We start from the raw sequence: 230686 nt of genomic DNA on the forward strand, positions 1-230686 counted from the left end.
TTTGCCGAACGCGCCCGCGGCGGTGTGGGTCTGATCGTGACCGGCGGCATCGGCCCGAATGACGAGGGCTGTGTTGCCCACGGTGCGGCCAAGATGACTACGCCGGAAGAAGCGGCCCAGCACAAGGTCATCACCGACGCGGTGCACGCCGAGGGTGGCAAGATCTGCATGCAGATTCTGCACGCCGGCCGCTATGCCTACAGCCCCAAGCAGGTGTCTGCCAGCGCGGTACAGGCGCCGATCAACCCGTTCACTCCCAAGGAGCTGGACGAGGAAGGCATCGAGAAGCAGATCGCTGACTTCGCCCGTTGTGCCTCGTTGGCCAAGGAAGCGGGTTACGACGGCGTGGAAGTCATGGGCTCGGAAGGCTACTTCATCAACCAGTTCCTGGTTGCCCACGTCAACAAGCGCACCGACCGCTGGGGCGGCAGCTACGAAAACCGCATGCGCCTGCCGGTGGAAATTGTCCGCCGCGTACGCGAAGCAGTTGGTCCCGAGTTCATCATCATCTATCGCCTGTCGATGCTAGATCTGGTCGAAGGCGGCAGCACCTGGGATGAGATTGTCATGCTGGCCAAGGCAATCGAGAAGGCCGGTGCGACCATCATCAACACCGGTATCGGCTGGCACGAAGCACGTATTCCGACCATCGCCACCAAGGTGCCGCGTGGGGCGTTCGCCAAGGTGACCGCCAAGCTCAAGGGCGAGGTATCGATCCCGCTGGTGACTACCAACCGCATCAATACCCCAGAGCTGGCCGATCAGCTGGTCGCCGAAGGCGCCGCCGACATGATCTCCATGGCCCGCCCGTTCCTCGCTGACCCGGAATTCGTCAACAAGGCCGCTGCCGGTCGTGCCGAAGAGATCAATACCTGTATCGGCTGCAACCAGGCCTGTCTGGATCACACCTTTGGTGGCAAGCTGACCAGCTGTCTGGTCAACCCGCGTGCCTGCCACGAGACCGAGCTGAACTTCATTCCGACCACTCAGGTGAAGAACATTGCGGTGGTGGGCGCTGGCCCGGCCGGTCTGGCCGCGGCAACCGTGGCCGCCGAGCGTGGTCATCAGGTCACCCTGTTTGATGCCGCCGACAAGATCGGTGGCCAGTTCAACATCGCCAAGCTGGTGCCGGGCAAGGAAGAGTTCTACGAGACCCTGCGTTACTTCGGCAAGCGCATCGAGAAGACCGGCGTCAAGCTGGAACTCAACCGCCGTGTTGATGCGAGCGATCTGACCGAGTTTGACGAGGTTATTCTCGCTACCGGTATCGTGCCGCGCACGCCGGAGATTCCGGGTATCGACCATCCGAAGGTTATTAGCTATCTGGATGCCATTCTGCAGCGCAAGCCGGTGGGTCAGAAGGTTGCCGTGATCGGTGCGGGTGGTATCGGCTTTGACGTCTCCGAGATGATCACCCATCAGGGCACCAGCCCAAGCCAGGACATCGACCTGTTCTGGAAAGAGTGGGGGATTGATCCGGAGCTGAAGGCGCGTGGGGGTATTGCGGGCATCAAGCCGCAGCCACATCCGCCGGCCCGTGAGGTTTACCTGCTGCAGCGCAAGAGCAGCAAGGTGGGTAATGGCCTGGGCAAGACCACTGGCTGGATTCACCGTGCCGGACTGAAGAGCAAGCAGGTGCAGATGCTGAACTCGGTCAACTACCTCAAGGTGGACGACGAAGGCCTGCACATCAGCATTGGCGAGAGCGGCGAGCCGAAGGTCCTGCCGGTCGACACCATCATCCTCTGCGCAGGCCAGGAGCCGCTGCGCGAGCTGCAGGATGGCCTGGTTGCTGCCGGCAAGACCGTTCATCTGATCGGCGGCGCCGACGTGGCAGCCGAGCTGGATGCCAAGCGTGCTATCGACCAGGGCTCGCGCCTGGCGGCCGCGCTCTGATCGGTCTGAGGTAATCCGCGCGCAGCGCCCGGCTCTCGGGCGCTGCCGTTTGCATCCGTTCTGCGACGGATGTCCGCTTTTCTCCCCTACTTGTGCATCAGCGGCCGATCGCTTGCCAAGTCGGTCACACACCTGAATGAACCTTTTGCCTACACTTGTTGCCAGAGAATGCGCGGGGTGCATTGGCCCCAAAAAAAGCGCAAAGTGTTGCTCGGGGCAAGGAGAAGGGTTCATGAATACGCCAACAAAGCCGCTGCTGACTGAGGCGGTCATGTTCTTTTCGGAGCGAGGTATCTCGAAGGAGATGCTGTATCCCGAGTTTGAGGCGCTGCTGGATGGTCTTGTGTCGGCACCCGAGTACGCCGACGAAACGGTGCAGGCGGTGTTTCTGCAGATCAACACGCGGCTACACGTGCGCTCTGCAGTGTTCTTCAATATCGATTTCGACCTCGATGGTTATGTTAACCGCCTGTGGAACCTGCCCCTGCGGCAGATCGCTGAGCGCGGTGACCGCGGCCCGGATATGGGCGGTGGACCGATTCGACTGGTCTGTCTCGGCTTCAACAAGCAACCGCAGTATCGCCCCATGCTCTGGAAGCCGGGTACCCGTGCGAACAGCAACGACCTGGCGCTGATCAAGGAAGCCGTGGCCCACAACGCGCTGGGGATTCTCGGCGACGACGAAGAAACCATTCGCTACATCGCTCCCGAGCGCCTGCACATGGCGGCGGAAGACACCTGGTACGGTGGCGGTCAGGTAAATGATGCTGACGACCTTATTCCGCTGACCAATACACCGCCACCGCCGCCGCCAGCGGCGGACGAGCAGCAACAGTTGCGTGATCGACACGCGCAGGAAGTCCGGGAGTTGCGCAAGCAGATCGAAGCGCTGGGCACCAGGCTCAAGGCGATGGTGCTGGAAAAGGAGCAGGCGCTGGTAGAACTCAAGGGGATCCACGCGGACCACCTGGAGATCGTTCAGGGTGAATTGCTGGATATCAAACAGGAGCTCGCCGAGCAGCAGCGGATCAACGCGGCGCTCAAGCGCGAACTGGGTAAATATCAGAACAAGACCGCCAGCGATCTGGAGTAGTGCTCTTTCCGTCTAGCCATTCGGCCAGACATCATCAACACATAACAGGCGTTCACTTGCCAGGGGAGCCTGTCCTGCCCGACAGAACATGACCGCGCGTTTGTTGCCTGCCTGATCACTCAGCGCGCGCATCTGGGCCGCGCTCAGAGCCTCCGCGTGGTTCGGCTCCGGTGGCATGAGCCACGCCTTGTGAGCCATCGCTAACCACTGTTGCTCCGCGTCGAGCGTCTTCAGTTCATGCCGGTGGCACCAGTTCAGCGTCGCTCCGGGCTGCTGCCCAGGCACCGGCGGCATCGGGTCGTGCAGGTGCTGGAAAAGCCCGCCCTGCAGCCATGCGGCGGAACAGTCGGGTAGTGGCAATGCGCGATGCGCCGTTGCCAGTTCGGCCAGTCGGTCCGCCAGTGGTAATTGATGTTCGCGCAGTCGCTTCAGCTTGTTGGCCAGGTTGTCGCGTGGGTCCACACCCCACCAGTTGGCCGGATCGCTGGTGGCGCTGTGAGCGGATTGCAACTCGGGTCTGGCCAGATAGAACTTGATTGCCAGTTCCAGATGGATGATGGCGTCGTCGGCGGCCTGCATGATCAGATCCAGCTCACCAAAGGTTTGCGCGCCGTCACGCAGCGCCAGATTGTGCGCCAGCACGCGGGTGTCGGGCGCCAGTTGCAGTAGCGCGTGCCAGAGTCGCTCGTAATAATTGCCGAGGCGCCGGTCCGATGACTCGCCGATCAACGCCGTCAGCGGTGCCGGCTCCTGGTCGAGGCGGCACAGGGCGTGCAGTAGTTGCTCGGGATCGTCGCGCCAGACACTGCCCTGCAGTGGGTCGCGAATCGGCAGCAGTTGGCTGTCGAGCAGGGCCGGACTGAGGGCAATCCAGGCCATATCGCGGATGCTGGCGTGTTGAAAGGCTGGCAGCATGAAGGCTCTCGTATTTGCCAGCCCAGGCTGGCTGCGGAATAATCTGCGCTCGGTTCCCGCTCAGTCTCGGGTATCTCATCGTCGAACGCAAAGGGGTGGTATGGATCAGTTCCGCAATATCGGTCTCATCGGACGCCTCGGCAGCGGGCGCGTGGTCGATACCCTCAAGCGCCTGAAGCGCTTTCTCCTTGATACCGGGCACACCGTGATTCTTGAGGACTCCGTCGCCGAGTTGCTGCCCGGCCACCAGCAGCAGGTTTGCTCGCGCAAGATGATGGGCGAGATCTGTGATCTGGTGATTGTGGTTGGTGGTGACGGCAGTCTGCTCGGCGCCGCCCGTGCGCTGTGCCGCTACAACATTCCGGTACTGGGTGTTAACCGTGGCGGCCTGGGCTTTCTCACTGACATCCCGCCGGATGAGCTGGAGCAAAAGGTCGGCGACGTGCTGGCGGGCAAATACATGGTTGAAACCCGCTTCCTGCTCGACGCGTTCGTGCGCCGCGGCGAGGAGCAACTGGGGACCAGTGAAGCCCTAAACGACGTGCTGCTGCATCCGGGCAAGTCGGCGCGGATGATCGAATTTGAGCTGTATGTGGACGGCCAGTTTGTCTACAGCCAGAAATCCGACGGTTTAATTGTCGCCACTCCGACCGGTTCTACCGCTTATGCGCTGTCCGCCGGTGGCCCGATCATGCATCCCAAGCTGGACGCGGTGGTGCTGGTGCCGATGTTTCCGCATACCTTGTCGAGCCGCCCAATTGTCGTCGACGGCAACAGCGAGCTGAAAATCATCATCTCCAAACAGAGCGGTATCTATCCGCAAGTCAGTTGCGACGGTCAGGTGCACATTTCCTGCGCGCCTGGCGACAGCATCACCATTCGCAAGAAACCACAGAAGCTGCGTCTGCTGCACCCGCTGGACCACAATTTCTACGCCATCTGTCGCAGCAAGCTCGGCTGGTCTAGCCGCCTGACGGATCAGTAGGCCGCTGATGGTCGAGAATCAGGGCTACGACATCATCGGCGACGTGCACGGTTGTGCGCATACGCTGGAACACCTGCTCGACCTCATGGGCTACCGCGTGCAGTCGGGCGTCTGGCGCCATCCGCAGCGCAAGGCACTGTTTCTCGGTGACATCATCGACCGTGGCCCGCGCATCCGTGAGGCCCTGCATATCGTGCATGGCATGGTCGAGGCAGGCGAGGCGCAGTGCATCATGGGTAACCATGAATTCAACGCGCTGTGCTGGGAAACCCGAGCTCCCGCGGGCAGTGGCCGAGAATATTTGCGCGAGCACAACGAGCGACATTTGCGCCTGATCGGCGACACTCTGGAGCAGTTTGCCCAGTGGCCGCAGGAGTGGCGTGAGTTTGTCGGCTGGTTCGGCCAAATGCCGCTGTTTCTCGATTTTGGTCTGTTTCGCATGGTGCATGCGTGCTGGGATGCGCGGCTGATTCAACCGCTGCGTGAGCAGTATCCCGATGGGCGAGTGGATCGCGAGTTTATCGAAGCTTCGGTTGAGCGGGGCAGCTTCGCCGCGCAGACCTTCGATCGCCTGTTGCGCGGCACCGATATGCGGCTGCCGCACGGCATGACCATGACAGGTAAAGACGGTTTTACCCGCGCCTTCTTCCGCACCAAGTTCTGGGAAGAGGCGCCGCTGACCTATGGCGATGTGGTGTTTCAGCCCGATGCGCTGCCCACCGAAATCGCCGCCAGGCCGCTCAGTGATGATCAGCGCGCCGAGCTGTTGATCTATGGCCCGGAACAGCCACTGCTGTTTGTGGGGCATTACTGGCAGCAGGGCCGGCCGCATCCGATTCGTCCGAACCTGGCCTGTCTGGATTACAGCGCAGTCAAATACGGCAAGCTGGTGGCCTACCGCTGGGACGGTGAGCGTCATCTGGACCGAGACCATTTTGTCTGGGTCGATGTACCCAAACTCGATTGAGGAATTCCATGCTTAAGGCGCTGACCTGCCAACTCGATGAAGATCTGTCACCGCTGGTGCGCTTTCTGCGTAGCCGTGGCGTAGTGCACCGGGTGGTGGAAGAGGGCGGCATGCAGGTGGTGTGGGTGGTTGATGAAGCTGCTGCTCAGATCGTTCGCGCAGTCTACGCACAGGGGCCGCAGGCACTGCCGGACGAGCCCGTAGCGGCGCGCCCACCCAGTCCGGCGGCACAGTTCTGGCGCCAGGCCCACCGCCTGATTCCGGTCACCCTTGCGGTGCTGGTGATCACCGCGGTGGTGGCGCTGCTGTCCGGGCTGGGCAGCGATGCGCGTGGCATCGTGATGTTTACCTTCACGCCGCTGGAGGCCTCCGGCTATCTGGCGGCGCAGCCAGACATGGCCCAGTGGTGGCGGCTGATTACGCCGATCTTTCTGCACTTTGGCGTAATGCATCTGGCGTTCAATGCACTCTGGTACTGGGAGCTGGGACGGCGTATCGAAATGCGCTCGGGTGGGCTCTGGCTGCTTGGGCTGACGCTGCTGATCGGCGTGGTGTCCAACACCGCCCAGTGGCTGTGGAGCGGCAGCAGCCTGTTTGGCGGGCTGTCCGGCGTGCTCTATGGGCTGCTTGGCTATTGCTGGGTTTACCAGAAGCTGGCCCCCAATGTGTTCTTCGATCTGCCACGTGGCGTGATTATCATGATGCTCGCGTGGCTGGTGCTGTGCATGACCGGGCTCATCACCTTGCTTGGCTTTGGTGCCATCGCCAATGCGGCGCACGTCAGCGGTTTCCTCGCCGGTTGCGCCATTGGTGCGGTCGCCGGAACGCTGCAGCGGCTGCGGTGAGCGAGTACAATAGTGGCTTTTCATCATTCCAGCGGGAGGCGCGATGACCACTTTCATCGATATGCTGCGCAACATCACCCCTGATATCTACCAGAGCCTCAAGCTGGCTGTGGAGATTGGCAAGTGGCCGGATGGCCGCAAGCTGACGCGTGAGCAGAAGGAACTGTGCCTGCAGGCGATGATCGCCTGGGAACAGGACAACCTGCCGGAAGAGGAGCGTACCGGTTACATGGGGCCGCAGGCCTGCAAATCGCAGCAGAAGGAAGTCCCCAACATTCTGTTTTCGACCGGCTCGGAGACCCTCCATTGAGTGTTCTGCAATTCGAGGGCAGTGTCAGCAAGATGATTGGTCGGCTCGACGTGGCCGACGCGCCGGTCGACTACAGCCTGCCTATTGGCGAGGAGCGGGTGCCGCTCAACGGTCTGCTGGGCAAGACCATCCGGCTTGAAGCGATGGGGCCGATTCATTGCGTGCACTGTGGTCGCAAGACCAAGAAGAGCTTTAGTCAGGGCTATTGCTACCCCTGTTTCACCAAGCTCGCGCAGTGCGACAGCTGCATCATGAGCCCGGAAAAATGCCATTACGACCAGGGCACCTGTCGTGAGCCGGCCTGGGGCGAGCAGTTCTGTATGACCGATCACATCGTCTATCTGGCCAACTCGTCGGGTCTCAAGGTCGGTATCACCCGGGCTACGCAGGTGCCAACCCGTTGGGTTGATCAGGGTGCCAGCCAAGCGCTGCCGATTCTGCGCGTTGCGACTCGCCAACAGTCCGGCCTGGTTGAAGACCTGCTGCGTCAGCAGGTGGCAGACAAGACCAACTGGCGTGCCTTGCTCAAGGGTGACCCCGAGCCGCTGGATCTCTGCGCCGAGCGCGATCGCTTGCTGGACCACGCCGAGGCGGGCATCGCCGAGCTGCAGGCTCGCTTCGGGTTGCAGGCGGTGCAGCTGCTGCCGCAGGCTGAACCACTGGAGATTCGCTATCCGGTTGAGCACTACGTTGCCAAACCGCAATCGGCCAACCTGGACAAGGAGCCGGTGCTCGAAGGCACCTTGCTCGGCATCAAGGGGCAGTATTTGCTGCTCGACACCGCGGTGATCAACATTCGCAAGTACACAGCCTATCAGCTGGCCTTCAGCGCCAGTTGAGCCATTACGGCAGGGCCGCCCTGCAGCAGGGCGGCCGAACATGATTCATCGGCCGGCTCGCCCCGGCTGCAGCGGAGCTCAGAGATGCGTACCGAACAACCGAAGACGATTTACCTCAAGGACTACAAGGCGCCGGACTACTGGATCGACGAGACCCAGCTGACCTTTGAGCTGTTTGAAGACCACGCGCTGGTGCACAGCCGGCTGGCCGTGCGCCTGAACACTGATCGCCATGCCGAAAATGCCTTGCCGCCGCTGGTGCTGGATGGTCAGCAGCTGGAGCTGCAGAAGGTGGTGCTGGAGGAGCAGGAGCTGGGCGAGGGCGCCTATCAGGTCGACAGCGACAGCCTGACCCTGCAGCCGGCCAGCGCCCGCTTCGAACTGGCCCTGACCACCCGTATCGAGCCGCAGAACAACACTGCGCTGGAAGGGCTGTACAAGTCCGGCAGCATGTTCTGCACCCAGTGCGAGGCCGAAGGCTTCCGCAAGATTACCTACTACCTTGATCGCCCGGACGTGATGAGCCGCTTCACCACCACGGTGATTGCCGAGCGCGAGCGCTATCCGGTGCTGTTGTCCAACGGCAACCCGATTGCCTCCGGCGAGCACGAAGGCGGTCGCCACTGGGTCAGCTGGGAAGATCCGTTCCCCAAGCCGGCCTACCTGTTTGCCCTAGTCGCTGGCGATCTGTGCCTGCTGCAGGACAGCTTCACCACCATGAGCGGTCGCACCATTGATCTGCGCATCTACGTCGAGCCGGAAAACCGCACCCAGTGCGACCACGCGATGGACAGCCTCAAGCGCTCCATGCGCTGGGACGAAGAGGTCTACGGCCGCGAGTACGATCTGGACATCTTCATGATCGTTGCGGTTAACGACTTCAACATGGGGGCGATGGAGAACAAGGGCCTCAATATCTTCAACTCCAGCTGCGTGCTCGCACAGCAGGATACCGCCACCGATATGGCGTTCCAGCGCGTTGAAGCCGTGGTGGCGCACGAGTACTTCCACAACTGGTCGGGCAACCGGGTGACCTGCCGTGACTGGTTCCAGCTGTCGCTGAAAGAAGGCTTCACCGTCTTCCGCGACTCGGAATTCTCTGCCGACATGAACTCGCGCACGGTCAAGCGCATCGAGGATGTCACCTTCCTGCGTGCCAACCAGTTTGCCGAAGACGCCGGCCCCATGGCGCACCCGGTACGTCCGGATTCCTTTATCGAGATCTCCAACTTCTACACCCTGACGGTGTACGAGAAGGGCGCTGAAGTCGTGCGCATGCTGCACACCCTGCTGGGCGAAGAAGGCTTCCGCAAGGGTACTGACCTGTACTTCGAGCGCCACGATGGTCAGGCAGTCACCTGCGACGACTTTATCAAGGCACTGGAAGACGCCAACGGCGCGGACTTCACCCAGTTCAAGCGCTGGTACAGCCAGGCCGGTACGCCGCGCCTGAATGTGCGCAGCGAATACGACGCGGCCAGTCGCGAATACCGCTTGCACTTTACTCAGGTGTGTCCGCCAACCCCGGGCCAGCCGGACAAGCTGCCGCAGGTGATTCCGGTGCGCATGGCCCTGCTGGATCGCGACGGCAATGAGCTGCCGTTGCAGCTCGATGGCAAGGCGTTGGGCACTGAAGCGGTGGTCTCGATCACCGAGGCTGAGCAGACGCTGGTGTTCGAGAATGTGCCCAGCTGCCCGCTACCGTCGCTGCTGCGTGGCTTCTCCGCACCGGTCAAGCTGAGCTACCCCTACAGCCGCGATGACCGGGTGTTCCTCGCCAAGCATGACCCCGACGGTTTCAACCGCTGGGAGGCGGCGCAAGGCCTGGCCGTGGATGTGCTGGAAGGGCTGGTAGAGATTCACCGCGCCGGTCGACCGTTGAATCTGGATCAGCGCCTGGTCGAGGTCATGCGCAGTGTGATTACCGACACGGAACTGGACGCCGCGATGGTGGCCGAAATCATTCGCCTGCCGTCCGAAGCCTATCTGATCGAGCTGGCCGAGGTGGCGGATGTGGATGCTATCCACTATGCCCGTGAGTGGCTGCGCCGGGCGCTGGCCGAGGCGCTGCGCGATGAGATGTCGGCGCGTTACCAGATTCTGTCTGCGGCGGGTGCAGGGGCCTTCAGCGCCAAGGCCGATGCCATGGCTGGCCGCAGCCTAAAGAACAGCCTGCTGGCCTATCTGATGCTGACCGGTGAGCAGCAGGTGGTTGGCTGGTGCGTGCGCCAGTTTGTTGAAGCCACCAATATGACCGACCGTCAGGCCGCGCTGGTTGCTCTGGTCAACTCGCCGTTCGAGCAACAACGTGAAGCGGCGCTGGCCGAATTCGCCGAGCGCTGGGCTGATTACCCGTTGGTGATGGACCAGTGGTTCAGCATTCAGGCCGCCGCGGCTCAGCCCGGTGCCTTGGATCGCGTATCCAAGTTGATGGAGCACCCGCTGTTCACCATGCGCAACCCGAACAAGGTGCGTGCGCTGATCGGTGCTTTTGCCAACCAGAATCTGGTCAATTTCCATGCAATGGACGGCAGTGGTTACGCCTTCCTGGCTGATCGCATCATCGAGCTGGATCGCAGCAACCCGCAGATTGCCTCGCGTTTGGTGACCCCGTTGAGCCGCTGGCGCAAGTTCGAAGGTCAGCGTCAGGAGCTGATGAAGGCGCAACTGGCCCGCATAATGGCAGAAAGCCCGCTATCGCCGGACGTCTACGAGGTGGTAAGTAAGTCGCTTGCCTGAGTCATCAGACCCGCGGCTGTCTGGGTCGCGGGTCTTGAAGTGAACGTCGATAAATGAGTTACTCGGCACACGCAAGGGCGAAATTTTAATAAAAAATTACCGAGAGGTATTTGTGCCGCGCCTTGCGGGCCTCTAATATGCGTTGTCCGCTGAAGGGATAACTTTTCCGGAGTGCGCCTGCGTGGGGTGTGAGCCGGATTTAATAATAAACGTGTTCCCGTAGCGGAGCAGATGCACTAATACAAAAATAAAGAGGGGTGGTGTATGCGTAAGCCTAGCAATTGGCGCGCTCCATTCGTGGCCCGAACAGACCGCAACGGGTCGGGCGAACATCTTAAGAAAGGTTTCTCCGTCAGTGCTGTTGCTCAAGCCGTGATGCTGTCCGGCCTGTTTGCACTCGGCGCCGTGCCCGCTCAGGCAGCCGATGTTGCGGAGAGCGTACAACCTGCAATCAAGTCGGACCTGGCCGCTCATACCCTGCTGGTCGACGCTGCTGTTGCTGGTGATCGCCTAGTTGCTGTTGGCAGCCGTGGCCATATCGTTTATTCCGATGATCAAGGCAAATCCTGGATTCAGGCTAACGTTCCTGTACGCCAGTTGCTGACCTCCGTTTATTTCGCCGACGACAAGAACGGTTGGGCAGTAGGGCACGACTCCCTGATCCTGCACACCAGCGATGCGGGCGCCAACTGGGAGATGCAATACCGCGATCCCGAACTGGAACAGCCGGTTGATCCGGATGGCCCGAGCCTTCTGGAGCGTCCGCTGATGGACGTCTGGTTCAAAAATGCCAAGACCGGCTTTGCGGTCGGCGCTTACGGCACCTTCCTGCGCACTGACGATGGTGGCAAGACCTGGGACGATCGCTCGTTCGATATCGATAACCCCGATGGCTTCCACTACAACGCAATCACCGCGGTGAAGGGTGCAGGCCTGATGCTCGCCGGCGAGATGGGTACTCTGTATCGCTCCCCCGACTTCGGTGACACCTGGGAAACGCTGACCGACCTGCCCTATGACGGCTCCTGGTTCGGTGCCTCCGGCACCAACGAAGAGAACGTCGTCCTGGTCTGGGGCCTGCGTGGCAACATGTTCCGTTCCGTCGATTTCGGCACCACCTGGGAACAGGTTGAGCTGCTGACCCCGAACAACGGCCCGCTGGAAGCGACCCTGCTCGGTGGCGGCCTGTCTGGCGATGGCAAAGTTGTTGTCGTGGGTGCTGGTGGCGTTGTCCTGAGCAGCAACGATGGCGGTAACAGCTTTGATGTCATGACCCGTCCTGATCGCATCGCTCTGGCCTCGGCCAAGGCGCTCGCAGACGGTGAACTGCTGCTGGTCGGTCAACATGGTGTCGCCACCATGCCGGCAAGTGCTCTGAACGCTCACTGATAATAATTACAAGCCAGGAGAATCTGGATGTCTTTTGACCAGAGTAACGCACCATTCATGGAGCGGTTGGTATTCAATAACCGCCTTGCTGTGGTGATTCTTTTCTCGCTCGTTTCCCTGTTTCTGGGGTATCAGGCGCTGCAGGTGCGACCCGACACCAGCTTTGCCAAGATGATTCCGCTCGAACATCCCTATATCGTCAACATGATCGAGCACCAGAACGATCTGGCCAACCTCGGTAACTCGATCCGCATTGCGGTTGCGATCGAAGAGGGCGATATTTTCTCCACGGAGTACATGGAGACGCTCAAGCAGATCAACGACGAAGTCTTCTTCCTGCCCGGCGTAGACCGTTCGAACCTGCGTTCGCTGTGGACGCCGAACGTACGCTGGACCGAAGTGACCGAGTACGGCTTTGACGGTGGCCCGGTAACCAATCATCCGTCCTACACCAATCAGGAAGACCTGGAAGAGCTGCGCGCCAACGTCCTGAAGTCCGGTGAAATCGGTCGTCTGGTTGCCAACAACTTCAAGTCGAGCATCATCGAGGTGCCGCTGCAGGAGTTCTATCCGAATCCGGACAACCAGAGCGAGCTGCTGCGCCTTGACTACAAGCAGTTCTCGCACCTGCTGGAAGAAAAGATCCGCGATCGCTTTCAGGCCGAAAACCCGAATATCAAGATCCACATCGTTGGCTTCGCCAAGAAAGTCGGTGACCTGATTGACGGTCTGATGGGCGTGGTTGGCTTCTTCGGTATTGCCTTCGTCATCACCTTCGTTCTGCTCTACATGTTCACCTGGTGTATCCGCAGTACCGTCTCGGTACTGGTGACCACCGTTATTGCGGTGATCTGGCAGCTGGGTTTGATCAATCTGGTCGGCTTTGGTCTGGACCCGTACTCGATGCTGGTGCCGTTCCTGATCTTCGCCATCGGCATTTCCCACGGGGTGCAGAAGATCAACGGTATTGCCCTGCAGTCGGGTGGGGCAGATAACGCGCTGGTGGCGGCACGTCTGACTTTCCGTCAGCTGTTCCTGCCGGGCATGATCGCGATTCTGGCTGACGCGGTAGGCTTTATTACCCTGCTGGTCATCAAGATTGACGTGATCCACGAACTGGCAATCGGTGCTTCCATCGGTGTAGCGGTAATCGTGTTCACCAACCTGATCATGCTGCCGGTCACCATTTCGTATCTGGGTATCAGCAAGAAGGCGGTTGAGCGCTCCAAGCGCGATGCGGTTCGCGAGCATCCGTTCTGGCGCTTCCTGTCCAACGTTGCGCACCCGAATGTAGCGCCGTGGATGGTCATCGTTGCCCTGGTTGCTGGTGCCAGCTGCTTTGTCTACCAGAAGAACAACATCAAGGTCGGTGACCTCGATGCTGGTGCGCCGGAGCTGCGTCCTGATTCGCGCTACAACAAGGACAACGACTTCATCATCCAGAACTACACCACCAGCTCCGACATCCTGGTCGTGATGGTCGCTACTCCGCCGGAGAAGTGCTCTGCCTACGAAACCATGGATGCGATCGATCAGCTGCAGTGGAAGATGCAGAACCTGGAAGGTGTGCAATCGGCTGTGTCTCTGGTGACCGTTGCAAAGCAGGTGATCATGGGCTCCAACGAGGGCAACCTGAAGTGGCAGGGTCTGTCGCGTAACCAGGATGTTCTGAACAACGCCATCAGCCGTGCGCCGTCTGGCATGTTCAACTCGGCGTGCTCGCTGGCGCCGGTCATGGTCTTCCTCGATGACCACAAGGCTGACACCCTCAAGCGTGCTACCGCTGCCGTCGAAGAGTTTGCGGCCGAGTACAACACCGATGACATGGTGTTCAAGCTGGCTGCCGGTAACGCCGGTATCGAAGCTGCGACCAACGAGATCATCTCCAGCTCCGAGCTGCTGATCCTGGTGTTGGTGTACATCTGGGTAGGTGTGATGTGTATGATCACCTTCCGCTCGCTGCCCGCAACCATCTGTATCGTTCTGCCGCTGATCCTGACCTCGGTGCTGGGTAACGCACTGATGGCCTTCCTCGGCATCGGTATGAAGGTGGCAACGCTGCCGGTAATCGCTCTGGGCGTGGGTATCGGTGTTGACTACGGTATCTACATCTACAGCCGTCTGGAGAGTTTCCTGCGTCAGGGCATGCCGCTGCAGGAAGCCTACTACGAGACCCTGCGCTCCACCGGTAAGGCGGTACTGTTCACCGGTCTGTGTCTGGCAATCGGTGTAGCGACCTGGATCTTCTCTGCGATCAAGTTCCAGGCCGACATGGGTCTGATGCTGACCTTCATGTTCCTGGTCAACATGATCGGCGCGATGCTGCTGCTGCCGGCACTGGCTCGCTTCCTGATCAATCCAGAGAAAGTGCGTAACTCCCGCGGTAGTAAGCTGTCTCACTGATAGCGCGCTGCAGCACAAAAAAAACCCGCCATTTGGCGGGTTTTTTTGTGCCCGCTCGCGGTGCGCCTTGGCGGGGAAGGGCCCTAGTGTTTCCCGGTTGGCGCTTCTGCGGTTATCGTGGAGACTGAGTTTGTGTCGAAATATTGCTGCGAAAATGCAGGGTTCTGCATTGATAACGTGATTAACAAAAGATAACCGTGAGCCGTTGGCGCGGCCTTGTCGCGCTCGTTACCATGGGCAGTCCCGTTTTAAAGCGGAAAGATGGATAACAATAAGGGGGAATGGTGTATGCGCGAGCCCACTCGTTGGCGCACTCAAACGACTCAACTGGCCTGTGCCATCGGCCAGCGGGCGCAGTTCCGCAAGCAATCCTTTGCTACTCGCGTACTCAAGGCTGCTGGCCTTGGCGCGGCGCTGATGACCGCTTCAATCACACCCGCACTGGCAGCTGATACCGTTGCCGAAGCACCAAAGCCGGCGATCATGTCTGAGCTGGCCAGTCACTCGCTGCTGCTCGACGTCGCTGCTGCAGGCGACCGCCTGGTTGCTGTTGGCAGCCGTGGCCACATCGTTTACTCGGATGATCAGGGTGCCAGCTGGACCCAGGCTCAATCTCCCGTACGCCAACTGCTGACCGCAGTGTATTTTGCTGACGCCAGCAACGGCTGGGCGGTTGGCCATGATGGCGTGATTCTGCATTCCAGTGACGCCGGCGCAAGCTGGGAACTCCAGTACCGTGATCCGGCGCTGGATGAAGCGGCTGATCCTGATGGCCCGGGTCTGCTTGAGCGCCCCCTGATGGATCTGTGGTTCCGTGATACCAACACCGGCTTCGCCTTTGGCGCCTACGGCACCTATCTGCGCACCGACGATGGCGGCGAAACCTGGGAAGACCTGTCTTTCGATATCGACAACCCGGATGGCTTCCACTACAACGCCGTGACCGCGGTTGAAGGCACTGGTCTGTTCCTCGTCGGCGAGATGGGCACCATGTATCGCTCGCCCGACTTTGGCGACACCTGGGAAACCCTGCAGACCTCTCCCTACGACGGTACCTGGTTTGGTACTGCCGGCACTGGCATCGACGGCCAGGTCGTGGTCTGGGGCCTGCGCGGCAACATGTTCCGCTCCACCGATTTTGGTGACAGCTGGGAGCAGGTTGAACTGCACACACCGAACAATGGCCCGCTGGAAGCGACGCTGTTGGGCGGCAACCTGTCGGCTGATGGTTCGATCGCCGTCGTGGGTGCTGGTGGGGTAGTGGTGACCAGCACTGATAACGGTTCAAATTTTGAAGTCGCAGTGCGCCCTGACCGCGTTGCCTTGGCAACGGCCAAGCGTTTGCCAGACGGCGAACTGGTGCTGGTCGGCCAGCATGGCGTGGTCAAGGCGGCAGCCAACGGCCTGCCCGAAAACCAATAACAAACAGCTGCCAGGAGAGTCTGGATGTCCAAGCTTCATCAGGAAACGAGCGCTCCCTTTGTGGAACGCTTGATCTTCAACAATCGGATTGTTGTTCTGCTGCTGTTCGCGATGCTGACCGTGTTCTTCGGTTATCAAGCGGCACAGGTCAAGCCCGATACCAGCTTCGAGAAGATGATTCCTCTCAAGCACCCATACATCGCCAACATGATCGCGCACGAGAACGATCTGCCGAACCTCGGCAACTCGATTCGTATCGCGGTGGAAATCAAAGATGGCGATATCTTCAGCACCGAGTACATGGAGACCCTCAAGCGCATCAACGATGAGGTGTTCTTCCTGCCGGGTGTAGATCGTTCCAATCTGCGCTCACTGTGGACGCCTAACGTCCGCTGGACCGAAGTGACCGAGTACGGTTTCGACGGTGGCCCGGTCGCCAATCGCCCGGCGTATCTGAGCGAAAGCGATCTGGAAGAGCTGCGTGAAAACGTGCTCAAGTCCGGCGAGATCGGCCGACTGGTAGCCAACAACTTCAAGTCGACCATCATCGATGTGCCGCTGCAGGAGGCTTATCCGAACCCCGAGAACCAGGGTGAGCTGATCCAGCTGGATTACGGCGACTTCTCGCGTCAGCTGGAAGACAAGATTCGCGCCGAGTTCCAGGGCGAGAACCCGAACATCCAGATCCATATCGTTGGTTTTGCCAAGAAGGTCGGTGACCTGATCGACGGCATTATCAAGGTTGTGATGTTCTTCGGTGCGGCGCTGCTGATCACCTTTGTTCTGCTGATGATGTTCACCCGCTGCCTGAAGAGCTCGATCACCACACTCGTGTGCTCGGTTATCGCTGTGGTCTGGCAGCTGGGTCTGCTGCGCACGCTGGGCTTTGGTCTGGACCCGTACTCGATTCTGGTTCCCTTCCTGGTGTTCGCGATCGGTATCTCCCACGGTGTGCAGATCATCAACGGCATGGCAATTGAGTACACCAACGCCGACGACAGCCAAACCGCTGCCCGCCGCGCTTTCCGTGCACTCTACATCCCGGGCATTGTGGCGCTGATCTCTGACGCCGTAGGTTTCGTGACGCTGCTGCTGATCGAGATTGAGGTTATCCGCGAACTGGGTATCGCTGCGTCGGTCGGTGTGGGTGTGATCATCCTGACCAACCTGATGCTGCTGCCAATCCTGATGTCGTACATCGGTATCAGCCGCAAGGCCGTCGAGCGTAACCGTAACCTGGCGAACCGCCCGCAGAAGCTGTGGCTGGGCGTTGCCAAGTTTGCTCACCCGGCTGTCGCACCGATCTCCGTTGTGCTGGCGATCATCGCCTTTGCCTTCGGTATCTATCACGGCAAGAACGTGGCGATTGGTGACCTCGATCCGGGTGCGCCGGAGTTGCGTGCTGACTCGCGTTATAACCTCGACAACCAGTTCATCATCGAGAACTACTCCACCAGTTCCGACATTCTGGTGGTCATGGTCAAGACGCCGGACGAGATGTGCTCCGCGTATGAAACTATGGAAGCCATCGATCAGCTGGAATGGCGCATGAACAACCTCGACGGTGTGCAGTCAGCGGTCTCGCTGGTGACTGTGGCCAAGCAGGTGATCATGGGCAACAACGAGGGCAACCTGAAGTGGCAGACCCTGTCGCGTAACCAGGACAACCTGAACAACGCCATCAGCCGTGCGCCGTCGGGCATGTTCAACTCCGCCTGCTCGCTGGCTCCGGTCATGATCTTCCTCGATGACCACAAGGCTGACACCCTGAAGCGGGCGACCGCAGAAGTGGAAGCGTTCGCTGCCGAGTACAACACCGACGACCTGCAGTTCCTGCTGGCGGCCGGTAACGCCGGTATCGAAGCGGCCACCAACGTGGTGATCGAAGCGTCTCAGACCAAGATGCTGCTGACCGTATACGCGGTCGTCATCCTCATGTGTCTGATCACCTTCCGTTCGATCCGCGCGGTGCTGTGTATCATCATCCCGCTGGCTCTGACTTCGGTTCTGGCCAACGCGCTGATGGCGTTCCTGGGTATTGGCGTGAAGGTAGCTACGCTGCCGGTTATCGCGCTGGGTGTGGGTATCGGTGTCGACTACGGCATCTACATCTACAGCCGCCTGGAAACCTATCTGCGTCAGGGCCTGCCGCTGCAGGAGGCCTACTATGAAACGCTGAAGACCACAGGTAAGGCCGTGACCTTCACTGGTTTCACCCTGGCCATCGGTGTTGCTACCTGGATCTTCTCCGCGATCAAGTTCCAGGCCGACATGGGTATCCTGCTGACCTTCATGTTCCTGTGGAACATGTTCGGCGCACTCTGGCTGCTGCCGGCACTGGCTCGCTTCCTGATCCGTCCGGACAAGCTGCGTAGCTGAGTGAGTTGAGCTGTACAAAAAACCGCCTTCGGGCGGTTTTTTTGTGGGGAGCATTTTGCGTTATGTACGGAATGTCAGCGTGCACGTCAGGCATCGTGCCGGCGATGCCTGACGCTTCAATATATGGTGGAGTGTGCACGTGGGGTTCGTCCCGTTTACGCGGGCGAGTAGCGCAGGGTTGGCAGGAAACAGGACGGCAGCCTGTTTGAGGCTCGCAGAGCCGAGTTCTGCCGGCCCCTGCCAAGCCGAGCAACGCAGCGAACCCGAAGGGCCGCGTAGCCGGGTGCCGGGGGGGATCGCCAAGGGGGGGCGGGCAAGCGGCCCCCCTTGGCTCGCCGTGAAGGCGAAAAGAGGGCTCGGCAACAGCGAAAGTGTGCGTACTTATATGGCTGACTTGTGACGTGCGCTTGGGTACTGCCAGCGCGGTAGCTCAATTTGCCCGGTTGAGATGATGTCGATGTGGTGGTGGGTGCAGCAAGCGGCGATGTTGATAATCGGCCTCGAAACGAGCGTTACTCACACATCCGGGTACAGCGGCTCAATCGCACTCTCACCCAGAGCTTCGGCCTCGCGCTGTCGGGCTTGGGTTACCTTGCGTACGGCGCGCCAGAGCGGTTTGCCGCGCCAGGCGTGTTCGGTCTGGCCGAACAGGCAGCCGTTCAGATCATCCAGTGCATCGGCGAGGATGGGGTGGGCGTGGCTCAGGGCAATCAGATCGCTTTCCTGCTGTTTGGCCCAGTGTTCCAGTGCCTTGCGCGCCTCGGCGGGCTGGTTATGACGGCAGGCCGCCTGCAGGTCGGCGAGCGGGTTGCCGGGCTGGTCGGTATCGAGGCTGACGGTGTCTTCGCCCAGTTCGTCCAGGGCGGACAGGGCGTTTCGTGCGGTGCGCAGTTGCAGCAGTACCCAGCCGAGGGCGCCGAGCAGCAGCAAGGTTGCGAGTTGCCAGGGCCAGAGCAGGGGCTGATCTGCAACGGGCTGGCCGGTATAGGTCGTGTTGTTGTCGTTGAAGCTGCCATTGCCGCGAATATTCAGCGCAACAGCATCCAACTCGGACACTTCCAACTGATCGGTGGTGGTATTCCACCATTGCACGCGAATGGCGGGTACGACATGACGGCCGGCGTGACGTGCGACAACGGCCGAGCTTTCCTGTCGAAGCCCCAGCACGCCAGTGCTGGAAAGCTGGTTTTCCAGTTGTGGTTGATCGCTGTACTGACGCAGCTCGTCCTGATCGGAGGAGAGGGTATTCAGCTCCGGCAGCTGCATGGCAGTCAGTCCATCGGCCTGGATCGACAGGGTGCGAGTCAATGGCTCGCCACGGGTCAGTTCGCCGGCCGGATCCGGCTGCCAGTTCTGACTGAGGCGTACCTGGCGTGCAGGCAGCCAGGGCACTCCTGCGGGGTAGCTGTCGGGAATGGGTTTGACCTGCAGCTGTTGGCTCGGCGAGCGCAGCTGGATAAAGCGGGCATTGTGACCGCCGGGTGGACTGGCGCTGGAGCGCTGTTGTACTGCGGTTGCGCTGAAAAGCTGTGACGGAATGTCGAGCACACCGCTGTGCTGCGGATAGATTGCGTAGCGTACTTCGATTACACCGTGAACGATGCCGTTGATCTCGCGCTCGTAGGTTTTCGGTGCGCCAAGCGATTCCACGCGGGCATCGGGGATCTCCAATCCGCTGAGCGTCGAGTCGTCGTACAGCGAGACTGAGTGATATATGCGCAGCGTCAGCAGAACCTGCGCCTGGACGTAGGGTGTGAGGGTGTCGAGTTCGCTGTCGATAAAGATCGGCGCGATCTGGTCGGGGCTGATCTCGTCTGCCTGGGCTTGGGTCAGTACGTGCAGCGTGACGGGTTCGCTGCGCTCACCGGCCAGCTCCAGCGGCGGAATGATGACGTAGCCAGTACGCAGGGGGAGCAGGCGCACGACCCAGCGGGTGACCGGCAGACTTCGGCCGTTGATGGTGCTGACCAGGCTGAGTCTGCGGGTGGACTCGATCTGGAAGTGCTCCTCCAGAGCACTCAGATCCGGCTCATCGCTGCGCTTTGCCAGGGTGCTTTCAAGGGTCAGCTCCAGCGGCTGCTGTTCGACCAGCTGGGTGCGGTCGACGCTGGCCTGCAATGCGGCAAAGGCCGGCAGGCTGGTGGTCAGCAGAAGCAGGATGAGAAGCAGCTTGCGCATTATCGAGGGCGTCCGTCGTTCTGTTGCAGGTGCTGATAGAGGAACTTGCGCCGTAGCAGCTCCGCGGGATTGTCGGGAATGTCCCGCAGCCATTGTTGCACAGCTTGACGCTGTTCTATCTGTCGGCGACTTCCCGCGCCACCGCTGGCGGCTGCGCTGTCGTCTTCAAGTTCAGGGCTTTCGGTGAGCTCGCCAGCCGTGACGCTGCCGCTGCTATCAGCTGAGCCGTTCTCAGCAGTTGCAGCATCGCTCGTTTGACTGCCGCCGGGCCCATTACTCTCGGCGCCTTGCTCCGCACCAGCAGCGCTCTCTGCTCCACTGGCACTGTCTTCGGCTTCTTCACCGGTACCGCCTGTGGGAGCGGTCTGCGCTGTCTCTGAATCGGTGGGTGGGTTTTCGGGCTCAGTCTGTTGTTCGCGCTGTTCGGCGAGGTAGGCCTCGACCCGCTGGCGGTTATGCCGGGCAGCAGTGTGATCCGGGGCGCGCGTCAAGGTCTGCTCGAAGGCGGCGAGCGCTTGCTGGTAGTCGCCAGCTAGGGCGAGTGCGGTGCCGTGACTGAAATGCAGTTCGGCGTTGTCTGGCTGCTGCTCGGCGAGTGCTCCCCATATGGCTGCGGCGGCGGCATAGTCGCCACTGTCCAGTAGCGCGCGGGCGCGCCATTGCGGATCTTCGAACAGCGCAGCGGCCTCGGCCGGTTGGCCCGCAGCCATCAGGGCGGCGGCCTGCTGGTCGGGTCGTTTCCAGAGATCGGCCCAGCTCATGGCGGAGGCGGGTTGGGGTAACCACAGCGCGCAAAGGACGACCAGAATCCAGCCGCGACGAGCACCCAGAGCAACCAGCGGCAGCAATAGCAGCAATAACCAGTGGCCCTGGTCGCTGCGCTGCCGTTGTTCGGTGTCACTCTGCTGCGCACTCAGATCGGACTCGAGCAGTTTTTCTATATCGCTGTCATCCAGACTCATGCGGGCGTAGCTACCGCCCTCTGAGCGGGCAAACTCAACCAGCGTCGGTTCGTTCAGGCGTGGTAGCAGAATCCGACCCTGGTCATCGCGCATGAAACCACCCTCGGCCAGTGGCACCGGTGCCCCATCCGCGGTGCCGATGCCGATGACCTGCAGACTGCTGCCGAGCCGATCTGCCGCCAGATCGAGGCGTTCCGGGTCGATGTCGTCGATGCCACTGCTCAGCAGCAGCACCTGGGTAGCGCTGTCGCCGTGCTCGGCGCGTAAATCGGCCGCCAGCAGCAGGGCCTGATCGGCCCGCTGGCCGCGCACCGGCATGATATCCGGGTGCAGGGCGTCCAGCAGGTTGATCAGGGTGGTGTGGTCACGGGTCAGCGGGGCGACCAGATGCGCGCTGCCTGCATAGGCGATGAGCGCCACACGGCGATCCGGGTAGCGGTGCAGCAGATCGCGAATCTTGCGCTTGGCGCGCTCCAGTCGGGTCGGTTGCAGGTCGTTGGAGAGCATGCTGCGTGATACCTGCAGCACGATGATCAGACTGGCGCTGTCCTCGCGTTGCACCTGGTCCGTCGACTCCCATGCGGGACCGGCGAGGGTGATCAGGCTGAGTGTCCAGATTGAGGCCAGCAACAGGTAGCGGCCAATGTACAACCGCCCCGGTTGCCCCTCGACCAGCACCTTGCGTAGCGTTGCGGGTAGCAGGCTGTCCCAGCCGGAGCGCCGGCGCCGATGGCGGTACAGATACCAGCACACTGCCAAGGCAGGGAGAATGCCAAGGAGCCAGAGTGGACGCAGGAACGTGAAGGGCAGGGAAGGCTCAGCCAACATGCAGCCTCCTGCGCAGCACTGGGCTGCTCCAGAGCAGGCTGATCAGCAGCGCCGCCGCCAACGGCCAGTGATACAGCGGCTGCGCCTTGCGGCTCGCCGGGCCGCTGCGCAGACTCGGTTCGAGTTGTTCGATACGGTTGACGGCCGCCGCCAGCGACTCGCTGTCACGGACTCGGAAGTAGGCGCCATCGGTAACATTGGCGATCTCTTGCAGGGTCGCCTCGTCGAGATCGCTGGCCGGATCGGCGTTGCCCTCAAGCATGCTCATCAGATCGGTGTTGCCCTTGCTTTCGGCCCCGACGCCAATGGTAAAGATGCGGATATGTTCATCGGCTGCCAGTCGTGCAGCCTGAATCGGCGAGATTCCGCCGGCGGTGTTTGCACCATCGGTTACCAGCAGCAGGACACGGCTGTTGGCCGGTTGTGCCATCAGGCGCTTGATCGCCAGGCCGATGGCATCACCAATGGCCGTGTCGCGGCCGGCCAGACCGATAAAGGCTTCGTCGAGCCATTGTCGAACGCTGTCGAGGTCGTAGGTCAGCGGTGACTGGACGTAGGCGCGGGTGCCAAACAGGATCAGCCCGATACGATCGCCGCTGCGCTGCTCGATCAACTCGTCCAGCCAGTGCTTTACCACGCTGAGTCGGTCGGTCTGCTTGTCGGCCAAGGTAAGGTCGCGGGTATCCATACTCGCCGACAGGTCGACCGCCAGCATCATGTCCCGGCCGCTGCTGGGCGGCGGCAGTGGCGCGCCAAGCAGCTGCGGCCGGGCGGCGGCAAACACCAGCAGCAGCCAGATAAGGATCAATGGGGCGGCCTGACGGATTGGGTGAGGGGCACTCGGCTGTGCTGCTTCAAGCCGCTGCAGGCGTGCCATAAAGCTAATCTGCAACGCCGCCTCGGGGCGTTTTGCCGGTGGCAGCAGCCAACGCAGCAGCCACGGCAGCGGCAATAGCAGAATGCTTGCGGGCCAGGCCAGTTCAAACATGGTTGTGCCTTATCCAGCGCAGCAACTCGCGTTGCAGGGTGCGGCGATCAGCGACACTGAGCTGCACATCGGCCTGATACAGCGTGCCACCCAGCGGGGCCAACAGGTCGGCGCGGGGACGCGGGTAGTGCTGGCACAGATAGTCTACCCAGCTGTTGCCGTAGAGCCGGGTAGCGGCAATCTCGCCGCGGCTTTTCAGGTGGCGCTTGAGCTGCGTGTTAAGTGCCGCCAGCCAGTCGTGATCGGACAGGTTCTCGGGTATTTCCCAGAGGATGCGCTGGGCTTTCAGTCGCCGTCTTTGCCGACGGCGATTGAGGATCAGCGCGAGCGGCGTCAGGACCAGCAGCAGCACCAGAATGGCCGCCAGCGCTATCCAGCCAGGCGCCGGCGGCCACCAGCTGATTGGGGGCGGCAGAGCTGGCAGCAGCAGGCTGCCTTCCAGCGGGCTGGTCATGCTTGCGCTGCCTTTGGGTGGCCGCCGAAATTGTCGCGCAGCTGTTCGTGGGCCGGTGAGCGGGTATCGAGGGGCAGCACGCTGCAGCGCAGACGGCGGGCCAGTCTAAGCCAGGCTTGGCGCTGGGCTTGAAACTGTGCTGCGTAGGCGTCTCGAATGGCGCCATCGTTGCTGTTCAGCGTCAGGCGCTGGTCGGCCTGGACGAAATCCAGCGCACCATTGGCCGGCAGCTCGCTGTCGAGCGGGTCAAATACCGGCAACAGGATCAGGTCGTTATGGCCTGCCAGCGGCACCAGCAGGCTTTGGTTCAAACCGTCGATGGCTGCATGGTCACAGACGATATAGAGGATGCTTCCGGGGCGGATGATTTCCCGGCTGTGACGCAGCGCCATGTTCAGCGCCTCGGTTGCGGGCTCCGTTGTCTCGACCTGCTCCGGCACGAGTGCCTGATTGGCTTGCACCAGCAGTTGCAGCAGTTGCAGCAGGGCCTTGCGATCCCGCCGTGGGCGCACTTCATGGCATTGCCCTGCGCCAAACACCATGCCGCCGACTCGGTCGTGGTGGGCGAGTGCAGTCCAGGCGATCAGGGCGCAGGTTTCGGCGGCCAGCACCGATTTCAGACACCGCTGGCTGCCGAAGAACAGTCGCGAGCTCTGTTCGCCGATCAGGAACACCGGACGCTCGCGCTCTTCGTTGAATACTTTGGTGTGCACCTTCTGACTGCGGGCAGTCACGCGCCAGTCGATATTACGAATGTCATCGCCGGGCAGATAGGCACGTACTTGGTCAAAATCGACACCGCGGCCGCGCAGGCGTGAGTTCTGCTGGCCGGTCTGCCGCCCGTTGCGCACGGGGCGGCTGAACAACGGCAGCTCGTGGCAATGCCGGCGCGTCGCGAGCAACGCCTCCAGGCTGGTGTGCAGGGTCGGATCGAGGCTGACCGTCATGGCTCAGACAACGGGAACCGAGTCGATCAGCAGGTTGATGGCCTGGTCGCTGTCGATGCCGGCGGCTTCGGCCTCGAAACTTAGCAGAACCCGGTGACGGAGCACATCGTGGGCAATCGCCTGCACATCTTCGGGGCTGACAAAGTCGCGGCCGGCGAGCCAGGCATGGGCGCGGGCGCAGCGGTCCAGCGCAATGGTGCCACGCGGGCTGGCGCCCATTTCCAGCCATTCGGCCAGTTGCGGGTTGTACTGTTCCGGACGGCGGGTCGCCATCACCAACTGGATCAGGTATTCCTCCACCGCCTCGGCCATAAACAGGTCGAGGACTTCCTGACGGGCAGCGAGGATGCTTTGCTGGGTAATGCGCTCGGCCATTCTGGGCTCGTCACCGCGTGCTTCGCCGCGGGCCAGTTGCAGAATCTGGCGCTCCAGTGCCGCGTCGGGGAAGCCAATGCGGACATGCATCAGAAATCGGTCAAGCTGTGCCTCGGGCAGTGGATAGGTGCCTTCCTGCTCAATCGGGTTTTGGGTCGCCATGACCATGAACAGCTCGGGCAGGGCATAGGTCTTGCGGCCAATACTGACCTGACGCTCGGCCATTGCTTCGAGCAGAGCAGACTGCACCTTCGCCGGGGCGCGGTTGATTTCGTCGGCCAGCACCAGGTGATGAAAGATCGGCCCCTGCTGGAAGCTGAATGTGGTGGTTTCCGGGTGATAGACCTCGGTGCCGGTGATGTCGGCAGGGAGCAGGTCCGGGGTGAACTGGATGCGGTGAAAGTCCGCTTCGATGCCCTCGGACAGAGCCTTGATTGCCTTGGTCTTGGCCAGACCGGGCGCGCCTTCGACCAGGACGTGGCCGCCGGCAAGCAGGCTGATCAGCATGCGATCAATCAAGTGCTCCTGGCCGAAAATGTGCTGGCCCATAAAGGCCTTCAACTGCAGCAGGGATTCCCGATGGGTCATGTGTTTTCCGTTGTTCTGGTTCGCTGGCTGGCGTCAGTGTACGTCACTTTAACGAAATCCCTTTGGTCTAGACTATCCTCACATCACAATTAATCCGGCGCCCCAGCGACGGGCCTTCGGGCACCACGGTGCAGGGCGGCGCAGATGCACCCCGCGATCCGGGAGGACGGCAAGATGGCATTGATCATGGCCAGCTCCAAACAGGCGTTCATTGATACATTGACCGAGCGCCTGCGCGCGTTGGTCACCAAGGCTGATCGTGACGTGATTGGTCTGTTCTGCAATAACTTCTTCGGCATTGCTTCGCACGCGGAACTGGCATCCCGTCAGGATAACGACCTGCTCGGCTGCACGCTCTCTGCCTGGCGTTTTCTGCAAGAACTCCCCAACAGCGACGTCAAACTGCGGGTGTTCAATCCCGATACCCAGCAGCACGGCTGGCAGACCACCCATACCGTCGTGGAAGTGGTCCACCGCGATCTACCGTTTCTGGTGGACTCGGTGCGAATGGAGCTGAGCCGGCACGGCTACGCCATTCACAATCTCTACAACAGCGTCATGACGGTGCAGCGCGGTGAGGACGGCAAGTTGCTGCAACTGCTACCCAGCGCCAGTGACGCCAAGGGCGCACGTGCCGAATCGGTGATGTACATCGAGATCGATCGTGCGACCACCAACGCTGATTTGCGAGCGTTGCAGGATGGCCTGTTTGACGCGTTGAGCAACGTGCGGGCGACGGTGCAGGACTTTCCGGCCATGCAGGCGCGGGTTCTGGAGTTGATCTCGCTGCTCGGCAGTCGGCGCAAGCAGTACTTTGCCCGAGAGGAACGCAACGAGGTGATTGCCTTCCTTGAATGGCTGCTGGATAACCATTTCACCTTTCTTGGCTATGAGTGCTTCTCGATTAACGAGGGGTTGGCGGAGCAACAACTCGGACTGCGTACTGGTGCAAGCCTCGGCGCGCTGGCCCTCAATCCGCGGGATGAGAGTCTGGAGGGGCTGCCCGAGCAGGTCATCAGTTACCTGCAGGCGCCGTTGCTGCTGTCGTTCGCCAAGGCCTCGCAGTTGAGTCGAGTGCATCGGCCGGCCTATCCGGATTATGTCTCTGTGCGTGAAGTGGATCTGGACGGACGGGTGATTCAGGAACATCGCTTCATGGGCCTGTACACCTCGCGTGTCTATTCCGCACTGGTCGACAACATCCCCCACGTCCGCCGCAAGGTAGCGCACGTGCGTTCGGTCTCCGGCTTTTTGCCGCGCAGCCATCTGGCGAAGGAGCTGGAGCAGGTGTTGCAGGTATTGCCGCGCGACGATCTGTTCCAGATGTCGGTCGACGAGCTGGCCGAAACTGCGCTCAATATCGTGCAGATGCAGGAGCGCAATCAGATTCGTCTGTTCCTGCGTCGCGGCAACTACGGCCGGTTCTACTACGCGCTGGCATTCGTGCCGCGGGATGTCTACTCAACCGACATTCGCTTGAAGATTCAGGCGGTATTGATGGAACGCCTGCAAGCGACCGAAAGCGAGTTCTGGACCTATTTCTCTGAATCCATTCTGGCGCGTACTCAGTTCATTCTGCGCGTTGACCCGACCAAGACCCCGGACATCGACCCCGTGAAAATTGAACAGGAAGTGGTGCGCGCATGCCGCAACTGGCAGGACGAGTTTCGTGATCGACTGCTCGAGAGTCTGGGTGAGGCCCGAGCCACTGACGTGCTTGCCCATATTGGCGACGGCTTTCCACCGGGCTACAGCGATCGGTTTACGCCTGCGACCGGCGTGGTTGATCTGCAGACGCTGCTTGGCTTGAGCAGTGATGCACCGCTGGCGATGAGCTTCTATCAGCCGCTGGCGCAAAAGAAGGGTGTACTGCACTGCAAGTTGTACCACCTGAACGAGTCATTACCACTGTCGGATGTGATCCCGGTGCTGGAGAACCTCGGCCTGCGGGTTTTGGGCGAGTTCCCGTTCCGTATTACTCAGGCCGACGGCACCAGTTTCTGGATTCATGATTTCGAGTTCACCTTTGTTGGCGGCGCGACTCTCGACATTCAGGAGGCTAACGAGCTGTTCCGAGATGCCTTCAAGGCAGTCTGGTCCGGGCAGGCGGAGAACGACGGGTTCAATCGGCTGGTATTGCTGGCCGGATTGCCCTGGCGCGATGTGGCGCTGTTGCGAGCTTATGCGCGCTATCTGAAACAGATTCGGTTGGGCTTTGAGCTGCCGTACATCGCTGCCACGCTGGTAGCTCATGCCGATATTGCCCGGGAATTGGTCCGGCTGTTCCGTACGCGTTTCTATCTGGCTCGCAAGCTCAGCGCCGAAGACCTCGGCGAGATGCAGCAGAAACTGGAAAAAGCCATTCTTGGTGCGCTGGATGAGGTCGCGGTGCTGAACGAGGATCGCATCCTGCGGCGCTACCTGGACCTGATCAAGGCCACCCTGCGTACCAACTTCTACCAGCCCGATGACAGTGGTCAGAGCAAAGACTACCTCAGCCTGAAGTTCGACCCGTCAGCGATTCCGGAGCTGCCGCTGCCACGTCCGATGTTCGAGATATTCGTCTATTCGCCGCGGGTCGAGGGCGTCCATTTACGCGGCGGCAAGGTGGCGCGTGGAGGGTTGCGCTGGTCCGATCGGGAAGAGGACTACCGCACCGAGGTGCTTGGTCTGGTCAAGGCGCAGCAGGTCAAGAACGCGGTCATCGTACCGGTGGGCGCCAAAGGCGGGTTTGTCCCGCGGCGGCTGCCGCTGGGCGGCAGTCGTGATGAGGTGCAGCAGGAGGCCATTGCCTGCTACCGGCTGTTCATCCAAGGGTTGCTGGATATCACCGATAACCTCGCCGACGGCAAGGTGGTACCGCCAGCCAACGTGGTGCGCCACGATGCTGACGATCCCTACCTGGTGGTTGCCGCCGACAAGGGCACCGCTACCTTCTCTGATATTGCCAACGAGATCGCCGCTGGTTACGGCTTCTGGCTTGGCGATGCTTTTGCCTCCGGTGGTTCGGCCGGGTACGACCACAAGAAGATGGGTATTACCGCGCGCGGAGCCTGGGTTTCGGTGCAGCGGCATTTCCGTGAATTGGGAGTCAACGTACAGACCGATCCGGTCAGCGTGATCGGGATAGGTGACATGGCCGGCGACGTGTTCGGTAACGGCCTGCTGCAGTCACGTACGCTGCAGCTGGTTGCCGCGTTCAACCACCAGCATATCTTTATTGATCCGGACCCGGATCCGGAGCGCAGCTACGCCGAGCGCGAGCGAATGTTCGCTCTGCCGCGTTCCAGCTGGGCTGACTACGACAGTAGCCTGATCTCGGAAGGCGGCGGTGTATTCTCCCGCAGCCTCAAGCAGATCACCCTGACGCCACAGATGCGTGAACGCTTTGATATCAGCGCCGAGCGGCTGACGCCGACCGAGCTGATTCACCAGTTGCTCAAGGCGCCGGTCGATTTGATCTGGAACGGCGGCATTGGTACCTACGTCAAAGCCAGCAGTGAGACCCACGCGGATGTCGGCGACAAGGCCAACGATGCGCTGCGGGTCAATGGGCGAGACCTGCGCTGCCGGGTGGTGGGCGAGGGCGGCAACCTCGGTCTGACCCAGCTCGGACGCATCGAGTACTGCCTGAATGGTGGGGCGTTGAACACCGACTTCATCGACAACGCCGGTGGTGTCGACTGCTCCGACCATGAGGTCAACATCAAGATTCTGCTCAACGAAGTGGTCGCCGCCCAGGACATGACCGCCAAGCAGCGCAACAAGCTGCTGGCCAGCATGACCGACGCGGTGGCTGAACTGGTGCTCGGCAACAACTACAAGCAGACCCAGGCGATCAGTCTGGCGCAGCGCCAGGCTACGCAGACCATGGGTGAGTATCGGCGCTTTATCAACGCGATGGAGAGCAGCGGCAAACTCAATCGTGCATTGGAGTTTCTGCCCGAAGACGATCAGCTGGCCGAGCGCAAGGCCAGTGGCAAGGGGCTGACCCGTGCCGAGTTGTCCGTTCTTATTTCCTACTCCAAGGCTGACCTCAAGGAGGCACTGGTCGCCTCAGACGTGCCGGAGGACCCGTATCTGGCCCGTGAGCTGGAAACCGCGTTTCCTGGGGTGCTGCTGAAGTCCTGGAGCGATGCGCTCGGCCGTCATCGGCTGCGCCGCGAGATTGTTTCCACCCAGTTGGCAAACAATCTGGTCAATCACATGGGTATTACCTTCCTGCGTCGACTCGAGCAGTCGACCGGAGCAGCGGTCAGCGACGTGGCGCGCGCCTGGGTAGTTGCGCGAGATGTATTCCATCTGCAGGACCACTTTGCGGGTATCGAGGCGCTGGATCACCAGGTCTCTGCCGAGGTTCAGCTGGAGTTGATGGAGGAGTTGATGCGGCTCGGTCGCCGAGCCAGCCGCTGGTTCATCCGCAACCGCCGCAGTGAGCTGTTGCCAGAACGTGAGGTCGCCCACTTCGCGCCCTGTATCCGCACCCTGGCTGAACGCTTTGATCAGTTGCTCGAGGGGGATGTACGCCAGCTCTGGGACGAGCGTTATCAGCACTATGTTGATCAAGGCGTACCGGATGCCATCGCCCGGGTGGTCGCCGGTACCGGCCATGCCTACACCTTGCTCGGTATCGTTGAAGCGGCCGATGCAACCGGGCAGAATGCCGAGCGCGTGGCGCAGGTATTCTTCGCGCTTGGTTCGCAGCTGCAATTGCCGTGGTTCAGCCAGCAGGTGACCGGCCTGCAGGTCGACAACCATTGGCAGGCGCTGGCGCGCGAAAGCTATCGCGACGACCTCGACTGGCAGGCGCGCAGCATGACTATTGCAGCGCTGCAGGGCGGCGACGAGTCGACCCCGGTCGATGTGCTGGTAGCCGACTGGGTGCAGCGCAATCAGGCCATGGTGGTGCGTTGGCAGGCCATGCTGAGCGAGCTGAAGAGTGCTGGCGCTGGAGATTACCCGATGGTGGCGGTGGCGATGCGTGAGTTGCTGGATCTGGCTCAGCACGCACGCCTGCTTGTTCAGGACGATGCATGCAGCAGTTGATCATAGATTTGGCGTTACCCGCAGAGCGTTATCTGGCCTGGTATCAAGGGCGCGCCGAGCGGGTGTTGATGTACAGTCGTGATGGCCGGCGGGTTAGTCTGCCGGCTCATCACCTGCGACCTTTTCTGACCCATCAGGGCGTTTATGGCAGCTTTCTGATGCAATTTACCGATGAGGGCAAATTGCTCAAGCTCGAACGCCTCGCGAGCTGAGCGCGGGCGCTTGATTCAGGTATACTCTGCACCCTGATTTTCTGCCCCCGGATGCCCGCCATGTACGAAATGCTTCGCTCGCTGATGTTCCGCCTGCCCGCGGAAACCTCCCACGACCTTGCACTGGACATGATTGGCGCCGCGGGGCGTCTGCGCATCGCGGACAAACTGGTCCGTGCGGTACCGCCGCAGCCGGTCGAAGTCATGGGCCTGACCTTTGACAACCCGGTGGGCCTGGCTGCTGGTCTGGACAAGAATGCCGTGGCAGTGGACGGTCTGGCGGCGATGGGGTTTGGCTCCATTGAAGTGGGCACCGTCACGCCGCGTCCGCAGCCCGGCAATCCCAAGCCTCGGTTGTTCCGCCTGACAGATCAGTTGGCGATCATCAATCGCTTCGGCTTCAACAATCAGGGCGTTGACGCGATGCTGGAGCGACTGGCCGGTGTGCGTTATGACGGCGTGCTGGGTATCAACATCGGCAAGAACGCGGTTACCCCGGTCGAGAATGCGATCGATGACTATCTGTACTGCCTGCGTAAAGTCTACGACCGCGCCAGCTACGTGACCGTCAATCTGTCCTCGCCGAACACCCCCGGTCTGCGCACGCTGCAGTATGGCGAGACCCTCAAGGTGCTGCTCGGTCAGATCAAGCAGTGCCAGAAGACGCTGGCCGAAGAGCGGGGCCGTTACGTGCCGATTGCGATCAAGATTGCACCGGACATGACCCCTGAAGAAGTGGCGCTGGTTGGCGCGACGCTGCTGGAAGAAGGGATGGACGCAGTGATCGCGACCAACACCACGCTGGACCGCAGTGCGGTAGCGGACTCTCCCTACGCCAATGAGGCCGGTGGTTTGTCTGGTGCGCCGCTCACCGACATGTCGACCGAGGTGGTACGTCTGTTGGCCGGTGAGCTGAAAGGGCAGATGCCGATCATTGGTGTGGGCGGCATTTTCAGCGGTGCCGATGCGGCCGACAAGATTGCCGCAGGGGCCAGTCTGGTTCAGCTTTACAGTGGTTTCATCTATCGCGGGCCGGAACTGATCCGCGAATGTGCTGACGCCATTGCAGTTATGCCCCGCTGAAAATGGAAGCCCCCGCAGAGCGGGGGCTGGGTGGGCCTTCCTGAGGCCCGGCGCTGTGGGCAAGCGCCTTTGGGGAAAAAGATAATGGGCTGGAAGTTTAGCCTACTGCGTGCATCTCGTTGAGTCGGTGCACGCCGGAGATACCGGTAAAGCCATCCCAACGGTCGCCGCGGCCTTCGCGCCAACCATTGATCCAATTCTGTCTGGTAGAAGGGTTGTTAAAGGGACAGGTGTCTAGGGATTTGCCACTCACTCCGTGCTGGTAACCGCGCTGAAATGCTCGTTCCATCGGATCACGCTTGAGTCTTCTCATAGGGTAGCGTCCTCGTGTGGTATGACATTTTTTGAACGATCCGAGTCGTTCCAAAAGTAGCGCGTAATCAGGTGTTGACTACGCTGCAATGAAGCCGGTCGGATTGGGTGTACTGGTCCGGCTTCGAATACTGTCACCGCTCAAGTCATGCCCTGTTGTACCCTATCGGCCGTCACCGCTCCAAAGACCGATTTGGCATACCCGAGACAGTCACTTAGCTGTCACTGAAATATAAACGTCATCGTATTCCGGAAATCAACGACATGCGCGAGATCCTTGAATTTTTTGTTACCTGCCCGAAGGGAGTGGAGGGTCTGCTGCGCGACGAAGTGCTTGCTCTCGGCGCTGAGTCGGCAAAAGAAACCGTTGCCGGGGTATCGGTGCAGGGGGATATCGAACTCGGATATCGCCTGTGTTTGTGGTCGCGTCTCGGCAACCGGGTGCTGTTGGTGCTCAAGCGTTTCCTGGCCGGGACGGCGGAAGATTTGTACGCGGGTGTGCAGCTGATCGACTGGCGTGACCATCTGGCCGTGGACGGTACGCTGGCGATCGACTTTACCGGCTCGCTGGCTGGTGTCGACAACACGCACTTCGGTGCCCTGAAGGTCAAGGACGCGATTGTTGACCAGTTGCGTCGCCCGGACGGTACGCGACCCGGTGTCGACAAGGTACGCCCGGATCTGCGCATCAATGTGCACTGCCACCGTGGTGAAGTGCAGCTGGCACTGGACCTGTCGGGCGCGAGCCTGCACCAGCGCGGCTATCGCCTTCAGCAGGGCGCTGCGCCGCTTAAGGAAAACCTCGCAGCGGCCATTCTGATTCGTTCCGGCTGGCCGGCATTGGCGGAGGCTGGTGGCGCACTGACTGACCCGATGTGCGGCTCGGGGACCTTTCTGGTCGAGGCGGCGCTGATGGCAGCCGACGTGGCGCCCAACCTGCAGCGCGAGCACTGGGGCTTCAGCCGCTGGCAGCAGCACGTGCCGGTGCTCTGGCAGAAGGTGCTGACCGAGGCGCGCGAGCGCGCCGAGCGCGGTTTGGCCCGTCCGCCACTGTGGATTCGAGGCTACGAGGCGGACCCGCGGCTGCTGCAGCCGGTACGCAACAACATCCAGCGTGCAGGCGTGGGTGAGTGGGTAAAGGTCTTTCAGGGCGAACTGGCGACCTTTGCGCCTAACCCGGATCGCGGTCAGAAAGGTCTGGTGGTCTGTAACCCGCCCTACGGCGAGCGTCTGGGAACCACAGCGAGTCTGGTCTATCTCTATCAAAAACTCGGTGAGGTACTGCGCCAGCAGTGCCAAGGCTGGCAGGCGGCGATCTTTACCGGTAATGCCGATCTCGGCAAGCGCATGGGCATTCGCAGCCATAAGCAATACAACCTGTTCAACGGCGCCTTGCCGTGCAAGTTGCTGCTCATGGATCTGCAGTCGGAGTGTTTTGTTACCAAGGCCAGTGATGCGCCAGCGGGTGAGAGTGCTCCGGTTGAGGCCGCGCGGCTCAGTGAGTCGGCGCAGATGTTTGCCAACCGGCTGAAGAAGAACCTGAAGAATCTTGGCAAGTGGGCGCGTCAGCAGGGAATCGAGTGTTATCGTGTATATGATGCGGACATGCCGGAGTTTGCTGTCGCAGTCGATCTGTACGGTGATCGTGTGCATGTTCAGGAGTACGCCGCACCGCAGTCAATCGATGAAGACAAGGCCCAGGCGCGCCTGCAGGACGTGATGGCGGCGCTGCCGCAGGTGTTGGGCATTGCCCCCGAGCATATCGCGCTCAAGCAGCGTCAGCGTCAAACCGGCAAGCAGCAATATCAGCGCATGGCTCAGCAGGGTGAGTTCTTCGAGGTACGTGAAGGACAGGTGCGTCTGCTGGTTAACCTGACCGACTACCTGGATACCGGTCTGTTCCTCGATCACCGCCCGATACGTCTGCGCATTGCTGCCGAGGCCAAGGGCAAGCGTTGCCTCAACCTGTTCTGTTACACCGCCACCGCCACCGTGCACGCTGCGGCCGCCGGTGCCCGTTCAACGACCAGTGTGGACCTGTCTAATACCTATCTGGACTGGGCACGGCGCAACCTGTCGCTGAACGGTCTGTCAGACCTGCACAAGCTAGTGCGCTCGGATGTGATGGCCTGGCTGGAAACCGCCACGGAACAGCAGTTTGATCTGATCTTCATTGACCCGCCGACCTTCTCCAATTCGAAGAAACTGGAAGGGGTGTTCGACGTGCAGCGCGATCATGCGCGTCTGCTGGAGTTGGCGATGAAGCGGCTGGCGCCGGGAGGGGTATTGTACTTCTCGAACAACTTCCGTCGGTTCCGGATGGACCCGGCTGTGGAGGCGCGTTACCAGGTTGAGGATATTTCGGCTGAGACTCTGGACCGGGACTTCCAGCGCAACAGCCGCATTCACCGTACCTGGAAACTCAGTCACCGCCCCTGAGGGCGGTGCTGCGCTCAGCGCCCGCTGGCGCTGGCGATATCGGTCGGGACCCGACGGTAAACGTCCTGCAGTACCAGGTCGAGCGCCTGACCACTGGCACCTGCGGCGCTGTGGTTGACGATGGCTGCCACCGCCCAGCTCTGCCCGTTGGCATCGCGAGTGATGCCGGCAATTGCCTTAACGTTGCGCAGTGAGCCGGTCTTGATGTGGGCCTGACCGGCGACGGGGGTGTTGCGCAGGCGGCGGCGCATGGTGCCGTCCATTGCGGCCAGTGGCATGGATGCAATGAATTCGGCGCTGTAGGGGCTCTGCCACGCCTGAGCCAGCAGCTGCGCCATATCCCGCGCGGTCAGTCGCTCCATGCGCGACAGTCCAGAGCCGTTCTCCATTACCAGTGTGTTGGCACGAATACCCTTATCTTCCAGCCAGGCATCGATAACCCGCACGGCGGCCTTGTGGTCATCGCGATCAGCGGCGCTGCGATTCTCGCGGCCGATAGTCAGGAACAGCTGCCGGGCCATGGTGTTGTTGCTGTACTTGTTGATGTCGCGCACGACCTCGACCAGGTCGGGTGAGGTGCTGCGCGATACCAGGCGGGCGCTGCTGGGCGCCCGGCCAATCTGATTGCCACCGCGAATGCTGCCGCCCATTTCGCTCCACAGGGTGCGCAGTGTGCTGGCGGTGTAGGTGGTGGCAGTCAGCGCGCTGAGATAGCGCTGGGCCATGCAGCCCTCGTGCAGATTGCCAGTCAAGGTGATGACCGCTTCATGTCCGCTGTCCTGAATGCTGTAGGCCACATTCGGCGCGGGGCAGCTGCGTGTGGGAGCCGGCAGCAGGGTGATCTGATTGACGACCTTCACTTCGGGCAGTGCAGGCTCGACGTTGATCCGCACACCGCCTCGTTCGGCAAAACTGCTCAGCACGAACACCTTGAGGTTGGTTAGCAGCGGGTCGGGCTCGACCAGGAACGGACGGTTCTGATTGCCACTGTCATCAATGAAGGGCGGAATGTCAGCGGGGAAGCGCATGTCAGCCGGTTGCAGAACCAGGTCGCCGCTGATGTTGCGGATGCCGGCGGCCTTGAGATCACGCAGCATCAGCCACATGCGTTCGAGGGTCAGCTTGGGGTCGCCGCCACTGCGGAAAATCAGGTCGCCTTGCAGGGTGCCGTCAATCACGGGGCCATCAACCAGCAGATCACTGTTCCAGTGATAGGTCGGGCCAAGGATTTCGAGTGCGGCGTAGGTGGTGACCAGCTTCATGGTTGAGGCCGGGTTTACCGCCTGGTCGGCATTGATGAATTGCGCCATGCCCTGATTTTCCAGCGGGATGACCGCTAGGGAAAATGCATTACTTGGAATCTTGGCCGCCTGCAGGGCGCTATTGACGCGGGCAGGCAGGGTACCGCTATCGGCGGCATGTGAAGGTGCGCTGGCGAGAAGGCTGATCGTCGGGATCAGGCAGAGCAGGGTGCGTGCGAAAAGGTTGGACATGGAATCCAGCTCCGTAGCCTGTGGATTGCTGACAGCGGACGCGTTTGCGTGTCAGGCCCCGTTTTCTCGCATCATCACTTAAATAATGATTTGGGCCAAGAGCTTAAAGTGATTTGTTAGATCAACGGTCGGTTTAGTCGGAGTTTAGCAGTCGCCGCCAGAGCAGCCAGCTGATCGGCAGTAATAGCACGCTGACTGCCAGAGATAGCCAGAGCCCGAGCTTGCGCAGGCGGTACGCTTCCGACAGAAGCTCTGCTTCGGGAATAAGCACCGCCAGATAGACGTCTGGGGTTCCAAGAATATCGATACGTTGCTGCTGGATGACCCAGCGCTGTCCCTCCAGAGTTTCTATCGCCTGACGCTCTTGATTGAAGCCGTCCTGCGCCAGGGTGGCGAGCAGGGTGCTTCCCAACTCATTGAATCGGCGCGGCTCCAGAGAGTTGCTGCCCTGGGTCGTGTGCTGCAGGCGGTTCGGATCCTGGTAGGCAACGACTACGCCGTCGGCGGTATACAGAATCAGCTCGGAGGAAGGCGTCATTTGCTGCTGGCGGAGAGTCTCCGAGAGCCGGTCAAGGGTCAGGTCGGCGCCGAATACAGCCACGCTGCCGTTGGCGCGGGCCAGTGTTGTGCCGAACTCACGGGTTGAGAAGAACAGGTACGGCGTAGTGATGAGGCGCTGTTCTGCTTTGGTTGCTGCGGCGTACCAGGGGCGTTGGCGTGGATCGTAGCCCTCGTCAGCGGCCATGCGGGCCTCGATGATTTGCAGGTTTTCATCCAGAAACAGGTAGCTGTTGTGACGGCCCGCGTCGTCGGTATTGATATGCCACGCCATCCAGCGCGCCTTCTGCGGGGCACTGAAACGCTGTTGGCTGATGGGATTGCCGAGCGGCCGCATCATCAGATAGTCGCCGTCGTGCCAGCCGGTGTAAACCGAATTGAGCTGTGGATTATCGGTGATTACTTGGGCAAGCATGGGCAGATAGTCCATGCGCTCGGACAGGTTATCAGTGTGCACCAGGTGGCTGAGCGACAGTAGATTCAGCGCTTGCATTGGCGGGTGGTAAACGTTTTCCAGCTCGCGACTGACTTGCTGGACGATGCGCTGGAACAGGGCGCTACCATCGGCGTGCATCAACCTATCAAGCTGCTGGTAGTGAAATAGACTGAGAATAATGCCAAGCAGCAGCGTGGGCAGCAGGCCGAGCAGCGGGGCGAGGAGGTAGCGTCGAGGGGCGTTCCGTGTCGTTACAGGCATTCGAGTCCTTGGCTGCGTCCAGTGCAGGGATGCAGCCAATATAGACCATTGGTTCGGCTATGGCAGCTGGAACAGGCGACGGGTGTTAGCGCAGGTGTTCTGGCTCAGCTCGAGCAGTGATTGCTGGCGGCAGTCGGCGACCATGCGCGCTACTTCCGGAAGAAACGCAGGTTCGTTGCGACGGTTTTTCGGCTTCGGGCTAAGAGTGCGCGGCAGTAGCCAGGGCGCATCTGTTTCCAGCAGCAGCCGGTTGTCGGGGATATCCTTGACCAGCTGTTGCAAGTCGGTACCGCGGCGTTCGTCGCAGATCCAGCCGGTGATGCCAATATGCAGATCGAGATCCAGGTAGGCGTACAGCGCTTTGCGGTCAGCGGTAAAGCAGTGCACCACAGCGCCGCTCAGGCGGTCACGGAAGTCACGTAGCACGTCGACCAACGTGTCGCTCGCCTCGCGTTCGTGAAGGAATACGGGTAGCTGGGTCTCGACTGCTACCGCAAGCTGTTCTTCCAGCGCACGCAGCTGGTCCGGGCGCGGGGAGAAGTCACGGTTGTAATCGAGGCCGCATTCACCAATCGCACGAACGGCAGGCTGACGGCTTAGTTCAAGTAATTGACGGCTGCTGTCTGCAGTCCAGTGACGTGCCTCGTGCGGATGCACGCCAGCGGTGGTGAAGAGGTGTTCGGGGTGATCCGCGCATAGAGCAAGCAGGTGTTCTGCCTGCTCCAGCGAGGTCATGGTCAGCAACTGCTGGCTGACACCGGCCTGACGGGCCCGCTCCAGTACCGCATCGCGGTCGCTGTTAAAGGCTTTGTCCGTCAGGTTGACGCCGATGTCGATCCATTCCATCTGCAGCGCTTTCCTCAGGCCTTGCGCGGGCCCTTGGGTTTACCGGCAAATTCGCGGCGCGGCGGCTTGCCACGCGGAGCGCGGTCACGCGGCGGCAGTTCGCCTTCCGGCAGCGGCCAGGACTTGATCTGCAGCGTCACACCGTTGATCTCGGCGCTGGCCAGACGGTTCAGAACGGCCTGATCCAGCTGCGGCAGGAACACACCAGTGTGCTCGTTGAACAGCTTGATGTGACCAATCTGCTGACGTTGCAGACCGCCTACCTTGACCAGAACATCGACCAGCGGCTTAGGCATCAGACCGGTCTTTCGACCGCCTTGTACCTTGTAGCGGACCAGGCCGCTATCGCGGTCAAATTCGCGCTCGCGGCGTGGCGGTGCGCTTGGCAGGTCGGAAACCGGCTCAAGAAGAGTCTTGGCGCTTGGCAGCAGCGTCAGCAGGGCAGCAGCCAGTTCGGTTGCGTCCAGGCTGGTCAACTCCTGCAGATCGCTGACCAGTTGCTGGTGCAGCGAGGTGGCCTGTTCGCGGGCGTCGTTCAGACGGGACGCCAGTTTGTTCAGGCGGCCACTGCGAACGGCATCGGCGGTCGGCAGTGCCTGCGGCTCGATCTTCTGGCCGGTGGCGCGTTCCAGTACGTGCAGCAGACGACGCTCGCGCGGGGTGGCGAACAGAATCGCGGTGCCCTGACGACCGGCGCGGCCGGTACGGCCGATACGGTGCACGTAGCTTTCGCTGTCGTGCGGCAGGTCGTAGTTGAGTACGTGGGTGATTCGCTCTACGTCCAGACCACGGGCGGCAACGTCAGTCGCGACCACGATGTCGAGCAGGCCGCGCTTGAGGCGATCGACCACCTGCTCGCGCAGTTGCTGGGTGAGGTCGCCGTTCAGTGCTGCAGCGGCAAAGCCGCGCGCTTCAAGGCGCTCGGCAAGCTCAAGACTGGCAGTCTTGGTGCGCACGAAAACGATCATGGCTTCGACCGGCTCGACTTCGAGCAGGCGGGTCATGGCATCCAGTTTGTGGTGGTTGGAAACTTCCCAGACTTTCTGGGTAATGGTCTCCAGACTGCTGCTGGCACCACTGTGCAGCCGGATTTCAGTCGGCTCCTTCATGTGGTTGCGGGCAACGGTACGCACGCCCGGCGGCATGGTCGCCGAGAACAGAGCCTTCTGGGTGGTTTCCGGCACTTCCTGGAAGACGGCTTCGAGGTCGTCGGCGAAGCCCATCTTGAGCATTTCGTCGGCTTCGTCGAGTGCCAGGTAGCGCAGTTCCTGCAGCTTCAGGCTGCCGCGGCGCAGGTGGTCGGTCAGACGACCCGGGGTGGCGACGACAACGTGAGCGCCGCGCTCAAGGGCCTTGAACTGGGGGGCGAAAGCCGAACCGCCGTACAGGGCGAGCACGGTGAAGCCGCGCATGTTCTGGGCATAGCGCTGGAACGCCTCGGCGACCTGGAGCGCGAGCTCACGAGTCGGGGTGAGGATCAGTGCTTGAGTGGCGCGCAGGCTGACGTCGATGCCAGCCAGTACAGGCAGCGCGAAAGCTGCAGTTTTACCAGTGCCGGTCTGCGCAAGACCGAGCAAGTCCTTGCCGGCCAGAAGCGTGGGGATAGCTTCCGCCTGGATCGGGGAGGGGGTTTCGTAGCCAAGGCTGTTGAGAGCCTCGAGGAGATGAGCAGGCAGGCCGAGATCGGCAAATTGCCGGGCCGGAGCGGTATCGGACATACAGGAAGTGAACCTTAGGGAAGAGATAGCCGCACAGTATACGCGGTTTACCGGCAAATTGCCTCTGCCTTTTGTCTGACCTGTTCAGCGTTAGCACAAAGTGTCAGGCTTATAGGCCTAGTGACATGATCAAGGAGCAGGGCATGGGACGTCTGGTTGACGGCCAATGGGTCGATCAGTGGTATGACACCAGTAGTACGGGTGGGGCATTCAAGCGCGAGGATGCAGGGTTTCGCAACTGGATTGAGCCGGGCACGCGCTTTACGCCAGACTCGGGCCGCTATCATCTGTATGTGTCGCTAGCCTGTCCTTGGGCCCACCGCACATTGATCATGCGCCGCCTCAAGGGGCTCGAGTCACATATCAGTGTCAGCGTTGTGCAGCCACACATGCTTGAGCAGGGGTGGGAGTTTGCCGAGCCCGAAGCGCTTTATGGGTATCGCTGCATGCATCAGTTGTACACCCTTGCGCGTCCTGACTACACCGGCAGGGTGACTGTGCCTGTGCTCTGGGATCGGCAGGAGCAAACCATCGTCAATAACGAGTCTGCCGAGATCATTCGTATATTTAATACGGCCTTCGACGAACTCACCGGCAACCGCGATGACTATTATCCGCCGGCGCTGCAGGCTGAGATCGAGCGGATCAACGAACGGGTTTACAACGACATCAACAACGGGGTCTACAAGACCGGGTTTGCGACCGATCAGGACGTGTACGAGAAGGCCTGCAGTGCGCTTTTTTCCGCCCTGGACTGGGTAGAAGAGCTGCTCGGACAGCGCCGCTATCTTGCCGGCAGTCAGGTAACGCTGGCCGATTGGCGCCTGTTCACCACGCTGGTGCGGTTTGATCCGGTCTATCACGGGCACTTCAAGTGCAACCTGCGGCGCATCGAAGATTATCCGAATCTGCTGGGTTATCTGCGCGAGCTGTACCAGTGGCCGGGTATCGCCGACACCGTCGATTTTGAGCACATCAAGCAGCATTACTACTACAGTCACGGCACCATTAATCCGAACCGGATTGTTGCACTCGGCATGGGGCCAGATCTGCTCGCTGCGCATCAACGCGAGCGCACGGTAACTCAGCAGCAGGAAAGCTAGCGTGGCAGACTTTCAACACCTTATTACCCCGGCGCTGACGTTTTCTGGCGTGGCTTTGATCAGTCTGGTTTGCCAGCTTGGGGCATGGCGCCTGCGGCTACCGGCAATTCTGTTTCTGCTGCTGGCGGGCATCCTCCTCGGGCCAATCGCAGGTCTGCTGTCGCCTGACGAGTTTTTAGGCGACTTGTTGTTTCCGCTGGTCTCGCTTTGTGTTGCGTTAATTTTGTTCGAAGGCAGTCTGACGCTGAAGTTTGAACAGTTGAAGGAGACCGGCACCGTTGTGCGGCGTCTGGTGACCCTGGGCGCGTTGGTCACCTGGGGGGTGATCAGTGTGGCCTGCTATTGGCTGATTGGTCTTGATCCTGCCTTGTCTGCGCTGTTCGGTGCTCTGGTGGTGGTAACCGGCCCGACGGTGATCGTGCCGATGTTGCGTACCCTGCGGGCCACTCAACGGATCTCTCAGGTACTCCGCTGGGAGGGCATTCTGATTGACCCGATTGGTGCCTTGCTGGCGGTATTGGTCTACGAGTGGATTGCGGCGCAAACCGCTGGCGACAACGGTTTTACCGCAGGCCTGCTGATATTTGCCAAGGTGGTGTGTTACGGCACGGTAGCGGGTGTCGCAGGCGGCGCTCTGATGGCGACGGCCATGCGCCGCCGCTGGATTCCCGAGTACCTGGAGGTGCTGGCATCGCTGACACTGGTGCTGGTGACCTTCACCCTCGCCAACGAGTTGGCCCATGAGTCCGGTTTGCTGGCGGTGACCGTAATGGGGATCTGGCTGGCCAATGCTCGGGGTGTGGACATCGAGGAGATTCTGGTCTTCAAGGAGCACTTGTCGGTGCTGCTGATCTCGGGGCTGTTTATCCTCCTGGCGGCGCGGCTGGATTTGGGCGCGCTGCTTGCTCTTGGCTGGCCAGCGCTGGTGCTTTTGCTGGTGATCCAGTTTGTCGCACGGCCGTTGGCCGTCTGGGTCAGTAGTCTGGGTAGCGAACTAAACTGGCGTGAGCGGGCGCTGATCGCCTGGATTGGCCCGCGCGGGATTGTTGCTGCGGCAGTATCCGCACTGTTTGCACTGCGTCTGGAACAGGCTGGCTATGAGGACGCTGCGTTAGTCAGTGCGCTGACTTTTGCGGTAATCATCGGCACGGTGGTTTTCCAGAGTGCAACGGCTCGCACTGTGGCGCGGTTGTTGCGAGTGACAGAGCCGGAGCGCCGCGGCGTGCTGATGATCGGTGCCAACGCGGTGGCTCGCGGGCTTGGTGAGGTGTTGCAAAAACTTGACGTGCCGCTGCTGGTGGTCGATACCCATTGGGAATCGATCAGCCAGGCGCGGATGAAAGGTCTGCGCACCCTGCGTGGTAATCCTTTGTCGACGCAGGTCGATAGCAACCTCGACCTGACCGGTTTGGGCACTCTGCTTACCATCACACCTGAGCGTGAGCGCAATGCGTTGCTGAATCAGCACTTCCGTCGGGACTTCGCGGCTCACCGGATCTTCACGGTGCGCAATGAGCGCAGCGGCACTAATGAACGGATGCAGATCTCCGCCAATCACGAAGGTGTGCCAATCGGGCCGGAGGGGATGACCTTCAGCAAGCTGTCGAGTTTGGTCAGTCAGGGTGCCCGCTTCAAGGCGACCACGCTCACTGAGGGGTTCAGCTTTACCCAGTGGCAGCAGGAGGCGGGCAAGGGGCGTACGGCGCTGCTGGCACTGACGCCAGAACGGCGGGTGCGGGTGTTTTCACCAGAGCAGCCGCTGCAGCCGGAAGCAGACTGGACGCTGATCTACCTGGAAACTGCCACTGAGCAACCCGCTCCGAAGCGTGAGGCGGACAGCGACCCAGTACTGCCGGATCAGGCTGCTCAGTCGTAGCGAATGGACGTTACCCAGTACAGGCGCTCACCGCCTGGCGCCTGTACTGCTACTTCGTCGTCCAGTGACTTGCCAAGCAGTGCCCGTGCCATCGGGCTGTCGATGCTGATGTGCTGGAGCTTGGGGTTGATCTCATCCGGCCCGACGATGCGTACGACCATGACTTCGCCGTCTTCATCTTCCAGTTCGACCCAGGCACTAAAGTAGATACGGCTGGGGTCGCCCGGCGGGCGATCGACAACCTTGAGAGCCTCGAGCCGCTTGCGCAGGAAGCGCACGCGACTGTCGATTTCACGCAGCATCTTCTTGCCGTAGATGTACTCTGCGTTTTCCGACCGGTCGCCGAGCGCGGCTGCCTCACTGACGGCCTGGGTGACGGCCGGTCGCTTACGCAGCCACAGCTCATCGAGTTCCTCGCGCAGACGCGCCGCACCCTGCGGCGTAATGAGTGGCGTCCCGGCACTGCGGGGCGGGCGATAGCGGGTCATGCCGTCAGTTTCCTCGATTGATCAGCCGCATCGGGCTTTGCTGCAGGACGGCGCGAGTGCCCCAGACGCCCGCGCAGCCGATCAATACGGCGGCGAAAACCGGCGTGATCAGCCAGAACAGCAGATGCGGCGCCCAGTCCAGGCTCAGGGCGAAGCGGTAGAGTGCCCAGGTCGCCAACTCGGCCGCGACAACCGCCATCAGCCCTGCCAGGAGCCCCAGCAGCAAAAACTCCATCCAGCTTGCCCGTCGCAGCAGCGGTCGTCCGGCGCCCAAGGTGCGCAGCAGCGCACCCTGATGCAGGCGCTCGTCGAGTGTGGCTTGCAGCGCGGCAAATAGCACGGTGAGTCCGGCCAGGAGGACAAATACCAGCACATACTCAACCGCCAGCGTGACCTGTTGGAGAATGTCTCGAATTTGCGCCAGCAGAGGCCCGACCTCAAGCAACGTCATCGCCGGGAATTGCTGACTCAATCCGCGCAGGGCTGCGCGTTGCTCGGAAGGCAGATAAAAACTGGTCAGCAGCGTAGCAGGAAGGCCATCGAGATCGCCCGGCGCGAAGATCATGTAAAAGTTCGGCGTGAAGTTATCCCACTGTACCTCGCGAATGCTGCTGACCCGAGCATCAAGTGGCCGGCCTTCGATCACGAAGCCCAGTTGGTCGCCCAGCGTTATTTCGAGACTGTCGGCCAGTTCGGCTTCGATTGAGACTTGTGCTCCTGCGGTGTTGCCTGCCGCGGACCACCATTGTCCCTCGCGCAGCTGATTATCAGCTGGCAGCTCTGCAGACCAGGTAAGGCTCAGGTCGCGGTTGATCGCGCGGGTGCCACGGTCGCGATCACGGTCTTCCTTGGTCACCTCGGTGCGTACCGGTTCTCCGTTTATGCTCACCAGCCGTGCCGGCGTCACCGGATACAACGGCGCGCTGCGTGCGCCAATCTGTTCCAGCGCCTCGTTAAAGGCGGCTTGCTCGCTGGGCAGAATGTTGAGAACGAAGTGATTTGGGGCGTCGTCTGGCAGTTGGTTTTGCCAGGTACTGAGCAGCTCGGTTCGCAGGATCAGCACAACCAGCATGCACATGAAAATCAGGCCGAACGAGAGAATTTGCGTGGCAGCCGCCGTTGGGCGCTTTAGCAGTTCGCCGCTGCCGAGCCGCCAGGCGAGGCTGGCGTTGCGCAGCCGGCCGGCGACGGCGCGCAGCAGCAGCCAGGCGCAGGTACCTAGCAGCAGCGCTGCAACCGCGCCCCCGAAGAGCATGGCGAGGGTAATTTGCAGATCGCCGGTGAACTGCCACATGAGCAGGCTGAGTACGGCCAAAGCAAGGCCATAGATAAGCCAGCTGCTGACGGGAATGGGTTCGAGGTCCCTGCGCAGAACCCGCAGCGGCGCTACGCTACCGAGCCGCAAGAGCGGCGGCAGAGCAAAGCCGAGCAGCGCGCTGATACCGGTCGCAGCACCAACCATTAACGGCACGACGCCGGGCGCAGGTAGCTGTGGCGGTAACAGGTCCGCAAGCAGTTGCATCAGCCCCCACTGCACCAGCAGACCCAGCGCGAGGCCAGCGATGGTTGCCATCGCTCCGAGGTAGAGCAGCTGCAGGGTGAACAGCTGCAACACGTGTCGGCGTTGTAGCCCCATGCAGCGGAGCAGGGCACTGGTGTCGAAGTGGCGAATTGCAAAGCGCCCTGACGATAAAGCGACTGCGACGCCGGCAAGAATGATCGCGGCGATGCTGGCCAGGCCAAGAAACTGGTTGGCGCGCGACAAGGCGTTGCCGACCTGACGGTTGCCGTCATCGACACCGCTCAGACGTTGGTTGACTGCAAGAACTGGCTCAATCCAATTCCTATAACGCGTGAGCGCGGAGCGTTCGCCGCTCAGGAGTAATCGGTAACTGACTCGGCTGCCGGGCTGCACTACACCGGTCGCGTCCAGATCGGTCAGGTTCATCAACACCCGCGGGGTGAGGCTGTAAAAGTCACTGGCGCGATCTGGCTCGTGGGTGAGCAGGGCGCTGATCTGCAGGTTGGCGTAGCCCACCTCCAGGTTGTCGCCGATCTGCAGTTCCAACTGATTGAGCAGCCGTGGCTCAATCCATAGTTGCCCCGGGGCGGGTACTGCTTGGGTGGAGGACTCTTCGCCGAACGCATCTGAACGGATACGCAGTTCGCCACGTAACGGATAGGCACTGTCTACCGCCTTGACGCTGGACAGCTGCATTTGGGTGTCGCTGGCCATCACGCTGGAAAACTCGACCTGATGACTCAGATCGAGCCCCAGCGCTGCTGCCTGGTCAGCGTAGCTGGCGGGCAGAGGGCTGCGCGAAGACACGACTAGGTCAGCACCAAGGAACTCCGCTGCCCGATCGGTCATGCTGCGCTCCAGCCGTTGAGTGAACAGGCTGATGGCGGTGCTGATGGTGACAGCGATGAGCAGGGCTCCAAGCAAAACACTGAGCTCGCCGGCTCGCCATTCGCGGCGCAACAGGCGCCAGGCCAGTCGGGCCAGAGGAGGACGCGTCACGCGCTGTGCTCCAGCAGGCGTCCGGCTTGCATCTGCACCGCCTGCTGGCATCGGCTGGCCAGTTTGGCGTCGTGGGTGACTAGCACCAGGGTTGTTCCGCGCTCGCGGTTGAGGGTGAACAGCAGATCACTGATGCGCTCGCCGGTGGCGGCGTCCAGATTGCCGGTCGGTTCGTCGGCGAACAGGATGCTGGGTTCGCTGGCAAAGGCACGAGCGATGGCTACGCGCTGTTGTTCGCCGCCGGACAGCTGTTGCGGGTAGTGTTGACGTCTGGCTTCCAGACCCACCCGTTGCAGCAGCTCGCTGGCGCGCTCTTGGGCGTCGCTCCGGCCATGCAGCTCCAGCGGCAGCATGACGTTCTCCAGTGCGGTCAGGCTGTCGAGCAGCTGGAACGACTGAAAGACGAACCCCACCTCGCGTCCGCGCAACGCGGCGCGTTGATCCTCATCCAGTGCGGTGAGGTTCTCACCGGCGAGAATCACTTCGCCGCCGCTGGGCAGATCGAGTCCGGCGAGCAGGCTAAGCAGCGTCGACTTGCCTGAGCCGGAGGCCCCGACGATAGCGAGGCTGCTGCCGCGCTCAATGCTTAGCGATACGTCGTCAAGGATCTGCAGCGGCGCTTCCGAGCTGGTCACGACTTTGCTAAGGTGGCGGGCGATTACAACGGCGTCTGACATGGTATACGGACCTGATGAATGTCTTGAGAAACTGGCTGGGAGCGATACTGATCTGTTCGCTCTCTGTTCCCGCGGCAGCACAGGGGATACTGATCGTCGGAGATAGTATCAGTGCCGCTTTCGGTCTGGAAATCAGCGATGGCTGGGCAACCCTGCTGGAGCAGCGGTTGGCAGCCGAAAATAAGCCTTTGCCGGTACACAACGCATCGGTCAGTGGTGATACCACCGCTGGTGGTCTGGCCCGCTTGCCATCGCTGCTGGAGCAGCACGAGCCGGATCTGGTGATCCTCGAATTGGGTGGTAATGATGGCCTTCGTGGCCTGCCGCCGGATAATATGCAACAGAATCTTACTGCCATGGTCCAACGCTCGCGTGCGGCCGGGGCTGAAGTCATACTGCTGGGTATGCGCATTCCGCCAAATTACGGCGTTCGCTATACCCGGGCCTTCGAGCAGGTCTACCAAAATATCGCTGAACAGCAACAGGTGCCTCTGGTGCCTTTTCTGCTCGACGGGGTGGCTGGTCGAAGCGAGTTGATGCAAGCCGATGGCATTCATCCGAACGCGCTGGGGCAGCCGGGTATTCTTGAGAACGCCTGGCCGGTAATACGTGAATGGGTTCTGACGCAGCGGCCTGCTGCGATAAATGATTAAGGTGGAGCCCTGAATTGAGTGTGTCCTGGATGGCCAGACGCTGGTGTCTGGTGGAGCAGGATGAACAACGGGATCTGTTTGTGGCCGATCCTTGGCATGTTCATCTGGTTGATATCAATCTGCGCCTCGACGTTCCGCGAGAGCGCACCCTGTGTGGAGATCTGTTGCCGTCGTCACCGATCTACCGTGAACTGACTCGCAAGGATCTGCGTACCTTGTGCCCGGCCTGTGTCGATCTGGCCGAACAGGCGAGAGCCGCGGGGCGCCGTCCCGCCGCTGCACGCAGCAAGAGCGATCCGGCGCAAATGCAGCAGTTTGACTTGAATATGATGTTGAGTGGGAGCTGAGGAATGTTGAGCGTGTGTTCTCGACTGGGCAGGATCACAGCAGCGTTGCTGTTTGCGGGGCTGGGCATTTGCGCAGTTCAGGCAAATGACTACCCGTTGTCGTCAGCCGACCAGGATCTGATCGGCGAGGTCACGCGCCATCAGGCGCTTTATGAGGACACTTTTGCTGACCTCGGTAGTACCCGTGGCTTTGGTTATCTGGAGATGACTGCAGCGAACCCGGGTATTGACCCCTGGCTGCCGGGCGAGGGCGTGGAGATTGTTCTGCCTGGGCAGCATGTGCTGCCGGAAGGTGTGCGTGACGGGGTAGTGATCAACCTGCCGGAATTCAGGTTGTACTACTTCCATAAGGGTGAGGCTGTAGTTTCAACCTATCCGGTTGGTATCGGCCGCGAAGGGTGGTCGTCGCCGATCGGCGAGACGCGCATTCTGCGTAAGGAAGCAAACCCGTCCTGGTATCCTCCCAAGTCGATTCTCGAAGAGCATGCAGCCAATGGTGATCCGTTGCCGTCGGTGGTACCGCCGGGGCCGGATAACCCGATGGGGCCGTTCAAGATGAATCTGGCGCTCAGCGGCTACGTTATTCACGGCACCAACAAGAAGTTCGGCATTGGTACTCGGGTCAGCCATGGCTGCTTCCGGATGCGCAACGAAGACATCACTGAGTTGTTTCCGCAGGTCCCGATTGGCACTCCGGTGACCATCGTCAACCAGCCTTACAAACTGGGTGTTAAGGACGGGCTGCTGTATCTGGAAGTGCACACTGCGCTGGATGAGCATGGCATGCCGTCAACCCTGGACAAGCAGGCGGCAATTCAAAAGCTGCTGGCAGAGCAACATGACAAGGTGCAGGGGTTCAGGCTGGACTGGACGGCGATTCGGGATCTGGTTTACGCCGAGAGTGGTATTCCGGGAGTCATTGGAAAACCGATCCGGACCATGTGATCCGGATCGGCAAAGCAGGCCTTACTTCTGGCTGGCTTTCTCGAGCATGCGCAGGGCGCGCTCGTTGGCTTCGTCAGCAGTCATCTGGGCGCGCTGAGCGGCAGCCAGAGCTTCTTCAGCCTTGCGGTAAGCTTCGTCAGCACGGGCCTGGGCACTGGCAGTAGCGTTTTCGTTGGCGGCAACGCGAGCGCTCAGTTCCTTTTCCATGCTGTTGCTGCAGCCGGCGGCGATCAGAGCGGCCAGAGCTACGGCAGATACTTTCAGTGCAGTTTTCATAACTTTCCCCTTGTGTAAAAAGTCTTGCTTCAAAAACGTACTGCGAAAGACCGGTGTTACCTGAACAAGTTCCGCCGATTTTCTGCAGTACGTTCCTGATAGCGCTAGTAATAGTAGCAGTTGCATTGGCGTTTTGAAGTGGGCTACCAATAATTCTGTTACCAATGAACAACAATAAAGAGGTCTGATTCGGGCGTTGAGGGCTTTGTGGTGATTCTGGCGTGGGGTAATGTAGCCAGCGCAGTTAACTACAAGGATAAAAACAATGCTTGGAAATATCGGTCTTCTCGCCGGGGTGGCTTTGCTCATCTATCTGGCGCTTCGGGGGATCAACATCTTTATTGCGTCGCTGGTTTGCGCGCTGGTGGTGGCGCTCACCAACGGCATGCTGATTTCGCAGACGTTTCTCGAGTTCTATCCCTTCGGTCCGCTGGGGGCATTCTCCTTCGCTGGCAAATTCTTCCTGCTGTTCCTTTGTGGGGCTATCTTCGGCAAGGTCATGGCGACCAGTCAGGCTGCCAAGAGTATCGCGCTGGCCATTACCCGTGCCTTGGGTGTGCGTCACACGCTGCTGGTCGGCATGATTGTCTGTGCGCTGCTTACTTACGGCGGCGTTGTGGTGTTCGTCGTGGTCTTCACCATGTACCCGCTGGGCATCACCCTGATGCGCGAGGCTAATCTGCCCAAGCGTTTGTGGGCCGCCGCAACATCGGTGGGTGCAGGTACCTTCACCATGACTGCGTTGCCGGGCACACCCTCTATCCACAACGTTATTTCTGCCAGCTCGCTTGGCACTGATCTGTTTGCCGGTGGCTGGATTGGTATCTTCGCCGGTGCGCTGATGGCACTGCTTGGCATGTGGTACGTGGAGTGGCAGTGGAAGCTGGCGAGGGCGCGCGGTGAAGGCTTCGTGGAGAACGCACAGGATCAGCGCATGGAGCAGCTGATCGGCGATCCGAACGACGCGCCGGTCTGGTGGATGGCGATGATCCCGATGGTAGTCGTGCTTGGTTCAATTATGCTGCCGCGAGCGTTCCTCGGCATGGCTGACTGGTCTCAGAGCGACAGCGTGATTGCTCAGGTTCTGTTGTTCAGTGCCAAGCAGCCGATTATCTGGCCGAGTATTTCGCTGATTCTCGGCTCGCTGACCTGCGTGGTGCTGTTCCCGGCGCTGCGCCGCAAGGCAGCTCAGGCGTTCGGACAGGGTGCAGATGACTCCATCATGCCGCTGCTCAACACCGCGGCAGTGATCGGTTTTGGTGGTGTGGTGACCCAGACCGCCGGCTTTGGTCAGTTCGCGCACTGGATCATCAACGTTGACTTGCCGCCGCTGCTGTCGGTCTTTGCCTCGGTCAGCGTTGTGTCTGCGATTGTTGGCTCGTCCTCTGGCGGTCTGCAGATTTTCATGCAGGCGTTCGCTCCGCACTACATCGAGATGGGTGTAGACCCGGAGATCCTGCACCGTATCGCGGCAATCGCTTCGGGCGGTCTGGACTCGTTGCCACACTGCGGTGCGGTAATCGCGACCTTCATGATCATGGGGTTGACCCACAAGGAAGCCTACCGCGACCTGTTCGTGGTGACGGTTGCTGTGCCGGTCGTCTCCTGTCTTGCCGCTATCGGGCTGCTGATGGCCTTGGGCATGGGAATGGTTCCGGCGGCGTAATTCACTTTTTTTGAGACGGGCGGGGAAACATTCCGCCCGATCTCGGTCTATAGTGGATGACTCGTCGCTCGATCTTTTTCTGCCTGGGAGACAGACAATGAATATGAACGCGACCGTCCATCACGATAAGGAAGGGAAGCAGTTTTATATTGCATTGGATGGCATGAGGGCCTATCTGGCCTACATGGATCTGGGCAAGAAGACGTTGGATATCTATCGGACGTTCGTTCCGGATAGCTTGCGAGGCAAGGGATTGGCTGCACGTCTTACCGCTCATGCGCTAGCCTTCGCGCAGGAGCATGGATATACCGTGATTCCTTCTTGCTCCTATGTTGAACGTTATATGGACCGCAATGCGGTCGCCGCTGATTAGGCGTTCAACACGCTCCGATATAAAAAAACCGCCCAGTGGGCGGTTTTTTTATTGTCTCGCAGACTCAGCCTTGATTCAGGCGAGCCCGACGTGGGAGTACATCCTTGAGTTTGTTGCGCATGGAGCGCACGCTCTCAACGGTGGTTGCCCAGTCGATGCAGGCGTCGGTAACGGAGACGCCATACTGCAGTTGTGACAGGTCCTTCGGAATCGACTGATTGCCCCAGCCGATGTGGCTCTCAACCATCAGGCCGATGATCGAGTCGTTGCCTTCCAGGATCTGGTTGGCGACGTTGTCCATGACCAGCGGCTGCAGGCCCGGATCCTTGTTGGAGTTGGCGTGGCTGCAATCAACCATGATGTTCTTGCTGATGCCGGCCTTTTCCAGATCCTTTTCGCACAGGGCCACACTGACCGAATCGTAGTTGGGCTTGCCATTGCCGCCGCGCAGGACAACGTGACCGTACGGGTTGCCCTTGGTGGTCACAATGGATACCTGACCCTGCTGGTTGATACCCAGGAAACGGTGTGGGCTAGAAACTGATTGCAGGGCATTGATGGCGACAGACAAGCCGCCATCGGTGCCGTTCTTGAAGCCGACAGCGGAAGACAGGCCGGACGACATTTCGCGGTGGGTCTGCGATTCGGTGGTACGGGCGCCAATGGCCGACCAGGAGATCAGATCCTGCAGGTATTGCGGGGATATCGGATCGAGCGCTTCGGTCGCAGTCGGCAGACCCATTTCAGTCAGGTCACGCAGGAGCTGACGGCCGATCTGCAAGCCATCCTGAATCTTGAAGGAGTCATCCAGGTAGGGGTCGTTGATCAGGCCTTTCCAGCCAACCGTGGTGCGCGGCTTTTCGAAGTACACGCGCATGACCAGATACAGGGTGTCGCTGACTTCCGCAGCCAGTTCTTTCAGGCGCGCGGCGTAATCTTTGGCGGCTTCTACGTCGTGGATAGAGCAGGGGCCAATGACGATGAACAGGCGGTGGTCCTTGCCATCGAGAATGTCACGAATAACCTGGCGGCTTTCCACCACGGTCGCCTGTGCTGCCTCACTGAGCGGAATCTTTGCCTTCAGTTGCTCAGGCGTGATCAGAATCTCGTTGGAGGTAACGTTCAAGTCATCAATAGGTAAATCAGCCATCAGTCATCCCGGAATGTGGTGCTTGCCACTGCATTGCGGCGCATTTTGAGTGCCACACAGCTTAATCAAGCTTGCCGCCTTAGGCTACCCCGCCAATAGCCTATTACCCTGAAAAACAAAATAAATTGGCTTTGCTGCTGGGCTCGGCTTGCATGTCTGCATTGGCGGCACTGCGCAGCTGGTGTTGGTGGTTGATCCGCTACGGTGAATGGTGAGGCATTCGGTCGCAGGTTTGTCGTGTTGTTGACTGTCTCGTTCGGCGTTGGCGGATTACCATGCGCAGATACCAATAACACATCATCCAAATGAGGGTTGTATGAGTCAGAGTCATCTGAAGATCGGGATCATTGGTACCGGCGCTATCGGTGGTTTTTACGGCGCAATGCTGGCCAATGGCGGTAATGACGTGCACTTCCTGCTGCGTAGCGAGTATGACGCGGTAAAAGAGAAAGGCATCACCATCGACAGTCTGGTCAACCCCACTTTGCATGTGCATCCGGTTCAGGCCTACAAGGATGCGGCAGATATGCCCGAGTGCGACTGGATTCTGGTCGGCGCCAAGTCTACCGCGGGCAACCTCGGCGAGATCATTGCCAAGGCAGGCAAGCCTGACGCCAAGGTTGTGCTGCTGCAAAACGGTCTGAACAACGAGGATCACCTGCGTCCGTTCCTGCCTGACACCATGCACTTGATCGGCGGTCTTTGCTACGTCTGCCTGTTCCGCGAGGGGCCGGGTCTGGTCAAGCATCAGTCCAACGGCATGATCGACCTTGGTTATCACTCTGGCCCCGCCACTTCCAAGGAAGAACAGCAGGCTCTCCTGCAGGAAGGTGCTGCACTGCTGGAATCCGGTAATATTCCGAGCCGTCTGCTGCCCGGCGTTGACGAAGCACGCTGGCAGAAACTGATCTGGAACGCTCCCTTTAACGGCATCTCCGTCGTGCTGAATGCGGGCACGCAGGAGCTGATCGCCAATCCGGCCAGCCGCAAGCTGATCACTGAAATGATGGAAGAAGTGATCGCCACGGCACGCGCTCGCGGTGTGGGCATCCCGGATGGCGTGATCGAGTACATGTTCGCGGGCACCAAAGCAATGCCGGATTACCACCCGAGCATGTACCACGACTGGTTGCACAAGCGCCCGATGGAGCTGGACGCGCTTTATGGTGAGCTTCTGCGTCTGGGTGCAGAGGCGGGTTGCAGCTTGCCGAAAATCGAGGCAATGTTGGACCAGCTGCAGTTCATTCAGGCTCGCTACCTGCCCAACGAATAAGGACTTCCCATGCCCAGCCTGCTCGGAGATAAACTGGTTATCGCCATTTCCTCCAGAGCGCTGTTTGATCTGGACGAAAGCCATCAGGTTTTCGAGCAGGAAGGGTTGGAAGCCTATCGTCAGTACCAGATCGCCCGGGAAGACATTCCGTTGGAACCGGGCGAAGCTTTTCCGTTGGTGCAGAAGCTACTGCGCATCAACAACCTTCTTGAAGGTGACAGCCGCGTTGAGGTGGTACTGATCTCGCGTAATAGTGCTGACACCGGTCTGCGAGTATTCAACTCTATTCAGCACTATGGCCTGGGTATCACCCGTGCGGCTTTTGCTGGCGGTCGCAGCCCCTTCACCTATATCCCCGCGTTCGGCTGCCAACTGTTCCTGTCTACCCATGCCGAGGATGTGCGGGCTACGCTGGAGGCCGGTTTTGCTGCGGCGACCATCTTTCCGGCAAAGCGCAGTCGCGAGCAGCGTGACGAGCTGCGTATTGCGTTCGATGGTGACGCGGTGCTGTTTTCTGATGAGTCAGAACAGGTGTTTCAGCGCGAAGGACTGGCGGCTTTTCAGGCGAGCGAACAGGCTGCTGCCCGCGAGCCGCTGGGTGGTGGGCCGTTCAAGGCCTTTTTGGCGGCGCTCAACCGAATCCAGACCGAGTTTGCCGAAGAGCAATGCCCGATTCGTACTGCATTGTTTACCGCCCGCAGCGCGCCAGCGCATGAACGGGTCATCCGCACCCTGCGTGAGTGGAATATTCGTCTCGATGAGTCACTGTTTCTCGGCGGTCTCGACAAGTCCCAATTTCTCCAGGCATTTGGCGCAGATCTGTTTTTCGACGATCAGGAAGGCCACTGTCGTAGGGCTGTCGATGTAGTACCAACCGGCCACGTCCCGCACGGTATCAGCAACCTGAAATCCTCCTCTTCCGTCTGAATTCGGAGCGCTTTTTGCCGCCGGTCGGTTCGTCCGGTGCTATTTCGTATGCGTTCTGGAATTTATGGACTAACCTAGCAGTCATAAAAGCCTGTCTGGTTATAAGCGTGTCATCCGATCTCAGGCTATGCGCCGGAGTCGCAAGGGGAAGATATTCATGAAACTGCAGCAACTGCGCTACATCTGGGAAGTAGCTCACCACGACCTGAACGTGTCGGCAACCGCTCAGAGTCTGTACACCTCACAACCCGGGATCAGTAAGCAGATCCGCCTGCTCGAGGATGAGTTGGGGGTTGAGGTTTTCTCCCGCAGTGGTAAGCATTTGACCCGGATTACCCCGGCAGGTGAGCGGATCATTGAGACCGCTGGCGAGATTCTGCGCAAAGTCGACAGCATCAAGCAGATCGCGCAGGAGTTCAGCAACGAGCGCAAGGGAACACTCACGCTGGCCACCACGCATACCCAGGCTCGTTACGCGCTGCCGCCGATCATCCAGAAGTTCATCAAAAATTACCCTGACGTGTCGTTGCACATGCACCAAGGCACGCCGATGCAGATCTGTGAAATGACGGTCGATGGCACAGCCGATTTCGCTATCGCAACCGAAGCGCTCGAGTTGTTTGCCGATCTGGTGATGATGCCGTGCTATCGCTGGAATCGCTGTGTCATCGTGCCTAAAGGCCATCCTTTGGCCAGCGGCGGTGAGCTGACCTTGGAAGCGCTGGCCGAATGGCCGCTGGTAACCTATGTCTTCGGCTTTACCGGGCGCTCGAAGCTTGATGAAGCGTTCAGCAACCGTGGTCTGTCACCCAAGGTTGTGTTTACTGCAGCCGATGCCGATGTAATCAAAACCTACGTGCGGCTGGGGCTCGGCGTGGGCATTGTGGCGCACATGGCAATTGACCCGGAGCAGGATCCAGACCTTGAGGTGATTGATGCCAGTCGGCTGTTTGAGTCGAGTATCACCAAGATTGGCTTCCGCCGTGGGACCTTTCTGCGCGGTTACATGTACGAGTTTATCGAGGCATTTGCGCCACACCTTACCCGCGACATGATTGATCGGGCATTGCAATGCAGCAGCAAGATTGAACTGGAAGCGTTGTTCGAGGGCGTGGAGCTGCCGGTACACTGACCGGGAGTTGGATCGCTGTAAAAAGCCGGCGCAGAATCATCTGCGCCGGCTTTTTTTCAGGATTTGGCGATCAGGTTGCTGCCGTGCAGGCCGCATTCCTTTTTGGTTGCTTCTTCCCACCACCAGCGACCTTCGCGTTCGTGCTGATTCGGCAGGACCGGGCGGGTGCAGGGTTCGCAGCCGATGCTGATGAAACCGCGCTCGTGCAGTGGGTTGTACGGAATCTCCAGCATGCGGATGTAGTTCCAGACGTCCTCACTGCTGTAGTTTGCCAGTGGATTGAACTTCACCAGCGGGTGCTCTGGCGTAGAGAAACCACTGTCCAGTTGCACGACCGGCACATCAGCGCGGGTCGGGCTCTGATCCTTGCGCTGGCCGGTAATCCAGGCATCGACCGTAGCTAGTTTGCGGCGCAGCGGGGCAATCTTGCGTACGCCACAGCACTCGCCGTGACCGCTTTCGTAAAAGTCGAACAGGCCTTTTTCGCGTACGTAGGCTTCGAGCTGCTGGTGGTCTGGCGACAGGACTTCGAGCTGGAGGCTGTAATGCTTGCGCACCTGCTCCAGGAAGCGATAAGTCTCGACGTGCAGTCGGCCGGTGTCGAGGGTGAAGACCTTGATGTTCGGGTTGATCTTCCAGGCCATGTCCAGCACGACGATGTCGTCGGCGCCGCTGAACGACAGCCAGAGGTTGTCGAAGTTGGCGAAGGCCAGTTCGAGAATCTGCTGAGGGGATTTGCCAGCGTAGTCAGTAGCCAGCTGGTCGATGTCAAAATTGCTCATGGATATCAGGCTCTCTATCCGGCGGTGGATCGGTGCGCCACCGTTCTGTGACGGGCAGTCTAGCAAAGGGCGCCTTAGTCCATCCTCTTTTATTTAGTTATAGTTTTATGCGTTTTTTGACTTAAGAAAATACGCTCACGCCGCCTTGTGATTGCGCCGCGACCCGCTTGCCGGTAGATTGTGCGCCAGTCTCATATGTGAATCTCAGGAGTGTCGTGTGGAAATCGCTTGCCTTGACCTGGAAGGGGTACTGGTCCCCGAAATCTGGATTGCCTTTGCCGAGAAAACCGGCATTGAGGAGCTCAAGGCAACCACCCGTGACATTCCCGACTATGACGTGCTTATGAAGCAGCGTCTGTCGATCCTGGACAAGCACGGTCTTAAACTGTCCGATATTCAGGAAGTGATCGCCACTCTGAAGCCGCTCGATGGCGCAGTGGAGTTTGTTGACTGGTTGCGCGAGCGTTTCCAGGTCGTGATTCTGTCTGACACCTTCTACGAGTTTTCCCAGCCGTTGATGCGTCAGCTGGGTTTCCCGACGCTACTCTGTCACCGCCTGATCACCGACGAGACTGACCGCGTTGTGGATTACCAGCTGCGCCAGAAAGATCCCAAGCGTCAGTCGGTCATTGCACTGAAGAGCCTGTATTACCGCATCATCGCGGCAGGTGACTCCTACAACGACACTACCATGCTCTCCGAGGCCCATGCCGGCATCCTGTTCCACGCGCCGGACAATGTCATCCGTGAGTTCCCGCAGTTCCCGGCGGTGCACACCTACGAAGATCTGAAAAAGGCATTTATCGCGGCATCCAACCGCGAACTGTCACTTTGATCTGTCTGCCCCCGACGGCGTTGCTGTCGGGGGTAATCCCCTCCAGACCGATGCTGGCCACCAGCTCCGTCTCCGTTCTCTGAAACTATGCAGTAGCGCTTCGACACTCGAATTGCGCTGTTCAGGCTCAAATGCCAGCGCTTTGCGCAGTTCTCGCCATACTGTCGTCGGCATTTCTCCGGGCTTTTGCAGCGTTTTCTCCTGCTGCATCCGCAGCGCTTGCCGTGCGGTCAATCGACTGAATGGATGATGCCCGCTGGCCAGTTCATAAAGCACGCAGGCTAAGGCGTACAGATCGCTTGCAGGGCTCAGTTCGCCGCCGTCCAGCAGTTCCAGCGCAGCGTAGCGAGGCGTCCACGCCGCCAACCTTCGGCTGAGCCGCGGCAGCCCCCGCAGACTGCCTGCACAGGCCTGACCAAGTCCGAAGTCGAACAGGCGCAGGCCGCTCTCTGCCAGCATGACATTGCCCGGCTTGAGGTCGCCGTGCAGCACCCCCGCATTGTGGGCATGCGCAAGCGCTGGGAGTAGCGCCAGGCCGAGCGGTTTGAGCTTTTGCCAGGGCAAGCCATGCGGGTGCTCGAGGATTACCTGATCAAGTGTTGGACCGTTCAGTAGCTCCAGGGTCAGAAAGGCGCGCTGAGATGCCGGGTCAACATGGTAGCTGTAGGGGCGGATGACATGGGGGTGATGTAACCGGCAGGTAAGAGCGTACTCGCTGAACAGCAGCGCGTTGGCGTCCGGGTGTGCGGCAAAATTGTCGTTCAGCATCTTCAGGGCTATGCAGGGCTGCGGGTCACGAAACTGTTCCCGCAGCAGGTCGCGCACCTGATATACGGCGCCCATGCCACCGATCCCGAGCAGGCGCTCGATACGATAACGATTGCTTAATAGTGTCGGCATTGGCGCAGGGCGCCGTTCAGTTGAGCTAGCGGGCATTGCTCAGCTCCGGTACAGCGCTGACGACGACTGCACTCAAGTTGTCTGGGGCCGGCCCGCGCATCGCGTTTTTTACCAGCCGGGCTGCGGCGTTGGCCGAACGCCCTCGCTTGAGTTCTTCAATCAACTGCGCTGGTGTCAGTTGCCGATAGAGGCCATCGCTGCATAACAGCAGCACGTCGCCGGCCTGAATCGCGAAGCTGGTGCTGTCCAAGCGCAGCTGCTCATGCGCGCCAATCGCTCGCGTCAGAGCGTACGCGCCGGGGTGTTTGGCCGCGCGTTCAGCGCCCATTCTGCCGGCGGTGATCAGGTGCTGAAACAACGAGTGGTCTCGGGTCAGCAGGTGCAGATGATTCTGCCGCCAGAGATAGCAGCGGCTGTCTCCTGCCCAAATACAGGTTGCGCGTCCAGCTCCGGCAATTAGCGCAACCACGGTGCTGCCTACCGGTCCCGGCGGCTGGCCAGCTACCCTGGTGACATCGGTACTGAGCCGGCGGTTTATCTGATTGAGCGCCTGACGCACGCGCCGCTGGTTTTGCTCCAGAGTGTCGTTCATCTCCAAAGCGTTGAGAGTGTCGACAATCAGGCGGCTGGCGAGCGCGCCGTTGTGATGTCCGCCCATTCCGTCAGCGACTGCCCAAAGTCCTGCATCCGGGCGCGCGAGGATCGCGTCTTCGTTGTGCTGGCGTCGTTTTCCCGGGTGGGAGAAATAGCTGCTGGACCAGTTCATCACAGTCGGGCAGGTAGTTTGAAACTCGCCAGCAGACCCGGTTCGAATGGGTTTGGTGCGCGCTGGCTGTGCAACAGATATTGTGCGCGCATGCCGCCAATGCTCGCCCGTAACTGAATAGCGTCGCGCTGCGCCGGTTGTTCTATCGTCAGTTGGTCGAGTAGACGAAAAAGAGACCAGGTGCCCTGGCTCTGTTGCAGACTCATGCGTCGGCCGCCCAGGTCCTCAAGCGTCAGGGTTATGCGGCTTTCGTTTAGCGTCGCAGGCCAACTGAAGGCAACCGGCACAATAGGGCCGTGGCGGTACTCAAGTTGCTGGTTTCCGTAGTCAAAGCTGGAGCGGCCGAGGCTGGCATCGAGAGAGTAGGGTTCAAGGCGAAACCCGATGGAGGGTGAGAATGGATCTGCTGCAAAGAAGCTGCTGTGAATTGTGCTTGCCCTGTTAAGTTGGCTCAGCAGCTGGGCCGAAAGTGGCAGGGCTCTGCCATCGAGCAGGCGCAGCCGGTATCCCGCGCCTGTGCTGATCAAAAAGGGCTCGAGGTACTGGCTGGTAAAGCGCTGCAGGGTACCTTCGCGCTGGAAGAAACGGCCAAAGTCGTCGAGTTCGACATCTCTCGCACTCTCTGGATTGAACGGGTAGTAGTCAGCTAACGCATCCTTGTAGGGGCGATAGACTTCGTGCCGGTAACGGCCGTTTACGTATTCAGCTGAGGCTCTAAGGACGCTCTGCCAGCTCTGGTCGGCAAGCTGTATTACCCAGAGCTGGAGCGGTGCAGGCAACTGCGTGGCGCTGTTGCGCGCGGCACTGATTGCGTCATGATGTCTCTGCATCCGTGCGCCAGCCATTCTGAATGCGAGCAGGTCACGGGTACTCGCGTCGTCAAGTTGAGCGAGCTGGAGTTGCAGGGCACCGATACTTTCCAGGGCCATGGCTAACGCCGGTTGGGGTTTGGCTGCATCGTCGAGCAATCGGTGAAGGTGGGAGAAGTGCTGTTGCAGGGCCTGTTTGCCAGGGCTGGGGGCAGCATCCGTGTCGTCTACCAGGCGCGTGTGCAGCCTTATCTGCTCCAGCAGCGCGAGCAACGGAGAATCAGCAGATGACAGTGCTGCCAGGTCGTTACGTGCCTCATAGCCTGCGACCTTTTGCAGCTGCAGGCTGGCAAGTGCACGGGTCCAATGCTCCGCGTAGTCTTGAAAATAGATCGCTTCGAGCTCCGCCAGCACGGTATGTCCCGCTTGATCATGCGCGGACCTGCCGCTACCGAGGACCCAGTCGTCGGCCAGCAGCTCCCTGATCAGTCCGGGTCCTTTGGTCTCGAGCAGGCGTTCGTAACCGGCCCTGGAATAGAAGCCGGGGATTTCCACCGGCCGCGCTGCGAGTAGCTGATGGTGACGCCCGAGCTGCGTGTCCAGTCGGTAGGCAGGTATCGAACGGGATTGCTCCAGCAGCAGTCGGTAGCAAAGCTGGGCGAGTGGCTCGTGCAGCAACAGCGTTCGCGTCTCGGCAATCAACGGCTGATTGAGTGTGGAGGGGGGCAGTGGTTCTGCGAGCAACCGTTCGAAATGCCCGTTAAGACTTGCTCTGACATCCGGTTGATCAGGGTAGCGTCTCTCCCATTCATTGCGCATCCAGTCATGCAGGTAGGCTGGGTCCAGGCGGTCAGGGAGCGCCAGCATCAGGTAGGCTCGCAGGTGGCCGAGCAGTTGTTGGCGATCGTCGAGATCGGTACGCAGACGGTACTCTAGCTGTCGAGCCACGAGCGGAAGCAAGAAGGCCTGCAGGCCTTCTGCATAGGTTCGCTCCACCACCGGCAGGGTCATCGCCGACTGCTCAAGGCCAAGGTATTGCAGGACCTCACCTGCATCAGATTGTTGCGGAATGAGAGTGGCTGCGTAGCGGGTATCGAGCTGTTGCAGTAGCGGCTCGATGCGCGTGTGTGCGTGGACACGCACTGCGTCACGGGCAAAGTGCTGCCCCAGTTGTGCTAGCTGCTGCAGTTGTTCGGCCTCGCGGTCGTATCGTAATGACCATGCCAGGGTGGAGAGTGCGATGCAGGTGGTCGCAGTAGCGACTGTCAGCCTGCGGCTGGCGCGCTGTCGCTTGCGGTGTTCGTCGGTGAGGGTGACGCTGTCTGCTCGCTCGGCGATAGTGCTGCCGAGTAACTGATTGATAAATGCTGCGGGAGTACGAACGCTGTTTAGCGTGGCGGTCAGCGCAATGTCGTGCTGGTTCCCGGCAACGGTCAAGTAAATACCCAGCAGCCGGCTACCTTGCTGGTAGGTATTGCCGTGAAATGCGTTAGACAAGAAACCACGCAGCGGCGCCTCCAGTCTTGCCAATTGGTAGGGGAGGTCATAGAGCCGGCCACGACGAATGCTGTCGGGTTCTAGCTGCGTGCGACAGAGTATCTGGCGGTTCAATTGCGCCAGCAGAGGTGCCAGAGCATCAGGGCTTTCTGCTTTTGTCGCTGCAGCATTTGGCAGGCCTACGCCGAAGGGCTGCTGTCGCTGAGCAGGGGGTAGCTGCTGGTATAGCTCCGTTATGCCCGGTACCAGATCCGCTTTGCTCAGCAGCAGGTAAACGGGTATATCCAGCCCCAGAGTTTGGCGCAGGTCGCTCAGCGCGCGGCGATAGCGGCGGGCTAACTGGTCCAGCTCCAAGTGGTTGGGCTCGGTCAACAGGTCTACGGGTAGCAGCAGCACAAGGGCACTGATCGCAGGTGCGCGGCGTTGGCGAAGCAGGTCAAGCAGTGCAACCCACCCGGGTGTCGTTAGCGTTTGATCGGCCTCTGGCAGGCAATCTCCGGAGGTCTCAAGCCAGCTGCATTGTCCCAAACCATGCCACTCTAGCGGGCTGGAGCCATACTCGGATGGCGGTGCGGTCGAGGTGGTGCGATGTTCCGGCAGTTGTGCGCTGGCCAACAGGCTGCTCTTGCCTGAGCCGGCCGAGCCAAGCAGCAGGAACCATGGTTGGCGATTCTGCTGTCGGCGGCCGATTCCTATATCAGCCAGCCGTTGTTGGTGTAACTGAAAGCGCTGCTCTAGGGCGACACGCGTGTTGATAATCTCGGTGTTGGGCTTGCTCTCACCGGACAGGGCTCTTTTTTGCTTCTGGTAAACGAACACGCGCCAGCTCAGCCACGGCAGCAGCAGGAGCGCTATGGTCAGTATTCGACTGCCGACGCTAGCCCAGAGTGCCATGCCGTCGATGGTGATACTGGGGCCGAGGAACCAGATTGTGCCTGCAAGCGTAAGCAACACCATTAGCAGCCAAGTGGCTGGTCTGCGCAGCAGCTCTCCGAGGCGGCGACGAAAAGGCTTCATTGGTCTGCTCCAGGGCTGTTTGCGTCGGTAACACTGCTGCTCAGGTACGGCTGTAGCGCCGCATTGCGGTGTTGCTCAAGCTGGTGGGTGAAGGTCATGAACAGGACCGCCAGACAACTGGCGGTGGCCGCTCCAATCAACCAACGCGATGTCGGTCTGGGCAGGATGTCGGGCCTGCTTTGGTCGCATGCTGGCGCCAGCGTCATGTCTGGTACACCGCGGTGCTGTTGCAATGCGCTATGCAGCCGCTTGCGAATACGCTCGAGTTCAGCCTGACCATGTGGTTGCAGGCGGTAGCGGCCCTCAAAGCCCAGGGATAGGCACACCAGCATCAGCTCCAACAGGTCGAGGTGCTGCACGGTATCTTGCGACAGGCGTGTGAGTAGCAGGAAGAACCGCTCGCCGCCAAAGGTTTCCTGATGAAAGACGCTCAGCATGCTGTAATTTGACCAATCACTTTCATTGCCCCAGCGAGTCGCGAGAACGGCTTCGTCCAGCGCCGTACAAAGAACATAGCGCGCGGCCTGGCGATTGGCGGCGGTCAGGCCCAGTGTCAGGCAGTGCTGGTCGAACTGCTGTATGCCGGCTTGCAGGGTTACGCGCAAAATATCGGCAGGCTCGTGTTCGATATGCGGATCTCTCAGGTGCACCAGTTCGGACAGGAGAGGCGCTGCAGCGGTGAGCATCGGGTTTTGATGGGTTTGGTCTGGCAGCCAGGGAGCGTCGTTAACACGGCCGACGGGTGACGGTTGGCGTTCAATGGCATCGGTCAGCGGGAGTCTAGCGTTCCAGACTTCATCTCCGGCCACGATCACGGTGCGGTCATCACTTGGGTAATGGGCGGGTTGCATGAAAGTCAGTCTCTGATGGCCCAGAGGGCCAGTTGCAGATCAGGCAGGTCGCCAGCGGCATGGAAGGCGATGCCCCCAGAATGGGTCAGCTGCGCACGCTCATCGCCGCTTGGTTCAAGAGCGAAGTAGCAATGATCACGGTGGTAAGGCAGCTGTCTGGGGGCGACCGGTAGTGGCACGAGCGGTATTCCGGGCAGGTGCAGGTTGACCAGTTGGCGGATATGCTCGACTGCCCCAACCTTGAGGTGATTGGGCAGGCGACTGCGCAACTCCTCGCTGCTGCAAGCGGCTTTGGCAGCGAGTACCAAGCGCGCAGCGTCGATCAGATCCGGGTCGCTGATTGGCGCCACACGCACACCGTACTGTCGCTGCTGCAGCGGTAACTCAATGGCGTGTTGCTCAAGTACGTTCGACAGAGCCTGGCGCAGGGCCTGCATAAGCGCTGCGAAGCTTTGGCTCTGGGTCGCGTGATGATAGTGCAGGTCGCGCGGAGGGCGTCTGGTTTCCGCGCTGAATGTAGCTAGCTCCCCCTGCAGCGCGAGCATGATGGAAAAAAGCTGGTGGGCGGGCGTATGGCTGCTCTGTTGGTGGTGCCTCAAGATGGCTTCATAGCGATTGATTAATTGCAGGCTGAGCAGGTCTCCGAGTTCTGCGCCGGCCGCCTTGCCGCGCGCGCACAGGCGCTCGGCCAGCGTGTCGGCGCGCTGGCGCAGCAGGCTCAGAACCTCCTGCAGGCAGCGTTTCAGATATGGGCTGCGCTGACAGTGGATGAAGGTCGCCGGGAAACGCTCATCCAGGCTGGCGGCGCCGTCTGAGCTGGTTTCGCGGATAGTGCAGACTCTGAGTCGGACCAGACCGCCCGTTTGGGCATCGGCGTCCAGTTGCAGGCGGAAGTTCGGTTTCGCGCAGAGCAGCGTTGCGCCCAGATCGCCACGCCCCGTGTTGTCGCGCGTCTCCTGCTCGGTGGCGGTGTAGCGCGCCAGTGAGCTGTCATGGTCCGGATTGATGATCTCTGTGTGGTTGCCCGTCTGTAGTGGCAGGGTGAGGTAAACGTCGGTACTGGACTGACTGACGGGAAGGTCCAGTGCGATGGGCGTGATATCGCTATTTAGTTGAAAGCGGCTGCCGTCCGGTAGCAGGCCGGAGGCTTTACTGACGACCAATTTTCCCATCGCTAGAAACTGCTCGTCGATCTCGAGATTCTCAAAGCCCCAGGCGTCCGCATGCAGCCCTTGTACGCTGAGAATGAGCTGCTGCTCGTGGTATCTGTCCTGCTGCTGGAAGTGCTGCGGGCGCAGAAGCATGCCCTCGTGCCAGACAATTTTCAGTGCCTCCATCTCAGGGCGCTCCGGTGCTGTTGACAGCCATTACGCCGTTGGCATCGAGCAATAATTGAGCTGAGTTCTTCTGGCGCTGCTGAAGGTCTATGGTGACGCGCCACTGGGTATGGGCAAGATCGCGATAGCTTGCGACTACACCGAGGTATCGGGTCTGCGGCTGCAAGGCCAGCTTTAGCGCGAGCTGTTCGCCGGGGCGCAGGTCCAGCTCTTCTGTCGCCAGCAGATCGGGCGCCAGCAGTTGTACGGGGCGCTGTTGCAGGGCGAAATAGTCGGCTTGCTCAAACGCCGTTGCGTGACTGAGTTCGATCAGTTGCAGCACCAGAGGCGATGGACGGCCCTGCAGGTCCGGATTGAGCTGTGCGGATGCACTTAGGCTCAGGTCCAGTTTCGTAAGGTCTGAGTAGGGCGACAGCAGGCTGCATGCGCTGAGCAGTTGGCAGCTCAGAACAACAAAGGTGATGCGTGATAGCGACATGAGTTTATCCGAGCGGCGGGTGAAGTGAGTCAAGAAGACGTGCCTGTTCTTGGTAAGCGGTGTTGAATGCGTGACGGTAGCGTTGCTGCACAAGCTCTGGTCGATGGGAATAGATTCCGCAGAGCGCACGCCAACGTGCACCATCGGTGCGCAATGCACTCAGTGATGCGGTGAGCTGATGCGGTGCGAGTAGGTGCGGCAGGCGCTCGGTGCAGTGTTGGCTGGCCTGTTGCATTGCCAGTGTTTGCGCGCGCAAGCGGTTGCCGACGCTGCGTAATATGTCGGTGGCGTCGTCACCTTGCTGCAGCAACTGCGCCAGCCAGGCTTCTGGCGAATCATTGCGGCACCATGGGTGAGCTGGTGCGCTGTGTTCGAGCTGGGTATCCAGCTGGTGTTGGTTGCGCAGGCATTGCAGCAGCTCCCCAAGGAGCGCCCGCAGCAGGGATGCTGATCGCAGTGCGTGCTGGCGGGCTTGATCGGGGGAGGCGCAGTCCAGCCCCAGTCGTTGGCAGATTTGTTCTGCCAAATCATCGGCCGGAGGTGGCGGCGGAAATGGTCGGCTGGTTGTCTGCCGCGGCAGGCGCACATGCTGTGATTCGATATGGTTGTGATCGCTTTCGGTAGCGAACGCGTTGTCCGGGGGCGCGTGGAGCAGCTCGTCGCCAGCAGGATGCAGGAGCTGCAGCAGTGCGTCGCCGGTGGAGCCGGTGGGGTTATCAGTGAGGTTCAGGAAGGCGTCGTCGGGAATCGGGTTCGGTGCCGGTGCCGCTGTGCCGTGCAGTCTTGCGCGGATTTCGAATTCCCCCATGTGGTAGATCTCACCATGTTCAATTTGAACTGGCTGCCCTTTGGGCAGGGGCTGGCCGCCTTTCTTGCGGGTGATGCCATTACTGCTGAGGTCGGTCAGGTGGTAGCGCTGTTGCTCAAAGCTCACCTGTGCATGTTGACCTGACAGGATGCGCGACGGATCTTCCAGCACCCAGTCGCAACGGCTGCTGCGGCCGATGATGCCGCCGGCAGCCTTGAAGGTGCGGTTAAGGGATGGTGCATCGTGCTGGCGGGGCGGATGTATGACCTCAAGTGTCAATTCCATTCGCGGCGCTCCACGGCAGGCTGCGCGAGCTGGGTATCTAGCTGGCGATACTGTTCATCATCGAAGCGCAGGTTGCCGCCGCATCCGCCAAGCAGGCAGAGCAGCGAGAGCAGCAGGGCTCGATAAAAAGGAGGTCTGTACGGCATGGCAAATCCATTGCAGGTTCGGCGCGAGTCGTCCTGATTCGCGTTTTACTCAAACTGGCAAGGTTTGTTCCATTTAAATAAAGTTCAATAAAATCAGTTTGTTAAAGCTTTTATTTGTCGTTCTTTCAGGTGTTTGTGATAGGTGTCTCGCCAGAGTGTGCAAGAGATGGCGCAGCGCTGGTAAAAATGGCGCAGGAGAAGGGGATCAGTCAGTCTGAGCTGCGAGGCTGTAGGTTCCGGTTGCATGAGCGACGAGTTGTTGCTCGCTCCCAGCACTGAACAAGTCGACGGCACACACAGCCTGGCGGCCTGTGCGCTTCATCCAGGTTGCGCGGGCATACAGGTCCACCGGTGCTGGTCGCGAGAGGAAATGGATGTTGAGGTTGCTGGTTACTGCCATTTCCTGGCGGCCGAGACTGGCAAAAATGAGCGCGTACATGGCCGCATCGGCCAGCGCCATCATTGTTGGGCCTGACAGAGTGCCGCCGGGGCGAACCAGGCGAGAATTGAACGGGATGCAGGTTAGGGCGTTTTCAGCATCACTGCTGACGACGCGCAGATCCAGATCTTCTGCCTGAGGGACGCCGCCGCGAATCAGGTTTTGTATTTCTTGGGAGGACAGCATGAAGGGCTCTCTTGTTACAGAGCCCTCATGTTTATCGACAGACCGGAATGGGGCAAGCGGCTTCGCTGCCAATCTCAGTGGCATTTTCCTGCTGCTCCGCCGCGCAAGTACGAACCTGTGCTGCAGCTTCGCTGCAACCCATTGCTTCCATGCCGGTCGCCAGGTTGTTCCAGCCTGCCTGGTACTCAGGGAAGCGCCTCACCAGTTCGCTGAAATGGTCGACGGCTTCGCTTTGACGGCCATCGTTCCAGGCAATGTTGCCAAGCCCAAGCAGTGGCGCTGGCTGATCGGTCCAGCGCTCGCTGGCCTGTCGATAGGCGGCTTCGGCGCTGGCAGTCTGGCCAACCTGCTCAAGGTCTGCGGCCGCTTTCAGGTAGCGCAGCGGCTCGGCAGTTGCTGGCAGGGTCCCCGCCGGCATGGCGACGACTGCCCAGTTATCGGCACGTTGCCAGGTGCGCAGGAACAGCCAAAACGGTTCCCGTTGGCGGGCGTTCAGCCCTGAATGAAGGATCAGGTCCTGCGTGTTGAGGTCGTAGCCAACTACCACGGCATAGTGCCATTGCGGGTACCAGCCGAAGGCAAGGTTTTGCATGACAAGCACCGCATTGCCCGCGTCAACTTCGCGCAGAATGGCTTTCAGCTCTGGTGCGAGCGGGTAGACCAGCAGACCTTGCTCCCGGGCAGCCGCGACCATTTCTACTTGCAGGCTGCCCTTGCGTTCAGGCAGGTACACGCGATCTTTCAGTTGTTCTGGTGCAACTGCGATATTGCGTTGCCCCAGCAGCATAGACAGTGCAGCAGGGCCGCATTGGTACTCATCCTGAGCATGAAACGGGAGGTTGGTCAGCAGCCGGTTGGGTGGCAGGTCGTCCGGAATGCTTTGGGGTGAGGTAGGGGTAAGCCCGGCACAGGCTGACAGCAGTGCTGTCAGCCCGAGTGCCAAGGCCAGGCGAATGGCCCTGTACATGATGTCAGTTTACGCAGTTGACGAAGCTGTAGACGTTGGTCGCGCAAAGCATGTCGGTGATGATGAAGATCACCAGGAACAGGACGATGATGCCAACCACGCCAGCACCTGCCGGTGCCTCGTCGAGCTGGCTGTTGAATTGAGCCAGTTCGTCAGCCGTCAGACTGTCGATACGCTTTTCCACCTGATCCTGGGTCACTCCCATGCTCGCCAATTTGTCCTGCACTGCCTTGTCGTCAAGCATGCTTTTCAGTTCGGCGCGGTCGACGCTGAGCTGCTGCTGGGCGACGGCTTCGCTGGTGCCGATCATGGCTGCCTGGGCCTGGATGCTGGCCATGGAAGTCAGCATGAACAGGGCGGTGAGCAGGATGGAAAGGTAACGCTTTGTTGTTCGCATAAAGGTCATCGGGGCATTCCTCAGTCTGTTGGGGCTTCCCTGCTTGGAAGCTATTAACCACGATAGGTGGCTATGGACTTTGCGCAAGAAGCGCTCCCTATAACCGACTCATACGACCTGTATAGGTTCCAATATGCCATTGTCGCTGTGATCTGGTTCACGGCCCGTCAGATGCCGAGCTTGTCGCGCATCTGGTAATACCAGGCGCCCACCGCGGTGAACGGAATTCGGAACAGGCGGCCGCCCGGGAAGGGATAGTGCGGCAGGGCGGCAAAGGCATCAAACCGTTCTGCCTGACCTCGCAGTGCCTCGGCGAGGACGCGGCCAGCGACATGGGTAAAGGTGACGCCGTGACCACTGCAGCCTTGGGAGTAATAGATGTTGTTGCCGATGCGCCCCATTTGCGGAAGGCGCGACAGGGTCAGCAGGAAGTTACCGGTCCAGGCATAGTCGATCTTCACATCTTTGAGCTGCGGGAAGGTCTTGATCAGGTTGGGGCGAATCAGCGCCTCAATGTTGCTTGGGTCGCGAGCGCCATAGACAACGCCGCCACCAAAGATCAGGCGTTTATCGCCAGACAGGCGATAGTAGTCGAGCAGGTAGGCGCAGTCTTCGACGCAATAGTCTTGCGGCAGCAGTGAGGCAGCCATCTCGTCCGACAGCGGCTCGGTGGTCACTACCTGGGTACCACAGGGCATGGATTTGGCCGCCAGTTGTGGCAGCAAGTCACCGAGATAGGCGTTGCCTGCCACGATCACGAAGCGCGCTTTGACCTGGCCCTGGGCAGTATGTACGACCGGGTGTTCGCCTTGCTCAACTCGAGTAACCGGCGACAGTTCGTGGATGACGCCGCCCAACGATTCGAACGCAGCTGCTTCGCCCAGCACCAGGTTCAAGGGGTGAATGTGGCCGCCGCTCATGTCGAGCATGCCGCCGACGTAGATGTCGGTATTGACGACTTCGCGAATGCGCTGGCTGTCGAGCATCTCCAGTTGGGTATGGCCGTAGCGCTCCCAGAGCTTCTTCTGCGATTCCAGGTGCTGCATGTGCTTGCTGTTGAATGCAGCAAAGACGCCGCCGTCTTTCAGATCACACTGGATGTCGTACTTGGCGACGCGCTCGCGGATGATGCGTCCGCCCTCGAAGGCCATCTCGCCCAGCAGTCGGGCTTGCTGGGCGCCAAGGGTACGCTCGATGACGTCGATATCGCGGCTGTAGCTGTTGACGATCTGGCCGCCGTTGCGGCCCGAGGCGCCAAAGCCGACTTTCACGGCCTCCAGAACGGTGACCTTGAAGCCTTGCTCAGCCAGATGCAGGGCGGCAGAAATACCGGTAAACCCGGCGCCGATGATGCAGACATCGGTTTCGTGGCTGCCTTGCAGCGCTGGGCGCTCAGGAGCGGGGTTGGCAGAGGCAGCGTAGTAGGAGGTTGTGTGTTGGGTCTCAGCCATGAGGGCACCTGTGCGAATGTTGTTGAAAATATTTGACAATATTCGCCGATGCTACCCGTTGGGATGCTCTATTGCTATAGGGTGATCAAAAAAAACTACAGCTAGGGGTGTGCCGGTTCCGCATCGGCCGGTGCTCCCCGCGGCGGGGCCTTGGGCAGCGGTTTACAGAGCAGAACAAAGATCATCGAGCAGCTGAGCATAATTGCGATGAGGTGGAACGCGTCGTTGTAGGCCATGATCGCGGCCTGTTGATGAACCTGGTTGCTTAGCAGTTGCAGCGCGCTCTGTTCGTTGCCCAATTGCTGGGTCAAAAGACGCATGCGCTCCTCAAACGCGGGGTTGCCGGGCGTGACGTATTCGCGCAGGAAGTCGAAGTAATACTTGGCGCGACTGTCGAGGATGGTCGCCAGCGCCGCGATGCCGATGGCGCCGCCCAAGTTGCGCAGGATGTTGTACAGACTGGACGCGGACCCAGCCTGAGACGGGGCGATCATGGCGGTTGCAATGATCGACATGGGTACCAGCACCATCGGTTGTCCGAAGGCGCGGAAGATCTGAATGGCGATAAACTGATCGCCTGCGAAGTCCAGATTCAGGCTGCCGCTGTAGAAGCTGGCGAAGGCGAACAAAAAGAACCCTGTGGCGCAGATCAACCGGGCGTCTACGAAGCGCATCAACACCGGTACCAGCGGAATGATCAACAGTTGGGGGATACCCATCCACATGATCACCTGGCCAATTTGCAGTGCGTTGTACTGCTGAATTTGCGCCAGATACACAGGCAGCACGAATACCGTGCCATAAAGCCCCACCCCGAGCCCGATGTTGGCCAGACTGCCGAGCATAAAGTTGCGATCCTTGAGCAGGCGCAAATTGACCAGCGGATTGTCTCGGGTGAGCTGAATAATGATGAAGCTGACGAGGCTGATAAAGCTGATCACGGCCAACGCGAGCATAAGGTTCGATTCGAGCCAGTCCTTGCGGTGGCCTTCCTCCAGAAACACCTGCAGGCAACCAAGGCCTACCGCCATAGTGACGATGCCGAGGTAGTCGCCCTGGCGCAGTAGCTCCCAGCGTGGCTGCGACTTGTCGAGGCCGTACATCAGGCCGGCGGCCATCAAAATCCCCGGGAATATATTGATGTAGAAAATGTATTCCCAGCCAAAATTTTCGGTCAGCCAACCGCCGATGGTCGGGCCTATTGAGGGGGCAAAGGTGGCGGTGATGGCGAACATTGCCATGCCCTTGGGCCGGGACGCTGGCGGCAGCTTGATCAGAATCAGGGTGAATGCAAACGGGATCAACGCGCCGCCAGCCAAACCTTGCAGGGCGCGAAAAACGATCATGCTTTCCAGGCTCCAGGCCATCGAGCACAGCAGCGAGGCGATGACAAAGATGGCGGAGATGGTCACCGCGAAGCGGCGGGGAGAAAAGATCGTCGTCAGCCACGCCGCGAGCGGAATGATGATGATCTCGGCCACCAGATAAGAGGTTGAAATCCAGGAACCTTCCTCTACGGTAGCTGACAATGCCCCCTGAATATCCTTCAGTGACGAGTTGATGATCTGGATATCAAGAATCGCCATGAAAGCGCCAAGAATGGCGCTGAGCAGCGCGATCCAGTCGCGCCTGCCCGGTGGTGGTATATCGTGGGCAGAGCCGACGTCAGTCACGCAGATCGACCTTGACGTGTACCGACATACCCGGACGGAGCAGGCCGGTCAGTGGGCTGTCACTGTCGATCACCAACTTCACCGGGATGCGTTGAACGACCTTGGTGAAGTTACCGGTGGCGTTATCCGGAGGCAGCAGGCTGAATTGCGCGCCGGACGCCGGAAACAGGCTCTGCAAGGTGCCCGTCACTGGTTGATCGGGGAAGGTGTCGAATAGCAGTTCGGCCTTGAGGCCTTCGTGCATTCGACTGATCTGGGTTTCCTTGAAGTTGGCTTTGATCCACAACTCGGTATCGGGCACGACTGCCAGCAGGTTGCTGCCGGGCGATACGTTCTGGCCGATACGCACATTGCGTTGGCCAATGCGACCGGCGATCGGAGCGCGTATTTCGGTGCGTTCAAGATCAAGCTGTGCCTGTCTGACTGCTGCTTCTGCTGCCTGGATCTGAGCGTCGAGTCGGGCAATATCTGCCGCCAGCGTATCTTTCGCCAGTTTCTGAGTCTGCAGGTCGGCCTGCGCCTTGCTGACCTGGGCGCGGGCAACTTCGAGCTGGGCGCGGAAGTTGCTCAGCTGTTCTTCCGAGGCGTAGCCGGATTGACGCAGGGGGGTAATACGCTTGATGTCCAGTTCAACCCGGCGCTGCTCGGCCTGACTGGCTTCAACGTTGGCCGATGCGGCGGCGATCAGGCTGTCCTGCTGGATAAGCCGTGACTGCGCCTGCTGTTGTTCGGCGCGGCGGGTTGCGAGGTTCGCGTTGGCTTCGGCGAGAGCGATTTCGAAATCGCGGGCATCGAGGCGCACCAGCAGGTCGCCCGGCACAACGGCCTGGTTGTCGTCGACCAGCACTTCAGTTACCTGCGCGGAGAGGCGGCTGGAGACGGGGGTAATGTCGCCTTGGACGTAGGCGTTGTCGGTTTCTTCGTAGAAACGGCCAATAAACCACCATTGGGCAACAGCGGCCGTGCCGGCGACGGCACAGATGAGGAGGAATACGAACAGGCGTGCTCTAACTCGGGCGGACATACCATATCTCAATTATTTTTCTGCCAGCACTCTAACACTGTTCCACTGAGTGCCGGAGGCGCTAGAATCTGGAAACTTTGTTGCAGCAGGGGAACAGTTAGCATGGGGCTGGATGATGCGTTGATCTTCACTCGAGTTGTCGAGTGCCACAGTTTTACCAGTGCGGCAGCGACATTGGGGATGCAGAAGTCAACGGTCAGTCGACGCATTGCTCAGCTTGAGGATCGCCTTGGCGTGCGCTTACTCAATCGCACGACGCGCAAACTGCGACTGACCGAAGTCGGGCAGGCCTACTACGAGCGGTGCCGCCAGATCATGCAGGAGTTCTCCGAGGCTGAGCAGGCCATCATGCAGCTTCAACGTGAGCCAACCGGTTTGCTGCGTGTCAGCTCTCCGATCGAGTTCGGGCAACTGTTTCTGGGCGGCGTGGTTGGCGAGTTCATGCGTTGCTACCCGGCGATCCAGGTAGAGGTCGAGCTGACAACACGCGCCGTCGATCCGGTTGAAGAGGGCGTCGATGTGGTCATTCATCTCGGGCGGCCCCAAGACTCCAGCCTGGTTGCGCGCCTGTTGATGACCAGTCCCCGTCAGCTTTACGCCAGTCCGGACTATATTCAGCGTCACGGCATGCCGAAAACACCGGAAGAATTGAGCAGTCATCGCTGTATTCATGCGTTGGTTGATGGTGCGCGGAAGTGGCATTTTGAGCAGCCGGCGCAGAGCGTCCCTATCAATCCGGTGTTGGTGGTAAACAACATCACCTTTGCGCGGGAGGCTGCGTTGGCAGGTGTTGGCATCATCAATGCGCCGGCTTTTATTGCCGAACCCTGCGTCGAGGCCGGGACGCTGGTTCGGGTGCTTGAGCAGACCGAGCTGCCGTCCAGTGAACTGCACGCCTTGTACCCTTCGCGGCGCTTTCAGGCGATGAAGGTCAAGGCGTTTATCGACTTCGTGGTGGAGCGGCTTGAGCTGCGTGCGTCGAGTCATATAGAGATCGAGGGCTAAGCCCTGATAAAATCCGTCGCTATCCTGTAGTCCGCCCCGGGTTTACCGGGCCGCCTGATCGAGAGAGTCCATGACTGTTCGTACCCGCATTGCGCCTTCCCCCACTGGTGACCCGCACGTCGGCACCGCCTACATTGCGTTGTTTAACCAGTGTTTCGCCCGCCAGCACGGTGGCCAGTTCATTCTGCGTATCGAAGATACCGATCAGGTGCGCTCCAGCGCTGCTTCCGAGAAGCAGATCCTCGACTCGCTGCGCTGGTTGGGGTTGGACTGGGACGAAGGTCCGGATGTAGGCGGCCCGCACGGCCCGTATCGCCAAAGCGAGCGCAGCGCGATTTACCATGAGCACAGTGAGGCGCTGATCGAGAAAGGACACGCATTCCGTTGCTTTTGCTCCAGCGAGCGTCTTGATGCGCTGCGTGCCGAGCAGATGGCGAACAAGCAGACGCCCGGCTATGACGGCCACTGCCTCAGCCTGAGCGCGGAAGAAGTGAGTGCGCGGGTTGCCGCTGGTGAGTCCCACGTTGTGCGCATGAAGGTGCCGAACGAGGGTATTTGCAAGGTTCAGGACATGCTGCGCGGGGAAATCGACATCCCGTGGGAGCAAGTCGATATGCAGGTGCTGATGAAGGCGGACGGCCTGCCAACATACCACCTGGCGAACGTGGTGGATGACCACCTGATGGGCATTACCCACGTGCTGCGTGGCGAGGAGTGGATCAACTCTGCGCCCAAGCATATCCTTCTGTATCAGTATTTTGGCTGGGACATGCCGCAGCTTTGCCACATGCCGCTGCTGCGTAACCCTGACAAGAGCAAACTGTCCAAGCGCAAAAATCCGACCAGCATTACGTTCTACGAGCGCATGGGCTATCTGCCGGAAGCGTTGCTGAACTATCTCGGTCGCATGGGCTGGTCGATGCCGGATGAGCGTGAAAAGTTTACCCTCGCCGAGATGGTCGAGCACTTTGATATTCAGCGTGTATCGCTCGGTGGCCCGATTTTCGATGTCGACAAACTGTCGTGGTTGAATGGGCAGTGGATTCGCGAGCTGTCGGAGGATCAGTTTGCAGCGGCGGTGCAGCAGTGGGCGTTGAACCCGGCTTACCTCAAGCCGATGATTTCGCTGGCGCAAACTCGGGTTGAAACCTTCAGCGACTTGCCGGGGCTGGTCGGGTTCTTCATGGCTGGTAAGGTTGATCCGGCGCCGGAGTTGTTTGTTCACAAGAAGCTGGATGCCGACGGCGTGCGCAAGGCGCTGCAGTTGCTGTTGTGGAAGCTCGAAGCCCTGCGTGACTGGGACAAAGACAACATCACCGAGGTGATTCAAGCGGTTGCGGCTTATCTGGAGTTGAAGCTGCGCGACCTGATGCCATTGCTGTTCCCGGCGATTACCGGTCAGGCAAGCTCGGTATCGGTGCTGGATGCGATGGCGCATCTGGGGCCGGATCTGACGCGTTATCGGCTGCGTCAGACTGTCGAGATGCTGGGTGGCACCTCCAAGAAAGAAAACAAGGCCTGGCAGAAAGAGCTGGAACAGATCTGATACCCAGGGCAGGGCGCGGCCCCCGCGCCCTGCGTGCCTTATGCTGTATTTTCATTTAAGTTGCTGTTTTGCGTAAATTTCTGTTGACAGTCCAAGGCGTCAATCTTAATATGCGCACCGTCCTTGAGACGGGGCTATAGCTCAGCTGGGAGAGCGCCTGCATGGCATGCAGGAGGTCAGCGGTTCGATCCCGCTTAGCTCCACCAAGTTTTTTTGGTCGACGTTCGCGTCGACCTGTTTTCTACACTGCTGAACAGATTCCAGCCTGTTCAGAGAAGGGTTTGCGTCCCCTTCGTCTAGTGGCCTAGGACACCGCCCTTTCACGGCGGTAACAGGGGTTCGAGTCCCCTAGGGGACGCCATTTTTACCGACATGTGAAAGCATGTCAGGGTCGCAAGACCTGGGGCTATAGCTCAGCTGGGAGAGCGCCTGCATGGCATGCAGGAGGTCAGCGGTTCGATCCCGCTTAGCTCCACCATTTAGAAGGGCCGGCGAATTCGCCGGCCTTTTTTTTCCCCGTTATTCCTCTGTCAGACAGTCCACCCGCCAGCGTCGCTCGCCATCGATCAGATCGTGGCGCAGGCCGTGTATGTCGTTACCAAAGCCGGGGAAGCGCGTTTCCAGGTCGATGGCTGCAGCCAGGTAAGCGGCGATGGTGTTGTCTGTCGGGAAGCGCTCGCCGGGCATGATGACCGGAATACCCGGCGGATACGGTACCAGCATGACGGCAGCAAGGCGGCCGCTGAGTTCGTCTATCGGAGTTGCTTCTACCTTGCCGCGTACCATCTGCTGATAGGCGTCGGCCGGTCGCAGAACCATGCAGGGCAGCTCGGTATACATGGCGCGCTGCAGGTGCACCAGAGCGTGCTGCTTATAGCATTGATGCAGTTGCTGGCACAGGTCGCGTAATCCGAGATTGGTGTACTCAGGGCGCTGGGCGAGTCCGGGTAGCGTGGTGTCGAGTGGTGCGTTCTGGTCGTAAAGGCGTTTGAATTCGCGTAGCTCCGACAGCAGGGTGCTCCATTTGCCTTTGGTGATGCCGAGCGAGAATAGAATCAAAAATGAATACAGGCCGGTTTTCTCCACCACCAGGCCGCGGTCAGCGAGGAAGCGAGTCACGATAGCGGCCGGAATACCACTTTTGGCCAGTCGGCCTTGCTCCTCAACGCCGGGAGTCAGCAGGCTTACCTTAATCGGGTCAAGCAGGGCGTAATCATCGGCCATTGCGCCGAAGCCGTGCCACTGGGCGTCGCTGTCGAGCGTCCAGTCATGCGCGCTCAGTGAGTCGGCAGCCAATGCCTGCTCGGGTTCCCAAACGTCAAACCACCACTCGTCCTCATCCATCTGCTCCGCCGTTTGTTGCATGGCGCGGCGGAAGGATAAAGCTTCGTCCAGGGTTTCCTGTACCAGTGACTCGCCCGCTGGGCCGGCCATCATGCCGGTGGCAACGTCGATCGAGGCGATCATGCCGTAATGCGGCGAGGTCGAGGTGTGCATCATGTACGCCTCGTTAAAGCGCTCGCTGTCGAGTTGTTGGTCGGCGCTGTCGCGGGCGAGGATGATCGAGGCTTGAGAGAGGGCTGCAAGCACCTTGTGGGGCGATTGGGTGGCAAATACCAGTGGGTGGCCGCTGCGCCTCGGGCGAGCGCGGCTCATGCCATGACGGCCCTGGTAGAAGGGGTGGAAGGCGGCATAGCCGTACCAGGCCTCGTCGAAGTGCAGTACGTCGACGCGGTCACGGAGTTGGTCGGCGACCATCTCGGTATTGTAGCAGAGGCCGTCGTAAGTCGAGTTGGTCAGTACGGCAAGGCGGATGCGCGGGCTGTCGCTGCCGCCCTGCAGTAAAGGATATTCGGCGATCAGCTTGTCCAGGTTGTCGCTGCTGAAGCTGTTGCGGCTGATCGGGCCAATAATGCCGTAGTCGTTTCGCGATCCGGTCAGATAAATCGGAATGGCGCCGGTCATGATGATCGCGTGCAGGATGGATTTATGGCAGTTGCGGTCGACCAGTACGAGGTCGTCACGGGTGACGTAGGCGTGCCAGATAATCTTGTTTGAGGTTGAGGTTCCGTTGACGACGTAAAACGCGTGATCAGCGCCGAATACCCGGGCGGTATTGGTCTCAGCTTCGGCGACGGGGCCGGTGTGATCGAGTAATGAGCCGAGCCCCGGTACTGAAACCGACAGATCCGAGCGCAGGGTATTTTCGCCAAAGAAATCGTGAAAGGCACGGCCGACCGGGCTCTTGCGGAAGGCAACGCCGCCGCCGTGACCGGGTGAGTGCCAGGAGTAGCTAGCGCGGCTGCTGTAATCCAGTAGCGCTTTAAAAAAGGGTGGTAGCAGTTGTCCGAGATAGCTGCGCGCAGTGCGGGCAATCTGTCCGGCAATGAAGGGCAAAGTGTCTTCGAACAAATAGATTATGCCGCGTATCTGGTGCAGCTCGCGCAGGGCTGACAGAAGCTCTGGGTCAATCGTTTGGCGGGTGGTCAGCGCCATGATCGGCAGCTCTGGCGAGCGGCAGTGGGCGGCCTCGAACAGCGCTTGAACCTCGTTGATGTCGCTCAGCGCCTCCGGAGTGAAAAGGATGCATGACAGGCCTCGATGAGCTTCGGCAATCAGTCTGCCTTCCTCTAACTGCTCGGCGCCCAGTACCTGAAGGCCCTCGCTGGCGATGGCATCAAACAGCGCGGCGAGCTGACGGCCGGCGACGTTGCTCTGGCCGATTGCTGGGTGAATGACGAGAATCGGGAAATTCAGCTGTTTGAACATAACGCATCCCTGGTTGCGGCGGTTGTACTCAGCCTAATGCAGGTTCCCTGGCTTTGCATGGTGTGGTCGGGGCTGTGCGCGTGTCTTTGTAGTACCATCGGGCATCAAACCGCTTTAAGCCCGCTGCCAAGGAGATGCACGCTTGTGAATTGGGATCTGCCAACCCCCTTTACCCAGCCTATAACCGTAATGCCAGAGGATATCGACGAGCTTGGGCATGCCAACAACGCGGTCTATGTCCGTTGGCTGGAGCGCTGCGCCTGGCAGCATTCCAATTCGCTAGGGTTGGGGCTGGTCGAGTATCGGGAGTTGGATCGCGCGATGGCCGTGGTGCGACACGAGATCGACTATCTGGCTTCAGCTTATGAGGGTGATGAGCTGGAGATGGCAACCTGGATCATCAGCTGGGACGGCAAGCTGCGCATGACGCGTCACTTTCAGCTGTGTCGCAAGCGTGATGGATTGACGCTGCTGCGTGCGCGTACGACCTTTGTCTGTATCGAGCTGTCGACGGGGCGGCCCAAGCGTATGCCTGAGGCGTTTATCGAGGGTTATCGTCAGGGTATGACGGAGACCCCTGAAGGTTTCTGAGGAAACCCGGCGCTCAGCGCCGGGTTGTGGTGCTTAGCGGTACTCGCACAGATAGGCGGTGTCGCGCTCGACCTTCAGGTTGAAGCGGCTGTTGGCTGGTACGGTGAACTGGTCGCCGGCGTTGTAGGTGTTCCACTCGTCGCTGTCCGGCAGCTTGACGGTCAGGGCGCCGTTGATGACGTGCATGATTTCCAGCTGGCTGGTGCCGAATTCGTACTCGCCGGGAGCCATTACGCCAACGGTGGCCGCGCCTTCCGGTTGCTTGAATGCGATTGAGGCAACCTGACCATCGAAATACTGATTTACCTGAAACACGCGCAATACTCCTGCAGATGAAAGGGCGCTCATTATGCCGAGGGCCGATCTGTCGGGCAATTGCGTCGCTGTGGGTTTGAATATTCGGACGCCCTGAGATTGGGCGTTCGCGGATAACGAGGTGTGCTATGGCAAGTGTCGCGTTTGTCGGTCTGGGTGTTATGGGGTATCCCATGGCGGGGCATCTGCAGCGCGCAGGGCACGAGGTCACGGTGTATAACCGGACGACGGCGAAGGCCGAGCGCTGGGTTCAGGAATACGGTGGTAAATCTGCGGGTACTCCGGCCGCGGCGGCTGAGGGGCGGGACTTTGTGCTGATGTGCGTAGGTAACGACGATGACCTGCGTGAAGTGGTCTGCGGCGACCAGGGCGTGTTTGCCGGGTCGCACAAAGGGCAGGTGGTTGTGGATCATACGACCGCGTCAGCTGGTGTTGCGCGTGAGTTGGCAGGGGCGGCTCGGGAGCTGGGTGTCGGCTTTCTGGATGCGCCCGTTTCGGGCGGCCAGGCAGGGGCGGAAAAGGGGCAATTGACCATCATGGTCGGTGGTGATGAGTCTGTATTCGACCTTGCGAGACCTGTCTTGAGTGCCTATTCCAAGATGCTTCGCCATATGGGGGCGGCTGGCAGCGGGCAGTTGACCAAGATGGTGAACCAGATCTGCATTGCCGGCTTGCTACAGGGGTTGTCCGAGGCGATGCACTTTGCCCAGCGCGCGGGTCTGGATGGTGAAGCGGTTGTTTCGGTCATCAGTAAGGGTGCTGCTCAGTCTTGGCAGATGGAAAATCGCTACAAAACCATGCTCGACGGCGAGTTTGATTTTGGCTTTGCGGTCGACTGGATGCGTAAGGACTTCTCTATTGTGCTGGAGGAGGCGCGGCGCAATGGTGCGCAGTTGCCGGTAACTGCGCTGGTCGATCAGTTCTATGCTGACGTGCAGGCGATGGGTGGTGGGCGCTGGGATACGTCGAGTCTGATTGCCCGTTTGCAGAAGGGCGATTGATGGAGTGTCGAGCAGAGTGCGGTGCTTGCTGTACGGCGCCGTCAATTACCTCGCCGATTCCAGGCATGCCTGGCGGCAAGCCCGCAGGTGTGCCCTGCATTCAATTATTGCCTGATATGCGTTGCGCGATTTTTGGTTCGCCTGAGCGCCCGGCGGTTTGTGCGGGTTTCCTCCCTGAGGTGAGTGTGTGTGGCAGCACGCGTGCCGATGCGCTGCGGATTATCGGTTGGTTGGAGTCGGAGACGGGTGGGGCTTAACTTCCCTGTAAGCGCCTGCTGCGGCGGTGCAGGGCGACGCCGAAGACGTTGACGGCCAGTCCCAGCATGACCAGTAGAGCGCCTAGAAGCTGCATCGCATTGAGGTTTTCGCCCAGTATCAGGCTTGATGAGCTGAGGCCTATCACGGGAACGAGCATGGTGAACGGCGCTACCTGGCCTGCCGGGTAGCGGGACAGGAGCCGGCTCCAGAGACTGTAGCCAATCAGCGTTGCGCCGAATGCGAGATAAATCAGGGCGAAAATCGCGGTTCCGCTGACGTGTGAAAGCGCCTGGCTTATCTGTTGTGGGCCTTCGAGCCAGAGCGACATTGCCATAAACGGAATCGGCGGGACCGGGCTGCCCCAAACCACCAGGCTGGTCAGGTTGACGTTTCCGACTTGTTTGGTGATGACGTTGCCGCAGGCCCACATGAGGGCCGCGCACAGCGTCAGAATCAGCCCGGTCGTTGTCATGCTGGAGCCACTCTGAACGCCGATCAGCAGGAGGCCTGCTGCGGCGACAAGCAGGCCCGCAAGGTTGTGGGCTTTGATTCTTTCGCTCAGTACTGCGGCAGCGAGCATCAAGGTGAAAAAGGCTTGTGACTGCAGTGCAAGGGATGCCAGTCCGGCGGGCATACCGTTTGCCATGGCGCTGAACAGGAAAGCGAATTGGCCGAAGGAAATGGTCATCCCGTAGGCGATCAGCCAGCGCAGAGGGATGCGCGGGCGGGGGATGAAAAACACCGCCGGAAAGGCGGCGAGCGTGAACCGCAGGGCGCCGAGCAGCATTGGCGGCAAGCTGTCGAGGCCTAGCTTGATGACAACGAAGTTAAGCCCCCACAACACGATGACTGCGAGTGCGCGGAACAGATCGTTCAGGGGCATTGGTGGGGGGCTCGTGTGTTTGGCTGAGAGGCTATCCAATCACGAAAATCTGCTCCGCAAGCCATACAGTCAGGCGCTGTTTGAGCTAAACAGTTGAGGGTGTGCAAAAAAAATCCCCGCACATGGCGGGGATTTTTTTGACTCGCAGCAGCGATTACTTGGAAGGGTAGTCGCGCTGGGTTGAGCCGGTGTACAGCTGGCGCGGACGGCCGATCTTGTACGGACCGCTGATCATCTCGTTCCAGTGCGCAATCCAGCCCGGGGTGCGGCCGGTGGCAAAGATAACGGTGAACATTTCGGTCGGAATGCCGATCGCCTTCAGGATGATGCCGGAGTAGAAGTCGACGTTCGGGTACAGGTTGCGCTCTTTGAAGTAGGGATCGTTGCGCGCAATCTCTTCCAGCTTCATGGCCAGTTCCAGCTGCGGGTCGTTAATGCCCAGCTCGGCCAGAACTTCGTCGCAGGTCTGTTTCATGACCTTGGCGCGCGGGTCGAAGTTCTTGTAAACGCGGTGACCGAAGCCCATCAGCTTGAACGGGTCATCTTTATCCTTCGCCTTGGCGACGAACTTCTCGATGTTCGATACATCACCGATTTCATCCAGCATGCGCAGAACGGCTTCGTTGGCGCCGCCGTGTGCCGGTCCCCACAGCGCGGCAATACCGGCTGCGATACAGGCGAACGGGTTGGCGCCGGAGGAGCCGGCCAGGCGCACGGTAGAGGTAGATGCGTTCTGCTCGTGGTCAGCATGCAGGACGAAGATGCGATCCATTGCGCGCGCCAGCACCGGGCTGATCTTCTTCTCTTCACATGGGGTGTTGAACATCATGTGCAGGAAGTTTTCGGAGTAGCTCAGGTCGTTGCGCGGGTACATCATGGGTTGACCCATGGAGTACTTGTAGACCATCGCGGCCAGGGTCGGCATCTTGGCGATTAGGCGAATTGCAGAGATTTCGCGGTGGTGCGGATCGTTGATGTCCAGTGAGTCGTGGTAGAAGGCGGAGAGCGCGCCGACAACGCCACACATGATGGCCATCGGGTGAGCGTCGCGGCGGAAGCCGTTGAAGAAGTTCTTCAGTTGCTCGTGAACCATGGTGTGGTTCTTGATGGTGTTGTCGAATTTGACTTTCTCTTCCGCGTTGGGCAGTTCGCCCTTCAGCAGCAGGTAGCAGGTTTCCAGGAAGTCGGATTTTTCTGCCAGCTGGTCGATCGGGTAGCCGCGGTGCAGGAGTACACCTTTGTCGCCGTCGATATAGGTGATCTTGGATTCACAGGACGAGGTGGCCATGAAGCCTGGATCAAAGGTGAACACACCTTGGGCGGTCAAGCCGCGTACGTCCACAACATCGGGGCCCATGGTCCCGGAATAGACTGGCAGCTCGATGGGGGCCGCGCCCTCGATGATCAACTGCGCCTTTTTGTCAGCCATTGATGGCCTCCTGTTTTGCTGTATCGAAAAGGTGACCCCCCACGCAGGGCCCGCATCACTATAAGGTGATAAATCGGTTTGTCAATTGTGCGGATAGTGAAAGGAAATGAGGTCAATTAAAAGCTTTAATTGCAAGCACTTTGTGCGCAGGGGGTAGACTTTGCACCGCGGAAACAGAGCGTTTCCCGCTGGTTGTTCCGTTGTAATCAATGGTCTAAGTCACTATACTCCTTGACCGGCAAAGTGACCCGCAGGGCTTCGCCAGAAGCTGCTGGGGCGGGTCATTAAAGGTGTCACAGTACGCCTTCCTATAATCCAGCCCTGTCCACAGGGCCCTGAGTGTGAATATAGCCGTGAATAGCAAACGACCCGTCAACCTTGACCTCAGGACAATCAAGCTTCCTGTAACCGCGTACACGTCCATTTTGCATCGCATTTCTGGCGTGATTCTGTTCGTCGCAATCGCTGCGCTGCTCTGGATGCTCGACACCTCTCTCAGTTCCGAGAGCGGGTTTGAGCAAATCAAGAGCTGCCTGGCTAACCCGCTGGCCAAGCTGGTCATCTGGGGCATTCTTTCTGCGCTTCTTTACCACCTCATTGCTGGTGTTCGTCACCTAGTAATGGATGCTGGTATCGGTGAAGGGCTGGAAAGCGGCAAGCGTGGTTCGCAGGTAGTAATCGTGGTTTCCGCCATCGTGATTGTTCTTCTGGGGGTGTGGATATGGTAACGAATGTCACCAACCTGTCTCGCAGCGGTCTGTATGACTGGATGGCGCAACGCGTCTCCGCTGTAGTACTTGCTGCCTATGTGTTGTTTCTGCTCGGCTATTTGATTTGCAATCCCGGGCTGACCTTTGCCGATTGGCAGGGGCTGTTTGCCCAGAGCTGGATGCGCATTTTCAGCCTGCTGACTTTGGTCGCACTTAGTGTGCATGCATGGGTGGGGATGTGGACCATCTCTACCGATTACCTGACTCCCATGGCCCTCGGCAAGTCTGCCACTGTTGTCCGCTTCCTGTTCCAGGCGGTCTGCGGTCTGGTCATGTTCGTACTTTTCGTCTGGGGCGTGCAGATTCTCTGGGGTAACTAAATGTCTAACATTCGCACACTGACTTTTGATGCCATCATTGTAGGTGGTGGTGGTGCCGGCATGCGCGCTGCACTGCAGCTGGCTCAAGGTGGTCACAAGACCGCTGTTGTAACCAAGGTATTCCCGACTCGCTCGCACACCGTATCGGCCCAGGGTGGTATCACCTGCGCCATCGCTTCTGCCGATCCGAATGATGATTGGCGCTGGCACATGTACGACACCGTCAAAGGTTCCGATTACATCGGTGACCAGGACGCAATCGAGTACATGTGTTCCGTTGGCCCGGAAGCGGTCTTCGAGCTTGAGCACATGGGTCTGCCGTTCTCCCGTACTGAAACCGGCCGCATCTATCAGCGTCCGTTCGGCGGTCAGTCCAAAGGTCCGGATAACCCGACTCAGGCAGCCCGTACCTGTGCTGCTGCTGACCGTACCGGTCACGCTCTGCTGCACACGCTGTATCAGAACAACGTCAAGCACAACACCTCGTTCCTGAACGAGTGGTATGCCGTTGATCTGGTGAAGAACCAGGATGGCGCTGTTGTCGGTGTTATTGCCATCTGCATTGAAACCGGCGAGACCGTCTACATCCGTGCCAAGGCCACCGTTCTGGCTACCGGTGGCGCTGGTCGTATCTACGCTTCTACCACTAACGCTCTGATCAACACCGGTGACGGTGTAGGTATGGCCCTGCGTGCTGGCGTGCCGGTGCAGGACATCGAAATGTGGCAATTCCACCCGACCGGTATCGCCGGCGCTGGTGTACTGGTTACCGAAGGCTGCCGTGGTGAAGGTGGTTACCTGATCAACGCGCACGGCGAGCGTTTCATGGAGCGTTATGCTCCGAACGCGAAAGACCTGGCTGGTCGCGACGTTGTTGCGCGCTCCATGGTCAAGGAAATTCTGGCCGGCAACGGCGTTGGTCCTAACAAGGATCACGTACTGCTGAAGCTGGATCACCTGGGTGAAGAAGTGCTGCACAGCCGCCTGCCGGGTATCTGTGAACTGTCCAAGACCTTCGCTCACGTTGACCCGGTAACCGCTCCGGTTCCGGTTGTACCGACCTGTCACTACATGATGGGTGGTGTTGCCACCAATATTCATGGTCAGGCAATCACCCAAGACGCTAACGGCAACGACAAGATCGTCGAAGGTCTGTTCGCGGTTGGCGAAGTGGCTTGCGTATCTGTCCATGGTGCGAACCGCCTGGGCGGTAACTCGCTGCTCGATCTGGTTGTATTCGGTCGTGCTGCTGGCCTGCACCTGGAATCTGCTCTGAAGGAAGGTATCGAGTACCGCGGTGCCTCCGAGTCCGACATCGACGCTTCTCTGGCCCGCCTGTCCGGCCTGAACGAGCGCACCACCGGCGAAGATGTTGCGCCGCTGCGTAAAGAGCTGCAGAGCTGCATGCAGAACTACTTCGGTGTATTCCGTACCGGTGAATACATGCAGAAGGGTATTGCTCAGCTGGCTGATCTGCGTGAGCGCATCGCCAACGTCAAGATCGATGACAAGAGCCAAGCGTTCAACACCGCGCGTATCGAAGCACTGGAACTGCAGAACCTGCTTGAAGTGGCTGAAGCCACCGCGATTGCAGCTGAAGCCCGCAAGGAAAGCCGCGGTGCCCACGCTCGTGAAGACTACGAAGATCGCGATGACGAAAACTGGCTGTGCCACAGCCTGTACATGCCCGAAACCAAGCAGCTCAACAAGCGCGCAGTTAACTTCGCGCCCAAGACTGTTCCGGCGTTCCAACCTAAAGTACGTACTTACTAAGGGTGACCGATATGTTGCAAGTGAGTGTTTATCGTTACAACCCGGAGAGCGACAACGCCCCGTACATGCAGGATTTTCAGGTTGATACCGACGGCAAGGACATCATGGTTCTTGACGTGCTGGCCCTGATCAAGGAACAAGATGGTGGTTTCTCCTACCGCCGTTCCTGCCGCGAGGGTGTATGTGGCTCCGATGGCATGAACATCAACGGCAAAAACGGCCTGGCGTGCATCACTCCGCTGTCTGCTGTGGTCAAGAACAACAAGCTTGTTCTGCGTCCGCTGCCTGGTTTGCCAGTAATTCGTGACTTGGTTGTAGATATGAGCATCTTCTACAAGCAGTACGAAAAAGTTCAGCCGTATCTGCAAAACGACACGCCGGCGCCCGCTATCGAGCGTCTGCAGTCACCCGAAGAGCGGGAAAAGCTGGATGGCCTGTACGAGTGTATTCTCTGTGCATGCTGTTCCACTTCCTGTCCTTCTTTCTGGTGGAACCCGGACAAGTTTATTGGCCCGGCCGGTCTGCTGCAGGCTTACCGCTTCCTGGCGGACAGCCGCGATGAAAAGACCGACGAGCGTCTGGCTTCCCTGGATGATCCGTTCAGCGTATTCCGCTGCCGCGGCATCATGAACTGCGTGAATGTGTGCCCGAAGGGTCTGAACCCGACCCGCGCTATTGGTCACATCCGCAACATGCTGCTGCAAAGTGGTACCTGATCGGCTGAAATTGCATTAAGTTGGCCTGTGCCGGCTCCTGCCATAGGGAGCCGGACAGTTTTTTAACGAATCGCACGCCCAAAAAGCAGCGATTTGTATGTACCTAAACCAGCAGGGGCACTCGGGTAACACCCGAACTATCTGTCGGGGCCGGCAATTTTCCGTTCAACGGGATAGGTGGCGGCAGGATTAGAGGCAGCGACACTGCCGCTAGTCAACGCCAGCAGTTTCGCGCGGATGGTTGAGTCTTCAAGTGACTCGCCAATTAATGGTCTTAGCGCCAGGTGGTGTCCCCTTATAGAGGGTGACCAAGCATGCCAGACAGCGTAATGCAGCAGCTGTGGAGCACCTCTCACCTTGATGGTGGGAATGCGTCCTATGTTGAAGAGCTTTATGAGCTCTACCTGCAAGATCCGAACAGTGTTTCCGAAGAGTGGCGAAGCTATTTCCAGAAGCTGCCGCAGGTAAACGGTCACGCCGGTTCGGACGTTCCTCACTCCGCGATCCGCGATCACTTCCTCCTTCTCGCCAAGAGCAATCGTCGTCCGCAGGCTGTCAGCGGTGGCACGGTCAGTAGCGAGCACGAAAAGAAGCAGATTGATGTCCTGCGCCTGATTCAGGCTTACCGGATGCGAGGCCATCAGGCTTCCAATCTCGACCCCTTGGGGCTTTGGAAGCGCGAAGAGATCGTCGATCTGACCCTGGCCGACTACGGTCTGACCGATGCCGACCTGGACACCGTATTCCGTACCGGCGAGATGCATATCGGTAAGGATGAGGCGACGCTGCGTGAAATTCTGGAAGCGCTGAAGTCCACCTACTGCTCGACCTTCGGGGCCGAGTACATGCACATCGTCGACTCGACTCAGCGTCGCTGGTTCCAGCAGCGCATGGAGAGTGTGCGTGGCAAGCCGCAGCTCGGAGCAGACACCAAGCGTCATTTGCTTGAGCGTCTGACTGCAGCGGAAGGTCTGGAAAAATATCTTGGCACCAAGTACCCGGGCACCAAGCGTTTTGGTGTGGAAGGTGGCGAGAGCTTGATCCCCATGCTGGACGAGATTATTCAGCGCTCCGGCTCGTACGGCACCCAGGAAGTTGTGCTTGGCATGGCACACCGTGGTCGCCTGAACGTACTGGTCAACACCCTCGGCAAGAACCCCCGTGACCTGTTCGACGAGTTCGAAGGCAAGAAGAAGGTCGACATGGGCTCAGGTGACGTGAAGTACCACCAGGGCTTCTCGTCCAACGTCATGACTTCCGGTGGTGAAGTTCACCTTGCGCTGGCATTCAACCCGTCGCACCTGGAGATCGTCTCTCCCGTGGTTGAGGGCTCTGTACGCGCTCGCCAGGATCGTCGCCTGGACGTAACCGGCGACAAAGTTCTGCCGATCAGCATTCATGGCGACGCGGCGTTCGCGGGCCAGGGTGTGGTCATGGAGACATTCCAGATGTCCCAGACCCGCGCTTACAAGACCGGTGGCACCATCCACATCGTCATCAACAACCAGGTTGGTTTCACCACCAGCCGTCAGGACGATGCGCGCTCCACCGAGTATTGCACCGACGTCGCCAAGATGATTCAGGCGCCGATCTTCCACGTCAACGGTGACGATCCGGAAGCAGTGCTGTTCGTGACTCAGCTGGCTGTTGATTACCGCATGCAGTTCAAGCGTGACGTTGTCATCGACATGGTCTGCTACCGTCGTCGTGGTCACAACGAAGCCGACGAGCCGTCCGGCACCCAACCGCTGATGTATGAAGTAATCACCAAGCACGCAACTACTCGCGAACTGTACGCTGAGCGCTTGGTCGCTGAGGGCGTGCTGAGCAAGGAAGATGTGCAGGATTACTTCGAGGAATACCGCAACGCGCTGGACAACGGCGACCACGTGGTCAAGAGCCTGGTCAAAGAGCCTGATAGCAGCTCGTTCGTTGACTGGACACCGTACCTGAACCACAAGTGGACTGCCCGTCACGACACCAGCTTTGACCTGAAAACCCTGCAGGAGCTGGCTAATCGCCTGACCGATCTGCCGGATGGTCTGGTATTGCAGCGTCAGGTTGGCAAGATCGTTGAAGACCGTCGCAAGATGGCCGCTGGCGCGCTTGCTCTGAACTGGGGCTTCGCGGAAACCATGGCCTACGCCACGCTGCTGCACGAAGGTCACCCCGTGCGCATCACTGGTCAGGACGTTGGCCGCGGTACCTTCTCGCACCGCCACGCTGTGCTGCACAGCCAGAACGATGGTCGCGCCTATGTGCCGCTGCGCAAGCTGAGCGATAACCAGCCGCGTTTCGATATCTACGACTCCTTCCTCTCGGAGGAAGCTGTACTGGCCTTCGAATACGGTTACGCGACCACCACGCCGAACGCGCTGGTGATCTGGGAAGCCCAGTTTGGTGACTTCTTCAACGGCGCTCAGGTTGTGGTCGACCAGTTCATCACCAGTGGCGAGCACAAGTGGGGGCGTCTGTGTGGTCTGACCATGTTGCTGCCGCACGGTTATGAAGGGCAGGGCCCAGAGCACTCGTCTGCGCGTCTTGAGCGCTTCCTGCAGTTGAGCGCCGAGCACAACATTCAAGTGTGTGTGCCGTCTACCCCGGCTCAGGTTTATCACATGCTGCGCCGTCAGGTAATCCGTCCGCTGCGTAAGCCGCTGATCGCTCTGACTCCGAAGTCGCTGCTGCGCCACAAGCTGGCTACCTCAACACTGGAAGAGCTGGCCGAAGGGTCCTTCCAGACCGTGATCCCCGAGATTGATGCAATCGATCCGAAGAAGGTGGATCGCGTGATCATGTGTAGCGGCAAGGTCTACTACGACCTGCTGGAGAAGCGTCGCAACGAAGAGCTGGACAACACCGTTGTGGTTCGCATCGAGCAGCTGTATCCGTTCCCTGAGGACGATCTGGCTGAAGCGCTGGCACCGTACAAGAATCTGAAGAAGATTGTCTGGTGTCAGGAAGAGCCGATGAACCAGGGTGCCTGGTACTGCAGCCAGCATCACATGCGTCGGGTCGTTGCTCAGCACAAGACCAAGAATCTGTATCTGGACTACGCTGGACGTGAGGCTTCTGCCGCGCCTGCCTGCGGCCATCCTTCCATGCACGCTGAACAGCAGGAAAAACTCCTGCAAGACGCCTTTACCGTCTGAGCTACGCCAGACAACAGAGATTAATAAGGATCGACAATGGCTATTGAAATCAAAGCCCCTACTTTTCCGGAATCGGTTGCTGACGGCACTGTTGCCACTTGGCACAAACAGCCTGGCGATGCGGTAAAGCGCGACGAGCTGCTGGTAGATATCGAGACCGACAAGGTTGTAATGGAAGTACTGGCAGAAGCTGACGGTGTAATGGGCGATATCGCCAAAGCCGAAGGTGATACCGTATTGAGCGGTGAAGTGCTGGGCACCCTGAAAGCGGGTGAAACCGCTGCTGCGCCGGCTGCCAAGCCGGCCGCCGCTGCTGCAGAGGCAGAACCTGCTGCTGCAGAAGAAGCTGGCGAAGAGCCGCTGCTGTCGCCAGCTGCACGCAAGCTGGCTGAAGAGAACGGCCTGGCCGCCTCTGATATTGCGGGTACTGGTAAGGGCGGTCGCGTGACCAAGGAAGATGTTCTGAACGCTATCGAAGCGAAGAAGAACGCACCCGCTGCTCCGGCCGCGAAACCTGCCGCCGCTGCGCCTGCTGCTGCCGTTGCGCTGGGCGAGGGCGATCGCGTTGAGAAGCGTGTGCCTATGACCCGCCTGCGTGCTCGTATCGCCGAGCGCCTGGTTGATGCTCAGTCCAGCATGGCGATGCTGACCACGTTCAACGAGGTCAACATGAAGCCGGTCATGGACCTGCGCAGCAAGTACAAAGATCTGTTCGAGAAGAAGCACAACGGCGTTCGTCTGGGCTTTATGTCCTTCTTCGTCAAGGCTGCTACTGAAGCGCTGAAGCGCTATCCGGCAGTTAACGCCTCTATCGATGGCAACGACATCGTTTACCACGGCTACCAGGACATCGGCGTTGCCGTATCCAGCGACCGCGGCCTGGTTGTGCCGATCCTGCGCAACACCGAGCACATGGGCCTGGCTGATATTGAAGGCACCATTGCTGACTACGGTCGCAAGGCGCGTGACGGCAAGCTGACCATGGAAGAGATGACTGGCGGTACCTTCACCATCTCTAACGGCGGCGTATTTGGTTCGCTGGTTTCCACGCCGATCGTCAACCCGCCACAAGCAGCCATTCTGGGTATGCACAAGATCCAGGAGCGTCCGATGGCGGTCAACGGTCAGGTTGTTATCCTGCCGATGATGTATCTGGCGCTGTCCTACGATCACCGTCTGATCGATGGCAAGGAAGCGGTGAGCTTCCTGGTTGCGATCAAGGACCTGCTGGAAGACCCGGCTCGTCTGTTGCTGGACGTTTGATCGGTAACACGGGTTTTCAGCAGTAGATTACTCGCCCGGCACCTAGTGCCGGGCTCCGCTTTGAGTTCTGCTGCCAACAGAGGATTTGCTCATGAGTCAGAAATACGATGTGGTAGTTATCGGCGCGGGCCCCGGCGGTTACGTTGCAGCCATCCGCGCAGCACAGCTGGGTCTGAAGACCGCCTGTATCGAGAAGTATGTTGGCAAGGACGGCAAGAACGCCCTTGGCGGTACCTGCCTTAACGTTGGCTGTATTCCTTCCAAGGCGCTGCTGGACAGCACCTGGAAGTACCACGAGGCCAAAGAGGGTTACAAGGTCCATGGCATCGACGTCAAAGGCATCAGCATGGATGTCCCGGCGATGGTCGAGCGCAAGGACAAGATCGTCAAGCAGTTCAGCGGCGGCGTTGCCACTCTGTTCAAAGCCAATGGCGTGACCAGCATTGAAGGCCACGGCAAGCTGCTGGCTGGCAAGAAAGTGGAAGTGACCGCGCCGGATGGCACCGTCACTGTGTTGGAGGCTGAAAACGTCATCCTCGCGTCAGGTTCCGTGCCGATCAACATCCCGCCGGCTCCGCTGACTGACGACATCATTGTTGACTCTACTGGTGCCCTGGACTTCACCGCTGTGCCCAAGAAACTGGGTGTCATCGGCGCCGGTGTTATCGGTCTGGAGCTCGGCTCCGTGTGGCGCCGTCTGGGCGCTGAAGTGGTCGTATTCGAAGCACTGGATTCCTTCCTGAGCCTGGCCGATGAGCAGGTCGCGAAGGAAGCCCTGAAGACCTTCACCAAGCAGGGTCTCCAGGTTCGTCTGGGTGCACGTGTGACCGGTACCGAAATCAAGCGCAAGCAGGTCACCGTGTCCTTTACCGACAGCGAAGGCGAGCAGCAGCTGACGTTTGACAAGCTGATCGTTGCGGTTGGCCGTCGTCCTTACACTGAGAACCTGCTGGCTTCTGATTGCGGTGTCGACCTCGACGAGCGCGGAATGGTCTATGTCGACGACTACTGCGCGACCAGCGTACCGGGCGTTTACGCCGTTGGTGACATGGTTCGCGGCCCGATGCTGGCCCACAAGTCGTCAGAAGAGGGCGTGATGGTCGCCGAGCGCATCGCTGGCCACAAGGCTGCGATGAACTACGATCTGATCCCGTCGGTTATCTATACCCACCCGGAAATCGCATGGGTCGGCAAGAACGAGAAACAGCTGAAGGCCGAAGGTGTTGAGTTCAATGTCGGTGTCTTCCCGTTTGCTGCCAGCGGCCGCGCGGTTGCTGCCAACGACACCGGCGGTTTCGTCAAGATGATTGCCGATGCCAAGACCGATCGCGTTCTCGGCGTTCATGTTATTGGCCCGAGCGCTGCGGAGCTGGTTCAGCAGGGCGCCATCGCAATGGAATTCGGCACTAGTGCTGAAGATCTGGGCATGATGGTGTTCTCGCACCCGACGCTGTCCGAGGCGCTGCATGAAGCCGCACTGGCCGTAAATGGTCACGCAATTCATGTCGCCAACCGTAAGAAGCGTTAATATAGCGCGCTGACCCGACGGTCGCGATGCGACAGTCGGGTCGACGGCGCAGCTAAAAGGACAACTTTGGCCGAGAAATCGGCCAGGCCACGATAGGGTGGTCAGCCGTGTTGCCGGATGCCGGTTTGCCCGTCACGAGCCCGTTGAGAAGGGCGAGTGCAGGCAGCAGGGCATGTAAAGGATGAGACATGTACGGGTCAGCAGGTCTCCGGCAGGACGGCATTGGTGGTTACGGTCCCCCAGGACAGTGGCTATAAAACGTAATTCCTACACGATCAAAACGGTAGAAAAGCATGAATCTTCACGAATATCAGGGGAAGCAGCTGTTCGCTGAATACGGCCTTCCAGTATCCAAGGGTTTTGCTGTAGACACTCCGGAAGAAGCGGCTGAAGCCTGTGACAAGATTGGCGGCGACATGTGGGTCGTCAAGGCTCAGGTCCACGCTGGTGGCCGCGGCAAGGCTGGCGGTGTAAAGCTGGTCAAGAGCAAGGAAGATGCAAAAGCCTTCGCCGAAAAGTGGCTGGGTCAGCGTCTGGTGACTTACCAGACTGACGCCAATGGTCAGCCGGTTAGCAAGATCCTGGTTGAATCCTGCACCGACATCGCCAAGGAACTGTACCTGGGCGCTGTAGTTGATCGTTCTACTCGTCGCATCGTCTTCATGGCATCCACCGAAGGTGGTGTCGAAATCGAGAAAGTTGCGGAAGAGACCCCTGAGAAAATCCTCAAGGCGACTATCGATCCGCTGGTTGGTCCGCAGCCGTATCAGGGCCGTGAGCTGGCGTTTAAACTGGGCCTCGAAGGCGACCAGATCAAGCAGTTCACCAACATCTTCGTAGGCCTGGGCAAGCTGTTTGCCGACTACGATCTGGCTCTGCTGGAAATCAACCCGCTGGTGATCAAGGAAGACGGCAACCTGCACTGCCTGGACGCCAAGATCAACATCGACGGCAACGCCATGTATCGCCAGCCCAAGCTGCGCGCCATGCACGATCCGTCCCAGGACGACCCGCGTGAAGCCCACGCTGCCAAGTTCGAACTGAACTACGTTGCTCTGGAAGGCAACATCGGCTGCATGGTCAACGGTGCCGGTCTGGCCATGGGCACCATGGACATCGTCAACCTGCACGGCGGCAAGCCGGCTAACTTCCTGGACGTAGGCGGCGGCGCGACCAAAGAGCGCGTAACCGAGGCGTTCAAGATCATCCTGTCCGACTCCAACGTACAAGCCGTTCTGGTCAACATCTTCGGCGGTATCGTTCGCTGCGACATGATCGCTGAAGGCATCATCGGCGCCGTTAAGGAAGTGGGCGTTAAAGTACCGGTTGTTGTCCGTCTCGAAGGCAACAACGCCGATCTCGGCGCCAAGGTACTGGCCGAGAGTGGCCTGAACATCATCGCTGCAACCAGTCTGACCGACGCTGCCCAGCAAGTCGTCAAGGCCGCGGAGGGTAAATAATGAGCATCCTGATCAACAAAGACACCAAGGTAATCTGCCAGGGCTTCACCGGCTCGCAGGGCACGTTCCACTCCGAGCAGGCGATTGCCTACGGCACCAAGATGGTTGGTGGTGTTACTCCGGGCAAAGGTGGTTCTACTCACCTGGGTCTGCCGGTATTCAACACTGTTGCTGAAGCTGTTGAAGCCACTGGCGCCGAAGCCAGCGTTATCTACGTTCCGGCTCCGTTCTGTAAGGATTCCATCCTGGAAGCAGCGAACGGCGGCATCAAGCTGATCGTCTGCATCACCGAAGGTATCCCGACTCTCGATATGCTGGATGCCAAGGTCAAGTGTGACGAACTGGGCGTACGCCTGATCGGCCCCAACTGCCCGGGCGTTATCACCCCCGGTGAGTGCAAGATCGGCATCATGCCGGGCCACATCCACCTGCCGGGCAAGGTTGGTATCGTTTCCCGTTCCGGTACCCTGACCTATGAAGCCGTCAAGCAAACCACTGACGCCGGCTTTGGTCAGTCCACTTGCGTTGGTATCGGTGGTGACCCGATCCCGGGCTCCAACTTCATCGACATCCTGAAGATGTTCCAGGAAGACCCGAAGACCGAAGCGATCGTCATGATCGGTGAGATCGGCGGTAGCGCTGAAGAAGAAGCTGCAGCGTTCATCAAAGCCAACGTCACCAAGCCGGTTGTTTCCTACATCGCTGGTGTTACTGCTCCGGCAGGCAAGCGTATGGGTCACGCTGGTGCGATCATTTCCGGTGGCAAGGGCACTGCAGACGAGAAGTTTGCTGCTCTGGAAGATGCCGGTGTTAAAACTGTTCGCTCGCTGGCCGACATCGGCGCTGCGCTGGCTGAACTGACTGGCTGGACCATGAAGTAAGCTTCATCGGTCACAGGTAGTGACAAAACCCCGCTTCGGCGGGGTTTTGTTTTATCTGCCACACTTTTTACGTCAGAGGGTTTGGTGGCCCTGTTGCTCTCAGGAAAAATTGCATATGAAGGCATTTGACCGGATCAGTGTTTTGCATCTGATGGTGGGCGGGTTGCAGGCGATCCTGGCGTACGGTTTATATCAGTCGGCAGAGTTGAGTGTCTGGCCGGCTACCCATGCGGCGGCCTATATCCCGCTGTTCATGGTAATGGTCTTTTTGCCCCTTAGTTTCTATTGCGCAAGCGATGCGATGGCAGTCAAGCGCTGGCTGCTCAGCATCAGCGTAGCCAGCGTTTCGGCTTTAGTCGGTCTGCATCAAGGTTTGACTGCCAGTAGTATCGGCAGGCGTGGTGATGTCGCGAGCGACTGGACGCCCGCGCATGTTGGCGACTATCTGGCGCCCGCGCTGATCCTGGCTATTGCCGTATTTTTGTTGGTCCCGGCGTTGGCGTTGCTGCAGCGTAAGACATGGCGCGTCGACTATGGAGACTGGGTGGACGCCCTGCAGCGCAATGCGCTGCTGTTGCTCCAGGCTGGATTGGTGCTTGCGTTGTTCTGGGGCGTGCTAGCCTCTGCGGCCGGCTTGTTCCAGTTGGTTGAATTGCGCTTTCTGTCGGAGCTGATTCAGGAAGCGTGGTTCTCAATCCCCTTGAGCACGCTGGTTTTTTCGCATGCGGTTTCGGTTGTCGTGCGCACGCACAGGGTCTCTGATTTTATCTATCTGCGTTCTCGGCAGCTGGGTGGCTGGTTGTATCCGCTCGCCGCGGTGCTTGCTATCTGCTTCGTGTCCAGTTGGGCGGTGCAAGGCATAGGTGGCCTTTTATCGACGGGGCGGGCTGCGAGCCTTTTGCTCTGGTTCGTCGTGCTCAGCCTGTTGCTGCTCAATCTCGCCTCGCGGGGCGGTGTTGAGGTCGGGACGCAGGCTCGCGGTGTCCGTTTGCTTACGGCGATGGGCAAGCTCGCGTTGCTGCCGATGGTGGTTGTGGCTGGATATTCGCTGGGCCTGCGTATCGATCAGTATGGGCTTACGCCTGAGCGTATCTGGGCACTGGTTGTCGTGGCGGTTGTCGGGCTGCTGGTGCTGGGATATGCCATCGACGCTGCCGGTACCTTGCTCGGTGGGTATTCGGGGCGCTGGATGCCAGCGGCGAACGTCGTTGCGTCCGTTGTTGCCGTGGTCTTGATTTTGTTGCTGCTGGGCGGAGCGCTGGATCCGCGGCGGCTGAGCGTAGATAGCCAGATGGCGCGCCTGAACGCCGGACAAGGCAGTGAACAGGCGCTCATTAATTTCCTCGCCTGGCAAGGGGGCGGTTATGGCGTAGCCGCATTGACCGAGCTGGCACGTCGCCCAACAGGGGACGACAGCGCGGCGCAAAGGCGCGCCGCTATGGCGCTGCAGGCACTGGGGCGTATGCAGGACAGTCAATCTCGACAGCATCAGGTGCTGTCGGCTCTACCGGTTTTTCCCCCGGGCATTACCTTGCCCGATACGCTATTGGATCGCTTGGCTGATGAGCCGGCCATGGCTGGCTGCAGCACTCAGGTTGCCGACCCGAACGCCTGCCTGCTGTGGGCGTTCCGGCCGGACGAGGAGGGTGCGATGGCGTTTGTAGTGCTGAGTCGCGAGCTCATCGAGCCGATGCCCTTTGGCCGAATTTGGCTGGCTGACGAGCATGGGAACTGGGTTGCCCGCGGGCAGCTGGGGCGCCCTCAGGCGGTGGCTGGCTGCGCGGAAGTTGATGACCGCCCAGCGGGTTTGTTCGATGCTGTTGTGCAGAACAGGGTAGAATTCGCGGCCAAAAAGTTGCGTGATCTGGTTTTTGACCAGATTCGTATTCCGACGACCATGTGGTCTACCGACAGCTGCCGGTAGCCTCTGGTGCTTCAACTCATGTTCGAGGGTACAGGGATTTGTTACTCGTACAGCGAACATTCATATAAGACGTTATGACCAAACAACTTACACCCATTGATATTCTCGCCCTCGGGTTTATGACCTTCGCGTTATTTCTGGGCGCAGGTAATGTGATTTTTCCGCCGGGCGCTGGGCTGGCCGCCGGCGAGAATATTTGGCCGACTGCAGTCGGCTTTCTGATTACCGCTGTTGGTTTGCCGTTGCTGACGCTGATTGCCCTGGCGCGGGTTGGGGGAGGTCTTGCGCAACTGACTGGCCCCCTTGGCCGGGTTGCCGGAGTGGTTCTCAGTGTACTGGTCTATCTGGCGATTGGCCCCTTGTTCGCTACGCCACGCACTGCCGTTGTTTCTTATCAGATTGGAGTCGTGCCTTTTGTACAGGACGGCTGGCAGGCTTTGCTGGGTTACTCCGTTATCTATTTTGCATTGGTCATCTTTCTGGCTCTCAAGCCTGGGCAACTGGTCGACCGCATCGGTAAGTACATTACCCCGGTGCTGCTGTCTGGCCTGTTCCTGCTGGGGCTGGCTGCGCTGTTGTTCCCCGCAGGTGAGATGCATGCACCGGCCGAGCAGTACCGCTCTGCGCCTTTGATTCAGGGCTTCCTGCAGGGCTATCTGACGATGGACACGTTGGGCGCGCTGGTATTCGGTATTGTTATTACGACGGCCATTCGTGACCGCGAGGTAACCGAGAACCGTCTGATTACCCGATATACCGTTCTGGCAGCGATTATCGCCGCTGCCGGTTTGTCGCTGGTTTATCTGGCGTTGTTCTACCTGGGCGCCACCAGTGGGGCGTTGGTGGAGTCCGGCGTCAACGGCGGGCAGATCTTGGCGTCCTACGTTCAGCACCGGTTCGGCACAGCTGGCAGCGCTTTGTTGGCGCTGGTGATCATTTTGGCGTGCCTGACCACGGCGGTGGGCCTGCTGACTGCCTGTGGCGAGTATTTCAGCCGCCTGCTGCCAGTCAGCTATCAGTCGGTGGTTTGGGTGTTTGGTCTGTTCAGCATGATTGTTGCCAACCAGGGCCTCGATAGCTTGATCAGTGTGTCTATTCCGGTATTGGTTGGCCTATATCCGCTGGCCATCGTGCTGGTTTGCATGAGCCTGCTGTGCGCTGGTATGACTCGTCCGCAGAACCTGATGCGACCGGTGATGCTGGTTACCTTGGTGTTCGGTGTGATTGATGGTTTGAAGGCGGCCGGGCTTATCAGCAGCGCCGGCGCCTGGATTGACGCGCTGCCGTTGTCTGATCAGAGCCTGGGATGGTTGCTGCCGGTCGCGGTTACCTTGCTGGCAGCTATACTCCTTGAGTATCTGCGTCACGGCAGTCTGCGTCGCTAAATGATCGGGCGCTGCTGGTGCCCGATTGAAGACGTGCTGGTGGTACCTGAGGAGAGGTAATGCTGTCGATTCCGGATGCGGGAAGTGTTTGGGTCAACCTGCTGGCGATCAGCTGGTTTTTGCTGTGTTGGGTGGGTTACACCCTGTATGCCTTACGCAAGGGGCGTGATACGGCTTGCCTGGCCAGTGTGCTTCATCTGTACCGTCGCGATTGGATGAACCGCTTGCTGATGCGCGAGCAGCGTATGGCCGATGCCAGTGTCATTGGTAACCTTGAGCGCAATACCTCCTTTTTTGCATCCAGCACGCTCCTGATTCTGGCTGGTCTGATCACCGTGATCGGGGCGTCAGACAAGGCGGTGGTACTGCTGCACGAACTGCCCTTTGTCGCTCAGGTCAGCCGCGAAATATTCGAGCTTAAGCTGCTGGTGCTCACGGCAATCTTTGTTTATGCGTTTTTTACCTTTTCGTGGGGCATGCGGCAGTACAATTTTGCGTCTGTACTGCTGGGGTCTGCGCCTCTGCTGGGTGAGAAGAATGTGACTGAGGCAGAGCGTAATGCTTATGCCGAGCGGATGGCGCGAGTGCTCTCCATGGCCGGAAACGAGTTCAACCTCGGGCTGCGGTCCTACTATTTCGCGTTGGGCGCACTTACCTGGTTCATCAACCCGCTGCTGTTTATCCTGACTGTCGCTGGCGTGGTGGTGGTACTGTATCGCCGAGAATTTCATTCGGATGTGCTGCACATCATGATGTTCAGCCCTGCGCCGATACCACCTGCCGTACAAATGGAGAAAACGGAATGAGCGTGCCTCTCTGGAGTTTGTTTATTGCTGCGTTGCTGTTGGTACTGACCAAGGTCCCTGTTGCTGTTGCGCAGGGCCGCTCTGGAAAAGGGTACGACAATGCTAACCCGCGTGCGCAGCAGGCCGCGCTGACGGGGTGGGGCGCTCGAGCACTGGCTTCGCATCAGAATATGATCGAGGCATTTCCGCTGTTTGCTGCCGGGGTGCTGGTAGTGCTGGTGACAGGCACCAGTGGCAGTCTGGCCAACGTGTTTTGTCTGCTATTTATCGGCTGCCGGCTGGCTTACAGCGCGTTTTACCTGATGAATCTGGCCGCATTGCGCAGCCTGGTGTGGGTCGCCGGGTTTATTTGCTGCTTGGGACTGCTGCTAATTCCGGCGCTGGCGTGACGTGAAGGCAGGCATGCCGGGCGGCATGCCTGCACCACAGAGATTATTCCTCCATGGCTTTCTCCATTTCGTCTTTGGAGTCGGTCGCCGCTTCTTGAACAGCATCCGCTTTCTCTTCTACGTACTCTGCGGATGTGTCATACGCTTGCTGAACGTTTTCCTTGGTTGCGTCATAGGCTTCCTGAACGTTCTCCTTGGTCGCGTCGTACGCTTCCTGAACTTGCTCGCCTGCCGCCTCAACCTTTTCCTGCAGCACTTCGCCGGCGGTCTGCTCATTGCCCGTCATTTCACGCGCTTTTTGTTCGGTTGCCTCGGCGACGTCGTGTGCGGCGTCCTTCATGCTGTCGACCGCGTCTGACATGGACTCGCGGGCGTCCTGCATTTTGTCCTCGGCGCTTTCCTGACAACCAGCCAGCAGACCTACGCCAGCCATCAGTACGAATGCAGCTGCTACTTTTTTCATCGGTTCTCTCCTTGATAGTCAGGGCGTTAGCGTTGCCCCTTCTTATTGTGCTTCTTGGGCTTTCTGCTCGATGGCCTCACCCGTACTCTCTGCTGCCTCGCCCATGCTTTGTACCGCATCGGACATTGACTGCTTCGCGTCTTCCAACTTGTCCTCCGGTTCTTGCTGGCAACCGGTTAGCCAAAGGCTGGCAGTCAACGCCAAAGCCGCAGCGACATATCCCTTATGATTCATCTGATCACTCCTGCTGGTCAGTGGATTCAATGGGTTAGTGCCGGTTATGGGTGGCAAAGTTCAATGTGTGGCCAACTTATGGAGTCTAGTCCACGTTCTGGGTACTATGCTCAGCCTTATCGAATAACCTTGTCAGGGTCGTCCCGTTCATGAGTGAAATCGAACTGCGCGCACGCAATTTTCTGTCGGCGTTGCGCCATTGCCAGCATCTGCAGATGACGGTTGAGCAGGCTGACCAGCAAGGCTTGGTGCTGCGGTTGCCCTACAGTGAGCAGATTGTTGGCAACCCGGTAACGGGTGTCATTCATGGTGGCGCGATTACAACCCTGATGGATACCTGCTGCGGTATTTCCACGGTTTGCTACCTGCCTGAATTCGAGATTTGCCCGACACTCGATTTGCGTATCGACTACATGCATCCGGCAGAGCCGGGTAAGCCGATCTTTGGTTTTGCTGAATGCTATCGCGTGACGCCGACAGTCATTTTTACGCGCGGTATCGCTTACCAGGATGATCGTGCGCAGCCCATCGCGCATGTGGTGGGTACCTTTATGCGCATGGGTAAGGCAGTAGATCAGGCGGATCTGGCGAAGCAGATTGATAAGGGGGATGCATGAGCCTGAGTGAGCGCCACGTGCAGCAAATCATCAATCAGGCGCATGAGAGTGGCGATTACAACCAACTGGTTGAGTTGATCCCCTACGCCCGCATGATCGGCATGCAGGTCACGCGTCTGGGCAACGAAGCGTTCTTCACGCTGCCGCGCCAAGAGGTCAATATTGGCAACCCGGTACTGCCAGCGTTGCACGGTGGTGTTATTGCCGGGTTTATGGAGCAGTCTGCGATGCTTCACCTCATGATGTTCATGAACAGTGAGGTGTTTCCTAAAATCATCGACTTTTCGGTGGATTACCTCCGCGCCGGGTTGTACCGTGATACCTATGCGACCTGCCAGGTCTGGCGTCAGGGCAGACGTGTTGGCAATGTCGCGATTACGGCCTGGCAAACGCATTCAAGCGAGCCAATTGCCACCGCGCGAGCACATTTCAAGCTGGACTAGATCGGTTATCGGGAGTAGATCAGGCGACATGGAAGCCTTGTTAATACTGGGTGGAATGGTGGCGCTGGCTGTGTCTTGGGCATGGTTGGTGTTTGGCAGTCTTGGCCTCGGGCCAGGGCCCCTTATGGTCGCCACCTTGTTACCGGTGGTCACGCCATTTCTGCGTGGTCGGGGGTACCCGGTGTTTCCGCGTGTGCTGCTGGTTCTGGCATTGGCTTCAGTGGTTGTTGGTGTTGCGTTGCTGTATCGCGATCAGCCGGAACGTTTCGAGCGTCTGCTCAGCGGTGACTGGGCCAGCGCATCCACTGAGGCAGAGCTTGCCGGTACCCTGATGGGACAGCCCTTTGTTCCGAATGAGGTTTACTGGCGTGGCGATCAGCTGGTTTTTTCCGAGTCAGCGGGCAACCGCACGCGGCGTTCGCTAGTTGTGCGGTTCGATAAGGCGGCCTCGCTGCTGCAGGGTACTGCAATCGACCTGTTGCCGGGTGATGATGGTCCATGGCCTGAAGTCGTTATTCAGTGGTATACCGGTGCCCTTACTGCACCCGGTTTGCGCCGCATTCCCTCCGCCTACACCTTGAGTATTGCGTTGGCGCCAGTGGGGGCAGATAAAACAGACATGACGGTGCATCTGCATCTGCCTGCCGAGCATGCTACTCGCCTTGCCGGACGCATAGTGCTGGATGGGCAGCCTGAGTGGTTGGGCAAGTCCCTTAACGCGCCTGCGCCAGTCGTAGTTGAGCAGGCTCCAGCGCCAGTGCAACCGCAGGGCTGGCAAGAGTTGAGTTTGCAGACCCTGTTGGAGCGACCTGTACGCTTTATCGGGCAACCGACCCGAGTGCTTACGGTAGCAGGGCGCAGCTTTGAAGGTGTGCTGAAGGACGTTACCGGCGACAGGCGCATCGTTTTGTCCCTGCCCCAGGGCGCCAATCAGGTGGATTTTCAGTTTCACCCGGAAGACATTGCGCTCATCGAGTCACGTGCACGCCGCTGATCTGTTCAGTGAGCTGCTTGCAGGGCCTTGAAACTATTCAAATTGTCCCCATCTCTAGATGCATCGCCGGAATGCCCGGCTTCGCCATGAACTGCATCATTGGAGACACTTCGTTATGACCGTGGACGCTCATAAGGAAACACTCGGATTCCAGACTGAGGTAAAGCAGCTGCTTCACCTCATGATTCATTCGATGTACTCGAACAAGGAAATCTTTCTTCGCGAGCTGATTTCCAACGCATCGGATGCCTCTGATAAGTTGCGCTTCGAAGCGATCGCCACTCCGGCGCTGCTCGAGGATCAGCCTGAGCTGCGCATTCGTATCAGTGCAGATCCTGCAGCCAATACCCTGACCATCGAAGATAATGGTATCGGTATGTCTCGCCAGGAGGTGATCGACCACCTGGGGACCATCGCCAAATCGGGTACTGCCGCCTTTATGCAGCAGTTGACCGGCGATCAGAAGAAAGACTCGCAGTTGATTGGCCAGTTCGGGGTCGGCTTCTACAGTGCGTTCATCGTCGCCGACAAGGTGGAAGTCTTTACCCGTCGCGCTGGTCTGACTGCCAGCGAGGGCGTGCACTGGGAGTCGGCAGGTGAGGGCGAGTTCAGTATCGCAACCATCGAGAAGCCCGAACGCGGCACCCGAATCGTGTTGCATCTGAAGGCCGCAGAGAGCGAGTTTGCGGATGGCTTCCGCCTGCGCAATGTTGTCACCAAGTACTCGGACCATATTTCCCTGCCGATTGAGTTGCCGAAGCAGCATCACGGCGAGGAAAAGGACGCGCCCGCCGAACCGGAATGGGAGAGCGTAAACCGCGCCAGTGCGCTCTGGACTCGCGGCCGCACAGAGGTGTCGGACGAAGAGTACAAAGAGTTTTACAAACACGTAGCCCACGACTTCGAAGACCCGCTGAGCTGGAGCCACAACAAGGTTGAAGGCAAGCTTGAGTACACCAGTTTGTTGTATGTGCCGGGCCGTGCACCGTTCGACCTGTATCAGCGCGAAGCGCCGCGTGGTCTCAAGCTGTATGTTCAGCGCGTGTTCATCATGGACGATGCAGAGCAGTTCCTGCCGCTGTATCTGCGCTTTATTAAAGGTGTAGTTGACTCCAATGATCTGTCTCTGAACGTATCGCGTGAGATTCTGCAGAAGGATCCGGCCATCGACAGCATGAAGTCGGCGCTGACCAAGCGTGTGCTGGATATGCTGGAGAAGATGGCCAAGAAGGACGCCGATCAGTACGCGACCTTCTGGAAGGCCTTTGGCAGCGTGATGAAGGAAGGGCCGGCAGAAGACTTCGCTAATCGCGAAAAGATCGCTGGTCTGCTGCGTTTTGCATCAACTGCGCAGAATGACGACAGTGAAGTCGTCGGTCTGGATGCCTACCTCGAGCGCATGGTTGAAGGGCAGGACAAGATCTACTACCTCACTGGCGAGCGCTATGCTCAGGTCAAGAACAGCCCGCATCTGGAAATCTTCCGTAAGAAGGGCATTGAAGTACTGCTGCTGACTGATCGTATTGACGAGTGGCTGATGAGTCACCTCAGTGATTACAAGGGCAAGCAGTTCGTTGATGTTGCCCGTGGTGATCTGGATCTCGGCAAGCTCGAAGCAGAGGAAGATAAGCAGGAGCAGGAGAAGGCTGCGCAGGAGAAGGCAGACCTGGTCAAGCGCATTCAGGATGTGTTGAAGGACGACCTCCAGGAAGTGCGTGTTTCCCATCGTCTGACCGATTCGCCAGCCGTGCTGGTCATCAATGAAGACGACATGGGGCTGCAGATGCGCCGCATTCTGGAGGCGACCGGCCAGAAGGCGCCGGACAGCAAGCCGATTCTTGAGATCAATCCGGCGCATCCGCTGCTGGATCGGCTGGACCGGGAGGCAGATGAAGAGCGCTTTGCTGACTTGAGCCGCATCCTGTTCGATCAGGCTGCTTTGGCGGCAGGTGAGTCGCTGAATGATCCGGCCGCGTATGTGCGTCGTCTCAATACGCTGCTGGTTGAGCTGAGCCGTTAAGCAGATGCTATGGGCGCTGAGGCGCCCATGCATTGGCAATAAAAAAGCCTCTGCCCGAAAGGACAGAGGCTTTTTGTTATCGGTACGACAGGATCAAGCCTGGTTGTAACCGAAGATCGACTTGACCTCGAGGAAGTCTTCGAAGCCGTAGTGACCCCACTCGCGGCCAATGCCGGACTCCTTGTAGCCGCCGAAGGGCGCGCGCGGGTCGAGTTGGGCGCCGTTCAGGTGAACCATGCCGGTGCGGATACGACGAGCGACGTTACGTGCGCGGTCAAGGTCGCTTGAGGAGACATAGCCGGACAGGCCATAGCGAGTGTCGTTGGCAATGCGTACCGCGTCGTCTTCATCTTCATAGCCGATGATCGACAGCACGGGGCCGAAGATTTCTTCACGGGCGATGGTCATCTCGTTATTGACGTGGCTGAAGATGGTCGGCTTGACGTAGTAGCCTTTGTCCAGGCCGTCCGGGCGGCCCGGGCCGCCAGCGACAACCTTGGCACCTTCTTCGATGCCGGTAGTAATCAGGTCCTGAATCTTGGTCCACTGAGCCTTCGACACGACCGGGCCAATGACGGTGTCAGCTGCATTCGGGTCGCCCGGCTTGACCTTGGACACGACTGCCTGCGCGATCGCAGCAACTTCATCCATGCGGCTGTTCGGGACCAGCATGCGCGTCGGCGCGTTGCAGGATTGACCGCTGTTGTTCATGCAGGACATGACGCCGTGAGCAACCATCTTCTCGAAGTTGACGTCGTCAAGCAGGATGTTGGCCGACTTGCCGCCCAACTCCAGAGCCACGCGCTTGATGGTTTGAGCGCCATTGGCCATGACCTGGCGACCAGCACCGGTAGAGCCTGTGAAGGACATCATATCGATATCCGGGTGGCCGGACATGGCGGCACCGACGGTTGGGCCGTCGCCGTTGACCAGGTTGAAGACGCCAGCCGGAACGCCGGCTTCATCCAGAATTTCGGCCAGGATCAGCGCAGACAGTGGAGCAACTTCCGACGGCTTCAGCACCATGGTGCAGCCGGTGGCAAGGGCAGGGGCGACCTTGCAGGTCAGTTGGTTCATCGGCCAGTTCCAAGGGGTGATCAGGCCGCAGACACCGATAGGTTCTTTGGTTACCAGCGTGGTGCCGATGGTTTCTTCGAATTCAAACTCTTTCAGTGCGCCGAGCGCTGCGGCAAAGTGGCCGAGCCCGGAAGGTGCCTGAGCGGCCTGAGCCAGCTTGGCGGGCGCGCCCATCTCCTGGGAGATCGCGACAGCAACATCACCCATGCGCTTCTTGAATACTTCGATGACGCGCTCAAGCAGAGCGATACGCTCTTCACGAGTCGTCTGGGAGTAACTGTCAAAGGCGGCCTTGGCGGCGGCGACAGCCAGATCAACGTCTTCCTTGTTACCGAGGGCAATGGTCGCAACGGCTTCTTCGGTGGCAGGGTTGATGACATCGAGGGTCTGAGTACCCTTCGGGGCAACCCATTGGCCGTTGATGTAGAACTGCTGGTAATGGCTCATTCTGCATGGCTCCTTGTTGTTGGGGTGTTGCTTAGGCGTTCAACCTTAGCATTGTCGCTGACAGCGCAGCAGCAGATTTCTTGTGAAGCAGTGTAATTGACGCGCGGTTGTCGCCTTTCGATACAACTCGCATGGCTCTATAATACGGGCGCTCGAAAAGACTGAATACTTGACTGAAATGCTTGGATATTGCATAGTGCCCCGGTGAATTTATCCGCTCGAGAGCGTCTATGCGATTGACCACCAAGGGGCGTTACGCCGTCACAGCCATGCTGGATCTGGCGTTACACGAGGACCAGGGCCCCATCACGCTGGCTGACATTTCAATGCGCCAGGGCGTTTCCATTTCCTATCTTGAACAGCTGTTTGCCAAGCTGCGTCGCAGCAAGCTGGTTGAGAGTGTTCGCGGTCCTGGCGGCGGCTACAAGCTGGCGGGTGGCGCGGCGGCAATCAGCGTTGCACAGATCGTCGAGGCGGTGAATGACTCGATGGACGCGACGCGCTGCTTGGGCAAGGGTGACTGCCAGGACGGTGCGGTCTGCTTGACCCACCATCTGTGGTCTGACCTGAGTACCAGACTACGCCAGTTTCTCGACGAGATAAGCCTGGCTGACCTGGTGTCACGCGAAGATATTCAGCGTGTTAGCTCGCGTCAGGATCATTGCGCTTCAAAGGTGCGGAGCACCGTGAGCGCGCTCGAACGAATTATATAAAGAGTCGCAGAGCTCTCCATGCATGTGGCGCCCAAGGGCGGACGCATGCCTGAATCAAGAAGTGGCGACCCCGTCTGAAGCGGCGGTTGCAAGATTGAGGTGATACCGTGACTGAAGAAGTCGAAAGCCTGATCAGGAAGGACTATGCGGCCGGGTTCCACTCGTCCATCGAGTCCGAGACTCTGCCTCCTGGGCTGAATGAAGACGTTATCCGTTTCATTTCCGCCAAGAAAGGGGAGCCTGAGTGGTTGCTCGAATGGCGACTCAAGGCATTCCGTTCCTGGCAGGAAATGGAAGAGCCAACATGGGCGCATGTGCATTACCCGGAAATCGACTTCCAGGCGGTGTCCTATTACTCCGCGCCCAAAAGCATGGACAGCAAGCCCAAGAGCCTCGATGAGGTGGATCCAGAGCTGCTGGCCACCTACGAAAAACTGGGTATCCCGCTTCACGAGCAGGAAATGCTGGCAGGTGTCGCCGTTGATGCGGTCTTTGACTCGGTCTCGGTCGTTACTACCTTTCGTGAAAAGCTGCTCGAAGCCGGTGTGATTTTCTGCCCGATCAGCGAGGCAGTGCATAAGTATCCAGAGCTGATCAAGCAGTATCTGGGCAGTGTCGTACCGCAGAAAGACAACTTCTATGCTGCGCTGAACTCCGCGGTGTTCTCGGATGGCTCCTTCGTCTATATCCCCAAGGGCGTGCGTTGCCCGATGGAGTTGTCGACTTATTTCCGCATCAACGAGATGAATACTGGGCAGTTTGAGCGCACGCTGATCGTTGCCGACGAGGGTTCCTACGTCAGCTACCTGGAAGGCTGTACTGCACCGATGCGCGACGAGAACCAGTTGCACGCCGCAGTGGTTGAGCTGGTCGCCCTGGATAACGCCCAGATCAAGTACTCCACCGTTCAGAACTGGTATCCGGGCAACGCGGAAGGCAAGGGCGGCATCTATAACTTCGTGACCAAGCGTGGCATTGCCCATACCAATGCGAAGATCTCCTGGACCCAGGTTGAAACCGGGTCAGCGGTGACCTGGAAATACCCGAGCTGCATCCTCAAGGGGGACAACAGCGTGGGCGAGTTCTACTCGGTGGCGCTGACCAACAACTTCCAGCAGGCCGATACCGGCACCAAGATGATTCATCTTGGCAAGAACACCCGTTCGACAATCGTTGCCAAGGGTATCTCTGCCGGCCGCAGCGACAGCGCCTATCGTGGCCTGGTGCGCATCAACCCCGGTGCTGAAGGGGCGCGTAACTACACCCAGTGCGATTCGCTGCTGATCGGCGACCGCTGCGGTGCGCATACCTTCCCGTACATCGAAAGCAAGAACCCGAGCGCCGTTGTGGAGCACGAGGCAACAACCTCCAAGGTCAGCGATGACCAGTTGTTCCTGTGCCAGCAGCGTGGTCTGGATGCCGAGAAGGCGGTCTCGATGATCGTCAACGGCTTCTGCCGCGAGGTGTTCAAAGAGCTGCCCATGGAGTTTGCGGTGGAAGCCGGCAAGCTGCTTGAAGTCAGTCTCGAAGGTTCTGTGGGCTGATCGCCGGTTGGCGCAGCTCGAAACGGTTAAAGTAATTTATTAGGCATAAATAATGCTACATATCAAAGACTTGCACGCGAAAGTTGAAGAAAAGGATATCCTCAAAGGGTTGTCCATTGAGGTCAAGCCGGGCGAAGTTCACGCCATCATGGGCCCCAACGGCTCGGGCAAGAGCACCATGGGTAACGTGCTTTCCGGCCGTCCCGGCTATGAAGCCACTGCTGGCAGTGTCACCTTTAAAGGTCACGACCTGCTGGAGATGGAGACCGAAGAGCGTGCACGCGAAGGTCTGTTTCTGGCGTTTCAGTATCCGGTGGAGATTCCCGGCGTCAGCAACATGGAATTCCTCAAGGCGGCAGTTGATGCCAAGCGCAAGCATCAGGGGCTGGATGAGATCTCCTCGGTCGACTTCCTCAAGCTGGCTCGCGAGACATGCAAGCGCGTCAACCTCGACGCCAGCTTCCTCAAGCGCGGTGTGAACGAAGGGTTCTCCGGCGGTGAAAAGAAGCGCAACGAGATCATGCAGATGATGCTGCTGGAGCCGGATCTGTGCATTCTCGACGAGACCGACTCCGGTCTGGATATCGATGCTCTGCAGGTGGTTGCCGACGGCGTCAACGCGATGCGTGACGGCAAGCGCAGCTTCCTGGTGGTAACCCATTATCAGCGTCTGCTCGACTACATCGTGCCGGATTACGTGCACGTCCTGGCCGGCGGTCGTATTGTTAAATCCGGCGACAAGAGTCTGGCTCTGGAACTGGAAGCCAAGGGTTACGGTTGGCTCGAAAACGAGGTGGTCTGATCCATGACTGATTTCCAACAGACAGCCTTGCAGCTTGCTGCTGAGCAGCAGACGCCGGCATGGCTCGCTGCGCTGCGCGAGCAGGGTGCAAGCACCTGGGCTGCCGCAGCCTGGCCCGGCCGCAAGACCGAGCACTGGAAGTACATTTCACTGGCCCCGTTGCAGCAATACGAACAGCTGGGCTGGAGCAGTGAGGCTGATGACGTCGCCCTCGATGCCGTCGAACAGGTCGAGCTGGACGCGATTCGTCTGGTTTTCCTCAACGGTCGCTTCAATGCTGCGCGCTCCAGTGCATTGCCAGCTGGCGTCGTGCGTTTCGCCGATGCCAATGCTGAGCAGCAGGCGCTGATTCAGCAGCATCTGGGCAAAGTCGTCGACAGCGAGCGTCACTTGTTTGCGGCTCTGAGCAACGCCTGGGCTGCAGATGGCGTGCTACTGCACGTTGCCCGCGGTCAGAAGCTGGAAAAGCCGGTCTATATCGTCAACGTGTCCACGCCGCAGGCGAATCCGGTCGCGGCCAGCCAACGCGTGCTGGTGGTGCTGGAAGACAACGCTCAGGCCGAGCTGATTGAGCATTACGCCTCTGACAGTGCCAGCCAGAATGGCTTCGTCAACAGCCTGACCGAGGTAGTGGTTGGTAACAATGCGCAGGTCCAGCATTACCGCATCAACCTGGAGCAGGAAGACCTGCTGCACGTCGGTGGTGTGCATGTGAACCTGCAGCGCGATGCGCGCTTCCACGGCTTTACCCTGGCTCAGGGCAGCCGCCTGAAGCGTATCGACTATCAGGTCAACATGCTCGGCGAGGGTGCGCATCTGGATCTGAACGGTGTCTACTTGCCGCGCAACCGCCAGGTAATTGATTACCACACCAACGTTGAGCACTGTGTACCGCATTGCACCAGCAACGAGGTGTTTCGCGGGATTATCGGTGACTCCGCCAAAGCGGTGTTCAATGGCCGAATTCACATTCATCCGCAGGCGCAGAAGACCCTGGCCGAGCTCAGCAACAAGAACTTGCTGACTTCGCGCACCGCCGAGATCAACACCAAGCCCGAGCTGGAAATCTATGCCGACGACGTGCGCTGCGCGCATGGCGCGACCATCAGCCAGCTGGACGAGACCTCGATGTATTACCTGCAGAGTCGTGGCGTGTCCAAGGCCGATGCCATCACTATGCTGAGCTTTGGGTTTATCAACGAACTGCTCAACGAAGTGCCGGAGCAGGCGGTGCAGGATTACCTGCGTCCGCGTCTGGTCTCTCTGTTTGGCCAGCCGAGCGAGATGGTAGGGCAGATCGGCTATGAATGATCTGGCCAAGCCGTTGCCGTTTGACGCCGAGCGCGTGCGTGCGGACTTCCCGATTTTGCATCAGGAGGTCAACGGCCACCCGCTCGTGTATCTCGATAACGCCGCAACCACGCAGAAGCCGCGCGCGGTGATCCAGGCGCTGGTTGACTACTACGAGCAGGACAACAGCAACGTCCACCGTGGCGCTCACGCGCTGGCGGATCGGGCAACGCAGAAGTTTGAAGCAGCAAGGGTCAAGGTCGCCGAGTTCATCAACGCGCCGGAAGCGCGTCAGGTGATTTGGACCCGCGGCACTACCGAGAGCATTAATCTCGTGGCAGCGAGTTGGGGCCGCGCCAACCTGCAGGCGGGTGACCGGGTGCTGGTGTCAGCGATGGAACACCACTCCAATATCGTGCCTTGGCAATTGGTTGCCGCCGAGAAGGGTGCCAGCGTTGAGCCGATCCCAGTGACCTCTGACGGTACCCTGGATCTCGCAGCGCTGGAAACGATGCTGGATGAGCGCGTGAAACTGGTTGCCTGCGGCCATGTCTCCAATGCGCTGGGTACCGTCAATCCGGTTGCTGACGTGGTGCGTCTGGCGCATGCTGTGGGCGCGCTGGTGCTGATTGACGGCGCACAAGCGGTCAGCCACTGGCCTGTTGACGTACAGGCTCTGGATTGCGACTTCTATACGTTTTCGGCGCACAAGCTGTTTGGCCCGACCGGTCTCGGCGTGCTCTACGGCAAGCGCGAGCTGCTCGAAGCAATGCCTCCGTATCAGGGTGGCGGCGAGATGATCGAGACTGTGAGTTTTGCCGGTACTACGTTCAACCAGCTGCCCTACAAATTCGAGGCAGGTACTCCGGATATTGCGGGTGTGATTGCCTTTGGTGCGGCGATCGACTACCTCAATCAGCTGGATCGTGCGGGTGCTGCGGCTCACGAGCAGGCGCTGCTGGCCTACGCTGAAGAGCGCGCGCACGCGACTCCAGGCATTCGCTTGGTCGGTACCTCGGCGCACAAGACCAGCGTGATGAGCTTTCTGCTTGAAGGTGCGCATCCGAATGACGTTGGCATGCTGCTGGATCAGCAGGGTGTGGCGGTACGTACCGGTAATCATTGCGCGCAGCCGATCATGGAGCAGTTCGGTATTCCGGGTACGGTGCGGGCCAGTCTGGCTTTCTACAACACCCGAGCAGATATCGACCGGCTGTTTGAAGCGCTGGAAAAAGTACGGCAGTTTCTGATTTAGGAGTGCTGCAGATGAGCGTTGAATCCTTTGATCCCAAACAACAGGCGGTGACCGTTACCCCGGCTGCGCTGGCACACTTTCGTCGCCAGCTGAACGGGCAGCAGGGCAAGGCGGTCCGTCTGAGCGTGAAAAAGAGCGGTTGCACGGGCTTCATGTACGCCATTGATCTGGTCGAGCAGGCCTGCGAAAGCGACTTGCACTACCAGCTGGATGAGCAGGTGGAGCTGCTGGTGGACGGCAACAGTCTGCAGGTTCTGTCCGGCACCGAAATTGACTTGGTGCGGGAGGGTATCAACCAGCAGATCAAGTTCATCAATCCTAACGTCAAGGACGAGTGCGGCTGTGGCGAAAGCTTCAGCGTGAACTGATCACTTATCTCGTCTACGGCGCGCCTTGCGGGCGCGCCGTTATCTTTTTGAGGACACTCGATGGAACGTCGCATGGTAGTAGCCCGGGCCGATTGCCCGGCTCGCCGAGTTCCCGATGGAACACCCCTGACCATCCCCAAAGACACCTTCGTGACTATTACTCAGGCGCTCGGCGGAAATTACACCGTGACCTACAACGGTCAGATGGTGCGCGTGGACGGTACTGATGCCGAAGCGCTAGGGCTCGAGCCCGAGCTGCTGTCTTTCCCGGAGCCGACTGATGAACGGATTCAGGAAGAGCAGGTTTGGGAGGCGCTGAAAACCGTATACGACCCTGAAATCCCTGTGGATCTGGTCAACCTCGGACTGATCTATGACGTCGCCGTCGATCAGGTTGCGCGCAAGGTCACTATCCAGATGACCCTTACTGCTCCCGGTTGTGGCATGGGACCGGTGCTGGTCGGTGACGTGGAATACCGTGTCAAGCTGGTACCCAATGTCGATGAGGTCAAGGTTGATCTGGTGTTTGACCCGCCGTGGCAGCGGCACATGATGAGCGAAGAAGCTCAGCTCGAAACTGGCATGTTTTTCTGAGGACGGCAGCACATGAGTCGATTTGGTACGGAAATCACCAGCGAGGATATCGTTGATACCCTGTCATTCTTTGACAGCTGGGAAGACCGCTACAAGTACATCATTGACCTGGGTAAGGAATTGCCTGAGCTGGATCCAAGCCAGCGCACCGAGGAAAACCTGGTGCGTGGTTGCCAGAGTCAGGTCTGGCTGGTGAGCCGCCGCGAGGGCGACAAGCTGTACTTCGACGCTGACAGTGATGCGTTTATCGTCAAAGGTCTCTTGGCGGTGGTGCTTGCGGCGTATAACGGCAAGCCTGCGGAGGAGATCAAGGCCTTCGATGTTGAGGCATACTTCGCCCAGCTCAACTTGCTTAAACACCTGAGTGTGACTCGCGGTAACGGCTTGCGCGCGATGGTGCAGCGTATTCAGGCTGCCGCTGCGGCCTGATTCCTCTTCGTTATGTAGGTCTCTGGTTGTGCTCGGCCGCGACACCGGCTAAGGTCGCTTCGTGGCCCCGCTTTGCGCGCTTTAAGCGGTGAAGCAGACAATAAAAATAACAACACAAGAGTTCTCTGAATGCGCACCTTCTGGTCCAGACTGAAGGACGACTTTCAGTTGTCCATCATCACCCTGGTCGGTGTTCTCGCCGTGCTGGGTGTCACACCCTATGCCGTCTACCGGCTGGGTGAGCGCAATTGGTTGGTGGGTCTAACCGATACCTTTCTTGTCAGCAGCACGCTACTTGTGGTGATTTACGCCTGGCGTACCGGTGACACTATTCGCCCGGGCCAGTTTCTTGCGGCTATCTATTCCCTCGGCGCGTTCCTCGTCAGCATCAAGCTGGGCACCAACGGCGTGTTCTGGATGTACGTGCTGGTTCTGTTCAATTTCTTTGTAGTTCCTCCGTTGCAAAGCGTCATCGCCACCCAGACGACGCTGGCGGCAGTGTGTCTGTATGGCTGGTTTCACCCGGGGCAGGTGTTTGAGAGTGACTACCAGATGGGCTCATTCGTAATGACCTACGAACTGGCCAGCCTGTTTGCGTTTGTCTTCGCCTTTCGTGGTCGAGCGCAACGCAAACAACTTTCCCAACTGGCTACGGAAGATCCACTGACCGGAATTGGCAACCGCCGCACCATGGACCGTGAACTGGACATTGCTTTGGCGGACAGCAAGCGTTATGACCTGAGCTTTGGCCTGCTGGTGCTCGACCTTGATCACTTCAAACAAATTAACGATCAATTTGGGCACGCTGCCGGCGATGAGGTGCTGATCCGTTTTGTTCACCTGGTTGAAGCAGCATGCCGGCCGTCGGATCGGCTGTTTCGCCTGGGCGGGGAAGAGTTTGTTCTGCTGGTACCCAAGGTCACTGGCGAAGCGTTGCACGCTGTCGCTACCAAGGTGCAGCAGTGTGTGCGCGAGGGCTTACGGCGGCCTGATGGCAAACCGGTAACCGTATCGATTGGCGGCTGTTTGCTGGAGGGGCATGACGGCCGCGATTCGTGGCTGCACGACGCCGATGCCTGTCTGTACGCGGCCAAGGACGCAGGGCGCGACTGCATCGTCATCGCGGATGATTAAGCGGAGGTGAGGTTGCAGCGACAGCGGAGCCTCTCTACTATCGACGGACGTGCCTTACTTGGAGGGGAGTTCCATGAAAACAACCTTTACTGATCGCGAGTTCTGGCAAAAACTCCGTTCGCAGGCTCGACTGGCCGGCCGCGAGGTTGTGGAAAAGGCCCTGTGTCTGTACTACGCCGCACGGCGACCGGAAACTCCTGCCTGGGCCAAGGCCGTGATTGTCAGTGTGCTGGCCTACTTCATTGCGCCGCTGGACGCGATTCCCGATTTCACACCCTTGCTCGGCTTTACCGACGATCTTGGTGTGTTTGCCAGCGCTCTGGCGATGGTCGCGATGTATATCGACAGCGACGTGCAGGCCGCGGCACGTCGTCGGGCCGACAGCTGGTTCGGCCCGTTTATTGAAGAGGTAGAAGAGTAATACGGGCAGCTTAGTGTTCGCTGTAAACCCGTTGGTTACCGTCTTTGCTAACGGCAATTACCTGGTAAGCGTCCCGGCGGTCACCCATTTCCATGCCGGGCGAGCCGACCGGCATGCCGGGAACCGCTAGCCCGCGCAGATTGCTGCTTTCATCCAGGGTGAGGATGTCGCTGGCTGGGACATGTCCTTCAATGAAAACGCCCTTGTATACTGCGGTGTGGCAGGATCGCAACGCGGGTGAAATGCCCAGCTCCTGTTTCAGCGACGCTACCTGAGACGTCACATGGTCGTTCACCTCAAAGCCGTTTGCTTCCAGGTGCTCGATCCACGCATGGCAGCAACCGCAGTTGGGGTCACGGTAGACATCAATTTCTGCGGCCTGGGCAAGACCGCTCAGCAGCAGGCTTCCGACAAACAGGTTCTTCATTAATCAGGCTCTCCTCGTTGGTCTGATCAGTGACGCTGCGCCGCTCAGGGCGCTCTGGTACCATGGCGCACCATCAGGTTGGGGCATCGAGACTATCCGGTTGAGATCCAAGTGTCACCCCAGCGTACCGTTCAAGCCCACATGTGGTCGTTGCATGATGTTTCCAGCTTTTGTCGGTCTAGTCCGTCGCATGTTCGTTGGTGGGAGCTGCCTGCGGGCCACGGTGTGCCTGCTGGTTGGCTGCCTCTTTGCCCAGCCGGCGCTTGCAATGCGTGTGGTGTTTATCAGCCCCGGAAAGTCCAACGAGCCATTCTGGGTGGATGCTGCCGAAGGTTTACAGCATGCAGCGGGATCCTTGGGGGTTAGTCTCGAAATCCTCTACGCCGAGCGTGACCATCTGGCGCAGCTGAGTCTGGCGCGCGATATCGCTGCGCGTCCAGACGACCAGCGCCCAGACTATTTGCTTGTCGCTGCCGACAAGCAGGCATTACCCGGGCAGCTGGAGATTGCCGAGCGTGCGGGTATTCATGTGTTTTCTGCCTATAACGGTGTTCAACGGGCAGAGCGGGGCATCCTTGGCTATCCGCGTGAACGCTTGGGACACTGGCTGGGTAGTCTGGTACCGAACGCCGAAGAAGCGGGGTATTTGACCGCTCAAGCGCTGATCAAGCAAGGGCTGGTGCAGTATCCGCAGGTCGGCGGCGCTGTGCTCGAGATGGTTGCGATCTCCGGAGATCGCACAACGGATAGTTCGCGACGCCGCACCCGGGGTATGCAACGCGCGGTTGCCGAGTATCCGGGCGTTTCTCTGCGTCAGACGGTGTACGCCGATTGGCAGCGTGATAACGCACGCTATCAGACGCCGATTCTGCTCAAGCGCTATCCGCGTACCCGGTTGCTGTGGACCGGTAGTGACCTGATGGCATTTGGTGCAATCGAAGGCGTACGCAGCACCGGGCGCGAGCCCGCCAGTGACGTGCTGGTGTCAACCGTGAATATGACCGAACAAGCGACCCGCGCGTTGCTCGATGGCGAGCTGCAGGCGATGGCGGGGGGGCACCATCTGGCCGCTGCCTGGGCGCTTGTAGTGTTGTACGACTATGAGCACGGCGTTGACTTCGCCACTTCTGAAGGGCTGGAGATGGAAAAGAGCATGTTTGCGCTTTTCGATCGGCAGATGGCAGAGGTTTACCTGAGTTATCTGGCGGCCGGCCGCCCCCAAGTCGACTACTGCCGTTTCAGCAAGGTGTGCAACCCCGGGCTGCAGGCCTACGATTTCTCTATTCGTGGTTGGCTGCAGGCAGCAAACGCTGCCCTTAAGCCCAGGTAAGACCGCGAGTCAGCCGCGCTTGGCGATGATCCACACCGCATGCACGATGCCCGGAATGTAGCCGAGTAACGTCAGCAGGATATTCAGCCAAAATGCGCCGCCAAAACCGACTTGCAAAAAGACACCTAGCGGCGGCAACAGAATAGCGATCAGTACGCGAATCAGATCCATGTTTTTGTTTCCTTTGGTCCAGAGGTGATATGAACTCTGACTCGCGTGCCGCCTGATCGTTCAGCCTCCGATTACGCCGCCGTCTTCTCGCGTGATCATCACCGTGGTGGAGCGGGGGCGGGTTACTCCATCGCTGGCCGGGTAACTGATGCCCGGGTGTTGCACGTTGACCCACATGGCGCGGGCATCGGGCGTCCAGGTGATACCGGTGATCTCGGCGCCGCGGGGCCCGACCAGAAAGCGCCGAATTTCGCGGCTAACCGGGTCTGCGCAGAGCATCTGGTTACAGCCGATGTCGGCGGTATAGGGCGCGCTTTCGTCGGCATCGGTCAGAATCCACAGACGACCGTCCGGGTCGAAGGCCATGCCGTCGGGCGATGAAAACAAGTCACCCTCGATGTTGCCGATGCGATTGGCGGGGACACTGCCATCGTCTTTCTGGCGCTCTCCAGCCAGTACAAACAGATCCCATTCGAACTCGGTTGCCCGGGGATCTGCTCCGGCTTCGCGCCAGCGCAGGATCTGACCGTGGACGTTTTCCTCGCGCGGGTTGGCCGCATCGGTTGGATCGGTTTTACCGCGCTCGGTGTTGTTAGTCAGGCTGACGTACATTTCACGGGTTTGCGGATGGGCGGCCACCCACTCTGGTCGGTCCATCGGGGTCGCGCCTATCGCATCGGCAGCGCCACGGGCGTTCAGCAGTACGGCATGCTGGTCAGCAAAGCCATTCTCTGGTGTCAGCCCCGGCGCGCCCCAGCGCAAAGGCAACCACTCGCCACGGCCGTCAGCATCAAAGCGGGCGGCGTACAGAGTGCCACTGTCTAGCAGATCGCGGTTGCGGTCTATGTCGCCCGCCTTATAGGGTCGCTCTGGGACGAACTTGTAAACGTACTCACCGCGCGCATCATCACCGGAATAGACTGCCATATGACCACGCTCGTCGACGACGCAGGTGGCGCATTCACGGCCCAGGCGTCCCATTGCGGTACGCTTGCGTGGCTTGTCGTTGGGGTTGAACGGATCGACTTCTACCACCCAGCCAAAGCGGTTTGGCTCATTGACGTGCCCCTGATACGGGCGATCTGCGTCCGGTGTGGCGTTAAAGCGCGGGTCCACTGATTCCCATGCGTAGTACCGGCTGCTGCCACTCAGGCCGATACCGTAGCGTTTGTGGGTCGACCGGGTGTTGTAGTCCGCCTCGTCGCGGTTCACAAAGTAGTTGTGAAAGTTCTCTTCGCAGGCGAGATAGGTTTGCCACGGGGTGGCGCCCATCGAACAGTTGTTGATGGTCCCTAGTACCTCCAGCCCTGATGGATCGCTCTCTGTGCGCATTGCCGTATGACCGGCAAGGGGGCCGCTGATAGTCATCGGAGTGCTGGCGGTAATGCGCCGGTTGAGTTTCGAATCTGCGACCCGCTGCCACTGGCCGCTGGCGTCGCGGCGGATCTCGATAATGCTCAGACCGTGGGCAGCCATCTCCTTGTACACCTGCTCGGCCGGGCGGTCTCGGCTATTGTCCTCCCGCTGTGTGAACTGCATGCCGTTGGGATGCAGGGTTGGGTTGACGTACTCGTGATTGACGACCAGCAGGCCATGCTCGTTGGGCTGATCGGCAAAGGGAAAGTAATGCATGCCGTCGTTGTTGTCGCCAGCCTGCATCAACTGATCCTCCCAGCTGTTGCTGGCGTCACTCCGCCAGGCTGGAGCGCCCGGCAGTACGGCGTCACCCCAACTGAAGAAGGGCGTGGCGCGATAGCCGGAGGGGACAATTACACTATCAAATGAGCTTGAGGTTTGTGCTGCAACACTTTGAAATCCAAGTAAAGAGTTACGTATTTCTTTCTGCTCAGAGGTACAGGCGCTGAGCAGCGACGGTAGCAGGCTGGCTAATGACGCAGCGCCTATTCCTTTGAGCAGGGTGCGCCTGCTGACCGCAACGCTGGCGAGACCGGCTGCCCGGCTGGGGTTGATGCGTTGATCGTCGACCGCTTCCAATTGACGGTGAAACTCGGGGTTTTGCCAGCTCATATTTGACTCACTGTGACAGGCGGTAGCGGAAGGTGTTGCGCACCCCGGTAACCGCGACAGGCTGGCCATTGACCAGCCTTGGTTGATAGATGAAATCCTTGGCAGCAGCAAGCGAAGGCCGGGCGAACAGCGGGTTTTCGCATGCCCCGCTGACAAGTCGCGGGTTGTCGACGCGGCCGTTGGCGTTGACGTCGTATTCAACGGTGCAGTCGCCTTCCAGCCGCTGGGTCAGTGCTCGTCTGGGGTAGTCCGGCTCGGGCTTGCTTAACGGCAGATATTGGCGTTGCGCTGCGGCGCGTTCGGCGGCCGCTGCGGCTGCAGCATCTGCGGCTGCCTGTTGGCGCGCAAGCTCATCCAGCCGCTGCTGTGCAGCAGCGGCCTGGGCGGCGAGCCTCTGCTGTTCGGCGCGCTTCTGTTCCCGTTCAAGGGCTTCGCGGCGCTGCTGTTGCCGTTCGCGCTCGTGTCGCTCGGCCAGACGCTTGCGAGCGATGGCTGCCTCGTCGACCACCGGGTTGGGCGGCGGTGCCTCCACAACCGGTGTCGGTGGCTCCGGTACTGTCGGGGAAGGCTCCGTAACGGGGACGACAGTTGCCTCAGGGGTGGGTGCCGGCAACGTCACCAACTTCGTTCGTATGCTGGGTTGTTCTGCAGGTACCGGCGAGCGGGTTGGTTCCCAGCCCGCCCACAACAGTCCTGCGACGGCCGCGTGCAGCGCCAGCGTCGTCAGCAGTGGTGCTGCAATGCCGCGGCGTGACTTGCTCGGCAACGCACTGCGTTCTTGCAGCAGCATGAGGGGTGGAGTTGCTGCGCTCATGGGGCTTCCGTAATCAGGCCCAGCTGGCTGATGCCTGCCTGTTGCAGCGCGGCCATGCCTGCGACCACGACCCCGTAGCCAGCGCCAGCGTCGGCACGTATGAATACCTGAGTTTCCGGCTGGGCGAGTGTTATGGCGCTCAGTTCGCGGGTAAGCTCTTCCAGGCTGGCGCTGCTGTGTTGGTAGTCGTCGGTCCGCACGCTCTCGCCCATGTTCCAGTGGTAACCGCCCTCGGCATCAATGGACAGGGTGACGACGGACGACGGGTTTTCCGGCTCCAGTGCTTCGGCGGCGACCTTGGGTAGTTCGATCTGTACGCCCTGGGTCATCATTGGTGCGGTGACCATGAAGATCACCAGCAATACCAGCATGACGTCGATATACGGCACCACATTCATTTCAGCTTTGGGTTTGCGCTTGATTCGGCCTGCTCGCATTTCCATGGCTGCTTACCCCGCGTGTTGGCTGTGCAGACGACGGTGCAAGATGGCGCTGAACTCATCGGCGAAGTTGCAGTAGTGCCCAAGCAGGTTTTCGCTGCGGGTACTGAAGCGGTTGTAGGCAATCACCGCGGGGATGGCCGCAAACAGACCGATCGCTGTGGCAATCAGCGCCTCGGCAATGCCCGGTGCAACGGTTGCGAGGGTGGCCTGCTGTACCTGCGACAGGCCGATGAAGGAGTTCATGATGCCCCAGACAGTGCCGAACAGGCCGACGTACGGGCTGACCGATCCGACGGTGGCGAGGAACGGCAGGTGTCGATCCAGACGTTCTTCTTCGCGCGAGATGGCGACCCGCATCGCGCGTTGTACGCCCTGCATGACGGCCTCGGGTTCGCCACCACCGCGCTGGTTGAGCTGGCGGTATTCGTTGTAGCCCGCGCGAAAGATCTGCTCTACGCCGGGTGCGCTGGTTTCTGCGTTGTAAAGCTGCGCCAGTTCAGTGCCGGACCAGAAGCGGGCTTCAAACTGCTTCAGCGCATTCTGCGCCTGGGCAAACAGACGGCCGCGCTGGGCGATGAGAAACCAGGTGGCCAGCGACGCCAGCAGCAGCGTCAGCATGACGCCTTTGACCAGCAGGCTGGCTTCGAGTACCAGCGACCAGATGGTGTGATCGGTTGTGGACATATTTACCTCACTGCCGGCCCCGTGAGGCCGGTCTTGTCGTGCTGATGAAAGAAAAGGGTCAGGGCAGTTGCAGCAGGTCGGCGATAGGCTGCCAGGGCACCAGCTTGAAGTTCTGATTGCCCTCGGGCAGGCGCTTGCGGCCGTCCTGGACCACCAGCAGCCCGCCGGGCCAGGCGGCGCCGAAGTCGGCCGAGCTGACTTCCAGGCCGTCGGTTTCCGAGACGCCGTCAATGCTGGAGAGTGCATTCAGGCCAATGCGGAAGGCGCCGTGCGCGCGGTAGGGTGGCAAGGCGTCCAGCACTACGTAGCTGTCGTTGCCCTGGCTGGAGACGATCAGGTACGGCTTCTGTGAATGCTGGTAGATCGCCATGCCTTCGACGTCGTCGTGCAGCAGATCGCCGACGCTGATCACCGAGGTCAACTCTGTGGGCTGATCTTCAGCGGCCGACAGCGTCCAGATACCGACACCTTCCTCACCGATGAACAGCCGCTGGCGTGCGTCGTCGGCAACACAGCCTTCGGGCTGGGTTGCGGTACTGAACTGGCGCACTGCTCGGGCACTGATCTGGCCACTGCTGCCGTCGAGTCGGTACTGAATGAAGCGTCCATCCTTGTCGTTAGGAATGGCGTAAACCACGCCGTTCGGGCTTTGGCTCATGCACAGGCCGTAGATGTCGTTCAGTTCCGTCGGCACATCCCCCAGGCCGCTGACCTGGCCGCTGGCTGGATCAATTGCAAACAGCTCGAGACTGTTGCGGTCGCGGTTACTGGCGACTGCGAGGTCGATTTTCCGCTCGCCGAGGCTGAAGCCCTTGCGGATGTCGACGTTGTTGATGCGCCCGACCGGCAGGTACTGCAGCTCTTGGCCCTGCAGGTCATAGACGCCGAGTCCACCGCGCTTGTCCGTGCCGAGTACGCGAGCCAGTTCGGGAATGCTCGGGTGGGGCCAAATGGCAGGGTCATCGGCTGCGTCGCCGCCGTGGGGCACCGGCGCCGTTTGCGCTGCGGCAAAAACCTCGGGCAGTGTTGATTCAGCCGGCAGGCTGCTGCCGGCATCCAGCTCGGTGAGCAGTTGTTGGCCGCTATCGTCGATGATCAACACCTGCAGGGCGCCTCCGTGCGGGCGTACCGACAGTTGTTCCGGCTTGTGTCCCTGCTTCAGCGACCAACTCTGGTGCTGCCATTGATCGTCCTGCCAGCGGTAGCGGTGCAGGCTGTTGCTGCCGGTATCCAGCGCGAGCAGTCCGTCAGCGCTGCTGGCAAGGCCCTCAGGGCCCTCGGGCAGTTGGCCCCAGGGCTGAATCAGATCAACGATGCTGCGTGTGCTATCGGTTTCCGGGCGCGGGTCGTAGCGCCAGATGCCAATCTCCTCCTCGCTGACGAACAGCGCGTTCAGCTCAGCGTTAACCGTGCAGGACTTGGCGCCGACCGGCAGGTGCAGTGTGCGTACCAGGCGGGATGGGGTGCCTTGTTCACCGACCAGCCATTGCTGGCCGAGGCCCTCCTCGCCAATCAAAAACAGGTAATCGTGGCGGCTTTGATCCTGATAGAAACACAGGTCTTCCAGCGGGTAGCCGGTGCTCGGCAGATATTCCGGCGCGATGGCAGCGTTATCCGCGCTCCAGCGCAGGATAACCGGCTGATCGCGCTGCAGGTCATGGCTGGCGGCGATCAGGCCGTTACTGCCATGGTGGACTGCCAGGGTGTCGTAGTAGCCGGGCAGAGCGGTGGAAACCGCCTGCTCACCGGCATCCAGACGCTGAATACCGTGCCGGTTGATCACCAGGCTGCCGGCCTGCTCGCCGGGCAGCAGGCGCTGGGCGTTGATGCCGCTGGCGTTACGGATCTGAATGGTCAGCTCACTGCGGCTGACGTCGGTGGCAGCCGCGGGTTGCGCGGCGCCTTGGGTGGTGTCCTGTTCGTTGCAGGCGCTCAGCAGCAGGCTGCTGCCGAGCACTGCGATCAGGGAGATGACTGGACGCATGGTGTATCTCATTGATGTCGGTGGGGGCGGCGGGGCTCTGGGCTCCCGCCGCATTAGCTCAGAAGTGGGTGAGGGTCAGGCCGACCTTGTAGGTCGGGCCGTATTCTTCGTACTGGGCGTTGTAGCGGCGTGAGCCGGTGTAGACGTAGTAGCTCTCGTCGGTGATGTTCTGCGCGGCCATGAACACCTGCAGGTTCTCGGTCAGGAAGTAGCTGGCCGACAGATCGACGAACAGTTGGTCGTCAACGCGGTAGTCGTAGCGCTTGTCCAGCACGTCGCCAACCTCGTCGAGGTAGTCCGACTTGTAGTTGGCGGAGATGCGCAGGCTTAGCTTGTCGTGTTCCCAGCCGAGGGTGAGGTTGCCGGTCAGATCGGACTGGCCAGGCAGATCAATGCTGCGCGACTGCATGCGGCCGGTATCTGCGTTGTACTGCTCGATGTCGGCGTCCGATCGGCTGAGGGTGGTGTTGGCGTTGACCAGCAGGCCGTTCCAGGGCGAAGGCAGCCAGCTGAACTTCTGCGCGTAGGCCAGTTCCAGACCGTATACGGTCGCGCTGTCGCCATTGACCGAGGTGATGGCTTCGTCGAACGTGGCATATTGGCCGGTGCCGGCAACGTCAGCGGTGTAGACGAAGTTTTCGATGTCCTTGTAGAACAGGAAGGCGGACACGGCACCGGCGCGGCCCATGTAGTGTTCGATGCCGAAATCGATGTTGCTGGACTCCAGCGGCTTCAGATCCGGATTGCCGAATTCGGCCTCGTCGGCATCGACCACAAAGCCCGGGAACAGCTGGCCGAAGGTCGGGCGAACCACACTGTTGGTCCAGCTGGCGCGCAGCTGACTGTTCGCGCCGAGTTGATAGATGGCGTGCAGGCCCGGCAGCCAGTGGTGGTAGTCGTTGCGGGAATTGACCGCTTCGAATTTGCCGTCATTGAGGCCGGTGCCTTCCGACTTCAGGCGCGTACCTTCGTAGCGCAGGCCGGCGATTATGCGCAGATCGTCAATGTCGACGGTGTTCATCAGGTAAGCGGCGTTAATATTTTCCTGGATGCTGAAGTCGTTGATACGTGACTGTTCTTCGTCGTAGAAGTCGGCCGGGTTGAGGCCACTGATCAGGCGTTCCAGGGCGCTGGCGGAAATTCGCGGCCCAAGATTGGTGCGGCCGCTGGTAAACTGGCCGAGGCTCAGCTCGGCGTCGGTAAAGCCGTAATCGCCGAAGTCTTCATAGGCCCAAACCTCGAGATCGTTGTCTTTGGTGCGGGTACTGAACTTGGCGCCAAACTGCAGCTGCGACGGCAGGTCCGCCATGAACCAGTCGCGGGTCAGATCCACGCGAATGTTCTGTTCGGTGTCGGTGGTCAGCTGTTTTTCGCGCTCGACTTCGGTCAGGGTGAAATTGCCGGGGTCGTAGAAGGCGCTGTCGATGATCAGATTGGGCTGCTTGCTGTCGTTGTAACCGGCCGCGGTGAAGTCATCGTTACCTTCGAACTTGGCACCCGGTGTGTGCAGCGGGCTGTCTTCTTCAGCCTCGCTGTAGCCATACTGCGCCGCGACTTTCCAGTCGCCGAGCTGACGCTCGCCGCCAATCACCAGGCTTTTGATCTCCTGGGTTTCTTCACGATCCTTGATTTCGCGCGTACCTTCGGCATCGCCGCGCTCGCCCGGCAGCTGTGCATCGGCAAACTCGATCACGTTGGTCTGGCGGGTTTCTGTGTCCTTGAAGCGGCTGTACAGGGTGCGCAGATACAACTCGGTGTCGTCGTCCGGTCTGTAGTCGACGTTGAAGCCCAGGCCCGCGCGCTCGCGGCTGATGTCGTACCGACGCTCCTCCAGTTCCTCCAGACGTGCACCAGCCGGATCGTCAAAGTCCCAGGCACCACCGGTTTCGACGTTGTCGGAACCAAAGCTGCGATCTTCCCAGCTCACGGCGGTAGCGATGGCGAGGTTGTCGATACCGTCACCGACGCTGAAGCGGTTGCTGAACGCGCCGGATACCTTGGGGCTGGTGTCGCCGGTGTTCTCGTCGTAGCTGGCTTCGGTCGACAGGCTGTAGAACATGGCGTCGTGATCGAAGCCGGACAGGCTTTCGACCTCGATGGTGCCGCCGAGGGAGTTGGCGTCCATATCCGGGGTCAGGGTCTTGACCACCGAAAGTGACTGAATTAACTCGCTCGGCAAAACGTCCATCGCCACGGCGCGGCGATCGCTCTCCGGTGCGGGTACCAGCGTGCCGTTGATGGTCACGCTGTTGAGGTCGGCTCCCAGACCCCGAACGCGGACAAAGCGGCCCTCGCCCTGATCGCGTTCAACAGAGATGCCCGGAACGCGCTGCAGTGCCTCGGCGGCGTTCTCATCGGGGAGCTGACCGATGGCGTCGGCGTGTACCACGCTTTCGGTGTTGTTGGACATGCGTTGCTCCTGCAGCGCCTGCTCCATCTGGGCAGCCTGACCGATGATGGTCATGACTTCGGTGGTGGCCTGCGCCCAACTGGCAGAACTGCCTGCGATGGCAAGCGCCAGCGCGCTGATACGAAAGCTTGTATGCAGGCGTGAAGTGCGGACAGACATGGGGTTCCTCTCCTGGCGAATGGGTTTCGTGTCCCGTTGGGAAGTGGAACTTAGGGAGGCGATGTGGCGTTTCTGTGACAGTCTTCGACGTCTGGTCGCCAAATGAGTCGAAACCGCTGCCTGAATGGTGGTTTTTGAGCTGAATTGACCTCTCGAACCTCTCTGCAAGCCCTATTTCACGGTGTCTGCGGGCTGAAGTGGGCCATTTTGCGCAGGCGAAGTGCAGATGCAGTGAGCCAATTTGACCCGCATGCTGACACGGAACCGTCACATCGCTCTGGTCTGCTGGCGCCATTGCAAGCGCGCGAGGTTGAAATGAACTCGATGTTTTTCCTGCACCGGATCAAATGGCTGGGGCTGTTGTTGCTGGCCAACGCAGGGCTGATGCTGTACCTGAGTCTGGGGGAACTGAAGCCGGTCAGTATCTGGGCCTGGACTGATATCACAGGCGAAGGCGGCTCGGCGCTGCTTGTGCTGGCTTGGACTGCGCTGATGTTGAAAGGGCGGCCAGCAGGTCGGGTGACCAATCTGCTGTTCGTCGGTCTGGCCTGCCTGTTTCTGTCACTGTGGATGGACACGCTGGACGAGTTTGTCGCTCTGCCAGAGGCTGTCATGTGGGATCACTGGCTGGAGTCGGCGCCAATGCCGGTCGGGTTTGTGCTGCTGACGGTCGGGATATACCACTGGCATCGAGAACAGCTGGCAATCAACGCGCAGATGGTCAATCGCGAACGCCACTTCAGGGAGCACCGGCAGTTCGATAAGCTGACGCCGCTGGCGGATGCGGGTTACCTGCGCTGCCAGTTGGCGGCGGCACTGCCGCAAGCCGAGTCGTCGCAGCAACCGCTGTCGCTGCTGACGATTGATCTGGATGACTTCCATCAGGTCAATGCGCGCTATGGCCATCACGAGGGGGATCGGGTTTTGCAGCTGGTCTGTCAGCTGCTGCTCATGAGTCTGCGTCGCCATGATCTGCTGTGTCGTCTGGCGGGCGACCGCTTTGCCGTGCTGTTGCCAAATACACTGGAAGATCAGGCGCAGGTCATAGCCCGTGAGATCAGTGATTCGATCGCGCATCTGGCGTGCAGAAGCGCGCAGCAGGGCGAGCGCATCCTGTTGCGAGCAACCGTGGTAGCGGTGATGGCGCGTCAGGACGATGCAGATTCGCTGCTGCAGCGCAGTAATGTGGCGATGGCACATGCCAAACAGGCACTGCAGTTAAAGCGAGCCTGATCTCATGGAGCCGAGCACCGCCCCGCGCTGGTATGACGCTGATGCCAAGGTGATCGAGGCAGGGCACCAGCCCGCCTGTCTGGTCGACCTGGCGTTGTGTAGGGGGATCGACAGTCATCGTTTGATGCGTGGCAGCGGGCTTTTTTATGACGACTTGCTTGCGCCGGGCGCCATGATCAGCGCCAATCAATATATGCGTCTGATCGATAATGCGCGGCAATTGCTGGATGCAGATGACAGCAGCTTTCTGCTTGGGCAGCGCTTGCTGCCGGGCCATTTTGGCGCGTGCAGCAATGTGCTGCTGCACGCCGACACGCTGCTGCAGGCGTTGCACCAGCTGGTTAATTTCAGGGTGTTGTTGTGTCCGTTACTGGCCCCGCGATTGGTAGTGGATGAGCATCATGCCTATGTGTACTGGGTGGATGCGCTGGCGCTGGGGCGTAGTCGCCAGTTTCTGTTTGAAGCGAGCATGACTGCAGTGACTGCCTTGACACGTACCTTGTCAGGTGAATCGCTGCCGTGGGAGTACCGCATGGCCTGGACAGCGCCACGGCACGTAGAACAGTACTGGGTGCACATGGGCGAACGGTTACGCTTCGATGCCCCGATTACCTGCATGCGACTGCCCCGCGAGGTACTGGTGCGGGCGCCACTGTCAGCTTCGCCAATGCTGGCTCGGATCGCCGAGCAGCAGGCGATGCTGGCGATAAGTACACTGCCGGGTGAAGGTACGCTGTCGGAAGTGGTGTTTGACTGCCTTTACCGCAATGCGCGCAAGCGGCAGGGGCTTGATCAGGTAGCGGACTGCTTTGGTATGAGCGCGGCGACGTTCAAGAGGCGGTTGCAGCGCGAGGGAACCGGTTACCAGGAGCTGCTGGACCGCGCCCACACGCAAATAGCGCTGGAGCTGTATCAGGGGCGCGGATGCAGTCACGACCAGGTGGCGGAGAGTATGCAGATCAGCGACCGCACCAACTTCCGGCGGTTGCTGAAAAGGCTGACCGGAAAATCGCCGGACAGCCTCAGGGTTTGGCTTGAAAGTTGATTTTATTCAATGTCTTGCGAGTATTACTTAAGGCGGCGCTCAATGCCCATCTGCATCAGGATCTTCGCTGAAATCTCTTCTACCGAGTAGTGCGTTGAGTTAAGGAAGGGAATGTTCTCCTTGCGGAACAGGTTCTCCACTTCCCGTACTTCAAATTCGCACTGCGGGTAGCTGGAATAGCGGCTGTTGGGGCGGCGTTCGTTGCGGATGCTGGCCAGACGGTCTGGGTCGATGGTCAGGCCGAACAGCTTGCTCTTGTTCTGCTTGAGCGCCTTGGGCAGCTGCAGGCGCTCCATGTCGTCCTCAGTCAGGGGGTAGTTGGCGGCGCGAATACCGTATTGCAACGCCATGTACAGACAGCTTGGCGTCTTGCCGCAGCGGGAGACACCAACCAGGATGATATCGGCCTGGGCGTAGTGGTGTGTGCGCGCACCATCGTCGTTGTCCATGGCGAAGTGCACCGCGTCAATACGGTCTTTGTAATGGCTGTTGTGCTGGATCGAGTGGGTCTTGCCTACCGAGTAGGACGAGCCGTCACCCAGTTCCTGTTCCAGCGGCGCCAGGAAGGTCGAGAAAATATCGATCATGTAGCCATTGGATTTGGCCAGCTCCTGACGAATCTCGCTGTTGACCACGGTATCGAAAATGATCGGCCGCGCTGCATCTTTCTCGGCAGCAGCATTGATTTGTTGTACCATGTCACGCGCTTTTTCCACGGTATCGACGTACGGGCGCAGCAGCTTGGTGAACTGGATGTTCTCGAACTGTGCCAGCAGGCTTTGACCAAGCGTCTCGGCGGTGATGCCGGTACCATCAGAAATGAAAAAAGCGGTGCGTTTCATTCACGAAGCCTTAAGATGTCGTGTCTCGGTTACCGGGTAGCCCGCATATATGTCGGAGCAGCCCCCAAAGATCGGCATTGTGGCGCATTTGCAGCGGGCAGACCAGTATGCTCCCGCCGCCGCACAGACTTATTAATAGATTGACGGAGAGATCACCTTGTTAGAGTACGTAGTGTCCTTCGAGCAGCTGGGTGTCAATGACGTCGAGCGCGTTGGCGGCAAGAACGCCTCCCTTGGCGAAATGATCAGCAATCTGGCCAACGCCGGCGTAACGGTTCCCGGTGGCTTTGCAACCACTGCAGATGCGTATCGGGAGTTTCTCGAGCAAAGTGGTCTCAATGATCGCATTCACGCTGCACTGGACAAGCTCGACGTCGACGACGTCAACGCGCTGGCCGAAACCGGTGCCCAGATCCGTCAGTGGGTCATGGACGCAGAGTTCCCCGCAGCGCTGGATAAGGCGATTCGTGAAGAGTTCGCCAAACTCTCTGACGGTAACCCCAATCTGGCTGTTGCCGTTCGCTCCTCTGCTACCGCAGAAGACCTGCCGGATGCCTCCTTCGCCGGCCAGCAAGAAACCTTCCTGAACATTCGCGGCGTCGACAACGTTATTCACGCTGCCAAGGAAGTGTTTGCTTCTCTTTTCAATGACCGCGCCATTGCCTACCGCGTGCACCAGGGTTTCGATCACAAGCTGGTCGCTCTGTCCGCTGGTGTTCAGCGTATGGTTCGCTCCGAAACCGGCACTGCGGGTGTAATGTTCACCCTGGATACCGAATCCGGCTTCCGCGACGTTGTGTTCATCACTGGCGCCTACGGCCTGGGTGAGACCGTTGTGCAGGGTGCGGTCAACCCTGACGAGTTCTATGTTCACAAGCCCACGCTGGCTGCCGGTCGTCCGTCGATCCTGCGCCGCAATCTGGGCAGCAAAGCGATCAAGATGGTTTACGGCGACGAAGCCAAGGCCGGTCGTTCGGTCAAGACCGTCGACGTTGATCTGGCCGAGCGCAGCCGCTTCTGTCTGTCCGAGGAAGAAGTGGTCAATCTGGCCAAGCAGGCGGTCATCATCGAGCAGCACTACGGTCGTCCGATGGACATCGAGTGGGCCAAAGATGGCGATGACGGCAAACTGTACATCGTTCAGGCGCGTCCCGAGACCGTGAAGAGCCGCAGCAGTGCCAACGTCATGGAACGTTACCTGCTGAAAGAAAAGGGCACTGTTCTGGTCGAAGGCCGTGCCATCGGTCAGCGTATTGGTGCTGGCCGCGTGCGTATCGTCAATGACGTCGCCGAGATGGACAAGGTTCAGCCGGGCGACGTTCTGGTCTCCGACATGACTGACCCGGATTGGGAACCGGTCATGAAGCGCGCCAGTGCGATTGTGACCAACCGTGGTGGCCGTACCTGCCACGCCGCGATCATCGCGCGTGAGCTGGGTATTCCCGCGGTTGTTGGTTGCGGCAACGCCACCACCGAGCTGAAAGATGGTCAGGAAGTGACCGTTTCCTGCGCCGAAGGTGACACTGGTCTGATCTATTCCGGTCAACTGTCCTTCGATATCAAGACCAACAGCGTTGACGCCATGCCGCCGCTGCCGTTCAAAATCATGATGAACGTCGGCAACCCGGATCGGGCCTTCGACTTCGCCAACCTGCCCAATGAAGGTGTTGGTCTGGCGCGTCTGGAGTTCATCATCAACCGCATGATCGGCGTTCACCCGAAGGCGCTGCTTAACTTTGACAGTCTGCCAGCTGACGTGAAGGACAGTGTGCAGAAGCGGATTGCTGGTTACAGCTCGCCGGTCGACTTCTATGTCGACAAGCTGGTTGAGGGTATCAGCACCCTGGCCGCGGCGTTCTGGCCGAAGAAGGTCATCGTGCGCATGTCGGACTTCAAGTCCAACGAGTACGCCAACCTGATCGGTGGCAAGCTGTATGAGCCGGAAGAAGAGAACCCGATGCTGGGCTTCCGCGGCGCCTCCCGTTACATCAGTGACTCGTTCCGCGACTGCTTCGAACTCGAATGCCGTGCGATGAAGCGCGTGCGCGACGAAATGGGTCTGACCAACGTCGAGATCATGATTCCGTTCGTGCGTACCGTTGGTGAGGCGAAGCAGGTCGTTGAGCTGCTGGGCGAGAATGGTCTGAAGCGCGGTGAGAATGGTTTGCGTCTGATCATGATGTGCGAACTGCCCGCCAACGCGCTGCTGGCCGAAGAGTTCCTTGAGCACTTCGACGGCTTCTCTATTGGCTCCAATGACCTGACTCAGCTAACCCTGGGCCTGGATCGCGACTCGGGCATCATCGCGCATCTCTTCGATGAGCGTAACGCGGCGGTCAAGAAACTGCTGAGCAATGCCATTTCGGCTTGCCGTGCTGCCAACAAGTACATTGGTATCTGCGGTCAGGGGCCTTCGGATCACCCGGATCTGGCTCGCTGGCTGATGGAGCAGGGTATCGAGAGCGTGTCGCTGAACCCGGATTCGGTAATGGACACCTGGTTCTTCCTTGCCGAGAATGACAAGTAAGCATCAGTACCCACAAGTTCAAGGAGAATGCCATGCAGCACTATGTAACGCCGGACCTGTGTGACGCCTATCCCGATGTTGCCGTGGTCGAGCCGATGTTCAGCAACTTCGGCGGTCACGACTCTTTCGGCGGTCAGATCGTCACCGTGAAGTGTCACGAGGACAACTCGATCGTCAAGGAGCAGGTTGATCAGGACGGCACCGGCAAAGTGATGGTTGTTGATGGTGGTGGCTCGATGCGTCGTGCGCTCTTGGGCGACATGCTTGCAGAGAAGGCTGCGAAGAATGGCTGGGAAGGCATCATGGTGTACGGCTGTGTCCGTGACGTTGATGTGCTGGCACAAACTCCGCTGGGTATCCAGGCGCTGGCTAGTCACCCGATGAAGACGGACAAGCGTGGTATCGGCGATCTGAATGTCGTTGTCACCTTCGCAGGCGTGACCTTCCGTCCCGGTGAGTACGTCTACGCCGATAACAACGGCATCATCGTCTCGCCTGTGGCGCTGACCATGCCCGAGTAACGGCGGCTCTAGTTGCATCTGGCAAGGGGGAGGGTGGCAACACCTCCCCCTTGTTGCATCTGGACGCTCAATATCAGCAACGGATTCATCAGTCGCAGGAGAATAGAGTCATGTCAGACGACGATTCGCTTGAGAGTCAGCTACGCGCAATGCTGCGTGATGACGATGGGGCCGATGCCAGGCGCTCTGACGGCCAGCGACTGGATCGGGTTTTGCATCGTGCACACATGCATGGCGCTGTATTCGATCTGCTGGGGCTGGTAGCACGCTGGGGATGGGTGCTAACCGAGGGTGGGTCGCGTGGCATGCGGAACCTCAAACCCAGTCGTCGCTCAAACAACACCTCAAACCCTTCCGATCTGTAGTCAAGAGAGCTCAGCCATGGAATTCGATGTCTGGAGTCAAAGCTTCGTAGCGGCCATGACCACTCTGTGGAGCAAGGTTGCCTCATTCATTCCCGATCTGATCGCGGCGCTGTTTATCGTCCTGCTTGGCCTGATTGTGGCCAAGGTGGCAGATGCGGTGCTGAGTAAGGGGTTGGCAAAAATTGGCCTGGATCGCCTGATGGGTGGTACGGGTGTCAACAAAATGCTCGCGCGCGTTGGTATCAATACTTCGGTGTCCGATCTCACCGGAAAGGTTGCTTACTGGTTTATCCTCCTGACGTTCGTGGTATCGGCATCCGAATCTCTCGGTCTTGCACGCGTCTCATCGACCCTTGATGCGATTACCCTGTACTTGCCCAAGGTTGTTGGTGCTGCGCTGATTCTGTTGGGCGGCTTGCTGCTTTCCCATTTGGTGAATGGTGTTGTTCGCGGCACCGCAGAAAGCATGGGTATGGAGTACGCCAGCGGACTGGGACGGTTTGTGCAGGGGTTGCTGGTCATTATCACGGTGTCGTTGGCAATCGGGCAGTTGCAGATTGAAACGGCGTTGCTGAATCTGGTCATTGCTATTGTGCTGGTTTGCTTTGGTGGCGCAGCAGCATTGGCTCTTGGGCTGGGAAGTCGCCAGGTCGTGGCCCAAATTATTGCCGGAATCTATGTCCGCGAACTCTATCAGCCGGGCGACCGAATCAAGGTTGCGGGTATCGAAGGCGTCGTCGAAGAAATCGGCACCGTGAAAACGCAGATTCTCAATGATGATGGAGAGCTGATTTCGCTGGCAAATCGGCTTCTGATTGAAGAGCAGGTGCGGCGCTGAGCGCCGCTGGCTTAACGGAAGACGTAATTACCTTGGTCAGTCTCAGCCGTCCACATCGTCGCTACAACCCGGCCGACCTCGATGACGAGGAGCTGGTTCTCAGGGCAAAAAGTGAGCTTATTCACACTACCACTGCCTATGAGGAGTTGATGCGTCGTTACCAGCGAACTTTGTTCAACGTCTGTGTTCGTTATTTAGGTAACGAACGGGATGCTGATGACGTTTGTCAGGAAGTAATGCTTAAAGTATTGCACGGACTAAAGCAGTTCGAAGGCAAAGCCAAGTTTAAAACATGGCTATATAGTATTACTTATAACGAATGTATAACTCAGTACCGTAAAGAGAAGCGCAAACGACGACTGCTGGATGCGTTGAGCCTTGATCCTCAGGACGAAGCCGAGGAGCAGGATCTGCAGCCGCAGGCGTCGAAAGGGCTGAATAGCTTGCTGGTGCATGTAAATCCCATTGATCGCGAGATTTTGGTGCTACGCTTTGTAGCGGAGCTGGAGTTTCAGGAAATCGCTGACATCATGCATATGGGGTTGAGTGCTACCAAGATGCGTTATAAACGGGCTTTGGAAAAACTGCGCAATCAGATTGATAGTCCTTTTATATAAGTCTTGTATAGTTATCAGCCAGATTTCAGTTATACTGATTCGGAGTTTTGCGCAAGCTTAACGTCTTAATGGATTTGATGGGGATTCAAAGATGAAATTGAAAAACACTGTGGGTCTCGTTGTTGGTGCTGCTATTGCTGCGTCCAGCATGTCTGCAATGGCTGGCAAGGCCGGTTCGGTTGAGGTTGAAGCCTTCGCTGACCGTTACTTCACTGACAGCATGTACGGCCTAAATGATGGCACCCTGGTGGGTGGCAACATCGGCTATTTCGTTAGTGAGAATGTGCTGCTGAACGTGGGTCTTGGTAAGTACAAGAGCCTTGAGGTAGATGGCACTAACGAAGATGTTGACGGCAAGCTGGCTCAAATCGAGGCGGTTTACCACTTCGGTACCGGCAATGTACTCCCCTATATTTCCGCGGGCCTGGCTCATCAGGAGCTGGAAGCGGATAGCGATAACACCGAAGATCGCACCACCATGGCAATGGCTGGCTTCGGCATCAAAAACTACCTGAACGAAAACTTCTTCGTGAAGGCTGGTGTAGATGCTCTGTACGGCTTTGATCATGGCAATACGGAATGGCAGGCTGGTGTTGGTCTGGGTCTGAACTTCGGTGGCAAGTCTGAGCCGGTTGCTGAGCCTGCTCCGCTGCCTGCGCCGATTCCGGAGCCGACTCCGGCACCTGAAATGCAGTCTGTCCGCGTTGAGCTGGATGTGCTGTTCGACTTCGACAAGGACACTATTCGTCCGGAATACCGTCAGGATATCCAGAGCCTGGCCGAGTTCATGAAGACCTATCCGTCGGTTACTACTACCGTTGAAGGTCACACTGACTCCGTTGGTAGCGATTCCTACAACCAAAACCTGTCTGAGCGTCGTGCCAATGCTGTTCGCGAAGCTCTGATCAGCGAAGGTGTTGATGGCTCCCGCGTTAGCTCTGTTGGCTACGGCGAAGCTCGTCCTATTGCTGACAACGGCACTGACGAAGGTCGTTCCATGAACCGCCGCGTTGAAGCTGAAGTTGAGGCTCAGGTGGAAGTGAAGTAATTCACTCGCTAGAGCATTAAAAAACCCGGCCAATGGCCGGGTTTTTTTGTGTCCGTAATCTCGATCAGGCTTCTACCTCTGTGCTCTCGATCGAGTTGACGCCGGGGAAGCGCAGGCGGAAGTCTTCCGGCATGGGGCGGACCTTGCCGGTAGCAAAATGGAAAAATACAAAGCCGGATTTTGCCAAGGCAACCAGTTCGCCGTTGCTGGCTTTGCTGATGCGGAAGATGATGTCGCCGCCGTACTTGTTGAGATCCATCAGGCCAACTTCAAAAATCAGCGCGTCTCGTGCGAACGCTTCGCGCAGATAGGTCGTCGCGAGGTCGGTAACAATAATGCCGACACCTTTTTCACTGACTTCCTCAATGCCGAACTGATACAGGAAGCGCGCACGAGCCTCCGAAATCATCGAAATCATGGAGTCGTTCGCCAGGTGGTTGGCGCCGTTGATATCGGTGATGCGAACCGTGAGTTGCGTAGTGAAGTAAAACTGGTTCTCGGGGAACTCGAGTTGCAGACGTGCCATAACTGAACAAAGCCTTGTTACGTAAACCGAGGGGCAGAAGTGCTGCGCATTCTACCTGAGCAGCTTGATGCTTGATAGAAAAAAGGGGCTGCCAATGGCAGCCCCTTTTTCACACCTGAGTCTTGCGACTCTGAAGCAGTGGCTTATCAGCCGAACTGGTTCATGGTGTTGTCTTTGCCGCCAGCCTTCAGAGCTGCTTCGCCAGCGAAGTACTCTTTGTGGTTGTCGCCGATGTCGGAGCCAGCCATGTTCTGGTGCTTGACGCAGGCGATACCCTGACGGATTTCCTGACGCTGAACGCCCTTGACGTACGCCAGCATGCCTTCCTTGTCGAAGTAGCCTTTTGCCAGGTTGTCGGTAGACAGCGCGGCAGTGTGGTAAGTCGGCAGGGTGATCAGGTGGTGGAAGATACCGGCTTCGCGAGAGGCGTCGGCCTGGAAGGTACGGATCTTCTCATCAGCCAGCTTGGCCAGTTCGGTTTCGTCGTACTCAACGCTCATCAGCTTGGCGCGGTCGTAAGCAGAAACGTCCTTGCCTTCTTCAACCATGGCATCGAACACCTGCTGGCGGAAGTTCAGGGTCCAGTTGAAGGACGGGCTGTTGTTGTAAACCAGCTTGGCGTTCGGAACGACTTCGCGGATACGGTTAACCATTTCAGCGATCTGACCAACGTGCGGCTTCTCGGTTTCGATCCACAGCAGGTCGGCACCGTTCTGCAGGCTGGTGATACAGTCCAGAACAACACGGTCAACACCGGTGTCCTTGCGGAACTGGAACAGGCCGGAAGCCAGACGCTTGGGCTTCAGCAGCTTGCCGTTGGACTTGATTACGACGTCGCCGTTCTGGATGTCGTCAGCGCTGGTGATGTAGTCACCGTCCAGGAAGCTGTTGTACTGGTCGCCCAGGTCGCCCGGCTCGTTGGTGACAGCGATCTGCTTGGTCAGGCCAGCGCCCAGGGAGTCGGTACGGGCAACGATAACACCGTCGTCAACGCCCAGCTCGAGGAACGCGTAGCGAACAGCGTTGATCTTGGCGAGGAAGTCGGAGTGCGGAACGGTTACTTTACCGTCTTGGTGGCCGCACTGCTTCTCGTCAGAAACCTGGTTTTCGATCTGGATGCAGCAAGCACCAGCTTCGATCATCTTCTTGGCCAGCAGGTAGGTCGCTTCTGCGTTACCGAAACCAGCGTCGATGTCAGCAATGATCGGCACTACGTGAGTTTCGTAGTTGTCGATTTGGGACTGGATTTCAGCAGCCTTGGCCTGGTCGCCAGCGTTACGGGCGTCGTCCAGGGCAACAAAAAGCAGGTCCAGTTCGCGGGCATCAGCTTGGCGCAGGAAGGTGTACAGCTCTTCGATCAGAGCGGCAACGGAAGTCTTCTCGTGCATGGACTGGTCAGGCAGCGGACCGAACTCGGAGCGCAGAGCAGCAACCATCCAGCCGGACAGGTACAGGTAGCGCTTGTTGGTGGTCTTCAGGTGCTTCTTGATGGAGATCAGCTTCTGCTGACCGATGAAGCCGTGCCAGCAACCCAGGGACTGGGTGTAGACAGAAGAGTCGGCGTCGTAATCAGCCATGTCTTTGCGCATGATGGCCGCGGTGTACTTGGCGACGTCCAGACCGGTCTTGAAGCGGTTCTGCGCGCGCATGCGAGCGACGGACTCAGGGTTGATAGCGCTCCAGCCACTACCTGCTTGTTCTTTCAGCTCGGCAGCTGCTTTGATGTCGTTTTGATAAGCTGACATGGTCAATCCTTCAAAGTTTGCGTTAGGTTCAGCACGATTTGTCGACCCAATGCTCCGCTGCTGCGGTTACGCTCAAAGGACAATACGAAAAGGGGGAGACTGGCTTGATGCCAAGAGGAGAGGAGGTGACAGTTGTGCGAGCGCTAAGCCATCGATAATGGCGTTTGCCTGCCGGCGTTAACTGTGCAGCTTAAATTGCTTCCCCGTCCCTCAGGACAACTTGGTTCCAGTCGCCACCTTGTCGATCTGCCTTTTGGGCGGTATAGACACACATCAAACCGTTGGTGTGGGTGTTGATGCGGAGACCTTAAGGTCTCTGGCTAGCGGGAGCGACGGCAATGATGGGACTTCGGTTGGGATAAGTCAATGCCGTTTGTAGTGATTTTTTCGGCGGCACTACAAGGTTCGGGGCGTGACGCATCAGTCAAGGCGATCAACTTTCAGGCGTAAGCTGGTGTTCTCGTCGCGTTGCGTGCTGATGCTGCGACCGATGTCGCTGTTGTTCCCGGTTGTTGTGTCATTGATTCCGCCAATAGAGACCCACTCGCCAAGTCTCGCGGTAACCACCGTATCGGCCTGCTGGACGTCAATGACGTTGCGATGTTCGCTATTTAGGCGGTTGTTGTTTGCGCTGATGGTGATGGTAGCGAGGTCCCCATTTAGACGCACTGTGGCATAGAACCCCTGGGTTACGTCCTGATACTGGGTTTGCCTGACTACATGCCCGTAGGCGTTGGTTGTGGTGGTTGTGATCGGGACGCTTTGCCCGCCTTGTATCAGCACCGGGTAACCTTCGCTGGCGGTGATCTGGCGCACGCTGTCATCAGTGCCTGTGGTTCGGCGGTTGATGATGCGGGCGGTGTTGCCATCGCTCCGGGGCTGTCCAACGATCACGTCTACCGGTCCTGTATCAATTCGGCCGTCAACGCGGTAGCCCTGTTCGATGCCGCTGCGGTTTCCGTTGTTGGCGACACTAATCAGCAGGCGTGATGGCTGTTTGTCTAGTTGGGCAACCAGCTGTTTTATTTCGTTGATCCGCTCCGGTTCGGCGCGGATCAACAGCTGATTACCGTAAGCCGATACTCGCTCATTGGACTGCAGCATCGGTTGCAGGGCGGGAATCAGCGTCTCTGCCAGGTTGTAACCCAGAGGCACTATCTCGGTGGTCGGCGCCGCCTGTGCAATGGGTGTTAACAGCCACAGAATGCTGGTCAGCAGGACTGCGAGCGCGCGATCTTTCATAGCATTCATAGCAGGAAGCTCCTGATAGCCGAGTCGGTCTGACTGCTGCTCCAGAGGTCGTTGAAGCTGTCGCTCCAGCGTTTCACCTGGTCGCGACTCTCCTTTCGGACGAAGCCTTCACGCTGGCGGGCGATCGGCAGCATGAGAAATCCCTGCAGATCGGTCATGACTTGGCAGTAAGGCTGTTTTGCCAAGTCTGGGTGCTGCTTGCGAATCTGGCAAAGGCTGGGAAAGCGGCGGGTGATGCTCAGCAGTGTATGTCCGCTGAGAAAGTCGTTGCTGACCTCTTGCAGCAGTATCTGAATGCGCGCCTTGGGATTGCGCGCAATGAGTCGCTCGCAGGCCTGAATGGTGGCCTGGCGATTAAAGAGCCACTGTGCCTGTTCTGGCGAGTAGATGAGCAGCATTTGGCGGCAGTCATCTATCAGTTGGATAAGTTCGTGCTGGGCGTTGCTCTCATTGATGGCGGTCATGCCCGGCTGGTTGTATTCGGCGGGAGGTACCTGTTCTTCATCCGGATTGTGAATGGTGAAGCGCCCGGGTGATACAAATTCGATGGCGGGAAGCGCCTCGGGCTCTGCAGCGCTGCGGGTCCAGTGCATATCCTGATGTTCGATGCCGGCGTCTAGATATACCTCCGAGCAGGTTTCGAAGCCGAGCTGGCGGTAGAAGGGAATGGCGTGAGTCTGTGCCGATAGATGCAGCTCGATCATGCCGTGATCCACAGCATGATCGATGATAGCCCGCATCAGTCGGTCACCGAGGCCGATGCCTCGATGTTGACGCAGAATTGCCACTCGGCCGATATGGCCGTTCTTAAGCAGGCGTCCGGTGCCGACGGGATGGCCGGCACGCAGGAGCAGAAAGTGGGTTGCCTCTTCATCCTGCGCATCCCATTCCAGGTCTTCCGGGACCTGTTGTTCATCGATGAATACCTGTTGACGAATGTCACGCAGGGCCTTGCCTGTGTGCCAGTCAACGGTGGTCACGACGACATCACTCATCCTGCCTCTCCATCAGCAAAAAGCCTTTTTCCACCAGCTGCTCAAGCAGCTCTTGCGCGTCTTCTTCCTTAGTCCAGCCGAGCAGCAGATCGGCCGGGAGCGAACGCTGGTTACAGATTAGCTGAACCAGCGGCAGCAGCGAGCCGCCAACCACGCAATGCTCGCCATTGGCAAACAGGCGCAGGCTGCCATCTTTGGCTTGCCAGTAGGCCAAGCGTACCGCAGGGTTAGTGCACAGGCCGACGCCTTCATTTAGCGCCTCCATCAGCGACTCTGGGTCGCCAGCATAGGCTTGGGCCAGCTCCGGATACTTAGCCTCGGTCATGTGGCGCCCGAACCAGGTTGCCAATGCCTCTTTATCTGAGACCAGTTCCAGTACCTTTTGTTGCAGGCGGTCGACTGCTGCCTGATCAATGGCGGCAGGGTCCTCGGGCAGGCGAGTGCCGGCATCGGTATAGCGCTGGTCGTCACTCAGGTGGTGGGCCAGGTAGTCAGTGAAGTGCACCAGCACCTCTTGATAGCTGGGTGCGCGGAAGCCGACCGAGATGGTCATGCAATCGGTCTCGGCAATCCCGTCGTGGGCGACGCCAGGCGGGATGTAGAGCATGTCGCCCGGTTCCAGAACCCATTCATCCTGGCACTCGAACTCAGCGAGGATGCGCAAGTCGGGGTGATCAAGCAGAGGGCTTTCGACGGTGCAGTGCTGGCCGACGCGCCAGCGGCGTTTGCCGTGGCCTTGCAGCAGGAATACATCGTAGTTGTCGTAATGTGGGCCAACTCCGCCGCCCGGGGCTGCGTAGCTGATCATGATGTCGTCGATGCGCCAGGATGGCAGAAAGCGGAACTGATCGAGCAGATCGGCAACCTCTGGTATGAACTGGTCAACGGCCTGTACCAGCAGTGTCCAGTCACGCTCAGGTAGCTGAGAGTAGGTGTCGTCAGGGAACGGGCCGCGGCGCAACTCCCACGGGTGCGTCCCATCCTTGAGGATCAGGCGCGACTCGACTTCCTCCTCCAGTGACAGGCCGGCCAGTTCGTTGGGTTCGATAGGGCTTTCAAAGTTAGGGAAGGCCTGGCGGATAAGCAGCGGTTTACGCTGCCAATACTCGGCGAGGAAGCGCTCTACGCCAATGTCACCGAACAGTGAGTCGAATTCAATGGTCATCATTCTGGCTCCAGAATAGACAACGCCCGGTCAATCCGGGCGCTGGTACAGGGTTTGCTGGTCCGCAAGGACCGGCCGGATCAGATGCGCTTGGCTTGCGCCACGGCATTGCCGATGTAGCTGCCTGGTGTCATCGCCTTGAGTTCGGCCTTGGCTTGCTCAGGAATATCCAGGCCATCGACGAAGCCTAGCAGGGCTTCCGGGGTAATGCCCTTGCCGCGGGTCAGATCCTTGAGTTTCTCGTAGGCGTTTTCAACACCGAAGCGACGCATCACGGTTTGGATCGGCTCGGCCAGAACTTCCCAGCAGTTGTTCAGATCTTCGGCTAGGCGTGCAGCGTTCAGCTCCAGCTTGCCGATACCCTTGAGCGAGGATTCGTAGGCGATGACGCTATGGGCAAAGCCGACGCCCAGGTTGCGTAGTACGGTCGAGTCGGTCAGATCGCGCTGCCAGCGGGAAATCGGCAGTTTGCTTGCCAGGTGCTGCATGATTGCGTTGGCGATACCCAGGTTGCCTTCGGAGTTTTCGAAGTCGATCGGGTTAACCTTGTGCGGCATGGTCGATGAGCCGATTTCGCCGGCAACGGTCTTCTGCTTGAAGTAGCCGAGGGAGATATAGCCCCAGATGTCACGGTCAAAGTCGATCAGGATGGTGTTAAAGCGGGCGACCGCGTCGAACAGCTCGGCGATGTAGTCGTGCGGCTCGATCTGAGTGGTATACGGGTTGAACTGCAGGCCAAGTGTCTGCTCGATGAACTGCTTGGCGTTGGCTTCCCAGTCCAGCTCGGGGTAGGCGGACAGGTGGGCGTTGTAGTTACCGACGGCACCATTGATCTTGCCCAGCAGCGGGATGCTCTCGATCTGAGCGATCTGGCGCTCCAGACGGTACACCACGTTCGCCAGCTCCTTGCCAAGCGTCGTCGGGGAGGCTGGTTGGCCGTGGGTGCGTGACAGCATCGGAACAGCGGCGTGCTCAACTGCCAGCGCGCGAATGTTAGAGGCAATCTGACGCATCAGCGGCAGTAGCACCTCATCGCGACCGGCACGCAGCATCAGCGCGTGAGACAGGTTGTTGATGTCTTCGGATGTGCAGGCGAAGTGGATAAATTCGCTGACTTTCTCCAGCTCCGGAAGCTGCTTGGCTTGTTCCTTGAGCAGGTACTCGACCGCTTTTACGTCATGGTTGGTAGTGCGCTCGAACTCTTTAACGCGTTCGGCGTGAACCATGTCGAAGTCTTCTGCCAGGCGATTCAGGATCGCATTGGCTTCGGCAGAGAAGGGTGCGACTTCGCTGATGCCCGGATGAGCAGCGAGGCACTGTAGCCAGCGTACTTCGACCTGTACGCGGAAGCGAATCAGGCCATATTCGCTGAAAATTGAACGCAGGCTGGCAGTCTTGCTGCCATAGCGGCCATCAACCGGGGAAACGGCGGTCAGGGAAGAAAGTTGCATAGTTCTCTCGTCGAGCAGCTGGCGGAAAAGGGCCAAATCATACACCAGACGTACCGGATTTGCCCGATTTGGAAGGCAGATACACGCTGATCAGGCTGGCGGCGAAGATCAGGCCGGCTCCAGCCCAAGAGGACCAGTCTGGAACTTCTGCCCAAAGTGCCCAAGCGAACAGGCCTGAGAACACGATGGCGAGATAGCTCAATGGCCCAATTTTGCCGGGCGGAGCGAGGGCATAGGCCTTGGACATCACCAGTTGGCTGACGGTGGCTACCAGCCCTACGGCGACCAGCAAGCCGACTTGCTTCAATGTCAGTGGTTGCCATGCCCAGGCCATTGGAATGGCTGACAGCAGTGCTGAGAAGGTCGAGAAGTAGAAAACAATGCGGGTGGCTGGCTCGCTGTCGCTCATCGCGCGAATGGAAACAAAGGCGCAGGCCGCGAGCAGGCTCGCAGCCACCCCTGCGAGTGCTTTCGGATCAAACACGGCGCCGCTGGGCTTGGCGACCAATATGACGCCAATAAAACCGATGGATACCGCCAGCAGCATGCGCCCGGTCAGGCTTTCCTTCAGCCACCACCAGGCCAGAACTGGTGTGAAGACGGGGGCGGCGTAGGTAAAGACCATGGCGTCTGCCAGTGGCAGGTGTGCAATGGCGTAAAAGAAGCAATACATGGCGCCAAGGCCATAGAACGTGCGCAGAAAGTGATTGCCCAGGCGCTCGGTTCGGAATGGGCTGAACCCGCGCACCAAGATAATCGGCAAGAAAAAAAATACACCTATCAGGTTACGTGCAAAGACGACGGTTTCGTTGTTGACGCCGTCTGACACTTCCCGGATGAGGACGCCCATGCAAGCAAATAGGAGGGCGGAGAGCGCAAGCAGTATCGCGCCGGCGCGCGGCTGGTCCTGGCGGACCAGTTCAACCACGCAGCACCGCGCGGGTCGCGTCGAGCAGCTTTTTGCGCTGGAACAGCAGCTGCCAGCGGTGGCCGCCAACCTGGCGCCACAGGGTGGCAGAGCGGATGCCGGCCAGCAGCAGGGTGCGCACGCGATTCGCAACCTCGGGTTGCTGCAGAAAGCGCATGTCGCCATGCACCTGAATGCGCAGGCGCAGGGTGCTGATGGTGTCCTGATAGGTGCTGCCAAGCGATGCCATGACGTTATCGTGCAGCAGACCAAAGTGTTCGACCTGATTGTCGGCCTGAGCGATACGCTGACCGAGCACTTGCAGCATGTCGTCGCGCTTGGCCAACTGGCGTTCGAGGGACAACAGGTTCATGACATAGCGCAGAGCGTCACGCTGAAGCGCCGCAGTATCGCGCTCCAACATCGCTTCAAGTGCCTGCAGGCCGCTGCGAATCTGGTGCGGGCTGCCGCCGTAAACATCGATCACATTGTCGGGTGAGCGGTTAAGAATGCTCGCCACCAGACAGGAGGTGGGCCCTTCCGCCAGCTTGCCGCTACGCGCCAGGCGGTCGACCTGGATGCCCGCTTCGAACGTTGCGCCCAGCGCAATGACTTGATCGGTGATGCGGCTCACTGTGCATCTCCGCTGGCAATCGCCGTTTCGATCACGCCGCCGCCAAGGCAGATGTCGTCCTTGTACAGCACCAGTGACTGGCCGGGGGTGACAGCGCGCTGAGGCTCATCAAAACGAACGAGGTAGCCATTCTCGGTTTTCTCCAGCGTACAGGCCTGATCCGACTGGCGGTAGCGCACCTTGGCGGTCAGGCGCAGCGGCTCGGCGATCTCAATCGGGTTTACCCAGTAGATCGATGAGCAGGTGAGGGCGTCCGAGAATAGCCAGGGGTGGTTGTTGCCCTGGCCGACGACCAGCACGTTGTTGGACAGGTCCTTGCGCAGCACATACCAGGGCTCGTCGCTGGCACCTTGCAGGCCACCGATACCGAGGCCCTGGCGCTGGCCGATGGTGTGGTACATCAAGCCATGATGACGACCGATCACGGTGCCGTCGGTCGTCTCGATGTCGCCGGGCTGGGCGGGCAGGTACTGCTTGAGGAAGTCGCTGAAGCGGCGCTCGCCAATAAAGCAGATGCCCGTCGAATCCTTCTTGCGAGCGGTTGCCAGCTCGTAGCGCTCGGCGATACGGCGTACTTCGGGTTTCTCCAGTTCGCCGACCGGGAACAGGGTGCGCGCAATCTGCTCGGCGCCCACAGCGTGCAGGAAGTAGCTTTGATCCTTGTTGTTGTCGATGCCGCGCAGCAGCACGGTCTGGCCATCGCGCTCTGCGCGGCGTACATAGTGACCGGTGGCGATCAGGTCTGCGCCGAGCGACAGGGCGTAATCAAGGAACGCTTTAAACTTGATTTCACGGTTGCAGAGGATGTCCGGATTGGGTGTGCGGCCAGCCTTGTACTCTTCCAGAAAGTGCTCGAACACGTTGTCCCAGTATTCGGCGGCGAAGTTGGCGGTATGCAGCTTGATCCCGAGGCGGTCGCTTACGGCTTGGGCATCGGCCAGGTCTTCCTTGGCGGTGCAGTACTCGGTGCCGTCGTCCTCGTCCCAATTCTTCATGAACAGGCCTTCCACCTGATAGCCCTGCTCCAGCAGCAGTGCCGCGGAAACGGACGAGTCGACGCCGCCGGACATGCCGACGATGACGCGAATTTCAGAGTTGGGCGTGTTGAGCTGGGTAGACATGTCAGCGAATCAGATCCAGTGAGTAGTGCGGTTTGTTCAGATAGTCCTGTACGCAGCCCAGAACCAGATGGCTGCGCAGTATTTCAGTATTGTCGACAAGTTCGTCGAGCGACATCCAGCGGGCGCGAATAATACCTTCGTCCAGCGTTCGTTCTGGCTCATGGCTGATAGGCTTGGCACTGAAGCAAACGCGCTGGTAGGTTTCACCGTTGGCGGCCTGAAATAGATATATACCGACGACGCTGGTGAGTTCCACGTGCCAGCCTGTTTCTTCCAGGGTCTCTCGAAGGGCGGCCTGGAGTAGCGATTCGTCAGCCTCTAGATGGCCTGCGGGTTGATTCAGGACAATGCGCCCGTCACGCTTTTCTTCGACCATCAGAAAACGTGACTGATGCTCGACGATGGTGGCGACAGTAACGTGGGGTAGAAATCGCATCGCGGCTCCTCGACAGGTGCGATAGGGTAGCGCAAACCGCTGTTGCGGTGAACCTCCGCTGCCGGCTTTGGTAAAGCGAAGGAAAACAGCTAGGATTCTGATTGGCTGTGTTTTGTAGTGTGATTGTAGTGTTACTACATATTCTTCGTTGATCGCCCCTCATAGATGGCTCAAATGGGCGAGGAGAGAGGGCGCTCGGCGAGATTGTAGACAAAAGTGCGTGACATTCTGTAGGAAAACTACAACAATAGCGCGGCTGAAAATCCGTATTCATGGGATGTCGGGGGTTACCCACCTGCCGGCATCGCCTGTGGCAACGACAACATAAACGGAGTCAAAGATGGGATACCAAAAGATCCAGGTGCCGGCCAGCGGCGACAAAATTACCGTTAACGCCGACCTTTCCCTGAACGTACCCGACAATCCGATCATCCCCTACATCGAGGGTGACGGCATCGGTTTCGATATTTCCCCTGTCATGATCAAGGTCGTCGACGCTGCCATTGAAAAAGCGTACGCCGGCAAGCGCAAGATTTCCTGGATGGAAGTCTATGCGGGCGAGAAAGCCACTCAGGTTTACGATCAGGACACTTGGCTGCCGGCTGAAACGCTGGACGCCATCAAAGAGTATGTTGTTTCCATCAAGGGCCCGCTGACTACTCCGGTAGGCGGTGGTATCCGCTCCCTCAACGTTGCCCTGCGTCAGGAACTCGACCTGTACGTTTGTCAGCGTCCGGTTCGCTGGTTTGAAGGCGTGCCGAGCCCGGTCAAGAAGCCGGGTGACGTCGACATGGTCATCTTCCGCGAGAACTCCGAAGACATCTACGCTGGTGTTGAGTGGAAAGCCGGTAGCCCGGAAGCAGAGAAGATCATCAAGTTCCTGACCGAAGAAATGGGCGTCAAGAAGATCCGCTTCACCGACATGTGCGGTATCGGTATCAAGCCGGTTTCTGAAGCAGGCACCAAGCGTCTGGTTCGTCAGGCTCTGCAGTACACCGTCGACAACGATCGTTCCTCCCTGACCCTGGTTCACAAGGGCAACATCATGAAGTTCACCGAAGGTGCCTTCAAAGATTGGGGTTACGAAGTTGCACGTGACGAGTTTGGCGCCGAGCTGCTGGATGGCGGCCCCTGGATGCAGTTCACGAACCCGAACACCGGCAAGACCATCGTGGTCAAGGACGTCATCGCTGACGCCATGCTGCAGCAGATCCTGCTGCGCCCGGCTGAGTACGACGTGATTGCCACCCTGAACCTGAACGGTGACTACCTGTCTGACGCCCTGGCTGCTGAAGTTGGTGGTATCGGTATTGCTCCGGGCGCCAACCTGTCTGACTCCGTTGCCATGTTCGAAGCGACCCACGGTACTGCTCCGAAGTATGCCGGTCAGGACAAGGTCAACCCGGGCTCTGTGATCCTGTCTGCTGAAATGATGCTCCGCCACATGGGCTGGGTTGAAGCTGCCGACCTGATCATCAAGGGTGTCAACGGTGCCATCGCCAACAAGACCGTCACTTATGACTTCGAGCGTCTGATGGACGGTGCGACACTGCGCAAGTGCTCCGAGTTTGGTGACGACGTCATCGGCGCGATGTAAGCGCTGCGGTTCGGGTCGCGCTGTGGTGCGGCCCGATATCGTGCAAAAACAACAAAGCCGGCAAAAGCCGGCTTTGTTGTTTGCGTGACCGAGATCAGCAATCAGTCATGCATGAGGCTCGTTGCGCCTTCATTTTCCAGCTGTTTCTTGCTAGCGTGCTCAACAGTGGATTGGATGTTGATGGCGTGCAAGCCCTTGGGGCCCTGGATGATGTCAAACTGAACCGGCTGACCGGCCTTGAGCGTTTTATAGCCATCCATCTGAATGGCTGAATAGTGCGCAAAGAGGTCCTCGTCCCGCCCGTTCGCTACGATAAATCCGTAGCCCTTGGCATTATTGAACCATTTGACCTTACCGTTCTCCATACTACGTCCCTCTGATAGCTTGTCACATCATGTGAGTGGTGTGGCCCTTGCTGACCAATGGCATGTCGGGGATGTAAATGGTGACTGGTCAGTCAAGCACTATTACACTTTTAACATCGAATCGGGGCAAGTCAAGCAGGCCCCAAAGCAACCTGCGTACCAGTACGCAGTTTTGCGATGAGCGGCATCTTTTCTGGCTTCCAGCGGTGAAATGGCAAATGTTTTCAATGACAGATTTTCAACTAACCTTAAATCAAGGGCCGGGGGAGCCCGAGCATGAGGATGATCACGGCCTGGCGGTCGAGACCAGCAAACCTCAGCTCAAGCCACCGTCTCGTTATAAGGTCATCATGCTGAATGATGACTACACGCCGATGGATTTTGTCGTGGAGGTTCTGGAGCGTTTTTTTGCCCACAATCGGGAAAGTGCCACACAGATCATGCTCAAGGTGCATACTGAAGGTAGAGCGGTCTGTGGCATCTACACCCGGGACATAGCCGAAACCAAGGCCGCGGAAGTCAATGACTACGCGAGGGAATGCCAGCACCCGTTGATGTGTCAGATTGAACGGGAAGCGTAACAAGGCGATTTGCATCGCATATGAGGTGGCAACATGCTCAATAGAGATCTCGAGATCACCCTGAATCTGGCGTTCAAGGATGCGCGCAACAAGCGGCATGAGTTCATGACCGTGGAACATCTGTTGCTTGCGTTGTTGGATAATCAGGCAGCGATCGATGTCCTCAATGCCTGCGGAGCGGATTTGGACCGCCTGCGGCGCGAGCTCACCGAATTCATCGATTCCACCACGCCGCTGATTCCCAAGCAGGATCAGGAGCGTGAGACCCAGCCAACGCTGGGCTTCCAGCGCGTGTTGCAGCGCGCCGTATTCCATGTGCAGAGCTCTGGCAAGGGCGAAGTCAGCGGAGCCAACGTTCTGGTCGCGATTTTCAGCGAGCAGGAAAGCCAGGCTGTGTTCTTCCTCAAGCAGCAGCAAATTGCACGTATCGATATCGTTAATTTCATCTCCCATGGCATCTCCAAGGTGCAGAGCGACGCCGAACAGATCGGCGACGAGCAGGAGTCCATGGATGAAGAAACCGCAGAAGGGGCGACCGCCAGCAATCCGCTGGAGGCCTACGCCAGCAATCTGAACGAAATGGCGCGCAAGGGACGGATTGATCCGTTGGTCGGTCGTGCGTCTGAGGTAGAGCGCGTCGCCCAGATTCTCATGCGTCGCCGCAAGAACAACCCGTTGCTGGTCGGTGAAGCGGGCGTTGGCAAGACGGCTATCGCTGAGGGGTTGGCAAAACGCATCGTCGATGGCGAGGTGCCGGATACCTTGTCAGAAGCGGTTGTCTACTCGCTGGATTTGGGTGCGCTGTTGGCTGGTACCAAGTACCGCGGTGACTTCGAGAAACGCTTCAAGGCGTTGCTGAAGGCTCTGAAGAAGCGCCCGCACGCAATTCTGTTTATTGACGAGATCCACACCATCATTGGTGCGGGTGCGGCATCTGGTGGCGTGATGGATGCGTCAAACCTGCTCAAGCCGCTGCTGTCTTCCGGTGAGATTCGCTGCATTGGTTCGACCACGTTCCAGGAATTCCGCGGCATTTTCGAGAAGGATCGCGCGCTGGCGCGGCGCTTCCAGAAAGTCGACGTAGTCGAACCTTCGGTTACCGACACCATCCAGATTCTCAAGGGGCTCAAGAGCCGTTTCGAGGATCACCACGGCATTCGCTATACCGACGAGGCTCTGAAGGCTGCAGCGGAGTTGGCTAGCCGCTACATCAACGACCGTCACATGCCAGACAAGGCGATCGACGTGATCGACGAGGCGGGGGCGTACCAGCGCCTGCAGCTCCCGGAAAACCGTCCGGAGTTTATCGATGTGCCCGAGGTTGAGGCGATTGTGGCCAAGATCGCACGGATTCCCCCGAAGCATGTGTCCTCCAGTGATAAGGAGCTGCTGAAGAATCTGGAACGTGACCTCAAACTGGTGGTGTTCGGGCAGGACGGCGCAATCGATGCATTGTCTACTGCGATCAAGCTGTCGCGTGCAGGCCTGAAGTCAGCCGATAAGCCGGTAGGCTCGTTCCTGTTTGCCGGCCCGACCGGTGTGGGCAAGACTGAGGTTACCCGTCAGTTGGCTAAGAGCCTCGGCGTTGAGCTGCTGCGCTTCGATATGTCCGAGTACATGGAGCGCCATACTGTGTCCCGCCTGATCGGCGCACCTCCGGGCTACGTCGGGTTTGATCAGGGCGGCCTGTTGACCGAGGCGGTCACCAAGAGTCCGCATTGTGTCTTGCTGCTCGACGAAATCGAGAAGGCGCACCCCGAGGTCTTCAACCTGCTGCTACAGGTAATGGATCACGGCACCCTGACCGATAACAACGGCCGCAAGGCGGATTTCCGCAACGTCATTCTGGTGATGACTACCAACGCGGGGGCCGAGACCATGTCCCGGGCGTCGATCGGCTTTACCAAGCAGGATCACAGCACCGATGGCATGGAAATCATCAAGAAGGCCTTCACGCCGGAATTCCGCAACCGTCTGGATGCGATCATCCAGTTTGGCCGTCTGACTCACGAGAGCATCAAGTTCGTGGTCGACAAGTTCCTCACCGAACTGCAGGCCCAGCTGGAAGACAAGCATGTGCTGCTGGATGTGGATGAGGATGCGCGCAACTGGCTGGCTGAGCACGGCTACGATCCCATGATGGGCGCGCGCCCGATGGCGCGCTTGATTCAGGACAAGATCAAGCGCCCGCTGGCCGAGCAAATCCTGTTTGGCGAACTGGCGGAGCAGGGCGGCACGGTGCACGTCACGTTGCGTGATGGTGAGCTGGAGATCGAGGTGCCGGAGGCGGCAGTTGCCTGAGGCCCTCCTCAACGAAAAAGACCGGCATCTGCCGGTCTTTTTTTTGCTCTGATCAAACGTTGAAGCGCGACCAGATCGGGGCGTGATCGGAAGGCTTCTCCATCCCGCGGATGTCGTAGTCGATGTCGCTTTCAACGCAATGCTCAGCCAGCGCGCTGCTGGCCAGTACCATGTCGATCCGCAGACCACGTTTGGGGGTGTCCTCGAAGCCACGGCTGCGGTAATCAAACCAGCTGTAACGATCTGAGTCAGGGTTGAGGTGACGGAAGGTGTCGACCAGGCCCCAGCCCTTCAGGCGCGCCATCCAACCACGCTCTTCCGGCAGGAAGCTGCATTTGCCTGTGCGCAACCAGCGCTTGGCGTTGTCCGGGCCGATGCCGATGTCGGCGTCGGTGTCGGAGATGTTCATGTCACCGATGATGGCGATGCGCTGATCCGGCGTGAACTCGGCTTCCAGGTGGGCTTGCAGGTCTTCGTAGAACTTTTCCTTGGCCGGAAACTTGGTCGGATGGTCACGGCTCTCGCCCTGCGGGAAGTAGCCGTTGAAAACAATCAGTGGCTCTCCGTCTGCGCAGGGGATGGCAGCGCTGATCATCCGACGTTGGGCATCGTCCTCATCGGATGGGAACCCCTTGCGTACCCACAGTGGTTGCTGGCGAGTCAGCAGGGCAACACCGTAGTGGCCTTTCTGACCGTGGAAGGCGACGTGGTAACCCAGCGCCTCAACGTCGGCCAATGGGAATTGCGGATCGTCGACCTTGGTTTCCTGCAGGCCAATGACGTCCGGATTGTGACGTGCGACCAGTTCCTGCAACTGGTGCGGACGAGCCCGCAGGCCGTTGATGTTGAACGATACGATCTTCATGGGCATGTCCTGTAATTCGAGGTTCTACCGACGCAGCGCGGCGGCGAAGAAGGCTGAATAGGGTAGCCTAAATGCGTCTGATTTGGGACACGAGCGACACCCCGGCGTGTTAGCATTCCGACTGCGAATACCTGCCGGGATGGAGCTCATGCGTCGCGCGTTCTCACTGTTGTTACTTGCTTCTGTAGTGTCTGCTGCGCAGGCCGGAGTCAAGGTCACAGTCGAGCCGTCGAAAAAGTCCGTCCGTGAAAATGTCGAAGCCTATATAGGACCCGTTGAGGCCAGCAGCCGCGAGGGCCTGGAACGGCAGCTGCGCCATATCGACGAGCAAGCGACTCTGGCTGCTCAAGCGCTTGGCTACTATCAGACTCGCAATCAGCTCGACATTACCGGCCCTGACGACGCGCCGCAGCTGGACGTGCGTGTGGAGCTGGGTGAACCGGTTCGGCTGGATCAGGTTGCGGTGCAGGTCCTTGGTGCAGGGGCTGGAACTCCGGCTTTCCAGTTGGGTGTCGACGAGTTGCTGCCCAAGGGGCAGATCCTTAACCACGGCCGTTACGAAACCCTGAAGTCGCGCATCAATAGCCGTGCACTGCGCTATGGCTACTTCGATGGTCAGTACCTCAAGCGCGAACTCAGGGTCGATGTCGAGCGCAGCAAGGCCGACGTCGATGTTCAGTACGATACCGGCCCACGCTACAGCTTTGGCCCGGTGCACTTTTCCGATACCCAGTTCAATGATGACCTGCTCGCGCGCATGGTGCCGTTTGAGTCGGGCGCGCCTTATGACGCCGACCTGGTTGGCAAGCTGAACCAGGATCTACTCTCTAGCGGCTACTTCAACGGCGTGCTGGTTACCGCTCCGGTAGACAAGGCAGTGGGGGGGCAGGTCCCCGTCGAGGTCGAGATTTCCGAACGCAATCCTCACTCCTTGGGTTTTGGTGGTGGCTACTCAACGGATGTTGGCGTGCGCGGCAAGATGACCTGGGATCAGCACTGGATCAACCCTCAGGGTCACAGCCGCGGCGCGAGTATGGAGCTGTCGGCGCCGCGCCAGGAAGTCAGCGCGTTCTATCAGGTGCCTCTGGATGACCCGATCACCCACAACCTGCGTTACTTTGTGGGCTGGCAAAAAGAGGATATCGACGACGTACAGACTCACAGCCTGGCGGTGGGGGCGGAGGTCAATAAGCGCCTTGAGAGCGGCTGGCAACGTAGTGTCGGTTTGCGCTTGCAACAAGAGGTGTTCTCGCTCGGGGATGACAGCGGCACCGCTACCATGCTGATTCCCAGTCTGGTGTTGCAGCGTGCACAAACCTCGGGTGGCATCGACCCGCTGCGCGGGTACAGTTTGTTGCTGGACGCTCAGGTGGCCAAGGAGGGGGTTCTGTCTACCGTCGACTTTGCCCGGGTCATGGCGCAGGTAAAGGGGCTTTACACCTTGTTTGATAAGCACCGGTTCCTGGGCCGAGTTGCGCTCGGAGCGGTGGCGACTAACGATTTTTCCAGCATTCCTCCCTCGCTGCGTTTCTTTGCCGGTGGCGACCAAAGTATTCGCGGCTACGAGTATCAGAGTCTGTCTCCGGTCGACAGTACCGGGGAAACCATTGGGGCGCGCTATCTGATGGCCTCAAGCGCCGAGTACCAATACGAGTTCATCAAAAGCTGGCGCGCCGCGACCTTTGTCGATCACGGCAACGCCGTTGATTCGCTGATGGATCCGCTGAAAACCAGCGTCGGGGTTGGTATTCGCTGGGCGTCGCCGATCGGCCCGATTCGCTTTGATCTGGCGCGCTCGCTGTCCGATCCGGATGTCGGTTTCAAGGTTCACTTCTCGATGGGGCCGGAGCTGTGATGCGCTTTCTTGCCAAGGCCCTGCTGCGCGGGCTGATCATTCTGCTGGCGCTGCCGCTGCTGCTGGGCTTGTTGCTGGCCAGTGAGCCAATCAACCGCTGGCTGTTCGAGCAGGTGGATAGCCGCTTGCCGCAGCTGTCGCTGGAGTTTGACCAAGGCAACCTTTGGCTCGGCTGGTCGTTTGCTCAATTGCGCTGGCAAGACGAGTCAGTCGATTTAGATATCGAACGCGTCTCGCTGGCGTGGAGCCCATCCTGTTTGTTTGGTGCGACGCTGTGCCTGGATAGTCTGTCGGCCGAGCGCGTCACCGTGATAACCCAGCCAACTGAGCCGCAGAAAGAAACTGCGCCGCTCAGCTTGCCTGCATTGCAGCTGCCCTTGGCGCTGGAGGTTGGCAAGCTGCATCTGGGGGAGCTCTCGCTGGATGGCGAGACTGCGCTGTTGACTGATTTGGAGCTGGCAGCGTTTGGTCGCGGTGATGAGTTGGTCATCCAGACCTTCAGTGGCAGTCGCCCTGATTTGCATTGGCGGCTGGACGGCAAGGTGCAGATGCAGGGCGACTGGCCGCTGGAGCTGACAGCCGACGTGTCTCTGCCGCCGGTCGACGAGCGTGACTGGCGCCTGCATCTGACCGCCGGCGGTGACCTGCGTGATCTGCAACTGAGAGCCGACAGTCGTGGCTACCTGACTGGTTGGCTGGACGCCTCGGCCAATCTGTTTGAACCGGGTTTTCCCCTGCAGCTGCAATGGCAGGGCGAGGATTTTCTGCCACTGCGTAGTTTGCCTTCCTCGCTGACGTTGCAGGGGCTCGCGCTGGACCTCGCAGGCGATCTTAACTCCGGTTACATGCTGCACGCGGATGCGCAGCTGCCGGGCGAGGATGGGCAGGTCGCGCTACTGCTGACGGCGCAGGCGAATATGTCGGGTGTCGACCAGTTGGCCTTGACCCTCCAAGTCGCCGACGATCCCGCCCGGCAACTCGTCGCAAGCGGGAGTGCAAGTTGGCAAGGCGAGCCCGAAGCTGAGCTGCAGCTGGCAGTGGACCACTTTCCTTGGCAGTCGCTGTACCCCGTCGATACCGGTGAGGTGGTGCTGCAGCAACTGGCTGCGACCGCCAGCCTGAAGGGCGGCAAGGTCGACGCTCGACTGGATGCTCAACTGACCGGTGTGGCTGCACAGGAAGTGGCAGTCAGTGCGCGGGTGCAGGGTGACCAGCAGGCGCTGGATATCAGTCCGCTGAGCCTGACTGCGCAGGGCGGCAGCGCGACCGGTACTCTGCAGCTTGAGCTGCAACCCGCTGTGCGGTGGCAAGGGCAGTTTCAGCTCGATAGTGTCGACCCCAGTGTATTCATCGCTGCCTTGCCTGGCAGCCTGGGTGGCATGCTGAACAGCAGCGGTGCGCTGCAAGGCGAACAGCTGACGTTGGATGCCGACTGGAATCTGCAGGGGGAACTGCGGGATCAACCGCTGGCGTTTGTCGGCGCGCTGAACAAGAGCGAAGAGACCTGGGCGCTATCCGGCTTACGTCTCGAACAGGGCAATAATCGGGTGACGGGGCAGGGGCGCTGGGGAGCGCAAGTGGCAGCACAGCTGGACCTGCAGTTGAATGAGATGAAAGCGCTCTGGCCAGGGCTGCGCGGCGCTCTGAACGGTAACCTGCAGCTGGCTGGCAGCGCCGCGGCGCCGCATATCAGCGCTGCGCTGCAAGGTGCCCGGGTTGGCTATCTGGACGCACGCACGAGTACTCTGACGCTGCAACTCGACACGACGCTAAGCAAGACCCTGCCGATGTCGCTGCAGCTGTCGGCCGAGCGCCTGCGAACTGGCGCGACGCAGTTGGGAAATGTCCAGCTGGGAGTGGATGGTGACCGTGCCAGCCATCGGGCGCGACTGACGCTGTTGGGCGGTGACGCAGAGGCAGAGCTGTCGGTCAACGGCGCGCTCTCAGACGCTAACTGGCAAGGTGAGTTGAGTCAGGGCGTGCTGCGTCACCAGCATCTTGAGCTGCGGCAGGACGACGCTGCTGATGTGAACTACCAACTGGCAACTGGCCGCCTGCAACTGGGTGAGCACTGTTGGCGTCAGGCGGACGCCAGCCTGTGCTTCAACGGCCAGCAGACGCTGATGCCGGACCGCCAGCTGGATGTTGCTCTGAACAACTTCAATCTCGCCGAGTTGGCTCCGTGGATGCCTGCCGACTTCGATTGGCAGGGCAATCTGCAGGGGCAGTTGGTGTTCAACCAGAAGGCCGCGCAGGCGCCGGTTGCCAACGTCAACCTGAGTTCGGCTGACGGCGTTATCACGGTGAAGGACAATGGCGAGTCGCTGACATTTCCCTATCAGCAGCTGCAATTCTCGACGGATCTGCAAGCCCGCAACGCGACTGCGGTGCTGGAGCTGCGCAGCGATGTTATCGGTCGCCTGCTGGTCAACGCCAATGTCCGCGAGCCGGCAGGCAGTCAGCGGCTTTCCGGCAGCTATCAGGTCGAGCAGCTGCAGCTCGATTTCCTTCGCCCGTTCCTGGCTGACGTCGAGGAGCTGCAAGCAACGCTGAATGGCAGTGGTGAGTTGTCTGGTGTGCTGCGCGAGCCCGTGGTGACGGGTTTGCTGACGTTACGGAACGGATTGATCACGGGGCCAAATCTCCCCGTCAGTTTTGAGCAGTTGCAGGCCGATATCGCCATCGACGGCCAGGCCGCGAATATCGACGGCCAATGGCGCAGTGGCGAAAAAGGTGAGGGTCGCGTACGCGGCCGTGTTGGCTGGGCGCCGCTCGATGTCGCGCTGACGCTGCAGGGCCATGATCTGCCGGTCAACGTCGAGCCCTACGCCAAACTGCTGGTCGCACCGAATGTGGAGATGAGTCTGCGTGACGGCAATCTGCACGTGGGCGGCGAACTGGCGATCCCTGAAGGCGATATCGTTGTGCGCGAGCTGCCTGCGGGCGCAGTGCGGGTATCGCCTGACACGGTCATCGTCGGCCGCGAGAATACTGACACTGCAGAGGCGCTGGGTATCACCGCGCGGGTCAAGTTGAATATCGGTGACCAGCTGCGGCTCAACGCGTTTGGTTTGAAAGGGCGTCTGAAAGGGCAGCTTGAAGTACAGGAAAACCTGAATGCCAACGGCGATCTGCAGATCCTCGATGGCGAGTTCCGCCGCCTCGGCCAAGACCTGAAACTGCGCCGCGCACTGCTGCTATTTTCTGGTCCGATCAGTCAGCCGTACCTGAACGTCGAAGCCATCCGTGAGGTCGATGATGTCATTGCTGGTCTGCGGGTGACCGGCAATGCCAGTGCGCCTACCACCAGTGTTTTCTCCGAGCCGGGCATGTCGCAGCAGGAAGCCATGTCGTATCTGGTGCTCGGGCGCCCGCTGGGTGAAGAGGGCGACAGTAACCTGCTGGGCCAGGCCGCGCTTGGCCTCGGTCTGGCCGGTGCTGCGCCGATCACCCGGCATATTGGCGATGCGCTCGGGCTCGAGGACTTTGCCGTTGAGGCCGAGGGGCAGGGCACCGATACACAGGTGGTTGCCAGCGGCAGTATTACCGACAAGCTCAGTGTGCGTTATGGTGTGGGGGTGTTCGAGCCATCCAACAACCTGGCACTGCGCTACGAACTGTCGCGACGATTGTATCTGGAGGCGGTTAGTGGTTTTGCCAGCTCTCTGGATTTCTTCTATCGTATCGACTTCTGATTTTTTGGCGGGTGGCGCCGTTGCGGCCCGTCTGTTTAGCACACACAAGTAGTGCCTCGGCACATTGAAGGAGTCATCATGTCTAGCGTTACTCTGCGCGGTAATCCCATCTCCATCGGCGGTACCTTCCCGGCCAAGGGCGACAAGGCTCCGGCATTCACGCTGGTTGCCAAGGACCTGTCCGACGTCAGCCTCGCCAGCCTGACTGGTAAACGCAAGATTCTGAATATCTTCCCGAGCGTCGATACCCCGGTTTGCGCTACCTCTATCCGTACTTTCAACGCCAAGGCCAGCAGCCTGGAGAACACCGTCGTGCTGTGCATCTCCGCCGACCTGCCGTTTGCTCAGGCGCGTTTCTGCGGTGCGGAAGGTCTGGATAACGTCATCAACCTGTCTACCCTGCGTGGCCGCGAGTTTGTTCGCAATTACGGCGTCGACATCGAAAACGGCCCGCTGGCCGGCCTGACTGCCCGCGCTGTTGTGGTGCTGGATGAAGACGACAACGTCCTCTACAGCGAGCTGGTCGGCGAAATCGGCCAGGAGCCAAACTACGAAGCAGCACTGGCTGCGCTGTAAGGCGCGACGCGGGCGATAGAATTATCTGAACTCTGTGCGTCTACCCCATTGACTCTGCAGGGATTTCCAGTAACATTGCCCGCCGTGGAGGGATGGCAGAGCGGTTGAATGCACCGGTCTTGAAAACCGGCGAAGGTGAAAGCCTTCCCAGGGTTCGAATCCCTGTCCCTCCGCCATACAAACAAAGAACCCGGCCTTGTGCCGGGTTTTTTGTTTGTCAGAACAGATCGTGCCGGGTTAATCATGAGGCCGCGCCTGCTGAGTAGGCGAACAAATTTACCCTGTTACTACCGCCGACGCTCATGGAAGAGCAGAACTACGTCAAACAATATTGTTCCTCTGCCACTTTTTTACATCCAAGCCCCGTAACAGCAAGCAGCTGTCAGAATCTGTCAAGCCGCCACCGATCGTCTGAAGCATCATTCGGAAAACCCCAGCCAACTATAAGAGAGAAACAATATGGCAACGGTGACAGACACCTTCGATTTTATCGTCATTGGCGGCGGCCCCGGTGGTTGCGTGAGCGCGGCTCGGTTGAGCGAAGTACCAGACTGCCAGGTACTGCTGCTGGAGGCAGGTCCTGATCGACGTGGCCTGCTGGCGGACAACCTTGCGATGGGAACCCTGGCATTAGTACCGCGCAAAAGCAGCAACAACTATGGCCTGAATACCGAGGTGGACCCTGGCCTCAACGGCCGCCGGGATTTCCATCCGCTCGGGCGGGGCCTTGGCGGTGGCTCCAGTATCAATACGCTGATGTACATGCGCGGCAACCAGCAGGACTACGACGACTGGGCTGCCATGGGCAATCCCGGCTGGTCATGGGCTGAGGTTTTGCCGTATTTCCGTAAGTCGGAGAATAATCAGACCTTTCGTGATGACCCGCTGCACGGCACGGATGGGCCGATGTGGGTAGAAGAGCCCCGCACCGGTAATCCCTATCAAGAAGTGTGTATTCAGGCCTGTGCTGAAGCAGGACTCCCCCATAACCCCGACCTCAATGGGGTCAGCCAAGAAGGCTGTCGACGTACCCAGGTGTTTATGAAGCACGGAGTGCGCTATGGGGTTGGCAAGGCCTACATCCACCCGGTTCTGGAGCGCCGCAGCAACCTGCAACTGTGGACCGATACCCAGTGCACGCGCATCATCTTCGAGGGCAAGCGTGCCGTGGGCGTGGAGATTGAGCAGCAGGGCCAGCGCCGCATTGTACTTTGCCGCAAGGAAGTTATTGTCGCCGGTGGCGGTATCCTCTCGGCCAAGTTGCTGCAGCTCTCCGGTGTCGGCGACCCACAGTGGCTCAAGCCGCTGGGGATCGATACGGTTCACGCGTTGCCGGCAGTAGGTAAGCACCTGCAGGACCACGCTGACGTGATCATGGCGTTTCACATTCCCGGCGACACTGATCTGATGGGTGGGTCGCCCAAAGCCGTGGGCGTCATGTGGCGGGGCTGGAAGGATTGGAAGCGCGATGGCACCGGGCGCCTGGCGACCAACTTCGTCGAGGTTACGGGGTTCATGAGTCTGACGCCGGAGTCGCGCAAGCCGGAGATCCAGTACGAGTTCGTGAACGCGATCGCGTGCAGTCACGGCCGCAAGATGGACCTCAGGCACGGGATGTCTGTGCATGTGTTGCTGTTGCATCCGCAGAGCCGGGGTACAGTAAAACTTGCCAGCAGCGATCCGCACGCCGATCCGCTGATCCAGTTCAACTACTTCAGCGATCCGCAGGACCTGGCGACCATGGTCGAGGGTCTCAAGCGCGTAAACGCGATCATGACCCAGACACCAACCTTCGCCGGGCGCATCAAGCGCGACCTGCGCACCGCGCATTGTCGTACCGACACCGACTGGGAGCAGTTTGCCCGCAATGCCGCCGGCACCAACTATCATCCGGTTGGCTCCTGCCGGATGGGGCCTGACGCCGCCGATTCAGTAGTCGATGCCCGCCTGCGGGTGCATGGCTTGGAAGGTTTGCGCGTGGTGGACAGCTCGGTGATGCCGCGCATTGTCGGCGGCAACACTATGGCCCCGTCGATCATGATTGGCGAGAAGGGCGCAGAAATGATCCGTGAGGACTGGGACCTGCCGCTGGCATCCAACCCGGCGGATTACCACACCGTAGTCTCTGCTTCTGTGGCAGGCGCACGCGCGGGCTGAAACGTTCGGCGGCGCCGGTTACTCGATTTCATAAATAGCTGCGGCATTCAATCACGATGGCACTACGAGGTGGAGGGTGGATGAAGCAGCGTAACAGCGAGGACGTGCCTGCCAGTGAACCAGGCCGTGCGCGACGGTTTATCGATTGGCGTCCCACGCGGCTGGCAGCGATGTTGCTGGCGTTTGGCGCAGCAGCGCGGGCGGCGCTCACCGGATCGCTTCGGCCGGCGTTGCCAACCTATCCTGAGTCAGCGCAGTTTCGCGGCGAGCGTTTCCGCAACAAGCAGGCGCGCACGCCGATCAGCCTGCGTCACTGGAGAGCGGCCTGCCGTCACCGGATGTAAAGGTCACCCTGGAGCGCTTGCAAGGTGCGCAGTGGCAGGCACTCAGCGAGGGCGTTACCAACGAACAGGGGCGCATCACCGGGCTGTACCCGGACGGCCAAAATTTGACTGATGGTACGTACCGGGTGACCTTCAAGACCGGCGACTGGTTTGCAGAGCAGCAAGCCAAAACCTTCTTTCCGGAAGTGCCGGTGATTTTCGAGGTCGATGCCTCTGTGCCCCATTACCACATCCCGCTGCTGCTCAGCCCCTACGGGTTTTCCACCTATCGCGGTAACTGATTGGCTCCGCAGCACCGGTCTGTTGCCGGTGCCGCGCTTCATTGCCTGCGAATCAGATAAATCCCCCAGATGACCAGCGCGGTACCCGCCAGCTGTATCCAGGTTAGCGGCTCTGCCAGCAGCAACCAGCTGAAGACGATGGTCATGACCGGGCCAAGCATGCCCACCAGTACGGTTGGCCCGGCGCCGATACGCTGAATTGCACCTGACTGAAAGAAGATTGGCAGCACGGTTGAGAACAGCGCCATCGCTGCGCAATAAGCGTAGATTGGCAAAGGCTGGATCAGGTCGCTGATCGGATTGGTGACGAGAAAGTGCAATTGTGCCGCCAGGATCGACACGATCAACGCCAAAATCGAAAACCGCGCAGCCCCGAGTTTGGCGATCGAGACTTCAGCGAACGCTGTGTAGCAGGCGTACGACAGCGCTGAGCCGAACACCAGCGCGGCGCCGAGCCAGGGGGCAATGCTGTCTTCGGCGAACTGGTGGTCACTGACAAACACCAGACTCACGCCGGCGTAGCAGAGCACCAGCGCGCCGATCAGCCGCGGGCTGGCGGTCTTGCCGAGAAACAGCAGGCCAATCAGGATGGTGATGGTCGGGTAGGTAAACAGAATCACCCGCTCCAGTCCGGCAGAGATGTACTGCAAACCAGCAAAGTCGAGAATCGACGCGCCGTAGTATCCGGTCAGCCCAAGAAAGATCAGCAGCGCCCAATCCTTGCGGTTGAGACGTGGGCCGTTACGCAGGTAGGCGAAGCCGCTGAGCAGGAACATCGGCAAGGAAAACAGCATTCGCAGCGAGAGCAGGGTGATGGCGTCGACCGGCCCGGCAAGGTAGGCCAGCTTGACGAGAATCGCCTTGAACGAGAAGCCGAAAGCCGCAAGGACGGCAAGCAACATACCGATCTGTCTGGGGGAAAGGGCGGTGCGGGTCATGGGAGATTCTATTGGCCTGGGTTCAATTGATTGGATGCTAATCCTCTTGAGGCGCCTGTAGAATTGCGTTTTCCCCACTCAAGCGTTCGTATTTTTCGAATTCATATGAAATACAACCTGACTGATCTGCGCCTGTTCATTGCCATCGCCGAGTGCCAGAGCCTGACGCACGGCGCGGAGCGGGCGTTCTTGGCGCCGTCCTCTGCCAGCCATCGGATCAAGATGCTGGAAGCGTCACTCGGCACGGTATTGCTGCACCGGCGCTCGCGCGGCGTCGAGCTGACCCGTGCCGGCGAAATCTTTCTGCGCCATGCCCGTCAGGTATTTGCCCGGCTGGAACAGATGCATTCGGATCTCGCGCCCTTTGCCGAAGGCGTGCAGGGGCATGTGCGGCTATGGGCTAACACTCACGCCATTCACAGCTATCTGCCGAACGATCTGGCGGCATTTTTGGCTGAGCACCCGCAGGTCAGCGTGAATCTGGAAGAGCACACCAGCGCCGACATTCTCGCCGGTGTTGCCCGTGGCGATGCGGAGATCGGCATCGTGGCCGGTTACGACGACTATCAAGAAGTCGAGCTGCTGCCTTACCGGGCGGATCGACTGGTCTTGATCACCGCTCCGGGCCACCGGCTGGCAGCAGCTGGCTCGCTGGCGTTTGCACAGGTGGTTGGCGAGCCCTTTGTCATGCTGCACGCGGGTTCGGCAATCCATACCTTCACCATGAATGCCGCATCGCACATGGGCTCGCACCTGAACGTGCGGGTGCAGGTCAACAGCTTCGAGGCGGTCTGCCGGATGGTTGCCGCCGGGGTGGGGATTGGCCTGGTGCCGCGCGAGGCGGTCAAGCTGTCGGGTCGCCAGCCGGTGTCGATCATCGAGGTGGAGGACGATTGGGCTCAGCGCGATCTGAAAATTTGCACCAGCAGCAAAACGCCGATCTCCTCGTTCGCCCGCGGGCTGATTGATCATTTGCTCGCTGAATAGCCGCTCAACAGCGCGCGGCCCAGTCCGGTAATTGGCAGGATCGTCCGCGTTGCGCCCCTTATCAGCGGAGGCTGCCGCCCTACAATGGGGTATCGCCGCGCAGTGCTCAGCGCGGTCATCGCATCGTTCACGTCCACCGATGACGACAGGTGTCTCGCCCCTGCGCGTCGGCCAACAACCATAAGAGGGGGCGGGCATGAGTCAGCGCGTGTTATCGGGTGACAGTGAGTACCTTAAAAGCGGCTACGCAAAGGCCTACAAATCAACTGCCGGAAGTCAGGATACGGTTGATGCCGCGGAGCTTGAGCGGCTGCATACCGCATTGCTGCGCGATGGTTATGTGATTCTGGAGCGGATTGTCCCGGAGGCGCAGATCGACCAGATCAGCGCCGAGTTGCGGGCGCTGCTGCCCGAGCACTGTGGTCGCAACGACTTTGAGGGGACACTGACCCAGCGGCTCTATGCGGTGATTTCCAAAACCCTGGCGTGCAATCCGCTGGTCGAGCATCCGCTTGTGCTAGGGCTGCTGGATAAAGTGCTGGCGCCGAATTATCTGCTCTCGCAACTGCAGGTGATCAACATTCTGCCCGGCGAGCAGGCGCAACCGCTGCATCATGACGATGCCTTCTACCCGGTACCGCGGCCACGCCCGCATTTTGGTGCGGCCACCATCATCGCCATGGATGACTTCACCGCCGACAACGGTGCAACCGTGGTGATTCCCGGCAGCCATACTTGGGATGGACACGCGCCGACGCCCGACGACTGTGCCAAAGCGATCCCGGTGATCATGCCCAAGGGCTCGATGGTGCTGTTTCTCGGCACCCTCTGGCATGGCGGTGGTGCCAATCACAGCGCCAACGCCCGGCTTGCGGTCACCGCCCAGTACTGTGAGCCCTGGGCGCGCCAGCAGGAGAACTTCAGTCTGTCGGTGTCGCTGCCGCGTGCCCGCGAATGCAGCCCGCATATCCAGCGCATGCTCGGCTACTCGATTCACCCGCCGTTCATGGGCATGGTCAACGGCATGCATCCGCGGCGCCTGCTCGAAGAGAAATAGATGTAATCCGTGTTCCCACCACCTCTGATCAAGAAGCAGCAATATGGCAACAGAAGGCCTGATTTACCCGGTTATCACACCTGCTCTGGGCGCAACGCTGGAAGTGCAGCCGGGCGTGCTTTGGATTCGTATGCCGCTGCCGTTCAGGCTGGATCATGTGAACCTCTGGGCGCTGCGTGATCGCGACGGTTGGGCGCTGATTGATACCGGCGTCTGGACCAAGCAGGCGATGGGCGTTTGGGAGCAGCTGTTTGACGAGGTGTTGGGTGGCCTGCCGGTGACGCGGGTGATCTGTACTCACCGTCATGCCGATCACGCCGGGCTGGCCGGCTGGCTGGTCGAGCGTTTTGGCTGCGAGCTGTGGATGCCGCACATCGAATACCACGCCTGCAACGCCGCGCGGCTGCAGGGCCGGGAAGCGCCCGAGACGGAGCTGGCGTTTTACCGTCGTGCGGGCTGGAACGCTGCAGCGCTGGAGTATTTCTGCAGCAACTACGGCGGCATCTCCAGCATGGTCCATCCGTTGCCTGAGCAGTTCCGCCGCATCAGTGACGGTGATGTGCTCAGCATTGGTGAGCATGACTGGCAGGTGATTGTTGGTCAGGGGCATACGGCTGAACACGCCTGCCTCTACTGCGCCGAACTGGCGCTGTTCATCTCCGGTGATCAGGTGCTGCCGCTGATCTCATCCAACGTGTCGGTGCAGGCCCGCGAACCGAACGGCAACCCGTTGGGGGAGTGGGTGACTTCAATGCGGCGGATTCACGAAAAGGTCAGCGACAGCGTGCTGGTTCTGCCGTCACACAACGACTGCTTCCGTGGCCTGCACGCACGCATCGATGATCTGGTCGACAGTCAGCAGCGCTTGCTGAACCGGCTGCACGCAGAGTTGCGTGTGCCCCGGCGCAGTGTTGATATCTTCGAGTGCCTGTTTGGGCGGCCAATTGGCATGGACGACGGCATCGTGCTGGCGCTGGCGACCGGTGAGAGCCGCGCCAACCTGAACTGCCTGATTGCCGAGGGCAGGGTAGTGATGGAACCCGATGCCAACGGTGTCGAGTGGTATCGTGCCCGCGACCACTGATTCACGCAGTGGGTTCTGAGTGGGCGCGCTTGCGCCCAAACCGTTCGCGCATTCTCTCGCTGGCTGCCGGCCCCGGCTGCACTGTGCAGTGATCCGGAGTGATCGCGCGGCCGTCATCCGGGTCGATGAAACGCAGCTGTACGCGCTTGCCTGTTTGGCGATCGACCACCTGCACGCTTTCGCCGTCCTCGGCGTAATGACGATTACCCCAGTCGACGAAGGCCATCAGCACTGAGGCAAAGTCTTCCCCTTTGGCGGTTGGCACGTATTCGTAGCGCAGCGGCCGTTGGCTGTAGGGCACGCGCTCAAGCATGCCAGCGTCCACCAGTGCCGTGAGCCGGCGGGTGAGCATATTCGGCGCAATGCCTAAACTCTGTGAGAACTCATCGAAGCGTCGCTGGCCCTGCAGGGCGTCACGCATCAGCAGAATGCTCCACCACTCACCGACCTCATTAAGGCTGCGAGCAATGGGGCATTCGGCGTTGGTGAGTTTCTTTCGCTGCATCGATTTGACCGTCCGGTTGCATACAAGGCTGGCTCAGAATGTTACTTTCATTATGATAGTGACGTCCATCTGCTATTGGACTTTCCCGAAACGAAGGAGCAGGACTCTGATGAATAAGCGCATTGTGGTCACCGGTATGGGCGCGGTCTCACCGCTGGGCACGGGTGTTGAGGCCGTCTGGCAGCGACTAACGGCGGGCCAATCAGGTATCCGAACACTGCCTGAGGAGCTGATCGGTGATCTGGCAGTCCGCATTGGCGGGCAGGTGCAGAGCGCCGAGCAGGATCCGCAAGCCGGTTTCGACCCGGACCGCTATCTGCCAGCGAAAGAGCAGCGCAAGATGGACCGCTTTATCCTGTTTGCCATCGCCGCCGCACAGGAAGCACTGACTCAAGCTGGATGGGCACCGCAAGACAGTGAAGGGCAGGAGCGCACGGCGACCATCATTGCCTCCGGCACCGGCGGCTTCCCGGCCATGGTGGAAGCGGTGCGCACCACCGATAGCAAGGGCCCGCGTCGGCTGTCGCCATTCACCATCCCCGCGTTCCTCTGCAACATGGCGGCTGGACATATTTCGATTCTGCATGGATTCAAAGGCCCACTTGGCGCACCGGTGACGGCGTGTGCAGCTGGCGTGCAGGCGATTGGTGATGCGGCGCGGATGATTCGTGCAGGCGAGGCGGACATTGCCATCGCCGGTGGTGCTGAGGCCTGTATTCACCGGGTCAGCCTGGCCGGTTTTGCCGCGGCGCGGGCGTTGTCTGGCAGCCACAGCGATGCACCGGAAAAAGCCTCCCGGCCATTCGATCAGGCTCGCGACGGGTTCGTCATGGGCGAGGGCGCAGGGCTGCTGGTGATTGAATCGCTGGAGCATGCGTTAGCCCGTGGCGCGACGCCGCTGGCTGAACTGGTGGGCTATGGCACCAGCGCCGACGCCTATCACATGACCGCCGGGCCGGAAGACGGCAGCGGCGCGCGCCGGGCGATGGAACAGGCGCTCAAGCAGGCCGGCGTCACCGCGGAGCAAGTGCAGTACCTTAACGCCCACGCCACCTCTACACCGGTCGGCGATCTGGGTGAATTGGCGGCGATCAAGGCGCTGTTCGGTAATGGCGCAGGCCCGGCGATCAGCTCGACCAAGTCCGCCACCGGCCACCTGCTGGGTGCGGCTGGCGGCATTGAAGCGGTGTTTACCGTGCTGGCGCTGCGCGACCAGCTGGCACCGGCGACGCTGAATCTGGATAACCCTGATGAGGTGGCAGCCGGGCTGGATCTGGTACGCGGCAACGCTCGGCCGATGCGGATCGAATACGCGCTGTCGAATGGCTTTGGCTTTGGCGGAGTCAACGCCAGTCTGTTGTTCAAACGTTGGGCGTCGTAGGGGCACGGCATGCCGTGCCCGAGGTCAATACCGCACGGCCCCTCGCCATACTTGGCGGCACCTATCAGACCGAACGGGCACAGCATGCTGTGCCCCTACGCACGGTCGGAGGCCGGTGTGCTTGGTTATTTAGCCGTTTTGCGTCCGCGCTTGGCCTTGGGCGCGGCGGCGCGTTGAGCCTTGATGCGCTCCAGCAGCACGCTGGCGGGCTCGTCATTCGGGTCCTGCGGCACCAACTCGCCGCGAAACGCCTTAGCCAGAATGCTTTGGGTCAGTTTGTCGATCCGTTCCTGAGCGGCGACAACACGGGCTTCCAGCTGATCGGCAAAGGCGAAGAGCTGCTTGACGCGGCGGACGATTTCGGTTTGTTCTTCTATCGGCGGGCAAGGGACCATCAAGTTCTTGATGTTGGATAAGTTGAGGCCGGGTTTCCCTCCCCCATAGGCTAGTCGAGTGAGTTCTTTTCGGCCGCTGCCGACATCCTTTAAATACAGCTCGATGAAGGGTGCCAAGTTTGAATCGCTCAAACGGATCAAGGCTACATGCTGGCTAACATATGCCTCAGGTATAGCAGCCTGTACCCGGGCGACCTTTCCAACATTGGCACCTGTTATCGTCAACAAGATGTCTTGGACTTCCAGTTTCGTGCGTTTGCCTTCTGAGGATTGGGGAAGCTTTACAAATGCAGTGTTACTTAAGTCAAGCTCGTCAGTATTAATGTCTTGGGAGCGAACAAAAATAGCACCTTCCTTAGCATAATAGTCGGCCCATCCACGAGAGCCGCTAGTAACTAATGAACAACAGGTGGAGAGCTTCTTATTTGGCCAGCTCACATCCTGATAATTGCTCGATTTGATACGCCACTCCTCCGTCAATCGCCCCGAAACCGCCGCAGCAAGGACGGACTGGCGGAAGCGTTTGAGCAGGGCGGGGATGCCGTCGATGCGGGCTTTCAGGGTGTCGACCTGAGCCAGCAGCTCGTCGAGTTTGGCGGCGATGCGGGTTTGTTCGGCCAATGGAGGAAGGCTAAGCTGCAACCCATAAGCATCTTTGCGGTTTAGTCCTGGGATGGCAGTAGCTTTGTTTAGGCTACCTAAGTCGAGACACTTCAAGAGGTAGAAGCAAAATTTAGGGTTAAAAGCATCAAATTCATCGACGTAGTATGTAGTGTCGATAGGTGAGCAGTTTTCTGAAGAGAAACAAACCTCTCCAACGCTGCCTTTCCTGCCAATCACAATGGTTGGGGCACTGGCTAACCAGCTTGAATGATGTCCGACAACCCCGTTCGACCCAAAAACAGGGAATCCTGCTCCGTCGCGTATGGAGGCTGGAAGAGCCTTTCCGTATTTGAATTCAATGACCTGCCCGATTTTGCAGGTTGTCCATCCAGGCGGCAGGCTTGCGCTCATCCCCGCACCCCATCTTCCAGCTTCAAGCCTCCAGCTTCCAGCTCCGCCGGCACCAACGCCCCCATCAACGCCTCCAATTCCTTCAACGCCTCGGTCAACTCCGCCATCGCCTCTCCAGCCAACACCTCCGGGGCGGGCAGGTCAGCGGCATCCATCGCGTTATCGTCCTTCAGCCAGCTGATATCCAGCGAGTCGCCACGTTCGGCAATCTGCTGGCGGGTAAAGCAGCGGAAGCGGCTGAGTTCGCCGATGCCGTCGACGTTTTCGGTGCGTGGGCTGTTGCCGTTCGGGTCGCTGCCGTAGGCCTCTTCAAAGGGTTTGAGGTGGGCGTCGCCGAAGGGGGTGCGTTTACCGAAGCTGGGCATATTGCTGCGCAGATCAAAGACCCAGGTGCGCTGGGTGCAGTTTTCTGCCTGCAGCGGGTCGGTGGCGCTGCCTTTCTGGAAGAACAGCACGTTGGTCTTCACGCCCTGGGCGTAGAAGATGCCGGTGGGCAGGCGCAGGAGGGTGTGCAGGTTGCATTTGTGCATCAGGTCGCGGCGCACCTCGGTGCCAACGCCGGCTTCAAACAGCACGTTGTCTGGCAGCACCACGGCGGCGCGGCCGCCGGGCTTGAGGTTGCGGTAGATGTGCTGCAGAAAGGCCAGTTGCTTGTTGCTGGTCTTGAAGGTCAGGTCGTCGCGGGTGTTTGAGGCTTCGCCACCCTTGCTGGTGCCGAAGGGCGGGTTGGCGAGGATGATGTCGGCGCGGGGCAGGCTTTTGCCGGCTTCGCCCAGGGCGTTGCCCAGATGCACTACGCCTTCGTCATCACCTTCCATGCCGTGCAGCAGGCAGTTCATCAGCGATAGCCGACGGGTGTTGGGCACCAGTTCAATACCGACAAAGGCCTGGTTCTTCTGGAAGGCGGCGTCTTTGGCGCTGAGGTCCAGATAGTTGTCTGTCTGCTCGCGCATGTATTGGTCTGCTGCTACCAGAAAGCCGGCGGTGCCGGCGGCCGGGTCCTGAATCACTTCACCGGGTTGCGGCTTGAGGCAGCGCACCATGCTGTTGATCAGCGCGCGCGGGGTGAAGTACTGGCCGGCGCCAGACTTGGTTTCGCTGGCGTTCTTCTCCAGCAGGCCTTCGTAGAGGTCACCCAGACCGTCTTTCTGGGCGCTGAACCAGTCGATCTGGTCGAGCGTGCGGATCATCTGTTCCAGGTGGCGCGGCTCACGCAGGCGGGTTTGGGCGTCGGCGTAGATGGCGCTGATCAGCGGGTCTTGGTGCACCAGATTGGCGTCGGCGTCTTTGCCGGTGGAGAGGCTGAGCAGAATACGCTTGTAGTCGTTTAGCAGGTTGATGCCGGATTTGCCGTTCAGGTCGGTCCAGCGGCAGCCGGCGGGCAGCGGGTGCTTCTCCAGCAGCCCGGCTTCGGTGTTTTCGTGCACCATCTTGATAAACAGCAGCAGCACCAGTTCGGTGACGTAGTCGCTGTAGTTGATGCCGTCGTCGCGCAGTACGTCGCAGAGGTTCCAGAGTTTCTGCACGATGTCGTTGTTGGTCATGGTGGTGTTAATCCTGATTGAGTATGTCGATGTAGGCGCTGTAGGCAAACACCCGATTACGTTTCTGGCCAGTGAGTTCATGTACCAGGCCGGGCTCGGGCTGCGAGAGCAAATCCATTACCTTGCCGGCCGTCGCAGCGGTCATTCCGCCGTGCTTCACCAGGGTGCTGATGTTGGCGATGGGGTATTGAAACAGCACCTCCAGTACCTGCCGCGCGGATGGCGCCATGCGCCCGAGATTGCCTATGTGCGAACGATGTGCGTCACGCAGGGCATTAAGTTGTTGAGCGGTGTTGACGGCCTGGGTGGCTGTTGCGCTGACGGCGTCAACAAAAAACAGCAGCCAGCTCTCCCAGTCGCCGGTAAGACGAACTTGTTGCAGTTTGTCGTAGTAGGACTGACGGTGTTTCTTGAAGAAGACCGACAGGTACAGCAGTGGCTGACTGAGTACGCCAGCGCTTACCAGAATCAGCGGTATAAGGAGGCGGCCAAGACGACCGTTACCATCCATGAACGGGTGGATGGTTTCAAACTGCACATGGGCCAACGCCGCTTTGATCAGCGGGTCTGTGGCTTCGGGGACGTCATTGAGGAAACGCTCGAGTGCTGCCCAGCAGTTGGCCAGTTCGTTGGCGGGCGTTGGCACAAAGGTGGCTTCGTCCGCCCTGTGGCCGCCAATCCAGACCTGGTTCTGGCGGAAGCTGCCGGGGGCTTTGCTGACACCACGGCCGGAGGTCATGAGTGCGCGGTGCAGCTCGGTTAGCAAGCGGTAACTGATCGGGTGGCCTTCACGGATACGCTGCACGCCAAGCTCAAGGGCACTGACGTAACAGGAAACCTCTTGTACGTCATCCATAGGGACGCCCGGCAGACCATCCATTTCGTACAGCATCAGGTCACTCAGGGAGGATTGGGTACCCTCGATCTGGGACGACATGACCGCTTCCTTGCGCACGTAACTGTAAAGAAATAGGCGTGCATCTGGCAGGAGCGTGCTTATGGCGTCCAGCCGGCCGAGGGTCAGCATGGCCTGGTTGATGCGTCCGGCCAGTTTGTTGTCTAGCTGCAACGGCGGTTGCGGTGGCAGCGCGGCAGGAACAAACGCCTGGCAGGCAATACCACCTGCGATACTGGGGACATACTGTCCCGTTATGCCACGATCCATGCGTGCTCCAAGTTAAATTAAGCGCCGTCGTTATTTTAACTTACGCAGATAAATAAAATAACGCCTTATCTTATTTCATCTTTGACTGCAGTCACAACGCTGACGGGTGCACCGATTTTTGTAATAGCCCTTCGAGCAGCCCACGTTGATGGCGGGCGTTCGGGTTGTGTCGAATCAACACGAGAACATCGACACGTGTTGCGCTGATGTCGATGGGTTAAACATCCACGGAGTCACTGCAATTACCGAAGTAGCGCTTTCTTAAGGAAGCACTGATTAATGCGTTTGTGGCCGCATCAAGCAGGATTCAGCCCGCACTCGGCCACATGGCCTCGTTCAGTTCTTCCAGCACGGTATCGAGTTGACTGTTGAGCACCTTGTCGAGCTGCCTGGCGCCGCCGTGTTCGGCAAAGCGGTTGTTGACGAAGTCGCGGTCGATGATGACCTCATGCACCAGCTGTTTTGACAGCCGCTCCAGCCATTTGCGTTGCGCCGGCAGCCAGTTGTGGCTCTGATAGATGCGTTGCATGGCCTGGGCGACGCGCTGCTCAAAGGGCAGCAGCGGTTCGCCGATGGCGGCGCGGCGAATATGACCGATGATGCTGGCGGCGATGTCCTGGTTGGTCTGGTTGCGTACGGCGCTTTGCAGATTGGCTTCGGTGTAACCGGCGCCATCGAGCAACAGGCGTACTTCCTTGAGTTGCTCGCGGGTTAGGTCGCCGGGGCGGTTGACTACCACCGACAGCGCCGCGCTTTGGTTGAGCTGCTCGCGGATGAAGGCGTTGAAACTGTCGAGATAGTCTTCGGGCTTGCTGTGTGCGCCGTAGCTCTGGCTACGCTCGCGGATTTCGTCGTGGTGCTCGGAGAGGATCGGCTGGCGCTCGCTGCCGAGCAGCTCATTTACCTGCGCCAGTTGATTCAGCAAGCCGCTGTGCTGTCTGATGAACTGGGCGGCCTGTTTCGGACCCAGGCTGTGCAGGTGGCGGTGCAGGCTTTTCGGTTCTACCCCCCAGAGGTCCTGCAGTTCATCCAGCTTGTGTTTCAGCGGGGCGTTGGTTTCGGCCTTTTTCTCGGCTTTGCGCAACACGCGCATGACCTTCTGGCTGAGCTGGCTGAGCACGACGTCGGCCTGGCTCTCATTGGGTGCGTCGCCCGGGGCGTTCAGCACGCGTTCGAGCTGTTCGGGGTCGGTCAGCTCTGTGACCAGCTGTTCCAGTGTGATGCTCGGGTCTTTGACCAGCGGCTTCATGGTGTTGACGTCGCTCAGCGCGGCGTAGATGTCTACCGGGTCGAAGATGCGGAATACGGTCTTGCCGATCTCGTCGCAGCGGCGGGTGGCGCGGCCGATCATCTGTTCGTAGAGGATGCGTGACTTGACCCGCCGCATGAACACCAGATTGCAGATGCGCGGCACGTCGATGCCGGTGGTCAGCAGGTCAACGGTAATGGCGATGTTGGGATAGCGCTCGTTCTTGTACTGGCGGATCAGCTGCTCGACCTTGTCGCTCTGGCCGGTGATCTTGGCTACCGCCGCCTGGTTGTATTCGCCGTTGTAGAGGGCTTTGAAGGCGTCGTCCAACAGCCGCTTGACCATGTCGGCATGCAGGTCGGTGGCGCAGAAAATCAGGGTTTTCTCTTCGCCGAACGGGTCAAGCTCTTGCACCAGTTGTTCGCAGATGACGCGGTTGAAGTTCTCGTTGATGACCCGGCGGTTAAAGGCGTCGACCTCGAAGTTGAGTTCGTCTTCCAGCTCGGCACTTTCCACTTCGCCGGTCTGGGTGTTGATGGCGCTGACCTGTTCGCCCTTGGCGAAGTTGATGCCGTTTTCGCTGAGCAGGGTCTGGTAGCGGATGGGCGGCTCGTGGTCGATCAGCCAGTCATCGGCGACGGCTTCGCGGTAGGAGTAGGTGTAAACCGGTTTGCCGAAAATGTCGCTGGTGTGTTTGGCCGGCGTGGCGGTCAGGGCGATCTTCACGGCGTCGAAGTAGTCGAGCACCCGGCGGTAACTGGACAGGTACTGACTGGCGTCGCGGGTGGCGATTTCCCCTTCGGTCATTTCCTGATCGAGGGTGTAGCCGCGGTGGGCTTCGTCGATGATGATGCAGTCGAACTGGTCAATCGGCGGCGGGTTATCGCTCATGAAGATGCGCTTGACCATCGCCTGCACGGCCGCGACCTGAATGCGGGTTTCGGCGTCGGCGGCCATGTCGCCCAGTTCGGCGACGTTGTAAATCTGCGACAGGGTGCTGCTTTGCTCCAGCGGCGCATCGTGAAAGGCGTCGATGGCCTGTTGTCCGAGCGAGGTGCGGTCCACCAGAAACAGGATGCGTTTGAAACGCTCGGCTTTCAAAAAGCGGTACATCAGACCAATGATGGTGCGGGTTTTGCCGGTGCCGGTGGCCATGGCCAGCAGGGCGGCGCGGATGTCTTTGGCCAGGGCGGTCTCAACCGCAACGATCGCCTGCTGCTGGTAGTTGCGCAGTTTCAGGTAGCCAAAGGGTTCGGCCTGCAACCTTTGCTGGGCGTCTTCCTTGCTGCGCTTGAGCAGGTCCTGCAGGCCGGCAGGCGTATGAAATTCCTGCAGGGCGCGGCGCGTGTTGGCCGGGTGACGCACGTCGCGGAACCAGATGCCGGACTGTTCTGCCAGCTGCGGTACGAAAGGGCGGCCGTTGCAGGAGTAGACGAAGGGCACCTTGTAATGGCCGTCTGCTTCGTCTGCCCAGGCGATGGTGCGGCCTGCCTCTTCCCAGGCGCCGGTCAGTGGCGGCATCACCTCAAAGCCTTTGCTGTAGCGCTCGGCCTGGGGGATTTTGCCCGAAACGTTGGTGTTTTCCTTCTTGGCCTCAACCACCGCAATTGGCGTAAGACCGGCAAACAGAACGTAATCGGCGCGGCCTTTTTCGCCCTTGCAGCGCGTTGGCCACTCGGCGATGGCGATGTTCTTGCCCTTCTCCGGGCGGGTACCGTTCTTCCAGGTCAGCGCTTCGCTTTCGGCCTGCCAGCCGGCCTCCTGCAGCTGCTGGTCGATCAGGATGCGGGTCAGTGCTTCATCCAGCACGATGTGCTGTGTTGCTGCGTGGGTGTGGCGGTTAAGGGTCTGACGTTGCTCGGACTGGGTCTGGTCGTCCTGGGCGGCAAGCTGCGCCTGCAACGCCTTGAGTTTGGTTTCGTATTCGTGTTGCTGCTTTTGCAGCGCCTGCTCGCGTGCCGCTGCCTGCTCGACCAGCGCGCGCGATTCCTCGTCCATGGCGTGGGCGAGGGCTTCGTATTCGTTTTTCTCTTTGGCGATCAGCTCGTTCAACTGCTGGCTTGAGCCAAGGTCCAGGCTGGCTTGCTGCAGTTCGCTCTGTAACTGGCTGATTTGTGCCTGGAGCTTGCGCAGCTGCTCGCTCGGGTCGGTTGGCGGAACAAAGGGGCCGGGCTTGAACCCTGTACCAGCCTTACCGAAGGACTGGTGAAACCAGACCGCCAGCTTGCGCGCCACAATCAAGCCGCTCATGGCTTCACGGTGCTGCGTTTTGAATTGATGGGTGGCCTTGTTGCCTTCGATACGCAGGGTATGGAACAGCTCGCGCACAACAGGCTCGAGCTTCAACTCGCGATGGATGCGGTAGAGCAGGTCGGCCTGGGTGGTTTGTTCGTCAAAGGCGATGCCGGCCAGGGCGGCCAGGTGCTGGGCGAGCGCTTCACCCAACTGACGGAGCTTGATCAGGGTGGTATTCGGGTCGCTGGCAAAGGCGCGTTCAGCGGCGGCAGCCAGTTCGACCAGCAGTGGGTCGTGTTCGGCCAGAAATCCGAAGTTGCTGTTGTGATCAGGCGCGGTCATTTATCAGAAGCTCCATTTCATCCACTGCGCGGTATCAGCTGCGCTGCCCGGGACTACCTTCAAGCGTGACGACCTGGATCGCTTCTGCGGTTGAATCAGCAATCCGGCGTCGTACAGACAGGTATAGAGGATGCCACTATTTCGCCTGTGTGGCATTGCTTGTGTTTGATTTGTTGCTGTTGCAGGTGAGGGCTGCGGGCGAGGGAGGAGAGCGAACTGTCGAGGGTGGAGCGGGCGGCGGCGTGGAGCCGCCCGCGTCCTTTCCGGTTTCAGGCCCGAGGGCCCGAACTCAGAACCAGGCGTCTTGCATGTCGTAGGTCAGGCGGTTGCCGGCGCTCAGCAGGCGTGCCTGGCTGGCGATGTTGGCCAGCTCCCAATCCATGAAGTAGCGCGCGGCGTGCAGCTTGCCTTGGTAGAAGTCGGCTTCGCTGCCTTCGGCACCGGCCTCCAGCGCGCGTTCGGCAACCAGTGCCTGACGCAGCCAGATCCAGCCAACGACGACGCGACCGAACAGGTCCAGATACGCGGTGGCGTTGGCCAGACCCAGATCAACGTTGGCAGAGACCTGCGCCAGCAGCTCTGGGCTGAGTTGCTCGAGAATGCCTACCGCATCATTCAGCGCGGCGGCCAGACCGGAGCACTGCTTGGTGCTGCCGGCTTCAGCAATGCTGGCGCGAGCGGCTTCAAGGAACAGACGGTAGCCCTTGCCGCCACGCTGGCTGAGCTTGCGGCCCAGCAGGTCGAGGCCGTGGATGCCTTCGGTGCCCTCGTGGATCGGGTTCAGGCGGTTGTCGCGGTAGTACTGCTCCAGCGGGTACTCGCGGATATAACCGGAGCCGCCGAGGATCTGGATGCCCAGATCGGAGGCAATCACGCCGTACTTGGACGGGTAGGACTTGACCATCGGGATCAGCAGATCGAGCAGCTCGGCGGCGTCCTCACGCTCGGCCTCGGTCGGCGCGGTGTGCGAGTCCTCGAACAGGCTGCTGGCGTACAGGCACAGACTCAGGCTGCCTTCGGCGTAGACCTTCTGCTGCAGCAGCATGCGGCGCACATCGGCGTGCTGAACGATGCGAACTTGGGCAGACAGCGGGTCCTTGCTGCCCGGCAGGCGGCCCTGTGGGCGCTCACGGGCGTAGTCCAGTGCATGGATGTAGCTCTGATACGCCAGAACCGAGGCGCCGAGGGCAACACCGATACGCGCTTCGTTCATCATCTGGAACATGTACGACAGGCCCTTATTGGCCTCGCCGACCAGATAACCAACCGCGCCGTCCTTCTCACCAAAGCTCAGCACGGTGGAGGTGGTGTTGCGGTAGCCCATCTTGTGCAGCAGACCGGCCAGCGCGACGTCGTTGCGCGCGCCCAGGCTGCCGTCTTCGTTGACCAGTACCTTGGGTACCAGGAACAGGGAGATACCCTTGACGCCTGCCGGTGCGCCTTCGATGCGGGCCAACACCATGTGGACGATGTTGTCGGTCAGCTCGTGGTCGCCGCCGGAGATAAACATCTTCTGGCCGAACACACGGTAGCTGCCGTCTTCCGCAGGGCGGGCGGTGGTGCGAATGTCGCCCAATGCAGAGCCTTGGCCCGGCTCGGTCAGCGCCATGGTGCCGCTGTAGCGGCCGTCCAGCATCGGCGGCAGGAAGCGCTCGCGCAGCTCATCGCTGGCGAAGCTCTTAACCAGGTTGGCAGAACCGATGGTCAGGAACGAGTAGCCGGAGGTAGAGATGTTGGCTGCGCTGAAGTAGGCAACGCAGGTGCGCAGGATGACTTCCGGCAGCTGCAGACCGCCGTCCTCGGCATCGTGGTGGGCCGCATGGAAGCCGGCCTCGGCCAAAGCATCCCAGGCGGCCTTGGTTTCCGGAATCAGGGTGACTTTCTCGCCGTCGAAGGTCGGCTCGTTGGCGTCGCCTTTCTGGTTGTGCGGGGCGAGGAACTCGGCCGCGATACCGCGGGCGGTTTCCAGCGTAGCATCAAACACGGCGCGGTCGTGCTCGGCATAGCGCGGGCGCTGCAGCAGCGCTTCGGTGTCGAGCATTTCGTAGAGCTGGAAGTTCAGCTCGCGTTCGTTCAGCAACTTGTCGGTCATGGTGGCCTCGTCGGCAGGGTGAAACACAGGCAGACGTTGTAACAAGCCACGCCAGTCATTGCGTCAAACCGCGGGTGGAATTAAAGGTTGAATTCTGGGTGGAGAAGGGTGGAGGTTCAGTCGATCAGTTTGAGCGCGCGGGCGATCTGTATGGCCTGCTGGCGCTCGCCGGCACCCAGCTTGCGGAACAGGTTGTTGATGTGGGTCTTGACCGTACTGAGGCTGACACACAGGCCATCGGCGATCTGTTGATTGCCTTGACCGCGGGCGATGCGGCGCAACACGTCCTGCTCGCGGCGTGTTAGTGGTTCGATCAAGGTCTGTTGCGGGTCGCTCTCGCCAAGCAGTGTTTGCAGTGGGTGGAGTAACTGATTATTGGTCGGCAACTCGGGCAAGCCCTGTTGGCGACGGAAGGCGGGGGACAGCAGCGGTCGAATGTCGTCGGCCAGATCCTTGCCTTCGTATTGCAGCAGTTGACCAAAGCGATGCGCCAGACTCAGCTGCAGCGCCTGTTCAAGGCTACGGAGCTGGTCTGTGCGCTGACGACTGCTGCGATATAGCTGGGCTTGCAGCAGATGGACCTGCAGAGCCAGCAGTCGATTGCCCTGGACGCTGGCCTGAGCTAGTAACCGCTCTACCAGCGCATGCGCCTCGGCAACCTGGCCCTGATGGCCAAGCACCCAGCCGCGCGCCAGTCGCTCCTCGTTGTGCACTGCTTCGCCGTAGCGCTGCTCGCACCAGTCCCACTCGCCGAGCCATTGGTTGATGGCTGCTTCATCCTGCTGACGCACCGCGAGGCGCACACGCCAGGCACCGGCCAGGCGGTAGATGCCATACAGACGATACTGCCAGGCTAGCCGGCGCGATTCGTCCCACAACTTGATAGCTTGCTCGGGTTGGCCCCAGGCATCGTACAGGCAGGCCTGGTGGTGCAGTACCCAAGGCAGGGCGGCGCTATGAACGACCTCCAGTGCCGCGGCTTCCGCCTGCGCGAGTTGCTGGCGTGCTGCCTCGAACTTGCCCCGTTGAATCTGCACCAGCGCCTGACCGACGTTGAGGAACAGATCGTAAAAGGTGTTGGAGTTCGCGGCCGGGTCATGTTGCAGCACACTGGTCAGCCGCTGGTCGGCACGCTGGGTGTCGCCGCGGGCCAGATCGACCTGGGTCAGCAGCAGGTGCAAATTGTGGGTGTACCCGCGAAATGCGAACTGGGTCAGCTGGGTCAGCGCGTCATGGGCGGCCTGCTCGGCGGAATCGAGTTCACCCAGCGCCAGCAGGCAACTGGCGCGGTTGTAGAGCAGCACAGCGCTGGCGGCGGTGCGCTGCGGCCAGTGGCGCATGCTGCTGTCGGTCAGACGCAGGCCGTGGCGGTAGTTGCCACCGAGCACGGCCATGCGGCTGCGCAGAAACGCAATGGTCTGGAACAGCCGCTCGGGCCGATCAGTCGGTACCTGCGCCTCGCGCACCAGCCGTTGCAGGAGCAGCAGACAGTGGCGGGCGCGTTCGATGTCGTTGGTAGCGATCACGGTGCTGGCCTCGGTAATGGCCAGCGTCAGGTGGTCGGTATCGCGGTCGGGCAGGTCCATCAGGAAGTCGACAATGGAGTCGACCTTGCCCTCGCGCAGCAGATCAAAACTGTGTTGTTCAACCTCGGCCAGCAGGCGGTTGTAGTCGCCGCCGCGGCCGAGTTGGTAGACCGCCTCGCCGTAACAGCGGTGCTGCAGCAGCCAGTCAGCGGCCTGCAGATGCAGTTCGCGCAGCTTCTGTGGGTCGCGGCGCTGCAAGCGGCGATGACAGGCGCTGCGCAGGGCCGGGTGATAGCGGTGGGTCAACAGCTCATCCGGACTGGTCTGAATGAACAGGTCGTGACGTCTGAGCCAGCGCAGCGTGCGCTCGGCCTGCTCGTCGCCGCTCAGCAGTGTTGCCAGCTCCGGGTTGAATGCGCTGACCACTGAGGTCTGCAAGAGAAAGTGCTGCAGCTTGGGCGGCAGCCCTTGCTGCAGCGACTCGCCGAGGTAATCGCCGATGTAGTCGCTGGCGTCGGCGTTATCGATCCGCGCGGCCAGTGCCAGCAGCACGCCACTGATCCAGCCTTCGCTGCTAGTGCGCAGCTGATAGATGCTGTCGTTATCCAGCTGAACGCCACGCTTGCTCGCCAGCTGTGCGATCTGGCTGCTATCGAGAGATAAGTCACCGGTGCCGATGACCTGCAACTGCTGGTCACGGCGCAGATGCGCGAGTTCCAGCTCGGGCATCCCTTCGCTGGCTGCGATGATCCGCAGCAGCGGGGCGGCAAAGGCAATCAGCTCGCTGACCAGCTTGCGCGCGCGGGGCGAGCGCAGTAGGTGGATATCGTCCAGAAACAGGGTAAAAGGCTGGCTGCGGCTTTCCAGTGCATTGAGCAGCGCGGCACTGAGTGATGGTTCGTCCGTGTCGTCGAGCAGGCTCGGCAGTTGCAGCGCGGCAGCGAGGTGCTGCAGCAGTACCGCTGGCTGGTTATCGTCACTGCAGCAGCGTAACCAGCCCCAATCGCTATCGAGCCGCGCCGCGCAGCTGGCCATCAGGGTCGATTTGCCATAACCGAGCGGGCTGGTCAGCAGCGTCAGGCGGCAGCGGGTATCGACCAGCTGTTGCAAAAGCGACTCGCGCTCGAGCCTGGCCTCAGGTAACGGCGGCGGGCGCAGGCGCGCGCGGCTGAGCAGCCCTTGGGCTGGCCGCATGCTACCGTCTGCATGCCGGAGTTCTGTCATGGCCCCGTCCGTTACTGAGATACGAAGCGGTCATTATACGGGCAGAGGGTTTGGCGCATAGTGCAGTAGTGGCTTACTACCCATCGTTGAGCGCTGCTGCGCGCCGGCGTTACAGGCCCGCATCGCGAGCCTGTGTACCTGAGAGACTGCTATTCAGGCAGGTCTTCGGAAGGATCTTGGTCCAGAATCTCAGCCACCGGGTTGAACTCCTCGGCGAATATCTGCCAGAAGGCGATAAACAATGCAGCGATCAGCGGGCCGATGACGAAGCCGTTGATGCCGAATATGGCGAAGCCGCCGAGGGTGGAGAGCAACACCAGATAATCCGGCAGCTTGGTATCGCGGCCCACCAGCAGCGGGCGCAGCACGTTGTCTACCAGACCGATCACCAAGGCACCAAAGGCGATCAGAATGATGCCCTGGGTCCAGTGTCCGATTGCCAGCAGATAGATCGCAACCGGCCCCCAGATCAGACTGGCACCAACCACCGGGATCAGCGACAGCATCATCATTACAACCCCCCAAAGCAGCGCCCCAGGGATGCCCAGCGCCCAGAAAATCAGGCCGCCCAAGGCGCCTTGGACCGCAGCCACAACCAGGTTGCCCTTGACTGTAGCGCGGGTCACCTCAGCGAACTTGCCGAACAGTTGGTATTCGCGCTCATCACCCAGCGGCAGGGCGCGAACCAGCATGCGTACCAGTTCGGGGCCATCGCGCAGCAGGAAGAAGGCGAGATAGAGCATTAATGCCAGGCTGGCAAAAAAGCTTAACGTGCCCTGGCCGAGTTGGAATGCGTTCTGAGCAAGGAAGCGACTGGAGGTAACAGCTGCGCTGGTGGCGAGGGTCTTGAGGCGATCCAGATCGATATTCAGGCGTTGGAATGCACTTTCGGCCATTGGAAAGCTCGTGCGCAGCTTATCCATGATTGCGGCCGGGTCGAGTTTCCCGGTCTGCACCCGTTCATACAAGGCGTGGCCTTCCTGAACAAATGAGGTGATGACGAATACGGCGGGGAAAACGCAAAGCGCCATGCAGACAGTCAGTGTTGCCAGCGCTGCAATGTTCTCGTGTCCGCCCCAGCGCTTGGAAAGGCGCACATGCAGCGGATGGAACAGCAACGCCACTACACAGGCCCAAAACACGGCCCCGAAGAAGGGTTTCAACAAGTAAAGAAACAGCACGGTCACAACGACCAGCATCAACAGAAAGGATCTTGTCTCGAGTTTCGCCTGCATTGGCTCGGGCTCCTGCCATGGAAAACCTGATTGGAGCAGAAAACCCTGACATTTACATCCACCCAATCAACACTGAGTGACGTAAACGTACGGAGTTGGGGACTGCGTCGCCGTGTCGGCAGCACGGGTTGTTACCGGGCTCTCGCCGGGCCGGACGCTGGCGGTGGGGCGTCAGTCGTTGACTGCCTGAGTTATTGCTTATCTTGTGTTTTTTTATTTTGGATTCAAATTTAAATCAAAAGGTTATCTTGTATATCTAGAGTTGATCTAGATTCCTTTTGCAATGGCGTGAGTGCCTGGCTGTCAATCGCCCACCAGCGTGGCAGCAAATCGCGCACGGCGCGCTGGCCGAAACGGTCGTCGAGCAAATAGACCACGCCCTGGTCCTCTGTTGTACGAATCACCCGCCCGGCGGCCTGCACTACTTTCTGCAAGCCGGGGTACAGATAGGCGTATTCGTAGCCGCTGCCCGCGCCACCCTCGAACATCACTTCCAGGCGTTCGCGCATTTCTTCGTTGACCGGGTTGATCTGCGGCAGCCCGAGGGTGGCGATAAACGCGCCGATCAAGCGGCGGCCCGGCAGGTCGATGCCTTCGCCGAAAGCACCGCCCAGCACGGCAAAGCCGATGCCTTGACTGTGCTCATGGAAGCGGGCGAGGAAGGCGCTGCGCTCGCCCTCATTCATGCTGCGTGACTGGGACCAGACCGGGATAGCCGGAAACAAGCGCTGGAAGCGTTCAAGCACCTGCTCGAGGTAGGCGTAGCTGCTGAAGAACGCCAGATAGTTACCGGGCTGGCGGGCAAACTGCTCGGCCATCAATTCGCTGATGGGTTGCAGGCTGGCGCTGCGGTGCTGGTAGCGGGTCGACAGGTTGCGAATCACCGACACGCTGAGCTGATCGGCATGGAATGGCGACTCTACCTCAAGCCACTGGCTGTCTTCCGGCAAACCTAGCAGGTCCCGGTAGTAATGGGCGGGGCTCAGGGTCGCGGAAAACAGCGTGGTGCTGTGCGCGGTGGTGAAGCGCTGCTGCAAAAAGGGCGCGGGCACCATGTTGCGCAGACACAGGGTCGACAGGGTACGACGGCCGCTGGCGCCCGCATGGCGGGTAATATCGAACAGCGAATGCGGGCCATAGGCCTCGGCCAGGCGGCAGAACAGCATGGCGTCGAAGTAGAACAGGATCAGTGCATTGGAATTGCCGTCGGGCTGGTCGGTCAGGTGCTCGGTGATGGCGCTGACGGCCTTTTGCAGGCTGAGAATGAACAGATCGGCAATTGCCGGGTAGATCTGGTATTCCTCGGTCTGGTCACGGTGTAGCGCGTTCCAATGGCGGGCAACCCGATCCAGCGGCGCCTTGAGCGCTGCAGGGGCTTGCTTGCGCAAGGTGTTGAACACGCCCTGATCCAGTTCGGCGGTATACATGCCGCGGGCACGGTCGATCAGGTTGTGTGCTTCGTCGACCAGCACGGTGACGCGCCAGTCGTTGAGCACGGTCAGGCCGTAGAGCAGGGCGCTCATGTCGAAGTAGTAGTTGTAGTCGCCAACCACCAGATCGCTCCAGCGGCACAGTTCCTGGCTCAGGTAGTAGGGGCAGATGCTGTGCTTCAGTGCGATGCGGCGCACGGCGGCCTGATCCAGCCACTGCTCGGCAACGGCCTCGGCGCGGGCGGCCGGCAGACGATCGTAGAAACCTTCGGCCAATGGGCAGGACTCACCATGGCAAGCCTTGTCCGGATACTCGCAGGCCTTGTCCCGGGCGATATGCTCCAGCACCCGCAGCGATAGCGGCGTCTCGCAGTGCGTGCGCAGGCTCTGCAGGGCATCCAGCGCGAGTTGGCGGCCCGGTGTCTTGGCGGTCAGGAAGAACAGGCGGTCGACCTGCTGCTCGGGCATGGCCTTGAGCTGCGGAAACAGAGTGCCGAGGGTTTTACCGATGCCGGTGGTCGCCTGGGTCATCAGCGTTTTGCCGTCGCGCGCCGCGCGGTAGACCGCCTTGGCCAGCTGGCGCTGGCCGGTGCGGAAACTCGGGTAAGGGAAGGTCAACTGCTGCAGCTGCTGATCGCGGGCGCCGCGGTGATGGGTTTCCTGCCGCGCCCAGGCGATGAAGCGGTCGCACTGGCGAGCAAAGAACTGACGCAGCTCATCGGCGCTGTAGGTTTCGCGGAAGCTGGTTTCCTTCTGGGTCACGACGTTGAAGTAGACCACCGCAAGGTCGATCTCTTCGAGCTGCAGCTCGGCGCATAACAGCCAGCCGTAGACCTTGGCCTGCGCCCAGTGCAGTACCCGATGGTTGTCGGGGATGCGGCTGATGTCGCCGCGGTGGGTTTTGATCTCTTCGAGCAGATTCTGCTCCGGGTCATAGCCATCGGCGCGGCCGACCACCGCAAGCCCCGGATAGCTGCCGGCCAGCGTCAGCTCGCTGAGATAGCCCGCGCCACGGCGCGACACCACGGTCTGGTGTCCGGCGATCCCTTCCTGTGCGGTTGGCGCGGGGGTAAAGCGCAGATCCAGATCACCCTGCTTGGCGGTGAACTCGCACAATGCACGTACGGCGACCTGATAGTTCACGGCGTGCTCTCCCAGCTCACGTACACCACCTCGACCGGCATGCCGTGCTCGGCGCAAAACGCCAGCCAACGGCGCTGGTTGTCCTGCAGGCGATCACCCGGACCTTTGACTTCGACCATGCAGTAGCGCTGCTCTGCAGGCCAGAACTGGATCAGATCGGGCATGCCGGCGCGGTTGGCACGAATATCCTTGAGCATTCGCTCAAACCCCAGTCGCAGATGCGTGGCCGGTATGCAGTGCAGCGCCAGTTCCAGCAGCGGCTCATCAAGCAGTCCCCAGAACACGAAAGGCGACTGCAAACCGTATTTGCTGTGCCAGTTCGCGCGAATGCAGTCGCGATAGCTGCCGTCCTCGAGCCGCCCCATTGCAGCGGCAAACAGTGCCGCCCGCCGGTTAGCGAATTCGCTGTCATGCAGGTCGGCTGGCGCGCTCTGAAACGGGTGAAAAAAGGCGCCGGGCAGGGGCGCAAAAACAGCTTCCCAGCAGAGCAGGCCGAACAGGCTGCTGATTAGCCCGTTCTCGACGTAGAACACCGGCGCATCCGGCTTTGTCAGGTACGTCGCGACGGCCTGCTCGACACCCTGCGGGTCTGGGCCGGGCAAGACTAGATTGGTGGTTGTGGTCTCGGGCTCCGGTGCGGTTGGCGGAACCGGCTGCTTCAACTTGCGCCCCAGCCGCCGCAGCGCGCGCTCGACCAGTTGCTGCTCGGCCGCACTGTGCGGGGCCCGGTAGGCAGTGCACGCCAGCGCATAGGCCTGCTCATTCTGCTCAAGGCGCTCGTGCAGACGGATTGCCCGTTGTCGCGCCTCGCTGTGCTGACACTGCAGGTACAGCGCCAATGCGGTGTCGAGTTGCTGATTACGCTCCAACTGCTGACCCAACTGAAAGCGCAGACGCTGGTGGCGGCGTTCGATCCAGGGGTTTGCGGTAGTGAAGTCAGCGAGCTGATCAATCACCTCAACCGGGTCGATTCCGGCCTCCAGCAGCTCCCGGCAGCGGCCAAGACGGATGTAGTCGTCAACATCGCTTTGCTGGTGAAAACTGCGGGAGGCTGCCGAGAAGGTCACTTGCTCGTACTGCTGGATGCCGAGTTCAGCGAGAACAAACTCGCTCCAGTCCTGCGAGAGGTTGCCGAAGAACAGCAGCCGCAGTCGCTCGCACAAGGGGCTGATACGCACACTGAACAGGGTGTCGTCGGGAATGCCGGGCCATTCGTGCCAGGGCCGTGGCGTGTGATCGTCGCCAAGCAACTGCTCGATCAGCGCCTGCTTGCCGAGCTTTGCGGCTTGCTCGATACCCAGCTCCAGCGACGCCAGTTCGGCCTTGAGCAGCAGTCGGGCGAGGGCGTTGATGTCGAGCGGTGCGTCGGTGACCAGCCAGCTCTGATCGAGCAGGGGCTGTGCAGCCTGTTGCAGCTCGCCGATCTCGGCATAACGCAGGCGACTGGCACGAAAGTGGTCGCCCTTGCGCATGATCAGCCGTACCAGCAGCGCCCGCGAAGGATGCGGCAGGGTGTTAAATGTTTGCAGGAATTCGCGCTCCTGCGCACTTAGCAGGTCGTCATAGCGCGCACCCACCCACTCCAGAACGAACTCGAAGTTGCGCAGGTAATAGAAGTCGGTAGCGAGCAGTTCAGGCATGGGGGAATGATACTGGTTGAATGTCCAGCATTGTGCGCATCTGACTGGTCGAATTCAAGCATTGCAGACCAGCGGAGTTCAGTGTCTGAATGATGCAACATAGTGTTCAGCAGAGGATGCTTGCCGCTCAGTCACTGACCTCATACCGTGATGATCAGCACAACAACAAAAACAGGACAGTCCGATGTCACAGATGCATGGGTTTCAACCGGGTATGAGCCGCCGACTTCAGGCAGCAGAGCAAGAAGTCCCCAGTCTTCCACCGCCTGAAAGTGTGCGCTACGAGTTGCTGGGCTTTATGGACGGGTTTCCGCCGGCGCCGGAGAAACAGGTGACCCGTGGCAACTATCTGGTTGAGTACCCGAAGTTGCGTTGGGCATTCCAGCACATGCGTGAGCTGATTCCGTCCCGTCAGGTACGTCGCGGCAGCGGTGCTGCCTCTGAGTTGCCTCGTGGCACCGATCTGACCGCTGAGATCGATGCGCTGAGCATCACATTGAACGACGGCAGCCAGATCGACTTCAGCGAATTTCTGTCGCGCAGCTACGCCGACGCCTGCGTGATTCTGCACCGTGGCAAGGTGATCTACGAGCACTATCCCAACCAGCCTGATCCGCTCAGCCCCCATATGCTCTGGTCGGTGACCAAGTCCTTCACCGGGCTGGTGGCCGCGATGCTGATTGCTGAAGGCGTGCTTGATCCAAAAGCGCAGGTGACCGATCTCATTCCTGAACTGGCGCCGTCTGGTTGGCGCGGGGCGAACGTCCAGCAGGTTCTGGATATGACCGCCGACGTGAAGTATTCCGAGGTGTATGCCGACGGTACGTCGGATGTGAAGTATTACGGCCTCTCTGCGGGCATCACTGAGTCGCCACAATGGACTGGTCCAACCCGTCTCTACGACTATCTGCCAACGATTGGCGCTGCGCGTGAGCATGGCCGTTATTTTGCTTACCGCACCGTGCACACCGAAGTACTGGGTTGGCTGGTGCGGCGCGCCAGCGGCAAGGATGTAGCGACCCATATCGGCGAGCGCATCTGGAGCAAGCTGGGGGCAGAAGAGGATGCGCTGTTGCTGCTGGATCCCACCGGCACCGAATGGGCCGGAGCTGGGCTGAACGCCACGCTGCGTGACCTCGCGCGCTTTGGCGAGATGATGCGCAACGGCGGGGCGTGGAACGGTCAGCAGATCATTCCGGCGGCGATCATCGACGACCTGCGCAACGGCGCAGATAAGGACGCCTTTGCTGACTTTGGCCGTAGGGGGATGGAAGGCTATTCCTACCATAACCAGTGGTGGATCAGTCACAACGCTGACGGGGTTTACGAAGCCATGGGCGTGCATGGCCAATTGATTCACATAAACCCTGCTGCGGAGCTGACGGTGGTGCGGACAGCGTCGCACCCCATCGCAAGCAATGAGTTCACTTATGAAATGACCAGCGCGGCGTTAGCTGCCTTGGCGTCTTATTTGTGCTCCTGATGATGCATTGCGGGGCGGTTTTTGCCGCCCCTGTCAGCAGATGACAAGATGCGGTCGGCTACTTTGGGCTATCTATATCAATGAGATGAGAACTGTTTATAAATAAATAGTTGGAAATGACTGGCCCTTTGATATTCATGTTCTATTCTGGGTTTTGAAGGGACGCCCAAGGGTCATAACAGAACCGTTCATCCGTTTCTGAACGATGCGTCTTCAGCGTTGACGCGTATGGCCGACCAGATGCAAAAGCGCCCGTGATTCTCATGGTGCAGACGCTGGAACAGGAAACGCTGCATGAGTACACATAGACAGGTTGGTTTTCAGGTACCCGTTTTGCTGGCTGGTTTGGCAGCTCTAATATGCGGATGGTTGATTCTGATGGTCGCACCTGCTTGGGCCGCGATGCTCGCCGTAGCGGGTGTTTCGACCGGCCTCAGCATGCTACTACTCAGCCGAAATACACCAAAAGCAATAGAGCCAGACTGGCAAAAGCCCAAGGTTCAGCGTGAGCTGCGCACGCTGAACGAGCTTGGAAGGTTGCAGCAACCCGAGCTGGATCTCTACAGCCAGCACCTTCAGGACATGACGGCGCTGATCAATGATGGCGTCGGTCTTCTCAGACAAGCCTTTACCGATATTCATGAGCTGTTGGCCGCACAACAGAGCGCTGTGCGCAAAATGCTGCCTAGCGCAGGTTCTGAAAACGCCTTCTCTAGCTTGGATAGCTTCGCTGAGCACACCACCCAAACCCTCGATACGGTGATTCGTAACGCCGCAGGCGTAGGCGAGGATCTATCTGAGCTGGTCAGTAAGGTGACCGAGATTGCCGATCAGATGCCGGATCTGATGAAGGCTGTGAACGAGATTGATCAGATTGCCGGTCAGACCAATCTGCTTGCGCTTAATGCGGCGATTGAAGCAGCCAGGGCTGGCGAGCACGGCCGCGGGTTCGCCGTGGTAGCCGACGAAGTGCGCAACCTATCACGTCGATCTACGCTGTTCAGTGATGAGATCAAAACCAAACTTGGCAGTATCGAAAGCGCTGTTACCCACCTCAGCAAGCATATGGGCGATATCGCCACTCAGGACATGGACTGGCTGACCCACTCGCGCCAGCAGGCGGAGCAATCCATCTCCGAGCTCCAGGAAATGGCTGAGCGCGATCATGCGCTGACGAAAGAGATCGATAGTCTGGCGCTGCAGCTGATAGACGCGTCAGAGCGCGCGACGCGCGGCTTGCAGTTCGAAGACATTACTACGCAGACGGCTGGATACGTGATCAGTCGCATGACCCTGATGCAGCAGATCGCGTCGGCGTTGACCAGATTAGAAGGAGAGGCTCTGGCGACAGAGCTGGAACGTATTGGCGCAGAACTGGCGTCATTCCGATCCAGCCCGGTCAGCCAAAGCTCAATGGCCAGTGGAGAGGTAGAGCTGTTCTAGCACCAATCTTGCGACCTTATCGGTTATAGACGTTGGGAGATCAAGTGGTATGGGAAAGCACATTCTGGTTGTCGATGACTCTGCGTCGATTCGACAGATGGTTGAGCATACGCTCAAGACAGCGGGTTACGAGGTGACGGTTGCCAACGACGGCCAAGCCGCGTTGGATCTCTGCGAACGAGGCCGCTATGACTGTGTTCTGACCGATCAGAACATGCCGCGCATGGATGGATTGACGCTGATCCGCAAGCTGAGGGGCATGGGGGCCTACAGTCGGACGCCGATTCTGGTACTCACCACCGAGGCCAGTGATGACATGAAGAATCAGGGCAAGGCGGCCGGCGCAACCGGCTGGATGGTTAAGCCCTTTGACCCGGCCAAGCTGCTGGCGGTCGCATCCAAGGTTCTGCCCTGAACCTTAGCCCCGTCTGCGGAGGTCATCATGAGTGTTGAACTGAATCAGTTTCACTCGGTGTTTTTCGAAGAGAGTCAGGAGCACATCGACACGATGGAGCGCCTGCTCATGTCCATGTCGATCGACAATCCGGACCCGGAAGACCTCAATTGCATCTTTCGCGCTGCGCACTCGATCAAGGGGGCCAGCGGGATCTTCGGCTTCGACGCGCTTGGTCAGATCACCCATATCATGGAGAACCTGCTGGATCAGGTGCGTAAGGGGCAGCGGCCGATAAGCAATGATCTGGTCGACCAGTTCCTTGGCGTGATCGATTGCCTGCGCCAGGTGCTGGACAGCTATCGCAACGAGCAGGATATCGACTGGCCGGAGGTGGAGCGTACCACCAGTCTGCTTGAGGCCCTGCTGGGCACGCCGGTTGCTTCTGAGGCTGAAGACGAAGGCTTCGGTTTCTTCGATGAGCCGGTGGCCGCTGCGGATGAAGACGAAGGCTTTGGCTTTTTCGATGAGCCGACAACGGCTCAACAGCAACCGGAGGACGAGGGCTGGGGGCTGTTTGATACGGCCGAATCGGCCAAGACGGATGCAGGCACAGCGGCCAAGGCTGTAAGCAAGGACGCCAGTGCGGCAAAGAAACCAGCAGCCAGTAGTGAGGCCGCCACCATCAGGGTCGACGTGGAAAAGGTCGATTCGCTGATCAACCTGGTTGGGGAGCTGGTCATCACCCAATCCATGCTCAAGGTTCTGGGTGACGACGTAGGGGGGAGCAACACCCGCCTGAGTTCGGTGCTAGCCGAGTTGGAGCGTCATACCCGCGAGATTCAGGAGTCGGTCATGTCGATACGCATGATGCCAGTCTCCTTTGTCTTCAACCGCTTTCCACGTGTCGTGCGCGATCTGGCGCGCAAGCTCGACAAGCAGGTTGAGCTGGTGCTGGAAGGTGAGCACACCGAACTCGACAAGGGTTTGATCGAGAAACTGGTTGATCCGCTGACGCATCTGGTGCGCAACAGCATCGACCACGGTATTGAGCGCCCCGATGTACGCAAGGACCTTGGCAAGTCGGAAACCGGCACTATCACCATCAGCGCAGCCCAGCGCGGCGGCACTATTCAGATCTGCATTGATGACGACGGTGCCGGATTAAATCGTGAACGTATCCTCGGCAAGGCGCGCGAGAATGGCCTCAACGTCAGCGACGATATGGCTGACGCAGATGTCTGGGATCTGATCTTCCAGCCTGGGTTCTCAACTGCGGAAGTGGTTACCGACGTTTCCGGTCGCGGCGTCGGCATGGACGTGGTGCGTCGCAATATTCAGCAGTTGGGTGGCCGGGTAAATATCGCCAGCCGCGCGCTGCAGGGCTCGACTATTACCATCACGCTGCCCCTGACGCTCGCCATCGTTGACGGTATGGGCGTCATGGTCGGCGACCAGACCTTCATCATCCCGTTGGTCAGCATCATCGAGTCGATGCGGCCCTATCCCGAGAATATCGAACAGCTCGCTGGCAGCGCTTTGCTGCATGTGCGCGATCAGTTCTGGCCGGTTCTGCCGCTGTATCAGGTCATGGACGCAGCGCCGCGTTATACCTCACCGGCAGACGGCATTGTGGTCCTGATCGAGACCAGCAAGCGTCGTTACGGGTTGCTGGTGGATGAGCTGGTTGGCCAGCAACAGGTGGTCATCAAGAGTCTTGAACAGCATTACAAACGTGTTCCCGGCGCCGCCGGGGCCACCATCATGGGTGATGGCAGCGTGGCGTTGATTCTGGACGTTGAATCGCTGGCAGACGTGGTACCGATACTGGACGAGGAGATCGCATGAGCGGGCAGAAAGATCCGGCCGCTGGCAGTGCTGAGCATGACGGGCCAGCCAGCGAATTTCTCACCTTCGTGCTGGGTGAAGAGCATTACGCCATCGACATCATGGCGGTAAAGGAAATCCGCGGTTATGAGTCGGTCACCAAGATCGCCAAGGCACCGCCTTACATCAAGGGAGTAATCAATCTACGTGGCGACATCGTGCCAATCGTCGATCTGCGCCTCAAGTTTGATGTCGGCGAGGCCACCTATAACGAGTTCACCATTGTGATCGTGTTGCAAATCAACGAGCGCATGGTCGGCATCGTGGTTGACAGTGTCTCGGATGTGATTGCCCTCACCGAGTCGCAGCGTCGGCCGCCGCCCGAGTTTGGTGTTGCCTTTGACAGCCGCTTTCTGATGGGGCTAGCGAAGGTTCAGGATCAAATGGTCATTCTGGTCAACATTGAAGCACTGGTGACCAGTAGCGAGCTGGGGCTGGTCGATGCGGCCCTGAAGAAGATGGATTCATGAAGCTGCTTTTGCGTCTGCCATAACCAACGAAAAGAAAGGGAAGCCCGGGCCGTATGCCCGGAACGCCTGGCGTCTGTGAGGAGAGTTACATGCAACAGTTACCATCGTTTCGCATTGTTATGCTGTCAGCGGTGCTGCCCTGTGCAGTGACAGCCATCGCCGCATTACTGGCGCTGGCGGGCGTCGGCGGGCCATCCGCGCTGACCGCCTGGCTGGTGATCGCCATGGTCGGTTCGCTGGTTGGCGTAGCCGTTGGGCTCGGCGGACTGAGCAGTATCCGCATGAAGTTAGGTGCGGAACCTCGTGAGCTACGCGGCCTGATCTGTCAGATTCTGCAATTGGTGCAGTCCAGGGCCGAAGACTCGGACAGTGTTCTGACGTTGCTCAACCGCCTGCAGGAGAACGCCAGTGCACGCGTCGAGCGCGACTTGTTCAACACCCGGATTCGTCAGGCGGTAGACAACGCCAATACCAACATCATGATTGCTGATGGCGAGCGCAACGTGGTGTACATGAACGATGCTGTACTGCAGATGCTGCGCGATGCCGAAGGCGAAATCCGCAAAGACCTGCCAGGCTTTTCAGCCGAAACGGTACTGGGCGGCAGTATTGACCGCTTCCACAAGAATCCTGCCCATCAGATGGGGATGCTCAGTAGTCTGAAAGGCACCCATCGGGCGCAGATCAGCCTGGGCTCCAGCACGTTTGGGTTGATCGCGAACCCGATCTTCGGTGAAAACGGGGAGCGGCTGGGTACGGTAGTTGAATGGAAGGATCGCACCAAGGAGCTGGAGGCGGAAAACCTCGCGATCTTTAACACCCGCATCCGCCAGGCAACCGACAGCGCCAACACCAACATTATGATCGCTGACGCTGATCGCAATGTGGTGTACATGAACGAAGCGGTATTTCAGATGCTGCGCGACGCCGAGAGCGAGATTCGCAAGGACCTGCCCAATTTCTCGGCCGAAACAGTGCTGGGCGGCAGTATCGACCGCTTCCACAAGAACCCGGCACATCAAATGGGCATGCTCAGCAGCCTGAAGGGGACCCATCGCGCCCAGATCAAGTTGGGGCAGCATACCTTCGGCCTGATTGCCAATCCGATTTTCAGCGAATCCGGCGAGCGTCTGGGCACCGTGGTCGAGTGGAAGGATCGCACCAAGGAGCTGGAAGCCGAGAACTTGGCGATCTTCAATACCCGCATTCGCCAGGCTATCGATAATTCCAGCAACAACATCATGATCGCTGACGAGAACCGCGACGTCGTCTACATGAACCGGGCAGTAGAAGAGATGCTGCGGCACTCTGAAGCGCAGATCAAACGTGATTTGCCCAGCTTTGCGGTAGACAAGGTGCTCGGCGGTAGCATTGATCGCTTCCACAAGAATCCGGCCCACCAGATGAACATGCTCAGCAGTTTGCAGGGCACCCATCGTGCCCAGATCGTGCTGGGCGACAGTACCTTCGGGCTGATCGCTAATCCAGTGTTTGCGCCGGATGGCACCAGGCTTGGAACGGTGGTCGAGTGGCTTGATCGAACCGAGGAGCTGAAAGCGTCGGATGCGGTAACCAGCCTGGTTACGGCTGCAGGTGCGGGTAACTTCACTCAGCGCATCTCCGTTGACGGCAAGCAGGGCTTCTTCCTGGAGCTGGCAAACGGTCTGAACCAGCTAATGGAAACCTCGGACAAGGGGCTGAAAGACATCGCCCGTGTGCTTGGCGCAATTGCCGAGGGCAACCTGACCGAGAAAGTAAGCGCTGAATACGAAGGTACATTCCTTGAATTGAAGAACTTCTGCAATAGCACCACCGATAACCTGTCCGCCATGATCGGCGAAATTCGCGGTGCGTCAGGCACCATCATGACGGCTTCGAGTGAGATCGCTCAGGGTAATGCGGACCTGTCCAGCCGCACCGAACAGCAGGCCTCCAGCCTGGAAGAAACCGCGTCCAGCATTGAGCAACTGACCTCGACCGTCAGAACCAACACCGACAACGCCAAGCAGGCAAACGTGCTGGCCGAGCAGGCGACCGATATTGCGACCGAAGGCGGTGACCTGATTCGTCAGGTAGTAACCACCATGGAGTCGATCAACGAGTCGGCTCGCAAGATCAGCGACATCATCGGCGTAATCGATGGCATCGCCTTCCAGACCAACATCCTTGCCCTTAACGCTGCGGTAGAGGCTGCGCGCGCCGGGGAGCAAGGTCGTGGCTTTGCGGTGGTGGCCACTGAGGTGCGTACTCTGGCGCAGCGTTCGGCTGAAGCTGCCAAGGACATCAAGCAACTGATCTCCGACTCGGTGTCCAAGATTGAAGGTGGCAACACTCTGGTCAACAAGTCGGGCGAAACCATGACCGAAATCGTGACTGCGATTAAGCGGGTCAACGACATCATGGCGGAGATCGCGGCTGCGTCCGTTGAACAGGCCAGCGGTATTGAAGAGGTGAACACTGCCGTCGGCCAGATGGACGAAATGACACAGCAAAACGCGGCCTTGGTTGAGCAGGCCGCGGCCGCAGCGGAAAGCCTGCGTTCGCAAACCGAAGGCCTGCAGCGTCAGGTCAGCGCATTCAAATTGGACGAGAACGAAGAGCCGATGAAGGCCGCACCTGCACCAGTGCGTAAGGAGGCTCCCGCGGCCAAACCGGCAAAAGGGCCGGAGCGTAAGGCAGACAGCAAATCAGCCAAGCCGAAGCCCGGACGCAAGATCGATGCTCCGGATCATGACGACGACGGTGATTGGGAGTCCTTCTGACAGGGTTGCGCACGGTTATGACACGGACGGATCAACCTGAGCGTGAATTCGAGTACGGCTGGGAGGACTTTGAGGCGGCACGCAAGCTGCTCTACGCAGTGACCGGGATCAGCATGGCTGATAGCAAGTTTCAGTTGGTCTACAGCCGGTTGGCCAGGCGCCTGCGTGCTCTGCGACTGAAATCGGTCGCACAGTACCTGCGCTACCTGGCCGATCATGGTGAGGAACAGGAACACTTCGTCAACGCGCTAACGACCAATCTGACGTCGTTTTTCCGCGAACCGCACCACTTTGAGGTACTGGCCCGGTTTCTGCGCGAGCACGCGGGCCGGGGGCGGCGCTTTAGCCTCTGGTGCGCTGCGGCAAGTACCGGCGAGGAGCCTTATTCGATGGCGATGGTGGCGTTGGAGGCACTGGGCGACAACCCTCCGGTATCGATTATCGCAACCGATATTGACAGCCAGGTGCTGCAGCATGGCCGAAACGGGATCTATACCGCCGAGCGTTGTCGTGGCATCTCAACAGCGCGCTTGAAGCGCTTCTGCCTGCGAGGCAAGGCCGGCACCCCGCATCAGGATATGGTCAAGATGCGCCCCGAACTGGGACGGCTCATCGAGTTTCGTACTCTCAATCTACTGTCGAACCAGTGGGCTCTGAGCCCACCTTTCGACATTATTTTTTGTCGCAACGTGATGATTTATTTCGATAAACCCACCCAGCGCAAGCTGCTCGAGCGCATGGTGCCTATGCTCACTGATGATGGACTTTACATAGCAGGGCACTCGGAAAGCTTCACCAACGCGAGCAACCTGGTGCGATTGGTCGATCGCACAGTGTATGTCCCGGTAAGGAGAACGACATGAGCGCAGCGGCGGCGGAGGTGGCGGTGAATCAGTACTTTGATCGCTATTTTGACCGTCAGGCGACGAAGATCTTGCCCGGCGAATACTACGCAACCAAGGAACCGGAGGTGATTGTCACGGTACTGGGTTCCTGTGTTGCGGCCTGCATCCGCGACAAGGTCAGCGGCATCGGCGGCATGAATCACTTTTTGTTGCCTCTGGATGGCTCGGCCGAGCCGGGAAAGCCGACACAATCGGCGCGTTATGGCGCCTACGCGATGGAATTGCTGATCAATGAGGTCATAAAGCTCGGTGGCCGTCGGGAACGGCTGGAGGCAAAGGTATTCGGCGGGGCCGCAGTATTGCGCGGGATGTTGCTCAATGATGTTGGCAAACGCAACGCCGAGTTTGTTGAACAGTATCTGCGTAATGAACATATCCCGATTGCCGCGGCCGACCTGCTGCTGGACTTTCCGCGCAAGGTGTATTTCTTTCCGGAGACTGGGCAAGTCTGGGTAAAACGCATTAAGACAATCAAGAACGACACTATCTTCGAGCGTGAGCGCGAGTATCGGCAGCGAGTCAAACAAGACGTTGAAAGTGGCAGCGTTGATCTGTTTGAGGAGTAGCGCATGACCATATCGGTGTTAGTGGTTGATGATTCGGCGTTGATTCGTCAGGTGCTGGGCGAGCTTATTCGAACCGCCCCCGGGTTTCGTCTGGTTGGCACGGCCAGCGACGCCTACGCTGCCCGTGATCTGGTCAACGAGTTCGCACCGGATGTGATTACTCTGGATATCGAAATGCCGCGCATGGATGGCCTGACGTTTTTGGCCAAGCTGATGAAGGCGCGCCCGACCCCTGTGGTGATGGTGTCGACGCTCACGGAAGAGGGGGCGGACGCGACGTTGCGCGCGCTGGAGCTGGGCGCGGTCGATTTTGTCGCCAAGCCCAAGCTGGACATCAGAAAGGGGTTGGAGGAGTACCGCGAGGTGCTGCTCGACAAGCTTCGCGCTGCAGCCCAGGCCAAGGTCAAACGGGCCGCGCCCAAGGCGGCTGGCGGCGGCGCGATACCGGACACAATCAGCTACCAGGGCACCGAGCATGTAATTGCAATTGGCGCCTCGACCGGTGGTACCGAGGCGATCAGAGCCGTACTTGAAGCGCTGCCGGTGGGGATGCCGGGTATCGTCATGACGCAGCACATGCCGCCCGGGTTTACGACTTCTTATGCCGCGCGCCTCGATCGGGTTTCACGTTTGCGGGTACAGGAAGTGAAGGGCGGTGAACGCATCTTGCCCGGACACGCGTATCTGGCTCCTGGCGACAAGCACCTGCTGGTCGAGCGCTACGGGGCAGATCTGGTGTGCAGGCTTTCCGATGCGGACCCGGTGAATCGACACAAGCCGTCGGTCGATGTGATGTTCGACTCGGTAGCGCGCACCTGTGGCGCCAGTGCAACCGGTGTGCTGTTGACCGGTATGGGCAAGGATGGCGGGCAGGGCATGCTGACCATGCAGCAACACGGTGCCCTGACCATCGCCCAGGATGAAGCGAGTTGCGTGGTATTTGGTATGCCGAAAGAGGCGATTCGTCTGGGCGGCGTGTCCGAGGTGCTGCCGCTGGAGCACGTTGCCGCCCGCCTGGTCAATCACATGAAGCAAGTCGGACGCGGCAACCGGGTATAAAGCGATACCCGGTTTCTTGATTCACAGAGCACCAAAGACCTTACGCGCCAGGCTGCTGGCCGCAGCGGCGGGGTCGTTGCGGATTGAGGCTTCCTGTTCGGCAATCATCGTAAACAGACCATCGAGGGCTTTTTCGGTCACGTAGTTCTCAACGCTAGTTGCGCTCGGGTCGACCACGCCAAAGCCGGCGGCTTGCGAGGCAAACGCATTGTATTGCTGCGCTACACCAACCTGATCTGTAGCCGCTTTTACCGAGGGCAAAAACAGGGCGCGGATTTGCTCGCGGCTGTTTCGCTCCAGGTATTGAGTCGCCGAGTCGTTACCCCCGGTGATAATGCCCTTGGCGTCAGTCAGGCTCATATTGCTGATGGCATTGACCAGAATGGTTTCGGCCTGAGGCACTGCTGCTTCTGCTGCAGCGTTCATGCTGTTTTCCAGCGCGGTGATCTGGCTTCCCATGCCCATCATTTTCAGCGTACGGGCGGCACTGCCCAGTTTGCCCGGCAACTCAATGCGCACATCCGGGTTGTTGCTGAAGCCGCCGGGGGTACCCAATTCGCTGACGGCCACCCTGGCGCTCTGAGTCAGCGCCTCTTTCATCGCCACCGCCGTGTCCTGCTGGCTAAAATCTGACAGTGATAACGCGAATGCATTAAACGACAGCAGGGTAGTGCAGAGCATCAGGGCGAGGCGCTTCATGGTCAGGACTCTCCAGTGACAGATATCTGTACGACTGTAGTTCAGCAGCGGGCGCGCCGCGAGTCAGCCGGGCTGCCTGAGCTGCGACAAGAGAGGGCGCAATGCGCCCTCTGGGTAGTTATTCAAGCGGTGACCGGCACTTCGCGCTGTCTGTCCACCATATCCTTGTCCAGTCGGCGCCAGGTCAACAGGAAGCACAGCCCGCTGGCGGCGTAGAGGCAGGCCATGATGACCATGGAGGTCTGCAGGCTTTGCGCATAGACCTGCCCGCAGACTTGCTGCAGGTTCTCGGCTAGCTGACCAACCACCGCGGGATGGCATTGATTGCGCGCCAGCTCACCCGCGGCGACACCCAGCTCGGCAACGCCGGACTTGAAGAAAATGTCGGACACCGCGCCAATGAACAGCGGACCAAAGCCGTAGCCAAGCAGGTTGACCAGCAGCAGCATCACTGCCGTGGCCATAGCACGCACTCGCATGCTGACCACACCCTGGCCGATGGTGTATTGAGCGGCCAGGTAGCCGTACTTCACGAAGCCGCCGATGACCAGGCCGATTGCTGCGTAGAGCAGGCTGTCGGTGGTGAAGGCAAAAATATAGAAGGGCACAGACAGCGTCAGACCTGCCGCCGGTACCCAGGCGATGGCACCTGGGTGCTTTTTGTAAATTCTGGTCGCCAGCCAACCGGTGGCGAAGGTGCCAATGGCAGCTGACAGCGCTACTGGGGTGTTGATCCAGATGGCTGCCTGGCCGGCGGTGATTTCGTAGGTGCGAACTAGAAAGAGCGACTGGAACGAGGAGATGCCGTAACCACAAAACGCGGCAATTGTGGCGCCGGCGGTCATCAGCCAGAACGCTGGCTTGCCCATAAGCTCATGGATCGCCTCCTTCAGGCCTGCTCGCTCCTTCTTCTCGGTAACCTGGGGGTCTGTGTAGCCGCGGGGCGGCTCCTTGACCGTCAGTTTGAAGACAAGGGCAACCAGCAACCCGGGCAAACCGACAACAAAAAAGGCGGTGCGCCAGTCGAACATGTCGGTGACCCAACCGCCAATCAGGTTGGCAAACATAGTGCCGAGGGTGACGCCCATGGCGTAGAAGCCCAGCGCCTGAGAGCGCTCTCGCGGGATAAAATAATCTGCAATCAGGGAGTTGGCCGGCGGGGTACAGCCAGCCTCGCCGATTCCCACACCGACGCGACATATCAGCAGAATCCAGAACGCCCCTATCGTTATCGAGCCAATAGTCACTTCCGTTGCAAGGCCGCAGGCGGCCGTCATCAGCGACCATAGCGCCACACAGACGGTCATGATCCATACGCGATGACCAACATCGGCAAAGCGGGCTAGCGGAATACCCACGGCGGTGTAGAGCAGGGCGAAACCGAAGCCGGTAAGAAGGCCAAACTGCGTATCAGTAATTTTGAGATCCGGCACCAGATCGGGGCCGACGACTGCTAGCAGGGCGCGGTCGACGAAGTTCAAGATGTAAATGAGGGTTAAGGCCAAGAGTACATAGTTGCGGTACGCCTTGGACCCGTAGCCGGCCACTTGGCCTAGCCCCCTGCTTTCTCCGCCAATGACGGCTCCCATGGTCAACCCCCTGCTGAGTATCTTGTTATTAGTAGATGCCGGCTGCAGTCAGGCGCGCCTGATGCTTACCGCACGATCCTCAGCATATCGATAATTGGCGCGGCTGCGGCCCATCGCGGATGAGTCTTTGTGACCGACTGTGTCAGCAGCCCGAGGGGGGATAACAGCGCAGCCGCCGAGCGGCGTGGCCTACGCGCCAAACGGCCGTATGAGAGGCTCGGCGTCGATCCATGATGCAAATGCCACGGTATTGATGGCGCGGTAGGGGCTGCCGGCCTGCGCAGGAACGAAAGGGGAATGGGATTCGGCACCTGAGTGGAATGAGTCTGGTTTGGCTTGGCTGGCAACTCTTCGCGGGCTGGCTAGTGGTAGTGACGTGCCTTTCACACGGGGCACCGCAGCCAGAAAACGCTACCTGTGCTTCCTTAGTCTAATACGCCACTTATTCGTGCAGTTCCGGTTTTATAAAGACATTAAAAATCAATGGATTAAACGGTATTTCGAATATTTATTAGAGGTAATAAAGCGCGCGTAAGCGCTGCGTTCTACCAAAGTCTTACTCTTCACTTGCGCATCCCGGTGCTACCGTTACTGACGTAATAACAACAACAATGGAGACGCTAATGTCCATGTCAAAAGAAGAGGCAGCGCGCGGTTACTGGCGTGAAAACCTCAAACTCATGCTGACCTTGCTGGTCGTCTGGTTTGTGGTTTCCTTCGGTGCCGGCGTGCTGTTCGTAGACCAGCTCAACGCCATCCAGTTCTTCGGCTTCCCGCTGGGGTTCTGGTTTGCCCAGCAGGGTTCCATCTACGCCTTCGTGGTGCTCATCTTCGTGTACGTCTGGAAGATGAACCAGCTCGATCGCAAGTACGACTTCCACGAAGAATAAGAACAGGATCCCAGCGATGGATACCCAAACTCTGATCTATCTGTTCGTCGGCGCGACCTTCGCGCTGTATATCGCCATTGCCATCTGGTCTCGCGCGGGTAGCACCAGCGAATACTACGTGGCGAGCAAAGGCGTACACCCAATTGCCAACGGTATGGCTACCGGTGCTGACTGGATGTCCGCTGCATCCTTCATCTCCATGGCCGGTATCATTTCCTTCACTGGTTTCGATGGCTCGGTCTACCTGATGGGCTGGACCGGCGGCTACGTGCTGTTGGCGATGTGTCTGGCGCCCTACCTGCGCAAGTTCGGTAAATTTACCGTGCCGGAGTTTGTTGGCGAGCGTTACTACTCGCAGACTGCCCGGGTGGTTGCGGTGATCTGTGTGATCTTCATTTCCTTCACTTATGTGGCAGGTCAGATGCGCGGTGTTGGCATCGTGTTCTCCCGTTACCTGGAAGTGGATATCAACACTGGCGTCGTTATCGGCATGGCCATCGTGTTCTTCTACGCCGTTCTCGGCGGCATGAAGGGCATCACCTACACCCAGGTAGCGCAATACTGCGTGATGATCTTCGCCTACATGGTTCCAGCTATTTATATCTCCATGCTGATTACCGGCAACCCGATCCCGCAATTGGGCTTTGGTAGCGAGGTAACCGGTACCGGACAATCGGTGCTGGAACGCCTAAACGGGCTGGGCGCTGAACTTGGCTTTGGGGCATACACCGACGGTTCCAAGTCGACCATCGATGTGTTCTTCATCACCATGGCGCTGATGGTCGGTACTGCCGGTCTGCCGCACGTAATCGTGCGCTTCTTCACCACGCCGACCGTGCGTGATGCGCGCAAGTCTGCTGGTTACGCGCTGCTGTTCATTGCGATTCTGTACACCACTGCGCCGGCGGTTGCTGCGTTTGCTCGTACCAACCTGCTGACCTCTGTTCCGAACGTTGCCTATGAGCAGGTTCCGACCTGGCTGAAGACGTGGGAGAACGCCGGTCTGATCGCTTGGCAGGACAAGAACAACGATGGTGTGATTCAGTACGGCCCGGGTGCTCCGTTCGTTGGTGCTCCGAAGTTCACTGATGAGCGTGGTGCCAACGGCGAGCGTCTGATCAGCAACGAGCCGACTGCTGCCACCACGGAGCTGTATGTGGACCGCGACATCATGGTTCTGGCCAACCCGGAAATTGCGGATCTGCCCGGCTGGGTGGTTGCGCTGATTGCGGCGGGTGGTCTAGCTGCGGCGTTGTCTACTGCGGCGGGTCTACTGCTGGTGATTTCTACCTCTGTCTCCCACGACCTGCTGAAGAGCAACATGGCGCCGAACATTACCGAAAAGCAGGAACTGCTGGCTGCCCGGGTAGCTGCGGGTGTCGCCATCGCCATTGCGGGTCTGTTCGGGATTTATCCACCGGCCTTCGTGGCGCAGGTGGTCGCCTTCGCGTTCGGACTGGCGGCGGCCTCGTTCTTCCCGGTCATCGTCATGGGTATTTTCTCGAAGAAGATGAACAAGGAAGGGGCTATCGCCGGGATGATCGTCGGTCTGACCTTCACCTTCAGCTATATCGTCTACTTCAAGTTCATCAACCCGACTGCGACTGCAGAAGACTGGTGGTTTGGCATTTCGCCGGAAGGGATTGGTACCTTGGGCATGATCTTTAACTTCATCGCTGCGGTATTGGTTGCCTCTGTGACCAAGGCGCCGCCGGAGAAGATCCAGCACCTGATTGAGGATATTCGTATCCCGCGTGGTGCCGGTGCAGCAGTCGATCACTGATCGCTGATGCCGAAATGAAAACGCCCCGCATCATGCGGGGCGTTTTTTATTGCCTGTAGATCAGAAGCGCCAGGTGGCCTGAGTGGCCAGGCCGTGTGCGGAATTGCTGAACTCCGCCGTGTAGTCGGCGGTGTTGATCTCGCCTTTGGCCTCATGCAGGTATGAATAGGCTACATCCAGAGTCAGGTCGGGAGTCACGTCCCAACCTGCGCCGAGTGAGAATACCTTGCGGTCCGATACCGGAATACGCACGGTGCGGTGGGTATCGTTGGTCGGAGACGGATCGTAGGTAAACCCAGCACGCAAAACCCACTCCGGGTTGAGCTGGTAGGCTGCACCCACAGCCCATGACAGGATGTCATCCCACTGCATTTCTTCGACGATGCTACCGATGCGCCCCTGATAGGCGGCAGCAACGCCGTCGTTTTCGATCACGATTTTGTCGAGACGGCTCCAGCGCGTCCAGGTAGTACCTGCGTAAAGGGTCCAAGCGTTATCAACAGCCCAGGTCAAAGAGGTGTCGATAGATTCAGGCGAGGTGAAGTCCAGCCCCGCATCGTAGGTACCGTTCAAGCCGGGAGCGACGGAACCGGTGACACGGGTACGTCCTTCCAGTGCGTAATCCACCTTGGAGTGATAGGTCAGACCCCAGCGCAGATGGTCGTTGATGTCGACCAACACGCCGGCGTTAAAACCGTAGCCGAAATCGTCGCCCTTGACGTTAACGAGGGTGTCCGGGCCAACGCCGGGAGCGACGGCGTGCGGCGAGTTGCGAGTCAACTTACCCTTGATCTGGTTGATAGTCGGGCCAAAGCCAACCGATACCCGCTCATTAACCTGATAGCTCAGAGTCGGCTGCAGGGTAACTACCTGCACGCCGCTATACATGCCGTGGTAGCGGCCCTGAAAACCTTTCTCGTAGTCGCCGATGACACCAAACGGCGCATAGACACCGATACCTGCGTGCCAGCGGTCGTTCAGCGGGGTCACCAGATAGCCGAAGGGGACGGTGGCAACAGGAACCATGTCGCCGTCGTTGCTACCGGCAAAGATGCCTTGTGCGTTCTCAATGTCGGTTGAGGCGAAGATGGTCGCGAAGCCGCCAACAACTTCAGTTCTGTCCAACTTGGACATGCCGGCCGGGTTGCCAAACAGGGTGCTGGCGTCTTCGGCGGCGGATGAGCGTCCTGCAAATCCAGTTCCCATGCCGCTGGCGCTTTGCTCGTTGATGCTGAGCCCGTTAGCAGCAGCGCTGGTAGAGGCAAGGGTGACGGCCAGGGCAACAGTAGACTTCAGCCAGGCGTGTCTGGTCATGGAATGCTCCGCAAATGATCGAGGTTCTTGAAAGGGCGCGCACGCTATCAAGAATCACTGTCATTTACTAGCGCTATCTGGCGGTATAAGTGGAGTTGTTGGCGTCAAATGACGACAATTTGCACGTTTGTGTCGCTACATGCTGCCGATTCGAGCTTGCCGCAGTCGGCGCCAGTGCCGAAGTCGGGATTCCAGGTCCGCGAGCGTGAGCAGCTTTTCGCGTCGGGCAAGCGATAGCAGGATGAGCATCAACTCGGCGGTAGCAAGTGCATCTGCGGCGGCGTGGTGACGTTGCTGGTTGACCACCTTGAAATGCTGCTGCCAATCGTCGAGGCTCTGTCTCCTGCTGCCTTGGGGGCAAAGCATAGGTGCCAACTCGGCCACATCCAGGAAGCGGTGTCGCAATCTATGGCCCAATTCATCACGCAAACCGCGTTGCAGCATGCGGTGGTCGAACGCTGCATGAAACGCGATAAAAACGCACTGTCCGGCAAAATCCATGAAATCGAGCAGAGCGTCGGCCGCGGCCACGCCCTCCGCGACGGCGCTGGGGGCAATGCCGTGAATCAGCACTGACTCGGTGACGCGGTGATTTTCCTGATACAGCGTGCATTCGTACTGACTGCCGAGGTCGATCAGTCCGTTTTCGATCACCACCGCGCCAACGGACAGGATACGGTCGCGATTGACGTTCAGGCCGCTGGTTTCCAGGTCCATGACGACAAAACGGCAGTCCGAAAGAAGCGTGCTGTCCAGCGGCTGGGCTTGCGGCAGTGCATCAAGGCGCGCTTGCTGGTGTGCCGTCAAGCCGCGCCTGCGCTTGTGCAACCACGCCAGTGGGTTCACAGGTTGTACCTCAATGCCAGGCTGGCCTGCAGACGCTTGGCTTGACGGAATGACTCGCGCAGGATGCGGCGGTCGAGTTGATTCAAGCTCTCCGGATCCAGCCGGTTGCTGAAGGGCTTGCCGTCACGCTCCTGTTGCTGATGCTGCTGCATGCGCACCAACTGGATGAACTGATAACCCTCGATGTAGGCATCGGCGTCCTGTGGATCAAGTACCCTGCGCTCGCGCAATTGCTGCAGGCGCTCAAGGGTATTGCTGACGCTGATACCGTTAGCCAAGGCGAGCAACCTGGCGCCATCAACAAAGGGGCTTAGCCCTTGCACCTTGGTATCCAGAGTGTCCTTTTCAGCACCCGAGCGGGCAACCACAAAGTCACGCAAGCGGCCAATCGGCGGGCGGTTCAGCAGGGCGTTTTGAGCCATCTGCTGCTGGAACAGGGTGTTGTTGCCGATCTGCCGTAGCACTTCCGCAAATAATTGTTCAGCGCCGCGTTTGTCACCCCAGACCACCCGAAAATCGAAGTAAATGGATGAGCTGAGCAAGTTGGCTGGTGTCGTGCTGCGAACCATGCGGGCGAATTTGTCCCGCCATTCCTGAGCTGAAAGACATAGTTCAGGGTTGCTGGCCATGATGTTGCCCTTGCACAGGGTAAAGCCACACACGGCCAGTGCATGGTTGATATGGCTGGCCAGTGGCAGCAGTTGCTGGCGACGGGACTCTGCTTCGGCGCTCGAGGCTGCGGTGAACAGCATGCCGTTGTCCTGATCCGTATGCAGAGTCTGCTCCTGACGGCCCTCGCTACCGAAGCACAGCCAGCTGAAGGGGATGCCGGGGTCGCCATGGGCAAGCAGACTCAATTCGATCACCCGGCACACAGTGTGGTCGTTGAACAGTGTGATGATGCGGGTAATCTGGCCGGATGACGCGCCGTGGGCCAGCATGCTGTCTACCAGTTTGTGAATCTCGCTGCGCAGCTCGGCGAGACGCTCAACAGTCTCTGCCTGTCGGAGCATGCGGGCGAGATGCACGAGATTCACCCGCTGCAGCGAGAACAGATCGCGTTCCGATACAACACCGGTCAATTTGCCGTTGTCGACCAGACAGATGTGGGCAATGTGGCGCCTGGTCATGGCGATGGCTGCATCAAAGGCGCTTGAAGAGGAGGGTAGTGCGGTGGGTTTGGGGGTCATCACCGTGGCGATACTGTTGTCGAGGTTCGCCTCATCGTTGGCAATCAGCGCGCGCAGGTCGCGCAGGGTAAAGATGCCCGCGGGCGACTGCTGCTGATCGATGATAACGATGCTCCCGACTCCAGCCTCGTGCATCTGTTTTACTGCGTTGCGGATACTGGTTTCCGGTGCGCATTGAACTGGCCTGCGGGTAATCAGGCTGTCTAGCCGAGTATCGAGCGAGTACTGTGCGCCGAGCGTTTCACTAGCCTGTTTCTGCGCCTGCTGATTGACCTGCTCCAGCAGGCTGCTGACGCCACGCAGCGCGAAGTCCCTGAACGGCAGTGACTGGCTGAACAGGGTGACGAAGTCGTCGCGCTTGATCGTCAGGCAAAAGCTGTCTTCGGCTGCGCGGTGCAGCGTGCGAGTTGCCCGTTCGCCCAGCAGCGCTGCCAGCGGAAAGCACTCGCCTGTGCCGATTTCAAAGGTAGTATCCGGCTCATCCCGTCCGGGCACCACGCGCTCGCCCCGAATCAGCCCCTGCTTGACGATGAAGAAGTGCTGAACCGGCCCGTCCTGCGGCTGCAAAATCGGATCGCCAGCAGCAAAAAATCGGAGCTGTGCATGCTCCACCAACCAGGCGAGATGACTCTGCTCCATAAGGTTGAATGGCGGGTAACCGAGCAGAAAGCCGATGATGCCCTGAATGTTCTGCATCACCGCAGTTTTGCCGGCTTGGGTGAACCTGTCGTCTTTGTTCATCGGCTGTAGGCCTTCTTGTTTGCCGCCAGTGTTGCGCTGTTGCTGGTCCGGGACTATCCGACCTTGGTCGCTGATCAATGCACAGTCTGAACTTGCATCGCAAGTACATGGACAAGTGATTTCATATGACTAGTCATTTTGTTATTGTTGCGCCTTCAAACACGCCGCGCGTGACTTGTCAGTCGACGTAATACCGTCAGCGCGAGCGGCGCGTTCGCTCAGTATAGTAAGGCAGGGTGCTGGGATGCCGCCTCCGCGTTTGCGGGGTAACAGGTTGAGTTTGTTCAAGGGGTAGGGCTTGATCAAGGTACTGGTGGTTGATGACCATGACCTCGTGCGTATGGGCATCAGTCGTATGCTGAGTGATGTCCCTGGGCTCTCCGTGATCGGCGAGGCGGACAGCGGTGAAACTGCCGTGACCCGCGCTCGTGAGCTCAAGCCGGATGTCATCCTTATGGACGTGCGCATGCCGGGTATTGGTGGCCTCGAAGCCACCCGCAAACTGGTGCAGCACGACAAACACGTCAAAGTGATTGCTGTCACCGTCTGCGACGAAGAACCGTTTCCAACCCGTCTCATGCAAGCCGGTGCGGCAGGTTATGTGACCAAGGGTGCAGCGCTCGAAGAAATGGTTTCCGCAATCCGTCAGGTGCACTCCGGTCAGCGTTACATCAGTCCTGACGTCGCCCAGCAACTCGCTCTCAAACAGTTCAATCCCGGTGGCGACTCTCCTTTCGACTGCCTTTCCGAGCGTGAAATTCAGATTACCTTGATGATCGTCAGCTGTGAGAAAGTGCAAAGTATCTCCGACAAGTTGTGCCTGAGCCCGAAGACGGTAAATACCTACCGCTACCGTATTTTCGAAAAGCTCGGCATTACCAGTGATGTCGAGCTAACCCTGCTGGCCGTGCGCCACGGCATGGTCGATGCAACTCGGCAGTGAGTACCTCTCCCGCATTTGATGCCAAAGCCTTTCTGGCCGCGGCCAGCAGCAAACCCGGCGTCTATCGGATGTTCGATGCCGAGGGCGAGCTGCTGTACGTCGGTAAGGCTGGCAACCTTAAAAAACGCCTGTCGAGCTACTTTCGCAAGACCGGCCTGAGCCCCAAAACCGAGGCGCTGGTTGCCCGCATCCAGCAGGTCGATACTACGATCACGGCCAACGAGACCGAAGCGCTGCTGCTGGAACAGAGTCTGATTAAGGCCAATCGCCCGCCGTACAACATTCTGCTTCGGGACGACAAGTCCTACCCGTACGTGTTTTTGTCGAGTAACGATGCGTTCCCGCGCCTGGGGCTACACCGTGGGAGCAAGCGGGCGAAAGGGCGTTATTTTGGCCCTTACCCCAGTGCCGGGGCGATTCGTGAGAGCCTCAACCTGCTACAGAAGGCGTTCCTGGTTCGCCAGTGTGAGGACAGTTACTACCGCAATCGCACACGTCCGTGCCTGCAGTACCAGATTAAGCGCTGCAAAGCGCCTTGCGTAGGCCTGGTGGACGCAGCGGAGTACGCAGAGGATGTCCGTCACTCGGTGATGTTTCTGGAAGGTCGCAGCAATGCACTGAATGACGAGCTGACGTCCGCAATGGAGCAGGCATCGATGGCGCTTGATTTCGAGCGCGCGGCCGAGTTGCGCGACCAGCTCGCATTGCTGCGCCGGGTGCAGGACCAGCAGAATATCGACACCGAGCATGGGAGTGCGGACATCGTTGCTGCAGCGGTCGCGCCCGGTGGCGCCTGCGTGCACGTCATTATGGTCCGCCACGGTCGGGTGCTGGGCAGCAAGAACCACTTCCCGCGGGTCCCGATCGAGCAGCAGCCGGGTGAAGTGCTGTCGGCCTTTTTGCCTCAGTACTATCTCGGGGCCGCGGAGCGTGAAGTGCCGGCAGAAATCATCGTCAATGCTGAGAATGAGGACTTCCCGGTGATCACCAGCGCGCTGAGTGAGGCGCGGGGCTTCAACGTCAGCATCACGGCACGTGTGCGGGGCACCCGACGACGTTGGCAGGAATTGGCCGCCAGTAACGCCGAGCAATCGCTCGCCAGCCTGCTGAGCAATCGGCAGCACGTCCAGCAGCGTTTTGAGGCGTTGCAGCAGGCGCTGATGCTTGATGAGCTGCCGACTCGACTCGAGTGCTACGACATCAGTCACTCGAGCGGGGAGGCTACGGTCGCCTCATGCGTCGTGTTTGGACCGGAGGGGCCGCTCAAAAGCGATTACCGCCGCTTCAATATCGAAGGGGTAACTGCGGGCGATGACTATGCAGCGATGCACCAGGCGCTGATGCGGCGCTTCTCGCGGATCAAGGACGGTGAGGGCAAGATGCCCGACATCCTGCTGGTCGACGGTGGCAAGGGCCAGATGAATATGGCTCGTGACGTGCTGCAGGAGCTAGCCATCCATGATCTGACACTGGTCGGCGTCGCCAAAGGTGTCACCCGTAAGGCGGGTATGGAAACCCTTTACCTCAATACACCGGACAACGAGCTGGTCCTGCCCGGCCATTCGCCTGCGCTGCATCTGATTCAGCACATACGAGATGAAGCGCACCGCTTTGCGATTACCGGACACCGGCAGCGCAGAGGCAAGGCGCGAACCAGTTCCAGCCTTGAAGGTATCGCCGGGGTAGGGCCCAAGCGCCGCCGTGAGCTGCTGAAGCACTTCGGTGGGTTGCAAGAGTTGAAAAGGGCGAGTGCCGTGGAAATCGCCAAGGCACCGGGTATCAGCAAAAAACTCGCAGAACAGATTTATGCTGTTCTGCATAGCGATTAGAATGGCCACTCGTACAAGGCCGCGGACACCATGAACATTCCAAATATCCTGACCCTGCTTCGGGTCGCGCTGATTCCGATCTTCATCCTGCTGTTCTACATGCCGTTCCACTGGAGCTACATGGCAGCAGCGCTGGTCTTTACGCTGGCCAGTGTCACCGACTGGCTGGACGGCTATTTGGCACGCAAACTGGAGCAAAGCACGCCATTTGGTGCGTTCCTGGATCCGGTTGCCGACAAATTGATGGTCGTTATCGCATTGGTTCTGCTGGTCCAGCACCATGCCAACTTCTGGATTACCGCGCCGGCAGCAATCATCATCGGGCGTGAACTGGTGATCTCGGCGTTACGTGAGTGGATGGCCGAGATGGGCGCAAGGGCGCATGTGGCCGTTTCCAAGCTGGGCAAATACAAGACCGCGTTGCAAATGGTGGCGCTGGTGGTGCTGCTGGCCAACCCGCCAGAGCTGACGCTCTGGGTCGTTGTGGGTTATGTCCTGCTGGCAATGTCAGCTGTGCTCACGTTGTGGTCGATGGTGGTCTATCTGATTGCCGCCTGGCCGCATTTGCGCCCCGATAGTGATCAAAATTCCTCCAAATAACTTTTTTTGAATCAATAACTTGACAGGCCGGTGCAGATGGATAGAATGAGCGCCGTCCGATGCGGGAATAGCTCAGTTGGTAGAGCACGACCTTGCCAAGGTCGGGGTCGCGAGTTCGAGTCTCGTTTCCCGCTCCAGTTTTTTTGTTGTGCTGACGTCATCCACAGTACAGCTTATCTTTTTTGAGGCCGGGTGGCAGAGTGGTCATGCAGCGGATTGCAAATCCGTGTACGCCGGTTCGATTCCGACCTCGGCCTCCAATCTTTACTTTCGCCCGGATGGCGAAATTGGTAGACGCAAGGGACTTAAAATCCCTCGACCTTTAGGTCGTGCCGGTTCGACCCCGGCTCCGGGCACCATCTACCAAGCGCCTTTCAGCCATCTAGCCGAAGCAGTCCTGATCTTGACGCGCGACGTCACCTAGCCCTGCCTGAGCATCCTGGTGTTTCAGACGTTCTGCGTTGAATAGTTCAATGCCCCGCCGAGGTCATCCTGGGGTGCAGCCTCTCAGTCCTTGCGTACCTAAGCCCCCGTCGTCTGACCTGTATCAGCATTGCTGCGTATTTCATGGCATATACTCAGTGGAAATCGACACGGGAGGGCGCGTATGAGTGGTGAACAGTTCTGGGTGACAGTCGCCATTTTTACCGTAGGCGTGATGCTGATCGGCGGCGGCTTTTCCCGCTCACAGACGCGAACCGGGGTGGCGTTGATGTGGGGAGGCGCGCTGTGCATGTTGGCGCTGGTGTTCTACTACATCCCGCAAAACCTCACACTTTAGTCGCCAGCGGGCTCTTCTGTACTTGAGTGCTGCTCGTTTGCATACGCGATGACACAGTTGCGGCCGGACTTTTTGGCGCGATACAGAGCAATATCTGCGCACTGAAGAAGGCCTTCCGCATCGCTTGCCTGCACAGGAAAGCAGGCCACCCCAAGCGAGATGGTCCGGCTGACGGTCTGCCCCTGCCATTGGATGCCGAGCGCTGCGAAGGCCTGGCGATACGCCTCGGCCCGCGCCTGGGCAGTAATGCAGTCCGTATTAGGCAAAGCGACCAGAAATTCTTCTCCTCCAAACCTGCAGACGATATCACTGGCCCGCGAGTTCTGATTGAGCAGCTTCGCCAGTGCAATCAACAGCAGATCGCCTGCTTGGTGGCCGTGGTCGTCGTTGACCGATTTGAAATGGTCGATATCAATCAGAATTAGCGATAGTGGCTGGCCATGGCGCTGACAAAAACTCAGCTCTCTGGCGATAGTGACGTCGAAGTATCGACGGTTGTAGGCGTCCGTCAATGGGTCGCGGTCGGCCATGTCGCGCAGTTGCTGTTGTAGCAGCTTGTTCTCTTTGAGCTGTTGTTGCAGCGCCCGGTTTGCCCGTTGCAGTGCGTCTTGGCTTTCATGCAGCTGGTCCCGGGCTTCTCTAATGCGGTCGTTTCGGGTGAAGGCAACATTGCCGACCATCATGAGATACAGGCTGAGCCCAACAATGCATAAGAGATTGGATACCCAGTTGGTGTATACGGCCAAGTGGGGCGTGTGGAATAGCAACGACAGGCCAATACCCGCGCATAGGGTTGCGGTCGCCTGAAGTAGTCCGCGAGGGCCGCGGAATACCATCAGGTTGATGGTGACGCCCATTACCATGGTGTAGGTAATCCATAGCGGAAAACCAAGCCAGCCGATCCAGATGCCGAACAGTAAGCAATCACAAAGCAGGCTGTTCAGCTCTGTTACCAGTGGATTGCTGGAGCGCGACGCGCGCAGATACATCAGGTGGGGATACAGCAGGAACTGTGCTGCAAGGAATATCCAGACAACCCAGCCCTGACCCAAGCCGATTAGATGAACACCGATAGCTGCGAACAGCAACGCGAATGACGCCGTTCTGTTCCGATAGTTGAGTTGTACTATCCAGTGCGAGTTTTCCGGCACAGTATCGGTCATCAGCGCTGTTGGCAGGGAAGTCGTTCGGTGGAGTGTACCCTGTCCTTGGCGGCGCCGGTAGCCGCAACAAACAGGGAGAGCCCGGCGCTCCGTCATGCGGCCGGGCTCTCAAAAGTTTATGGGTAGGCGTTAAACCAAGCCAGCACCTTGTTGGCCGACGCCGGGAACCATTCGTGGCCTCCGGTGGTTTGGGTATAGCGTCCGGTGGGAATGCTCTGGTAGAGCAACTGGTCGTAGTACATATCCATGCTCCACCACGGAACGACCAGATCGACGAAACCGTGAATGAAATAGGTCGGTGGATGGTTAGCCGGCAATGGGTTGGGGACTGAGCAGATCGGTCCGCTGCACGTGGCGTAAGAACCTGACTGCACTACCAATGCGCGAAACTCGCCAGGAAAGGACACCGCCATGCGGCTAGTGTTGTAGCCGCCGCTGGAAATGCCGGTTGCGTACTTTCTATCCCCGTTCAGAGCCCCCAGCTTGCCGTCGTCGATCGCTTGAAACAGGTTGGTCAGAAAGGTGAAGTCGGTGCTCGACTCGTAGTTGGTCGCCAGTCCCGGCAAGTTGGTATGCCAGAACAGGTCTGCAGGCGCGCTGGGCGCGACGACCGCATAGCCGTTTTCCAGTAGCGTCTTTACGACGCGTCCTTCGTAGTAGCCGCCAAATGGGTCAGTGGTGTAATAGGTGAAGTCGTCCAGAGGGAAGAACGAGCCCTGATACACCACCGCTACAGGCCAGCCACCTGCCGGAGCGGTTCCGCTCGGCAACTGATAGATGACCTTTCGGCTGCTGACGCCGCTGGACCGGATCCATACGGATTTGTAGCTGCAGCTGATTTTGCCCGGCAGCAGTAGTGACTTCGCTCGCTCTGAACAGGGTGAGTCTGCCCATGCCTGATTACTGACTGCAGTGAGCATCAACCCGATCAACGCGGCGCTTTTGAGCCAGGTGCGGGGGTGAAATTGCATTGCGTACCTCCGATTTATTGTCGTTATTAGCGGGGCAGGGATTGCCGATCGCCGCTACAAAATAGAATCGGACGTTCGATTCCGTCAAATAATCAAGCGACAAAATTTGTGGGTGCATCGATGTCTCCGACCTGAGACACAAATAGTTGCATGTGACACTTGTGCTTGGCGGTGGGGTGATTCTAATATATATCGGAACCGGTGTTCCGGTTCCGTATAATAACAATACTTTGGAGGTCCTCGTGGCGACACAGGGAAAGGCTTGGGCGATTGGCTGTGCAACGCTCCTTGCAACCAGTCAGGTCATGGCGTACCAGACGCGATCAGGTGATTGGTCGATGGCACTGGATACTACGCTGTCGTATGGCGTCAACTATCGCATGGAGGATCAGGATAGCCGCCTGATTGCCCGTGCGAACGGCGGTCGCGGCGATAACGCCGGGTTAATCAACTCGGATGACGGCAATCTGAACTTCAAACAGGGTGAGCTGTTTTCAGAGGTGGCGAAAGTCGTCTCAGAGGTGGACGTCAGCTACCGCGAGCGTTTTGGGGTTTTTGCTCGGGTCCGCGGGTTCTACGACCTGTAGTTGATGGATGATGATCGTCGCCATCGAGAGATTCCGAAAAAGGGGCTGGATGATGCCGGTTCCAATGTCGACTTGCTGGATGCGTTTGTGTTCGGTAGCTGGGATGTTGCCGGCCGGGCGCTTAACCTGCGGGCGGGGCGACAGGTTATCAATTGGGGGGAAGGCCTGTTCGCCCAAAACGGTATCGGTGCAACCAATCCGGTAGACATCAATGCTCTGAGAGCGCCAGGCTCGGAGCTGAAAGAAGCGTATATGCCCACCATGATGGGCTATCTTTCGCTTGAAGTGACCGACGGTCTCTCGGTGGAAGGGTATTGGCAGCCCGCCAGCGCCTGGGAGAAAACCCGTATTGACCCCTGTGGAACCTACTTTTCCACGCTGGACGTGATTGGTGGTGGTTGTAACTACTTGATGGTCCCGCCGGTGCAGGAGCCGCTGACCGGTGGTCTGGCGTTCGATAGCCCTGAGCAGGCGCAAGCCTATGCGGATAGCCTGCCTGCCATTCCGGCGCTCGCTGCACTCAAAGCCTACCTCCCAACGACATATATTCCGCGCGCGGGTGACGTCAAGGCAGATGGAGCCGCGCAGTACGGAATTGCAGCGCGTCTGTTGGTGCCTGAGCTCAACTACAGCGAGTTGGGCTTCTACTACATGCGTTACAACATGAATGTGCCGATGCTTGGTCTGACGGTTGGGCAGCCGGTCAATATTCCCAACGTCGGCGTCCTGCCCGTTGCCAATACCTCGCGCTATTACGCCGAGTATCTGGAGAAGCGCCACCTGTATGGCCTGAGTTTTAACACCAGTTTTGGTGGGGACAGCTGGCTGAACGGCGTGTCGCTGGCGGGTGAGCTGAGTTATCGCCCCAACGCTGCTATTGCCCTCGGTCTGGGTGAGTATCTGCCCACCGCATTGCTGGGGAATCTCGCCGGGCTACCGGTCGGCACCCGTCTGGATGGCTATGACGAGAAGGCCATGTGGCAGGGGGCACTGGTCGGCATCCAAAGCTTCAATGGCTTCCTTGGCTCAAACACCGGCACCTTAATGGTTGAGCTGGTAGGCAGCCGGGTTCAGGGGCTTGAGTCTGATATTGATTATTACGCTGCAACGTCCAGCGCCTGGGGGGCTCAGGGCACGCTGTCGCTGACCTATAGCAACGTGCTGAACCTGGTGAATCTGGTGCCGAGTGTCAGCTACCAGCGCGGCTTCAACGGCATTGCGCCGCAGCTTACCAACGGCCTGATCGAAGATGCGCGCAGCTATGCAATCGGCGTGGACGCGATCTATCAGGAGGCGTTGACCCTCGGTGCACGCTATGTCGCCTACGCAGGCGGTGGTCTCTCCAACAAACGGACGGATCGCGATTACCTGAGCCTCAGCGTTAAGTACAGCTTCTAACGGGATGAAATATATGACTAAAACAACTTTCGGCAAGGTGGCTGTCCTGAGCTCGCTGGTCTTGGCATCCGCGGTTGCGCAGGCGCGTGTTGATGCCAGCACAGCGGCACGATTGCAATCTGATCTGACTCCGATTGGGGCGGAGCGTGCAGGTAACCTAGATGGTTCGATTCCGGCGTGGGATGGTGGCCTGAGTCCAACACCTGCCGCTTATGAGGAGGGGCGCGGATACGTTGATCCCTATGCCGACGATCGGCCCTTGTACAGTGTCTCCGCCGCGAACGCTGAAGGCTTCAGCGATCGTCTGAGTCCAGGCCAGCAGGCCATGCTGCGCCGCTACAGTGCCACCTGGAAGCTGCAGGTGTATCCGAGCCGCCGCTCGGCGTCGTTTCCGCAGAAGGTTTACGATGCTGCGTTCAGCAATGCCCAATCTGCGGAGCTGACCGACAACGGCAACGGTGTGGCGGGAATGAAGATTGCGGTGCCGTTTCCGATTCCTCAGTCGGCTCTGGAAGTGTTGTGGAACCATCTAACCCGCTACCGTGGTGAGAGCGTCAAGCGCTACTACGCGCAAGCAACGCCGCAGCCAGATGGCAACTACTTCATGACGCGTATTGAAGACTATTTCCTGTTCAACCAGTGGGCAGGGGATTCGGCAGTGGATAACGGCAATGTCCTGTTCTATTTCCGCCAGTCCGTGGTTGCTCCCACTCGATTGGCGGGTATGGAACTGCTGGTCCACGAAACGGTTAACCAGGTCTCCGAACCACGTATGTCCTGGATTTATGCCTCCGGACAGCGACGGGTTCGACGGGCACCCAACGTCGCCTATGACTCCCCCGGCACCGCGTCTGACGGGATGCGCACAACAGACAATTTCGACATGTTCTCCGGTGCCCCCGACCGTTACGACTGGGAGTTAATGGGCAAGAAAGAGATGTTGATCCCCTACAACAGCTATCGTCTGGCGGACAAGCGTAACCGCTATGCCGATATTGTTCAGCCGGGACACATCAACCCCGAGCTGCCGCGTTATGAGCTGCACCGGGTGTGGCACGTGCGGGCGACGTTAAAGGCTGGGCAACGTCACCTCTACAAGCAGCGTGATATGTACTTCGACGAGGACAGCTATCAACTGGTAGTCGTTGATCATTACGACAACCGGGATCAGCTCTGGCGTCTGGGAGAGTCCTACACCATCAACCTCTACGACCAGCCGTTGGTATGGACCAAGGGGGACGCGGTGTACGACCTGCTGAGTGGGCGCTATGTCATTGGCCTGCTGTCGAACGAGGAGCCTCGCGAGCAGTTTGATACAGGGCTGCAACCGAGCGACTTTACTCCCGCTCAACTACGCCGGGACAGCCGCCGCTAACGAATCTGCAGATAGTTGCAGATCAGTTGAGAGAGCTCCTCGGGGAGGTTGTCCCGGGGGGTATCTCCAAGCGTTCCAACCAGACTGTAGTAATTCATGCTGGCCAGCAATACATGGCCGGCAAGGTCTGCTGCGTGCTCGGGGGAAGGGTGATTCAACTGGTCCCGCTGCTGCAGCACCAGATCACGTAGCGAATGGCCGACAAACGCGTTGAGTTCATGAATGCGTTCACGGAAGCGTTCATCGATGGAACTGCGGCGGATAAGGGCGCGAATCAGGCCCTCATTGCACTCGTACAGGCTGATGACGTCCTGCACGAACTGCTGCAGCCGCTCCTGAAAGGGACGCTGACTGACACTGAGAGAACTAACGAGCCCGGAAATGACGTCGTGACTGTCATCGACAAAGCGCTCATGCACGGCGTACAGCAGCACGTCCTTGTCGGCGAGTAGACGATAGAAGGTGCCTACCGAGGAGTTCGCCAACCGTGCGATCTCCGCGATGCTGGTTTCTTCAAAGCGGTTCTGGGCAAGCAGGTCAATGGTCACCTTGAGAAAGCGCTCAAGCGCCTGGCGACTTCTTGCCTGCGTCGGATTGGGGATGGTGCGCATGTGGGTTCCCTTGGTAAGCCCCGATTCTATAGGGCGCAAGGCTAGCAACGCAAACCAGCGATTTTGAGCGGGCGTGACGGGCTAGGGCGGGAAGACAACCATAATGGGAGTTATGCAATGAAGTACATCAAATTGAAGAACGGCCGGGTCGCGTATACCCAGCGCGGACAGGGAACGCCAGTGCTGCTGGTGCACGGTCTGGGCTCATCGTCACGTGACTGGGAGCCACAGATGAATGACCTGTCCAGAATCGCCAGTGTCTGGGCCCTGGATCTGCGCGGCCACGGTGAGAGCGATTTGCTCAATCGACCGTTGCTGCTGGGTGAATTGGCAGATGATGTCGCCGAATTCATCCGGGCGATGGGCATTCAAGGGTGCATGCTTGTTGGTATATCCATGGGCGGCATGATCAGCTTTGATCTGATGGCACGCTACCCGCAGCTGGTCAGTGGGATGGTTTCGATCAACAGCGCGCCCAGCTTTCCTGTTGATCGTTGGAGCATTCGGCTGCGTCTGGCGTTTCGCCTCACTGTCTTGAGCCTGCTCGGCATGCGCAACATGAGTCGTCTGATCGCGCGCAATCTGTTCCCGCATCCGTATCAACTGCCGCTGCGACAGCAGTTGGTCGACTCGTTCAGCAAGAACGATCTGCGCTCTTATCGATACGCCGTGGGCGCTATTGCGGGGTGGTCGTCGGTCCCTGCGATCAATCAGGTTGATCTGCCAATTCTGGTGGTGACCGGGGATCGGGACTACACACCGATTGCGTTCAAGAAGGCCTATTGCGATGAACTGCTCAATGCGGAGCTGGCGGTGGTGTGCGACTCAGGCCACGCCACGCCGCTGGATCAGCCAGAGCAAATGAACATGCTGCTGCGGCGTTTTCTGGCACTGCTTACCAAGCCTGAACGCGTGGCCATTACCGAGCCCTACGTTTACTGAAGCCGAGGCTGGTCACCAATGATTAATGTGGCATTCACCTGACTGTCATGCCTGCATGGCGGAATTCTCGTTGTATACATGCGAGGAGAGTAACCATGCAGATCACGGTTGTTGGGTGCGGCTACGTTGGATTGGTGACAGCAGTCTGCTTTGCCGAGATGGGAAACCGGGTCGCCTGTGTGGACTCCAGCGCAGAGCGAATCAATGCCCTGCAGAGCGGGGTGTCACCGATCTTTGAACCGGGTATTGAAGCGCTGTTGCAGACCAACCATGGTGCTGGGCGCTTGACCTTCTGCCGTCAGCTGATGCCGGTGGTACGGCACAGCGAGGTCGTGTTCATTGCAGTAGGCACCCCGTCGGCGGACGACGGCAGTGCGGATGTGTCGCAGATACTGGATGTCGCGGCGCAGCTTGGCACCGCGCTGGAGGCGCCCACCATCGTCGTCTGCAAGTCTACCGCGCCAGTCGGGACGGCATGCCGTGTTCAGGCGATTCTCGATCAGCATTGCCAGCGTCGGGGCGTCAGCTGGCGGCATCGCGTGGTAAGTAACCCGGAGTTCCTGAAAGAGGGCGCGGCTATTGAGGACTTCATGCGCCCCGATAGGATTATTCTCGGTACCGAAGACGCCGACGCCGAGCGCACCATGCGCCAACTCTACGAGCCCTTCGTCCGTAACCACGACCGCATTCTCTGCATGCCTCGACGGGCAGCTGAAATGACCAAGTACGCGGCCAATACCTTTCTGGCCACCAAAATCTCCTTTATCAACGAGGTGGCCAGTCTGTGTGAATCGCTTGGCGTTGATATCGAGGCGGTGCGCAAAGGGATCGGGTCTGATCCACGTATTGGCCATCACTTTATCTACGCGGGCTGCGGTTACGGCGGCTCGTGCTTTCCAAAAGATATCCGAGCCATGCTGCATATGGCGCAGGAGCAAGAGCTCGCTTTGCCTATTCTGAACGCCGTCGAACAGCGCAATCAGTCGCAGAAAGGTTGGCCGCTACGGATGCTCGGCAAGGTATTTGGAGATCAACTGGGCGGTCGTACCGTGGCGATATGGGGATTGGCCTTTAAGCCCGGAACGGACGACATACGTGATGCCCCAAGCCGGGTGCTGATCGACGGCTTGCTGGCTGCTGGTGCACGCGTGCAGGCGTTCGACCCGGTTGCCAACGAGAATATTGGCCATGCTTATCCTGATGCGCTTGATCGCGGCCAATTGCGTTTGTTCTCTGATCCCTATGCGGTACTCAATGATGCTGACGCATTGGCGCTCGTGACTGAGTGGAAGCAGTTTCGACAACCGGATTTTGCGCTGATGGCGCGTTTGATGCGCACTCCGGTCATTATCGACGGACGCAACCAATATGATCCAGCTGTCGCAAGCGCTTATGGTTTCAAGCATTTGGGCGTGGGGCGTCTGCCAGCGGAATCGCCAGCGCCGGTGCTGCGTAAGGTGGTCTGAGCAATCTGCATTTTTTGGGTTATACTTGAGCGCTCATTCAAATTCAGGCAGGAAGGTTGCTCATGTCCCAGTACGACTTTGACCTCTTCGTTATCGGTGCCGGTTCTGGCGGAGTGCGCGCCAGCCGCATGGCGGCCGGTTTCGGCGCACGCGTTGCGGTGGCCGAAGATCGCTACCTGGGCGGAACCTGCGTCAACGTTGGTTGTGTGCCGAAAAAGCTGCTCTCCTACGCGGCTCATTTCGCCGAAGACATTGAGGATGCGGCAGGTTACGGCTGGGATCTGGAAACCTCGGGGTTTGATTGGCAGCGTCTGGTCGCCAACAAAAACACCGAAATTAACCGTTTGAATGGTATCTATCGCAATTTGCTGGTGTCCGCCGGCGTCCAGTTGATTGAGGGCCGCGCGCGGTTCGTTGACTCCCATACCGTGGAGGTCGATGGCAAGCGCTACAGTGCCGAGCGTATTTTGATTGCGACGGGTGGTTGGCCGCACGTGCCGGATTTCCCGGGCAACGAGCACGTGATCAGCTCCAACGAAGTCTTTTTCCTGGACAAGCTGCCCAAACGCGCGCTGGTTGTGGGTGGTGGATACATTGCCATTGAATTTGCCGGGATCTTCCATGGGCTCGGCTGTGAAACCACCCAGCTGTATCGGGGGGATCTGTTCCTGCGGGGCTTCGACCAGAGCGTCCGCGAGCATATGGCCAATGTGCTGACAGAGAAGGGCGTTGATTTGCGCTTCAATGGCGACGTCGCACGGATCGAGCGCAATGCGGATCAGAGTTTAAGCGTAACGTTAACTAACGGTGACCAGCTGGAGACCGACCTGGTGCTCTACGCAACCGGGCGTCGGGCGCATACCAACGATCTGGGGCTTGAACACACGGCGGTTGAACTTGACGCAAAGGGTAATATTCGGGTCGACGAGCAATATCAGACTACCGATCCAGCCGTGCTAGCAATTGGTGACGTGACGGGTACCGTGCAACTGACTCCGGTGGCGTTGGCTGAAGGTATGGCGTTGGCGCGCCGCCTTTATCGCCCGGAGGAGTATCTGCCGGTGGATTACAACGATATTCCGACCGCAGTGTTCTGCATCCCGAATATCGCCACCCTCGGCCTGACCGAAGAGGACGCGCGAGCCAAGGGGCACAAGCTGAAGGTCTACGAGAGTCGCTTCCGTGCCATGCGCAACACGCTGGCGGGACGCAGCGAGCAGAGCCTGATGAAGTTGGTTGTCGACAAGGATACCGATCGGGTACTCGGCATTCATATGGTCGGCCCGGAAGCTGGCGAGATCGTGCAGGGCCTGGCGGTTGCGGTCAAGGCAGGGGCAACCAAAGCCGTTTTCGACGCGACCCTGGGGATTCACCCCACCGCCGCTGAGGAGTTTGTTACCATGCGCACGCCTAGCCGCGAGGACTGATCGCGGTCCCTTGCGGAGTGCTGCTTGAATGAATTGGTTTTACGCCTTCGATCTGTTCGGTGTGGCGGTTTTCGCGATTACCGGTGCACTGATGGCCGGGCGCAAATCCATGGATTTGTTTGGGGTCTTGGTCATCGCGATCATCACTGCATTGGGCGGCGGCACCTTGCGAGACGCTATCCTCGGCAATCACCCGGTGAGCTGGATTCGCAACGACGTCTACATTCTGGTGGCGACGCTCGCTGCTGTTGGGACGGTGGTTTGGGTGCGGTTCACGAGACCCATCAATGAAACCGGCTTGCTGGTCGCTGATGCGTTCGGACTGGCGGTATTTACCGTTATTGGCACGCAGGTTGCGCTCAACTTTGGCGTGCCGGTCAGCGCTGCGGTGATCATGGGCGTGATGACAGGTGTGGCTGGCGGTGTGATGCGAGACATTATCTGCAACGAAATCCCGCTGATCTTCCACAAGGAGATCTACGCGACTGCTTGCATCATTGGCTCGCTGGCGTACATCGGTCTGCAATCACTGCCCTTGCCAGAGGATCTGAGTATCGCGATCTGTATCGCGCTGGTACTGGCGATCCGCTTGGCCGCGATCCGCTGGCATCTTGCGCTACCGCGCTTTCACCTGCTGGATCGCGACCGTCCAGGTCAGTGATGCATGTGCCCTGAGTCGGCAGCGGGTGCTGGCGGCTCATCTTCAGTCTGCACCTTCACAACCACCTCCACATCACCCGCATCGGCAAAGTGCAGTGTCAGCGGGAACTGATCCCCTGCGTTCAGCGGCTGCTTCAGGTTGAACAACATCAGATGATACGCACCGGGTTGAAAGCTTACGGTTTCGCCTGGAGCGACCTCCAGACGGTCAACACGTTGCATCTTCATCAAACCATCAGCATGCACATGCTCGTGGATTTCGACTTTATCTGCGACCGGTGTATCGGCACCGATCAGAGTGTCACTTTGGTCGCCATGGTTGCTGATTTGCAGATACGCCGCGCCGGTGGGGGCTACGGGAGGCAGAGCGCGCGACCAGGGATGGGCAATATGTAATGTGCCGGCCTCAAACTCGTGAGCATTCACCAGTTGCGCCAGCGCGCAGCCAATCAGCAGCAGTGAGAAACGATTAAAACGCATAGCGTGTTCCTTGGACGGAGTGTGGATGGAACCTTAACCTGAAATCGGTCGTCGGATGAAGTGACGCAATGCCGCTCTGGCGATATCAGAATGAAATTAATGAAATGTGGAATGGTTATATAAATTGGTCGAATGTATAGCTTTTCGCCACTATATTTTTCCCGCACACTGAGCCAAGTTAAGTGACCGTGTCATGGTCGGACCAAACAGGAATTTGATCACGCAATGACAGAGCGCAGGCGATTGGAGCGGCATATAGTGAGCAGCAGTCTGGAGGTTTTTGACCTGGATACCGGTGACCATTTGGGTCGCGTCGTAGACTTGCATGAAGAAGGGCTGATGCTGCTCAGCAACCGTCCGGTAGATCTCAACCGGGCCTTCGCGCTGCAGATCAACTTGCCAATGACGCTTAACGGCGTAAAGGAGTTCCTGCTGGACGCCGAAAGCCTTTGGAACCGGGTGAGCATCAACGGCGAGCAGTTCTGGACTGGCATGCACTTCACCAATCTCCCTGAAGAAGCCAGGCAGTGCATCGCCAAGATGGTGGCCAGCCGCTGAGCGGCAACGGCCACCGCACTTCAGGCGCTCAGGTAGCGCCCCGGCGTCAGGTGATTATCCCAGCGCACAGCATAGGTCCCATGTGGAACGGCCTGATTGCTATCGGCGGTTAGCTGATAAATCCCCCCCAACCCTGACGACACGATAAAACCGTTTTCGCCGTAAGGCAGGGCGCCCGCGACATCGGCAACAGCAACCCGCTGAACAATCTCGCCAGTCTGGTAATTGATGATGAGCGCGAGGTTGCCAAGCGGGGCGGTAACCACCGCGTAAGGGCTGCCGCGGCTGATGGCGATACTGGCCGTGTAGTTCTTCAGCGGCATCAGATCTTCAACCGACCAGTCCAGCTCTCTGAACTCGCCGCGGGTGCTGTCAAATCGCACTACCAGTGGCGGTGTTTCCCACTCTGGGCCTTCATATTGGTACCCGGCGATCACTACCCCATCCGGACTGACATCCAGGTGTCGGCAGCTGAGTTGATGATGTGAGGGGCTGTGACGGGCGGTAATTTCGCCGGTGCGACGATCCATCAGAATCAGGGCCGGCTGCATGCGATCCAGATTGAGTTTGATGCGGTCATAGTCCGGGTGCGTTTCGATCCCGCCGAGCGCCACAATCAGAGTATTGCCATCGGGATGCAGTCGTAGCTCGTGCGGGCCAACGCCGGCCAGATCATGGTCGGTCACGGTGCGATAGCCATCGAAGGCATCGTAGACCCTCACCAGGCCCGCCGAAGAGTGATAGTTGTTTATCGTGACGTACAAAAAGCGCGCGTCAGGACTGTAAACACCGTGCCCGTAATAATGAAACCCGTCGCCCGCATTGATGCTGTGCTCGAGTTTGCCGGTGCGGGTATTGAGCACGTGCATAAAGCGGCCTGGGCGCCGAGCAAAAACGACCACATGGTCGCCGAACGGCTGCGCGCAACCACCGTGACAGCGCTCCGGAACGGGAACCTGGAAGCGGGCCTGACCTGCACTATCTACGCCGCTGATATAGTGCCGGCCCTCGTGATCATCCACGGCACTGACCAACTCCAGGTCCGGCTTTTTGCCAGCCAGCGGCAAGCGGCTGCTGCAGGCCGCGAGTGCGCCGATGGAGGTGGCGGCGATGGACGCCTTAAGAAAACCGCGCCGATCCAGCATCCATCAATCCCCGTCGCTTGAATTGAAGCCACGCACGACGCTGAGTTCGCTGGCGATTGGGCCAGTCAGCAATTGACCCGTGGCGCGCACATCCGCGAGCAGGGCGTTCAGGCTGGCGAGCCCTTCGTCACTCTGCAGCAACGGGGTGATGTCGGTGGGCAGGGTATCGAAGTGGGCCAGCGTCTTGTTCAGCTGGGCGCTGAATTGTTCAGCAAGGGGCAGGGCGTCGTTCTCCGCCATGAGCGCGTTGAGTCCCGGGACAAAGTACTCCGCCAGGCCCTGTAACGAGGCCTTGATCATGATCAGCGATTCGCCAGAGCGCCAGGCATCGGCAAGGTATGGGTTGGGTTTGCCGGTGCCACGTGCACCCAAGGGCGCGGCGATGCGCCAGTCAGCCAAAATCTCGAGCGCGTGCATGGCTGCGGTCAGGGTGCCGTTGTCGTAATCGGCGCCTTGCAGATAGCGCTCCTGCAGCTGAGTCCAGTCTGCACTCAGCTCGGTGGCATTGTTTTCGAGGTTATGGCTGATTGCGCCAAGCAGTCGGCAGGACCGTTCTGCAGGCAATGCGCGCTCGCTTTCAACGACTTGTTTGTCGAACAGCAGGTATTCGACCGCCGGGAAACCCTGAATGGCAACGCTGTCGCGGGCCAGATCCGCCGCAGTAACACTCTCGCGCTCTGGCTTTAGCCAGTAGCTCGCCTTGCTGGCAGTGAGGTTTTTCGGGTCAGGCCAGAACTGGAATTTCCACGCACGGGTATTCTGTTCGATAGGCCCGAAGTCGACGAAACGTACAGCCTGCCAGGCTGCGAATGCATTGCTCCAGGCCTCCTTGACCTGGACCAGACCCGCATCGCTCGGGCTCGCGCAATACGCATCGGCCTTCTGCGCCAGTTGATCGGTACGGGCGGCGAGTTGCTGGTAGCCGTGACCAATCTGCGCGTGCCAGGCCGCGCGGGCCGAGGTTTCCTGGGCCTGCGCTGAGACGCAGAGGCTCAGCGTGGAGGTGGCTACCAGGGCGAGCAGGGGAGCTGTCAGTTTCATGTCTGTGCCTCAGAGCGAGTTGAGGAAGCGGATAAGCGCGTCACGCTGATCAGCTGGCAATTGGCGGTACTGGTCCGCCGCCGGGCGGGCCTCACCGTCGTGCCAGAGAATCGCGTGTTCGACCGTTTCAGCGCGGCCATCGTGCAGGAACCCCGCGAGCGGGTTTACAACCTTGGTCATGCCCAGGCCCCAGAGTGGCGGAGTACGCCACTCATTGCCGTCCGCCAGAAACTCCGGGCGACCATCGGCCAAACCCGGGCCCATATCGTGCAGCAGAAAGTCAGAGTAGGGCCAGATAACCTGGCCGCTCAATTCCGGCCGCTCGGATTGCCCGGTGGTAAAGCTCGGGGTATGACAGGCGGCGCAGCCGATGTCGTTGAACAGCTTCGCGCCTTGCTGAACATCCGCTGCGTCCATGTCCCGGCGAGTGGGTACGGCCAGACTGGTCGCATAGAAGTTGATGAAGTTGGCGACTTTGTCTGTCACCTCCGGATCGCCACCGTCGGGGAAGCGTTCGCACTGTTGCTGCGGCGTGCAATCGGTCGCCTGCGCAACGGTGGATGTCAGCCCCATGTCGCCAGCGAAGGCGTCCATGCTCTGTTGCATGATGTTGGGCTGGCCAGCCTTCCAGCCGAAGCGTCCCACCACGGTCTGCTCGGCAACCCGGTCCCAGACGCGGTTGGCGCGGCCGGAGATGCCGTCACCATTGGCGTCATCCGGGTCCTCGTTTGCGAGCAGCGCAGATTCGGGGATGGCTTCCACCAAGCCAAGGCCGATCATCGGCGGCGCTACGCGCGGGGAGGTGAGCAGATTTTCCGGCAGCGGGCCGTAGTTCGGGTTTTCAATGCGATACACCGGCTTACGCATGACCACTTCCGTACCGTCCGCCAAGGTTTCGGTGACGGACTGCCATTCGACGATCATGTCGGCTTCCGGCTTCATGCCGGGAATCGCAGATGTCTGCAACTGCCCGCCGTAGACTGGCGCTGGCATCAGTCCGTGCTCGCGCAAAAAGTCAGCATCGCGCTCTGCATCGGCGGGCACGGAAAGGCGCAGGAACAGCGAGACGGAGGGGGTTTCTGGTGAAGCTGGAGCATGGCCGCGGCCGTCTTTCAGGTGACAGCCTTGGCAGGAATTGGTGTTGAACAGCGGACCAAGGCCGTCGCGGGCGTCGGTGCTGGCCGGGGCAACCACCCACGGGTTGCGGAAGAAACTGTTGCCAACGCTAAAGTCGAGGCGCTTGGTCATCGACATGTTGGCCAATGGCAGTGAATAGGCATTTTGGTCATGCTGCGTGACGCTGCCCGCGCCGCCAGTGAGTGGCGTATCCTGAATCGGATAGCGGGTTTCGGCAGCCTGGGTCAGGTTTGAGATCAGTAGTGCAGGGACCAGCAGCGCGCTGGCGCGCAGAAGAGGATGAAGCATGGATTGCGGTTCACTGTGCCTGGGTGAGTATCAGCAAGGTATGCATCTGTCAGATTCCCCGGCGGGATTGCCGCCGGGGAACGGTACTACGCCATATCAGAATTGATGGCCGGCATCGTCGGGCTCGAGGGACTCGACGCCGACAACGGCAGCAACCTGCTCAATCGAACCGGTCTGCTCAACCAGTGCGGCAATGGCGTTGTTGATGATCTCTGCACCTTGGGTGTTTTCGGGCGCGATCATCATATCAAAGGTCACCGGATTTTCTGCCGCTTCGGCGGTCGCCTTCATGTGACCCAATGCCGCAACACTGGTCTCCAGTTGAGCGGTCAGTTGCTGGTTCAGTTCAGGCTTGGTCTGCGCAACCAGGTCAGCGAGTGAAGCACCGCTCAGCTCAGTACCGTCAACGCGCTTGTAGTTGCCGGTATACACGTTCTGAATGCCCAGTGCGTTGTAGTAGTGCGAGTTGTGGGTGTTGTCGCTGAAGCAGTCATGCTCGTCTTCATAGGAGTTGGCTTCCAGCGCGACCTTCATACGCTCGCCTGCCAGTTCGCCGAGTGACAGCGAGCCCATACCGAACAGCATTTTCTGGTAGACGGCGGTCGGCTCCAGTGCCGTTAGCTCGGCACGGTAGTTACCATCCACATTGGCTTTCCATTGATCGACCATCCAGTTCAAGTCAGATACCAGCAGGTCGGTTACGGCGTTCAGGTAAGCCGCACGACGGTCACAGTTGCCATTGGTGCAAGCGTCACCAGCAGCGTAGTCAGTTGCCTTGCGGTCACCTGCGCCAGCGCCGAAGCCGTTCAGGTCCTGGCCCCAGAGCAGAAACTCGATGGCGTGATAGCCGGTCGCAACGTTGGCTTCGGACCCACCCACTTCGTTCAGGTTGGCCAGCAGCTCAGGCGTAATATTGGTCAGATCCAGTGTTTCGCCGCCGACGTTCAGCTCTGTGCTCGCAATGATGTTGGCGTTAGCGCCTTCGTTACCCAGGGCGTGCTGGTAGTCATCGCTGCTGACGTAGTCGATCAGACCTTCATCCAGTGGCCAGGCGTTGAGTTGACCTTCCCAGTCGTCGACAACCGAATTGCTGAAACGGAACACTTCGGATTGCTGATAGGGAACCCGTGATTGCAGCCAGGCCGCGCGGGCAGCGGCGAGGGTCTCTTCGGTAGGGTTGGCAATCAGCGCGTCAGTGGCAGCGTCCAGCGCTTTGGCAGTGATCAGGGCATCTTCGTAGGTTGCCAGTGCCAGATCGGCGTAGTGGTTGACGATTGCTGCGGGGGCAACGCCGGCCGCTGCAGGTGTGCTTGCAGGTGCTTCTTCGGCGACGGGCGCTGCAGGTTCGGCGGCTTCCGGCGCTTTGGCCTGCTCGTTGTCGTTGCATGCGGTCAGAAGGAATGTGGTCGAAATTGCCAGCGCAAGCGCCTGCAGAGGAAAACGCACGGCCATGTATAGCTCCCTGTTGATTGTGTTCAATCAAGTAATGATAGTGATTTGCATTTGTGATTATATGCGGATAACAGCATATTGCAATGCGCGCTGCCGTCGCAGGCGATGTGGCCGGGGCTTTGCCATACTGACTTCACATCCATGACAAGAAAGCGGAGGCGGACCATGTCCAACCATCACGTGTACAAGAAAGTGGAAGTCGTTGGCTCATCACCCACCAGCATCGATGACGCCATCCGAGTGGCGATTGCGGAGTGCGCCAAGACCATTCGCTATATGGAGTGGTTCGAGGTGAAGGAAACGCGAGGGCATATCGCCGACGATCAGGTCGCACACTTTCAGGTCGTGTTGCAGGTCGGCTTTAGAATTGCCGGCAGCTGATGCCGCCGGCAGTACAGCGGAGCGAAATCAGCTGTTCAGTACTTGCCAGCGCAGCGCCATGGCTGAGTCGGCGGCTGCCGCCAGCTCGCGGCCTTTGGTGACGAAGTGCGTGCGGTAGTAGTTCTGGTGCTCGCTGTGCTCGTGGAAATGATGCGGAGTCAGGACGGCAGTCAGGACCGGGATTTCGGTCTCCAGCTGAACCTGCATCATGCCGCTGATGACGGCGTTGGCAACGAAGTCATGGCGGTAGATGCCGCCATCGACCACTAGCCCGGAACAGGCAATGGCAGCGTAGCGGCCGGTTTTGGCCAGCAGCTTGGCTTGCAGCGGGATTTCGTAGGCACCGGGCACGGCGATCACATCGATCAGCTCCGGGTTGTAACCGCGAGTGGCGATTTCTTCACGAAAACCGTCCAGGCAGCGCAAGACAATGTCGGCGTGCCAAGAGGCGTGGATGAAGGCAATGCGTTGTTGCGAAGGTTGGAAGTTACTCATCGTCTGGCTCTGATTCATGTCTCAATGTCGGTTTGAATCAGGGCGAACGGGCAGCAGCACGCCGAATTGAAGGCGTGCGGGCGCTGTCACGTTCTCTCCTATCCGGACTGTAACCGTCGGCTCTGGAGTCTCACCAGATCTGCTGACCTCTGCGTCGCAGAGCGCTCGCGGGCTTCGGAGCATAGCTCCGTTACCGCCGGTGGGGAGTTTCACCCCGCCCCGAGAACGATGCCGTGGTGGCCACGGCGGCGGACAATATAAGGAAGCTTGTCGCCCGGGTCAAAGTCAGCGGCTGCTAAAGTCCGTCGATAAACGACCGATATGAACAGGTATCCATCACTGCGAAGGGCGCAAACATGCGTATCGGCGAACTCAACTGGACCGACTTTGCTGCGCGCTTCAACGGCGCCTCCGCCCCTGCGCAAAGCGCCTCGGAGGCTGTGCCAAGCAGTAATCGGGAGATTGCCGAAAGCGTCAAAGTCTCGTTGTCGGAAAGGGCTGAAAAGGCCCAGCAGAGCAGCAGCAATCAAGACATCGATGACAGCGATTTACCCGAAATCATCAAACGGCTGCTCAAGCATATCCGTGAACTCAAGCAGCAGATCGCTGAGGTCCAGCAGCAGATCAACGACCTTGCCCGCCAGCAAAGCCTGTCGGATGACGAGCGCAGCGTTCTGATGGATGGACTGCGCAGTCAGCTTGCCAGTCTGGCGGGAGCGCTTAGCACGGCATACGCCAGTCTCGCAAAGGCGATGAAGCAGCAAGCGCTGAGTGACGAGCAGCGTACGACCATGCTGAAGCTGCTTAACAGCTAAACGCCGTTCCATTCACGCAACAGTCTTTTCAGTCTCGCGCCTCATGTGGTTCGACAAAATACGAACAAATAGGCGTAGCATGGCCGACTTCCCTTTTCGGCCTGTACGGAGCGCCAATGTCGAAGGTGCCAGATAACAGCAGAGGCATTGCCAACGGCCTGATGTTTTTTCTCGCGGCGTGCTGCGGCCTGATAGTCGCGAACCTCTATTACTCTCAGCCGCTGATCGGTCCTATCAGCCTGGCGCTCGGCATGACACCGGAGGCCAGCGGGCTGATCGTGACTCTGACGCAAATTGGCTACGTGGTAGGGCTTCTGCTGGTTGTGCCACTGGCCGATCGGTTGGAGAACCGGTCGCTGATCAGTGCGATGGTGCTGCTGTTGGCGCTTGCATCGCTCGGCACCGCGCTATCTGAGTCTTCAATGGCCTTTCTCGCCTGCTCTCTGGTGATTGGGATCGGTGCCGTTGCGGTCCAGATAATCGTTCCGCTTGCCGCTCACCTGGCGACGCCGGAACGGCGAGGGCAGGTGGTCGGCAACGTCATGGGTGGCCTGATGTTCGGCATCATGCTGGCCCGGCCGGTATCCAGCTTTGTCGCCGATCTGGCCTCCTGGCGCGCCATGTTCTTTGTTTCTGCCGGTTTGATGGTGGCGTTGGTGCTGGTCATGCAGCGAGTGATACCGCGACGTGTTCCCACTGCGAGTCTGGGCTATCTGGCGCTGTTGCGCTCGATGGCTTCCCTGGCACGCCATACGCCGGTTCTGCAGCGCAGGGCGTTTTACCAAGCGATGATGTTTGGTGCCTTCAGTCTGTTCTGGACCACCACGCCTCTGCTGCTGGCCGGCCCTGATTTTCAGCTGTCACAGTCAGGAATCGCGTTGTTCGCCCTCGCCGGTGTGGCAGGGGTGGTATCGGCGCCGGTCGCCGGGCGCCTGGCTGATCGCGGGCTGACTCGAATCGCTACTATCAGCGCGATGCTTTCGGTGATGGTCGCATTTGCGATGACGCATATCGTCGAGTCGGGCACAGGGCTGTCGCTGTTTTTGCTGGTGGCTGCAGCGGTGCTGCTCGACTTGGGTGTGTCTGGCAATGTGGTACTCGGCCAACGCGCAATCTACTCGCTGGGTGAAGCTGAGCGCAGTCGTCTGAATGCCATTTACATGGCTACCTTTTTTATTGGTGGGGCAGTGGGTTCAGCGGCCGGGGCGTGGGCCTATGTGAGCGGTGGCTGGCTTGCAGCCTCTCTGCTGGGCGGCGCGATGCCGCTGGTGGCCCTCGTAGTTTTGCTGCTCGGTGAGCCGGGCAAACAGCCTGGCGGTGAGCCAGAAGCAAACTAACGCCCTGGTGGCGTGGCGAGGCTGCCACGCCACCAGGGAGCCGACTATTGCGGGCGCGTCAGTCTGACGACTTCTTCAACGACGTCCAGACCGGGTTCAGCCAGGAAGGCTGGATCAGCGTACGCGGGGTTTGGGTATGAGTAGAAACCGCTGCCGGTCTGCAGTCCCAGTTTGCCCTGATCAAGGAAGTTGCGCTTGATGTAGTCGGCGTTCTTCAGCGCCTGCTCATCCTGATTGAGGTTCCCCCAATACTGGGTGATGTCGTAGCAGGTTTTCATGCCAACGACGTCGATCACGCCAAACGGCCCCATGCTCGCTCCGCGGTTCATCACCATGTATGTGCGGTCGACGGTTTCCGGCGTGGCAACGCCGTTGGTAACCAGGGTTTGTGCTGCCGACAGCAGCGGCACCAGCAGTGAGTTAATGACGTAGCCATTTTGCGGTTTGCTGACGGGGACCGGGATCATGCCGATCTCAATCGCAAAGCGGGTGATGGCTCGCAACGTATCCTCAGCGGTTTTGGCGTGAGCCATTACTTCAGCGAGGTTGATGGACCAGATCAGATTGGCGAAGTGCAGGGCGCAATACTTCTCCGGGCGGCCGGTGTCTTCGGCAAAGTCACTTGGCAGCAGGGTGGAGGAGTTGGTTGCCAGCAGGCAGTTGGCCGGTAACAGCGGTGCCATGTCCCGGTAGACCTGCTTTTTCACTTCAGGGATCTCCGGCACGGCCTCGATAACCAGATCGGCATTTGCCACGGCATCAGCCAGATCGGTGCTGTAACGCAGGCGCGCGCGGGTCTGCTCAATCTGTTCATCAGTGGCACCCAGATCCCGCTTGTAGATCTCGGCATACTGCTGGTGAGCGAAGCGGCATTGCTCCAGGCCTTTTTCAAACAGGTCGTATACAACAACCTGCTTGCCCTTGAATGCGCTGTGCCAGCAAATCTGACCGCCCAAGACGCCTGCACCAAGGACGGTTACATGTTCAATTGACTTGCTCAAATGGATATCTCCCTGCTTTATGCGGCTCGGCGCTTGGCGCCAGCGTTCTTGTTGTCTGCTTCGATATTGCGCGGCTCAAACTCGAGGATGTCGTCCTCGATCGCTTCATCCAGCAGCATCACGCGATCCGCCTCATAGGCGTTGAGGAGCCGCCATGGTGATTTCTGGCCTTGGCGCGGCAGCACGCTGTTGGCGCGTTGCACGTACCCGGATTCCAGCGCACCCATGACAGACTCATCCGGCAGCGAGCAGTGGTCGTGGTCGCGTGGTACAACCACCTGCATTCCGGTGGCGCGCAGGTGGTTGATCAGGCGACAGACATACCGGGCAGCAATGTCGGCCTTGAGTGTCCACGGGGCGTTGGTATAGCCGAAGATCCACGCCATGTTGGGCACGTTTTGCAGCAGCACACCCTTGTAGGTCATTTGCTGTTGTAGATCGAAAGGCCTGCCGTCAATCAGCAGCTGTGTGCCTCCCAGCAGCTGCAACTTCAGACCGGTTGCGGTGATTATGATGTCGGCTTCCAGCTCCTGCCCTGATGCCAGCTTGATGCCGCGCTCGGTGAAGGTGTCGATTTGATCGGTCACCACCGATGCCTTGCCGCTGTTGATGGCCTTGAACAGGTCGCCGTCGGGCACGGCGCAGAGGCGTTGGTCCCAGGGCATGTAGGTCGGGGTAAAGTGCTTCATCTGGCCCGGGTCGTCGAGCTGTTTGGCGACCTGCTTTAGCAGGTGGCGGCGCATGCCTTGAGGCCAGCGTTTGGCGGCCTTGAACAGCCAGCGTTGGATCAGAATGTTGCGCTTGCGTGCCAAGCCGTTCGCCCAGCTTTCCGGCATGACTTTGCGCAGCACCTCGGTGAGTTTGTCGCGCGCCGGAACCGTCATCACATAGGACGGTGAACGCTGCAGCATGGTGACGTGGGCTGCCGCGTCGGCCATCGCTGGTACGACAGTAACGGCAGTCGCACCACTGCCAATAACGATGACTTTCTTGCCGCGGTAGTCCAGGTCAGCCGGCCAATGTTGAGGATGAATACATTGGCCCTGGAAGCGCTCAACGTCCGGGAAGTCTGGCAGGTAGCCGGTATTGTGGTCGTAGTAGCCAGTGCAGCTGATCAGAAAGTCGCAGCTGAAATGACGTGCCTCATCGGTGTTAAGGTCGCGGGTGCTGATGACCCATTGCTGCTGTTCGCTGCACCACTGTGCCTGCTCGGTTTCGATGCCGAAGCGAATCAGTTTGTCTACGCCATATTCGCGGGCGGTGTCGCCGATGTAGTTGCGAATGGACTCACCATCTGCCAGCGTATTCAGGTCATTCCAGGGGCGGAAGTCATAGCCGAAGCTGAACATGTCGGAGTCGGAGCGAATGCCGGGATAGTTGAACAGGTCCCAGGTGCCACCGACACGCTCGCGTCGCTCGAGAATGGCCAGTCGCTTGCCCGGGCACTCTTGGGAGATGTGTACGGCCGTACCGATGCCAGACAGTCCGGCACCGATGATCAGCACGTCAAAGTGCTCATTCATCATCGTCTTGCTCTCTTTTTATTATGTGTGCGTACAGAGGACTATAGACTGCCTGCTCGCGGACGGAACGGGCTGGTTGAATGCGGAAAATAAGTCGGCATTTATTGCCAACCAAGCGCTGAAGGAAAGGGCGCGTAGCCGCAGGGTGCGGCTACGCAGAGGGAGTTAGCGTGCTGTTTGGGGCTGACGAGCCGACAGCAGGAGCGCACAGAGCACGCTGACAACGGTGGATGCCACGAGCGCACCGACGAATGGCGGCAGAGTCGGAACCGTGTTGGGGAAACTGGCCAGCACTGCGCCTTGCAGGGCGCTGCCTGTCTCCAGCCAGCCCGGCAGAATGGCACCAAGCAGCCCCGCCAGCGAACCGGCGATTGCGGCAAGCGGGGACATCCGCGACCAGAGGCCCAGCAGGACCGGCACAACGGCGGTTGCACAGAGCAGGTCGGCGATCAGGAACAGTCGCAGCACCGACATGCCCTGCAACGCGATCAACACGACGGGGATCATCAGCAGTAGGGTAAACCAGCGCGCAGCCGACAGGCTGAGCCCCTGCTTCTCGGTGACCGCCAGCGAAACGATAGCGTTCTGCAGGGTGTCGACCGAGGAGGCGACCAGGGTGATTGCCAGCAGCAGCGCAGGCAGTGCCAGCCAGCCCGGGGCATCGCGCAGCATGGCAAAGAACGGAATCGGCGGAGAGCCAATATCGGCACCGCTCATCAGCGTCAGGATGCCCAAGCCGCCCACCACCGCGACAACCAGCACGGTCGCAATGCCGCCAATGGCTGCGCCACGGCCCAGGGCGGTGGCGTCCTGCGCGGCCCACAGGCGCTGCCAGTAGCCCTGGTGGAACAGGTTGGCAGCGGTGACCGCGATGATCAGTGTGAGCGCAACGCTGAGTGCGGCCGATGCCGGAATACCGGGCAGCGCGGTGTTTGGTTCGATTGACGGCAGACGGTCAACTGCAACGCCGCCGACCAACAGCAACAGGGCGATCAGCAGCCAACCCTGCCAGCGGTCCGTGGTCATACTGGCACGCAGCCCGCCCCAGGCGGTGTAGATCAGCGTGGTGACGGCCACACCGATTACCACGAGGTTACCGTTGATGTCGGACAGCATCGCGGTGATCGCGCCGATGGCAGTCAACTCGGCAATCAGGAAACACGCCATGTACAGCAGCGAGATCAGCCCGACCCAGCGGCGCACACCACCACCGTAACAGTGCTGAGCGAATTCTCCGATGCTGCGCCCCTCTGGCAGACGGCGACGAATCGCCGGCCCGCACAGGGCAAACACCGCAAAGGGCAGGGCGGCGCCGAGGGCGTAGCCCGCCAGGCCAAGTGGGCCAACCAGCACGCCGACTTCCGGCGGGGCAAAGAGAATCCAGCCGCCCATGCCTGAGGCCAGGAACGACAGGCCGATGGCCCAGCTGCTCTGCGAGTTGCGGGCGGTGACGAAATCGTCCAATGCCTCGTTACCGCGTGAGCGCAGGCCAATCCATACGAACAACAGCAGCACGGCAACCAGCGCCGCGATAGACAGGTAAAGCATGTCGCGCTTCCTCCGCCGGTATGAACCGGATCAGGTTCCAGGGTTTCGGCCAAGCAAAACGTGGCGTGTTCTCAGCCCGGAACATGAAAGCTCGGGCTCCCCTGGCGACAGGTGGGATGGGATACAGGTGATGCGGGCCACATGATGTCACATATTCTTTCAACGGCGTAAGTCGTGACCCGGTATTGTTGGCGGTTGGCCAGCCAGGCTGCTTAACTGATAGAGCAAGCAGGGAAAGCCAACAGCCGCCAATGACAGGCCGTCAGGGCGAAGTGCGGGTTGACGACAGGTGTTCTCATGCGTGATGACTCTGATGTGATAGCCGACGATATGGACGTTGATCGTATGGCTATCGAAACAGTACTCGATAGTCTGGATGCACTGGTCTACGTAGCTGATATGAACACCCATGAGTTGCTCTTTCTCAACGCTTACGGACGGACAGAATGGGGCGACGCCGACGGTCGAAAGTGCTGGCAGGTACTGCAATCCGGCCAGACAGGGCCGTGCTCATTCTGCAACAACGCATTGCTGCTCGATCCGCACGGCAGGCCGTCTGGTGTGCAAGTGTGGGAGTTTCGCAATACTCACAACAACCGCTGGTATCAGTGCCGTGATCAAGCCATTCGCTGGCCAGATGGTCGTCTAGTGCGGATGGAAATCGCTACCGATATCACCGATCTGAAGGATCTGCAGAACCAATTGACCGAGGCGCGCCTGCAGGCCGAGCAGCTCGCCAATGAGGATGCGCTGACCGGTCTAGCCAATCGCCGTGCGTTGTTTGCATTTGGTCAGCATGTATTGGAGCAGGCGCGGCGCCAGCAGCAACCGGTAGCGTTGATTGCGCTTGATGCCGATCGTTTCAAGCGTATCAATGACCGCTATGGTCACGCCGCGGGTGACGCTGTGCTGGTGGCGCTGGCCGATGAACTGCGCCATCACACCCGTGCGGCGGACATCGCTGTCAGGTTGGGCGGTGAAGAATTTGCCGTGCTGATGCCAGCCACGGGGCTGAGCGCCGCGCGGGAATTGGCGGAGCGGCTGCGCGCATCAATCGCTGCGCTGGAGATTGTGTACGACAACCAGAAGATCCCTATCAGTTGCAGCTTTGGCGTGACAGCGTCGGCCAACGGCACGGCAAGCCTGGATCAACTGCTGAACGCTGCAGATCTGGCCACCTACCGGGCGAAAGCCGGTGGCCGCAACCGTGTCGAGGAAGAA

Annotated in this window: 193 protein-coding genes, 7 tRNA genes, 2 pseudogenes and 2 riboswitches (2 of these 204 running past the window's edge); of the genes and pseudogenes, 114 read left to right on the forward strand and 88 right to left on the reverse strand. The window is 59.3% G+C overall.

Annotated elements, in window-relative coordinates; translation table 11 throughout:
• Together AAFM31_RS01835 and AAFM31_RS01840 are read left to right on the forward strand one after the other, a co-directional pair.
• Window positions 1-1896, forward strand: the 3' portion of a protein-coding gene (locus AAFM31_RS01835) for an NADPH-dependent 2,4-dienoyl-CoA reductase (RefSeq protein ID WP_341706190.1). Its footprint begins 141 nt before the window's first position; 1896 of the gene's 2037 nt are visible here — the last part of the coding sequence; its start codon lies off the left edge, out of view; the stop codon is at window positions 1894-1896.
• Between the two features lie 232 nt (window positions 1897-2128).
• A complete protein-coding gene (locus AAFM31_RS01840; protein WP_341706191.1) occupies window positions 2129-2989 on the forward strand; it encodes a hypothetical protein in 861 nt (286 codons plus the stop codon).
• 12 nt (window positions 2990-3001) lie between these two features.
• On the opposite strand, the gene AAFM31_RS01845 is transcribed toward AAFM31_RS01840, so the two are convergent.
• Window positions 3002-3904 carry a DUF1853 family protein gene (locus AAFM31_RS01845; RefSeq protein ID WP_341706192.1) on the reverse strand — a complete coding sequence of 301 codons (903 nt, stop codon included), beginning with the start codon at window positions 3902-3904 and terminating at the stop codon, window positions 3002-3004.
• Between the two features lie 100 nt (window positions 3905-4004).
• Between AAFM31_RS01845 and AAFM31_RS01850 the strand changes: the two genes are divergently transcribed.
• The 10 genes from AAFM31_RS01850 (at window position 4005) to AAFM31_RS01895 (ending at window position 18182) form a co-directional block, all read left to right on the forward strand.
• A complete protein-coding gene (locus AAFM31_RS01850) occupies window positions 4005-4889 on the forward strand; it encodes an NAD(+) kinase (RefSeq protein WP_341706193.1) in 885 nt (294 codons plus the stop codon).
• Window positions 4890-4896: 7 nt separating this feature from the next.
• On the forward strand, window positions 4897-5856 hold the full coding sequence (locus AAFM31_RS01855; protein ID WP_341706194.1) for a metallophosphoesterase: 960 nt from the start codon (window positions 4897-4899) through the stop codon (window positions 5854-5856).
• 8 nt (window positions 5857-5864) lie between these two features.
• Window positions 5865-6701 (forward strand): rhomboid family intramembrane serine protease, encoded by an 837-nt coding sequence (locus AAFM31_RS01860; protein WP_341706195.1) that lies wholly within the window; start codon window positions 5865-5867, stop codon window positions 6699-6701.
• A gap of 43 nt (window positions 6702-6744) precedes the next feature.
• Window positions 6745-7011: a DUF1315 family protein gene (locus AAFM31_RS01865; protein WP_341706196.1), complete on the forward strand. Its 267-nt coding sequence runs from the start codon at window positions 6745-6747 to the stop codon at window positions 7009-7011.
• A 32-nt stretch (window positions 7012-7043) separates the two neighbouring features.
• A complete protein-coding gene (locus tag AAFM31_RS01870) occupies window positions 7044-7850 on the forward strand; it encodes a DUF2797 domain-containing protein (RefSeq protein WP_341706395.1) in 807 nt (268 codons plus the stop codon).
• Window positions 7851-7934: 84 nt separating this feature from the next.
• Window positions 7935-10589, forward strand: coding sequence for an aminopeptidase N (gene pepN, locus AAFM31_RS01875; RefSeq protein ID WP_341706197.1), 2655 nt, complete (start codon window positions 7935-7937; stop codon window positions 10587-10589).
• 264 nt (window positions 10590-10853) lie between these two features.
• Window positions 10854-11978, forward strand: a complete 1125-nt coding sequence (locus AAFM31_RS01880; RefSeq protein WP_341706198.1) for a YCF48-related protein — start codon at window positions 10854-10856, stop codon at window positions 11976-11978.
• A 27-nt stretch (window positions 11979-12005) separates the two neighbouring features.
• Entirely contained in the window at window positions 12006-14381 is a 2376-nt protein-coding gene (locus AAFM31_RS01885; RefSeq protein ID WP_341706199.1) for an MMPL family transporter, read from the forward strand.
• A gap of 288 nt (window positions 14382-14669) precedes the next feature.
• Window positions 14670-15803, forward strand: coding sequence for a YCF48-related protein (locus tag AAFM31_RS01890; RefSeq protein ID WP_341706200.1), 1134 nt, complete (start codon window positions 14670-14672; stop codon window positions 15801-15803).
• 24 nt (window positions 15804-15827) lie between these two features.
• Window positions 15828-18182, forward strand: coding sequence for an MMPL family transporter (locus tag AAFM31_RS01895; protein WP_341706201.1), 2355 nt, complete (start codon window positions 15828-15830; stop codon window positions 18180-18182).
• 516 nt (window positions 18183-18698) lie between these two features.
• Here AAFM31_RS01895 and AAFM31_RS01900 read toward each other — a convergent pair.
• From AAFM31_RS01900 to AAFM31_RS01925, 6 genes are read right to left on the reverse strand one after another with little or no spacing between them, the layout of a single operon-like run.
• Entirely contained in the window at window positions 18699-20360 is a 1662-nt protein-coding gene (locus AAFM31_RS01900) for a BatD family protein (RefSeq protein ID WP_341706202.1), read from the reverse strand.
• Window positions 20360-22150, reverse strand: coding sequence for a VWA domain-containing protein (locus tag AAFM31_RS01905; RefSeq protein ID WP_341706203.1), 1791 nt, complete (start codon window positions 22148-22150; stop codon window positions 20360-20362). Before AAFM31_RS01905 ends, AAFM31_RS01900 begins: the two co-directional genes overlap by 1 nt.
• Window positions 22140-23138, reverse strand: a complete 999-nt coding sequence (locus tag AAFM31_RS01910; protein ID WP_341706204.1) for a VWA domain-containing protein — start codon at window positions 23136-23138, stop codon at window positions 22140-22142. The genes AAFM31_RS01905 and AAFM31_RS01910 overlap by 11 nt, the downstream gene beginning before the upstream one ends.
• Window positions 23131-23592 (reverse strand): DUF4381 family protein, encoded by a 462-nt coding sequence (locus tag AAFM31_RS01915; RefSeq protein WP_341706205.1) that lies wholly within the window; start codon window positions 23590-23592, stop codon window positions 23131-23133. The genes AAFM31_RS01910 and AAFM31_RS01915 overlap by 8 nt, the downstream gene beginning before the upstream one ends.
• Window positions 23589-24539 carry a DUF58 domain-containing protein gene (locus tag AAFM31_RS01920; RefSeq protein ID WP_341706206.1) on the reverse strand — a complete coding sequence of 317 codons (951 nt, stop codon included), beginning with the start codon at window positions 24537-24539 and terminating at the stop codon, window positions 23589-23591. Before AAFM31_RS01920 ends, AAFM31_RS01915 begins: the two co-directional genes overlap by 4 nt.
• A 3-nt stretch (window positions 24540-24542) precedes the next feature.
• Window positions 24543-25502, reverse strand: a complete 960-nt coding sequence (locus AAFM31_RS01925) for a MoxR family ATPase (protein ID WP_341706207.1) — start codon at window positions 25500-25502, stop codon at window positions 24543-24545.
• Between the two features lie 174 nt (window positions 25503-25676).
• Between AAFM31_RS01925 and AAFM31_RS01930 the strand changes: the two genes are divergently transcribed.
• Genes AAFM31_RS01930 through AAFM31_RS01940 form a run of 3 tightly spaced genes read left to right on the forward strand, consistent with a single transcriptional unit; the run spans window position 25677 to window position 31843 of the window.
• Window positions 25677-30548 (forward strand): NAD-glutamate dehydrogenase, encoded by a 4872-nt coding sequence (locus AAFM31_RS01930; protein WP_341706208.1) that lies wholly within the window; start codon window positions 25677-25679, stop codon window positions 30546-30548.
• Window positions 30536-30760 carry a DUF2835 domain-containing protein gene (locus AAFM31_RS01935; RefSeq protein ID WP_341706209.1) on the forward strand — a complete coding sequence of 75 codons (225 nt, stop codon included), beginning with the start codon at window positions 30536-30538 and terminating at the stop codon, window positions 30758-30760. Before AAFM31_RS01930 ends, AAFM31_RS01935 begins: the two co-directional genes overlap by 13 nt.
• Window positions 30761-30820: 60 nt before the next feature.
• Window positions 30821-31843: a quinone-dependent dihydroorotate dehydrogenase gene (locus tag AAFM31_RS01940; protein ID WP_341706210.1), complete on the forward strand. Its 1023-nt coding sequence runs from the start codon at window positions 30821-30823 to the stop codon at window positions 31841-31843.
• 97 nt (window positions 31844-31940) lie between these two features.
• Here AAFM31_RS01940 and rmf read toward each other — a convergent pair whose 3' ends face one another.
• Window positions 31941-32156, reverse strand: coding sequence for a ribosome modulation factor (gene rmf, locus AAFM31_RS01945; protein WP_341706211.1), 216 nt, complete (start codon window positions 32154-32156; stop codon window positions 31941-31943).
• Window positions 32157-32419: 263 nt separating this feature from the next.
• On the opposite strand from rmf, the gene rlmKL reads away from it, so the two are divergent.
• Window positions 32420-34594 carry a bifunctional 23S rRNA (guanine(2069)-N(7))-methyltransferase RlmK/23S rRNA (guanine(2445)-N(2))-methyltransferase RlmL gene (gene rlmKL, locus AAFM31_RS01950; protein ID WP_341706212.1) on the forward strand — a complete coding sequence of 725 codons (2175 nt, stop codon included), beginning with the start codon at window positions 32420-32422 and terminating at the stop codon, window positions 34592-34594.
• Window positions 34595-34608: 14 nt separating this feature from the next.
• Here rlmKL and dacB read toward each other — a convergent pair whose 3' ends face one another.
• The 4 genes from dacB to AAFM31_RS01970 all read right to left on the reverse strand — a co-directional run bounded on the left by dacB (window position 34609) and on the right by AAFM31_RS01970 (window position 39906).
• On the reverse strand, window positions 34609-36087 hold the full coding sequence (gene dacB / locus AAFM31_RS01955) for a D-alanyl-D-alanine carboxypeptidase/D-alanyl-D-alanine-endopeptidase (RefSeq protein WP_341706213.1): 1479 nt from the start codon (window positions 36085-36087) through the stop codon (window positions 34609-34611).
• A gap of 133 nt (window positions 36088-36220) precedes the next feature.
• A complete protein-coding gene (locus AAFM31_RS01960) occupies window positions 36221-37342 on the reverse strand; it encodes a hypothetical protein (protein ID WP_341706214.1) in 1122 nt (373 codons plus the stop codon).
• Window positions 37343-37399: 57 nt separating this feature from the next.
• A complete protein-coding gene (locus AAFM31_RS01965; protein ID WP_341706215.1) occupies window positions 37400-38188 on the reverse strand; it encodes a TatD family hydrolase in 789 nt (262 codons plus the stop codon).
• 14 nt (window positions 38189-38202) lie between these two features.
• Window positions 38203-39906: a DEAD/DEAH box helicase gene (locus AAFM31_RS01970; protein WP_341706216.1), complete on the reverse strand. Its 1704-nt coding sequence runs from the start codon at window positions 39904-39906 to the stop codon at window positions 38203-38205.
• Between the two features lie 143 nt (window positions 39907-40049).
• Between AAFM31_RS01970 and AAFM31_RS01975 the strand changes: the two genes are divergently transcribed.
• Window positions 40050-41009, forward strand: coding sequence for a glutathione S-transferase family protein (locus AAFM31_RS01975; protein ID WP_341706217.1), 960 nt, complete (start codon window positions 40050-40052; stop codon window positions 41007-41009).
• A 1-nt stretch (window position 41010) separates the two neighbouring features.
• Window positions 41011-42885: a sodium:proton antiporter gene (locus AAFM31_RS01980; RefSeq protein ID WP_341706218.1), complete on the forward strand. Its 1875-nt coding sequence runs from the start codon at window positions 41011-41013 to the stop codon at window positions 42883-42885.
• Here AAFM31_RS01980 and greB read toward each other — a convergent pair.
• Genes greB through AAFM31_RS01995 form a run of 3 tightly spaced genes read right to left on the reverse strand, consistent with a single transcriptional unit; the run spans window position 42876 to window position 46571 of the window.
• Entirely contained in the window at window positions 42876-43373 is a 498-nt protein-coding gene (gene greB / locus AAFM31_RS01985; protein ID WP_341706219.1) for a transcription elongation factor GreB, read from the reverse strand. The genes AAFM31_RS01980 and greB overlap by 10 nt on opposite strands.
• A gap of 4 nt (window positions 43374-43377) precedes the next feature.
• Complete coding sequence (locus AAFM31_RS01990) at window positions 43378-45894, reverse strand: FtsX-like permease family protein (RefSeq protein ID WP_341706220.1); 2517 nt, start codon at window positions 45892-45894, stop codon at window positions 43378-43380.
• A complete protein-coding gene (locus tag AAFM31_RS01995; RefSeq protein ID WP_341706221.1) occupies window positions 45891-46571 on the reverse strand; it encodes an ABC transporter ATP-binding protein in 681 nt (226 codons plus the stop codon). The genes AAFM31_RS01990 and AAFM31_RS01995 overlap by 4 nt, the downstream gene beginning before the upstream one ends.
• Window positions 46572-46585: 14 nt before the next feature.
• Here AAFM31_RS01995 and AAFM31_RS02000 point away from each other — a divergent pair, with 14 nt between their 5' ends.
• Genes AAFM31_RS02000 through AAFM31_RS02010 form a run of 3 tightly spaced genes read left to right on the forward strand, consistent with a single transcriptional unit; the run spans window position 46586 to window position 48516 of the window.
• Window positions 46586-47224, forward strand: coding sequence for an arylesterase (locus AAFM31_RS02000; RefSeq protein WP_341706222.1), 639 nt, complete (start codon window positions 46586-46588; stop codon window positions 47222-47224).
• Window positions 47225-47238: 14 nt separating this feature from the next.
• A complete protein-coding gene (locus tag AAFM31_RS02005) occupies window positions 47239-47571 on the forward strand; it encodes a hypothetical protein (protein ID WP_341706223.1) in 333 nt (110 codons plus the stop codon).
• A gap of 12 nt (window positions 47572-47583) precedes the next feature.
• Entirely contained in the window at window positions 47584-48516 is a 933-nt protein-coding gene (locus AAFM31_RS02010) for a L,D-transpeptidase family protein (protein ID WP_341706224.1), read from the forward strand.
• Window positions 48517-48537: 21 nt separating this feature from the next.
• Here AAFM31_RS02010 and AAFM31_RS02015 read toward each other — a convergent pair whose 3' ends face one another.
• Window positions 48538-48792 (reverse strand): Lpp/OprI family alanine-zipper lipoprotein, encoded by a 255-nt coding sequence (locus tag AAFM31_RS02015; RefSeq protein WP_341706225.1) that lies wholly within the window; start codon window positions 48790-48792, stop codon window positions 48538-48540.
• Between the two features lie 265 nt (window positions 48793-49057).
• Between AAFM31_RS02015 and AAFM31_RS02020 the strand changes: the two genes are divergently transcribed.
• Together AAFM31_RS02020 and AAFM31_RS02025 are read left to right on the forward strand one after the other, a co-directional pair.
• A complete protein-coding gene (locus AAFM31_RS02020; protein ID WP_341706226.1) occupies window positions 49058-50458 on the forward strand; it encodes a GntP family permease in 1401 nt (466 codons plus the stop codon).
• A gap of 97 nt (window positions 50459-50555) precedes the next feature.
• The gene (locus AAFM31_RS02025; protein WP_341706227.1) at window positions 50556-50831 is read left to right on the forward strand and encodes a GNAT family N-acetyltransferase; all 276 of its coding nucleotides are present in this window, start codon (window positions 50556-50558) and stop codon (window positions 50829-50831) included.
• Between the two features lie 64 nt (window positions 50832-50895).
• On the opposite strand, the gene AAFM31_RS02030 is transcribed toward AAFM31_RS02025, so the two are convergent.
• Window positions 50896-51981: a 3-deoxy-7-phosphoheptulonate synthase gene (locus AAFM31_RS02030; RefSeq protein ID WP_341706228.1), complete on the reverse strand. Its 1086-nt coding sequence runs from the start codon at window positions 51979-51981 to the stop codon at window positions 50896-50898.
• Window positions 51982-52297: 316 nt separating this feature from the next.
• Between AAFM31_RS02030 and AAFM31_RS02035 the strand changes: the two genes are divergently transcribed.
• The 3 genes from AAFM31_RS02035 (at window position 52298) to cysB (ending at window position 55313) form a co-directional block, all read left to right on the forward strand.
• Window positions 52298-53254: a putative 2-dehydropantoate 2-reductase gene (locus tag AAFM31_RS02035; protein ID WP_341706229.1), complete on the forward strand. Its 957-nt coding sequence runs from the start codon at window positions 52298-52300 to the stop codon at window positions 53252-53254.
• A gap of 9 nt (window positions 53255-53263) precedes the next feature.
• Entirely contained in the window at window positions 53264-54181 is a 918-nt protein-coding gene (locus tag AAFM31_RS02040) for a 5'-nucleotidase (RefSeq protein ID WP_341706230.1), read from the forward strand.
• Window positions 54182-54338: 157 nt separating this feature from the next.
• Window positions 54339-55313: an HTH-type transcriptional regulator CysB gene (gene cysB / locus AAFM31_RS02045; RefSeq protein ID WP_341706231.1), complete on the forward strand. Its 975-nt coding sequence runs from the start codon at window positions 54339-54341 to the stop codon at window positions 55311-55313.
• 56 nt (window positions 55314-55369) lie between these two features.
• Here cysB and AAFM31_RS02050 read toward each other — a convergent pair whose 3' ends face one another.
• On the reverse strand, window positions 55370-56095 hold the full coding sequence (locus AAFM31_RS02050) for a phosphoadenylyl-sulfate reductase (RefSeq protein WP_341706232.1): 726 nt from the start codon (window positions 56093-56095) through the stop codon (window positions 55370-55372).
• A 217-nt stretch (window positions 56096-56312) separates the two neighbouring features.
• Between AAFM31_RS02050 and thrH the strand changes: the two genes are divergently transcribed.
• Entirely contained in the window at window positions 56313-56930 is a 618-nt protein-coding gene (thrH, locus tag AAFM31_RS02055) for a bifunctional phosphoserine phosphatase/homoserine phosphotransferase ThrH (RefSeq protein WP_341706233.1), read from the forward strand.
• Here the strand turns inward: thrH and AAFM31_RS02060 are convergent.
• The 14 genes from AAFM31_RS02060 to AAFM31_RS02125 form a co-directional block, all read right to left on the reverse strand.
• On the reverse strand, window positions 56922-57866 hold the full coding sequence (locus AAFM31_RS02060; protein ID WP_371833000.1) for a serine/threonine-protein kinase: 945 nt from the start codon (window positions 57864-57866) through the stop codon (window positions 56922-56924). The genes thrH and AAFM31_RS02060 overlap by 9 nt on opposite strands.
• Window positions 57856-58596 carry a PP2C family serine/threonine-protein phosphatase gene (locus tag AAFM31_RS02065; RefSeq protein WP_341706235.1) on the reverse strand — a complete coding sequence of 247 codons (741 nt, stop codon included), beginning with the start codon at window positions 58594-58596 and terminating at the stop codon, window positions 57856-57858. The genes AAFM31_RS02060 and AAFM31_RS02065 overlap by 11 nt, the downstream gene beginning before the upstream one ends.
• Window positions 58596-61919, reverse strand: coding sequence for a type VI secretion system membrane subunit TssM (gene tssM, locus AAFM31_RS02070; RefSeq protein ID WP_341706236.1), 3324 nt, complete (start codon window positions 61917-61919; stop codon window positions 58596-58598). Before tssM ends, AAFM31_RS02065 begins: the two co-directional genes overlap by 1 nt.
• The gene (icmH, locus tag AAFM31_RS02075; protein WP_341706237.1) at window positions 61916-62770 is read right to left on the reverse strand and encodes a type IVB secretion system protein IcmH/DotU; all 855 of its coding nucleotides are present in this window, start codon (window positions 62768-62770) and stop codon (window positions 61916-61918) included. The genes tssM and icmH overlap by 4 nt, the downstream gene beginning before the upstream one ends.
• 5 nt (window positions 62771-62775) lie before the next feature.
• Entirely contained in the window at window positions 62776-64107 is a 1332-nt protein-coding gene (gene tssK / locus AAFM31_RS02080; protein ID WP_341706238.1) for a type VI secretion system baseplate subunit TssK, read from the reverse strand.
• 1 nt (window position 64108) lies between these two features.
• Window positions 64109-64585 carry a type VI secretion system lipoprotein TssJ gene (tssJ, locus tag AAFM31_RS02085; RefSeq protein ID WP_341706239.1) on the reverse strand — a complete coding sequence of 159 codons (477 nt, stop codon included), beginning with the start codon at window positions 64583-64585 and terminating at the stop codon, window positions 64109-64111.
• Window positions 64586-64589: 4 nt separating this feature from the next.
• Complete coding sequence (locus tag AAFM31_RS02090) at window positions 64590-65678, reverse strand: FHA domain-containing protein (RefSeq protein WP_341706240.1); 1089 nt, start codon at window positions 65676-65678, stop codon at window positions 64590-64592.
• A complete protein-coding gene (locus tag AAFM31_RS02095) occupies window positions 65669-65824 on the reverse strand; it encodes a type VI secretion protein (protein ID WP_341706241.1) in 156 nt (51 codons plus the stop codon). The genes AAFM31_RS02090 and AAFM31_RS02095 overlap by 10 nt, the downstream gene beginning before the upstream one ends.
• A gap of 205 nt (window positions 65825-66029) precedes the next feature.
• Window positions 66030-66446 (reverse strand): PaaI family thioesterase, encoded by a 417-nt coding sequence (locus AAFM31_RS02100; protein ID WP_341706397.1) that lies wholly within the window; start codon window positions 66444-66446, stop codon window positions 66030-66032.
• A 34-nt stretch (window positions 66447-66480) separates the two neighbouring features.
• The gene (locus AAFM31_RS02105) at window positions 66481-67416 is read right to left on the reverse strand and encodes a PA2778 family cysteine peptidase (RefSeq protein WP_341706242.1); all 936 of its coding nucleotides are present in this window, start codon (window positions 67414-67416) and stop codon (window positions 66481-66483) included.
• Window positions 67417-67420: 4 nt separating this feature from the next.
• Window positions 67421-67813 (reverse strand): PA2779 family protein, encoded by a 393-nt coding sequence (locus AAFM31_RS02110; RefSeq protein WP_341706398.1) that lies wholly within the window; start codon window positions 67811-67813, stop codon window positions 67421-67423.
• Between the two features lie 167 nt (window positions 67814-67980).
• Window positions 67981-69264: an FAD-binding oxidoreductase gene (locus tag AAFM31_RS02115; protein ID WP_341706243.1), complete on the reverse strand. Its 1284-nt coding sequence runs from the start codon at window positions 69262-69264 to the stop codon at window positions 67981-67983.
• A gap of 101 nt (window positions 69265-69365) precedes the next feature.
• Window positions 69366-70937 (reverse strand): DHA2 family efflux MFS transporter permease subunit, encoded by a 1572-nt coding sequence (locus AAFM31_RS02120; protein WP_341706244.1) that lies wholly within the window; start codon window positions 70935-70937, stop codon window positions 69366-69368.
• On the reverse strand, window positions 70930-71961 hold the full coding sequence (locus AAFM31_RS02125) for an HlyD family secretion protein (protein WP_341706245.1): 1032 nt from the start codon (window positions 71959-71961) through the stop codon (window positions 70930-70932). Before AAFM31_RS02125 ends, AAFM31_RS02120 begins: the two co-directional genes overlap by 8 nt.
• A gap of 102 nt (window positions 71962-72063) precedes the next feature.
• Here AAFM31_RS02125 and AAFM31_RS02130 point away from each other — a divergent pair, with 102 nt between their 5' ends.
• From AAFM31_RS02130 to AAFM31_RS02150, 5 genes are all read left to right on the forward strand, one after another.
• Window positions 72064-72966 (forward strand): LysR family transcriptional regulator, encoded by a 903-nt coding sequence (locus AAFM31_RS02130; protein WP_341706246.1) that lies wholly within the window; start codon window positions 72064-72066, stop codon window positions 72964-72966.
• Window positions 72967-73036: 70 nt separating this feature from the next.
• Window positions 73037-74512, forward strand: coding sequence for a glutamate--tRNA ligase (gltX, locus tag AAFM31_RS02135; RefSeq protein ID WP_341706247.1), 1476 nt, complete (start codon window positions 73037-73039; stop codon window positions 74510-74512).
• 130 nt (window positions 74513-74642) lie between these two features.
• A tRNA-Ala gene (locus AAFM31_RS02140) sits at window positions 74643-74718 on the forward strand.
• A gap of 79 nt (window positions 74719-74797) precedes the next feature.
• Window positions 74798-74873, forward strand: a tRNA-Glu gene (locus tag AAFM31_RS02145).
• A gap of 41 nt (window positions 74874-74914) precedes the next feature.
• Window positions 74915-74990: transfer RNA gene (locus AAFM31_RS02150), tRNA-Ala, on the forward strand.
• 41 nt (window positions 74991-75031) lie between these two features.
• On the opposite strand, the gene AAFM31_RS02155 is transcribed toward AAFM31_RS02150, so the two are convergent.
• Entirely contained in the window at window positions 75032-77281 is a 2250-nt protein-coding gene (locus AAFM31_RS02155; RefSeq protein WP_341706248.1) for an Orn/Lys/Arg decarboxylase N-terminal domain-containing protein, read from the reverse strand.
• Between the two features lie 144 nt (window positions 77282-77425).
• Here AAFM31_RS02155 and AAFM31_RS02160 point away from each other — a divergent pair, with 144 nt between their 5' ends.
• Complete coding sequence (locus tag AAFM31_RS02160) at window positions 77426-77872, forward strand: thioesterase family protein (protein WP_341706249.1); 447 nt, start codon at window positions 77426-77428, stop codon at window positions 77870-77872.
• 33 nt (window positions 77873-77905) lie between these two features.
• On the opposite strand, the gene AAFM31_RS02165 is transcribed toward AAFM31_RS02160, so the two are convergent.
• Window positions 77906-78187 (reverse strand): pyrimidine/purine nucleoside phosphorylase, encoded by a 282-nt coding sequence (locus AAFM31_RS02165; RefSeq protein ID WP_341706250.1) that lies wholly within the window; start codon window positions 78185-78187, stop codon window positions 77906-77908.
• A gap of 113 nt (window positions 78188-78300) precedes the next feature.
• Between AAFM31_RS02165 and AAFM31_RS02170 the strand changes: the two genes are divergently transcribed.
• Complete coding sequence (locus AAFM31_RS02170; protein ID WP_341706399.1) at window positions 78301-79188, forward strand: NAD(P)-dependent oxidoreductase; 888 nt, start codon at window positions 78301-78303, stop codon at window positions 79186-79188.
• Window positions 79188-79445 carry a YkgJ family cysteine cluster protein gene (locus AAFM31_RS02175; RefSeq protein WP_341706251.1) on the forward strand — a complete coding sequence of 86 codons (258 nt, stop codon included), beginning with the start codon at window positions 79188-79190 and terminating at the stop codon, window positions 79443-79445. Before AAFM31_RS02170 ends, AAFM31_RS02175 begins: the two co-directional genes overlap by 1 nt.
• Here the strand turns inward: AAFM31_RS02175 and AAFM31_RS02180 are convergent.
• Both AAFM31_RS02180 and gltA read right to left on the reverse strand, forming a co-directional pair.
• A complete protein-coding gene (locus AAFM31_RS02180) occupies window positions 79442-80329 on the reverse strand; it encodes an EamA family transporter (RefSeq protein WP_341706252.1) in 888 nt (295 codons plus the stop codon). The two genes, AAFM31_RS02175 and AAFM31_RS02180, sit on opposite strands and share 4 nt — an antisense overlap.
• Window positions 80330-80483: 154 nt before the next feature.
• Window positions 80484-81758 carry a citrate synthase gene (gene gltA / locus AAFM31_RS02185; protein ID WP_341706253.1) on the reverse strand — a complete coding sequence of 425 codons (1275 nt, stop codon included), beginning with the start codon at window positions 81756-81758 and terminating at the stop codon, window positions 80484-80486.
• 341 nt (window positions 81759-82099) lie between these two features.
• Here gltA and sdhC point away from each other — a divergent pair, with 341 nt between their 5' ends.
• From sdhC to AAFM31_RS02250, 13 genes are all read left to right on the forward strand, one after another.
• Complete coding sequence (gene sdhC / locus AAFM31_RS02190; protein WP_341706254.1) at window positions 82100-82486, forward strand: succinate dehydrogenase, cytochrome b556 subunit; 387 nt, start codon at window positions 82100-82102, stop codon at window positions 82484-82486.
• The gene (gene sdhD, locus AAFM31_RS02195) at window positions 82480-82848 is read left to right on the forward strand and encodes a succinate dehydrogenase, hydrophobic membrane anchor protein (RefSeq protein ID WP_104738496.1); all 369 of its coding nucleotides are present in this window, start codon (window positions 82480-82482) and stop codon (window positions 82846-82848) included. Before sdhC ends, sdhD begins: the two co-directional genes overlap by 7 nt.
• A complete protein-coding gene (sdhA, locus tag AAFM31_RS02200) occupies window positions 82849-84621 on the forward strand; it encodes a succinate dehydrogenase flavoprotein subunit (protein ID WP_341706255.1) in 1773 nt (590 codons plus the stop codon).
• Window positions 84622-84632: 11 nt separating this feature from the next.
• Window positions 84633-85337 (forward strand): succinate dehydrogenase iron-sulfur subunit, encoded by a 705-nt coding sequence (locus AAFM31_RS02205; RefSeq protein ID WP_341706256.1) that lies wholly within the window; start codon window positions 84633-84635, stop codon window positions 85335-85337.
• Between the two features lie 314 nt (window positions 85338-85651).
• Window positions 85652-88489 (forward strand): 2-oxoglutarate dehydrogenase E1 component, encoded by a 2838-nt coding sequence (locus AAFM31_RS02210; protein WP_341706257.1) that lies wholly within the window; start codon window positions 85652-85654, stop codon window positions 88487-88489.
• Between the two features lie 36 nt (window positions 88490-88525).
• The gene (gene odhB, locus AAFM31_RS02215) at window positions 88526-89752 is read left to right on the forward strand and encodes a 2-oxoglutarate dehydrogenase complex dihydrolipoyllysine-residue succinyltransferase (protein WP_341706258.1); all 1227 of its coding nucleotides are present in this window, start codon (window positions 88526-88528) and stop codon (window positions 89750-89752) included.
• 91 nt (window positions 89753-89843) lie between these two features.
• Window positions 89844-91280, forward strand: a complete 1437-nt coding sequence (lpdA, locus tag AAFM31_RS02220; protein ID WP_341706259.1) for a dihydrolipoyl dehydrogenase — start codon at window positions 89844-89846, stop codon at window positions 91278-91280.
• 293 nt (window positions 91281-91573) lie between these two features.
• Complete coding sequence (gene sucC, locus AAFM31_RS02225) at window positions 91574-92740, forward strand: ADP-forming succinate--CoA ligase subunit beta (RefSeq protein WP_088274119.1); 1167 nt, start codon at window positions 91574-91576, stop codon at window positions 92738-92740.
• Window positions 92740-93621 carry a succinate--CoA ligase subunit alpha gene (sucD, locus tag AAFM31_RS02230; RefSeq protein ID WP_341706260.1) on the forward strand — a complete coding sequence of 294 codons (882 nt, stop codon included), beginning with the start codon at window positions 92740-92742 and terminating at the stop codon, window positions 93619-93621. Before sucC ends, sucD begins: the two co-directional genes overlap by 1 nt.
• Before the next feature lie 115 nt (window positions 93622-93736).
• Window positions 93737-95545 carry a DUF4153 domain-containing protein gene (locus tag AAFM31_RS02235; protein WP_341706261.1) on the forward strand — a complete coding sequence of 603 codons (1809 nt, stop codon included), beginning with the start codon at window positions 93737-93739 and terminating at the stop codon, window positions 95543-95545.
• A gap of 74 nt (window positions 95546-95619) precedes the next feature.
• Window positions 95620-96930: a branched-chain amino acid transport system II carrier protein gene (brnQ, locus tag AAFM31_RS02240; protein ID WP_341706262.1), complete on the forward strand. Its 1311-nt coding sequence runs from the start codon at window positions 95620-95622 to the stop codon at window positions 96928-96930.
• Window positions 96931-96989: 59 nt separating this feature from the next.
• Window positions 96990-97736 (forward strand): DUF599 family protein, encoded by a 747-nt coding sequence (locus AAFM31_RS02245; protein WP_341706263.1) that lies wholly within the window; start codon window positions 96990-96992, stop codon window positions 97734-97736.
• Window positions 97733-98125: an MAPEG family protein gene (locus AAFM31_RS02250; protein ID WP_341706264.1), complete on the forward strand. Its 393-nt coding sequence runs from the start codon at window positions 97733-97735 to the stop codon at window positions 98123-98125. The genes AAFM31_RS02245 and AAFM31_RS02250 overlap by 4 nt, the downstream gene beginning before the upstream one ends.
• 43 nt (window positions 98126-98168) lie before the next feature.
• Here the strand turns inward: AAFM31_RS02250 and AAFM31_RS02255 are convergent, their stop codons facing one another.
• Complete coding sequence (locus AAFM31_RS02255; protein ID WP_341706265.1) at window positions 98169-98588, reverse strand: hypothetical protein; 420 nt, start codon at window positions 98586-98588, stop codon at window positions 98169-98171.
• A 42-nt stretch (window positions 98589-98630) separates the two neighbouring features.
• Window positions 98631-98822, reverse strand: coding sequence for a hypothetical protein (locus AAFM31_RS02260; protein WP_341706266.1), 192 nt, complete (start codon window positions 98820-98822; stop codon window positions 98631-98633).
• A gap of 149 nt (window positions 98823-98971) precedes the next feature.
• Between AAFM31_RS02260 and AAFM31_RS02265 the strand changes: the two genes are divergently transcribed.
• From AAFM31_RS02265 to htpG, 4 genes are all read left to right on the forward strand, one after another.
• A complete protein-coding gene (locus AAFM31_RS02265) occupies window positions 98972-99439 on the forward strand; it encodes a PaaI family thioesterase (RefSeq protein WP_341706267.1) in 468 nt (155 codons plus the stop codon).
• A 2-nt stretch (window positions 99440-99441) separates the two neighbouring features.
• Window positions 99442-99882, forward strand: coding sequence for a PaaI family thioesterase (locus tag AAFM31_RS02270; protein ID WP_341706400.1), 441 nt, complete (start codon window positions 99442-99444; stop codon window positions 99880-99882).
• 124 nt (window positions 99883-100006) lie between these two features.
• Entirely contained in the window at window positions 100007-100876 is an 870-nt protein-coding gene (locus AAFM31_RS02275; RefSeq protein ID WP_341706268.1) for a hypothetical protein, read from the forward strand.
• Between the two features lie 115 nt (window positions 100877-100991).
• The gene (gene htpG / locus AAFM31_RS02280) at window positions 100992-102896 is read left to right on the forward strand and encodes a molecular chaperone HtpG (RefSeq protein ID WP_341706269.1); all 1905 of its coding nucleotides are present in this window, start codon (window positions 100992-100994) and stop codon (window positions 102894-102896) included.
• Between the two features lie 93 nt (window positions 102897-102989).
• Here htpG and AAFM31_RS02285 read toward each other — a convergent pair whose 3' ends face one another.
• On the reverse strand, window positions 102990-104420 hold the full coding sequence (locus AAFM31_RS02285) for an aldehyde dehydrogenase family protein (RefSeq protein WP_341706270.1): 1431 nt from the start codon (window positions 104418-104420) through the stop codon (window positions 102990-102992).
• Window positions 104421-104650: 230 nt separating this feature from the next.
• On the opposite strand from AAFM31_RS02285, the gene iscR reads away from it, so the two are divergent.
• The 10 genes from iscR to AAFM31_RS02335 all read left to right on the forward strand — a co-directional run bounded on the left by iscR (window position 104651) and on the right by AAFM31_RS02335 (window position 112970).
• On the forward strand, window positions 104651-105133 hold the full coding sequence (gene iscR, locus AAFM31_RS02290; RefSeq protein WP_341706271.1) for a Fe-S cluster assembly transcriptional regulator IscR: 483 nt from the start codon (window positions 104651-104653) through the stop codon (window positions 105131-105133).
• 107 nt (window positions 105134-105240) lie between these two features.
• The gene (sufB, locus tag AAFM31_RS02295; RefSeq protein ID WP_341706272.1) at window positions 105241-106677 is read left to right on the forward strand and encodes a Fe-S cluster assembly protein SufB; all 1437 of its coding nucleotides are present in this window, start codon (window positions 105241-105243) and stop codon (window positions 106675-106677) included.
• Between the two features lie 52 nt (window positions 106678-106729).
• Complete coding sequence (gene sufC / locus AAFM31_RS02300; RefSeq protein ID WP_341706273.1) at window positions 106730-107479, forward strand: Fe-S cluster assembly ATPase SufC; 750 nt, start codon at window positions 106730-106732, stop codon at window positions 107477-107479.
• A 3-nt stretch (window positions 107480-107482) separates the two neighbouring features.
• Window positions 107483-108790 carry a Fe-S cluster assembly protein SufD gene (sufD, locus tag AAFM31_RS02305; RefSeq protein ID WP_341706274.1) on the forward strand — a complete coding sequence of 436 codons (1308 nt, stop codon included), beginning with the start codon at window positions 107483-107485 and terminating at the stop codon, window positions 108788-108790.
• On the forward strand, window positions 108783-110024 hold the full coding sequence (locus AAFM31_RS02310; protein ID WP_341706275.1) for a cysteine desulfurase: 1242 nt from the start codon (window positions 108783-108785) through the stop codon (window positions 110022-110024). Before sufD ends, AAFM31_RS02310 begins: the two co-directional genes overlap by 8 nt.
• Window positions 110025-110035: 11 nt before the next feature.
• Window positions 110036-110392 (forward strand): iron-sulfur cluster assembly accessory protein, encoded by a 357-nt coding sequence (locus tag AAFM31_RS02315; protein WP_341706276.1) that lies wholly within the window; start codon window positions 110036-110038, stop codon window positions 110390-110392.
• Between the two features lie 60 nt (window positions 110393-110452).
• The gene (gene sufT, locus AAFM31_RS02320; protein WP_341706277.1) at window positions 110453-110986 is read left to right on the forward strand and encodes a putative Fe-S cluster assembly protein SufT; all 534 of its coding nucleotides are present in this window, start codon (window positions 110453-110455) and stop codon (window positions 110984-110986) included.
• A gap of 12 nt (window positions 110987-110998) precedes the next feature.
• A complete protein-coding gene (locus AAFM31_RS02325) occupies window positions 110999-111415 on the forward strand; it encodes a SufE family protein (protein WP_341706278.1) in 417 nt (138 codons plus the stop codon).
• Between the two features lie 129 nt (window positions 111416-111544).
• On the forward strand, window positions 111545-112549 hold the full coding sequence (locus tag AAFM31_RS02330; RefSeq protein ID WP_341706279.1) for a GGDEF domain-containing protein: 1005 nt from the start codon (window positions 111545-111547) through the stop codon (window positions 112547-112549).
• A 73-nt stretch (window positions 112550-112622) separates the two neighbouring features.
• Window positions 112623-112970, forward strand: a complete 348-nt coding sequence (locus AAFM31_RS02335) for a YkvA family protein (protein ID WP_341706280.1) — start codon at window positions 112623-112625, stop codon at window positions 112968-112970.
• 10 nt (window positions 112971-112980) lie between these two features.
• Here the strand turns inward: AAFM31_RS02335 and AAFM31_RS02340 are convergent, their stop codons facing one another.
• The gene (locus AAFM31_RS02340; protein ID WP_341706281.1) at window positions 112981-113397 is read right to left on the reverse strand and encodes a DUF411 domain-containing protein; all 417 of its coding nucleotides are present in this window, start codon (window positions 113395-113397) and stop codon (window positions 112981-112983) included.
• 154 nt (window positions 113398-113551) lie between these two features.
• Between AAFM31_RS02340 and AAFM31_RS02345 the strand changes: the two genes are divergently transcribed.
• Window positions 113552-114727 carry an ABC transporter substrate-binding protein gene (locus AAFM31_RS02345; protein ID WP_341706282.1) on the forward strand — a complete coding sequence of 392 codons (1176 nt, stop codon included), beginning with the start codon at window positions 113552-113554 and terminating at the stop codon, window positions 114725-114727.
• Window positions 114728-114736: 9 nt separating this feature from the next.
• Here the strand turns inward: AAFM31_RS02345 and AAFM31_RS02350 are convergent, their stop codons facing one another.
• From AAFM31_RS02350 to AAFM31_RS02380, 7 genes are read right to left on the reverse strand one after another with little or no spacing between them, the layout of a single operon-like run.
• Window positions 114737-114898 (reverse strand): YqaE/Pmp3 family membrane protein, encoded by a 162-nt coding sequence (locus AAFM31_RS02350; RefSeq protein ID WP_341706283.1) that lies wholly within the window; start codon window positions 114896-114898, stop codon window positions 114737-114739.
• Window positions 114899-114958: 60 nt separating this feature from the next.
• Window positions 114959-116926, reverse strand: a complete 1968-nt coding sequence (locus AAFM31_RS02355; protein WP_341706284.1) for a PhoX family phosphatase — start codon at window positions 116924-116926, stop codon at window positions 114959-114961.
• Between the two features lie 7 nt (window positions 116927-116933).
• Entirely contained in the window at window positions 116934-117740 is an 807-nt protein-coding gene (locus tag AAFM31_RS02360; RefSeq protein WP_341706285.1) for a TonB family protein, read from the reverse strand.
• Complete coding sequence (gene tolR, locus AAFM31_RS02365; protein ID WP_341706401.1) at window positions 117737-118177, reverse strand: protein TolR; 441 nt, start codon at window positions 118175-118177, stop codon at window positions 117737-117739. Before tolR ends, AAFM31_RS02360 begins: the two co-directional genes overlap by 4 nt.
• Before the next feature lie 12 nt (window positions 118178-118189).
• On the reverse strand, window positions 118190-118867 hold the full coding sequence (gene tolQ / locus AAFM31_RS02370) for a protein TolQ (protein WP_341706286.1): 678 nt from the start codon (window positions 118865-118867) through the stop codon (window positions 118190-118192).
• Window positions 118868-118925: 58 nt separating this feature from the next.
• On the reverse strand, window positions 118926-120851 hold the full coding sequence (locus tag AAFM31_RS02375) for a phytase (RefSeq protein ID WP_341706287.1): 1926 nt from the start codon (window positions 120849-120851) through the stop codon (window positions 118926-118928).
• A 58-nt stretch (window positions 120852-120909) separates the two neighbouring features.
• Window positions 120910-123420: a TonB-dependent receptor gene (locus tag AAFM31_RS02380; protein WP_341706288.1), complete on the reverse strand. Its 2511-nt coding sequence runs from the start codon at window positions 123418-123420 to the stop codon at window positions 120910-120912.
• 315 nt (window positions 123421-123735) lie between these two features.
• On the opposite strand from AAFM31_RS02380, the gene AAFM31_RS02385 reads away from it, so the two are divergent.
• Both AAFM31_RS02385 and AAFM31_RS02390 read left to right on the forward strand, forming a co-directional pair.
• Entirely contained in the window at window positions 123736-124653 is a 918-nt protein-coding gene (locus tag AAFM31_RS02385; protein WP_371833001.1) for a GGDEF domain-containing protein, read from the forward strand.
• Window positions 124654-124657: 4 nt separating this feature from the next.
• The gene (locus AAFM31_RS02390; RefSeq protein ID WP_341706289.1) at window positions 124658-125698 is read left to right on the forward strand and encodes an AraC family transcriptional regulator ligand-binding domain-containing protein; all 1041 of its coding nucleotides are present in this window, start codon (window positions 124658-124660) and stop codon (window positions 125696-125698) included.
• 23 nt (window positions 125699-125721) lie between these two features.
• Here AAFM31_RS02390 and AAFM31_RS02395 read toward each other — a convergent pair whose 3' ends face one another.
• Window positions 125722-126540, reverse strand: a complete 819-nt coding sequence (locus tag AAFM31_RS02395) for a pyruvate, water dikinase regulatory protein (RefSeq protein WP_088274142.1) — start codon at window positions 126538-126540, stop codon at window positions 125722-125724.
• Between the two features lie 157 nt (window positions 126541-126697).
• Here AAFM31_RS02395 and ppsA point away from each other — a divergent pair, with 157 nt between their 5' ends.
• The 6 genes from ppsA to AAFM31_RS02425 all read left to right on the forward strand — a co-directional run bounded on the left by ppsA (window position 126698) and on the right by AAFM31_RS02425 (window position 132456).
• The gene (ppsA, locus tag AAFM31_RS02400; RefSeq protein ID WP_341706290.1) at window positions 126698-129067 is read left to right on the forward strand and encodes a phosphoenolpyruvate synthase; all 2370 of its coding nucleotides are present in this window, start codon (window positions 126698-126700) and stop codon (window positions 129065-129067) included.
• A gap of 32 nt (window positions 129068-129099) precedes the next feature.
• Window positions 129100-129588, forward strand: coding sequence for a ribonuclease E activity regulator RraA (gene rraA / locus AAFM31_RS02405; RefSeq protein WP_341706291.1), 489 nt, complete (start codon window positions 129100-129102; stop codon window positions 129586-129588).
• 110 nt (window positions 129589-129698) lie between these two features.
• On the forward strand, window positions 129699-129953 hold the full coding sequence (locus AAFM31_RS02410) for a hypothetical protein (protein ID WP_341706292.1): 255 nt from the start codon (window positions 129699-129701) through the stop codon (window positions 129951-129953).
• Between the two features lie 16 nt (window positions 129954-129969).
• Window positions 129970-130791 (forward strand): mechanosensitive ion channel domain-containing protein, encoded by an 822-nt coding sequence (locus tag AAFM31_RS02415; protein WP_341706403.1) that lies wholly within the window; start codon window positions 129970-129972, stop codon window positions 130789-130791.
• Between the two features lie 32 nt (window positions 130792-130823).
• Window positions 130824-131408, forward strand: a complete 585-nt coding sequence (gene sigX / locus AAFM31_RS02420) for an RNA polymerase sigma factor SigX (protein WP_341706293.1) — start codon at window positions 130824-130826, stop codon at window positions 131406-131408.
• A gap of 91 nt (window positions 131409-131499) precedes the next feature.
• Complete coding sequence (locus tag AAFM31_RS02425) at window positions 131500-132456, forward strand: OmpA family protein (protein ID WP_341706294.1); 957 nt, start codon at window positions 131500-131502, stop codon at window positions 132454-132456.
• 64 nt (window positions 132457-132520) lie between these two features.
• On the opposite strand, the gene AAFM31_RS02430 is transcribed toward AAFM31_RS02425, so the two are convergent.
• From AAFM31_RS02430 to AAFM31_RS02475, 10 genes are all read right to left on the reverse strand, one after another.
• Entirely contained in the window at window positions 132521-132982 is a 462-nt protein-coding gene (locus AAFM31_RS02430; RefSeq protein WP_341706295.1) for a thioesterase family protein, read from the reverse strand.
• 146 nt (window positions 132983-133128) lie between these two features.
• A complete protein-coding gene (locus AAFM31_RS02435) occupies window positions 133129-134727 on the reverse strand; it encodes an isocitrate lyase (protein ID WP_341706296.1) in 1599 nt (532 codons plus the stop codon).
• 420 nt (window positions 134728-135147) lie between these two features.
• Complete coding sequence (locus AAFM31_RS02440; RefSeq protein ID WP_341706297.1) at window positions 135148-135978, reverse strand: secretin N-terminal domain-containing protein; 831 nt, start codon at window positions 135976-135978, stop codon at window positions 135148-135150.
• The gene (locus AAFM31_RS02445; RefSeq protein ID WP_341706298.1) at window positions 135975-136973 is read right to left on the reverse strand and encodes a GNAT family N-acetyltransferase; all 999 of its coding nucleotides are present in this window, start codon (window positions 136971-136973) and stop codon (window positions 135975-135977) included. Before AAFM31_RS02445 ends, AAFM31_RS02440 begins: the two co-directional genes overlap by 4 nt.
• Window positions 136966-138141: a cupin domain-containing protein gene (locus AAFM31_RS02450; protein WP_341706299.1), complete on the reverse strand. Its 1176-nt coding sequence runs from the start codon at window positions 138139-138141 to the stop codon at window positions 136966-136968. The genes AAFM31_RS02445 and AAFM31_RS02450 overlap by 8 nt, the downstream gene beginning before the upstream one ends.
• A 77-nt stretch (window positions 138142-138218) precedes the next feature.
• On the reverse strand, window positions 138219-139589 hold the full coding sequence (purB, locus tag AAFM31_RS02455; RefSeq protein WP_341706300.1) for an adenylosuccinate lyase: 1371 nt from the start codon (window positions 139587-139589) through the stop codon (window positions 138219-138221).
• A 37-nt stretch (window positions 139590-139626) separates the two neighbouring features.
• Entirely contained in the window at window positions 139627-140517 is an 891-nt protein-coding gene (locus AAFM31_RS02460; RefSeq protein WP_341706301.1) for a DMT family transporter, read from the reverse strand.
• The gene (gene hflD, locus AAFM31_RS02465) at window positions 140510-141130 is read right to left on the reverse strand and encodes a high frequency lysogenization protein HflD (protein ID WP_341706302.1); all 621 of its coding nucleotides are present in this window, start codon (window positions 141128-141130) and stop codon (window positions 140510-140512) included. The genes AAFM31_RS02460 and hflD overlap by 8 nt, the downstream gene beginning before the upstream one ends.
• The gene (gene mnmA, locus AAFM31_RS02470; protein WP_341706303.1) at window positions 141127-142251 is read right to left on the reverse strand and encodes a tRNA 2-thiouridine(34) synthase MnmA; all 1125 of its coding nucleotides are present in this window, start codon (window positions 142249-142251) and stop codon (window positions 141127-141129) included. Before mnmA ends, hflD begins: the two co-directional genes overlap by 4 nt.
• 1 nt (window position 142252) lies before the next feature.
• On the reverse strand, window positions 142253-142687 hold the full coding sequence (locus AAFM31_RS02475) for an NUDIX hydrolase (RefSeq protein WP_341706304.1): 435 nt from the start codon (window positions 142685-142687) through the stop codon (window positions 142253-142255).
• Between the two features lie 340 nt (window positions 142688-143027).
• Between AAFM31_RS02475 and icd the strand changes: the two genes are divergently transcribed.
• Entirely contained in the window at window positions 143028-144284 is a 1257-nt protein-coding gene (gene icd / locus AAFM31_RS02480; RefSeq protein WP_341706305.1) for an NADP-dependent isocitrate dehydrogenase, read from the forward strand.
• Between the two features lie 101 nt (window positions 144285-144385).
• Here icd and cspD read toward each other — a convergent pair whose 3' ends face one another.
• Window positions 144386-144649 (reverse strand): cold shock domain-containing protein CspD, encoded by a 264-nt coding sequence (gene cspD, locus AAFM31_RS02485; protein WP_341706306.1) that lies wholly within the window; start codon window positions 144647-144649, stop codon window positions 144386-144388.
• A 218-nt stretch (window positions 144650-144867) separates the two neighbouring features.
• Between cspD and clpS the strand changes: the two genes are divergently transcribed.
• Together clpS and clpA are read left to right on the forward strand one after the other, a co-directional pair.
• Window positions 144868-145230, forward strand: a complete 363-nt coding sequence (clpS, locus tag AAFM31_RS02490) for an ATP-dependent Clp protease adapter ClpS (protein ID WP_341706307.1) — start codon at window positions 144868-144870, stop codon at window positions 145228-145230.
• A 33-nt stretch (window positions 145231-145263) separates the two neighbouring features.
• On the forward strand, window positions 145264-147531 hold the full coding sequence (gene clpA, locus AAFM31_RS02495; RefSeq protein WP_341706308.1) for an ATP-dependent Clp protease ATP-binding subunit ClpA: 2268 nt from the start codon (window positions 145264-145266) through the stop codon (window positions 147529-147531).
• A gap of 52 nt (window positions 147532-147583) precedes the next feature.
• Here the strand turns inward: clpA and xthA are convergent, their stop codons facing one another.
• Window positions 147584-148396, reverse strand: coding sequence for an exodeoxyribonuclease III (gene xthA, locus AAFM31_RS02500; protein ID WP_341706309.1), 813 nt, complete (start codon window positions 148394-148396; stop codon window positions 147584-147586).
• Window positions 148397-148544: 148 nt separating this feature from the next.
• On the opposite strand from xthA, the gene AAFM31_RS02505 reads away from it, so the two are divergent.
• The 7 genes and pseudogenes from AAFM31_RS02505 to uraH all read left to right on the forward strand — a co-directional run.
• Complete coding sequence (locus tag AAFM31_RS02505; protein WP_341706310.1) at window positions 148545-150251, forward strand: autotransporter assembly complex family protein; 1707 nt, start codon at window positions 148545-148547, stop codon at window positions 150249-150251.
• The gene (locus AAFM31_RS02510) at window positions 150251-153946 is read left to right on the forward strand and encodes a translocation/assembly module TamB domain-containing protein (RefSeq protein WP_341706311.1); all 3696 of its coding nucleotides are present in this window, start codon (window positions 150251-150253) and stop codon (window positions 153944-153946) included. Before AAFM31_RS02505 ends, AAFM31_RS02510 begins: the two co-directional genes overlap by 1 nt.
• 78 nt (window positions 153947-154024) lie before the next feature.
• Window positions 154025-154522: a thiol peroxidase gene (gene tpx, locus AAFM31_RS02515; protein ID WP_341706312.1), complete on the forward strand. Its 498-nt coding sequence runs from the start codon at window positions 154025-154027 to the stop codon at window positions 154520-154522.
• An 86-nt stretch (window positions 154523-154608) separates the two neighbouring features.
• Window positions 154609-154698 (forward strand) — tRNA-Ser (locus tag AAFM31_RS02520).
• 283 nt (window positions 154699-154981) lie between these two features.
• On the forward strand, window positions 154982-156679 hold the full coding sequence (locus AAFM31_RS02525) for a GMC family oxidoreductase N-terminal domain-containing protein (protein WP_341706313.1): 1698 nt from the start codon (window positions 154982-154984) through the stop codon (window positions 156677-156679).
• Window positions 156680-156759: 80 nt separating this feature from the next.
• On the forward strand, window positions 156760-157023 hold the full coding sequence (locus AAFM31_RS17720) for a hypothetical protein (protein WP_371833002.1): 264 nt from the start codon (window positions 156760-156762) through the stop codon (window positions 157021-157023).
• Window positions 156990-157304: pseudogene (gene uraH / locus AAFM31_RS02530) on the forward strand (hydroxyisourate hydrolase); the annotation flags it as partial. The gene AAFM31_RS17720 and the pseudogene uraH, both read left to right, overlap by 34 nt.
• 38 nt (window positions 157305-157342) lie before the next feature.
• Here uraH and AAFM31_RS02535 read toward each other — a convergent pair.
• A complete protein-coding gene (locus AAFM31_RS02535; RefSeq protein WP_341706314.1) occupies window positions 157343-158242 on the reverse strand; it encodes a DMT family transporter in 900 nt (299 codons plus the stop codon).
• A gap of 105 nt (window positions 158243-158347) precedes the next feature.
• On the opposite strand from AAFM31_RS02535, the gene AAFM31_RS02540 reads away from it, so the two are divergent.
• From AAFM31_RS02540 to AAFM31_RS02550, 3 genes are all read left to right on the forward strand, one after another.
• Window positions 158348-159229, forward strand: a complete 882-nt coding sequence (locus AAFM31_RS02540) for a LysR family transcriptional regulator (protein ID WP_341706316.1) — start codon at window positions 158348-158350, stop codon at window positions 159227-159229.
• A 196-nt stretch (window positions 159230-159425) separates the two neighbouring features.
• Window positions 159426-160286 carry a phytanoyl-CoA dioxygenase family protein gene (locus tag AAFM31_RS02545; protein WP_341706317.1) on the forward strand — a complete coding sequence of 287 codons (861 nt, stop codon included), beginning with the start codon at window positions 159426-159428 and terminating at the stop codon, window positions 160284-160286.
• Window positions 160287-160329: 43 nt separating this feature from the next.
• Window positions 160330-161370 carry an MBL fold metallo-hydrolase gene (locus AAFM31_RS02550; protein WP_341706318.1) on the forward strand — a complete coding sequence of 347 codons (1041 nt, stop codon included), beginning with the start codon at window positions 160330-160332 and terminating at the stop codon, window positions 161368-161370.
• Window position 161371: 1 nt separating this feature from the next.
• Here AAFM31_RS02550 and AAFM31_RS02555 read toward each other — a convergent pair whose 3' ends face one another.
• The gene (locus AAFM31_RS02555) at window positions 161372-161875 is read right to left on the reverse strand and encodes a helix-turn-helix domain-containing protein (protein ID WP_341706319.1); all 504 of its coding nucleotides are present in this window, start codon (window positions 161873-161875) and stop codon (window positions 161372-161374) included.
• Window positions 161876-161984: 109 nt separating this feature from the next.
• Here AAFM31_RS02555 and fabF point away from each other — a divergent pair, with 109 nt between their 5' ends.
• Complete coding sequence (fabF, locus tag AAFM31_RS02560; RefSeq protein WP_341706320.1) at window positions 161985-163256, forward strand: beta-ketoacyl-ACP synthase II; 1272 nt, start codon at window positions 161985-161987, stop codon at window positions 163254-163256.
• 125 nt (window positions 163257-163381) lie between these two features.
• Here fabF and AAFM31_RS02565 read toward each other — a convergent pair whose 3' ends face one another.
• The 9 genes from AAFM31_RS02565 to AAFM31_RS02605 all read right to left on the reverse strand — a co-directional run bounded on the left by AAFM31_RS02565 (window position 163382) and on the right by AAFM31_RS02605 (window position 181490).
• Entirely contained in the window at window positions 163382-164665 is a 1284-nt protein-coding gene (locus tag AAFM31_RS02565) for a restriction endonuclease subunit S (protein ID WP_341706321.1), read from the reverse strand.
• The gene (locus AAFM31_RS02570; protein ID WP_341706322.1) at window positions 164662-166209 is read right to left on the reverse strand and encodes an N-6 DNA methylase; all 1548 of its coding nucleotides are present in this window, start codon (window positions 166207-166209) and stop codon (window positions 164662-164664) included. The genes AAFM31_RS02565 and AAFM31_RS02570 overlap by 4 nt, the downstream gene beginning before the upstream one ends.
• Before the next feature lie 7 nt (window positions 166210-166216).
• On the reverse strand, window positions 166217-167374 hold the full coding sequence (locus AAFM31_RS02575; RefSeq protein WP_341706323.1) for a Fic family protein: 1158 nt from the start codon (window positions 167372-167374) through the stop codon (window positions 166217-166219).
• Between the two features lie 307 nt (window positions 167375-167681).
• Window positions 167682-171200, reverse strand: a complete 3519-nt coding sequence (gene hsdR / locus AAFM31_RS02580) for a type I restriction-modification system endonuclease (protein WP_341706325.1) — start codon at window positions 171198-171200, stop codon at window positions 167682-167684.
• 289 nt (window positions 171201-171489) lie between these two features.
• The gene (locus AAFM31_RS02585; RefSeq protein WP_341706326.1) at window positions 171490-173292 is read right to left on the reverse strand and encodes an acyl-CoA dehydrogenase; all 1803 of its coding nucleotides are present in this window, start codon (window positions 173290-173292) and stop codon (window positions 171490-171492) included.
• A 116-nt stretch (window positions 173293-173408) separates the two neighbouring features.
• Window positions 173409-176042, reverse strand: coding sequence for a LuxR C-terminal-related transcriptional regulator (locus tag AAFM31_RS02590; RefSeq protein WP_341706327.1), 2634 nt, complete (start codon window positions 176040-176042; stop codon window positions 173409-173411).
• A gap of 149 nt (window positions 176043-176191) precedes the next feature.
• Entirely contained in the window at window positions 176192-177277 is a 1086-nt protein-coding gene (locus AAFM31_RS02595; protein WP_341706328.1) for an AI-2E family transporter, read from the reverse strand.
• A 230-nt stretch (window positions 177278-177507) separates the two neighbouring features.
• A complete protein-coding gene (locus AAFM31_RS02600) occupies window positions 177508-179850 on the reverse strand; it encodes an ATP-dependent DNA helicase (protein ID WP_341706329.1) in 2343 nt (780 codons plus the stop codon).
• Complete coding sequence (locus tag AAFM31_RS02605; protein ID WP_341706331.1) at window positions 179847-181490, reverse strand: VRR-NUC domain-containing protein; 1644 nt, start codon at window positions 181488-181490, stop codon at window positions 179847-179849. The genes AAFM31_RS02600 and AAFM31_RS02605 overlap by 4 nt, the downstream gene beginning before the upstream one ends.
• Before the next feature lie 184 nt (window positions 181491-181674).
• Between AAFM31_RS02605 and AAFM31_RS02610 the strand changes: the two genes are divergently transcribed.
• From AAFM31_RS02610 to AAFM31_RS02650, 9 genes are all read left to right on the forward strand, one after another.
• Window positions 181675-182973 carry a serine hydrolase gene (locus tag AAFM31_RS02610; protein WP_341706332.1) on the forward strand — a complete coding sequence of 433 codons (1299 nt, stop codon included), beginning with the start codon at window positions 181675-181677 and terminating at the stop codon, window positions 182971-182973.
• A 294-nt stretch (window positions 182974-183267) separates the two neighbouring features.
• Complete coding sequence (locus AAFM31_RS02615) at window positions 183268-184416, forward strand: methyl-accepting chemotaxis protein (protein WP_341706334.1); 1149 nt, start codon at window positions 183268-183270, stop codon at window positions 184414-184416.
• Window positions 184417-184465: 49 nt separating this feature from the next.
• Complete coding sequence (locus tag AAFM31_RS02620; protein WP_341706335.1) at window positions 184466-184831, forward strand: response regulator; 366 nt, start codon at window positions 184466-184468, stop codon at window positions 184829-184831.
• A 27-nt stretch (window positions 184832-184858) separates the two neighbouring features.
• Complete coding sequence (locus AAFM31_RS02625) at window positions 184859-186658, forward strand: chemotaxis protein CheW (protein ID WP_341706336.1); 1800 nt, start codon at window positions 184859-184861, stop codon at window positions 186656-186658.
• A complete protein-coding gene (locus AAFM31_RS02630) occupies window positions 186655-187167 on the forward strand; it encodes a chemotaxis protein CheW (RefSeq protein WP_341706337.1) in 513 nt (170 codons plus the stop codon). The genes AAFM31_RS02625 and AAFM31_RS02630 overlap by 4 nt, the downstream gene beginning before the upstream one ends.
• Window positions 187168-187256: 89 nt before the next feature.
• Window positions 187257-189929 (forward strand): methyl-accepting chemotaxis protein, encoded by a 2673-nt coding sequence (locus AAFM31_RS02635; RefSeq protein ID WP_341706338.1) that lies wholly within the window; start codon window positions 187257-187259, stop codon window positions 189927-189929.
• A 17-nt stretch (window positions 189930-189946) separates the two neighbouring features.
• Window positions 189947-190792, forward strand: a complete 846-nt coding sequence (locus AAFM31_RS02640; protein ID WP_341706339.1) for a CheR family methyltransferase — start codon at window positions 189947-189949, stop codon at window positions 190790-190792.
• Complete coding sequence (gene cheD / locus AAFM31_RS02645) at window positions 190789-191400, forward strand: chemoreceptor glutamine deamidase CheD (RefSeq protein ID WP_341706340.1); 612 nt, start codon at window positions 190789-190791, stop codon at window positions 191398-191400. The genes AAFM31_RS02640 and cheD overlap by 4 nt, the downstream gene beginning before the upstream one ends.
• Before the next feature lie 3 nt (window positions 191401-191403).
• The gene (locus AAFM31_RS02650; protein ID WP_341706341.1) at window positions 191404-192459 is read left to right on the forward strand and encodes a chemotaxis response regulator protein-glutamate methylesterase; all 1056 of its coding nucleotides are present in this window, start codon (window positions 191404-191406) and stop codon (window positions 192457-192459) included.
• A 21-nt stretch (window positions 192460-192480) separates the two neighbouring features.
• Here AAFM31_RS02650 and AAFM31_RS02655 read toward each other — a convergent pair whose 3' ends face one another.
• The gene (locus AAFM31_RS02655; protein WP_341706342.1) at window positions 192481-193158 is read right to left on the reverse strand and encodes a DUF4197 domain-containing protein; all 678 of its coding nucleotides are present in this window, start codon (window positions 193156-193158) and stop codon (window positions 192481-192483) included.
• A 122-nt stretch (window positions 193159-193280) separates the two neighbouring features.
• The gene (locus tag AAFM31_RS02660; protein WP_341706343.1) at window positions 193281-194747 is read right to left on the reverse strand and encodes an MFS transporter; all 1467 of its coding nucleotides are present in this window, start codon (window positions 194745-194747) and stop codon (window positions 193281-193283) included.
• 623 nt (window positions 194748-195370) lie between these two features.
• On the opposite strand from AAFM31_RS02660, the gene AAFM31_RS02665 reads away from it, so the two are divergent.
• Together AAFM31_RS02665 and AAFM31_RS02670 are read left to right on the forward strand one after the other, a co-directional pair.
• Complete coding sequence (locus AAFM31_RS02665; protein ID WP_088274190.1) at window positions 195371-195637, forward strand: DUF4212 domain-containing protein; 267 nt, start codon at window positions 195371-195373, stop codon at window positions 195635-195637.
• A 16-nt stretch (window positions 195638-195653) separates the two neighbouring features.
• Entirely contained in the window at window positions 195654-197420 is a 1767-nt protein-coding gene (locus tag AAFM31_RS02670) for a sodium:solute symporter family protein (protein WP_341706344.1), read from the forward strand.
• Window positions 197421-197480: 60 nt separating this feature from the next.
• Here the strand turns inward: AAFM31_RS02670 and AAFM31_RS02675 are convergent, their stop codons facing one another.
• From AAFM31_RS02675 to AAFM31_RS02685, 3 genes are all read right to left on the reverse strand, one after another.
• Window positions 197481-198734 (reverse strand): outer membrane protein transport protein, encoded by a 1254-nt coding sequence (locus tag AAFM31_RS02675; protein WP_341706345.1) that lies wholly within the window; start codon window positions 198732-198734, stop codon window positions 197481-197483.
• Window positions 198735-198869: 135 nt separating this feature from the next.
• Window positions 198870-199580 carry a 3'-5' exonuclease gene (locus AAFM31_RS02680; protein ID WP_341706346.1) on the reverse strand — a complete coding sequence of 237 codons (711 nt, stop codon included), beginning with the start codon at window positions 199578-199580 and terminating at the stop codon, window positions 198870-198872.
• Window positions 199577-201511: a putative nucleotidyltransferase substrate binding domain-containing protein gene (locus tag AAFM31_RS02685; protein ID WP_341706348.1), complete on the reverse strand. Its 1935-nt coding sequence runs from the start codon at window positions 201509-201511 to the stop codon at window positions 199577-199579. Before AAFM31_RS02685 ends, AAFM31_RS02680 begins: the two co-directional genes overlap by 4 nt.
• A gap of 298 nt (window positions 201512-201809) precedes the next feature.
• Between AAFM31_RS02685 and uvrY the strand changes: the two genes are divergently transcribed.
• The 7 genes from uvrY (at window position 201810) to AAFM31_RS02720 (ending at window position 205664) form a co-directional block, all read left to right on the forward strand.
• The gene (gene uvrY / locus AAFM31_RS02690; protein WP_341706349.1) at window positions 201810-202454 is read left to right on the forward strand and encodes a UvrY/SirA/GacA family response regulator transcription factor; all 645 of its coding nucleotides are present in this window, start codon (window positions 201810-201812) and stop codon (window positions 202452-202454) included.
• A complete protein-coding gene (uvrC, locus tag AAFM31_RS02695) occupies window positions 202451-204283 on the forward strand; it encodes an excinuclease ABC subunit UvrC (RefSeq protein ID WP_341706350.1) in 1833 nt (610 codons plus the stop codon). Before uvrY ends, uvrC begins: the two co-directional genes overlap by 4 nt.
• Window positions 204284-204313: 30 nt before the next feature.
• Window positions 204314-204883, forward strand: coding sequence for a CDP-diacylglycerol--glycerol-3-phosphate 3-phosphatidyltransferase (gene pgsA / locus AAFM31_RS02700; protein ID WP_341706351.1), 570 nt, complete (start codon window positions 204314-204316; stop codon window positions 204881-204883).
• 61 nt (window positions 204884-204944) lie between these two features.
• A tRNA-Gly gene (locus AAFM31_RS02705) sits at window positions 204945-205020 on the forward strand.
• A gap of 49 nt (window positions 205021-205069) precedes the next feature.
• A tRNA-Cys gene (locus tag AAFM31_RS02710) sits at window positions 205070-205143 on the forward strand.
• A 12-nt stretch (window positions 205144-205155) separates the two neighbouring features.
• Window positions 205156-205242, forward strand: a tRNA-Leu gene (locus tag AAFM31_RS02715).
• A gap of 248 nt (window positions 205243-205490) precedes the next feature.
• Window positions 205491-205664, forward strand: coding sequence for a hypothetical protein (locus AAFM31_RS02720; protein ID WP_341706352.1), 174 nt, complete (start codon window positions 205491-205493; stop codon window positions 205662-205664).
• On the opposite strand, the gene AAFM31_RS02725 is transcribed toward AAFM31_RS02720, so the two are convergent.
• Window positions 205661-206827 (reverse strand): diguanylate cyclase, encoded by a 1167-nt coding sequence (locus AAFM31_RS02725; protein ID WP_341706353.1) that lies wholly within the window; start codon window positions 206825-206827, stop codon window positions 205661-205663. The two genes, AAFM31_RS02720 and AAFM31_RS02725, sit on opposite strands and share 4 nt — an antisense overlap.
• Before the next feature lie 116 nt (window positions 206828-206943).
• Window positions 206944-207798, reverse strand: a complete 855-nt coding sequence (locus tag AAFM31_RS02730) for a plasmid partitioning protein (protein ID WP_341706354.1) — start codon at window positions 207796-207798, stop codon at window positions 206944-206946.
• Between the two features lie 242 nt (window positions 207799-208040).
• Here AAFM31_RS02730 and AAFM31_RS02735 point away from each other — a divergent pair.
• Both AAFM31_RS02735 and AAFM31_RS02740 read left to right on the forward strand, forming a co-directional pair.
• Window positions 208041-209783: pseudogene (locus AAFM31_RS02735) on the forward strand (DUF1302 domain-containing protein).
• Window positions 209784-209796: 13 nt separating this feature from the next.
• Window positions 209797-211158 carry a DUF1329 domain-containing protein gene (locus AAFM31_RS02740; protein WP_341706355.1) on the forward strand — a complete coding sequence of 454 codons (1362 nt, stop codon included), beginning with the start codon at window positions 209797-209799 and terminating at the stop codon, window positions 211156-211158.
• Here the strand turns inward: AAFM31_RS02740 and AAFM31_RS02745 are convergent.
• On the reverse strand, window positions 211155-211769 hold the full coding sequence (locus AAFM31_RS02745; protein ID WP_341706357.1) for a TetR/AcrR family transcriptional regulator: 615 nt from the start codon (window positions 211767-211769) through the stop codon (window positions 211155-211157). The genes AAFM31_RS02740 and AAFM31_RS02745 overlap by 4 nt on opposite strands.
• 117 nt (window positions 211770-211886) lie before the next feature.
• Here AAFM31_RS02745 and AAFM31_RS02750 point away from each other — a divergent pair, with 117 nt between their 5' ends.
• The 4 genes from AAFM31_RS02750 (at window position 211887) to AAFM31_RS02765 (ending at window position 216265) form a co-directional block, all read left to right on the forward strand.
• Window positions 211887-212711, forward strand: coding sequence for an alpha/beta hydrolase (locus AAFM31_RS02750; protein WP_341706358.1), 825 nt, complete (start codon window positions 211887-211889; stop codon window positions 212709-212711).
• 95 nt (window positions 212712-212806) lie between these two features.
• A complete protein-coding gene (locus AAFM31_RS02755) occupies window positions 212807-214177 on the forward strand; it encodes a UDP-glucose/GDP-mannose dehydrogenase family protein (RefSeq protein ID WP_341706359.1) in 1371 nt (456 codons plus the stop codon).
• 62 nt (window positions 214178-214239) lie between these two features.
• Window positions 214240-215604 (forward strand): glutathione-disulfide reductase, encoded by a 1365-nt coding sequence (gene gorA / locus AAFM31_RS02760; RefSeq protein WP_341706360.1) that lies wholly within the window; start codon window positions 214240-214242, stop codon window positions 215602-215604.
• A gap of 28 nt (window positions 215605-215632) precedes the next feature.
• Complete coding sequence (locus AAFM31_RS02765) at window positions 215633-216265, forward strand: trimeric intracellular cation channel family protein (RefSeq protein WP_341706361.1); 633 nt, start codon at window positions 215633-215635, stop codon at window positions 216263-216265.
• Here AAFM31_RS02765 and AAFM31_RS02770 read toward each other — a convergent pair.
• Window positions 216259-216744, reverse strand: a complete 486-nt coding sequence (locus AAFM31_RS02770) for a copper chaperone PCu(A)C (protein WP_341706362.1) — start codon at window positions 216742-216744, stop codon at window positions 216259-216261. The two genes, AAFM31_RS02765 and AAFM31_RS02770, sit on opposite strands and share 7 nt — an antisense overlap.
• A gap of 225 nt (window positions 216745-216969) precedes the next feature.
• On the opposite strand from AAFM31_RS02770, the gene AAFM31_RS02775 reads away from it, so the two are divergent.
• Complete coding sequence (locus AAFM31_RS02775) at window positions 216970-217302, forward strand: PilZ domain-containing protein (RefSeq protein WP_341706364.1); 333 nt, start codon at window positions 216970-216972, stop codon at window positions 217300-217302.
• A 20-nt stretch (window positions 217303-217322) separates the two neighbouring features.
• Here AAFM31_RS02775 and AAFM31_RS02780 read toward each other — a convergent pair whose 3' ends face one another.
• The 4 genes from AAFM31_RS02780 to AAFM31_RS02795 form a co-directional block, all read right to left on the reverse strand.
• Entirely contained in the window at window positions 217323-218447 is a 1125-nt protein-coding gene (locus AAFM31_RS02780) for a DUF1513 domain-containing protein (RefSeq protein ID WP_341706365.1), read from the reverse strand.
• A 3-nt stretch (window positions 218448-218450) separates the two neighbouring features.
• On the reverse strand, window positions 218451-219488 hold the full coding sequence (locus AAFM31_RS02785; RefSeq protein WP_341706366.1) for an imelysin family protein: 1038 nt from the start codon (window positions 219486-219488) through the stop codon (window positions 218451-218453).
• A 9-nt stretch (window positions 219489-219497) separates the two neighbouring features.
• The gene (locus AAFM31_RS02790) at window positions 219498-220913 is read right to left on the reverse strand and encodes a di-heme oxidoredictase family protein (protein WP_341706367.1); all 1416 of its coding nucleotides are present in this window, start codon (window positions 220911-220913) and stop codon (window positions 219498-219500) included.
• A gap of 96 nt (window positions 220914-221009) precedes the next feature.
• Complete coding sequence (locus tag AAFM31_RS02795; protein WP_341706368.1) at window positions 221010-222365, reverse strand: imelysin family protein; 1356 nt, start codon at window positions 222363-222365, stop codon at window positions 221010-221012.
• 165 nt (window positions 222366-222530) lie between these two features.
• Here AAFM31_RS02795 and AAFM31_RS02800 point away from each other — a divergent pair, with 165 nt between their 5' ends.
• A complete protein-coding gene (locus AAFM31_RS02800) occupies window positions 222531-222746 on the forward strand; it encodes a dodecin (protein WP_341706369.1) in 216 nt (71 codons plus the stop codon).
• Window positions 222747-222773: 27 nt separating this feature from the next.
• On the opposite strand, the gene AAFM31_RS02805 is transcribed toward AAFM31_RS02800, so the two are convergent.
• The gene (locus tag AAFM31_RS02805; protein WP_341706370.1) at window positions 222774-223241 is read right to left on the reverse strand and encodes a 6,7-dimethyl-8-ribityllumazine synthase; all 468 of its coding nucleotides are present in this window, start codon (window positions 223239-223241) and stop codon (window positions 222774-222776) included.
• An 86-nt stretch (window positions 223242-223327) separates the two neighbouring features.
• Window positions 223328-223472, reverse strand: a riboswitch (FMN riboswitch).
• 125 nt (window positions 223473-223597) lie between these two features.
• On the opposite strand from AAFM31_RS02805, the gene AAFM31_RS02810 reads away from it, so the two are divergent.
• Both AAFM31_RS02810 and AAFM31_RS02815 read left to right on the forward strand, forming a co-directional pair.
• A complete protein-coding gene (locus tag AAFM31_RS02810) occupies window positions 223598-224056 on the forward strand; it encodes a hypothetical protein (protein WP_341706372.1) in 459 nt (152 codons plus the stop codon).
• A gap of 116 nt (window positions 224057-224172) precedes the next feature.
• Complete coding sequence (locus AAFM31_RS02815; RefSeq protein WP_341706373.1) at window positions 224173-225393, forward strand: MFS transporter; 1221 nt, start codon at window positions 224173-224175, stop codon at window positions 225391-225393.
• 44 nt (window positions 225394-225437) lie between these two features.
• On the opposite strand, the gene AAFM31_RS02820 is transcribed toward AAFM31_RS02815, so the two are convergent.
• From AAFM31_RS02820 to AAFM31_RS02830, 3 genes are all read right to left on the reverse strand, one after another.
• Window positions 225438-226394: a 3-hydroxyacyl-CoA dehydrogenase gene (locus AAFM31_RS02820; protein WP_341706374.1), complete on the reverse strand. Its 957-nt coding sequence runs from the start codon at window positions 226392-226394 to the stop codon at window positions 225438-225440.
• Between the two features lie 17 nt (window positions 226395-226411).
• A complete protein-coding gene (locus tag AAFM31_RS02825) occupies window positions 226412-227920 on the reverse strand; it encodes an NAD(P)/FAD-dependent oxidoreductase (RefSeq protein WP_341706376.1) in 1509 nt (502 codons plus the stop codon).
• A 162-nt stretch (window positions 227921-228082) separates the two neighbouring features.
• Complete coding sequence (locus AAFM31_RS02830; RefSeq protein WP_341706378.1) at window positions 228083-229465, reverse strand: sodium:solute symporter; 1383 nt, start codon at window positions 229463-229465, stop codon at window positions 228083-228085.
• Window positions 229455-229578: riboswitch (TPP riboswitch) on the reverse strand. (Overlaps the previous gene by 11 nt.)
• 184 nt (window positions 229579-229762) lie before the next feature.
• Between AAFM31_RS02830 and AAFM31_RS02835 the strand changes: the two genes are divergently transcribed.
• A protein-coding gene (locus tag AAFM31_RS02835; protein ID WP_341706379.1) for a GGDEF domain-containing protein crosses the window boundary here: on the forward strand, window positions 229763-230686 show its 5' portion. 12 nt of this gene lie beyond the right edge of the window; 924 of the gene's 936 nt are visible here — the first part of the coding sequence; it begins with the start codon at window positions 229763-229765; the stop codon falls past the right edge of the window.

This window comes from Halopseudomonas sp., assembly GCF_038130085.1.
Classification (GTDB): domain Bacteria; phylum Pseudomonadota; class Gammaproteobacteria; order Pseudomonadales; family Pseudomonadaceae; genus Halopseudomonas.

What these genes read in the sequence shown, in the direction of transcription:
- AAFM31_RS02670 (WP_341706344.1), top strand. Translation starts at nt 195,654, where the DNA reads ATGGATACCCAAACTCTGATCTATCTGTTCGTCGGCGCGACCTTCGCG.
- AAFM31_RS02800 (WP_341706369.1), top strand. Translation starts at nt 222,531, where the DNA reads ATGTCCAACCATCACGTGTACAAGAAAGTGGAAGTCGTTGGCTCATCA.
- cheD (WP_341706340.1), top strand. Translation starts at nt 190,789, where the DNA reads ATGAGCGCAGCGGCGGCGGAGGTGGCGGTGAATCAGTACTTTGATCGC.
- sufT (WP_341706277.1), top strand. Translation starts at nt 110,453, where the DNA reads ATGGAACGTCGCATGGTAGTAGCCCGGGCCGATTGCCCGGCTCGCCGA.
- AAFM31_RS02130 (WP_341706246.1), top strand. Translation starts at nt 72,064, where the DNA reads ATGGGGCTGGATGATGCGTTGATCTTCACTCGAGTTGTCGAGTGCCAC.
- clpS (WP_341706307.1), top strand. Translation starts at nt 144,868, where the DNA reads ATGTTTTCAATGACAGATTTTCAACTAACCTTAAATCAAGGGCCGGGG.
- AAFM31_RS02615 (WP_341706334.1), top strand. Translation starts at nt 183,268, where the DNA reads ATGAGTACACATAGACAGGTTGGTTTTCAGGTACCCGTTTTGCTGGCT.
- sucC (WP_088274119.1), top strand. Translation starts at nt 91,574, where the DNA reads ATGAATCTTCACGAATATCAGGGGAAGCAGCTGTTCGCTGAATACGGC.
- AAFM31_RS02050 (WP_341706232.1), bottom strand. Translation starts at nt 56,095, where the DNA reads ATGAGCAATTTTGACATCGACCAGCTGGCTACTGACTACGCTGGCAAA.
- pepN (WP_341706197.1), top strand. Translation starts at nt 7,935, where the DNA reads ATGCGTACCGAACAACCGAAGACGATTTACCTCAAGGACTACAAGGCG.
- AAFM31_RS02785 (WP_341706366.1), bottom strand. Translation starts at nt 219,488, where the DNA reads ATGAAACTGACAGCTCCCCTGCTCGCCCTGGTAGCCACCTCCACGCTG.
- AAFM31_RS02440 (WP_341706297.1), bottom strand. Translation starts at nt 135,978, where the DNA reads ATGAATGCTATGAAAGATCGCGCGCTCGCAGTCCTGCTGACCAGCATT.
- AAFM31_RS02685 (WP_341706348.1), bottom strand. Translation starts at nt 201,511, where the DNA reads ATGAACAAAGACGACAGGTTCACCCAAGCCGGCAAAACTGCGGTGATG.
- sucD (WP_341706260.1), top strand. Translation starts at nt 92,740, where the DNA reads ATGAGCATCCTGATCAACAAAGACACCAAGGTAATCTGCCAGGGCTTC.
- AAFM31_RS02815 (WP_341706373.1), top strand. Translation starts at nt 224,173, where the DNA reads ATGTCGAAGGTGCCAGATAACAGCAGAGGCATTGCCAACGGCCTGATG.
- AAFM31_RS02590 (WP_341706327.1), bottom strand. Translation starts at nt 176,042, where the DNA reads ATGACAGAACTCCGGCATGCAGACGGTAGCATGCGGCCAGCCCAAGGG.
- AAFM31_RS01920 (WP_341706206.1), bottom strand. Translation starts at nt 24,539, where the DNA reads ATGACGGTCAGCCTCGATCCGACCCTGCACACCAGCCTGGAGGCGTTG.
- AAFM31_RS02265 (WP_341706267.1), top strand. Translation starts at nt 98,972, where the DNA reads ATGAGTGAAATCGAACTGCGCGCACGCAATTTTCTGTCGGCGTTGCGC.
- rraA (WP_341706291.1), top strand. Translation starts at nt 129,100, where the DNA reads ATGCAGCACTATGTAACGCCGGACCTGTGTGACGCCTATCCCGATGTT.
- AAFM31_RS02770 (WP_341706362.1), bottom strand. Translation starts at nt 216,744, where the DNA reads ATGCGTTTTAATCGTTTCTCACTGCTGCTGATTGGCTGCGCGCTGGCG.
- AAFM31_RS02125 (WP_341706245.1), bottom strand. Translation starts at nt 71,961, where the DNA reads ATGTCCGCCCGAGTTAGAGCACGCCTGTTCGTATTCCTCCTCATCTGT.
- AAFM31_RS02340 (WP_341706281.1), bottom strand. Translation starts at nt 113,397, where the DNA reads ATGAAGAACCTGTTTGTCGGAAGCCTGCTGCTGAGCGGTCTTGCCCAG.
- rlmKL (WP_341706212.1), top strand. Translation starts at nt 32,420, where the DNA reads ATGCGCGAGATCCTTGAATTTTTTGTTACCTGCCCGAAGGGAGTGGAG.
- AAFM31_RS02755 (WP_341706359.1), top strand. Translation starts at nt 212,807, where the DNA reads ATGCAGATCACGGTTGTTGGGTGCGGCTACGTTGGATTGGTGACAGCA.
- AAFM31_RS01935 (WP_341706209.1), top strand. Translation starts at nt 30,536, where the DNA reads ATGCAGCAGTTGATCATAGATTTGGCGTTACCCGCAGAGCGTTATCTG.
- AAFM31_RS02030 (WP_341706228.1), bottom strand. Translation starts at nt 51,981, where the DNA reads ATGGCTGATTTACCTATTGATGACTTGAACGTTACCTCCAACGAGATT.
- AAFM31_RS02595 (WP_341706328.1), bottom strand. Translation starts at nt 177,277, where the DNA reads ATGCAGGCGAAACTCGAGACAAGATCCTTTCTGTTGATGCTGGTCGTT.
- AAFM31_RS01860 (WP_341706195.1), top strand. Translation starts at nt 5,865, where the DNA reads ATGCTTAAGGCGCTGACCTGCCAACTCGATGAAGATCTGTCACCGCTG.
- AAFM31_RS02255 (WP_341706265.1), bottom strand. Translation starts at nt 98,588, where the DNA reads ATGAAAAAAGTAGCAGCTGCATTCGTACTGATGGCTGGCGTAGGTCTG.
- AAFM31_RS02035 (WP_341706229.1), top strand. Translation starts at nt 52,298, where the DNA reads ATGAGTCAGAGTCATCTGAAGATCGGGATCATTGGTACCGGCGCTATC.
- icmH (WP_341706237.1), bottom strand. Translation starts at nt 62,770, where the DNA reads ATGCAACCCGCCCATTACCCAAGTGATGACCGCACCGTGATCGTGGCC.
- AAFM31_RS02090 (WP_341706240.1), bottom strand. Translation starts at nt 65,678, where the DNA reads ATGGAATTGACACTTGAGGTCATACATCCGCCCCGCCAGCACGATGCA.
- AAFM31_RS02375 (WP_341706287.1), bottom strand. Translation starts at nt 120,851, where the DNA reads ATGCGTCCAGTCATCTCCCTGATCGCAGTGCTCGGCAGCAGCCTGCTG.
- AAFM31_RS02020 (WP_341706226.1), top strand. Translation starts at nt 49,058, where the DNA reads ATGCTTGGAAATATCGGTCTTCTCGCCGGGGTGGCTTTGCTCATCTAT.
- mnmA (WP_341706303.1), bottom strand. Translation starts at nt 142,251, where the DNA reads ATGTCTACCCAGCTCAACACGCCCAACTCTGAAATTCGCGTCATCGTC.
- AAFM31_RS02310 (WP_341706275.1), top strand. Translation starts at nt 108,783, where the DNA reads ATGAATGATCTGGCCAAGCCGTTGCCGTTTGACGCCGAGCGCGTGCGT.
- AAFM31_RS02535 (WP_341706314.1), bottom strand. Translation starts at nt 158,242, where the DNA reads ATGACCCGCACCGCCCTTTCCCCCAGACAGATCGGTATGTTGCTTGCC.
- tpx (WP_341706312.1), top strand. Translation starts at nt 154,025, where the DNA reads ATGTCTAGCGTTACTCTGCGCGGTAATCCCATCTCCATCGGCGGTACC.
- AAFM31_RS02040 (WP_341706230.1), top strand. Translation starts at nt 53,264, where the DNA reads ATGCCCAGCCTGCTCGGAGATAAACTGGTTATCGCCATTTCCTCCAGA.
- AAFM31_RS02475 (WP_341706304.1), bottom strand. Translation starts at nt 142,687, where the DNA reads ATGCGATTTCTACCCCACGTTACTGTCGCCACCATCGTCGAGCATCAG.
- AAFM31_RS01915 (WP_341706205.1), bottom strand. Translation starts at nt 23,592, where the DNA reads ATGACCAGCCCGCTGGAAGGCAGCCTGCTGCTGCCAGCTCTGCCGCCC.
- AAFM31_RS02395 (WP_088274142.1), bottom strand. Translation starts at nt 126,540, where the DNA reads ATGAAACGCACCGCTTTTTTCATTTCTGATGGTACCGGCATCACCGCC.
- AAFM31_RS02660 (WP_341706343.1), bottom strand. Translation starts at nt 194,747, where the DNA reads ATGGGAGCCGTCATTGGCGGAGAAAGCAGGGGGCTAGGCCAAGTGGCC.
- AAFM31_RS02545 (WP_341706317.1), top strand. Translation starts at nt 159,426, where the DNA reads ATGAGTCAGCGCGTGTTATCGGGTGACAGTGAGTACCTTAAAAGCGGC.
- AAFM31_RS01870 (WP_341706395.1), top strand. Translation starts at nt 7,044, where the DNA reads ATGATTGGTCGGCTCGACGTGGCCGACGCGCCGGTCGACTACAGCCTG.
- AAFM31_RS01975 (WP_341706217.1), top strand. Translation starts at nt 40,050, where the DNA reads ATGGGACGTCTGGTTGACGGCCAATGGGTCGATCAGTGGTATGACACC.
- AAFM31_RS02550 (WP_341706318.1), top strand. Translation starts at nt 160,330, where the DNA reads ATGGCAACAGAAGGCCTGATTTACCCGGTTATCACACCTGCTCTGGGC.
- AAFM31_RS02640 (WP_341706339.1), top strand. Translation starts at nt 189,947, where the DNA reads ATGACACGGACGGATCAACCTGAGCGTGAATTCGAGTACGGCTGGGAG.
- AAFM31_RS02830 (WP_341706378.1), bottom strand. Translation starts at nt 229,465, where the DNA reads ATGCTTTACCTGTCTATCGCGGCGCTGGTTGCCGTGCTGCTGTTGTTC.
- AAFM31_RS01960 (WP_341706214.1), bottom strand. Translation starts at nt 37,342, where the DNA reads ATGCCTGTAACGACACGGAACGCCCCTCGACGCTACCTCCTCGCCCCG.
- AAFM31_RS02750 (WP_341706358.1), top strand. Translation starts at nt 211,887, where the DNA reads ATGAAGTACATCAAATTGAAGAACGGCCGGGTCGCGTATACCCAGCGC.
- AAFM31_RS02285 (WP_341706270.1), bottom strand. Translation starts at nt 104,420, where the DNA reads ATGAGCCATTACCAGCAGTTCTACATCAACGGCCAATGGGTTGCCCCG.
- AAFM31_RS02325 (WP_341706278.1), top strand. Translation starts at nt 110,999, where the DNA reads ATGAGTCGATTTGGTACGGAAATCACCAGCGAGGATATCGTTGATACC.
- AAFM31_RS17720 (WP_371833002.1), top strand. Translation starts at nt 156,760, where the DNA reads ATGAAGCAGCGTAACAGCGAGGACGTGCCTGCCAGTGAACCAGGCCGT.
- xthA (WP_341706309.1), bottom strand. Translation starts at nt 148,396, where the DNA reads ATGAAGATCGTATCGTTCAACATCAACGGCCTGCGGGCTCGTCCGCAC.
- AAFM31_RS02355 (WP_341706284.1), bottom strand. Translation starts at nt 116,926, where the DNA reads ATGAGCTGGCAAAACCCCGAGTTTCACCGTCAATTGGAAGCGGTCGAC.
- hsdR (WP_341706325.1), bottom strand. Translation starts at nt 171,200, where the DNA reads ATGACCGCGCCTGATCACAACAGCAACTTCGGATTTCTGGCCGAACAC.
- AAFM31_RS02175 (WP_341706251.1), top strand. Translation starts at nt 79,188, where the DNA reads ATGGAGTGTCGAGCAGAGTGCGGTGCTTGCTGTACGGCGCCGTCAATT.
- AAFM31_RS02665 (WP_088274190.1), top strand. Translation starts at nt 195,371, where the DNA reads ATGTCCATGTCAAAAGAAGAGGCAGCGCGCGGTTACTGGCGTGAAAAC.
- AAFM31_RS02575 (WP_341706323.1), bottom strand. Translation starts at nt 167,374, where the DNA reads ATGGATCGTGGCATAACGGGACAGTATGTCCCCAGTATCGCAGGTGGT.
- AAFM31_RS02525 (WP_341706313.1), top strand. Translation starts at nt 154,982, where the DNA reads ATGGCAACGGTGACAGACACCTTCGATTTTATCGTCATTGGCGGCGGC.
- AAFM31_RS02740 (WP_341706355.1), top strand. Translation starts at nt 209,797, where the DNA reads ATGACTAAAACAACTTTCGGCAAGGTGGCTGTCCTGAGCTCGCTGGTC.
- tolQ (WP_341706286.1), bottom strand. Translation starts at nt 118,867, where the DNA reads ATGTCCACAACCGATCACACCATCTGGTCGCTGGTACTCGAAGCCAGC.
- AAFM31_RS01910 (WP_341706204.1), bottom strand. Translation starts at nt 23,138, where the DNA reads ATGTTTGAACTGGCCTGGCCCGCAAGCATTCTGCTATTGCCGCTGCCG.
- AAFM31_RS02630 (WP_341706337.1), top strand. Translation starts at nt 186,655, where the DNA reads ATGAGCGGGCAGAAAGATCCGGCCGCTGGCAGTGCTGAGCATGACGGG.
- AAFM31_RS02725 (WP_341706353.1), bottom strand. Translation starts at nt 206,827, where the DNA reads ATGACCGATACTGTGCCGGAAAACTCGCACTGGATAGTACAACTCAAC.
- AAFM31_RS01905 (WP_341706203.1), bottom strand. Translation starts at nt 22,150, where the DNA reads ATGTTGGCTGAGCCTTCCCTGCCCTTCACGTTCCTGCGTCCACTCTGG.
- AAFM31_RS02435 (WP_341706296.1), bottom strand. Translation starts at nt 134,727, where the DNA reads ATGTCAGCTTATCAAAACGACATCAAAGCAGCTGCCGAGCTGAAAGAA.
- AAFM31_RS02805 (WP_341706370.1), bottom strand. Translation starts at nt 223,241, where the DNA reads ATGAGTAACTTCCAACCTTCGCAACAACGCATTGCCTTCATCCACGCC.
- AAFM31_RS02250 (WP_341706264.1), top strand. Translation starts at nt 97,733, where the DNA reads ATGAGCGTGCCTCTCTGGAGTTTGTTTATTGCTGCGTTGCTGTTGGTA.
- AAFM31_RS02610 (WP_341706332.1), top strand. Translation starts at nt 181,675, where the DNA reads ATGTCACAGATGCATGGGTTTCAACCGGGTATGAGCCGCCGACTTCAG.
- clpA (WP_341706308.1), top strand. Translation starts at nt 145,264, where the DNA reads ATGCTCAATAGAGATCTCGAGATCACCCTGAATCTGGCGTTCAAGGAT.
- AAFM31_RS01890 (WP_341706200.1), top strand. Translation starts at nt 14,670, where the DNA reads ATGCGCGAGCCCACTCGTTGGCGCACTCAAACGACTCAACTGGCCTGT.
- fabF (WP_341706320.1), top strand. Translation starts at nt 161,985, where the DNA reads ATGAATAAGCGCATTGTGGTCACCGGTATGGGCGCGGTCTCACCGCTG.
- AAFM31_RS02330 (WP_341706279.1), top strand. Translation starts at nt 111,545, where the DNA reads ATGCGCACCTTCTGGTCCAGACTGAAGGACGACTTTCAGTTGTCCATC.
- AAFM31_RS02790 (WP_341706367.1), bottom strand. Translation starts at nt 220,913, where the DNA reads ATGCTTCATCCTCTTCTGCGCGCCAGCGCGCTGCTGGTCCCTGCACTA.
- AAFM31_RS02505 (WP_341706310.1), top strand. Translation starts at nt 148,545, where the DNA reads ATGCGTCGCGCGTTCTCACTGTTGTTACTTGCTTCTGTAGTGTCTGCT.
- AAFM31_RS02065 (WP_341706235.1), bottom strand. Translation starts at nt 58,596, where the DNA reads ATGAACTGGTCCAGCAGCTATTTCTCCCACCCGGGAAAACGACGCCAG.
- AAFM31_RS02025 (WP_341706227.1), top strand. Translation starts at nt 50,556, where the DNA reads ATGAATATGAACGCGACCGTCCATCACGATAAGGAAGGGAAGCAGTTT.
- AAFM31_RS02450 (WP_341706299.1), bottom strand. Translation starts at nt 138,141, where the DNA reads ATGATGACCATTGAATTCGACTCACTGTTCGGTGACATTGGCGTAGAG.
- AAFM31_RS01845 (WP_341706192.1), bottom strand. Translation starts at nt 3,904, where the DNA reads ATGCTGCCAGCCTTTCAACACGCCAGCATCCGCGATATGGCCTGGATT.
- gltX (WP_341706247.1), top strand. Translation starts at nt 73,037, where the DNA reads ATGACTGTTCGTACCCGCATTGCGCCTTCCCCCACTGGTGACCCGCAC.
- AAFM31_RS02180 (WP_341706252.1), bottom strand. Translation starts at nt 80,329, where the DNA reads ATGCCCCTGAACGATCTGTTCCGCGCACTCGCAGTCATCGTGTTGTGG.
- AAFM31_RS02430 (WP_341706295.1), bottom strand. Translation starts at nt 132,982, where the DNA reads ATGGCACGTCTGCAACTCGAGTTCCCCGAGAACCAGTTTTACTTCACT.
- purB (WP_341706300.1), bottom strand. Translation starts at nt 139,589, where the DNA reads ATGCAACTTTCTTCCCTGACCGCCGTTTCCCCGGTTGATGGCCGCTAT.
- AAFM31_RS02570 (WP_341706322.1), bottom strand. Translation starts at nt 166,209, where the DNA reads ATGACCAACAACGACATCGTGCAGAAACTCTGGAACCTCTGCGACGTA.
- cysB (WP_341706231.1), top strand. Translation starts at nt 54,339, where the DNA reads ATGAAACTGCAGCAACTGCGCTACATCTGGGAAGTAGCTCACCACGAC.
- AAFM31_RS01840 (WP_341706191.1), top strand. Translation starts at nt 2,129, where the DNA reads ATGAATACGCCAACAAAGCCGCTGCTGACTGAGGCGGTCATGTTCTTT.
- gorA (WP_341706360.1), top strand. Translation starts at nt 214,240, where the DNA reads ATGTCCCAGTACGACTTTGACCTCTTCGTTATCGGTGCCGGTTCTGGC.
- iscR (WP_341706271.1), top strand. Translation starts at nt 104,651, where the DNA reads ATGCGATTGACCACCAAGGGGCGTTACGCCGTCACAGCCATGCTGGAT.
- AAFM31_RS01995 (WP_341706221.1), bottom strand. Translation starts at nt 46,571, where the DNA reads ATGTCAGACGCCGTTGTAATCGCCCGCCACCTTAGCAAAGTCGTGACC.
- AAFM31_RS02115 (WP_341706243.1), bottom strand. Translation starts at nt 69,264, where the DNA reads ATGGCTGAGACCCAACACACAACCTCCTACTACGCTGCCTCTGCCAAC.
- AAFM31_RS02540 (WP_341706316.1), top strand. Translation starts at nt 158,348, where the DNA reads ATGAAATACAACCTGACTGATCTGCGCCTGTTCATTGCCATCGCCGAG.
- AAFM31_RS02360 (WP_341706285.1), bottom strand. Translation starts at nt 117,740, where the DNA reads ATGAGCGCAGCAACTCCACCCCTCATGCTGCTGCAAGAACGCAGTGCG.
- AAFM31_RS02275 (WP_341706268.1), top strand. Translation starts at nt 100,007, where the DNA reads ATGGTCGCCACCTTGTTACCGGTGGTCACGCCATTTCTGCGTGGTCGG.
- AAFM31_RS02635 (WP_341706338.1), top strand. Translation starts at nt 187,257, where the DNA reads ATGCAACAGTTACCATCGTTTCGCATTGTTATGCTGTCAGCGGTGCTG.
- AAFM31_RS02425 (WP_341706294.1), top strand. Translation starts at nt 131,500, where the DNA reads ATGAAATTGAAAAACACTGTGGGTCTCGTTGTTGGTGCTGCTATTGCT.
- dacB (WP_341706213.1), bottom strand. Translation starts at nt 36,087, where the DNA reads ATGTCCAACCTTTTCGCACGCACCCTGCTCTGCCTGATCCCGACGATC.
- AAFM31_RS02730 (WP_341706354.1), bottom strand. Translation starts at nt 207,798, where the DNA reads ATGCAATTTCACCCCCGCACCTGGCTCAAAAGCGCCGCGTTGATCGGG.
- AAFM31_RS02445 (WP_341706298.1), bottom strand. Translation starts at nt 136,973, where the DNA reads ATGAGTGATGTCGTCGTGACCACCGTTGACTGGCACACAGGCAAGGCC.
- AAFM31_RS02345 (WP_341706282.1), top strand. Translation starts at nt 113,552, where the DNA reads ATGATGTTTCCAGCTTTTGTCGGTCTAGTCCGTCGCATGTTCGTTGGT.
- AAFM31_RS02155 (WP_341706248.1), bottom strand. Translation starts at nt 77,281, where the DNA reads ATGTTCAAACAGCTGAATTTCCCGATTCTCGTCATTCACCCAGCAATC.
- AAFM31_RS01965 (WP_341706215.1), bottom strand. Translation starts at nt 38,188, where the DNA reads ATGGAATGGATCGACATCGGCGTCAACCTGACGGACAAAGCCTTTAAC.
- AAFM31_RS01855 (WP_341706194.1), top strand. Translation starts at nt 4,897, where the DNA reads ATGGTCGAGAATCAGGGCTACGACATCATCGGCGACGTGCACGGTTGT.
- tssM (WP_341706236.1), bottom strand. Translation starts at nt 61,919, where the DNA reads ATGAAGCCTTTTCGTCGCCGCCTCGGAGAGCTGCTGCGCAGACCAGCC.
- AAFM31_RS02810 (WP_341706372.1), top strand. Translation starts at nt 223,598, where the DNA reads ATGCGTATCGGCGAACTCAACTGGACCGACTTTGCTGCGCGCTTCAAC.
- AAFM31_RS02410 (WP_341706292.1), top strand. Translation starts at nt 129,699, where the DNA reads ATGTCAGACGACGATTCGCTTGAGAGTCAGCTACGCGCAATGCTGCGT.
- AAFM31_RS01895 (WP_341706201.1), top strand. Translation starts at nt 15,828, where the DNA reads ATGTCCAAGCTTCATCAGGAAACGAGCGCTCCCTTTGTGGAACGCTTG.
- AAFM31_RS02000 (WP_341706222.1), top strand. Translation starts at nt 46,586, where the DNA reads ATGAATGTCTTGAGAAACTGGCTGGGAGCGATACTGATCTGTTCGCTC.
- AAFM31_RS02335 (WP_341706280.1), top strand. Translation starts at nt 112,623, where the DNA reads ATGAAAACAACCTTTACTGATCGCGAGTTCTGGCAAAAACTCCGTTCG.
- AAFM31_RS02235 (WP_341706261.1), top strand. Translation starts at nt 93,737, where the DNA reads ATGAAGGCATTTGACCGGATCAGTGTTTTGCATCTGATGGTGGGCGGG.
- AAFM31_RS01925 (WP_341706207.1), bottom strand. Translation starts at nt 25,502, where the DNA reads ATGACCCATCGGGAATCCCTGCTGCAGTTGAAGGCCTTTATGGGCCAG.
- AAFM31_RS01900 (WP_341706202.1), bottom strand. Translation starts at nt 20,360, where the DNA reads ATGCGCAAGCTGCTTCTCATCCTGCTTCTGCTGACCACCAGCCTGCCG.
- AAFM31_RS02675 (WP_341706345.1), bottom strand. Translation starts at nt 198,734, where the DNA reads ATGACCAGACACGCCTGGCTGAAGTCTACTGTTGCCCTGGCCGTCACC.
- AAFM31_RS01940 (WP_341706210.1), top strand. Translation starts at nt 30,821, where the DNA reads ATGTACGAAATGCTTCGCTCGCTGATGTTCCGCCTGCCCGCGGAAACC.
- cspD (WP_341706306.1), bottom strand. Translation starts at nt 144,649, where the DNA reads ATGGAGAACGGTAAGGTCAAATGGTTCAATAATGCCAAGGGCTACGGA.
- AAFM31_RS02585 (WP_341706326.1), bottom strand. Translation starts at nt 173,292, where the DNA reads ATGACCGACAAGTTGCTGAACGAACGCGAGCTGAACTTCCAGCTCTAC.
- AAFM31_RS02620 (WP_341706335.1), top strand. Translation starts at nt 184,466, where the DNA reads ATGGGAAAGCACATTCTGGTTGTCGATGACTCTGCGTCGATTCGACAG.
- sufD (WP_341706274.1), top strand. Translation starts at nt 107,483, where the DNA reads ATGACTGATTTCCAACAGACAGCCTTGCAGCTTGCTGCTGAGCAGCAG.
- AAFM31_RS01970 (WP_341706216.1), bottom strand. Translation starts at nt 39,906, where the DNA reads ATGTCCGATACCGCTCCGGCCCGGCAATTTGCCGATCTCGGCCTGCCT.
- AAFM31_RS02565 (WP_341706321.1), bottom strand. Translation starts at nt 164,665, where the DNA reads ATGAGCGCAAGCCTGCCGCCTGGATGGACAACCTGCAAAATCGGGCAG.
- icd (WP_341706305.1), top strand. Translation starts at nt 143,028, where the DNA reads ATGGGATACCAAAAGATCCAGGTGCCGGCCAGCGGCGACAAAATTACC.
- AAFM31_RS02795 (WP_341706368.1), bottom strand. Translation starts at nt 222,365, where the DNA reads ATGGCCGTGCGTTTTCCTCTGCAGGCGCTTGCGCTGGCAATTTCGACC.
- AAFM31_RS02110 (WP_341706398.1), bottom strand. Translation starts at nt 67,813, where the DNA reads ATGCGAACAACAAAGCGTTACCTTTCCATCCTGCTCACCGCCCTGTTC.
- gltA (WP_341706253.1), bottom strand. Translation starts at nt 81,758, where the DNA reads ATGGCTGACAAAAAGGCGCAGTTGATCATCGAGGGCGCGGCCCCCATC.
- AAFM31_RS02385 (WP_371833001.1), top strand. Translation starts at nt 123,736, where the DNA reads ATGAACTCGATGTTTTTCCTGCACCGGATCAAATGGCTGGGGCTGTTG.
- AAFM31_RS02350 (WP_341706283.1), bottom strand. Translation starts at nt 114,898, where the DNA reads ATGGATCTGATTCGCGTACTGATCGCTATTCTGTTGCCGCCGCTAGGT.
- AAFM31_RS01880 (WP_341706198.1), top strand. Translation starts at nt 10,854, where the DNA reads ATGCGTAAGCCTAGCAATTGGCGCGCTCCATTCGTGGCCCGAACAGAC.
- AAFM31_RS02205 (WP_341706256.1), top strand. Translation starts at nt 84,633, where the DNA reads ATGTTGCAAGTGAGTGTTTATCGTTACAACCCGGAGAGCGACAACGCC.
- AAFM31_RS02625 (WP_341706336.1), top strand. Translation starts at nt 184,859, where the DNA reads ATGAGTGTTGAACTGAATCAGTTTCACTCGGTGTTTTTCGAAGAGAGT.
- htpG (WP_341706269.1), top strand. Translation starts at nt 100,992, where the DNA reads ATGACCGTGGACGCTCATAAGGAAACACTCGGATTCCAGACTGAGGTA.
- AAFM31_RS02095 (WP_341706241.1), bottom strand. Translation starts at nt 65,824, where the DNA reads ATGCCGTACAGACCTCCTTTTTATCGAGCCCTGCTGCTCTCGCTGCTC.
- rmf (WP_341706211.1), bottom strand. Translation starts at nt 32,156, where the DNA reads ATGAGAAGACTCAAGCGTGATCCGATGGAACGAGCATTTCAGCGCGGT.
- AAFM31_RS02210 (WP_341706257.1), top strand. Translation starts at nt 85,652, where the DNA reads ATGCCAGACAGCGTAATGCAGCAGCTGTGGAGCACCTCTCACCTTGAT.
- AAFM31_RS02720 (WP_341706352.1), top strand. Translation starts at nt 205,491, where the DNA reads ATGAGTGGTGAACAGTTCTGGGTGACAGTCGCCATTTTTACCGTAGGC.
- AAFM31_RS02780 (WP_341706365.1), bottom strand. Translation starts at nt 218,447, where the DNA reads ATGCTGGATCGGCGCGGTTTTCTTAAGGCGTCCATCGCCGCCACCTCC.
- AAFM31_RS02655 (WP_341706342.1), bottom strand. Translation starts at nt 193,158, where the DNA reads ATGAAGCGCCTCGCCCTGATGCTCTGCACTACCCTGCTGTCGTTTAAT.
- tssK (WP_341706238.1), bottom strand. Translation starts at nt 64,107, where the DNA reads ATGGAGGCACTGAAAATTGTCTGGCACGAGGGCATGCTTCTGCGCCCG.
- AAFM31_RS01850 (WP_341706193.1), top strand. Translation starts at nt 4,005, where the DNA reads ATGGATCAGTTCCGCAATATCGGTCTCATCGGACGCCTCGGCAGCGGG.
- AAFM31_RS02605 (WP_341706331.1), bottom strand. Translation starts at nt 181,490, where the DNA reads ATGCCTGAACTGCTCGCTACCGACTTCTATTACCTGCGCAACTTCGAG.
- AAFM31_RS01865 (WP_341706196.1), top strand. Translation starts at nt 6,745, where the DNA reads ATGACCACTTTCATCGATATGCTGCGCAACATCACCCCTGATATCTAC.
- AAFM31_RS02390 (WP_341706289.1), top strand. Translation starts at nt 124,658, where the DNA reads ATGGAGCCGAGCACCGCCCCGCGCTGGTATGACGCTGATGCCAAGGTG.
- AAFM31_RS01885 (WP_341706199.1), top strand. Translation starts at nt 12,006, where the DNA reads ATGTCTTTTGACCAGAGTAACGCACCATTCATGGAGCGGTTGGTATTC.
- tolR (WP_341706401.1), bottom strand. Translation starts at nt 118,177, where the DNA reads ATGCGAGCAGGCCGAATCAAGCGCAAACCCAAAGCTGAAATGAATGTG.
- AAFM31_RS02745 (WP_341706357.1), bottom strand. Translation starts at nt 211,769, where the DNA reads ATGCGCACCATCCCCAATCCGACGCAGGCAAGAAGTCGCCAGGCGCTT.
- greB (WP_341706219.1), bottom strand. Translation starts at nt 43,373, where the DNA reads ATGACCCGCTATCGCCCGCCCCGCAGTGCCGGGACGCCACTCATTACG.
- AAFM31_RS02315 (WP_341706276.1), top strand. Translation starts at nt 110,036, where the DNA reads ATGAGCGTTGAATCCTTTGATCCCAAACAACAGGCGGTGACCGTTACC.
- AAFM31_RS02775 (WP_341706364.1), top strand. Translation starts at nt 216,970, where the DNA reads ATGACAGAGCGCAGGCGATTGGAGCGGCATATAGTGAGCAGCAGTCTG.
- AAFM31_RS01930 (WP_341706208.1), top strand. Translation starts at nt 25,677, where the DNA reads ATGGCATTGATCATGGCCAGCTCCAAACAGGCGTTCATTGATACATTG.
- AAFM31_RS02825 (WP_341706376.1), bottom strand. Translation starts at nt 227,920, where the DNA reads ATGATGAATGAGCACTTTGACGTGCTGATCATCGGTGCCGGACTGTCT.
- tssJ (WP_341706239.1), bottom strand. Translation starts at nt 64,585, where the DNA reads ATGTCGCTATCACGCATCACCTTTGTTGTTCTGAGCTGCCAACTGCTC.
- AAFM31_RS02765 (WP_341706361.1), top strand. Translation starts at nt 215,633, where the DNA reads ATGAATTGGTTTTACGCCTTCGATCTGTTCGGTGTGGCGGTTTTCGCG.
- odhB (WP_341706258.1), top strand. Translation starts at nt 88,526, where the DNA reads ATGGCTATTGAAATCAAAGCCCCTACTTTTCCGGAATCGGTTGCTGAC.
- sufC (WP_341706273.1), top strand. Translation starts at nt 106,730, where the DNA reads ATGCTACATATCAAAGACTTGCACGCGAAAGTTGAAGAAAAGGATATC.
- pgsA (WP_341706351.1), top strand. Translation starts at nt 204,314, where the DNA reads ATGAACATTCCAAATATCCTGACCCTGCTTCGGGTCGCGCTGATTCCG.
- AAFM31_RS02245 (WP_341706263.1), top strand. Translation starts at nt 96,990, where the DNA reads ATGCTGTCGATTCCGGATGCGGGAAGTGTTTGGGTCAACCTGCTGGCG.
- AAFM31_RS02415 (WP_341706403.1), top strand. Translation starts at nt 129,970, where the DNA reads ATGGAATTCGATGTCTGGAGTCAAAGCTTCGTAGCGGCCATGACCACT.
- AAFM31_RS02380 (WP_341706288.1), bottom strand. Translation starts at nt 123,420, where the DNA reads ATGTCTGTCCGCACTTCACGCCTGCATACAAGCTTTCGTATCAGCGCG.
- AAFM31_RS02260 (WP_341706266.1), bottom strand. Translation starts at nt 98,822, where the DNA reads ATGAATCATAAGGGATATGTCGCTGCGGCTTTGGCGTTGACTGCCAGC.
- AAFM31_RS02105 (WP_341706242.1), bottom strand. Translation starts at nt 67,416, where the DNA reads ATGTACAGGGCCATTCGCCTGGCCTTGGCACTCGGGCTGACAGCACTG.
- lpdA (WP_341706259.1), top strand. Translation starts at nt 89,844, where the DNA reads ATGAGTCAGAAATACGATGTGGTAGTTATCGGCGCGGGCCCCGGCGGT.
- sdhD (WP_104738496.1), top strand. Translation starts at nt 82,480, where the DNA reads ATGGTAACGAATGTCACCAACCTGTCTCGCAGCGGTCTGTATGACTGG.
- AAFM31_RS02510 (WP_341706311.1), top strand. Translation starts at nt 150,251, where the DNA reads ATGCGCTTTCTTGCCAAGGCCCTGCTGCGCGGGCTGATCATTCTGCTG.
- AAFM31_RS02060 (WP_371833000.1), bottom strand. Translation starts at nt 57,866, where the DNA reads ATGCCCGCTAGCTCAACTGAACGGCGCCCTGCGCCAATGCCGACACTA.
- AAFM31_RS02555 (WP_341706319.1), bottom strand. Translation starts at nt 161,875, where the DNA reads ATGCAGCGAAAGAAACTCACCAACGCCGAATGCCCCATTGCTCGCAGC.
- sdhA (WP_341706255.1), top strand. Translation starts at nt 82,849, where the DNA reads ATGTCTAACATTCGCACACTGACTTTTGATGCCATCATTGTAGGTGGT.
- AAFM31_RS02650 (WP_341706341.1), top strand. Translation starts at nt 191,404, where the DNA reads ATGACCATATCGGTGTTAGTGGTTGATGATTCGGCGTTGATTCGTCAG.
- AAFM31_RS02015 (WP_341706225.1), bottom strand. Translation starts at nt 48,792, where the DNA reads ATGAAAACTGCACTGAAAGTATCTGCCGTAGCTCTGGCCGCTCTGATC.
- brnQ (WP_341706262.1), top strand. Translation starts at nt 95,620, where the DNA reads ATGACCAAACAACTTACACCCATTGATATTCTCGCCCTCGGGTTTATG.